We start from the raw sequence: 230,686 nt of genomic DNA, 5'->3' as shown, positions 1-230,686 counted from the left end.
CCTTGAGTTCAGGGTCGCTCCGGTTGGCTTCTTCCAGCCCCATGAAGACATTTTCCAGGTCTTCCAGGCTTTCCAGCAGCGTGCCGTAGTGGAAGCCATATTCAGGGTCCTGGTCCATCTTTTCACGCATGGCGGCGACGGCGGGATGTTCCTGCGCAGTGCCGACGTTGAGAGCGCCATGGATCGCGGCCATCAATTCGCGCTGCGCCTCAGGCACGCAGGACAGGAAGACCACGCCGTCGCCACGCGGTTGATGCTTCGCATCGACCACAAAGCGATAAAAATGCGTCCCGTCCGGCAGGGTCAGGTCCTGCGTGAGGACATAGCCCAGCATGCCCAGCAGCCGCGCGGCGAGCGGGCCTTCCTCAGGCTTTTTATAATGCAGGGCCATGTGGCCCATGGATCGCGCCCCGGTGGCTGCTTCCGATTTCAATGCCGTTGCCATAATGTTTCTCCTGTCCAATAATCCCGCATCCTGGCCCCGTCCGCTTTCACGATCGGATCAGGACCTTGCATTCCCCAGGCCGCGACCACAGCGCCTCAAACGCCGTGGGCAGTTCATCCAGGCTGGCCGTTCAGGTGTGGATCGGCCGCGCATGACCGCGCGTCGCTTCGCGTAGCATATAGCAACATGTTTCACGCATCGCAAAGATGATCCGGGCTTAAGCGGCGTCAAAATCGTCGAATGAACGTCCAGCGCCGCCGCCCGTGTCCGCCCATCAAACGCCGAAGCCGCCTGCAACCGACAGGGTCTGGCCGGTGATGTAATTGGCGTCGTTCGATGCCAGGAATACCGCCGTCTTGCCGATGTCCTCCGCCTTGCCCCATCGTTTGATCGGCAGCAGTTTCTTGACCTCACGCTCCCAATTCTCGTCGAAATAGCCTTCCTGCTGGCCGACCTTGAACTGGCCCGCGTCGATGACGCCCACCAGGATGGAATTGGCGCGGATTTCATTCACCCCTTCTTCCTTGGCGATGCCCTTTACCAGGGATTCGTTGCATGCCTTGGGCGCGACGGACAAACCGTCGAGATGCGGCCACCAGTCATGCCCCGCCGACCCCAGATGAACGAAGGAGCCACCCCCCTTTGCGCGGAAGTGCGGGATAGCGATGCGCGCCGCGTGATAAAAGCCGAACGCTTCGATTTCCATGGATGCGCGGAACTGGTCCAGTGTCCAGTCGGCGATGTTGACCTGAGCCACCACCGGCCCAGCGCCCCACACGATGCTGTGAATACGGCCATGAGATTCCAGCGCATCAGCGAAGGCAGCTTCCATCTCTTCATAATTGCGCGCGTCGGCCTGATGAATGGTGGCGCTGCGGCCCATGGCCTGGATTTCCGCCGCCGCCGCTTCTGCCACCTGCTGTTTTGAACGGTAGAATATCGCGACGTCCGTGCCCGCGCGCGCGAATTCCAGCGCCACGCCCTTGCCGATCCCGCCGCTGCCGCCAAAGACGGCGACCGCGCCTTCAGGAAATAGTCTGCTCATATTCTTCCTTCCTCTTATAGCATGTCGCGCGTGTCATACTGCGGCGTCCGCCAATCCGGGCGCGCCCGCCATGCCGTTGGTATGATGCACGCCGTTGACCCGTGATTGAAGCTCCAGCGCCTTGGCGCGTGGATTGTAGAATTGGCGATACCAGGCCCGGCTGCGGTGAAACGGACCATCCGTCGGCAAGCGCAAAATGTTGATCGCTGGACCCTTCGTGCTCCAGATCACGAAATCCTGGGAAAAGGCGGCAAGGCCCGCGCCATGATATTGATCGCGCATCGCCACATCCCGCGCCGATGGTGGCACGTCCTGCGCCCGCGTCAATATGCCGTGCCAGACCTGGGTCACGCCGTCTTCCTTGGGCGTATGGCAGATGACCTGCACTGCGTCGGTTTCGCCCGAATAGCGCGCGATCAGAATGCCCGGCCCGGTGTAGAACGCGTCCACGTCCAGCACGCCATCTTCGCTGGTCATGGTTTCATGACCGCCGCCCGACAGCTGACGCCCGATCACGCCTTCGAAAACGGAGTCGAAATAGGCGAGTTTCTGCCCATGGATCGGCCCGAAATGACGCGTATCGACCAGATTGTCGAGTATCTCCTGCGGATGGACGGGCAAGGTGCCCAAGTCGTCATATTCGCCGTGAATCCACTGCGGATCAGCCCATTCAGGCAGGGCGGGAAGGTCATAATCCGCCTCTCCTCCCTCAGGATCATGCCAGGCGAACACGCACCCAAATGCTTCCTGCGCCGGATAGGCGCGCAGCTTTGCCGCTGGAGGGATCGGCCCGTCGAAATAGGGGATGTGGTCGCAGCGTCCGTCCGGCCCGAACCGCCAGCTATGATAGGGGCAGCGGATGGAATCGCCCTCTATCCTCTGCGCCGCCGCGCCCGAAGTCTGCTCCGCCGCCAGATGTGCTTGCATATGCGGGCAATAGGCGTCGAGCAGAACGACGCGTCCCGATCCGCCGCGATAGATGACCAGGTCCCGCCCGAACATGCGCAGCGCGGTAGGCGCGCCGGTCACGTCGCTGGCGCGCGCCACCATGAACCAGCCGCGCGGGAACGTGAATTCGCCTAGCCTGTAGTCAGCCGTCGTCGCCATATGTCCTCTCCTGCCAGCGTTGGTCCGCCGTGCTTTCAGCCTTCGGAAACTGGCCGCGCGCATTTGACGGCGCAACAAGTATAAATAGTCTGCTATCATGGTGGGATCGTTCACTATCATTCAACGATAGGGTGATTGAAAATGGCAAAGACGCGCAGGCCCGGCATCGCTACCATCCTGTCCGCATTGAGGCGGGAATTGAAAGGGCGCGGCGTGCGGGTCGGGCAACTTGCACAGGATATGGGCGTGGCCGAACCGACGGTGTGGCGGTGGCTGCGCGGCGATGGCCTGACGCTGGACCGGCTGGACGAGATGTGCGCCCTTATCGGCATGGACATGCGCGACCTGATGGCCCACGCGGACGATGCACACCTCGAAAATTTCACGCTGGCGCAGGAGCGTGTGCTGGCGGCCGACCGCGGGCTGGCGCTTGCCTTCTTCGCGATCCTCAATGGCGCGCAGCCGCGTGATTTGGAGCAAGAGATCGGCCTGCCGCAGGATCGGTTGAGCGATCATATCGACCGGCTCGCCAGGCTGGGGCTGATCGACATTGGCCCCAGCGGACGGGTTCGCCCCAAGGTGCGGCGGTCGGTGCGATGGCGGCGCGGCGGACCGTTGTCCGCAGCCTTTGAGCGCACGGTGAAGCCGCTTTTCATGTCGATGGATTTCGGGGTGGAGGACGCTCTGTATGTGTCGGACATGGTGAACATGAGCAAGGCCGGTCGCGCGCGGGTCCTTGCCCTGTTCGAAGCGTTGCGTGACGACATCCACATCATCGGCGAACAGGAAAAGGCAGCCCGGCTGGATGATCGCGAATGGAGCGGCGTGTTGATGATGGTCCGCCCATTCGACATGGACGAAATGACGGCGGAATGGCGGGCAAAGACCTGACTGCGGCCAGCAACGAATTTGCAAGGGAGACGATGTGGCTACATTTCCTGAAGGATGCGCACTGCTGTTCGGGGGCAGCGGGGGGATCGGCAGCGGCATTTCGCAGGTGTTCGCGCAGGGCGGCAGCGACATCGCCATTGTCTATCGCGGCAATCATGCCCGCGCGGAACAGGTTGCGCAGGCCGCTCGCGATGCGGGGCGCAAGGCGACGATTCACCAGGCCGATGTCGTCAAGCCGGAGGATGTGCAGGCCGCCATTGCTCAGGCAATCGCCGCCCATGGCCGGGTCCACACGGTGATCTGGGCAGCCGGGCCGCTCGTCAACCAACGCTATCTTGCCTCCACCCCCATGGACGAATGGCGGCACGCTTTCGATGTCGAAGTGCATGGCTTCTTCGCCGCCGCGCAGGCGGTCATTCCGCACATGCGCGAACAGGGCGGGGGCAGCTTCGTCACATTGGGGTCCGCAGGCCATGACTGGTGGCCCGCGCGCGACGGCATGTCGGTGGCGGTAAAGGCGTCGAACGAACAGCTTGTGAAGGGCATCGCCAAGGAGGAAGGACGCTACAGCATCCGCGCCAATTCGGTGCTGGTTGGCGTGATCGACGCGGGGCAACTGCACGAACTGACGCGCCTGGGCCAGATCGATGAACGCTGGGTCAGCAACACGCACCGGCTGCTATGCCTGAAACGGTGGGGCACGGCGGAAGAAATCGGTCAGGCCTGCCTGTTTTTTGCGTCGAATGAAGCGGCCTATGTCACCGGGCAGCGCATTTCGGTTTCGGGCGGCTTCGGCGTTTGATTGCTGCGGAATTGATAGTAAAACTGTGCGTGACATTCTACGCATCATGACTATTCATGCGTTCACAAGCGAAAATATGCGCATTAAAATGGGATGAGGATTCATGGCATACACGTTACAGCAGCTTTCCGACCTGGAAGATATCCGCACGCTCAAGCACCGCTATTTCCGTGGCATCGACACGGCGGACATACCGCTGCTGAGCACGCTATTTACTGAAGATGTGATGGTGGATTATCGCGGCGGCACCTATCGCGTCCGCCTGACTGGTCGTGCCGACATGCTGGAATTCCTGGCCAACAGCTTCCATTCGGGCGCGGCCGCCATGCATCATGGCCATATGCCCGAAATCACCCTGACCGGCACCGACGATGCAGAAGGCATCTGGTATCTGGAAGACATCTTCATCGACGTCGAACAAAGTTATCACACCATCGGCAGCGCCATCTATCGCGACATCTATCGCCGTGAAGAGGGCCAGTGGCGGATCGCGCGCACAGAATATGACCGGGTGATCGAAATCACATCGCCGCTCCTCCCGGAAGCCCGCGTCACCGCGCATCATTTGGCCAAAGCCGGGCGCAAGCCGCATGAACGTGCCGACATCGGCCATCTGATCGAATGGACGGCGGGATAGAAGGGGTCGGCCCGCCCGACTGATGCACAGATGCAACGGGCGCGGCATTTTTGCTGCGCCCAGGTGAAGCGGGAGGCCGTCCGCGCTATGATCGGTCGCAATAATATAATGATTTTTGGGGGAGGAAATATGCGCAATCATCTGCTTTCCATCGTCTCGCTTGCCGCTCTGGCCGCGCCGGGTGCTGCTCTCGCCCAGATCAGCGACCCCGGAGCATCGCAAGGCGCGCTCAGCAGCGACATCGTCGTCACTGCGCGCCGTCGCGAGGAACGGTTGCAGGATGTGCCGATCGCGGTCACCGCTGTCGATTCCTCCGCGCTCGACAGCCGGGGCCTGGATAATGTGACGCAGATCGGCCAGATCGCGCCGAACATTCAGTTCACGCCGGGCCAGGGCGGCAATTCCGGCGGCATCGCGCCGTTCATTCGCGGCGTCGGCGAAAATGATTTCATCATCACGTCCGACCCGGCGGTGGGCGTCTATATGGACGGCGTCTATGTCGCCCGCACCTTTGGCGCGACAACCGAGCTGCTGGGCATCGACCGGATCGAAGTGTTGCGCGGGCCGCAGGGCACGCTGTTCGGCAAGAATACGGTGGGCGGCGCGATCAACATCGTGTCGGCCATCCCCGGCCAGCAGCAGCGGATCGAAGCGGACCTTCGCTATGGGTCGTTCAATACCGTGCGCGGCCGGGTCTATGCCGAAATGCCTTTGTCGGGTGACTGGTCGTTGGGCGTCGCCGCGCTGGGCGAGTTTGGCGAAGGCTGGCAGAAGGTGCCGTCGGGCGACAATCTGGGCAATCGCAACGTCGTCGCGGGCAAGCTGGCGCTGCACAAGTCCGGGCCGCTCGACATATTGCTGATGGTCGATGGCCTCCACCGGCGGCAGAACAGCGCCCCGCACAGCATGATCGCCTTTACGCCGACGCTGCTGTCGACACTTCAATCCACGCTGATTTCGCCCTGCTGCACCGTGCCAGGCGACATCGACCGGACGGATACCACGCCTTCGCTCAGCAAGGACAATACCGACGCGATCAACGCCGCGCTGACGCTGACCGCAGACCTGGGCGGCGCAACGCTGAAATCGATCACCGCCTATCGCTATGTCGACGCCCTGTTCGGGCGGGATGGCGATGCGTCGTCGGAAGTCAATTATGCCGGCGACATTCATGACGAAAATGCGCAGCAGATCAGCCAGGAACTGCAGCTGTCGCTGGATCTGGGCGGGCGCGGATCGCTGCTGCTGGGCGCGTTCGCCTATCAGGAGATTGCGCGCGACAATACGCGGCTGGTGGTCGCCGACGGCCTCTATCCCGCCATGGTCGCTGCCGGGCTGGACCCGTTGGAGGTCGCCCCCGGATTCTTCATCCCAGCGGTCGCGCTGGATCTCAACATCGACTTCCGCAACCGGCAGAAGACCCGCAACCTCGCTTTGTTCGCCAATGGCAATTATGAACTGACCGACAAGCTGTCGGTGGAACTGGGCGCGCGTTATACGTGGGAGAGGAAGAACTTTTCCCAATCCGCGATGCGCATCTATTCGGGCCAGCCGCTGCTGGCAGGCACGCCATCCTACGATCAGGCGAAAAGCTGGGATGCTTTCACCCCGCGCGCGTCCCTGTCCTACAAGTTCAGGCCGGACCTGATGGCCTATGCTTCCTATTCTCGCGGCTTTCGGTCGGGTGGATTCAACGGTCGCCCGACTTCGCTGGAAGAAATCGGGTCCTATGATCCTGAACATCTGACGTCCTACGAAGCCGGGTTGAAGATGGGCTTTGGCCGCATCGCCACCATCAATCTGGCCGTGTTCCGCAACGAATATCGTGACCAGCAGATCCTGATTTCCACCGTCAGCCAATCGAGCGGCCTGATCGTCGTCCGCAACGAAAATGCGGGACGGTCTCGCATCCAGGGCATCGAGCTTGAAGGCGCTTTCCGCGTGTCGCCGAACTTCACCTTCACCGGCGCGCTGGGCCTGCTCGACGCAAAATATAAGGAATATGTGTCCGTCATCAACGGGGTGCCGACCGATGTCAGCGCTCGCAAGCTGAAGCAGGCACCCGACATCACTGCCAACGGCAGCGTCATCTACCAGACGCCGCTGACCGATCAACTGGAAGGCATTTTCCGGGTCGATGTCGCCTATAAGAGCGGGGTGTTCGTCGACACCGAAAACACGGCTCTGCTGCGTCAGCCCGACCATGCCATCGTCAACGCCAGCGCAGAATTCCGCCTGGCCGACAGCGGATTTTCACTGCGCGCTGGGGTCGACAATCTGACGGACAAGCGGATCATCACGGCAGGCTATGACGCGTCCACCAGCTTCGGCTTTACCGAAGCCTATTATAACCCGCCGCGCCGCTACAGCCTGACGCTGGCCTATCGCCACTGAGCCACGTAAGCGGTAGGGCATCTCGCCACGCTTTGCTATGGGTCGACCCTTAAGCCTGTCCGAAGCGCGCGTACCAATCTAGCAGTCGAAGGGCCTTTTCTTCCCAGGAAGAAGAGCCCTTCGACAAGCTCAGGGTGAACGGAGTTGGTCGGAAATGCTGCTGCCGGGATCGATGCCATAAAGGGCGAAATCCTTTGCCGCCGCAGGCCGCAACGCTCTATGACATGACGATGAATGCCGCCTCCCTTCCCCCCGTCGCGCTGCTGGAGGCGCTTTACGGTGGGCTGATGCAGGAGCCTCCCTGGGAAGGATTTCTGCGCGCGCTGGCGGAGGCGGCTGATGCCACCTTTGCCACCTTGCTGGTCGCTATCGGCCCGGCGGGGATTGACGCACATGTCACGCCCGACATCGATCCCGACCGGGCGGATGAATATCAAAAACTGTCCGATGCCGATCCCTTTGTCGGCCTTCCCGAAGGACAGGTGGTCGCGTTTCAGGATTTCGTTCGCCACATATCCCCGCGTTTCCGCGAATGGCTGGACAAGGCGGGCGGCGGGCAAATCCTGGGCGTGGACCTGCAAGCGTCGTCTGGCGCGTCGGTGCGGCTGCGCGTCACCCGCGACCAGAGCCGCCCCGATTTCGATGATACGCAAAGTGCACTGATCGCCAGCCTGATCCCGCATTTGCGGATCGCGCTCGACCTCCATGCGCGGCTCACCTCCACCCAGGCGGAACGGCAGGTGTTCAGCAGCGCGATGGAGGGGCTGGCCGTCGCCACGCTGATCCTGGCGCGTGACGGGCGCGTCCTGCGCCGCAATGCAGTGGCGCAGCGCCTGCTGGAGGATGGCCGCTTCATCCGTGAAGAACATGGGCGGCTGGCCCCGGTCATGCGCGCGGGCAGCGTCAACCTGACCCGTCTGCTCGCGTCCCCGCTGACGCCGGGGGAGGATGTCCGTTTCGAACTGCCCGCCGCGCACGAACCGCCCCTGCGCGGTGTGGCGCGCGCGCTGCCGTCCGCCGCCTATGGCGACGGAGCGCATGTGGCATTGTTCCTGTCGGACCCCGCGCGGGCAGAGGGACCGGATGCGGCGTCACTTCGGGATCGTTTCCAGCTGACCCCCGCCGAAGCTGCTTTGGCGGTCCAGCTTGCCCAGGGCGCAGCTCTGGTCGATGCCGCGCGCATCCTGGACATTGCGCATAATACCGCGCGTTCCCACCTGCGCGCGATCTTTGCCAAGACGGGCACGCATCGGCAGGGGGAGCTGATCCACCTGCTACGCACGATCGGCAGCGACTTCGACCTCTGATCCATTTGGAGGATGCCAGGGCGCCGTCAGGGTCATAGCCTGCCCCCATAAAGCCGACATATGGGAGAGGTTGATGCGGTTCTCGATCATCTATGAAGCACAGATGGCAGACACGTCGCGTGAGAATGAACAGCGCGTGTTCCACGAGATCATCGAACAGTCGTTGCTGGCCGAGGAAATGGGTTTCGACGTCATCTGGGCCGTGGAACATACCGCGCTGACGCAATATGCGCACATGTCCGCGCCCGAAACCTTCCTCGCCTATCTGGCCGGGCGCACCACGCGCATCGGCATCGGCCATGGCGTCGTGTGCCTGCCGCCTGCGATGAACCATCCGGTGAAGGTTGCGGAGCGTATCGCCACGCTCGACATATTGTCCAATGGCCGTGTGCATTTCGGCATGGGCAAGGGCGGGACCCAGCAGGAAGCCGGAACGTTCGGCTATCAACTGTCCGAATTGCAGCCAATGATCGATGAGAGCATGTACCTCATCCCCAAGATATTGAAGCAGGGTGAGATTGAGCATGACGGGGAATATGTAAAAATCCCGCATCGTCCGATCCATCCCAGCCCCAAACAGGACCCGCACCCGCAGCTTTACATGGCCTGCACCCGCGCCGATTCCCTGGTCACCGCCGGTTCGCGCGGGCTGGGGGCGTTGGTGCTGGGCTTTGCCGGGCCGGATGACATTGCTGACAAAAACGCCATCTACCGGGAAGCCTACGCCCATCGGAAGGCAGAGGATCAGGTCGGATATCGCCCGCAGGCGCATCTTGCCGCCCTGTGCCCCGCCGTCGTGCTGGAAGACCGGGAAAAGGCGCGGCGCGTCGGCCTGCGAGGGCAACGCTTTTTCGTGGAATCGCTGGGCTACTGGTATTCAGGTGGTCCCAAGCCGTCGATCGAGGATCTGGACGCCAGCGAACAGGAAGCCGCGCTGAAACGGCACAAGGAAGAAACCGTCGCCTGGCTGTCCGAAGAGAAGATCGAGGTTGGCCGCCATCATACCGAAAGTTTCGAGGTGGCGCAGGACGCATACGGCACGCCGGACGACTGCATCCGTTATGTCAGCCGTCTGTTCGACGCGGGCGCTGACGAAATATTGTTCCTGTTCCAGATGGGCGGCATCCCGCATGAAGTGATCATGGAAACGATCCGCAACATCGGGGAACAGGTCATCCCGCATTTCCGGGCCGCGCCCGCTCTCGCCGCCGAATAGGCGGCCTGGCGGGAACTTGCGCACCACGTGCTCCTGCGAATGCAGGAGCCCAGTTCACCGCTCAGACTGGGTTCCTGCCTGCGCAGGAACACGCTTACCCCTAGCTCTGGCCCCCTCGAAAAGTTCATCCCAGACACCGCTTTCCACCAGCTCCAACGTGCCATAGGATCATCTGTAGGCGTAGCGGCGTTCCAGTCCTTTCGCCGGGAGAATGGAAGCCGATGACCCAGACCAACGCCTGCATCAATGCGATCGGCTGCGCAGTACCAAAGCAGGACGTCCACCTCTCCTTCATCCAATGGGCGGCCCGGCAGTTGAAGGACGACCGCGCGCGGCAGCTGTTCACACGCATGGCGGACCGTAGCGGCATCGACCATCGCTGGTCGGTCCTACCCGCCGCGCCGGGGGGAGGTTCCCCGGTCGATCCGGGCGGGTTCTACGCCGATGGCATGCCTTCAACAGCGCAGCGTATGCAGCTTTACGGGGAATATGCGCCGCCGCTGGCGCTGCGCGCAATTAAAGCGCTGCGCAATAAGGTGGGGGTCGAAGGCGTCACCCATCTGGTGGTCGCCAGCTGCACCGGCTTCATCGCGCCCGGCGTGGACCAGATCATAGCCGCCACGCTGGGTCTTGCCGATGTGGAGCGGACGCTGGTCGGTTTCATGGGCTGCTATGCTGCGGTCGCGGCCCTGCGCACCGCCCGCCATATCGTGCGGTCGGAACCGGACGCGCGGGTGCTGGTGGTCACGGTCGAGCTGTCCTCGCTTCATCTTCAGCCGGAACAGCAGGTCGACCGGCTGCTGATGATGCTGCAATTTGGGGACGGGGCGGCAGCGGCGCTCGTCACGGCGGAGCAGCAGGGGATCAGCCTGGGCCAGTCATTCGCGCTCACCCTGCCAAACTCGGCTGAACTGATCCAATGGCATGTCGGCGACAGCGGGTTCCTGATGCATTTGTCCGGCGAAGTCCCCGGCCGCATCCAGTCCGCGCTCAAGGACCCCGATATCCGGCGGCTTCTATGTGGGCCGGTCGAACCGGCGAAGATCGACCATTGGGCGGTCCATGCCGGTGGCCGGTCGATACTGGATGCAGTGGAACATGGTCTGGATCTGGATGAGGGCGCGCTGTCGGCGTCCCGATCCATCCTTGCCCGCCATGGCAATATGTCGTCCGCGACGTTGATGTTCATCCTGGCGGACATGCTCGACGATCAGCGGGCGGGGAATGGCGTAGCGCTGGCCTTTGGCCCCGGCGTGGCGGCGGAAGGTTTCCGTTTCGCCAGAGCAGGCTGATGCCTGTCCCCGCGCTCATCATCGGTGGAGGCCCGGCGGGTTCGGCGGCGGCTATCACTTTGGCGAGGGCCGGATTGAAGCCGCGGTTGGTGGAGCGGCACATGGTCCCGCCGCGTGGCGTATGCGGCGGATTTCTGGGATGGGACGCGCTGACGGCGCTCAAGGATTTGGGCATCGACCCCTGGGCATTGGGCGCGCGGCCCATCACCCGGTTCAGGCTGATTGCGCGCGACCGGACGGTGATGGCCGATCTGCCCGCCAAAGCAGCGGGCCTTTCGCGCAAAACTCTGGACAGCGCGCTGATCGATGCGGCCATCGCCGCTGGCGCAGACGTAACGCGGGGGCAAGCAGCGCGCGCCATCGATCCACTTGCCCGCACCGTTCGCCTGGACGACGGCGAAATCATCGCCGCCAACGCCATTTTCCTGGCGACCGGCAAGCATGAGATGCGCGGCCTTGCGCGCCAATTCACCCATTCTTCCGTCGGCCTGCGGGCGTCGTTGCCGCCCTCGCCCGCGCGGTCCGAAGCGCTGGCCGGGCTGGTGGAACTGCATCTGTTCGATCATGGCTATGCCGGACTGCTGCTTCAGGAGGACGGGTCGACCAATCTTTGCCTGTCGATCAGCAGCGACCGGCTGAGCCGCGCCGGGGGTATCGCTCCCCTGCTGGCAGAGCTGATGAGCGAAGCACCAGCACTCGCAGCCCGGATGGACGACGCCGGGCCACCCCATTTCGAGGCCATCGCCGGCGTCCCCTATGGCTGGCGCGCACGGGAAAGCGACGATGGCATCTTCCGCATCGGCGACCAGGCCGCCGTCATCGCATCCCTCGCAGGGGACGGGATCGCCATCGCCCTTACCAGCGGAGCGAGCGCGGCGCGGGCGATGCTGGATGGTGGTGGCGGAGCCGCGCCCGGCTGGCAGCGCAGCATGAACCGGCAGTGCCGCCGACCGCTGAGTATCGCGGAAATGCTGCGCCATGGGGCCGCCCTGCCCCTGCCGCGCCGGGCGATGATGGCGTTGGTTCGGCGAGTCCCGCAACTGGGGACGCGGGCTGCGGCACTGACCCGCATCGTCAGGGGTTGAGGGGTGTCGCCCTCACCCGCTCGACACACAGGCGGAAGGCAAAGCGGCGAATGATCCTGACATGATCAGGCGCAATGCCCGCCTGCTCCACCAGATCACGCCACTCACCGGGCCGAAAGGAGCGCGCGATGGACAGCTGCCCATCTTCCCGCACGATCCGGTGCACGCGCAGCAGTCGCGCCAGCAGGGGATAGCCCCAGTGGGCGAAACCATGCCGGTGAAGGTCGCAGATGAACCAGCCGATCCGGGCATTAGCTTCCATATGGTGCAGGAATGTCATGAGCTGCGCATCGGTCATATGATGCGCAACCTGGCTGGAAATGATGAAATCGAACCGTTCAGGTTGGTCGAGATAGTCGCCGATCCGATAATCGATCGCCAGTTCGCGCGGGGTGGCGTTGCGCGCGGCGTTCAGGCTTTTTTCGTTGAGATCGACGCCGGCCAGTTGCGCATCGATCCCGCGCCGTCGCGCCCAGCGGGCGATGGCGCGCAAAATGTCGCCATCGCCAAAGCCCACGTCGAGCAAACGAAATCGCTTCGCCGATCCCACCGCGCGGTCTAGAAAGGCCATGCTAGGCCAGGCGGTGAAGGTCCAACGGTTGACCCGCGCCAAGTCATGCAAGACCCGTTCGTACACGGCAGGGTCAAGGCCGGGCGCATCCATCTGCTCCTCTTGTCGCGATCTTGTTGCCAGGCGGGTCACGACATTGTCATTTCTTTGCTCCACCCCATGAACCATATCGGTTCATATAGCAGCTTCCCATTGGAATATGCCGTAGCGCATGGCGCCAGTGCGCAGCGCGATGATCAGGCGAGGCAGGCTGAGCATGAAATCGCGGCTTTGCGTCGTCCGAGCGAGCGCCAGCCGCCGGATCTCGCTATCGGTGGCCAGGCCCTTCAACAAACGCATCAGGCAGATCGACCAGGTGCGCCGCACCTGCCTGCTGATATCCTGATAGTCCGCCAGTACGAAGCCCGCGCTCGCGGCCAGATCGACATAGTCGGCCCGACTGCCCATGCTGGGAAGCCGTCCTTCGCGGCAGATGGGCAGCAGCAGATGGCGCGCCTGCCAGGGCGAGACGCCCTCCCCCTCCAGCCACGCGCACACGACCAGTTTTCCGCCCGGCCGCAATATGCGCCGCGCCTCCGTGAAGAAGCGCGCCTTGTCGACCATATGTTCGGAACTTTCGATTGCATATGCCCTGTCATAAGCGCCGGTTTCCAGCCCATTGTCCATCCAGTCGCGTAGCAGGCAGGTAAAGCGGTGCCCACGCCCTGACGCAACCCGCTGCTGCGCCGCCGACAGGGTCAGCCCGGCGATGGACACATCATGGCGGCTCATAAGGTCGGCAGCGGTCGCCCCATATCCGCAACCGATGTCACAGACATTATGCCCCGGTTCCAACGCAAGCCGCCGTTCCACCAGCGTGACCAGCGCAGCCACCGCCTCTTCAGCGGTTTCGCTGCCGGTGCACCAATAGCCATGATGGACATGATCGCCCCACATGCGACGGTAGGCGAAATCGAGTTCGTCATAATGAACCGCCACATGCGCAGCGGTCGCGGGTCCGTCCGGCACTATCATGCCGAAGTTTATCAACGTCATCGACCTTATCCGCAAGCGTGAAGTCCCGATCGAACAAGGACAATTAAAATTCGAACGAATCTGTCGATTTGGTCAACTATCAAGTATACAATATACGCACTTATATGATCAGTGTGACATCTATACCCGCTATACGTAGCGAAACGAAGATGTTATGATACAGCTGGGTGTGCGGCGTCCTTTAGGGCCTTTGATGACCATTTTGGTACATCGCCATCACAAAAAGAACAGCAGGGGAGAGGAAGATGGCGAGTGTAGCTCGTTCAGCGCTGATGGGGGGCGTAGCCTTCGCGGCGTTTTTCGTAAGTCCGGCAATGGCGCAAGGCATTCAGAATGAAGCCAATTTAGCCGTCGACAGTCAGCCACCCGCAGATGAAAGCGCATCGCCGGTCGGGAACGGCATTTCGGGCGCTGACATTATCGTCACCGCACAAAGGCGCGAGGAACGGGCGCAGGATGTTCCCGTAGTCGTCACGGCCTTCACGCCGGAACGGCTGGAACAGCTCAATATCTCTGAACCGCAGGATCTTTACGGCGCGGTGCCATCTCTCGTCGCGGGCACTCAGGGGTCGGCAACGTCGGATTCACAATCCTATTCGATCCGTGGGCAGTCGACCGGCTTCCTTTCGTCGCCAGCGGTGGCCGTCTACATGGCCGAAGTGCCCGTTCCCGCATCGATCAGCCTGCCGTTGCAGGGTGGGCCAGGCATGTTCGTCGACCTGGAAAATGTTCAGGTGTTGTCAGGTCCGCAAGGCACATTGTTCGGACGCAACACCACTGGTGGCGCGGTATTGTTCACGCCGCACAAGCCGACCAACAAATTCGAAGGTTATGTCCAGGCTTCCGTCGGCAACTATAATCTCATCAGTCTGGAAGGCGCGATCAACGTTCCAATCGTCAGCGAGAAGCTGATGGTGCGTGCGGTCGCTGCCTATGAAGACCGGCGCGGTTACACGAAAGATATTGTGTGGAACAAGTGGCGCGACGACAAGCATTGGTATTCGGGCCGCATCGGCATCATGATGAAGCCAACGGAGCGTTTCGAAAACTATCTGCTCGCCTATGGCACCAAATCATCGAACAATGGCGCTGGGTTCATCCATCGCGGTTGGAACGAGAATTTGCTGCAGGCGGTCGGGTTTTGCGGCAACCCGCCCATACCCTTCCTCGGTGTATCCTGTGACGTTTATCAGGCACAGACCGACCAGGCGAACGCCATTGGCCCGCGCCGTACCCGCATGAGCACCGACGCCTTCAGCAAGATCGAGACCTGGGGCGTCATCAATACGACTTCCCTGGAACTGAGCGATGAACTCATGCTGCGGAACATCATCAGTTTCCAGAAACTGCGCAGCGACTATGGGACGGATCAGGATGGCACGCCGCTCCAGCAATATGATCCTTCCGTGCAAAATGCCGACCTGCCCAATTTTCCAATCCCGGGATTGTCGGAGTTGGGCCTCCCGATCACGCCGGGCAATGTCTATGTGAATGGAAACGATAACTGGGACTTGCCCCGCGACTCCCTCGAACAGTTTACGGAAGAATTGCAGATTCAGGGAACGATGCTGGATGACCGCCTGAACTTCACGGTAGGCGGATTTTATTATGACTCAAAACCCGACCGTTTGTGGGGCGCGACATCACTCAACTTCTGCCCCGCACTCTTCACCGGCCTATGCGCACCGGCTGAATCCTATACCGGGGTCAGCAACAAGTCGAAGGCGCTATACGCTCAATCCACGCTCGACCTCGGGGTGCTTACTTCAGCCGCCGCCGGCGTGCGGCTGACCACGGGCTTCCGCTACACCTGGGATACGGTGTCGGGCTTTAACTATAGCTTCCGACATGATGCGACGGCGCCCGGCAATGTCATCTGTAGCGTGAACGGCGCTACCCCGATACCGCTTGCCGACGTCGCGAATGATTTCGATCCGAATTTCGTGCCGGGGCTGACACCCGCGCCAGGTTCCGGCTGTAAGTTCGACGCTACGCTCAAGAGCAAGGCGCCGACCTACACGTTGGGCCTGGACTATCGACCGACCAGCGATTTGATGCTCTATGCCAAAGTCAGCCGGGGATATAAGGCTGGCGGCATCAACACCTTCGCCGTGCGGACCGAAACGCGGGTGTTTCAGCCCGAAAAGCTGATGAGTTATGAAGCCGGATTCAAATCTGACTGGCGGCTGGGTGGGACCATTCCCTTCCGCTTGAACGCCACTTATTATTTTTCGAAATATAATAATGTTCAACGGCCTGCGGGTGACTTCAACACCGTTACCAGCGCTCAGGGCGCGCAGGTGCTGGGTGCATCGGCGCATGTTCAGGGGCTGGAGGTCGAAACCTCCATCCGGCCGTTTGACCTTCTGGAATTGGCCGCGACGGTCAGTCACACGGATGCCGATTACAAGAAGTTCGAACAGCTGGTTCTGACCCCGGCTGGACAATTTGCGTGCAATGGCGGCGATTTCCCTAACGGGCTCGTACCTGCCGGCGAAGTGGCCGACTATAGCTGCAATCGGTTCCAGTTCCTGACCCCCTGGATCGTCAACCTTCGCGGCACGTTGGACATCCCGGTGCCTGAGGATATGGGCAAGATGTCGCTGTTCGTCAGCTATTCCTATCTGTCGAGCCAGAATACATCGCCGCTCAACCCACCGGAATTCAACGGCGTGCCGGTGGAACCAGGCGTCACGTTCAAGGCCTACAGCCTGTTGAACGCGTCGATCAACTGGCGCAATGTCGGTGGCACCGGGTTCGACGCGACCCTGTTCGGCACCAACCTGACCAACAAGCTGGTCCCGGTCGGCAATTCCGGCGTGTTCCAGACATTGGGCGTATGGTCGACAAATTATGGCGAGCCTCGCATGTACGGACTGAAGCTGCGCTACCGCTTCGGCAGCTAGGGACTGCGCATCTACCAAAATGCCGGAGGTCCGCACTGTATAAGAGCGGACCTTCTTTTTTTGGCGTTTCAGGCCGGGCGCGGCCTTTAGTTCAAGTCAGGCGTCGCGTTAGGGCGCGGAAAACCACGCGAAATATCGCTTCCCCGCTCAATGAATCAACAGTTATAAACCGACCACCGACTGTGCCATTAATGCCGCACCGCAGCAGGAAATGCCCCATCCTGCCCATCAAGTTCGGCGACAGGATCGGCGAAGCCCGACGGTTGATGACGGTCGGCAATCTTTCGATATCCTATTGTTTTAGCGGGCCTTTTCTAGTGCTTGCAGGAAATCAGGACCTGCAATAGAGCGCGTTCGCCAGGTGTTAGCACGCACTCACATCTTTGTTTCAGTTCGATTACGTCGCCTTGACAAAGTAAACCGTCGAGGGCAGTTCGCCGCCCCATCTATTGGGGAGATTTCCATGAGCCGGAACTTTATGACTTTTCTGTCCAGCGGCGTAGCTTTCGCGGCACTGGCATCGATTGCGCCTGCTTACGCTCAAGAAGACGCCGCACAGGCCACCCAGGCCGCAGCGGCGGAACCGGTTTATGAAGAAATCGTCGTGACCGCCACGCGTGACTCGCGCAGCCTTCAGGATGTGCCGATGTCCGTCAACGCGGTCACCAGCGAGCAGATTTCGAAGCTGAACATCCTGGATACCAAGGATATTTCGCGCTTGGCCCCCGGCCTGGAGCTGACCAACACCACCGGTCGCAACAACACGACCACATTGCGCGGCATTGGCTTTGACGCCGATCAGGGCAGCGACCCCAGCGTTCAGATTTATTTCAACGAAGCGCCCGCCGACGCAAACACCGTGTTCACGGCACTTTACGACATTGGCCAGATCGAAGTGCTGCGCGGCCCCCAGGGTCTGTTGCGCGGCCTGTCGTCGCCGGCTGGCTCGATCACCATCACGACGCAGCGTCCCAAATTCGGCGAAGTCGAAGGCTATGCCCAGGGCACGGTGACGGATCGTCATGCCTATAACGTTCAGGGGGGCGTAACCCTGCCCTTCAACGAAAAGGTTTCGCTGCGCGTCGCCGCGATGGTCGATGGCAACCGCAACAATCAGGTGCGCAACGTCACCAACGGTGACTATTCGCGCGGCAACACGCAGAGCGGTCGCGTCACGCTGGGCCTGCGCCCGACCGAAGATTTCACCGCCTATCTGACCTATCAATATCTTCAGTCGGATGTACGTCAGTATACCCAGGTCGTTGGTGCCGCCAACAGCTTTGGCGGCGTGCCGACCGGGCCTGGCGATTTCAGCATCAAGGACCGTGCGGCGGTTGCAGATGGCCTGAACAGGTTCAAGAATGTTTCGCACATCGTCAACTTCAACTTCGACTGGGATCTTGGCTGGGCCACCCTGAACGGCTTGGCTGCCTATCAGGCGACCGACCTTGACCAGCGGCGCGACGGCGATCCGGCCAATAGCATTCCGGGCCTCGCCATTCCTCAGCATACCTTTACGCCCTACCGCTCACCCACGTTCGAACTGCGTCTGGCTTCCAATGATGATGGCATGTTTGGCTGGGGCGTCGGCGCTTTCTATCAGACGCTGACCGGCACCACGCGCGTGACACAGGACACCGCGCTGTTCTTCGCGCCCGCGCCTGCCATTGCGGGTGTTACCTACCTGCCATTCACGACATATTTCACGGCTCCCGCCGACCAGGAAACCTTGTCCTTCAATGCCAATGGCCGGGTGCGGACGGGCGGCTTCACGCTGGAAGGCGGCCTTCGCTACACGATCCTCAATTCGGTTCGCGTGGCCGATCTCGTCACCACGTCGCCCGGCTCGCCAGATCTGGTGCAAGAAGGCATTCCCGCCGAACTGCGTGATCTGAAGAACAGGCCGCTGACCGGCGGCGCGACGCTCAGCTATGAATTCAGCCGGGCCCTGACCGGCTACATCGCCTACGGCCATTCCTTCCGGTCAGGGGGCGTCGGCATCGCTGCGCCCATCGGCATCTCGTCGGATCTGCTGACCACCCAGAACGAAAAGACCGACAATTTCGAAGCCGGCCTGAAGGGTTCGCTCTTCGACCGTCGCGTCAACTTCGCGGTGTCCGCATTCTACCAGAAGTTCGACGGCTTCGTGTCGCGCTTCTCGGGCATCTACTATAACTGCCCGAATTCGGCACCGGGTGTCTGCGCTCCAGGCACGATCGACAACGGCACCGACGTTCCCGCTACCGATGGCACGTTCGACTTCAACTATAATGGCGACGCCACGATCAAGGGTATCGAAGCATCGATCGACGCCCGCCCGACCGACTTCTGGGACCTGTCGGTCAACATGTCCTATGTTAAGGCACGCTACAAAAACAGCGCGCGCCTGCCTTGCAACGACTTCGATGGCGATGGCCGCCCCGACACGACGGGATCGGCTGTCATTTCGGGCACCGGCAATGTCAGCTTCTGCCGTCTGACGCGCATGAGCGACACGCCGAACTTCAGCCTGTCGGCCACGACCGAGCTGCGCGTTCCGGTAGAAGGTTCGGTTGAGCCCTTCCTGCGTGGCCTGATCAGCTATCGTCCGGGTGTCTACTCGCAACAGCGCGACTTCGACTATCGTAGCCGCACCCTGCTCGACCTGTTCGCGGGCGTCCGTGGCAATGACGGCCAGTGGGAACTCACCGGCTTCGTCAAGAATGTGCTGAACCAGCAGCGGATCACCGACTTCCAGAACATTCCGCAGGTCGGAACCTTTGCTGGTCCCGTTCAGGCGGGCTATGCGACGATCTCCAGCACCGTGCCGCGTGAATTCGGCCTGGTCGGTACCTTCCGCTGGTGATCAAAGGGGCGGAGTGATCTGCCCCCCCCGTCACCGAAAAAGATCGGGAGCTCGCCACGACAGTGGTGGGCTCCTTTTCTTTTACGCTTGCCATTGCCAGCTCAGCGGCTTCCGGCGGACCTGCAACGGTCGGAAGATATCTGGCCCAGTCGTTTTTCCAGCCCCGGCAGGATCAACTCGACGACCATCGCGACATGTTGATGGTTCTGCTCCGGCGTCGGGGCGGGCTTGCCCATGACCAGACTGGGCTGAAGCTGCCCCAGCAATGCCGCGACATATATTTCTGCAACGGCTTCAGCTTCAGCCGCCGCCATTCCCAATTCCCGCAACAATGTCACCAAGGGACGGCACAGATATTCCTGGCCCTGTTCCAGCCCCTCACTCGCGAGGGGAAACTGACGCGCCTCCCTCATCATCAACCCGCCAATGGAAATGGCATAGTCGGTCGTCATTTCGCCAAGCATGTTGAGCGAATAAGCGGTGATAGCCGCTTTCAGATCGGCTTTGGGATCGATCACATTGTCGGTAAGTCCGGCGGCCCTGTCCATGATCGCGGCGTGCAGCAGCGCCTCTTTGTCGGCGTGCCATGCATATAATGTCCGCTTGGATACCCCGGCGCGGATCGCAATTGCTTCCATCGTGGCGTGATGAAAGCCCTTTGTGGCGAACTCTTCGCGCGCCGCGTGCAGCACGGCGGCCATCAGCTCCTTGCTCTGTTCTGCCGAAGGACGCCCTACCCTGTGCGGCGGACGACATGCACTCTCCACCGCGGAACTCATTCCGCAGCGCCCTTTGCTGTTAGCATTGTTCCTCTCCCCTTGGGACGCAGCCTATTATGTGTCACGGGGATACGCAAGATTGCTGAACATGTCCCTTTTACATCCCGGTGCGATCACCACATGAGCCTGATGACCCAGATAATTTCCCCCGATATGTCCCGCGCCAGAGCCTTGGCATGACCCTGGCTTTCGACAACAGCTATGCCCGGCTTCCCGATCGCTTCTTTGCCAGGGTCGCGCCTGCGCAGGCATCCCATCCCGCGTTCATCCGCGTTAACAAAGCCTTGGCGGCGGACCTGGATATCGACCCGCAATGGCTGTCCGGCAAAGATGGGCTGCGACTATTATCGGGGCAGTCGATCGCGCCGGGGTCTGACCCCATCGCGACCGCCTATGCAGGCCATCAATTCGGCAATTTCGTGCCCCAGCTAGGCGATGGACGAGCGATCCTGCTGGGCGAAGTGATCGACCGTCGGGGGCAACGGCGGGACATCCAGCTCAAAGGCGCTGGCCGCACGCCCTTTTCCCGTGGAGGCGATGGCCGTGCCGCGCTGGGTCCCGTGCTGCGGGAATATGTGATGAGCGAAGCGATGGCGGCGCTCGGCGTCCCCACCACCCGCGCGCTTGCCGCCGTCACCACAGGCGATCCCGTCTATCGGGAGGAAGCGCTGCCCGGCGCGGTCCTGACACGCGTCGCGTCCAGCCACATTCGGGTCGGCACCTTTCAATTCTTCGCGGCGCGGCGTGACGTAGATGGCCTGCGCATCCTGGCGGACCATGTCATCGCCCGTCACTATCCCGACGCCGCAAGCGCGCCCCGCCCCTATCGCGCGCTGCTCGACCAAGTGATCGCTGGTCAGGCTGATCTCATCGCTCGCTGGATGCTCATAGGCTTCATCCACGGCGTCATGAATACGGACAATATGTCGGTCGCCTGCGAGACCATCGATTATGGTCCCTGCGCCTTCATGGACAGCTATGATTCCGGCACTGTTTTCAGCTCGATCGACCGGGCGGGCCGTTATGCCTATGGCAGCCAGCCCGGCATTGGATTGTGGAACCTGACCCGGCTGGCCGAAACCCTGCTGCCCCTGCTCGATGCCGACGAGGCGAAAGCGATCGCCGATGCGGAAGAAGCGCTGTCGCTCTACGCCCCCCGTTTTCTGGATGCACAGCTTCAGGGTTTTCGTGCCAAGCTTGGCCTGGATGAACGGGCCGATGGTGACGCGGACCTGGTCACCGAATTGCTCGATACCATGGCCGCCAACCAGGTCGACTTCACCCTCTTCTTCCGTCGCCTGGCGGATGCGATTGAGCCGGGCGAAGGCGATGAGCCGTTGCGCGGGCTGTTCGTCGACCCCCTTGCCGCCGACAGCGTGCTGGCGCGCTGGCGCGAACGATTGGGGATGGAGCAGATTCCGGCGGCGCAACGGCGTGACGCCATGCGCGGCGTCAATCCAGCCTTCATCCCCCGCAATCATCGCGTCGAGGAAATGATCCGCGCGGCAGTGGACAAGGGCGATTTCGCCCCGTTCGAACGGCTGCTGCAACTGCTGTCCCGCCCGTTCGACGACCAGCCTGAAAATGAGGGATATGCCGCGCCCCCGCTGGAACATGAGCGGGTGTTGGCGACTTTCTGCGGCACCTGATATTCCGCAAGTCCAGGCGAGAAGGCAGGGTCTCGGTTCCCTCCTCCTGAGGGACCGGGACCCTGTCGCGCCTTAGACGATGCCAGCGCCCAGTCCGACCGGCTTGCGTTCCTGTGCCTTGCGCTCACGCCACTTGCTCTGGCGATAGGTGGACAGCACGTCGATCGCGCCGCCCGATTCCATGCGGGCCATCGCCAATATCGGGGCGACGTCCACATTATAGGCACGGCGCAACGCCTGGAACGCCATCATCGTGTCATTGGATTCCTGCGCCCCGTGCAGCGCCTGACGGTCGACCAGCAACGCCTTGGCAAAGCAGGACGTGATCGCTTCGGCGGACGACAGCATGGATTCGATCGGATCGGTCACATTGTGCGACTGGTCGATCATATAGCTGGGATTGAAGCCGTCGCGGGGATTCAGTTCCGCTTCGACCAGTTCGTTGAAGATCAGGAACAGCTGGTGCGGGTTGATCGAACCTGAATCCAGGTCGTCGTCGCCATATTTGCTGTCGTTGAAGTGGAAACCACCCAGCTTGTCGAAACGATGCAGGCGGGCCACAATCTGTTCGATATTGGTGTTGGGGGCATGATGGCCCAGATCAACCAGGCACTTTGCCTTGGGGCCCAGTTCCTGCGCCGCAAGGATCGACGAACCCCAGTCGGAAATGACGGACGAATAGAAGGCAGGCTCGAACATCTTATGTTCCAACAGCATGCGCCAATCGTCGGGCAGCGCGGCATAAACCTGCGCCGCCGCTTCCAGATAGCGGTCAAGGCTGCGGGCAAGGTCCTGCTGGCCGGGGAAATTGGTGCCGTCACCGACCCATACGGTCAGGTCGGTCGATCCCAGCTGCTTGCCGATTTCGATACATTCGATGTTATGTTCGACTGCCTGAGCGCGGGTTTCGGCGACGGTGGAGGACAGTGATCCGGTAGCGTAGCTGTGCGCCTGATCCTTCTGATCCTGAAACGTATTGGAATTGACCGCGTCGAATCCCAGGCCAAGGCTCGCCGCTTCTTCCCGCAGCGCCGCGTAATCGGACACCTTGTCCCACGGGAAATGCGGCGACACGCGCGGGGTCACGCGCGACAGCTGGTTGATGACGGCGCAATCCTGCAGCTTTTCGTAGATGGTGGTCGGTTCGCCCGCGATCGGGAATTTGGCGAAACGGGTGCCGCCACGGCCCGCCCCCCAGCTGGGCACGGCAACGGAAAAGCCCGCGACGCGGCCCTTGATCGCATCGATGTCGATGCCGCGCCGTTCAAGCTGACGCCCTAGCGCCGCGTAATCTTCCTCCAACGCCGCGGTTTCCCGTGCATTGGCCTGGGCAATCAGATCGTCGGAAAGGGGGAGGTTCGTGGTCATGATCATCTCACTTCTTGGTCTGGCTTCCGAGGAAGCCCTGCATGGCCAGCCATGCATGGAATTCATCCATCAGCAGCGTTGTGGTAGTGCCGGGACGGCCAAGGCCGAACCCGTGATAGCCCTTTTGATAGCCGTGGATTTCCACCTTGCGCTTCGCCTTGTGCCAGGCTTCGACGATGGGAAAGCCCATGGTCTTAAACAGCTGGTCGTCCATGGCGATGGCGTCGAACATGGGCGGCGCATCCGCCGGGACTGCCACGGCGGTCTGGGGACCATAGACATAACCGAAAAAGGCCGGGCGCTGATCCGCCGGAGCCTGAAGGACGGTATTAAGCGCCGTTATCGCGCCTGCGGAAAAGCCGATCATGCCGACGCGCGCAGGGTCGACGCCCCATTTCGCCGCGTCCGCCCTAACCATCCGCAATGCGGTAATCGCATCTTCCGTTGCTTCGGGCTTTTCCAGTTTTGGCACGTCCGGTCCGCCGCGAAAAGCTGCGCCGAGCCTTGCGATGATCGCGCGGTTTGCTTCCTGCTGGTCGGCGGGGGTGGGGATCAGGCGGTATTTCAGGACAAAAGCCGCAATGCCACGATCGGCAAGCTGCCGGGCGACCTTATAGCCTTCATGGTCCATGGACAGCGCCATGAAGCCTCCGCCCGGCGCGACCACCACGGCAGCGCCGTTAGCCTTGCCCGCTTCCGGCAGGAAAGGCGTCAGCGTCGGGACCGTGACGTTGCGCACGGATCGGCCCTCGCCCCGCACCACGGTCCAGTTCTCGGCCTCCGCAGCCTTGGCCTTCTTGCCCCGGACCTGCGGGTACAGCGGAATCGCGCCCGGCTCGGCCATGCTCACTGGCAGAATTTCGGAAACAGCCGCCTTGACCTTGGCGGCTTCCGCAGCAGCGACGCCCGATTGGGCCATCGCCACTGCCGCCAGCATCCATCCGGTCCGCCTGTCCAACATTTTCATGATCGCCATCATCCTCTCCTGTGGTGATTAGCGAGTGAAGGCCTGGGCGTTCCCCGCGTCAACGTTGATCATGTTGCCGGTCGATTTTGCCGACATATCCGACGCCAGGAAATAGACGGCTTCCGCAATATCCGATGGCAGCACGTCGCGCTTCAGCATGGACCGCTGGCGATAATGTTCTTCCAGTTCGCGGCCCGAATCGATGCCATGTGCGCCCGCGCGTTCCTTGCGCCAGTCACCGTCCCAAATCTTAGACCCCTTGATGACGGCGTCGGGGTTGACGACGTTCACGCGGATGCCCGACGGCGCGCCTTCCAGCGCCAGGCAGCGGGCCAGGTGATTGGCCGCAGCCTTGGCCGAAGCATAAGCCGATGCGTTGGTTGCCGCAGCAACGCCATTTTTCGACCCGATGAAGACGATGGACGCACCGCCCTGGTCCTTCATCCGCTTCATCAACGGGAAAGCAGCCCGCGCGGTCAGAAAATAGCCTTCCGCCAGAACGTCATAATTTTTGCGCCACAGGGCGACGGTGGTTTCCTCGATCGGCGCGGACGAAGCGATGCCCGCATTGGCGACCAATATGTCCAGCCCGCCAAACTCACGCGCGCAGGCGTCGAAGGCCGATTGCACCTGCGCTTCGTCGGTGACGTCAACCACGGCTGCGCGGACGACATCCCTGCCGAACTGCTTGGCGAAACCGGCACGGACATTTTCCACAGCATCGGCGTCGCGGTCGGCCAGCATCACGCAGGCACCGTCCGCCATCAGGCGAGCAGCCGTTGCCGCGCCGATGCCGCCAGCGCCGCCGGTGACCAGCGCGATCTTGCCGACCAACGGCTTGGGGCTGGGCATGCGCTGAAGCTTTGCTTCCTCCAGCAGCCAATATTCGATGTCGAACGCTTCCTGCTCGTCCAGCGCGATATAGTCGCCGATCGCTTCGGACCCGCGCATCACGTTGATGGCATTGCCGTAAAATTCACCGGCAAGGCGCGCCGTCGTCTTGTCGGTCGCGAAGGTGAAGCGACCCACGCCCGGCACCAGCACGACGACCGGATTGGAATCGCGCATCGCGGGCGAGTTCGCGCGCTTGCACCGTTCATAATAAGCGCCGTAAAGCTTGCGATAATCCTCGATCTTTTCCGCCAGATAGGCGTCGTCCTGCAGCCGCTCCGGGTCCAGCGTCAGCGGCGCGATCTTGGTGCGCAAAAAGTGATCGGGGCAGGATGTGCCGAGCGCGGCCAGCCGATCGAAATCGACTGACCCGACAAACTCCAGCGCTTCGGCATCATCGGAAAAATGGCCCAGCTTGGCACGCGCGCCCGTCATGAAACCGCGCAAACGGGGCATGAGGTCAGCAGCGATGGCGGCGCGATCCGGGTTTGGCGCGACCTTGCGACCGCCAAAGGCAGGCTTGCCCGCCAGCTTCGCATTGAGGTGGCTCGCCGCGTCAGCGATCAGCCGAACGGTATGTTCATAGCAGCTTTTCGCCGTATCGGCCCAGCAGATGATGCCGTGACCCGCCAGCATCACGCCTTCCAGGCCGGGGTTTGCCTTCACATAATCGCGCAGCTGCACGCCCAGCGTATAGCCCGGACGCTTCCAGCCCAGCCAGCCGATCTTGCCGCCCCAAATCTCCTTGGTCGCCTGTTCCCCGCCTGACGACGCGGCCAGCGCGATGATCGCGTCGGGGTGGACATGGTCGACATGGGCGAAGGGCAGCAGCGAATGCAGCGGCGTGTCGATCGAAGCGGCGCGGCCATTCAGGTTGAAGGTGCAGTGCGGCAGATATCCGACCATCTTGTCGTCGTCCTGCTCACCGCCATAATGATCTTCCAGGCTGAGCAACTTGTCCTGGTAAAGCGTCGCAAAACCGTCCAGCTTCATCGATCCGATGTCACCGCCCGAACCCTTGACCCACAACACCTCGACCTTTTCGCCGGTCAGCGGATCGATTTCCAGAATCTTGGCCGATGTGTTGCCGCCGCCGAAATTGGTGACGGTCAGGTCGGAACCCAGCAGGTTGGACCGATATAGCAGCAGTTCCGCAGGGCTCATCGACGCGGCGGCCGAATCGTCCCAGCGGCTGGTGGGAACGGCAAAGGAAATGGCGGAATCTGCAGCGTTGGTCGGAGCGTTCATGATGTACCTTCAACTGAAATGCGATGTGCAGCGTGCGTTCTAGCTATCATTTTTGCTGGAAATGATCAATCGCGATTGATAATGATCGTTTTCAATAAGCGTGATTTGGAGAGATGCAGTTGGATTCGGGTGCCTTCATCGTCATCGACATGGGCAAGACGCTGAGCAAGGTCAGCCTCTGGTCGCGTGACGGCCATATGCTGGACCGGCAGACTCGCCGCAATAGCGTGTGCACCGTGGATGGAATCCGTCGCCTGGACGCTGACGGCATCGGCGACTGGGTGCTGGACATGCTTGCCCGCCACGCCGATCAGCCGATCGAAGCGATCATTCCGGTCGGCCACGGCGCTGCCGTCGCTGCGCTTGCCGGCCATGGCGATGACTCGCCGGGCACGCTCGCCTTCGCACCCTTTGATTATGAGCAGCCTTTGCCGTCGGCGGTAATGGCTGCCTATCGCAAGCAACGCGACACCTTCGCCATTACCGGATCGCCCGCGCTGCCCGACGGCCTGAATTTCGGCAGCCAGCTTTGGTGGATGGATCAACTCTATCCCGATGCCATGGACAGCGCCACCTTGCTGCCCTGGGCGCAATATTGGGCCTGGTTCCTGACAGGTCGCGCGGTCAGCGAAGTGACCAGCCTTGGCTGCCACAGCGATGTATGGGCACCGGCCAGCGGCGATTTTTCGCCCATGGCGGTGCAGCTGGGCTGGGCGGAACGGTTCGCGCCGGTGGTGGGCGCTGGCGACACGGTCGGCACGATTTCCGCCGAAGTCGCCGCCCGCACCGGCCTGCCGCAGACAGTCAGGGTTCTGGCCGGTCTTCACGATTCCAACGCGGCGCTGCTGGCCGCCCGCGGCTTTTCGGAAATCGCCCGCAACGAAGCCACCGTGCTGTCGACCGGCACCTGGTTCATCGCCATGCGCCTGCCCGCGCAACCAGTGGATACAGGATCGCTGCCCGAATCGCGTGACTGCCTGGTCAATGTCGATGCCTATGGAAAGCCCGTCCCATCGGCCCGCTTTATGGGCGGGCGTGAGATCGAGACGTTGATCGAGATCGACACGCGACGGGTGGACATCAAACCCGATCAGCCCGCCCTGCTGGCCGCCGTCGATCAATTGCTGGCGGACCCGGTCCTGATCCTGCCAACGCTGGCCCCCGGCTTCGGCCCTTTCCCGGACCTCACCTGCCGCTGGGTCAACCGGCCCGAAGACTGGTATGCGCGCCGCGCCGCCGCCTGCCTCTACGCTGCGCTGGTTGCCGACTGTTCGCTGGACCTCATCGGCGCGGAGCAGCGGCTGCTGGTCGAAGGACGGTTCGCCGAAGCCGAAGTGTTCGTGCGCGCGCTTGCGGCGTTGCGGCCGGACACGCAGGTCTATACCGCCAACGCTCATAATGATGTCTCATTCGGCGCGCTGCGCCTCATCGATCCCGCGCTCAAGCCCAACGGGTCGCTACGCCAGGTGGAACCGCTATCCGGCGACCTCCTGGCCTATCGCGCCCGCTGGCGCGCTGAAATGGAGATGACTGCATGATCGCCGCATCGGTCAGTGACTTTCGCGAACTGGCGCGCCGACGGCTGCCGCATTTCCTGTTCGAATATATTGACGGCGGCTCCTATGCCGAAGTGACCCTGCGCCGCAATGTCGCGGATCTGGAGGCTATCGCCCTACGGCAGCGCGTGCTGCGCGACATGTCCAGCCTGGACCTGACGACCAATTTGTTCGGGCAAAAGCTGGCGATGCCGGTGGCGCTCGCGCCCATCGGCCTGGCCGGAATGAACGCCCGGCGCGGTGAGTGCCAAGCGGTGCGCGCGGCGGACAAGGCTGGCATCCCCTTCACCCTGTCGACCGTGTCCGCCTGCGCCCTGTCGGAAGTCGCCGCCGCCGCCTCCCAACCCTTCTGGTTCCAGCTCTACATGATCCGCGACCGCGCATTCATGCGCGACCTTATGGCGCAGGCGGTAGAGGCGAAATGTTCTGCCCTGGTCTTTACCGTGGACATGCCGGTGCCGGGCAGCCGCTATCGCGACTATCATTCCGGCCTTGCGGGCGCGGCAGGGTTCAAGGGCGCGCTGCGACGGACGATCCAGAGCGCGATGAAGCCGGGCTGGGCATGGGACGTCGGCGTTCGCGGTCGCCCCCATGCCTTGGGCAATGTTGCGCCCGTGCTGAAGGGCAAGACCGGAATCGAGGATTTCTTTGCCTGGATGCGGGATAATTTCGACAATTCGATCAACTGGCGGGACCTGGATTTCATCCGGTCGGAATGGAAAGGCCCGTTGATCATCAAGGGCCTGCTGGACCCGGAGGACGCGAAGGAAGCGGCGGCCATCGGCGCTGATGGCATCATCGTATCCAACCATGGCGGACGGCAGCTGGACGGCGTCCTTTCCACCGCCCGCGCCCTGCCACCCATCGCCGATGCAGTGGGTGACCGGCTGACCGTGCTGGCCGACGGCGGGGTCCGTTCGGGTCTCGACGTCGTCCGCATGCTCGCGCTGGGAGCGAAAGGCGTGTTGCTGGGCCGGGCCTGGGCCTTCGCCCTCGCCGCCAAGGGGCAGGTCGGCATCGAACAGATGCTGGCCATGATCGAAGCGGAAATGCGCGTGGCAATGACGCTGACGGGCATGAAATCCATCGACGAAATCAACCGGCTCGCGCTGGCCGAAAGCTGAATTAAAAGACAATAGAAGGACAGGATCTGATGGGCGGAAATCCGGCGCTGGGCGTCATCTTTCACTGGCTGGGCGGTTTCGCCTCGGCCAGCTTTTACGTCCCCTACAAGCGGATAAACCGCTGGTCGTGGGAAATTTTCTGGCTGGCTGGCGGCCTGTTTTCCTGGGCAATCGCGCCCTGGCTCTTTGCCTCGCTTCAGACCCGCGACCTTTTGGGTGTCCTGTCCGCGACGCCGCGCGAAACATTATTCTGGTGCTGGTTCTGGGGTTCGATGTGGGGCTTTGGTGGCCTGACCTTCGGGCTGACGATGCGCTATCTGGGCCTGTCGCTGGGCATGGCAGTGGCGCTGGGCCTGACGACCGTGATCGGAACGCTCGGACCGCCAATCTTTCGCGGCACGATGGGTGAGATTGCATCGACCGTCAGTGGTCAGATCACGCTGGTCGGCATCGTCATCACCTTGTGCGGGATCGTCGTGGTCGCCCGCGCGGGCAAGGCGAAGGAGCGGGACCTGGCCGGAGCGAAGTCGGAAGGCGTTGCTGAGTTCGACCTGAGAAAGGGCATATTGATCGCCATCTTTTCGGGCGTGATGTCGGGTTGCTTTGCCTGGGGCCTGGACGCGGGGCAGCCGATTCGCGACCTGACGCTGGCCGCCGGGACCGACCCGCTGAGCCAGGGCTTGCCGGTCCTGTGCGTCGTGCTGGCCGGGGGTCTCACCACCAACGCCCTGTGGTGCAGCTATCTCATCGCGAAGAACAAAAGCGCTGGGCAGTTCCTGGGTACGCCATCCGATCCCGAACGGGGCGGGCGCGCGCCGTTGCTCACCAACTATCTGCTCGCGGCGCTGGGCGGGACCCTCTGGTACTTCCAGTTCTTCTTCTACACGATGGGCGAAAGCCAGATGGGGCGTTACGGCTTCTCATCCTGGACGCTGCACATGGCGTCGATCATTCTCTTTTCGACCCTGTGGGGCTTTGCGCTGCGGGAATGGAAGGGCGCGAGCAAGAGCACGCGGCGCACAGTCTGGACCGGCATTGGCCTGCTGGTCGGCTCCACGGTCGTGATCGGCGCGGGCAACATGTTGGGGGTGCAGGCGGCACATTGAAGAAATAGGTGCGAAATCCATTGCCTATCCGCTAGCCAGCGATGGATTTCGTCTCGCCGCCTGTGCATAAGCGTCGCCGACGAAGGGGTGCCCCTTCGTCGGCGCACAAGCGAAGGATGAAACGGACGAGATGCATGCAGCGGAACGCGAAAGCCTGATTCTAGACGCGCTGCGGCTCAGCGGGTTCATTTCCTATCGCGATCTGGAAGCGCAGCTGGACGCATCGCCCGCCACCATCCGCCGCGATCTCACACGTCTGGAAGAACATGGCCATATCGTGCGTGTGCATGGCGGGGCCAAGGTAGCGGCATCCACTACCGTCACCCCGGCGGAACCGCCGATCCATTTGTCGGGCAGGCCCTTCGACCAGTCCATCAGTGAAAATCTGGTGCAGAAACAGGCCATCGGTCGTGCTGCCGCCGCTTTGTGCGGGCCGGGTGAAGGCATCATGGTCGATGGCGGCACGACCACATTGCAAATGTGTCCGTGCCTGGAGGGCCTGAACCTTCAGGTGCTCACCAATTCGCTGCACATCGTCAACGCCCTGCTGCCCCAGGCGGGAACGCGCATCCTGCTGCCATCAGGCACGCTGTTTCGGGAACAGAACATCATCCTTGCCCCGGCGGGTGAAGACAGCATGCCGCATTTCCACGCGCCCAAACTGTTCATGGGTGCAGCAGCCGTGGGTCCGCGCGGTGTGATGCAGCAGGACGTCATCCTGGTTGCGGCGGAACGCAGGCTGATCGACCGGGCGGAACAGGTCATATTGATGGTCGACAGCTCAAAATTCGGCTCGTCCTCCGGCGCGATCGTGTGCAGGTTGGATGAGGTGGACACGCTGATCACTGACACCGGCATCAGCGCGGAGGCAGCCGACATGGTCCGTCAGGCGGGGATTGATCTTATCATTGCGCAGGACTGACGGCGCGGACAGGTAACGCTGTGCCTCAGGCGTCGGCCCAGCGGCGCAGCAGGTTATGATAGACGCCGGTCAGCCGGATGATTTCCGCATTATCCTGACCGACCGCCGTCGCCAGCGCCTGAATGCTGCTGTCCAGGTCGAACAAGGTCTGCCGCGCGCTGTCGTCGCGAACCATGGACTGCAACCAGAAAAAGCTGGCCACCCGGCGACCGCTCGTCACGGGGTTGACCCGGTGCAACGACGATGACGGATACAACACCGCATGGCCCGCAGGCAGTTTCACCTGCTGCGCCCCGAATTGCGTTTCGACCGTAAGTTCGCCCCCGGCATAGCTATCGGGGTCTTCCAGAAACATCGTTATCGACAGGTCGGACCGCACGCGAAAGCCGCTGCCTGCCTGGATACGCACGGCGCTGTCGACATGAACGCCAAAGCCCTGCCCACCTGCATAGCTGTTGAACAAGGGCGGGAATATCTTGAGCGGCAGCGCCGCCGCGATGAACAGCGGATTGCGGCCCAATGCTTCCAGAATGATCTGCCCGGCCTGACGGGATTCCGGTGCGTCCTCCGGTAATTGCAGGTTATTCTTGGCCAGCGCGGATTGATGACCGGATGTGACATTGCCATCCACCCATTGGGCGGCGTCGATCAGCGCCCGGACATCGTGAATCTGGCGGGTATCGAGCAGGTCCGAAATGATCGTCAGCATGAACCTTCCCCCTCAACGCGCGGGCAATCGATCCGCCAGACCCGGCTATTGCGAGTGGTTTTCAAAGTCAAATATTATGACATGCCACCGGACGCCCGGACCAGCGCTGCGATCAGATTTTTTTGGGAGGGGTGTAACCCGGGCAATGCAGGCGCGTGCAGTCGCCCATCATTGCCCGGGAAAACATTGCCTGAATCCCGAAAGGGATGACAACGTTGTCCTGCCGCTCTATAATGGTGCGCAAGATTGTTCAAGAGGCTTTTCGACATGGTGGCAAATGGAATCGCCGGTGCATGACGCGCGCGCATATTCGACGGCGGGTGACAAGGGTTACGCCGCGATGACATCTCCTGCCTCCACCTTGCTACGCTGAACTGTCCGCATCATGTCCAGCATCCGTGACGTCGCCGCGATGGCGGGCGTATCCATCAAAACCGTGTCTCGCGTTGTCAACAATGCCCCGAATGTCAGCAGCGACTTGCGAGACCGCGTGGCAGACGCGATCAAGAAGCTGGATTACCGCCCCAACCAGTCCGCTCGCCGTCTGGCGGGCGGACGGTCTTTTCTGATCGCCTTCCTGTATAACAATCCGGCACCTGGATATAATAGCGGCATTCAGGTAGGCGCGGCGAACCGCTGCCGGGAACTGGGCTATCACCTCGTGGTCGAACCGATTTCCCTGACGGGCGACGAACGGTTCGAGGTGCTGGACCGGCTGGTCGCGGCGCTGCGGCCCGACGGCGTGTTCCTGGCACCCCCGCTGTCGGATGACCCCCAAATCCTGCGGCGTCTGGTCGAACTGAAGGTTCCCTGCGCTCGTATCGCGGGATCGGTCATGTCGGAAAGCTTCAACATCCCCACGCCCGAACGCTCCGCCGGACGGATGGTAGCCGACCACCTCATCGCGCTCGGCCATCGTCGGATCGGCGTCATCTGCCCGCCGGCCAGCCATCGCGCGGCCCAGCGCCGGGTGGACGGCTTTCGCGACGGACTGGCCGCCGCCGGGATCAGCATCGATGAACAGATGTTTGTCGAAGGCGGCTTCAACTTCGCGTCCGGCATCAGCGAAGGAGAGAGGCTCTTGTCCCTCCCCCAGCCACCCACCGCCATATTCGCGACCAATGATGACATGGCGTTGGGCGTCCTGACACTCGCTCACCGCCGGGGCCTGCGCTTGCCCGATGACCTGTCGGTGGTCGGCTTTGACGACACGCGCGGCAGCCTGACGACCTGGCCGCCGCTGACCACCGTCCGGCAGCCGCTGGAGGAAATGGGACGCGCCGTGGTCAATTCCCTGGTCGAAGGGCTGGCGGATGCGCCGTCCTTCGTCTTTGAGCTGGTGAAGCGGGAAAGTAGCGGGCAGGCTCCAACTCGATAGCCGTCGCCCTGCCGCGCCCTCCCTTCGCTTATATCAGGCGCTGGCGGCCTTGCGCCCTGCACGCCTGCCAAAGAAGGTGCAGTCCGCCAGGCTAAGACCAGAGCTATAGCCATGCCCCCAAGCGGGCAGGCCCGACGTGCAACGCCCCGCCGCGAACAGGCCGGGGACCGGCGCACCGGCACGGTCCAGCACTTCGCCGTCCACCGACGTGCGCAGCCCGCCCAGCGTGAAAAAGCTGAAATAGCTGCTGTGGAAATTCAGCTCCAGCGCAACAAACGGCCCCTGATCCAGCGGCGTCAGGATCGGCGGCTTCTTATGGAACAGAGGGTCGCGCCCTTCTTTCGCGTGCGTGTTGTAGAAGGCCATGGTCGCCGACAATGTGCCGGGCGCCATTTCCAGTTCGGCCTCCACCTCTTCCCAAGTCTCGCCCGTCCCGGCGATGGTGATGCCCGCCATTTCCAGCGGCTGGTCGAAATGGGCGATGTCCAGCAGCAAATAGACCCGGTCGCCCAGTTGATCGATGGCGGCGCGGCTCACCCGGCCATGATAGCAATCCTCGTTGATGAACCGCTGGCCCGCCTGATTGACGAACACGCCATTGGCCTGCGGTTCGGGCATGGTCCACGGACAGGTGGTGAAAAATTGTTCCATGTGGATGGCATCGCCGCCTGCTCCCACGCCCAGTTCGATGCCCGACCCGTCATCCTGATCGCCGATCGGGCTGTTGATGCGGAAGGTTTCCGGGCAATAACGCTGCCGCATCGCTTCGTTGAAGACAAAGCCGCCGGTGCACAGCACCACGCCCTTCGCCGCCCTGACAAAGCGGTTTACATTGTCGATGCGCACGACCACGCCGACCACCCGCTGGTCATCATCCTGCACCAGCGCGACGGCGCGCGCGTCGGATACGACCTGCACGCCCAGGTTACGGGCGCGGCTTTCCAGCAGGTCGACCAGCGGACGCCCGCCGCCCCAGCCCACATGCTGGATGACATGGCCGCGCGGCGCAGGCTTGGCCAGGTCGCAAAACGGCCAGGCCGCCTCGCTGCCCGACCAGATCAGGGTGGAATCATCGACCGGCTCGATATGCTTGCCGGGCAGAAAATTGCCTCGGTACGGAATGCCCTGTTCCTTCAGCCAGCCATAATGGGCCAGCGAATCCCGCGCATAAAGGTCGCACTTCGCTTCGTCGGCGCAGGGGCCGCCCGCCGCCTTCAGATAAGCGGCCATATCCTGCGTGCTGTCCTCAAACCCCGCCGCGCGCTGGGCATCGGTGCCGCCACTGCCGCCGATATAGATTTCGCCACCGGACAGCGCGGATGCCCCGCCGCTTCCCGATCCGCGTTCGAACAGCATGACACGCCCACCGGCCAAGGCTGCCTCAATGGCCGCACAGGCCCCCGCCGCGCCAAAGCCGACGACGGCGACGTCAGTTTCATAATCCCACGCCTGCACCGCAGACGCTGGATATGGCCGATGAAGAGAAGCGTCAGTCACTAAAGATTACTCCCTCTCGCCGCGTGATCGCGGCCTGGTCATAGCGTAAGTATATATGGTCGCAACCGGACGCCCCGGCCCTAACCCGAAACCGTATAGCCGCCGTCGACATATAGCGTCTGTCCAGTAATCCAGCTTGCAGCAGGGCTCGTCAGGAACAGGATCGCGTTGGCGATGTCCCCCGGATCGCCCAGCCGCCCAAGCGGCGTGCGGGCAAGCGTCGGCTCGATCCATTCCGCCTGCCCGAACGTCCCGGCGGTCATGCCGCTCAGCGTCAATCCAGCCGCCACCGCATTGGCGCGAACACCACGCGCGCCCCATTGCACCGCCATGGTCCGGGTCAACCCGACCAGTCCCGTCTTCGCCGCCCCATAACCGGGGACCAGGCCAATGCCGAAAAAGCTGCTCATCGACCCGATGCCGATCACCGACCCGCCGCCCGCCAGCTTGCTGTCAGCCAACAGGTCGACGGTCCGGCGCGCCATGCGAAACGCCGAATTGAGCAGCATATTCACTGCCCGGTCGAATATTTCAGGTTCCCATTCGTCCAGCCCCTGGCTGGGAAGCGCGATCCCGGCATTGTTGACCAATATGTCCAGCCGGGGGAGAGCGGCGGCCACTTCGTCGATGTTCGCGCCATCCTCGACATCCAGCTGAAAATAGCGATAGCCCGACAGGTCGGCGTCATATTCATCGGCACTGCCCCGCGTGCCGGTGATGGTCACATCCGCGCCCGCATCGCGATAGGCCGCCGCCGTCGCCGCGCCTATGCCGCTGGTCCCGCCCGTGACGAGAATGTGAGCACCGGAATAATCATAAACGGGTAACGTCATAAACTCTCCCTGTCCGCCCGCGATGGTGGGCGGCGCGATATATTCGTGTCGTCAGGGCCTTCTGCGGGCCTGTTCTTCAAACTGCGCCGGTCAGGCGAACTCCAATATGACCTTCGCTGATTTCGCCGCGTCCCGCGCGGTGTCGAGCGCCTCATTAAATTGCCCGAACGGGATGCGATGGCTGATCATGGGATCAAGATCGATGTCGCCCGCAACGATCATGTCGATCGCCTCGCCAAATTCCGCGTGACGCCCAAGCGCGACCGACCCGATCAGCATGATCTCATTCATCATCATCTTGAACAGGTCGACAGCGCAGGGCTTTTTGTAAAGCGCGATCACGGAAATTCTGGTGCGAAACTGCGCTACCGCGATGACTTCAGTCAATGCCGACGGCGCGCCTGCCGCATCGATGAACACATCGGTGCCGACATGGCGATGGCCCAGGCGCGTCCCTTCGCCATGCGCCTGCGCCAGCATTTCCGTCATCGATTCCCTGGAAATATTGATCGTCATTTCCGCGCCCAGCGCCCGCGCGCGCGCCAATCGGCTATCCTCCCGGTCGATGATTGCGATATTGCGGACGCCCCGGTGACGAAGCATGACGACCGCGCACAGGCCAATTGGACCGGCGCCGATCACGGCAACCTTGTCGTCCGGCTTTACATCGACCAGGTTGATGCCGTGCAGCGCGACCGACAAAGGCTCCGCCAGCGCAACCAGTTCCGGCGCGACGTGCGCGGGCACCGGATAGAGGGACGAACCGATCTTCGCGTCGGGAATCAGGATAAAAGGGGCCATCGCGCCTTCGGGTCCACCATTGCCGATGTTCCGGTCATCCGGGTTTACCGCAACCCGCAGGCCCGGCTGGATGTCCCGAACATCCCTCCCGACCCGCTCCACGATCCCGGCAAATTCATGGCCGATGGGCATCGGTTCGGACAGGGGCGCGCCCGTCCCACCCAGCGCGATATAGCCCAGGTCGCTCCCGCAGATCCCGCACGCTTCGACCCGCACGACCACGTCATTGGGGCCGGGATCGGGAACCGCCACGTCATCCAGGCGGACGTCATCAGGCCCATGAACCCGTGCAACTTGCATCATCGTCATCGCCGCATCCTCCGTTCAACCGGGCGGCCCGGCATTGTCCCGGCGCTCATTTGATTTCCGCCTTCACCGGGAACGCGTCGAAATAGAAGGCAAAGCGTTCGCGCAGAGCATCGGGATTGACCCCGAAATCACGCTCCAGATGATAGATCATCCGCCCTTCCTTCCCCCTGGGATGACCCGCGACATAGTCGGCGACCGACTGGCGCGACTGGTCGGTCATCGGCAATCCAGCCTTGGCCAAAATCCGTTCCGCCGTGGCAAGGTCGTCAGCCATGAACTGGTGGAACGGCACGTCCAGGCTCTGTTCCGCCGGCCAGACATGCCGATCGTTCATGCAGGCGCGCAGCAGATGTTCAACCCGGTCGGACCAGTAGGTGATGAGCGTCGTGGCATCGAAATGCTTGCGATTGATCCGCGCGGTATAGGCCTGCATCGTTACCGCCGACTGGATCACCGCAACCGGATCGCGATGGGTGATGGCGACGAATGCGTCGGGGAACACCGTCTTCAGAACCGGCAGCTGCTCCAGATGCTGCGGGCATTTCAGCACCCACCGCCTGGCGCCATGACGCCGCTGCAACAGCTTCAGAACGGTCTTCATATAGTCATAATGCGGCGTCTGGTCGGTGGTGTAATAATGGTCCCGCCACCCCGGCACGAAGGACAGCCATTCGAAATTATAGGATGCAAAGTCCGGTCCCATCAGCTCCAGTTCCTCATGGATATGGTCCGGGTTCATCGGGTGCATGGTGGCCAGCAACGGCGTTACCGTCTGCATGCCCGCCCATGCATCGGCGCAGCGCTGATAACGGGGGTCCATGCCGCCCGGCAGCGCTTGCTCACCGGGCAGTGGCACCGGCTCATAGCTTTCCCACAGAGGCAGCGACTGAAGGCGCGGATCGGCCGCGATCAGGTTGACGAGGTGGGTCGTCCCCGACCGGGGCAGACCCGCGATGATGATCGGCCGGTCGATCACCTCATCATGGATCGACGGATCATTTTTTAGCGTATTCTGGATCAGCAGCCGGTTGGAGGCGTAGCGGACGGTGTAATTATAAAGGTTGGCGCGCGATAAGTTGGTAAGGTTTGCGTCCGCATCCCATTCGTCCAGCAACAGGTTCAGCCGCTCGCGAAAGTCGTCCGGCCCAAAATCGGCAAGGCCTGTCCACTCGCGCGCGGCGTTGAGCACCGCGCCTTCCGTCAGGGAAACCGGATGAGCATCACCATAAGCGAGCGCCGCCACCTGCGCCTGCGTCAGCTGGGGATCGAACAGATCGTCGATTGAAATGTCGTCAGGCATCGTCATCTTCCCGCTTGCCAGGCGACGCCACCAACGCAGCCACCATCATCGCCTCCAGATCGTCCGTAAACATGCGAATATTGGCTTCATCCAGCGCGCCGGAACCCTCCAGCACATGGGAATAGTCGGCCAGGCCATGAAATAGCATCACGCTGGCGATGACCAGGCGGCGGTCCGCGACATGGCCCGGTATCCCCCGCCGCTCCAGCGCCAGATATAATATGCGCCGGAGCCTTTCTGTAAATGGGGCAGAAAAGGGAACAGCGTCTCCTCCACGCAGTGCAAGCGTGTGGGCCGCGACCAGTTGGGCATTAAGGCGAACGAACTCCTTGCCTCCGTCCGCGTCCAGCAGCTTGGCGGCCACCGGCCTTGCGAAAGCGGCCACCACATGTTCGATTGGCGGCACGCCGCCGTCCGCTGCCATCTCATCGAACAGCCTGTCGCGCTGCTGGGCGATGGCGGGAACATGCTTGTCCAGGATCGCCTGGATCAACCCATCCTTGTTGCCAAAATGATATTGGCAAGCGCTGCCGTGCCGTTGCTGCGCCGCCTTGTTGACTTCATTAAGGGACACAGATTGGACGCCCTGTTCCGCGAACAGGCGTTCAGCGACCGCTATCAGCTTGGCGCGCGTGGCTCCGCTGCGCGGCGACACCGGCGCTTTGACGCCCGGCTGGCAATGCTGCGCATCTTGCGTGCGCCTGTTCGGCTGCGGCATCGCGCCTCTCCCTAATTAGTGAGACTGCACTAACTTCGCTGGCCATGGCTGGCAAGCCCCTGGGGTGACGGGTCGGATCGACCATGCGCTCTTTCATACGCCAAACATCTCGCCGCTGTTCTTGTTATACAAACGATAACGTGCGAATAGACCGCCAAATTGGGGGAAACCGATAATGACCGACAGCCGTAAGACGATTTTCCTGACGGGCGCATCCGGCAATATGGGCCGGGAAGCCGTGAAACGCATTGCCGCAAAGAGCGATACGCTACGGCTCCGCGTGCTGATCCGCCCTGAGGAAAAATCGCATCCGGTCGTCCGCGAAATCATCCAGAAGGGATTGGCGGATATCGTCTGGGGCGACCTTAACGATGTCGCCGCCATCCGCGAAGGGATAAAGGATGCTGACGTCGTCCTGCATGTCGGCGCTCTGGTTTCGCCCCTGGCGGACCGACTGCCGCCCGAACTGGTGACGAAGGTCAATGTTGGCGGCACCCGCAACATCGTTGACGCGATCCATGCGGTCGCCGACCCACAGCGCACCCGCCTTGTCTATATCGGCACGGTCGCTGAAACCGGCAGCCGGAACGCGCCGGTACATTGGGGCCGCACCGGCGACCCGATCAAGATCAGCGCTCATGATCATTATGCCGTGACCAAAACGCAGGCCGAAGCCATTGTGGCGCAGAGCGGCATCACCCATTGGGTATCGCTGCGCCAAAGCGGCATGGCGCATTATGACATGTGGAAGATTTTTGATCCGATCATGTTCCACAACTCCCTCAATGGCGTCTTTGAATGGTCCACCGCGAACGACAGTGGACGGTTGATGGCGGCGATGTGCGGCGACCATATTCCTGCTGAACTGTGGCGCGGCTTCTACAATATCGGCGGCGGGGAAACGTCGCGCGTCGTGAACCATGAATTCATGGCGCAATCGATGCCCAATTATCAAAAGGCGCTGAAACCCCACTGGTTCGCGACCCGCAACTTTCACGGTCAATGGTATGCCGATTCCGACCGGCTGGAAGAACTGGTGCCGTTCCGCGAACAGTCGGTTTACGATTATTTCAAGGAAGCGCCGCGCCACATGCCGTGGATCGTGCGCGCCGTGTCGAAATATATGCCCGGCGCCGTCAGCAAGCGCATTCAGAAACTGGCCGAAGGACCGGGCGGCACGCTTCACTGGTTCGCCAATAATGACGAAACCCATATCAAGGATTATTTCGGATCGCGCGCTGCGTGGGAAGCGATCCCGCGTGACTGGGACAACTTCGTCTTCGCTCAGCCATCGCGCGAACCGACGCTGCTGAACCACGGCTATGACGAAAGCCGCGCGCCGGACGACTGGCGGATCGACGACCTGAAAGCCGCGGCGGAATATCGCGGCGGACAATGTCTGGCGACCAGTTTCGACGGTCCCGATGCGCCAGTCGAATGGCAATCGGCGGCCGGACATCGCTTCACGATGACGCCGCGCCTTTATCTGAAGGGCGGCCACTGGTGCCCGACCACCATGGTCGATTCCGCAACCTATGAAGCAGAAGCCGCGCGCAACCCCTTCTTCGCGCAAGTCTTTGGCGCGGCGGCGGGCTGATCCCGTCTGACTGAAAATGCTCTAACCGACTGGCCGGGCCCGCGGGGTCCGGCCAGCATGTATCACGTCCGCGCGCGCTGCAATTAGCTTAGCCGCGCATCAGCGAACCGCCGTTGACGTCGACGATGGACCCGTTGATCCAGCGCCCGTCGTCCGACAGCAGCAGCGCGACGACGGCGGCATGATCCTCCGACTGCCCCAGCCGCGTGTGCGGCGTTTCCGTCATGAACTGCTCTTCCCACTGCTTGGCCACGCCGGGGTCCGCGTCCATGAACTTCTTCATCTCGCCCGTAATGGTGAAGCCAGGTGCCAGGACATTGGCGGTAACACCCTCCCTGCCCCACCGTGAGGCGACATGGCGCATCAACGCATTCACGCCAGCCTTGGTCATCGCATAGCTCGGACGCACCGGCTCCGCGCCATGGGCCGACCCCGAACTGGTGTAGACGATAGCCGATGTTTCATTCATGGTTAAATGCGGCAACACCGCCCGCGTGCACAACAAATGGCCACGCAGATTGACGGCGACAGTACGATCGAACACAGCCAGATCGACGGTCAGGGCATCGCTATCCTCCATGATGACGCGCAGGTCGGCGGCGTTGATATGCGCACCGTCCAGCCCGCCCAGACGCTCGACCGCCGCTTCGACGGCCTTTTGCACTGAGCCCTCGTCGGCAATGTCGACATGAACCGCAAAAGTTTCGCCACCAGCTTCCGCCGCCACCTGTGTCGCGCCATCGATATTGATGTCAGCTGCGCAGACCCGTGCACCTTCCTGGGCAAGGCGCTTGACGGTGGCCGCGCCGATGCCCGTGGCGCAACCGAACACGATGATGCGACGGCCCGTTAGTCGATTGCTGTTCATGAGTGCCTCCTAGCGAAAGCCAGTTTTTACACGCGCTAATCACGCTGCCAAGGCCTCCCGGATGGCAAAGCGGGCCATCCGGGGAGCCTTATGTCGGCACGTTCGGCGAATAACTATCGCAGCGATCCGAGGTCAGTCCGCCGCCTACAGGGATGCGGGCGCGCCCGGCATACCTTCGTGATAATAGCCCGCAGCCCAGCCGCCATCGACGGCCAGTTCCGCTCCGCTGATGTAGGACGCTTCATCGGAACACAGGAACAGGCTTGCGGCGGCAATCTCTTCCGGCTCACCGATACGCTGCAACGGTACGCGACGATGGCCGTGATTCAATTCGTCCAGGCTGCGGTTCGCCTCCGGGTTGACCATGGGCGTATGAACGCCGCCCGGATGCACGGAATTGACGCGCACGCCATGGGGCCCCAGTTCAAGCGACGCCGTCTTCGTCATGCCGCGCACTGCCCATTTGCTGGACGAATAAATGCCCAACGAGTTCGCCCCGCGAAAGCCGTCGATGGACGCGATGTTGACGATGGACCCGCGTCCTGCCGCACGCATTGCGCCGCCGACATGCTTCATGCCCAGGAACGGCCCCTTCACATTCACCGCATAAACCCGGTCGAACTCGGATACGTCCGCCGCCACCAACTCACCAAAGCTCAGCACACCGGCATTGTTGACCAGCGCGTCGATCCGGCCATGACGTTGAAGGATATCTGCTGTGAGCGCGGCCCAGCCTGCTTCATCCGCTACGTCGAGCCGCACGAAACTCGCGCCGCCGCCCAACTCATCGGCCAGCGCTTTGCCTTCTGCGTCCAGCATGTCGGCGATCACCACGATCGCGCCTTCCTGCGCGAACAGCCGTGAAGTGGCCGCTCCCATGCCCCGCGCACCGCCAGTGATCAGCGCCACTTTTCCCTGCAAACGTCCCATGTCCATCCTTCCAAAGCTATTCTGGCGTTCAGCAGCATGTTCATGAGTCACACTCGCTGCCTTCGCCGTTGATACTCGCTCAGCAGATGAGCGTGCGATCTTCAACCCTTTTCATCGTTCAACCATGGCGATTGCCAATAGGTGATCGTGGTGGCTGCCTCCAGCGTCTGAAGCGTCAGGAAACGCTCCACAAGAAAATCGAGCGAGGTGAAGGGAAATCACGCGCCCTAACGTGGGGCGAGCTGCGCGGCGAGAGCATCGGCGATCCCGGCATGCCCCGCAGCCGTCGGATGCCAGGGTGCCGCTTTTGCGGGAGATGCCTGTGCCCAAGGTTCGCTGGAGCAACCGTCATGGGCCTTGGATAGCTCTCCTGCCGGCAATAGCATCGCGCCTTCCTCCTTCGCGACGCGCGCCGTCACCGACGCCAGACGACGAAATATCGCGCGCGAATGCGCGGCTTGTTCCGAGGTCAGCGGAACGGCGGCGCAGGGGGTGCCGTCGGGGATGATGCGCAGATAATCGACAAAGACCAGCTTGGCGCGGGGCGCGCGTTTATGGACCTCGCGGGCGATCTGGCGCATGTTACGCTCCAGCGTCGCCCAACCGGCGTCAGTAACCGGCGGTGCCGCCGGGCAGCGCGCGCCGCGACACATTGCCCGGAAAAGATCGCGGACATAACCCACGTCGTTACCGCCGATGGTCACCGTCACCAGCCGTGTATCGGGCGCGACCGCCGCGATCTGGGGCGGCAATTCGCCCCATGAACCCAGGATGTTGGCGCTCGTCGCACCGCCACAGCTGGCGTCCGTAAGCTCAAGGCCCAAACGCTGAGCCAACAGGCGCGGATAGTTGTTGACAGTCTGACCACAGCGCTGGGGCGTCCCAGGGACGATCGGCCCGATGCCCGCTCCGGCTGCATAGGAACTGCCCAAGGCGACATAGCGCGACCCCGGCTGCAAGGGCTGCACCGCATGGGGCGATGTGGTGGCACACCCTGCCAGCACCAGCAAGGTCACAGCTATCCATCCTCTGATCGCTATCGGCTGCCGCAATTCATCCTCCGTCATGACGCCCGTTAGGATCGGATTGCCGCCAGGCCAGGCGCGCCCGTGCGAGGTCGGCAGGGCGGCAAATCATACATGTCGCGTGGCGGTCCTATCATCGATGATCGCGCTACGGGAATGAAAAAAGGCATCAATTCGACCGTGTCGGCCAACTATATGGCCTGAACGGCCTTGAGCCGCGCGCCCTCACACATTATGATCTGTCCTTGCGGACCGGGCCCCTCTGGCGCGCCGCTCCAACCGGGGTGCGCGCGTGATGTCGGACCGCATCGGATGATCCGATGCGATAGACGGGCTGCTCGCTCTTTTCCATCGCACCGTATCTCCTGATCGGCATGGCTGTAGAGGAGCGTTGTTGCATGGAATTTCTATTCGCCGACTGGCTTGGGACGCCTGCCTGGTTCTGGCTGGCTTTCCTGACGATCGTCGTTGCGTTAACTGCCTTTGACCTGGGCTTCCTGCATAAGGAGGATCGGGAAATTGGCATCGCCGAAAGCCTGAAGCTTTCCGTTTTTTATATCGGTGTCGCCATGCTGTTCGGGGCATGGATATGGTTCGCGCGCGGTCCTGAACCGGGGATGGAATATTTTACGGGCTATTTCATCGAAAAGGCGCTGTCGATCGACAATGTCTTCGTCATCAGCCTGATCTTCACCTATTTCGCTATTCCCCCGCGCTATCAGTATCGGGCGCTGTTGTGGGGCATCGTTGGTGTCATCGTGCTGCGTGGCCTGATGATCGGCGGTGGCGCGGTCTTGCTGCATGAAGCCTATTGGGTGCTGTACCTCTTCGCCGTTTTCCTGATCTTTACCGGCGTAAAGATGTTGTTCACGGCCGACAAGCCGATGGACATCGGCAACAATCCCGTTCTCCGCTTCATCTCCCGGCATGTCCGGGTGACGCCGGAGCTTCACGGCGAACATTTCCTGGCGAAAACGCCTCACCCGGTAACGGGCAAAATGACGACAGCGGCGACCCCGTTGTTGCTGGCGCTGATCGTCATCAATTTCGCCGATTTGGTCTTTGCCGTGGATAGCGTTCCCGCGATCTTTGCGATCACGACCGATACGTTCATCGTTTATACGTCGAACATCATGGCGATATTGGGCCTGCGTGCGCTTTATTTCGCTTTGGCAGCGATGGTGCATCGCTTCTATTACCTCAAATATGCGCTGGCGCTGATCCTGGTATATATTGGCGCGAAGATTTTCGTGGCCGATTTCCTGATGGACGGCGGCAAGTTTCCGCCGGTGTGGAGCCTGGGCGTGACCTTCGCCCTGATCGCTGGCGGCGTGGGTTGGTCCTTGTGGAAAACCCGTCAGGAGGCGCGAGGCACCGCCTGACGCCGCCGCTTAAGATGTCATGGGGCGGATAGCCGGACCCCACGACATTGGCGTCATATATGAAGGTGCGCGGTGCATCCGTCGCTGGATGCGCCGCGCACCCCTTTATCAATCAACGGTCTGTCTTCTTTTCCAAATCGCGGGCCGTCTTCAGATGGCCTTCGACAACGGATGCGATTTCGCCCGCCGCCGTTTTCAACGCGCTGTCGGTGCCGCCAGAAGCATAGGAACGCATCAGCGCCAGTGCATCCTCATGTGCATCGACCTGGCCGTCGATATATTCCTCGTCGAACTTCGCGCCGGTCAGTGCTTTCAGCTCGGCAAGGTCTTCCTTCTGGTCGGATGTCAACGCGGCGTCGATGGTGACGGCCGGCTTCGCCTTGCCCGCCGCCGCCTTGATCTTGGCGCTGGAATCGGTGTGCGCCTTGATCATCTGCTGGGCGAAAGCCTTAACCTCCGCCGAGGTGGCATTGGTTGCCGCCAGTTTCGCGGCGGCGATTTCAAAAGCGTCGCTCTTCGCCGCCTTGTTCACAAACTCCTGTGCGGAAGGGGTCGGCGTGATCGCGGCGATGGCGTTGTCCGCCGCATTTTCGACCCGGTCGCCCGCCGCCTCTGCCGTGGCGGCTACCGATTCGGCTGCATTTTCGGTCCGTTGCTCGCTGGCTTCGTTACAGGCGGCCAATGTCAGTCCGGTCGCGAGGACCATGAAAGTGATGCGGTTCATACGGAAACTCCCTGTCTATCAGACCGCCAAACGTACAATCCACGTCGGCGTTCCGATGGCATTGGCGTCCGTCATCGCTGGGAGTGGTGGCAGGTTCGGATCAGACCGGGAGGATGAATTCGATAGGGGCGATGAACTCAATGCGGTCGCCGGGCAGTTCGGCGGGAACGCGCGGATAGGGTGATGCGCGCCACATCATCGCTTCCGCCTCCCCGTCCAGGACGGCATTGCCCGACCCCTTGACCACTGCGCCTTCCAGCAGGATGCCCGCGCGGTCCAGCACAAAGCGGACCTGCACGCGCCCCTCCTCCCGCCGCATCCGGGCGCGGCGAGGATATAGCTTATGCGCGTAGAGCCACGACCTGATCCTTGCCGCATAGCTGCGGCTTGTGCCGGGAGGCGCGTTCACGTCGAGGCCATCGGCAGTTCCCCGCCGCGCCGACGATGCAGCTGGTGACGCCGAAGCCCCTTGCCGGACCGGATTGGCCGCAGGCGTCGCAGCGCCGCTCGAACGGGCTACCGCCTGGACAGGCAAAGGCAGCGCAATGGGGGATGGCACCATTACAACTGGTGGCGGGATAAGCGCCACGGGCGCTTGCGGCTGCGGTGCGGGCGGCGTCGCACGGGGCTGCGGATCGACAGAGGCGGGTTCGCTCTTCGATACCGCCTCGGCCTCATCCTGCCCCCGCTCCGTTCCCTTCAGCTGCGCCAGCGACAGGACGGTCAGCGCAGGAGCTTGCGCCCTGCGGCTGACATGTCCCATCCCCAGGTTCAACAGCGCCGCGATCAGCAATCCGTTCACCAGCAGCGACGCCGCTGCCGGTGCGCTGACGCGAAAGGGAAGAGCCGCCCGCATCATCATGTTCAGAAGCTGTTCGCCACGGTGAACTTGAAGCTCTGCCCCTCCGCCGCGAGCGAAGACAAATGGCGGCGATATTGTTTGTCGAACAGGTTATCGACGGCGATGCGGAACTCAAATCCCTTGGCCGCGCCGCTTTGCGGTTTGAAGGCGAGGAACAGGTTGTGGACGCTGTAGCCCGGCGTCGGAATGCCCGACCCAGCCGAAGAGAATGGCCCGGTCGTCACATCATCCTGCCGTTCCGCAAATTCCCCGGTCCAGCCGCCCGACAGGCCGCTTGATGCATCGGCATAGCCCAGCGTCAGGCGATAATCATTGGCGGGAATGGTGTTCAGATAGTCGCCGTTCCGCCTGTCCTTGCCGTCGATGAAGGACATGTTGCCGCGCGCGAAGAAGCCGCCAATGCCATATTCCGCCTCTACTTCCAGCCCCTTGAACCGGGACCGACCGATATTCTGAAAATAGGGGACGCCCGGCGCGGACGCGCTTTGGATGATCAGGTCCTTTACGTCATTCTGGAACAGGGTTGTCTTGGCCCGGAAGCGGTCGCCATGGCCCAGCACTCCATCAAAGGACAGGGTGAAGCCAGCTTCGATATTGTCCGATTTTTCAGGGCGCAAATTGGGATTGCTGGGGCGACCCGGCGCGGGGGTCGCGCTGCGGGTAAACACTTCATCGACATTGGGCATGCGCACCGTGCGCGCCGCCGATCCGAACAGGCCCAGCCAGGGCGTCAGATTATACAGGGCGGCGATCTTGGGTGACACGCCGCTGTCCTTCACCCGTTGGGTCAATGTGGTGCCGCCGACGACCGTGTCGCCCGGCTTCAGGTCGTTCCAATCGACCCGGACGCCCGGAATGATGGTCAGCTTGTCGGACCAGACGATTTCGAGCTGACCGAACAGGCCATAGCGGGTCATGTCGCCTTCGGGATGAGTGCCCGCACCCGGCGTCACCACACCGCCGGGCATCACGCGCGGGTTTCGGCGTTCCTGCTTGCTCCACTGAGCACCCATGATCAGGAATGTCGTCCAGTCGCCACCCATGTCGAAGCGGCTGCTATTTTGCAGCTTCGCCTGCCAGCTTTCATAAGAAAATTCGGAATATTCCAGCGGGCCCAGGAAGAGCGTTTCAGTCTGGCGCACCTTTGATAGCGAATAAGCGGCCTGCGCTTCGACGTTGAAGATCTTGCTGCCGTCAAAATCATTCACATAACCGACGACGGCGGTCTTGTCGTGGACCCGGCGGCGCATCAGCGCTGCGCCAGTGGCGGCGGATATCTGGTCGTACACCTGGGGCGCATCGCTGATCCAGTCCTGATAGCTCGCCCAGATCGCATGATTGCGGTTGCCGCCAATCGCAACGCGTCCCTTGACCAGCCAGCTATCGGACAGGGTGGCAGATGCGGCCACCGTATCGCCATTGCCGTCCTTATAATCGTCGCTGCGCCGGTAATTATAGCTGCCCAGCAGTTCGACCCCGTCAACCGGCTGGACGGCGACAATGCCGGACAGGGTATGGGCCTGCGCATTGGTTTCCGTCGCTGCTTTCAACCGCACCGCCAACGGGTCGCCCGCATCCAGGAAATCGGACGCATCCTTGGTCGTGAAATTGATCACGCCCGCCAGCGCGCCCGCGCCGTATAGGGTGGACGAAGCGGGACCGCGCAGCACCTCCACCCGCTTGTAAAGTTCCGGCTCGCTGAACAGTGCGCCCATGCGATATTGTTCGTAGAATTTCGTGACGCCATCGACGGTCAGCAGGATGCGGTTGTCGCTGTCACCGATTGCCGTGCCCATGCCGCGAATGTTGAACCCCTGGCCTAACTGCCCCACGCCGCCCTGGACATTGACGCCCGGCAGCCCTTCGATCAGGTCGCCGATCGTCGTTGCCTGGGTCTGGTCGATATCCTCCTGGTCCAGGCTGCTCACGGCCTGCGGCGTGTCGAGCGCCACCTTTTCAGTGCCAGCGGAAATGATCATCCGGTCGAGCGCCATGCGCGTCGTTTCCGGCGCTGCCGCTTCCTCCTGCGCCCTGGCACAGACGGGCGTCACGATCAGCGTGGCGCTCAACAGCAGCTTCAATCTGGTCTTCATCATCTGTGTGGCCCCCTTATGGCAACTGGTGGGGCGCGGTCGCCCCGAACGACGACGCACCTAGCACGAGAAAATGATATTGCAAGTGAGTCTCATTAGATATAGCTGCCGGATCAGAAAGGGGTTCTTCATGAGTCTTGGGAAATATTGTTTTGCCGCCGGTTTGCTGGCCGCCCTTAGCGCTACCGCTGCACAGGCGCATATGCCCTATGTGCTGCCGACCCTGTTCGACATCGGCAAAGGCGACCATGTCACCGTCCAGTCCGCCTTTGCGGAGGAGGCGTTCCTGCCCGAAGTCGCCATGCGCGATGCCCCGTTCCATATGATCGGTCCCGACGGCAAGGATATCGCGCCAGGCCCAGTCACGCATTTGCGCGACCTCAGCATATTTGAAGCGGCGACTGTCGTTGACGGCACCTATCGCGTGACGACGGGCCAGCGTGCCGGGCGCAAGGGCAAGATGTTCAGGCAGGGCAATGAATGGAAGATGCGCGGCGAAGGCAGCGAAGCGACCGCCGCTGCGGAACAGGTCGACGTTCAAAGCATGACCCTGGCCGAAGCCTATGTGACGCGTGGCCAGCCAACCGACGCCGTTCTGAAGCCCTTGGGCAAGGCGCTGGAAATTCAGGCGGTGACACATCCCAACGCCATCGTCGCCGGATCGGATGCCAGCTTCACGCTGTTGTTCGATGGCAAGCCGCTCGCCAATGCCGACATCACCCTGTTCCGTAGCGCGGGCCTTTATGACGGGCGCAAAGTGGCGGCGCAGGTCAAAAGCGGCGCTGACGGTCGCTTCATTCTGAAGCCAGAGGATGCGGGCACCTATCTGGTCCTGGTACGCCATCGCGCGGCCGCGCCCGCCGGGGCTGAAACACCCTATCGCAGCTACACCTACACTCTCACCTTCGACGCGGCCTGACCGCTGCGCCCCTTCCATCAGATGGAGATAATATGAAGACGATGTTTTGCCTGACCGCCGCCCTGTTGGCCGTCACCGGATCGGCAGCAATGGCTGCTCCGCATGAAGGGTCTGCCTTCATCCATGATTATGACGCAAACCATGATGGTCAGGTTGCCCGTGCCGAATTCGATGCCGAACGGAACACCCGTTTCAAGGCTACCGACGCCAATGCGGACGGCTGGCTGTCGGAAGAGGAATATGTCGGCGAATATCGCGCCCGGCTGGAACAGCAACTCGCCGCGTCCGACCGCAGTGAAGAAAAGAAAACCGAAGAGCGGCAGCGCCAGATACGCCAGGCCCACGTCCGCTTCGGCGTTCTGGACAAGGACAAGGATAGCAAGATGACGCAGGCCGAATATGACGCGTCGGGCGCGCGCGCCTTTGCCGAACAGGACAATGACAAGGACGGCATCGTCACGGCGACCGACGCCGCCGCAACCGCCGCGCGCCAATTGGCCGCCCGCAACGCCACCGACAAGGCAGAACGCTGATCGTCCGGGGAGGGTGGGGTCTGCTTACTCCGCCCTCCCCGCCTTACGCCTGTCAGGCCGGGGCAAGACCCTGATCAACACCCGTCAACTCGATGGAAATATCCCACAGCCGACGCGCATCCTCCAGATCGTGGCAATGTTTCTCAACCCGCGCCGGGCCTGACGCGCCCCGCATTTCCCAGCCACCCTGCGGTCCATAATAGCCGCCGCCTTCCGCATTCGGGTCGGTCGCCGCCTGGAGCGCTGGCCAAGCCGCCGCCACCACCGGATTGAACAGCGGTCGCATGACCGGCAACAATGGCTGGGTCCATGACGGCAGATGCCGCATCAATTCGGTCAGCGCCACACCCGGATGGCAACCGATGGCCCGCACGGGCGACCCGGCAGCGCGGAGCCGACGGTCCAACTCCAGCACGAACAGCAGATTAGCCAGCTTGCTCTGACCATAGAAGCGACCGCTATTATAGCCATGCTCCGCGTGGAGATTGTCCCACATCATTCGTCCCTGCCGATGCGCCAGGCTGGAGGTCACGACCACCCGCGCGCCATCGGTCTGGGCAAGTTTGGGCAACAGCAGGGATGTGAGCGCGAAAGTACCGAGATGATTCACCCCAAACTGCGATTCGGCCCCCTGCGCCGTCCGGGCCAGCGGCGGGATCATTATGCCGGCATTATTAACCAGGACGTCCAGCCGCGGTTCGGCGATGACCTGTTCAGCGGCGTGGCGCACGCTGGACAGGTCAGCCTGGTCCAGCGGAACATAGGCAAGGTTCGCCCCCGGCACCGCGGTCTTGATATGGTCCATGGCGGCGTGCGCCTTACCCGAATCGCGACACCCCATCAGGACGCGCGCGCCCTTTGCCGCGAGCGCCTTCGCTACTTCCAGTCCGATGCCCGTGTTGGCACCTGTGACCAGAAAAGTACGGCCATTTTGGTCAGGCACATTGCCAGCGGTGAAGGCCATTTACATTCCCCTTTCACGACCATCCATCCAGTGATCCCACTCCTGAATGACTGGAACGAAACCGAATGACAATCGGCTTCCGTCACCCGGCTCAGCATCCGCAACCACGGCGCTGAATGATTTTCCGACCATCGGTCGAAAAGTCTTGAAACTGTCCTGCCGCCGACATAGTCTGGCGCGCAAGGGGCCGATGTTGTGCAAGGTTGCATGACAAGGGGCCAAAGGACCTGAGATGACCGACCGAGAATTCATCAGACTGCCGATGTCGACTCGACCTCATCCACACTAGATCGCAGCCTGATTTCCTACTCAATATTTTTCTACAAGAGGTAGACATATGGACATGAAAACGACTTCACCGCACATGCTCGACAGTGGCATTCGGCCCCTGCCGATCGCGGACGGCCCGGAACTGCGGGCGGCGCTGAAGGAAGCCAATCTCCAGACGCTGCTGATGGTCTATGTCCATCTGACGCATGATGAATCGATGCTGGAAACCTTCAAGGCTCACATCCATCCCCCCTATACCAATCTGGATTACCAGACCCCGCAGGACTGTATCGACGACCTGCACGAAAAGCTGATTTACGTGCTGACGACGCCAGGCGCGGCTAAGTCGGAAGATCCGCCGATCGCCTTGATGAAGAAAATGATGAGCACCGGCGTGGGCGAGCCGGTGGATGATGAATTCATCCCCATGGTCATCGAACAGGCCGGGTTCGTGCGCAGCCCCACGCGCAAGGAAAACCCTGAACGCACGCCCCCGCCTCCCGGCTTCAAGGTGCTGGTCATCGGCGCGGGTCTTACCGGCATCCTTGCCGGCATCGAACTGGAGCGTGCCGGTTACGATCATGTGATCATCGAAAAGAATGAAGAGGTCGGCGGCACCTGGTGGAAAAATCGCTATCCCGGCGTGGGCGTCGACACCCCCAGCCATTTCTATTCCTATTCGTTTGAAATCAGCCCGGAATGGAACCACTATCACCCGCATGGCGCGGACATGCGCGAATATTTCCGCGCCGTGGCCGACAAATATGATGTGCGTCGCAATATCCGTTTCCAGACCATGGTCCACAGCCTGGTTTTCGATGACGCCGCCGCCGTGTGGAACGTCACGATCGAGGATCTGAAGACCGGCAAGCGCGAAGTCATCAAGGCCAATGCCGTATTCAACGCCTTTGGCACCACCGACCGCTGGAGCCTGCCCGACATCAAGGGCATCGACAGCTTCAAGGGCATCATCACCCACTCGGCAGATTATGACGAGAATATCGTCCTGAAGGGTAAGAAGGTCGCGGTCATCGGCACGGGTGCCAGTTCCGCGCAGATCGTTTCCACGATCGTCAAGGAAGTCGACGAACTGGTCGTTTTCATGCGCACCAAGCATTGGATGATCAACAACCCCGAAGTGACGCAGGAAGTACCCAAGGCGGTCAAATGGGCGCTGCGGTATATCCCGCATTACAAGGAATGGTTCCGCTTCCGCGTATTCTGGTTCGCGGCTGACGGCCTGTATCCCAATGTGGTGAAGGACCCGTCCTACCCTGAAGACGGGATTGCCGTGTCGGCGCTGAACGAAGGGATGCGTCAATATGCGCTGTCGCATATGCATCACAAGCTCGCCAATCGGCCCGACCTTATCGAAAAGCTGACGCCCGACTTCCCGATCTTTTCCAAGCGGGTCGTAATGGACGCTGGCTGGTACGATGCCTTGCTGCAGCCGCACACCACGCTGGAAACCACGCATATCGCGGAAATCCTGCCGGACGGCATCCGCACCAAGGATGGCAAGGAATACAAGCTCGACATCATCATCTGCGCGACCGGCTTCAACGCATCATCGCTTGTGCAGGATCTGGAGATCAAAGGCCGCGATGGCCATGATCTGACGGTCGATTGGGCAGATGAGGAAGAACGCGCCTATATGGGCACGACCATTCCCGGCTACCCCAACTACTTCCTGTCGACCGGACCCAATGCTGGCCCGAACCATGCTGGCGGCATCAATATCGTCAGCGAATCGCAGGTCCATTACATGATCGAATGTCTCGATGAGATGATCGCTCGTGGCGCACGCACGGTTGAAGTGACGGAGGAAGCCTTCATCCGGCACAACAAGCGTATCGATGACCAGATGAAGCACATGATCTGGACCCATCCCAAATCGAAAAGCTATTATCAGAACAGCAAGGGTCGCCCCGTGGGTCCCTGGCCGTTCCGGCTGGTCGACATGTGGAACGAAATGCAGGAACCAATCCTGGAGGACTATCGCATCGAATAAGCTGCGCTTCTGAGAGCGACCTTTAGATGCCATGGTTCGACAACATAGCGCGAACCATGGCATCTTGATGTGAATTGCTCGACAACCGTCACCATGGGCAGCAACGTCGATAGGCCTGTTCCTTTGGCGTTGCTGTCATCGGCTTGAGGTGCCAAGCGAAGGGTGGTTTATCAATATGAACCGAAACCCTTGAAAGCCGATATGCCCCCCTCGTCCAGCCGGGACCAGATTTCGCAACAACCGCACCCACACAGGGGCGCCAGCGACCATAAAGGCCCGCCTGTCGAACATCGCGCGCGCGGCATTGCCCTGCGCCTTGGCGCGGTCACCGCCTTTGGTGCGATGATGGCCGCCATGAAATATGCGACCGAAAATGGGGTCGCCCCGGTCGAGATACTCTTTTACCGCAACCTGTTCTCCCTGCCGACCATCATCGCCTGGATCATGTGGTCGGGCGGCTTTTCCGTCGTCAGGACGCAGCGCCCCGGCGCACATGCCACGCGCAGCTTCCTCGGCCTGGGCGTCATGTTCCTGACTTTCATGGCCTTGTCCCGGCTCCCCCTGGCGGAAGCCACGGTGATCAGCTTTTCAGCACCGCTGTTCGCAACCATGCTTTCCGCGCTGGTCCTGCGCGAAATGGTGGGATGGCACCGCTGGAGCGCCATCGGCATCGGCTTTGTCGGCGTGCTGATCGCGGTTCAGCCAAGCGGGTCGGACCTGCCCACGGCGGGCGTTGCGATTGGCCTGGCCGCCGCCCTGGGAGCAGCCGTTATCGTCATCACGCTTCGCCAGATCGGCCAGACCGAAGGGGCGGCTGCAACCGTATTCTGGTTCAATGTCGTATGTTTGACGGCGACCGCGCTGCCGATGCCGTTCGTATTCCAGGTCCACGAACCTGTCGTCTGGGTCGCACTGCTGCTCGGCGGCCTGGTGGGGGGCTTCGCGCAGATCATGATGACGTCGGCCGTCCGCTACGCCCCGGTTTCCGTGCTGGCACCGTTCGACTATGTGCAAATGCTATGGGCGATATTCTGGGGCTATATCCTGTTCGCGGCCGTGCCTACCGCCCCCACGATAGCGGGCGCAGCGCTGATCGCCGGTGCTGGCTACTATGTCGTCTGGCGTGAAAGAAAGCTCAACCGGCCAGTCACCGGGGTGGCCAAACTATAAATCATTGGGCAGCCAAAGGCCGGGCGCGCTTAAATCCCGTCCACAAATTGGCGGGCAGCCTGCACGACGATTCGACCACGTTCCATCGGAGTCATGCCCTCTGGCGCGATGAAAGGAGCCTCCACCGCCACGGTGGCCGTGGGTGGAATCAACGGCATGAACGCGTCCAGGCCGAACTCCCCCTCGCCCGGCGGCATGCGCGCAATCGTCGCCTCCCGATAGCGGTCGCTGGGCGGTTCCAGCGGGCCATCATTTAGCTGGACGTGCAGGATACGCTCTGGTGGCAGTGCTGCGACATCGCCCCAGCTCCCGCCCGATCGTATGACGTGCAGCGTATCGACGCACAGGCCAACATGCGCGCCTGCGGCCAATGCCAGGTCCAGCGCATCTGCCTGGGTGCGCACCGCCGACAGGGGGAAAGCCTCTATCGCCATCTTCACGCCCGCCCCCTGGGCCAGGGTGGCGAGCCGACACATGGCGTCGCGCAGGCGCGCAGGGTCGGTATCGAAACCCAGTGCATTCACCCTGCCGCCCAGTTCGGCCGTCAGTTCGACGATGCTCTGCAGCTCAGCCCAATCTGTCGATTGGTCCAGCATGAATGGTTCCACGATGCCGACGCCCAGCCCTGTATCACGCAACGCCCTGACCACGTCCGCGCGCGCCGCCTTGTCACGAATAAGGTCGCGATAAGGGCCAAGGGGCAGCGGCTTGATAAACAGGCTGACGCTGGCGCATCCGGTTTTGGCAGCGACGTCGATCAGTTCGAGCGCAGTCAGGTCCGACAATGTCAGATGATCAAGGCAAAGCGGACGCAAATTTCTATCTCCCCATGCTTGCCGTCACAGCGGCTTGCGAGGATTTGAACGGGCATGCCGCTCCGCTGTCAAGGATCGGGGAAGGGTCTGCCCCCTCGCACCGCCGCCATCATCGGTCATCGGAGGATGCGAAGCACGGCGTCTCGGAGCGGGGGGGCGTGAACCGGGACGCCGTGCTTCTCTCCCAAAGTGCGACCCGAGGGAGGTTCATGAGCGCGAGTTACCCCACGCAAACTGAAGCGATGCAATCATCCTGATCAGGCGAGACGAGATACACGTCATTCCCGCCTGTTCTGAGGACACCTAATCATTTTTTGGCAAAATGGCCTGTTTCCGGGCCGAGGCGCGCGTCGTAATTATCCGCGCCGTCAGAAAAAGACCAAATGCCGCTTCATCGCTCCATCCCTGTTTCGGTAACCCCGCTATCTCAACCAGAGACCGGAGGTTTTGCGTCCTGTCGTCGCCGACAGTTTGCCTTTTCGGTCAGGGCAGCTTGCAAAAGCGCACTGCTCTTCCCTAACGCCGTTTTAGCGGAATTTCGCCCATAGGTCAAATGGTTGGGAAAAGGGGTGGCTGATCCAGCAGAAAGTCGGGGCCTAATAAGCTCTCTTGGTATAGCTGATTGTCAGGGGACGCGTTTCGAAAACAATGAAGTTTAGCGGGCGGGAATAGCTCATGCTGATTTCGGTGTAGGGAACGAAATATTCGGTGCCCTGGACGATTGTCGGCGCTTGAGCATAGGCCGGATCGAGCCCGAATTCCCTGGACGTCACGCGCGCTATGATTTCCGCGTTGGAAGGCCGGGGATATATGGTGGCAAAGCGCGCACCTTCATCCACTGCATGCTGCAGCCCAGTGCGGGCACTGGCGATGACACCCAGCTGAATCGCCCCCATCACCAGAACCAGGAAAGGGGGCAGCGCAAGCGCGAATTCGATCGCCGACACGCCGCGCTGATTTCTGAACAAGCGCATCATTGCAGCCGCACCGAAGCCGAGCCTGTGAGCGCAACGCCTTGGTCGGACGCCCAGTTGCCGTGCGGAAGGAGACCAGCAAACATCGGCTGGTAGGTGTTGGAAATGGTGATCGCCACATAGCGTTTCAGCTGCTGGCCTGCAGGGCAGATTGCATCGGCCGACGCCTGCACCGTAGTGTTGCAAAACAGGGAGCCGGTGATGGTGACGGCATTGGTTGGAACGCCAGCCGCATTCGCGGCATCCGTCACGAGATTTTGATAGGCCAGACTGTTATAGCCGCCCTTGGTCGCCATTTGCGCTGTGCGCTCTGCCGCGGTTTGCAGGCCAATCTTCATTTTGAAGGCCATCGCCAGGTCCGCCGCGATCAACGTCATCAGGGCCAGGACGGGCACGATGATCGCCAATTCGATCGTGCTTGTCCCATAGCTATCGGAACCCAGCGTGCCGAAGGACCGCTTCACCGTCATCGTCAGCTCACCAGCCTGACGATCGTGGCGGGGAGATCCTTCGCACCGGGATAGTCGTCGCACTCATTCTGGATCGTGCTATTGCCGATGAAGGTGACGCGCCTGCTGACCATTTTCACGCATTTCGTCGTCATGCCGGACGTGCCGCTAAACTCCAGCGCCTGGGACGGGAAATAAAAGGCACCCTGGAAGGAGGAACTGGCATTGCCGTTGACCTTGTTCGTCCCTGAATCAAGCGCTCTCCGGTCCTGGTAGAAAAGGACACCGGAATAAGTGTCGCTTTGCGGGGATGTCAGATTGATCGTTGCGCCGCCATTGATGTCCAGTGTCGCGATCTGGTTCGGGTTGGTGGACGCGCTGCTGCTCGTCAGGATGATGGTGACGCCCGCGCCGCTGACCACCGCTTGCGATCCGACGCTGAAGCTGCTGCCGTCGACATAATAGACCCCCGGCGCCATGTTGAGCGTACCCTTGACGTCGAACCCCTTGAAGCAGCCGGGACTAACCGACTTCGTTCCATGCGGATTAACGCTGACCTTGCCCGTACAGCCCGACGGGCTGGGCGTAGGCAATATGGCATAAGGATCGGCTTCGGGAACGCTATAGGGAAGCAAGGTGGTGGAAACATCATAGTTGGAACTGGTCTGCAATCCGCCGACCGCTGCTACTGGGCTGGCCTTGACGGTGCTGCTGCCCCCTGCATTGACCGCGTTGGCCGCGCGCGAATTGGTCATGATGCCGCAGCCCAGATTTACGGTGGCGTTACCCTGAAGGGTTATGCCCACAGCCGCAGTCTGTTCCAGCGATACGACGCAATATTCGCCCTGGCTGACGACAGCCGCCGTAGCTTCGCCGGTTATGACCGGCGCAGTGATACCCAACATCTTTGAAAAGGGCAGTTCTTGCATCGTTTGCAGAACCACGCGCACCGCTTTGCCATTCCCGGCATAGGCCCCAGCGGTCGGGGCATTTTCGATAACCGGCGTCTGCGACAGCGTAATGAGCGGCATCTGACCGATGTCGGAGGTTGCGCTAGCCGAAGCGCTGAAGCCTTGCGCCAGGCCATAGGCACCAGCCAGCGCAGCCGAGTCGGCCTGCCGCTGGATCTGGCGCTTCCACAAGGTCCATTGCACGGTGTCCGTGGCGAGCCCGGCTGCAGCGACAAACAACGGCATCGAGGCAGCCGCCATCATCAGGACGCTGCCTGTCCTATCCCTCATTAATCGACGCGGCGACCTTCGCATCATCCGGTTTCCCCGTGTTGTGATGCGGCGATTGTAAAAAATGAGGGTCGCCAAACCACAAATATATATGGTTAACGTCGCCTATATCATGAATAAGTTAGATATATCCTTTGATATATTACTCATATTTTACGGTTGAACAGCACGGCACTGCGCAAATGCAGAAGTGATCAAACAAATATTATCAACATATTATATAATATATGGTAATATTATATTACAAATTACCTCAATTCATCATATTACTTATTTAGAATAAAAAATTTCATATTATTCAATGTAATATAAATCATGAATATCGCAGGATATTTTCTTTTTCTCTTCCCAAGCAGCACGCGAAAAATGATGGGCGTCCCCCGCCACGATCAGGTGGTCACCGGGTCCTCGTCGCCGGGCTGGCGGGGCGTGACAAGCCGTGCGGCCTTGGGCGAGAGCCACCGTTCGAACCCGTCCACAATTTCGTAGATGACAGGCACGAAGATCAGCGACAGTGCGGTCGAGCTGATAAGGCCGCCGATCACTGCCAGCGCCATAGGCTGGCGGAATTCCGCGCCTTCGCCCAGCCCCAGCGCCGTCGGCAACATGCCCGCCGCCATCGCGACGGTCGTCATCACAATTGGCCGTGCGCGCTCACGGCAACTATTGCGCAGCGCCTCACCCATCGGCACGCCGCGACGTTCATCCTCGATTGCGAATTCGACCAACAGGATCGAGTTTTTCGCGCACAGACCCAGCAGCATCAGCAACCCGATCAGTGCCGGAAGGTCCAGCGTCTTGCCGAATATCAGCAGCGTTGCAAAGGCACCCAGCAGCGACAGCGGCAACGCCGCCAGGATGACGGCTGGTTTGAAATAACCCTTGAACAACAGCACCAGCACCGAAAAGGTGAGGCCAATGCCCGCGGCGATGGCGATCATGAAACCGCCAAACAATTCCTGGAGCGCTTCGGAATCTCCTTCGCGCGCTTCCTTCACGCCTTTGGGCAAGTTCTTCATCACGGGCAGCGCGGCGATTTCCTCCAGCGCCTGGCCCAGCGTGCGACCGGACACCAGATCAGCCTCCACCGACACGCGCCGTTCGCGGTCATAGCGGATGATCTTGCCCGGTCCGGCTTGGAACGTGATATCCGCGACGGCCGACAGCGGCGTAGTGTTTCCATCCAGCGTCGGCACGCGAAGCCCGGAAATGACCGACAGATTTTGCCGCGATCCTTCGGGCAAGCGTACGCGGATCGGCACCCGTTCATCGCCGTCCGACAACTTGGCCACGTTGGCGTCGATGTCGCCGATGGTGGCGACGCGCAGCACCTGCGCCAGCGTGCGGCTATCGACATTCAGCCGCGCCGCTTCCGCCGGGCGCGGCGTCACGATGAGTTCGGGTCCAGCGGGAGGCGGCGAGGGACGCGGATCAGATATGGACTTCACGCCGCGCATCTGACGCAGCAAGGCGTTCTGGGCCCGCTCCAGCGCCTGACCATCTTCGCCCGACAGCACGATGTTCACCGCTGCGCTGCCAAATGTGCCCTGATTGGACAGGCGCACATCGGGAACGTCGCGCAGCTTGGGGCCGATGACCTGGCGGAACTCGTCAGTCGTGATGTCGCGGTCATGTTTCAGAAGGACGGTAATCGTCCCCGCGCCCATATCGCCTCCACTGCCGACCTGCGCGAACACGGTGTCGACCACAGGCTCCTTCAGCAACAGCCGGGTTGCCTGACCGACCGATTGCTCCATATCAGCGCGCGTAGCACCGGGCGCGCCCTGCACCGCGATATAGAGATAGCCGGGATTTGATATTGGCTGGAACCCGACAGGGGTGGCCGCCGCCATCAGGAACGAGACGGCCAGAATGCCCGCACCCAGGGCCATGGCAGTCCAGCGTCGTGCCAGCATCCAGTCGAGAATGCGGGTATATCGAACATAGATTGCGCTATGTTCCTTGTCCGGTCGATGTTTTCGATCATGAAGCGGCGTTAGAAAATAGGCTGCCATGAGCGGCGTCAGCAGGCGCGCGACCACCAGTGAAAACAGCACAGCGGCTGCGACCGTCAGGCCGAATTCGCGAAAGAACTGGCCCGCCTGGCCGGGGATCAGCGACACCGGAGCGAACACGGCGACGATGGTAAAGGTGGTCGCGATCACCGCCAGGCCAATCGCATCCGCCCCGATCAGCGCGGCGCGATAGGGCGATTCCCCCGCTTCGATCCGCTTTTCGATATTTTCCACTTCCACGATGGCGTCATCGACCAGGATGCCTATGACCAGCGTGAGGGCAAGCAAGGTGATGCTGTTGAGGCTGAACCCCATTGCCGCCATGAAAACGAATGTCGGAATCAGCGACAAAGGCATGGCGACGGCGGCGATGATGGTTGCACGCCAGTTGCGCAGAAACAGGAAGACGATCAGCACCGCCAGGAAGATGCCTTCCACCAGGACATGCTGGGTCGAAGCAAAGGTGCGGCGGGTGGAATCGACCGTCGACACCAGCCGGGTGAACTTGATGCCGGGATTCTCCGCCTCCAACTGTTCGATGGTCGCAATCACCTTGTCCTCGACACTGATGTCGCTGACGTCGCTGGTCTTGCTGATCTGAACCGCGGTGACGGGGCGACCGTCGAGCCGGGCGAAGCTGCGCTCCTCACTTTCGCCATCGCCGATTTCGGCGACGTCGGACAAACGCACATAGCGACCGGCCACCGGAATGGTGACGTTGCGCAGGCGATCCACATCATTGGTGGCACCCAGCACCCGGATGGTCTGTTCGACCTGGCCGACACCCGCACGCCCGCCAGCCTCGTCCGTGTTGAAGGCGAACAGCGCGTTGTTGATCTGCGGCGGTGTAACGCCCAGCGCTGCCATCCGCTGAGGGTCGAGGATGACGTTGATTTCGCGGGTCGCGCCGCCGATGCGGATCACCTGCGCGACCCCGTCCTGGGCCTGGAACGCGCGCGCCGCGACCTTGTCGACGAAACGGGAAAGGTCGGCCCCGCTCATCCCCGTGGCGCTGACCGCATAGGTCAGGATCGGCGCGTTATCGATGTCCAGCCGTTGGACCAGTGGCGGATCGATACCGGGGGGCAACTGCACCCGCGTCCGTTCGACCGCAGTGCGCACATCGTCGGTCGCCTTCTGCATATCATTGTGCAGTTCGAACTGCACATTGGTGACGGACGACCCCAGCACCACGGTCGAACTGACATGTTTGACCCCCGACACCGTGCTAAGCGCGTTTTCGATGGGCCGGGTGATCTGGTTCTCCATCTCACTCGGCGCGGCCCCGCTTTGTGTCACCGTCACCTGCACGATAGGAACGGTCACATTGGGGAACTGCTTGATGGGCAGGCCGACATAGGCGACGATGCCCGCAATCGTCAGCAGGATGAAAAGCGAGACGACCGGAATTGGGTTGCGGATCGACCAGGCGGATATCTGAAAGCTCATCGGGTCGCCGCCTTGCCCTGTACAATGCGAACCTTGTCGCCTTCCAGCACAAAGGCCCCGCCGCTCAACACCGCCCGCGCGCCCGGCTTTGCACCGGCCAGGATTTCGGCAAAGCCGGCCGCCCGGCGCCCGGTGCGGACATTGACGCGCTTCACCCGGTCATCCTTGTCCAGCAGCAGCATATAGGCGCCATCGGCGTCATAATGGATGGCGGCTTCGGGAACGGTCGTCACCGGGGCGCTCGCCTTGACGAAGCGCGCCTGAGCAAAGCCGCCCGCGCGCAGATCATCCCGCACCGGCAACGCGATGCGCGCGCGCGAAAGGCCAGTTTGATCGTCCACCCGCGCACCCAACAGCCGCACCCGGCCATTCAGCGTCGTGCCATCGGCCAGCGTCACGGTCACCGGATCATTGATCGACAGCGTCCCCATCGATGCTTCAGGTATTTCCGCGTCCAGTTCGATCAGATTGTCCCGCGCGATGGTGAACATTACCTGCCCTGTCGAGGATGCATCGCCCGGTCGCGCGGAGCGTTGCAGCACGCGACCAGCCACGGGCGTGCGAACCGCCATGCGCTTTTGCCGGGTAAGCAGGTCATTGAGCTGCGCGCGCGCCACCTCCACGCCCGCCGCCGCGGTCCGGTTGGCGTTGCGGCGTTGCTCGATCGCTTCCTGCGACAGCACGCCGCTATTATCCAGTCCGACGACGCGCCGTGCTTCTGCCTTGGCCTGGTCCGCTTGCGCCTGCTGCTGCGCCAAAGTGGCGCGCGCCTGCGCGATCTGCGATTCCAGCAGGGCATCGTCCAGCACGGCCAGCACCTGCCCGGCGCGAACGTCGGCATCTTCTTCCACCAGCACGCGCGCGATACGGAAGCCCGACAGTTCCGGCGCAATCGCCACTTCTTCACGCGGGATGAGACGACCGGACGCGGTAAATCCGCCATCCAGCGACTTTTCCTGAACCTGCGCCACCGTGACGGTGGGCGGCGGCGGCGTGACCTTCTTTTCCGCATCTCCGCAAGCGGCAAGCATCTGCAATGCTGCCAGCGCGGCTGCGGTGAAGGCAAGAAGCGGCTTATGCGTCACGGGCTTTCCCTGGGCGAAATTCATGAAAGGGGGGATGTCGAGGTCGAAGGCTGTTCAGCCGCGATTGGCAGCGGCACCGGCGGATGGCCCGGCGCGGTGGCGGGCGCGGCAGGGTTCCACCCTCCACCCAGCGCCCGAAATGCACTCACCACATTGGTCAACGCCTGCGCCCGCGCGATAGTGAGCGCGGTGCGCGCGGCGCGCCAGGTGCGTTCGGATTGCAACAGGGTGGTCAGGTCGGTCAGCCCGATGCCATAGCCGCGCCGCGCCGCGTCAAAGGCGAAACGGCTGCGCTCCTCCGCGCGGGTCAGGTCCGCCAGGCGGGGGCGATCGTTGGTCACCGTGAACAATGCGATGTCGGCATCGCGGAAGGCCGCCTGCACCGCCGCTTCATAGGCGACGACTGCCTGCTGCCCCTGCGCCTCAGTCGCGCGCAGCCGGGCCATCAAGCGGGGGCGGTCGAGGATGGGCAGCGTGATGCCGCTCGCCAGCGACCAAAGGCCGTTCGTGCCGCCCAGCGCGCCTACCGTGTGCGTGATACTGCCGCTGCCTTGCAGGGTCAGTTGGGGGAACAGCGCCAGCCTGTCCACCTTCACCTGTGCCGTGGCGGCGGCGACCCGCGCCTCCGCCGACAATATGTCGGGGCGGCGGGTCAGCAGCAGCGCGGGCAAGGTGGCTGGGACGGCGGGAGGCGCGTCTAGCTGCGCCTCGATCCCCAGGCTGTCGGTGGGCGCGTCCGCCCTGCCCGTCAGCACCAGCAGCGACCTTTTGGCGTTATGCAGCGCCGTGTCCAGCCGCACGACCTCCGCCCGCGCGGTCGCAACGTCGCTTTCCAGTCGAGCGGTGTCCGCGCCCGACACAAGGCCTCTCGCCAGCCCCAGCCGCGACGTGGCAGCCAGTTCCTCTGCGATACGACGTGTTTCGGTCGCATCGTTACGTTGCACCAGCAGCCCGCGCGCATCGAACAGCGCGCTCGCCACATCCGCCGCCAGGCTGATCCGCGCTGCGTGGTAATCATAGGCCGCGACCACATAATTGGCCCGCGCGCCCCGTCCAATTGCCGCCAGCCGACCGAACAAGTCGATTTCCCACGAAGGCGAAAATGCAGCAGAATAGGTCTTGCTGGTAAGGGTCGTACCAAACAGGTCCGCGCCGCTGAACTGCTCCCCGCTTTGTATCCGGGCCGAGCCGGTCACGTTGCCGGTCGGCAGGCGTTGCGACAGCGACTGGTCGCGTATTGCCCGCGCCTCCCTCAAACGGAAATAGGCGGTTCGGGCGTCGGTGCTGTCGGCCAGGGCGCGATCGACCAGTTCAACCAGTTGCGCATCGCCGAACCTGTCCCACCAGCGGTCGAGCGCCACCTGATCAGCCGCAGCCCCCGGCGTTGCTTCATAAGCCGTCGGCAGCGCAATCTGTGGCCTGTCAAGCTTGATGCCCGGCGCGCAGCCGCCCACAGCCATCGCAGTTGCGGCAACAAGGCAAAGATGGAAACGGGCAATCGACAAGAGGCAGCTCCGCGTCGCGCAAAAGGCGCTGATTTCGACCCGGAATAGGCGCGCCGAAAAAAGGAAACAAGACTGTTTCTTTTATCAGCGAAATTTTCTATATCGGGATTATGACGGATGCTCCCACCGCCCGAAGACCCGGCCGCCCCCGGCGGGAGGAGGCAGGCGACATTGAAAAACGCTTGATGGATGCGGCCATGCAAATGCTGATCCAGCATAGCAGCGGGGTGACGATGAATGCCCTGATCACGGCATCCGGCCTGTCGCGCAAAACGGTCTACGCGCGCTATCCCAACATGTCGGCGCTGCTGCTTTCGGTCCTACGCCAGATGCTGGATTTCGAGATGGCGCCGCTGGTCATGCCCGAAGGACCGGACTGGCGACGTCGGCTGCGAGCTTTCATCGGTATCCTTCTGGACGAAATGTCGGAACCGCACGCCCACGTGTTGCGCCGTATCCTATTGATGGATTCCAGCCTGTTCGAAGAGGTGAAGCCACGCATCGAGCAATTGATGGTCGACCGCTATATCAATCCCCTCAACGCCTTTTTCACCGACCTTGTCGAACGCGACCTCATCCCTCCACAAGACACGATGTTCGCTGCGGAAACATTGATGCAGATGGTGCTGCAAGAGGCCCAACGCTGCTTTTTCGATGATGGGGTGGACAAGGACAGCTCGATTTTCGTCTGCAAGGTTGCCCGCCTGATCTGCGGCGGCCTGGTGGCAGGCCCTGACATGCTGGAACCGTAGAAACAGCAACTGTCCGGTGCGTCAGTCCGATGCGGCGATCTTTGCGCTATAATGCCGGGCGATCAGCGCGCAGGCCATGAGCTGAATCTGGTGAAACAGCATGACCGGCAACAATATCGGCCCTGCCAGGCTTGCCGGAAACAGCACACTGGCAATCGGCACCCCGGTCGCCAGGCTCTTTTTCGACCCGCAAAATTGCAGCACGACCGCATCTTCGCGGGGCAGGCCCAGCACGCGCCCCAGGCCCCATGTGAACAGCAACACCGCCACCAAAATGATGGCGCACAGCGCCGCCAGCAGCGCCAGTTCCATCTGCGAAACCTTCTGCCACAATCCTTCCACCACCGCCGCGCTGAAGGCCGAATAGACGATCAGCAGGATGGAACCCCGGTCCACCCGCCCCAACATCGCGCGATGCCGTGCCACAAAACTGCCAATCAGCGGGCGGCTCAAATGCCCCAGCAGGAATGGCAGCAGCAATTGCAGCACGATCTTTTCTATCGACGACAGCGAAACAAGCCCGCCTCCCCCGCCCTTGTCCATCAGCAATGCGACCAGCAGCGGTGTCAGCATGATGCCCAGCAGGTTGGAAAAGGACGCGCTGACCACCGCCGCCGCCACATTGCCACGCGCGATCGCGGTAAAGGCGATGGACGATTGAACGGTCGAAGGCAGCAACGTCAGGAACAATAGCCCCGCCCGCATCGGCAAGGGAATGGCGTCGACATGCCCCATCGCCAGCCCGATCAGCGGAAAGACCAGGAAGGTGGTGCCAAGCGTCGCCAGGTGCAGCTTCCACGCCTTTGCCCCGTTCCATATCGCGTCCCGCGACAGCTTCGCGCCGTGCAGGAAGAACAGCAGGACGATACCCGCGTCGGCTGCCACCGACAGGATATCGGCACCATGGCCCCGCGCCGGCAGGAACGACGCTAGCAGGACCATGCTGATCAGCAACAGCAGGAAGGGGTCGAACAGGTCCCGTAAACGGCGCATCAACGCGGCTGTAAGGGTGATCGACGGAAAAGGATAGACGCCGGGATGGCCGATAGCTCTAGTAAGGCAGGATGAAAGGACGGGACACCGAATGAGCGAAGAGATTGAATGGGGCGAACGGGATGGCCTGATGGAAATCATCATCAATCGCCCCGACAAGAAGAACGCGCTGACCGCCGACATGTATCGGCAGATGACGGCCGCCCTTGCCGCATGTTCGACACGGTCCGACATTGGCGCGGTGCTGTTCGCGGGGAAAGGCGACGCCTTCTGCGCTGGCAACGACCTTAAGGATTTCGCTCAGGGACCGCAGGGTGGAGAAGCCGCTTTCGCCTTCATTCGCGCCATTGCGGCATTCGACAAGCCTGTGGTGGCTGCGGTTCAGGGTCTGGCGGTCGGGATCGGCGCAACCATGCTGTTCCACTGCGACCTGGTCTATGCGGCTCCAGATGCCCGCTTCATCATGCCCTTCGTCAATCTGGGTCTTGTGCCCGAAGCTGGTTCCAGCCTGCTCGCGCCCGCGACATTGGGCCACGCCCGCGCGGCGGCGATGCTGTTACTAGGCGAACCGATGGATGCCCAGACCGCTGACCGCGCGGGGCTTCTTAGCGCCATCGTCCCGACCGAAAGCCTGCTGGACCATGCCCGAGCCAAGGCTGCGGCGCTGCTCGCCAAACCGCCCCATGCCATCGCGGCGACACGGCGGCTGATGAGGGGCGACCGGACCCAGATTTTGCAACGTATCGACGAAGAAGCGCAGTTGTTTCGCGAAATGCTGGAATCTGCCGAGGCGCAGGAAGCCTTTGCCGCATTCTTCGAAAAGCGCGCGCCCTCCTTCTCCCGCTCCTGACGCCGATTGGAGGAAATCACGCCCCTCGTCCCAGTCGTTCTGCACGTCGTTTCCGGCGCGCTTAACGTCCGCGCAGGCCGAACACCATCGACCGATCGGCATCCGGGATCAAACCTTCCAGCACGCGCCAAAAGCCGGTGACCGACCCCTGCCCCGCCTGGGCATAGGCAGCGGCCATCTTTTCCCGCAACGCGCGAAACAGTTCGGCTTCCAGCTCCTGCCCTGCCGGACTCAACCGCAACAGCTTCTGCCGGCGGTCGTTGGGGCCCGGACGCGATTCGATATAGCCACGCTCAATCAGGTCGGTCAGCACCCGCCCCAGCGACTGTTTGGTAATGGCAAGCAACCGCAGAAGGTCCTTGACGGCCAGGTCCGGCTGGCGCGAGATGAAATAGAGCGTGCGGTGATGCGCCCGGCCCAACCCCTGCGCGGCCAGCCCCTCATCAATGGAACGGGTCAGCGCCGAATAACCGAAATACAGCATCTCGATCCCCCGGCGAATCTCATTTTCCCGCAAAAACAACGGAGAAGCCGGGGTAACCTGTGTCGATGAAGACGATATGGTAGAACTGCTTGCGGTCATGCCGGTCATTTCCAGAACGGGAGGTTCGAAGGTACGCATATTGGCTGGCATAGAAGGTCATGACCAGACTTTCCTTTCGCGCGGCAGACGTTATATGGCGAACCGCGCCGGCCAGTCCGTGCGCATGCTGGGGCGTCGCCAAGCGGTAAGGCAGCGGCTTTTGATGCCGCCATGCGCAGGTTCGAATCCTGCCGCCCCAGCCAACTATCCTTAATGTTCAACTACTTTCGGCCATGGTCTGCGGTCCGGCCTCAAATGGCGCGGTTCCGCGCGCTTTCGGCGGTGGTCGGAACGGCCTGATACACAGAGACGGGGATTTCGTGCGCTAGAATCACAAAAAGGCCCCCGCGTCTCACGAGGCCTTTCCAAGTGGTACCGGATTTTTGAAGAAGGGTCGTTAGAAGCCGAGCGCCTTGCGTTGGCTTTGCCATTCAAGCGGGATGCGCGGCAGCTGCATCATGCGCCGGGTGGTGAGAGCTGGCGGATGCCGCCCTTCAAGAATCGCGTTCACGATATCAGGCGCGAGGAAGGCAAGACGCGCAACTCGCTCGAGCTTGCGATCGCGCGACGAGGCATGGCCATCAGCAAAGCGCTGCTGCCGTGCGTCTTCCGCCTTCGCTAGCAGCGCAACCAGCGTCGGATTGACCTTGGGTGGACGATCCTTTTCCGGTCGCAGCACGAGCCTCAGATTATGACCGCGTCGATCGGGCTTGGTGGGAACGACCAGAGGCAAGCGAATGCCATCATCCTCGGTCGCAGGCGTCGCCTTATCCAGCAACCCAACGAGCAGGCGCTGACTGATCGAGCCCTCGATCCTATCAGGATGGACGCGGATCGTCAGCCCCAAGGATTGAAGCCGTTGCTGCAACTCGGCTTTGTTCGCCTTCTCCATCTTCGCGGCGAGCGCCTGCGCGGCGTGGCCACGGCGAAGGACCACCTGTGCTTCCACCTGGGGTAACGCCATGATCGTCCGATTATCGGCGAACAGGCTGCTAGTCGCATCTATCACTGCCCGCTCGAGTTCCGCGGCCGGCAGACGAAGCGCGGAAGCCTTCATGTCAGCATCATCAACGGCGGATGCCATGCTGGAAATATAATAGCGGTAGCGCCGCTGCTTCTTGACCGCATGGCTGGGCGACATCGGCCGGTCGAGATGATCGCGGATCATACCGGTGAGCAGACTGCCATGCTGGCCATTGCCCCGCTCGCGCTTGATGCCGATCGCCGCCTTGCGCTTTTCCTGCACCGCGTCCCACAATGCCTGGTCAATGATGGCCTCATGCTGGCCTTCGTAGATCTGATCCTTGTGCCGAACCTTGCCGAGATAGGTGGGGTTGGAGAGCAGATAGTGCAGCGGTCCGCGAACGAACGGCTGCGCTTCCCCACCGCTCCGCTGCGGCCGGTTGAAGATCTCTTCTGCCCTGAGCTCATCGAGCAAGGCCATGACTGAGGGCAGCGCAAGATAGCGGCGATAAATATGGACGAGCGTCTTCGCCTCGGTCGGATGGTCCGAACATTATTCCAGCCGGAGAGCGCCCGATCCTGACCACGCCACAGATCGTTGGGCGTTCCTTTCAAGCTGGGAAGAGATTCGAAAATTCTGATAGGGTCCGTGGGAGCCTGCTTCGATTTTGCGCTTCCCAGTTTCGAAAAATCAAAAACCAACTTACTCACCCCCTTTTCATCCCCATCGCGTGGGGCTGTAGCTAACCGTTTTTTGAATAACAGGCCACCGTAGCATGTCGGCTTTCAGGCGCTGGCACAACGCCGACGAAAGACTGGCACTTGTCGGTAATTCCTGAAGCGGTTGTGCAGCCAGCCAATACCGATCAGGTTAACCCGATGAATAATGACAGGTCAGCAACGCAGCGCCTAAGGTCGGGTCAGCGGCAAATCGCCGAATAGCCAGTGAAGACGAGGTTCTAGAAAATGGACGAAGACCCAATCGACATGTTTAAGCGCCTAATCGCCGAAAACGCTGTCGGGCGGGCGGGCGGCACGAAGAATCCAAAGGGCTCTGCGCGCGGCAAATATAACCGCCGCAAGCAATCGCTCGCGCATGCGCTGCACCAGATGCAAATCGCCATTGATGATCTGACCGAGCAGAACGGCACATTATACAAGCGCGACGAGGTCGAGACGCTCAAGGTCGCGATCGACGAGTTGATCGAGAAGACCGGCTTGATCGCGCCCAACCAGGAACCGCCTTCACAAGAGGAACTCGACGGGTTCATGGACATGCTCACCAATGCGAAGCCGTGGGTGCCCCCATCGAGAGATCAAATGGAGTCGCTGTTCTCCGAACTCGGCCTCACTTACGTTCCCGACGAGGACGAAGACGATGCTGGGGACCAGGATGGCGCCCCAGCCGCCTGATCCCCACCCTGGCGAGCATGGATGACCGGTTTTGGGGAACACAACGGTTGGCCTCGAACGACCGAACGTAGCCGCGATGCTGATGGACCGCTTCAACCGGCGCGAACGGCAGCTTCAATCAGTACCGGACGTTCATCGGGAACGGAGTATCGTCTGGCTTTGGTTGGCATAGGCCCCGAGGATTTTCAGACCGTTAGACCCAAAAGCGTTCTTTATGTGGCCGTTCTGGCCATTGGAGAACGATCATGGAGATGCCTGAAATCGAACACACCGTCACCAAGCGCCAAGTCTGAAATGCCGGACGAACTGTGAGCGCGAAGCGCGCGCTCGAGCCGAAGCAAATATAGGAAATCCGCTTCTACCTGAATCAGCGCCGCCGCTTGCGAGATCGGGCGCTCTTTGACCTGGCGATCGACAGCAAACTCCGAGGCTGCGACTTGGTGCAGATGAAGATCGGCGACCTTGTCAGCGGCGGGCAAGTCCGGACGCGGGCGATCGTCATGCAGCAGAAAACAGGCCGACCAGTTCAGTTCGAGCTGCTTCCAGACGCTCGCGCTAGCTTGCTGGCTTGGCTCGAGCGGCGGGGCGGCACGGTGGACGACTACGTCTTTCCCAGCCGGGTCGATCACAACGGGCATCTCAGCACCCGCCAGTATGCCCGGCTGGTCGATGAATGGGTGACAGGGGTCGGTCTGATGCGAAGTGAGTATGGCACGCACTCCCTGCGCCGGACAAAGGCATCGATCATCTATAGGGCAACCGGCAACCTTCGTGCCGTTCAGATACTGCTTGGCCATAGCAAGATCGAGAACACGGTCCGCTATCTCGGTATCGATGTGGAAGACGCACTTGCCCTTGCTGAAAACACTGAGATTTGAACCCTCGGCTCCTCGCTCCCGCGAGGGGCCGACCTCACAGCGTCTGGGACATTGCCGTCATTCCCGGGGCCTGCGTCGAAAGGGCGTCTTCCCGGCCCAATGCCGCACGTTCTGGAAAAGAGCAAACGGCGGCAGGGAACGGGAAATGCTGGCTGTTTGTTAACTGACCGCTCAGCGCCGAACCAAGATAAGCTGCCATGCCCTATGTGCGACGGCGCTACCTTCTGCCCGCCCGCCGTCGCCGGGACGAGACAAGGGCGCTCATCGCCACGGCCGCCAGCGCAGCGAGGCTCAATTCGCCGATCCATCGCAGGATGGCGAGCGCCCCGTCCGGCAGCGCCACGCCAAAGGATAGAAGGAGCACGGCCCAGCCCAAGACCCGCAAACCGCGCGACTGCGTTGGCGATAACGGGCGGCCCAACACATCGCGCTTATGCCGCGTCATCGAAAGGCACAGGCACGACATGCCAATGAACGCGAACAGGGCGGTCATGCCGTCACCACGTTCCGCCGCATCTTCATTGGTGTCGTCACGCCCAGCGCCAGAAGTCCGGTCGCAATGAGCGCCATATCGACCGACGCACGCACCATGTCGCCGCTGCCGATCCACACGAACAGCCCACTGCCCGGCACGGCCATTTGCGAAATGGGCGCAGCGAGGCACAGCAGCCCAAGGCATCGTCCCTGCCATATCCACGCCTGCGGGGGAGCCATCCACAAGGCATTTACGAGCGCCGCCAACCACGCCAGGAAAAAGGCCGACGCCTCCCACCCCATGCGCCCCGGCAGGCCGAAGGGCAACAACCGGTTCGCCAGCAGCAGGGACGCAATGGCGATCGGCAGGCCAGCGATCACAGCAACATTGGTGCGCTCCGCCGCAGTCGACCGGGCGCGGGCGGCGTCCTTCGGCCGCCGCTTCACCACCCACAGGATCAGACCGGTCGCCATCATCGCCGTGCCAAGCAGGCCAGACAGGAAGAACAGGAAGCGCAGGCCCGCCCCGGAGAAACGGGCCAGATGCAGCCCATAGAGCCAGCCCTGCGTCGTCACCGCCGGACCGCCGCCATCATGGCGCGCGACCAACTGGCCATCGGCGCTGAAGCGCAGCCATGGCAGATCATAGGATATGCTGTCGGCATCCCGACGCTCCATTGTGATCGTGGCATGGTTCGACCCAGGATCATCGACCAGGATGCGGCCGGCGCGACCGTCCCGCCAAAGACTCTCTGCCCGCGTGACGATATGGTCCACCACCTCGCCCGAAAGCACCTGACGCTTCTTTTGCGGTGCTTGCGGCACCGCAGTTGCTATTCCCTGCCCCGCCAGATCGCGGACATAAGCGGCCGTGTCGCCATGATAGGCGCGCTGGATCGCCCAGGGCATGAACATGCTCGTCAGCGTCACCAGACCGGTGAAGCTGATCATCAGGTAGAAGGGCAGCGCCACCACGCCCGCGACGTTATGCGCGTCCAGCCAGCTGCGCTGTCCCTTGCGTGGACGAAATGTGAAGAAATCCGCGAAGATGCGCCGATGCGTGATGACCCCGCTGATGATCGCCACCAGCATCGCTATGGCAGCGAAGCAGATGAGCCAGCGTCCGATCCGACCCGGCGCGTTCAGGTCGAAATGAAAATAGAAGAGGAAATCGCCGCCCATTGTCTCCCGAGCGTGCAGACCTCCGCCGGTGCGCGGGTCAAGTTGTTCGGACCTGAAGCCGCCCTCCATTCCCTTCCAGAGAATCTCGGTCACCGGGTTGCGCGCATTGGGCAGGTCGATGCGCCACAGCCGGGCATCGGCGCCGACCTGACGCAGCCGTTCGACAGCATGAAGGGCTGCTTGTGGATCAACCGCCGCGCCGCTCAATTCCGGGCGCATCCATTGGCTGATTTCCTGCCGGTAATAGGTCAGCGAGCCGGTGAGGAACACCGCGTAGAACAGCCAGCCGGGAAACAGCCCCGCCCAGCTGTGCGCAAGGGCCATGGTCTGACGAAAACCGTCCTTCACCCTCTGCCCCCCAACCATCCGGCCAGCAGGAAGGCAGCACTGGGCAGGAGGACGATTGCCCATGCGACCGTGCCCCGGCGCGGCACGAACACGGCAAGAGCCACCAGCACTAACAGCAGATAGGCCAACAGATGTGCCGTCACCGCAGCCTCAATGGCCGACCCCGGCAGCATGGCCGCCAGCCCGGACGCGGCCAGCGCGGCCACGGCATAGCCGCCACCCAGCCCGGCGGCGATGCGGTTCAGCACCGCCCGCCGACTGGGAGCGCGCTGCTTCACCAGCGCCATGCCAAGTCGATGGTGCCGTTGCGCGCCTGTCCGTAATAGCAGCGATCGATGCCAGCGCAGGACGACACATAGGTCTTGTCGAAGAGGTTGTTCGCCTTCACTGACAGCTCCAGGCCGCCCAGCGACGGCACCCATTTGCCGAGATCGACGCGCAACGAGGCGTCGAACAGGGTGAAGGCGGGCACGCGCGACAGATTCGCCGCGTCGCCATAGGTGAAGCTGGAATGGCGCGCGCCTGCACCGATGATCACTCCGACCGGGCTGGCATAGTTTAGCCACAGCGACGCATTGTGGCGCGGCACGGCCATCAGGCGCAGGCCCTGTTGCCGCCGGGCTTCCACCGCCAAAGTCTCAGGGTTGATGCCGGACACGGTATCATTGCTGCTGGTCACGCGGGAATCGAGCAGCGTGTAGGCTGCCACCGCGCTGAACCCGGCCGTAAGATCGACATTGGCTTCCAGTTCCAGGCCGCGCATCCGCACCTCGCCCGTCTGCTTGCCGAATCCGATATTGTCAGGATCAGGCGTCACATAGTTCCGGCGGCGCAGGTCGAACAGCGACGCAGTGATCATGCTCTTGCCATCGCCAGGCTGATATTTCACGCCCAGTTCATACTGGCGGCCGCGTTCCGGATCGAAGGTCGTGCCCCGTGCGTCGGTGCCATATTGCGGAACAAAGCTTTCGGAGAAGCTGGCATAGGGCGCCAGCCCATTGTCGAACTTGTAGAGCAGCCCCACCCGCGTCGTCAGAGCCTTGTTTTTGGTCTTGAGTGTGCGATTGGTCGGATAGTCATAGGTCTTGGACGATGCCCAGTCCTGCCGCACGCCCACCAGCAGGCGCCAATCGCCCAGCGAAATCTGGTCCTGCGCATAGAGACCGGTCTGTTCCGGATGATAATCCTGCTTCCGGAAGAAATTGCGGGGCCCGATCGTCTGGAAATATACGGGCGCGAAGACGTCGAGCGTGCGGCCATTCAGGATCACCTCGCGGTCGGTCCCGTTCTTCATCCTCTGCCAGTCCAAACCCACCAGCAGCTTGTGCGACACCGCTCCGGTAGCGAAGCTGAAGGCGGCATGGTTGTCGATTGTCAGGTCGTCGGCATATTCCTTAAGGCCGAACACCTGCCGTGACGCAGTGCGCCGATCCGCCAGCAGCCGGTTGATGTAGATGTTCCGGTTATCGAGCTTGGTGTGGGTATAGCGTAGATTCTGGCGAAAGGTCAGCAGATCGCTGAAACGATGCTCGAACTGGTAGCCCGCAGAGGCCGTCTCACGATCCCAGCGCTGATAATTGGGGTCGCCCGTGAATAATTCCCGCGAGATGGTGCCGTTGGGATTGTCGATGACCGTGCCGATAGTCGGCAGCCAGTTCAGCGTGGAACCGTCAAAATCATCGTCCTGATAGTGGGTCAGGACGGTCAGGCTGGTGTCTTCCCCGATCTTCCAGGTCAGGGACGGCGCGATGAGCACGCGGTTGCGGTGGGAAAAACGATAGATGTCATCCGTCTCGAACCATGTGCCGGCGATCCGCGCCGTCACGTCGCCCGATGCAGTGAGGGGGCCTGTCACATCTATCCCCACCTGCTTGCGATCGAAAGAACCAATGCGAAGCAGCAGCTCACCGCCAAACTCGTCCTTTGGCCGCTTGCTCACCATGTTGACCAGGCCGCCGGGCACCGACTGGCCGAACAGCACGGACGCAGGGCCTTTGACGATTTCGATCCGGTCGTAGAGGTAGGGGTCGAAGCCGCCGCTGACATAGCCCGTGCCACCCAGCCGCAGTCCGTCGATATAAGTGTTGGGCGCGGCGCCGGTAGTGCCGTCGTTGCCAAAGCCGCGAATGGCCAAAGCATCACCGCCATAGGTCACGCCCTTGGTGTTAGCAAAGACGCCCGCTGTGTAAGTCAATGCGTCGCCCAGCGACAAAACACTGCGGGCCCGCAGGTCCTCCAGGTCGACGACGGAGATGGACTGCGGCGTCTCCACAAGCGGCGTGTTGCTCTTGGTCGCGCTGATCGAGGTATCGACAAGGCGGATGCCCGTGACAACAATAGACTCATCGGTGTGCGCACGTTCCGCTGTAGGTGCGGCGTCAGTAGATGGGCTGCCCTCCACAGCCCCGGCGTTTGATCCCACCGCCAGCGTGGCCAAAGCGCCCGAGGCCAGAAAGCGCCGGACAATTTTATGTGAAGCCATCTACACCCCCGATTACAAGCCAGAACGCACTAAATGCGACCGATTCGCATTAGCTCATAGGTGGAGGTGTCGTTGTTGGCTAGCCACGGCACAGAGAAATTTTCAGTCTTTTCAATTGATGGACGGCTGGAGATCGTCTGCGACCAGGGCGGCTGCGCGATTTGCTATGAAATTAGAATACGAACGAACTGCCGCTTGGAGAGTTACAAATCCGACGCTCATGGCTGAACGGCGCTTTAGCCGACCAGCAGCCGTCAAACTTTCAAGTGACCGGTTTCCGGCGTAAGCCGACATACCTGTAGCCTTACCGGAACGGCGTAAATTGGTCGCGTGCCGCCGTTTAGGTCATGCGGCGACATCGCCAACATGGGACGATTGTAGCGCTTCCCCTGACCGTCGAAGTCGGTCATTCAATCACGCTGCAAATTATGGCGCCGTTTGCGGACTTCAGGATGACGGGTCACCGGCAGCTAATCGGGAAAGCCGCCTTACCTCGTAGAGGAAACCGCCGGGCCGTAGAGGACCTCTGTAGGACAATAGCCTTGCTCTATGAAAATCGCAGTTTGGCGTGGGATTTGTCCTCTACAATCTATGCGACTTGCTCGACCGGAGCGCAGGATTTTCAGCCGACATTAGGTCTAGGACAAAGATAGCCCAGGAAAATATGACCCCCTTTGAGTGAAGCCTAGCGCAGCCTCCTACTCCTGTGGCAAGTCTGATCTATGTGGAGCCCTACACAGAAAGTCACATTCAATCCCAGTAGCGGGCGGCCTGAGGCACCTCTCTACTGGCATCTTACGACATTTTGCGTAATCGCGACATGGGTGATGGCTCTGATATTGATCGGCTACATCGCGCTTGCCATTCGCGACGACGCTTACAGCCTAGCTGTTACCTGTGCCTTTGCGGCATTCGCATTGTTAATTATCGTCCACTGGCGCAAACGGCAAATTCGCGAAGAGCAGCGCAAATTCAATCAGCTTGTGGCTGATTACGAAAAGGCAATTTCTAGCGCCGTGTGATGACTTGAAGGGAACCAGTGATTGGAAGTGATCGGCATCATCTTTGTATTGGCGTTCGCCTCAAGCCTCTTTTTCGGTTTTCGCACGGGAAAAATGCCGATCAAATCCCCTTTACGAGAACCAAGCCGCTACCAAACGCCAGTTTATTTTTGGTCTGTTGCAGCGTTCTACGGTGCGGGCCTGATGCTTGGCGCGAGCATGATAATATCGGGCTGATCTGCTGGTAGAAGCCGCAGAAATACGGGACTTCACGTAGATTTTAATTCTCTACAATTTGTGACTTGCTCCATCTAAGCGCAGGATTTTCAGCCGATATTATGCTTAGGAGGAAAATAGCCTAGCAAAAAATGTGGCTCACTCTGAGTGGATTCCCGAGCCGCGACTTAATGAGCTAATCTTGAATTCGAGAGCGTTCAAACCATTCAGCGCAGCCAAGCGCCCCCGTCCAAACGAGGATGGCTAAAAACAACAGGCACTCCGCACCCAATGTGACCGGGGTATCGGGATCATTTGGATCGAGGCTGAAAACAAAGAGGGCGGCTGCTACTAAGGAAATAGCTAAGGCCGATGCCCAAACAAGACGGACACGGGCAAGCGGTATTGGAGCCCTTGCAACGAGAACTGCACGGCGCTTAAAAGTGAGTGCCGCGCAGAAAAGCAGCGTAGTGGCAGACATTATGAGCGGCTTAGTCAATTGCTCGTCAAACCGTACAACCATAGCAGCACAGGAAAGCAAAGCGATACTGCCTACGCTCACAGGCCACATAGCCTTTGACATCTTCGTCATAGATTCCGAAACTCAAATCTGCGTCCGCACCCGCGCGAACGCTAACATGCCATAGCTGCCATCATGTACTCTCACAACGGAAGAGAAAGACGCAAAATCTGTAGAAATCTGCGATTTTTCCTCTGCAATCTATGCGGCTTCAGGCGCAAAGTGAACTGTTTCGCGCCAAGCGGTAAGGCCGCTTCCACCTGAAGCTGCGAGTAAAGCTGACACTCGCCTAACGTCATGAACAAGCCTCCGCTTCCTCCATCTTAGTGCTTAAAGAGGCCGTGCCGTCATCCACCAATCTGGTCGATCGCGACCGCCCGATTTTTTTGGGTAAGCGTCCAGTAGGCGGAAAGGCTGGAATGGCGCACAGCCGACCGGCCGGTTTGCGCGATCTGAAAGGCAGGTTACGGCATAAAGCTGACGCTTACATAAAAGATGCTGAACGTCTTGAGTTGGTCGCGACCTGCCGGTTACCGGACAGTCCGAACCTAAGGATGCGAAATTGGTGCCTGAATGGCGACAAAGGGTCGGTAGCCGCTTCCGTTAACTTACCGATCGCTCATTTGTCGAAGATGCGTCGGCGTTTCAGCCCATGTAGCTAGCGCTGCCGACCTCGCGATCGGCAGCGCCATTGGGAATTCATGAGCCCGCCGGGCTTCTTATCAGAACGCAAAACGCACGCCGACGTTGACGTTGTGGCTCTGGCCCCCACCAAATTCACCTTGATAGGCGCCATAGAGGCTGAGCCCCGCAGCAAGATCGTAGCTAGCACCAGCGCCAAGCGTTGCCATGGTGTCCTTCCGGTCTGCGCCAACGACCGTGAACCGTTCGGCGTTGCCAACAAACCCCGCGCGAGCGGCGGATCGTTCACCTTCAAGCTGGTGTCGCAGACCTACCGATGCCCACGGGTGGAACATTGCGCCATCCCCAATACCGCCCTTCAGCTTGATGGCGCCGTCGACAAACGTCGCGCTGGTCTTGTTGCCATCCACAGACAGTGCGAAGGCGGCACTGCCTGTCTCGCTCGCCGCCCCACGGCGGGTGGAGATATGAGTGACGCCTACCTCAGGGTGGACGGCCCACCTGCCCAAGGGGAAGCTGTAGCCGACCACGCCATCAAGCACCAGGCTGCGGAGGCGATAGTCGCCGGACATCGCGGTCGCGCCCGGCACGGCGCGGCGCGTGTTGGCCTCGCTCCAGTCATAGGCGATCGTCGCGGTCCCGTCGAAGCCACCGCTCATGAATTGGCCCGAAAGACCGGCAACCAGGCCATCGGAGTTCGTCCGTGCGCCAAGGCGCGCGATCGTCTGGCGACTGTCGATATAGCCGATGAACGCGCCGATGGATGCGGTTGCGCTGCCAAAGCCGATACCACCAACGACACCATAGCTGTGGCTCTTGGCCGTCGATGTGCCGGCTGAACCACGACCTTTAAGCGTGCGCCAGTCGCCGAGGCCCTGCGCAAAGCTGAAGAGACCAGCTATCTCGCGCGTGGTTTCGGCAAGCCCTGCGCGGCCCGCCTTGGCGAGCGCCAGCCCCTGCTCGACACCAAGCTGGGACACACTGGCATATGCTTCGGGCGTCAGCTGCCCGAAGGCCGCTGCGTTAGCGGTGCCACCGCTCAACAGTGTCGGAACGGCATTGATCAGCGCAGTGCTCGCGGTTCCTGCAATCAGCAGGTCGTTGACATAGCCGACAGCAGCATTGGCCTGGGTGGAGATGCCGGTGGGCGCCACGAAGGTGCCGAGCAACTGCAAGGTGGAGCCATTGTTGCGGAGCACGCCCACAATGCCCGGATTCCGATTGACGATGTCAAAGTCGCCAGTGATGGCGCCGCCGCCGTTCACCACGATCAGGTCACGCGACGCGCCAGGTGTCAGCGAGCCGGTGAGATTGACAGTCGTGTTGTCGCCAATCGTCACCGAGCCGCCATTGACGATGATCTGATCGCTCTGCCCGACAGGAACGAACTCGAAGGTGGTGGTCGTGTCGTTGGCGATGGTCAGATTGCCGTTGATCGTCATGATAGCAGGAGATGCGCCCGGCGACAGCGTGCCGCCCGTGCCGATCATGACATCGCCGCTCACGGTGCCTGCGGTGCCGAAAGTACCGCCGTTGCTGACATCAACCGATCCGGTCAGGGTTGATCCTGCCTGACCGATGAAGCGACCGCCTGAGACGGTTACTTCCTCGACATTGAGATCGCCGGTGAAGCTGTTGACGCCTGCTGTGTTATTCACCTGCTCAAAGCCCGTGAACGCCGAACCGTCGATCGTCGTCTGGGCCGCATAGCTGCTGCCGGTATTGAAGGCGAGGACATCGGTGCCGCCGCCTGCAGCAACCGTGCCGCCGAAGCTGCCGCCGGTGCTGATCGTCAGCATATCGGCGCCCGCACCAAGATCGACATTGCCCGAGATAGTGCCGCTATTGACCAGGCTGTCGGTGCCACTTCCAGCCACGACATTCCCGTTGATCGTCCCACCCTGGTTGCTGATCGTGTTCGCGCCGTTGCCGGTGATGATGTTGCCGGTGATGGAGCCGCCGGTCGCGTTGGTCAGAAGATTGTCGCCTTCGCCAAGGTCCACATTGCCAACGACCTCGCCGCTATTCGAGATGCTGACGCTTTGCGTGCCGCCGCTGATCGCAGTCTGACCCGGCGCCACGACGATGCTCGACCCTTGAGTTAAATTCAGCTCACCACCGCCAGAGACTTCCACCGTCTGCTGAACGACGACCTTGCCTGTGCCAATGATCTTCTCGACCTCAAAGCTGGCGAAGAGCTGACGGAGTGATGGATCAATCGAGCCGGTGTAGGTCGTACCGGTGATATCGAAGGAAAGCGTGTCCTCCCCCGCGCCGCCATCGACCGTTCCATTCAGCACGGCTGAACTCAGCAGGTGCGTGAAGCTGTCATTGCCCTCGCCCATCTGTACCGTTCCGGTGATGGTGCCCGCATTGACGATCGTGTCATTGCCCTCGCGCATGTAGATGTCGCCGCTGATCTGGCCGGCATTGTCTATCCGGTCATCACCAGCATTCAGGTCGATCGAACCGATGATCACACCGGTGGCAGTGTTCGTCACATGATCGGTCGAGGGCAGATAACCGCTCTCATCCTCAAGCTGATCGCCGCTGGTATGGATGGCTCCTGCAAGATAGCCGTTGGGCTGACCGATCGCATTGTCGATGATCGGCGTGTTGGGGAAGTAATCGGTGCCAGCGCCGCCCTGGATGGTGCCGCTGTTGACGATGTTGACCGTCTTGGCCGCGACAGCAACAGCGACAGTGTGGCTGCCCTCGGTGTTGGCGATCGGACTATATACCCAGAATGGCTGCGGAAGCCCCTGGACCTGCGCAGCGACGACCGCGGTGAGCCCGCCGCCTGCCTGGATCAGCCCGCCTTCCAAATTCTCGATGTTGACTGTGCCAGCGCCGGTACTTTCGACATCCACGCCCAGCGCCGCGATCTGCGACACATAGGCCGTGTCCTGTCCAAGGCCAATGAACTGGCCCGGTGTTACCGTTGCGCCTCCGGTCGCCCTGACCGTACCGCCGTTGACGAGATTGACTGTCGCACTGGCCGCCGGAACGCCGACAAGCTCATCATCGCCAGCCTTTACGCCCAGAACAAGGCCCGATCCGCCCTTGTCCTCACCCAAAATGCTGCCGCTGTTGTTGAACGTGATCGTCTGGCTTTCGTCGGTCTCCGACTCCACGTCGAAGGCCGACATGCCGCCAAAGCGCGGGGGATCAGCCTGATTGATGGCAAGCTCGGTGCGCGTCACAGTGCCGCTATTGTCAAAGCTCGCCACTCGGTTGGCGATATTGACCTCGGTTGCGCCTTCGATGATCCCTGTGTTGGTGAAGGCAAAGTTCTCCGCAGCGATGTCCACGACATCGTCGTCACCCGGACCATCATCCTGCAACAGGCCAGTGCGGATGAGCAATGCCTGACCGCCCTCCCGCGCCGACGCCGTGATCGTGCCATGGTTTTCGAAATTGAGGTTTTGAGAAGCGACCGCGGCGTAGAAGCCATCCCTGATCTCACCATCCGCCGTGTTGACGATGGACGCGCTGTCCGCGTTAAATTCGTCGTTGGCATTGGGCAGCACCAGGTCCATTGCACCGACTTGAAGCGTCAGGCCGCGCTGGAAAAAGCCGTTCGTATCGATGCCAGCGATCAAGCCGCTATTGGTCAACGAGAAGACATCCGCCGCAACATTGGCATCCAGTCCGCCGGTGATGATGCCGCTATTCTCAATGGTTGCGCCCGCCAGAGTGGTGGTCTCGAGGGCCTGGCGGATCCGGACGGCCGCGTTCACGCCATTATCAAATTCCCGCTCAATGTCCGTGGTGAAGGAGCGCGAGCCGGTGAAGGTCGTCTCGATCGCTCCTGTGTTGCGGAACAGGAAATCATCCCCCGCCGAAGTCGTAACAACCGAACCGATGCCGCTGGTAGCGAGGTTGATCTCGTCATTGTTGACGAAACTCGCCGCAGCGATCCGGATGTCGCCATTGATGGTGCCTTCGTTGATAAAGCTGGTCAGCGCATCGCCATAGGTTGGCGTGTAGAGCGGAACTGTGCCCGGCGGCACATTGGAACGCTGGAAGGTCGCAAAGCGCTGCTGATAATAGCCGATCGCAGCAGGAACGATGGTCACGCCCTGCGGATAAAGGCCCGCGGTGTTGAGCAGGTTGATCGTGCCATTGTTGACGACATTGCCATCGCCCATGAGGCTGATCGAAGTTCCCTGTCCCGAGAGCGTCAGCGTGGTAGCGCCGCCTCGCGTCTCGAACCCTTCTATTTCGAAGGTCGTGGGCAGCGCGCGTGCGCCGAGCTCAAGCGACTGTGACTGGCTGTAGCTGCGCGCGTAGATGTCGATGCCGCCACCAGCTGCGATGGTGCCGGTTACCCCGTCATCGCTGCCGCGCTGGATGAAATTGGCGGTGCTGAAGCCCGTACCGAGCTGCAGATTGCCGTTCAGCGTTCCGCCGTCGGAGATATAATAATAGAGTGCGCCAGCCAGTGGATTCTGCGGCGCAGTCGGTGTGGGTTCGACATAGGACACATTGCCGTTGATCGTGCCAGCGTTGGTCACATTGAAGCTGAGCAAGGGAATGCCGGTCCGGGCAGGCGCTATGATCGCGTTCGTACCCCCGCCAATGATCCCACCGCTCCCATTACTGACCGCAAGCACGACCGCCTGGCCGGCGCTGATTGCCGGATCGCCAGCGATCGTGCCGCTGTTATTGACGATGATGGCAGTACCCAGTGTTCCGGTAATCGGTCCTGTCGAGCCGCTATTGCTGATGATGCAGAGTGGACCGGCGCTGCCGTCGGGGCAGGTCAAGCTCGGCGCCTGTTGTGCAAAAACGCTGCTCGCACCAAGCGCGAGAACACTGACACTCAGACCAAGCCCAAGACGAATAGGCGCGCGCACAGAATTTCTGCCGATCATGTAAAACCCCCTCCAGACGATTGGGAACGGGGATAAGCAAAACGCATTCCTGTTCGCATCCCCCGATCGGGGTATCGGACCGCCGCAGCTAAAATATTGTGTTTCTTCCCAGAGCTGCCTAAATCCTCTTGCTGCTCACGCGCTCTCACGCTGGATCAGCCAAAGATATAGACGTTCTGACCGGGTCGCGGGACAGGAACGAAACAGGGTGGAAGATAAGATTTGGGCGCTGGGCGAGCGTTTCGCCATGGCTGCCATTGATGGAAATGAGTGGCTCGGCGCGCTTCGGGCCATGGCGGAACTGACTGGTAGTACGTATGGCCAGCTCATTGGTTTTGCGCCCGGCGAGGTGCCCTTCAACTGGATCAATGATTTAAGTCAAGAAGAGATAGCTTGCTTCGTTGAGCAGGAGCGCGGCGATCCCAACATTAATGTTCGCGTGCGCGCCTCGCTCAGTGATCAGCCATTCGTCATTCGCAGTGAAGCAGATTATCGTGCGGTCGGGCGCGGCTCTGGTTTCGACCTCTATCGTGAGATGTGCGACGCCTATGACATCATGGACGGTTGTCAGACCAAATTACTTGAAGGGGGAGGTCGGTTTGTCGGCCTTGCTCTCAACCGTAGCCGGAAAGACGGCAGGACCGATGCCGAAACGCGCGAGTTATTCGCCGCGATAGCGCCCCATGTGGGTAGGGCGGTCAAAATGCAGATTGCCCTTGAAAGTCGTGGCACCGCGCTGTTGAACGGCGCCCTGGAATATGTCGGCCTGCCGATCTTTGTCTGCGATGAGGCTGGCAATCTGAAGGCCGAGACGACCGAAGCGTCAGCACTGCTTTCCGCCGGACGCTTCAGGGTGATGGATGGCAAGATCGGCCTCCCGCACCCACGTGATGACGCGGCGCTGTTAAAAGCGCTCGCGCGGCGGCATCGCCAGCCATTAGGGTTCGAAACCTTGCTGCTCGGAAGTGCTGGCAAGCAGATGCCAATGGTGGTGGACATCTGCCGCCTCCCTTCGCAGCCCGGGCGCCTCAGCCTTGCTTCGCAAATTCTTGTCATCGTCCGCTCGGGGCGGCGGTGGCACGATGCCGCGCCTGCTGTTTTGCGCATGGCATATGGACTTTCTGCTGCCGAAGCGGAGGTTGCCTTGGCCCTGGGTAGAGGCGAGACGCGCGATCAGATCGCCGCCGCGCGGGACACTAGCGCACAGACCGTCAAGACGCAGATCAAATCCATTTTCTCCAAACTCGGGGTGAGCCGGGAGATGGAACTGATGACGATGCTCGGCGATATGCTGCGGCGCTAAGTAGGACTGAAAGAGCGCGGGCCGCTGCCGATCAACTTGTTTGCGAGGCGCAGCCCTCCCGCATGATTTTCCGCAGCGTTCCCCCGATCGGGGGTATGACCCGGCGCTGCAAAGCCGATAAGGGGACCTCGCGACCCGAATGCTCACGGCTTAGCCGGTGAGACTTCAAACTGCCCGGCTGTTATCATGGCAGCCGGGCTTTTTTCGCAGTTAATCGTACCAGACTGCCGAATAGGTAGCGGGCGTCATTTAGCTCGATACGGGCTCCGCTACGAAATCGACCATGATCTCGCCAGATATGGCCTCCAGTGCCTCGCGAAGCTTGTCAGTGGAAAGACCCGCAGGCAGCACGATCTGCGCTTTCGCGCGGAAGAGCGGTGCGCCCGACCAGGCACTCCCTTCAATCTTGGTGATGAAGTCGTCGATGTTGACGTCGAGCTTGGCGAGCGCCGACGTCACCTCCCGCACTATCCCGGGACGATCTTGCCCGACAATTTCGATGGCCTGCGACAAGCCGCTGCGTTCTTCATCTTCCGCAGCCGCGATGATATCGATCTTGATGCCCATCGCATCGATACTGCGGACCGCGACGTCAAGTTCATCCAACCGGTCCTCGGGCAGCTCAACCAGCACGGATCCAACATATTTTCCGCCTAGGCGGGAGAGATGACTTTCGAGCCAATTACCGCCCGAATCGAATACCGCTTCGGCGATAGCACGCGTCAGCCCTGGGCGATCGCTACCGACCACCGTCAAGATCACTGCTCGATCCATATCTCACCTTTATTTTGGCCACTGTCCAGCAACCGAGGATAGTGCATTCGGATCATTTTGGGGAGAAAAGCCAGATAACCAGTCTGTCCGCACTTATGCGCCACTTGGTCTGGCATGAACGTCTGGTAAGGGTCGGGCCTGGCCGGTAGTCGATCCTTGATCGGGTTCTCCGCAAGAATAACCCGGGGATAAGAACTCAGCGCAATGGACCATTGCTTGCGATCGACGCTAAGGGAACCGGATGAGCATCATCGCAACGATCATGAATTCCACCACCGGCCAGCCGATCCAGAAGATGACCTTCGGGCGCATGCCCAAGCCCTGGGTGACGTTTCACCTGGAAACGGGAGAGCGGGTCACGGCTGACCGGGTAAACGTGGGCAAGCCTGCTCCGGGGAAATTCGTGGCTCCTGTCGAGGTCTGGGTCACGCCCAAAGCCTGAAGATCGATGGTTTGACGCCTGGCTGGGCCGCAGCTACCGCCTGAGCGATGATCGCTCTCCTTTCTCCAGCCAAGACACTCGACTATGAGCGCGCGTTGCCGCCCCTGGCGGTTACTGTCCCGCATTTCGCCGAAGAAGCGCGCAGCCTCGCCGGGTCGGCGGCGAACCTTTCGCAAAAGCGACTGGCAGAGCTGATGCATATTTCGCCGCGCCTGGCGAAACTCAATGCGGACCGCTTTCGCGATTTTGCCGATCTGCCTCAAAGGCAGGCGCTCTATGCTTTTGCCGGTGACGTCTACACCGGGTTCGACGTTGACACGCTGGACGAGGCTGGCGTCGCCTTTGCACAGGATCATGTGCGGATACTGTCAGGTCTCTATGGGCTACTCCGGCCCCTTGACGCTATCCGCCCCTATCGTCTGGAGATGGGAACCCGCTGGGCGCCCCGCCACAGGAAGCTGACCGACTGGTGGGGCGATCGCATCGCCGCACTGCTGCGTGCGCAGGTCGCGGAAGAGGGATCGGATGTGGTACTCAATCTCGCCAGCCAGGAATATTTCGCGGCTGTCGAAGGCAGGCTGAAAGGACTGCGCGTGATCCACGTTGATTTTCGCGAGCCGGGTCCGAACGGCCCGCGTTTTGTGAGCTTCAACGCGAAGAAGGCGCGGGGCATGATGGCGCGGTGGATGTGCGAACATCATATCAGCGACGTCGAGGCCATGCGCGGCTTCGACAGTGACGGATATCAGTTCGACCCCGCTGAGAGCGACGCTGATCATTGGCGCTTCACCCGATCCTGACGGGTATAGGGGCCGACGCTGTGCACCTCGGCACGGAAGATTGATCAGCCAGCGTCTATAATGGATCGCCTGGCTGTTACTGCCGGGCTCCCTCGCCTTCTCCCATTCGCCGCCCATAAACCGGCACCGCATCATCGCCAGTGCGCCCATGCAGCGCCTCGATCTCTGTCTTGCGCTGCTTCAGATACAACTCGCGATAGGCAGCATAGGGATCATCTTCTTTGCGGATCTGCCGGACGGTATCGTCAAAGGCAGCACGTTCACCAAGCTGGTTGAGGATCGTCGCCGGAATGACATAGGCGGGTTCGGTGAATGGCTTTCCGATCAGAAAAGGCACCGCCATATTGTCCACCGTGTCGCCAATGATATCGCGCAATGTCGTCGGTCCGACGATCGGCAGATACATGTAGGGGCCGGGACCTACGCCATAATAGCCCAGCACATTGGCAAGACCATTGGGACGATATGGCAACTGGATCGACCTTGCCGGCCACCGTTCCGGCACGGCGCTCTGGCGCTGGATCGAGGCTGATGAGCATCCGACGCCCGAATGCCGGGTGGTGTCGCTTGACTAATCCCGTTCAGTAAGCTGCGCCGCACCGGAACTGAAGGCTGCGGTTTGTCCAGGCCAGCCAAGCGCATTCTCCGGAGGGCCGCACCGTTGCGGCCCTTGGAAGGCGACGCCGGTGGCTGGCAGGTATATCGGCAGAGCTGAGATGCGCGTGCTCAACTGACACGATGCGGTGTTGAACATGCAACAATTCCGCATCGCGCCGTCCGCGCGCACTTTCGTCATTCGAGGAGATTGAGATGGAGCAGCCACTGTCACGAAATTGGGAAGAATTCTGTACTGCGCTTGCGGAAGCCGGAGAAATCCTGTGTGGCTCCGACGTTCCGCTTGGCAGTATCGACCAGGCAGAAGGACTTCGCTACCTCGGCAGGTTGACCAGGATATCTCTTGAGGCCTTTGTGGAATCTTCTGATCCAGATTTTCCACGGTTGTTCAAGATGACCGATGAAACAATAAAGATCGGCGGTGATAATCCCGATAACATCTACTGGAATGCCAACATTGTTGGCGACCGCGAATACCGTATCAGGGGCCATCGCGGTACTGCGCCATATCTAAGCTTTGGCACCAAAGCGAACCGGCGGGCTACCGAAGGCCAAATGGTATCAACTGGCGAGATCGAAGATAGCGATATCTTCTTCGCTGAAGACGGTAGGTTTGAGATCCTGGTCAGCCAAACGCCTCAACCATGCAACTGGCTGCCGATGAGTGCGGACACCAGCATGCTTCTCGTGCGGCAAACCTTCTTCGATAAAGCGACTGAACAACCCGTGATCCTGGAGATCGAATGTGTGAACGGACCGCGGCATCCCAAACCTCTCGATCCGGCAACTATAGACTTGAAGCTCAGGAGGACTGCGGCCTTCGTCAAAGGAACATCTGAAACATTTGCCGATTGGACGCGAATGTTCATGGGTGAGCCTAATCAGCTATTGCCTCGAGATCAGGCGATGTTTCAGAATGTCGGGGGCGATCCGAACATCCACTATTTGCATGGTTATTGGCGACTTGAACCCGGCGAAGCCTGGGTGATTGAGACAGAGGTTCCTAACTGCCGCTTTTGGAACTTCGTTCTTCAAAATTGGTGGATGGAGTCAGGTGAATACAAATATAATCCGAATACCTGGCTCAACCCCGCTAAGGCGGTGCTGGGCGCCGGGAAGCTATTGACGATCGTTGTAGCGGAAAAGGATCCGGGCTTCGGAAATTGGATCGACACGGCTGGGCATCGCGAAGGCACGGCGCTATTGCGCTGGATCAGCGCCCAACGCCATCCAGTTCCTCAATGCCGTGTGGTGCGCACGAGTAGTCGGTCAGGGTAGGCCTTTGCGCTGCTCCTGTAATCCGGAGAACGTCGCCTCTCTTGGGACATACATGCACTTAGCCGCGGTCTGCAACTCAGCACCACATCTTTTAAATTCAATGCCACCAGACGACATCCGCTCGGACGCTGCCTGACAGCTATTCAGAGGTACGCGATGGCCCCCGGAGGGTCTGGGATCGGCCAGTCTTTGCGTTTCGAACGGTGATTGGCCCAACGAAGTGAACGTTCGGTGTCGCTTAAACCGGCCATTGGCAATTCTGATCACGAACGTCCGCAATGTCCCAGACGCGGCGTTCCGCTTCCGGCAGCACGCGACCAAAGCCGGTCGTTCCCAGCAGCCATTATGAACGTCCTCTCATACCGAAACCTGTCATTGGAATGTGCCTAAGCATTCGGGCCGCGGACGCAGAGATAAAGGATGTGATGCCGGTCATCGTAAGTTGAACTCCACAGGGATGGTCAGTTCAACCACATCGGGCCTGCCGGTAGGAATAGCTGGCAGGGGCTGGGCGCGCGTGAGGGTATCGAGCGCGGCCTGGTCCAGATCATAGGAACCGGATTTTTTCACGATGGTGGCCGATAGAACCATGCCGGCCCGGTTCATCGTGAAGCGTAAATAGGCCGTGCCCTGTTGGCGCGCGGCGCGGGCACGCGCCGGATAGCGACGGAAACGCTCAAGGTGAGCGAGGATCAACCCTTCCCAATTGGGCGTGGACTGACTGGCAAACCGGTTTGCAGCGGGCGCCGCTATGCTCTTGGGCGCGGTCGTCTCAGGCACAGGCGAGCCGGGAACGACGATCTCGGCCGGCTTTTGCGCATCGGCCTTGACCGATGCAGCCATGGGAAGCTGGATGAGGGGCACAGGTGGCGTTTCCCGTACCGGCTCGGCTTCCGCTTCCTGTTTCTCGACCTTTTCGGGGCCGGGGACCACTTCCCGCACAGGTTCGGGCGGAGCGGCGAGCGGCGCGAGGGTGACTACTGTCAGCTGCTTTGAATTGGTCAGCACGGGCTGATAGACGACCTTCCAGGTGAACAGCGCGGCGGCGAACACCAGGCCGACGATAGAGGCGGTCCCGGCGAAGCCGGACAGGCGGATGCGCCAATCCATCGGCTGATCGCAGTAGCGGCCATAGTTCCGTGCGACCTCAGTGGATTGGGAGTATAGCGCCGGGGGAGCCTTATCCATAACCGGCGCAATGCCAGGACTGTAGGTTTTGAAGAACACATAGCCTTCGAACAGGCTGGTCTCGTCATTTGCAGCGGCAAAATGGCCGCCATAACGCCCTGGCTTCATTGTGGTGCTCCCGGCTCGGGCCGCCGAACGATCCAGATCGCCCAGTACAGCATGAATGCGGCCACGGTACAGGTCAGCAACGGACCGGGTCTGACATGAAGCCAGAACAGGCTGTACCCCAGCGCCATGCCGATGCAGGCCGCAATCTTGGCGTGGCGCGGCACCGACCCGTGGGCGCGCCATGCACGCACGCCGGGACCAAAGCGAGGATGATTGAGCAGCCAGGCCTCAAGCCTCGGAGACGAACGCGCGAAGCAGGGCAACGCCAGTATCATGAAGGATGTCGTCGGCAGCAGCGGCACGAAAATGCCGATGAAGCCGATCCCCACCAGCGCCAGGCCAAGCACGAGCCATCCGGCGCGAGCGGCGCGCCCCCGCCGGACAAGCTCGTCGGTGGATGCTTCAACCGAGATGGGCATCGACATGGGCCTGCACTCGCGCAAATGCTTCGAGCGCGCCTTCCTTCGCACGCTTTTCCTCGTCCTCGCTCAGGGGGATCGCATCGAAGGCAGCGATAAAGGCGCGCCAGTGCGGCGCTGGCCCCTCCGGCGCAGGGGCCAGATGGCGTGCGCCATGTCCGTCGGAGAGGCCGAGCTTCTGCGCTTCCTTGCGCAGCAGGGCCGCGCCCATGTTCGAGCCTTCGGCCACATAGAGCCAGCCCAGCGCGGTGCCGGGATCAGCCGACATCACCGTGTCGAATATGGGGCCTCCGGCCTCGGGCGGGTCGATGCCGAGATCCTTCATATCGGCCGCGACGAAAGGCAGGCGGCATCGCTGCGCGAGACCGGGAATGGCGGCTTGGAGGCGCGGATCGGCATAGAGCGCAGCCACGTCGCGATGGAACAGATACTGGATCGCCAGGAAGTGCTTATAGCGATCCAGGCTGGCGAAGGCGGTGGTCGACATGATCGAGCGATCTACCCCCTCATGCACGGTGCTGGTCATCGCTTTCAGCCGCTTGGCGCGACTTGTCTCGCTCACAGGCTGATCGGCATCGATGGTCATGGTCATTATTCACTCCTGTTCAATGAGAGAAGGCGGCGGTCAGAAGGCAAAGCTCAGCCTCACGCTCGCGGTGGTGCGCTTGTAGGAATAGAGCCAGTCGATGTTGCTCTTGATGCGATTGTGTTGAACGACGATCTCGGGGACCAGCGGTCCCAATCGCAGCACGGGAAGACGAGCGATGGCTATGAGGTTGAGTTGTTGGTCCTTGCGCTGCGCCTCGAACAACTCGCTGTATTTGCGATGCCGGCGATAGCGGTAGGAGCCCATGAGGAAGATGCTCGCGGTGTCGCCGAAAGCCTTGCTGAGCCCAAGGCGACCACCCCATTGCCGATAGGCATCGACACGCCCCGGCGTGTCCTTCACCACCACATCCGGACCGCCGAATAAGGTCCAGCTCGGGGAGACCGAATACCAGGCCGTGAGATTGATGTCGGTCAGCGGGCCGTTCTGCGGGCGGAAGGCGACCTCGCGGTAGCGAAAATCCCGGTAATTGCCTTCCAGCCTTAGAAGGGCGCGGGGCGAAACCGTATGCGACCACTCCGCATTTACGCCTGGGGCCTCGTAAAGCACCGAGGAGCCGAGCGAGCCGATCTCATATGACGGCGAGAGGGAAATCGCGTTCCTGGCAGTCTGATATTGATAGCCGAGGCGGGCGATCAGCGTGGCCTGGGAATAGGCATGATGCTCGGGATAGACGTCGCCGAACAGGATGGCCCGCGCCCTCAGGCCGTTGTGCCCACCCAAGGGTATATCCCTCGCGAGCGTACCCTCGAAGTTCACGCCCATTGCTCCGATCGCATCGGGGACCTGGCGGTCGATGACGCACGTCCCGTCATCGGCCGCCAGCAGGCAGGTATAGCTTGCCGATGACTGATTGAGATTGCTGCTGTAGCCTGGACCGATTGCGAAGCTTCCCTGCCAGCTCCGTCGGCGCTTCAGCGCAGCAAGATAGGCGTCGACCGTGCGTGTCACGCCCTCGGCTTGTGGCCCGTCATTCGCCAGTTGGTCGCGTGCAGAATGAAAGGCGCGCTCCGCTTCCCGATCCTTGCGGTTGTCGAAAAGGGTCCGGGCAAGCTCCAGCCTCCCCGGGAGAAAATCGGCCTTGATCGCCAGCAGCGCGCGGTAGTGCCGCTCGGCCGCGGCCAGATCACCCTTCTCGCGCGCGATCGCCCCCAGGGCATATTCGACCAGCATCGGATCATGGCCGTCGAGCTTCCGGTAGGCGGCTAGAAAGCGACGGACATCCGGCCACTGCTTGCGCACGACCGAGAGGTAGAGGGCTCGCCCGATGTCATCGACGCTATTGCCCACCGAATAGCTCTGCCCGTCAATCGTCAGTGAAGAGGTGTCGCCGTCCAGCGCCTGTGCGTCCTCGATCGCGCGCGCCTCGCGACCCGCGCGCTGGCGATCGAGCTGTTGATCGAGCCGCAAACGCGTATCGGGTGCGTTGTCGGTCTGCGCCTGAGCGGGCGCGGCGAACGGGAGCGCAACGACACAGGCAATCTGCAGCCCGTTGAAACAAGTGTAGGAAGGCTTCGCCATCTGTGCCGCTGTGTGCCGATCTGGTCAGGTCCGAGGGAAGAAGCCGGGGCCGGAAACCCGACCCCGGCCCCAATCATGTCGACAGTGTCAGTTCTTGGTGCCGCCGAACGCCGTGTCGTACTGGCGCACCGAGGTCGCGCCCGTGCCGAACTTTACCGTCCCGGCCAGCGCATTTACGTTCGCGCCGAAGAAGCGCCCATTGACGGCACCGGCGGCTGCGACGGTGCTTCCGCTAACAGCCGCGGACGCGCTGGAACCAGAAAAGGTGCCATTCGGATTGATGTTGGCGGAGCCGATGTTCACACCATAGGTGGAACTGGAATTGGCGAGGCTTCCGGTCAGCGTGCCCCCGGTTCCCGTGAAGGAGGCGTTGAACGTCCCGTTCAGGACACCCTTGCCCTGATAGTCGCTGATTCCCTTGACCGTGTAGCTTGCCGATCCGCTCGACGGGATCGATGTCGACGCCCCGGTGCCGCCATAGTACACGGTGTGGTCGCCAGCTGTGACGCTCGCCGTCTGCTTCCACTCGCCGAAATAGATGTCATGGCTGCCCACTTTGGCGAAGTCGAAGCGGCCATATTGGCTGTGGTCTGTTACCGTGCCTGTGACGGCGGTGAAGGTGGTCACCCCGTTGGCGTCAGCACCGAGGACAGTCTTCAGGCCCTGAAAATCGATATACTGGCCGACGGCGAGATTGGGCACATGAATGCCAACCTTGCCAGCGCTGTGTGGGCCGCCAACGACATTGCTGGCAGCGATCGTCACCTTGGAAGAATCGCTGGTTCCGCCGACGACCTGGGCCTGGGCCGTGCCGGCGATCGCGCTCGAGATTGCAAGGGCCAGACCAAAGGCCTTGAGATGTGCGAACTTCATTCTACGTCTCCTGCTTGTTGGAGCGCTCGACCTTTCGAGCGCGTTCATCCAGGGTCGTCACCAGCATCCCGGTCTTGTCAGGATTGATGGATGTGGGTGGCGGCCCTGAATCTCGCCTCAGAACTTCCCCGTCAGGCTGAGCCGCACCGTGCGCCCCGGAGCGGGCAGCATGGAGCGCGACAGGGGGTCGAGATAATAGCGGTTGTTGAGGTTGAGGGCGGTCAGCTCCGCGTTGAAGCGCTCGTTGATCCGGAACTTGGCGTAAGCGTCCAGCGTGACGATCTCGCCCCAGACATAGGGAATGTTTAGGAAACAGCCGCCGACACAATCGTCGGGATTGGTGAACTCCGCGAGCTGCGGATTGTCATAGCCAGCATACCAGGTGAACCGGCCCCCGACTTCAAGCCGGCGATCGAGAAAGCGCCCGCCCACCGTCCAGTTGACCGTACTCTCCGGCGTCGCCTGCGTGAGCAGGAAGCCCGTCAGGAAACCATATTTGACGCAATCCGGAACGCGGCCACGCACAGGGTCCATGAGAACCGCTACACTCTCGTCGCAGACCTTGTTGGTGGTCATGTGGCTTGCGCTGAGGTCGGTGAAGAAACTGCCATTGTCGTAGCGCGCTTGAAGCTCGAAGCCGGCGACCACCTGCTTGTCGACGTTGCTGAACATCAAGCCGGTGCTGCGCTCGATCACGTCCCGGGTCGTGTTGTGGAACCAAGTGAGCTTCAAATCGGCATGCTGTCCTTCGCCGAGACGGAAGAGCGGCCGAAGATCTTGAACCCACGCCGCTTCCCAGGACCGAATGCGCTCTGGCTTCAGATCGCGCACCGGGTTGATCGACGCCGAAAAGCCGATGGTGCTCTCAAACATGCTGGGGAAGCGATAGGCCTGCGCGTAGCGCACATAGGCGCGGCTCGTGCTGCTGATATAGGCGGTCGCCGAAATCGTCGGGACCCAACCATGTCCCGACTTGCGGCGCGCCTCGGGTTCGACGAATGTTTGGTTGGGGATAATGGCGCAGCTTCCAGCGAAATAGCCCGGCACGTTCGCGGCAGTTCCATTGAGGCAGATATTGTCGGCACGCCGGAAGCGCCCTTCCGCATCGGCGGTCCAGCTCGGCCCTGTGTGGTCGGTGATTACAGCCGGAACCTCATCGGGATTAGCGGCAAAAAAAGCGAGGTCGGGCGCGATCAGCGCAGTGATGGTTTCATCGTCCAGTCCGAGGCTGGAATAGAAGCCGCGCTGATGGGCTTCCCAGGCAGCGAGACCGAATTGCGCCGTTTGGTAGGATGTCTGCCAAGAGTTTATGACCGAGCGGCCAGTCGTCGCCCCTGCTTCGCGCTGGCGGCGCAGATATTCAGGCAAGAAATCATCCTCGGCCCAATAGCCGGAATAGGCGAGGCCCGCATTCAGCTTGAGGAAGCTGGTCGGTCGCCACTCACCGCTAAGATCGATCCGATATTCCTCGCGCCGCCCTGCGCGCGGCAACTGCCGCCAGCCATTCGCGGCGGCCGTCGAATATTCGTCACGCGAGCGCAACCGTTCGTGGCCCCAATTCCCCTCCAGAAGGAAGCTCAGCTTCGACGAAAGGTTGAACTGGTTGCTGGCGGTAAAGCCGTACCGATCGTTGTCCGAGTTGGAGATGGCCGTGTTGACGATCGTCGGGTCGCCACCAAAGCGCGGATCGGCGGCCGCATTGGGGAATCCGCCCGAGCTGTAGGTGTCGCTGACGGTATCGGTCGCCCAGGCCGTGGCGCGAAAATCGATCCAGCGGCTGTCCGGCTGCCATTTATATTCGGCGTTATAAGCCTGCGCATGAACCTTGCTGAGCGGCCACTGCACATTGCCGAACGTAGGGCCGCCTACCGTGAAGATGCGCGATGGCAGGATATCGCCGAAGGTCGACTTGCTATCGCGGAATCCGATCTGCAGCGCCTGATCGTCCGCAATCCGCCACGTCGACTTGAACAGGAAAGATTCCAGCTCGCTCGACGTGTTGGGGACTTCATTGCCCGGCTCATAGTTGAGCGCGAGCTTGCGCACGAACGTGTGCGAATTGAGAGGCAGATCTTCTTGGCTGTAATAGCCGGGCGCGGTCTTGCCTGAGAAATAGTTGCCGCGCTCGCGGAAGGCATAGGCGCCGAACAGGTCAAAGTCGCCTACTCGCCCAGCGATGGCCAACCGGATCGCGCGGTCTCCCGCTGAAAAATCTTCGTTATCGTCGGGGGTGCGCAGCGCCACGCGAAGTGACGGATCGCAATAAGCATAGGTCGGCGACGCGCCGATCCCTGGGCAGACAAAGCCGGGAATCGTCCGATAGTCCTGGCCGGTGAGAAGCGTGGGCAGCCGCGGATTGGTGGAATTGTTGCCACCCTCCAGCTTCAGCTCGATGCCGAAGTTCCTGCCCGGTTGCAGAATATCGCTGGCATCGAGCGTGTTGATGACGATCGCGCCGCCGGTGGATCCGTTGACGCCCCGCGTCGAAACCGGCCCCTTGAGGACTTGAAGACCGGAAATCAGGCTAGGGTCTATATAGCTGCGATTGCTCGCGCCATTATAGCCGCGCCAGACGGTCAGGGCCTGTTCGGTGCCGTCGATGACGACCGGCACACGCCCCGGACCCTGGATGCCGCGGATACTGGGATCGAGCGCGCCGCCGTTGCGCGCGTCGCCGCTGAACACATTGACCATGCCCTTGAGCACGTCCGCCGTGTTAACGCCCTTGTAGCGCTCGATCTCTTCCTTGCCGGCATAGGTGGATGAGATGTCCTGATCGTAGACCGCATCCTTCTTACGCGCGTCGCGCTCCGCACCGGTCTGCTGAGCGGCGGCAATGCTCCCGGATTGCTGCCCTTCTACCCGAAGCGGGCCAAGTTGGACCGATCCATCGGCGACAGATCGAGCGCGCGGTTCAAGCGACACGACATTGCCTTCTATCCGGTAGGCAAGGCGACTAGGAGCGAGCAGCCGCGCAAGCGCATCGCGCGACGCCATTTTGCCGCTGACGCCTTCACTGGTTCGACCAGCAAGTTCCGCCGCGTCGATGCTCACCTGCAAGCCCGCCTGCTGACCGAAATCCACAAGGGCCGCATCGAGCGGCTGTGCAGGAATGTTGAAACTGTGGACCGCCTGAGAGGCCTCTGCCTGCGCCAGACCCATGGACGGAAAAGCCAGTACGCTGCCTGCTACCGATGCCAGCAGCATCCCCGCCATCGCGCCGCCGCGTCCAGCCTTCTTATTCTCGACCCCCGATTTCACCAAAACGCTCCCTTTACCAAATTAGGGGCGGCTGACTTGCTATTGCGAGTCACTTGCTATTGAGCCGCCTACTAACAAGGACGAGTGAGCGAAAATCATTTCCGGAAGAAAATTGAAGCATCCGCAAAAAGGCAGAAATCGCAATTGTCGCGATCGGGAAGGCGGAGATGTACTGAACGCGATCAGCTCACGGTTACGATCCTGATCCAGGGCGTGATCTGTCTTACGTCCAAAGCATGGGCTTTTGCCAGCGCCGCCAGAGCCGCGTCCGGGTTTCGTAGATCGTAAATGCCCGTAACGCGGCGCGTGGCAACGCCCACGCCTCGTGTCACGATATAGCCCGAATACCATAAGCGCAGTTCGGCCAGAACTTCGCCGATAGGGCGGTTCCTGACGAACAGTTGCCCATCTCTCCACCCCGCGATGCGATCGGGGCGAACATTCTCGTTAATGTGACGTCCGTGCCAATCGAGCCTGATAGCTTCGCCGGGACGCAACTGATCGCGAAGCTGCCGCTCTGGGTAGGCGACCTCGACAAGACCTCGCTCGACCGCCACCGCTGCTCCGGCATCCTCAAGATCGATCTCGAAAGCTGTGCCGAGCACCGTCACTGTTGCTTCGGCCACTGCCACCCTAAAAGGGCGATGCGGATCGCGGGCGACGTCGAAGAAAGCGCGCCCTCGGAGGAGCTTGGCGTTGCGGCCATTGCCGTCGCTCTGGAAGGACATTGCGCTCCCTGGCGAAAGTGCGACCTTACTGCCATCGCTCAGGTGCACCGTTTGGACCTCGCCGGTGCCGGCGATTGCGTCGGCGCGTAAGCGCAAGGTAGCGTGAGGGAATACCAACAGGCCGATGAAGACAGCAGCCGCAAGGCCGCCGACGCCGCGCCAATGTCGCAGTACCCGTTCGCGCAGGTGTCGCCGCGGCGTGAACGCGACGACATTATCCGCGTCCGTTTTACCGTTGGCCAAACTGCGGCCATGAGACGGCAAGGCGGCCTCGATCAGAGCAGAGAGATCAAGCGTACGTTCCCAGCTCGCCCTGTGAGCGGGACTGCGCGCCAGCCACTGCTGTAATTGCGCATGCAAGGTGCCATCGTCTGGATCGTTGTCAAGACGAACCAGCCACGCAGACGCTTCCCGATCCACGGCGCTGCGATCCCATTGTCTATCCGTCATGGAACTTCCGGCTTTCCCCATGCATCACGCGAATTCTTCTCTCCTTATCTAGATGACGAATGAGCGGAGGCCGCGTCCGAAAAAACATGGGTCATGTGCCCCGCCTGCATATGGCGCGGCAATGCTCCACGGCATCCGTGACCAGTTCGTGAGCAACGCTTTTTGATACACCGAGCCGCGCGCCGATTTCGACTAGCGTTAGCCCTTCGACCCGATGCAACAGGAAAGCCTGCCGGGTCCGATCGGGTAGTTTTGCCAGCGCGGCCCGAATGAGAACCAGTTCGGAAGCCGCTTCCACGCTGCGCTCAACACTCGGCGCGTCGCTGGCAACGAATAGCGCCTTTTCGTTGTCGCCGGTGAACAGTTTTTCCTCGAGCCCCCGGCGTCGGCGATCGTCTAAAGCCAGATTACGCGCAATCCGGAACAAGAAACGCCTAGGCTCATGGATGGTCTGGGTGGCAGCGGCAGCATTGAAACGAACCCATGCTTCCTGAACGATATCTTCCGCCAGCATGGCATCCGCAGCGATTATGGAGATATAGCGTAAAAGATCGGCCCGCTGCGTTATGAACAGGCTAAGCTGCTCCAAACCATTGGATCCTTCAACATTCTCTTCCGCCCGTCCCATAGTGGAGAGGCCTAGCAGATGCCTTCTTGCGAACCAATCTCAAATAGGTCGGATTTTGGCTTACAGGCTTGACTCCCATCGCGCGTCGGCTTTTCGCCCGATGGCCGTCTTGGAGTGACGAGGCCGCGACGATCGGCATTGGATATAGCGGCGGCCTCCGGTTTTTCCCAAGACACGGGCGGAGATACCCCGCACCGGGCGCTGGAGGTGGTCTGATGTCTCGTAGTCACATGCCGGTTACGGTAAAAACGAAGGGCCCGGCCTCCGCCGCGGGGGTGTCAGCTTCTTCTGAGCGCATCCAATCGGCTGACAAGGGAAAAGCCGTCCGGGATCAACCGGGCGGCCTTTCACTTTGCCGGCGTCTAAATGCCCAGGTGAAGGCAGTGATTGAGGCGTCGCCTTGACGGAAACTGCGGCCTGATCGAACGTTGTCGCACGCATGGAGGTGATCGACATGCAGAAGGACGATCAGATCAAGAAATCTTCCGAGGCCCCAGGAGAGGGTGCCAATGATACCCCGCCGTCCGAGCGGGGTTCGCCAGACGCGACAGAAAAGGCGGCACATGATGATGCGGCCAAGCGCACTGAAAAGGGCGAGGACACGGATCCGAACCCTCTGGCGCCGCCGGTAAATACGCAGGCGGGTAGCTGAATCATGCTGACGATAACCAAGTGCGGGCCGGAGGACCTCGACCGCATTTCCCGGAGTCGAGGATTATGAAAGGCATACTGGCTTCAGGGACGTTCGGCTTATCGTCTCTCCCATCTTCCATCCAGCCCATAGCCCGTCAGTCCAATTTCGGTCCCGCGGTAGATCAGGCGGCGTGAATAATCCTCAGAAATTCGGCGTGGCGACCTTGAGATGGCGATATCTCGCCTCCACGAAACTGAAGATGCCGAACAGCGCCAGACCGGTCGCGACAATTAGCAAAAATGACGGACCATGATCCTGCTCACGCAGTTCCCGGAGCGCCGCGCCTAGTCCCCCTGCCTCTTGCGGATCGTGGTTGAGAAGCACGTTGATCAGGAACCATGCGATCATCGCGAAGACCAACGCCCGCGCCGCGTATCCCGCTCGCCCGATCCAACGAACCTGTCGTGGAGCAGGAACATCTCCGTCCAGTTCGTCGAAATTCGCCTGATACGCCTTGACGAACTGAGCCACCGCCACGGCAATGAGGACACCGGCCACGAGCGCCACCAGCAACGGACCCGCGGGCTGCTCCAATAGACAGGCGGACCAGCTTTGAGCCGCTTCATCGCCAGGGCTGCCTTGGGATGCAGGGGATTTCCGCAACGCCAAGCGCGCTGCCGTTACCGCAAGACCGACATGGACAATGCCGCTCAAGGCATAGCCAAGCCTTTCCAGCTTTCCCTTGAGATCGTGCGATCGCATTTCGGGGTCGAGGATGGCCTCGGTCAGACGCCAAAAGGCATATCCAGCAAAGCCAAGAGCGCAAAGGCCCAGGAGAAAACGACCCAGTGGCGCATCGGCGAGCGTGCCCAGGACGCCCTGATTGTCACTTGGCAGCCCCCCATCGAATGCGACGTCGATTGCGAATACACCAATCAAAACGTAAACCAGCCCGCGTGCCGCGAAGCCCAGCCGCGCGAACAGGGTAAGCAAATGTCGGGAACTGCCGTATATGGTTCTCATCGTGCCTCCTCACAACGAACGCCGGGCCGCCGATGAAGTTGCCGAGCTGATTGCCACAAAGCACGCGCACGGCAGCATGCCGGTCCGGCACCTCCGCCACCCTCAGCCGAGGGTGCCAACAAGATCGTTCCTTCTTCGATGAAACCAGAGCAGCGGGGCGACGTTCCGCTGACACGACAAGGAGGAGAGGCTGATGAAATGGTGCATCTTTCTGGCGATCGCAGCGGGCGCCACATCCGCCGTGCAGGCGCAGTTGCCTGCTGCAAACCCGATGCTCGCCCCTGAGGAAACCTTACTGGTGGTGAGCGGAGAAGGGCAGAGCCGCCGAGTGCCGGATGTGGCCGTCTTCTCAGCTGGCGTCGTTACCCAGGGCAAGACGGGCGGTGACGCGCTCGGTGCCAACGCAACGCGGATGGATGAAGTGGTCAAAGCCCTGAAACGTGCCAGCATTGCGGATCGCGATATCCAGACATCGGCGCTTTCCCTGCAGCCGCAATATTCCAATCCGGAACAGGAGGCCCAGATCCGGGCAAGAATGACGCGCGAGCCCTATGTCGCGCCAGTGCAGCCCCAGACGCCCCGGATCATCGGCTATGAGGCGCGCAACAATGTGCAGGTGCGCGTCCGCAAGCTGGGTGAAATGGGGCGGATCATCGACACGCTGGTTCAGGCTGGCGCCAATCAGGTAGACGGTCCGTCCTTCACGCTGGACGAGCCCAAGGCCGTACTCGACGAAGCGCGGACGGAGGCGGTGCGCGAGGCCCGGTCTCGCGCCGAGCTTTACGCGCGGGCGGCTGGGTTACGCATTTCCCGCATCCTGTCGATCAGCGAGGGCGGCGGTTATTATCCCCAGCCGATCATTGTCACGGGCCGCATGGCAGGGGCGCCGCCCGCGCCGCCGCCGCCGCCAAGTCCAGTGGCGCCCGGCGAGGTGATGCTCGGCGCAACCGTCTCCATCCAGTTCGCGCTTCGGCCCTAGGCGTGAAGCTGATGTCGTCTGGGCGCGCTTTTCAAGGTTGCGAATCGTCGCGGTCTTTTTCGGGATAATCCTCGGGCCTCACCGTGCCGACATTGGGGCGGTCCTCGACATCTTCAGGCTCCTGCCCGCCGACGGTACGGGGATCTTCCTTTTCGCGGCCGGGCAGCGTGTCCCCCAACGGGCCACGCGGCGTTTGGGCATTATCTGGCTGATGGTCACCTTCGCGGTCACCCATCGTCATTCTCCTTCGCGGTGCCGGGTTCGGCCATGTTGCGATGTTGATCCGCCAGGATGGACGCCGGCACCACATGCGCGGCGGCGGCCTGAACCTTGTTCTTCCAGCCCGAAACGATATGCGCCTTGCCCGCTTTCATCGCGTCCCAGCCGTCCTGCGCGACCTTGGCGGGGTCGTCCTTCTCATCCGATCCGACCTTGGTATCGAGCATGTCGGCCCTGTCGAAAAATTCCGTTTCGGTCGGACCTGGCATCAGGTTGGTGATCGTGACCCCTTCGGCGTCCTTGATCTCATTCCGTACAGCGTCGACAAAACTGTCGATGAAGGCTTTGGTCCCGTTATAGACCGCCTGGAAGGAACCGGGCATGAAGCCCGCGATCGATCCGGTGACCAATATCTTGCCATCATTGCGGGCGACCATCGGTTGCAGCACTTTTTGCAACAGATAGAGGGTGCCGGTGATGTTCGTGTCGATCACCCGGCGCCAATCCTCGACATCCTGTTCGAGAAAGCCGTGGCCCAGCCCGCGCCCGGCATTGGCGCACAGCAGATCGACCGTGCGCCCGTTCGCGGCGTCGAGCAGTTTTTCAACGCCCTCCACCGTGGCCAGATCAGCCTCCAACGCGTCGACCATCACCCCGTGGCGCCGGAAATCGGTGGCGGAAGCTTCGATCAGGGGCTCGTCGGCGACGACCAACAGGTCATAGCCATCTCGCGCGGCCAGATGGGCGAGTTCGAAGCCGATGCCGGTCGACGCGCCGGTGATGATGGCGAATTTACTGGATGCCATGGCGGCTCTCCTCATTGGGACTGCGGTCCATGCCCGGTTTCAGCACGACCTTGGTCACTTCATTCTGATGGTCGTGAAACAGGCGGTATCCTTCCGCTGCATCTTCCAGCGGCATGCGATGGCTGATGAGGAAGGTCGTATCGATCTTGTCCTCCATGACCGCGTTCAACAGAGCGGGCAGATAATGCTGCACATGCGTCTGGCCGGTCTTGAGGGTCAGTCCCTTTTCCATGAGCGCGCCCAGCGGAAACTTGTCGACGAAGCCGCCATAGACGGCAGGCATCGAAATGCGTCCGCCCTTGCGGCAGGCGACGATCGCCTGACGGATGGAATGCGCGCGATCCGTACCGAGGAAGGTCGACACCTTGATCTGGTCCCAGACATTGTCGGCAAAGAAGCCATGCGCCTCCAGCCCGACCGCGTCGATGCAGGCGTCAGGACCGATGCCTCCGGTCATTTCCATCAGTGCGTCATATGTTTTCGTCTGCTCATAATTGATCGTCTCCGCGCCAAAGCGTGCCGCAAGCTCCAACCGGTGCGGGAAGTGATCGATGGCAATGACCCGTTCGGCCCCCATCAGGAAAGCGGACTGGACGGCGAATAGCCCGACCGGGCCGCAGCCCCACACCGCGACCGTGTCGCCCGGTTCGATCTGCGCATTTTCCGCCGCCATCCAGCCGGTGGGCAGGATGTCCGACAGGAACAGGACTTTGTCGTCATCAACGCCATCGGGAATGACGATGGGACCAACGTCGGAAAAGGGAACGCGCACATATTCGGCCTGTCCCCCGGCATAGCCGCCGGTCATATGGCTGTAGCCGAACAGGCCCGCCATGGGTTGGCCATAAATGGGCTGGGCTATGTCCTGATTGTCGGCGGGCAGTTCGTTGTCGCAGGCGGAATATTGATGCTTGCTGCAATGAAAGCAGCTGCCGCAGGAAATGGTGAACGGCACGACCACCCGCATTCCCTTTTTCAGTGTCGATCCCGCTCCGGTCTCGACGACTTCGCCCATGAATTCGTGGCCCAATATGTCCCCCGCCTTCATCGATGGAATATAGCCGTCATAAAGGTGAAGGTCAGACCCGCAGATCGCCGTCGATGTGATGCGGATGATGGCATCGCGAGGATTGATGATTTCCGGGTCGGGAACTGAATCCACGCGAACATCATGTTTGCCGTGCCAGGTCAAAGCCCGCATCACATTTCCTCCTCATGTTGTTGGCGGGTAAACGCCGAAGTCGCGATTTCGCCGGTTTCCATCAGCTGCTTGAACCGGCGAAGATCGCGGCGAGCCTGAATGGCGGGTTCGCGCTGGAACATCTTAGCGATCACCTTGCCGATGACGCCGCCCGGCGGGTCGTAGAGGATCGTCACGCTGACCCACGTCCCGCGCCCACCGGGGGCATCGCGGAATTCGACGCGGCCGCTATTGGCGACATCGGCGCCCTCTTCCGATGCCCAGGCGATGCTCTGGTCCGGCTGATCCTCCGTCACGGCGGAGGTCCATTCCACGGTTTTTCCCGCTGGCGCCTTTACCGTCCAGTGCGTCCGTCCTTCGCCCACTGGCTCGACGGAGACCACATTCTCCATGAACTGCGGCAGGTTGGTGAAGTCGCGCCAGAAAGCGTAAAGCTCAGCCCTGGGCCGGTTGATCGTCACGGTCTTGCCGACCAGCGTATCCCCCTTTGGATCGACCAGCGCAGCGCGCACCTGCTCTCTGCGGTCATCCTTGCTGGTCGAAAGGGGGGCATCGTCACTGCGCTGCGACGTTTGCGTATCGCCCATATCATGCCTCCTGAAGTGATGAGGCTTTAACCGGCGGGCAACCGCGACCGTTCCTTGATTTTAGACGAGCCGGCCGGAAAATGGACCGGGAATAACATAGTTAAGGGTCATGGCTCTGGACCCGGTCCGACCACCGTCCCGCAATCAGTGGCGCGCTGGCCCTAATGCGGCGGCAAGTTCGTCCCGCCACACGTCCGCCGTCCCGTCCGAAGGCGCTCGCCAGTCGCCGCGCGGCGACGACGCGCCGCCGGACGATATTTTTGGACCATTGGGCAAGGCCGAACGCTTGAACTGGCTGATGGTGAAAAAGCGATAGAGGAAATTGTCCAGCCAGTGCCGGATGGTTGGCAGGTCATAGGCCACCTTTCCACCTTCCGGGTAACCTGCAGGCCAGGTCCCCTGCTCCACGTCCCGCCACGCATGCCAGGCAAGAAAAGCGACTTTGGAGGGCGGCAATCCCTGCCGCGGTTTCGGCGGCGATCGCCGCCGATGGCACCTCCGCCGCCGGGGCCGGCGCGGGGACCGCTTTCTGCGCGGACGCTTGCATCGCTACGGGCAGCGCCGCTGCGATCAGCAGCGCGGCAGCGTGGCAGCGTGGCGGCATACCAATCTGGCGTACTCCTTCCCGAAGCGCAGCGATCTCCGCTTAGTCGGGGAGCGCATAGGCAATTACCTCGTCCCCAATTGACGTCTCCATGAAGTGGTGCCCGCCAGCCATGATGACCAGATATTGCTTGCCGTTCACTTCATAGGTCATAGGCGAGGCTTGGCCGCCGGCTGGCAGGACATCCTGCCAGATCGTTTTGCCGGTCCGCAGGTCGATCGCGCGTATCAGGTCGTCGGTTGCCGCAGCGATGAACAACACGCCGCCCGCAGTGATGACCGCGCCGCCGTTGTTCGGCGTGCCAATCGTCACCGGCAGCATAGAGGGGATGCCCCACGGCCCGTTCTTGCGCGCGGTGCCGAACGCGCGGTCCCAGACGGTCCGGCCGGTGCGCATGTCGATCGCGCGGATGCCGCCATAGGGGGGCTGTTTGCACAGTAGTCCCGTAAGCGGCAGCCGCCAGCCGGGGTTGACCGAGATCGCATAGGGTGCGCCGGCTTGCGGATCGAGCGAGCCATGCCCGCCGCCCATGCTGCCGCCGCGCGGATCGCCGCGGGGGAACGCCTTCTTGTCGTTTGCCTGTTCGCGGGGGATCAGGCGGTTATAGTTGGGCATGTCATTATAGTTGGCGACGATGACGCCGCGAACGGGGTCGACCGCAATGCCGCCCCAGTCGGTTCCGCCATTATATCCGGGATATTGGATAAAGCGCCGGTCCGCCGTTGGCGGTGTATATATGCCCCGATATTCGGCCTTGCGGAACTGGATGCGGCAGATCATCTGGTCGATCGGTGACATGCCCCACATGTCGCGTTCGGTCAGATCCTCCCTGGCGAGCGTGTGATAGCTTGAAAAAGGCTGGGTCGGGCTGCGTTGCTCGGGCTCCACTCCCGTGCGCGGCACCCGCCGGTTCTGGACGGGGAACAAGGGCTGCCCGGTACGCCGGTCGAGCACATATATGTCGCCCTGCTTGCTCGGCAGGATCAGCGCGGGGACCGTGCCGCCGCCCGATGGGAAATCGACCAGCGTTGCCTGAGCGCCAAGATCATAGTCCCACACGTCGTTGCGAACTGTCTGGAATTTCCAACGCGGTCTACCCGTGTTGACGTCAAGAGCAACCAGCGAGGTGCTGAAGGCCTTCTCCTCCGGGCGGCGGCTGCCGCTCCAGTAATCGACCGCGGAATTGCCCATCGGCATATAGACCAGGCCCAGCGCCTCGTCGCCGCTGGCGATCGTCCACATATTGGGGGTGCCGCGGGCATATTCCTGGCCCTTTGGCGGATCGCCGGTCCATTCGGGATGGACCATGTCCCAAGCCCAACGTTTAGCGCCGGTGACTGCGTCGAAACCCTGGAGCACGCCCGAGGGCGCGCTGCGCTTCTGGCCGTCGAGTACCTGATGCCCGGTGACGACTACGCCCTGCACGATCGTTGGTGGCGACGTTATCGAGACCATGCCCGGATAGACTTCGCCCATGCCGCGCTTGATATCGACCTGGCCATTGGTGCCGAAGCCCGAGCAGGGCCGACCGGTCCGCGCGTCGACTGCGATGAGGCGACCGTCGAGCGTGCCTTCGATGATCCGCGCCGCGCATTCGCTTTCGGCTGCGGCACCGGGCGTCACGTAATAAGCGACGCCGCGACAGGCGGCGGTGTAGGGAATCCACTCGTCCGAAACCTTCGGATCGAAGCGCCAGCGCTGTTGGCCGGTCGCCGGATCGAGCGCGATCAGGACATTCATCGCGGAACACAGGTACAATGTGTTTCCGACCTTGAGCGGGGTCGTCTCGGCACCGTACTTGCTGTCCTTGGGGTCGCCCTTGGGCATATCCCCGGTGTTGTAGAGCCATGCACGCTCCAGTCGGGACACGTTTTCCGGCGTGATCTGACGCAACGGCGAATAGCGTTGCGAAGCGTGGCTTCCGCCATAAGCTGGCCAGTCGGTGCCCGGCTTCAGGAGCGAGGGGTCCGCGACCGTCGAGGCAATCACGCCAGGAAGCGTGCCGATGTGGGGCTGGTTAACTCGCGAAATGACAAAGCCGCTGATGACCAGCAGCAGGACAAAGGCGGCGGACGCGCCCAGCGCGGTGCGCCAGCGCCACCCCTCGACGATTGGCAGAATGAGCAGAACCAGGACGAGCAACACGCTCGGGCCGACCACCCGAGGGATCAGCGCCCAGCCGTTAAGGCCGACTTCCCACAGAGCCCAGATGATCGTCAGCAGCCAGATCGCGACATAGAGCCATGCGCCAAGCGACCTGCCGCGGGCGAGCAGCACGCCCGAGGCCGCGAGACCGAAGCCCGCCAACAAATAATAAATCGAGCCACCGATTGCGGCGAGCCATATGCCGCCGATAATCAGCACGACGCCAATCAGGGCCAGCAATCCCCCGACGAGAAGGACCGGAATGGCATGACGGTGGCTAGGGGCTGCGGTCTCATCTTGCATGCGGCTTGCCCTCTCTCTCACAAGGGAACCGACTCGCTTCCGGTCGGTTCCGAAATAATTCAGCATTTCTGCGGGGCACAGGGCGATGGGCGAAGTGATCTGGCTACCCTATTGCGGCACAGCGCCAGTGCCGGGAGAATTATGGTCGCGCTGGAACCTTGATCCGGTGCTGCTATTCGCGCTGACGCTGGGCATCGCGGCATTCCTGCGCTGGGGCGGAGCAGACTCCGCCCGGCGCCGATGGTTTGCCGCCGCCATGGCGCTGCTCGCGCTGCTGTTCATCTCGCCCTTCTGCGCGATTACCTCGGCGCTGTTTGCGGCGCGAGTTACGCATCATATCCTGCTCACCGCGTTGGTGGCGCCGCTGCTCGTCGCAGCCTGTCCGGCGCGGATCCGCGGCGGCGTTGCGCTGTGGGTGGGGCTGCACGCCGTGGTGTTTTGGGGCTGGCATGCGCCGCCGGTCTATGGCTGGGCGCTGTCGAGCGACGCCGGCTATTGGTTGATGCAACTCAGCCTGCTCGGAAGCGCATTCGCGCTTTGGAACGCGATCCGTATCGCGCCACTCCCCGGCGCGATCGCCGCGCTGCTCGGTACGATGGTGCAGATGGGACTGCTCGGGGCGCTGATCACGTTCGCGCCTGCTCCCCTTTATGCGCCGCATTTGCTGAGCACCACGGCGTGGGGACTGACCGCGCTCGAAGATCAACAACTGGCCGGACTGATCATGTGGGCGCCGGGCGCGGCAGTCTATCTTGGCGCGGCGCTCCTGTTGCTGTCCCGCTGGTTCGCGCGCGAGCGGGTCGCGGCGTGATCCGCGCGCTTCGCCTGTGGGCGCGCAAGCATACCGAGCGCGGCCGCTATTCGCCGGTGGGCGTGGCATTCCATTGGGTGATGGCTTTTCTGGTGCTGTTCCAGCTGGGCTGGGGCTATTATACCAGCTGGATCCCGGTGGGCGGGGACAAGCTCTACGCCTACCAGGTGCACAGCGCGGTCGGACTGCCGATCCTGCTGTTGGCGCTTGGGCGCCTGGGCTGGCGGCTGCTGATCCCCGGACCGGTGAACGACGCGGATGAACCAGGCTGGCAGAGCCAGTTCGCCTATGCGGTCCACTATGTCTTCTACATAGCCTTCTTCGGGCTGCCGCTCACGGGCTGGGCGATGTGGTCATCGACCGCCGAACCCGGAGCCCTCTATCTCGCCGGGATAATCCCCTGGCCGCAGCTGCCGTTCGACCAATTGTCCCTCGATCAGCGCTGGCAGGTCATGCAGGCCGCTGAAACCGTCCACCTGTGGCTGGTGGTCACGGTGTTGATCGTCATTCCGCTCCACGTGGGGGCGTCGCTGAAGCATCATTTCTGGGATCGCCACGACGTGCTTCGCGGGATGCTTCCAGAGGTGCCGGACGCCGAGGATCCCCAGGCAGCGCCGCAGCATAGTCCGCGAGAGCCGCGGATTCCGGACGAGAAAGCTGCTGGCTGATCCGCAGCATCACGTTCTGTGGATCGTTGCGCCGGGCGCTATGCCGCCAGCGATCGAGCTGCTCGGCAATATACGCCGCCGGCTGGCCAGCCAGCGGCGGGTTGGCTGGACCCAGCCCCTCGCCGCGAACGCCGTGACAGGATGCGCAGGACGCAAGCCCACGTGCCGGATCGCCCCCCTGGTAAAGACGGGCTGCCGGGCTCTCCGCAGGCATCGTCCGCGCTTCAGCCGCGAAGGGAAGCGACGCATAATGCGCCGAAACCGCCTGGCGCTGCGCCGGACGGAGGTGCTTGGCGATCCACTGCATCTCGGGATGCTCGCGGCGCCCATCGGCATAGGCCTGAAGCTGCGCCTCCTGATAGCCGCGATCAAGGCCTGCGAGCCGCGGCGCGCCCGCGCCGTTGCCCCGCCCGTCGATCCCGTGGCAGGCGATACAGGCATTGGTCGCACCAGCGTCGCCGCCGCTCAGCGCAACCAGCTCGCCGGTGGCGGCCAGGCGATCCGCCGCCGCGCGGTCGATCGGACCGCAACCGGCCAGCGGGATCGCTGCCAGCCAGACGACAGAAAGACGGTCGAGCCAATGCATCATGCTCCGGAACCTCCGCCGCCCGCGGTGGTTCCGGACGTGTAACGCTTAGTTGCACGAAAGGGGAAACGTGCCGAATGCCCGCGCTTTGTTACCCCTCCTGCTGATTGCGTCCTGCAAGGCGCCGCCTGACGAGGAGTATCATATGCCACAGGCCAGCGCAGAGCGCGGCAAGGAGGCGATCGAACGCGCAGGCTGCGCCGCATGCCATCGCATTCCGGGGGCGCGCTGGCCGAAGGGCGCGGTCGGGCCCTCGCTCGAAGGCTTCGCCGACCAGGGGCTGATCGCCGGGCGCGTTCCCAACCGGCCAGACCTGCTCGCCGCCTTCATCCGCAATGCACCGGCTGTGCTGCCGGGCACCACCATGCCGGCGATGCCCCTGAGCGAGGAAGAGGCGCGCGATGTCGCAGCCTATCTCTATGGCACGCGCTGACGCCCAAGCCGGTTGGCCGGCATCAATATTCGATCCCGCCGGTCCCTATGCCGGATCGGTGACGACGCTGAGCTGGATCCTGATCGCGATGAGCACAGCCGTGCTCGCGCTGGTCATATTTGCCTTTTGGGCGGCGCTGTTCGGCAACGATCGGCTGAAGAAGCGCCTCGGCGGCACGCGGGCGATCTGGATCGGCGGCGTTGCATTCCCCGTCGTGGTGCTCACCATGCTGCTGATTTACGGCCTGACCCTTACGCGAAATCTGACCACGCCGGTGCCAGAGGAGGCCATGCGGGTCCGCGTGACTGGCGAGATGTGGTGGTGGCGCGTCGCCTATCTCGATCCTGACGGGCAACCCTACATGCTCGACGCCAACGAGCTGCACATTCCGGTGGGCCGCCCGGTAGTGCTCGAACTCGAATCGAGCGACGTGATCCACAGCTTTTGGGTGCCGCAGCTTTCGGGCAAGCTCGACATGGTGCCCGGACGCCGCAACATCATGCCGATACAGGCCGACCGTCCCGGGGTGTTCGGCGGACAATGCGCCGAATTCTGCGGCGGTGCGCACGCGCTGATGGGTTTTGTCGTGGTGGCGCACGAGCCCGCAGCGTTCGACCGACTGATGGCGCAGCGCCGTGCGCCGCGACCACAGCAGGCAGCGGAGGGCGGCGCCGCGCTGTTCCGCGAAAAGGGCTGCGCGGCATGTCACCGTATCGCTGGCACCCAAGCCAATGGCGCGGCTGGACCTGACCTAAGCCATGTCGCCGCGCGACGCACGCTGGGCGCGGGCATCCTGCCCAACAACCAGGGCACGCTGATGGGCTGGATCGGCGACAGCCAGTCGATCAAGCCGGGCAACCGGATGCCCGCCTATAAGATGCTCTCTGCCCAAGAGCTGCAGCAGCTCGCCGATTATCTGGGCCAGCAGCGGTGAAGTCCGAGACCGGGTTCGACCCCGCGCTCTACGATCGCTTTCCCACGCAGGAGGAGCGGCCCACCGGCGAACTGGAGGAACTTGAGCGGATCTGGCGCGCACCTAGGGGGTGGGGGCTGCTGACCGCGGTCAACAACAATTATGTCGGCGTGTTCTACGTCGGGACTGCCTTTCTGTTCTTCCTGCTCGCCGGCATCCTTGCACTGGTGATGCGGGTGCAACTCGCGCTGCCGCTGCAGGGCATATTGCCGCAGGAAACCTACAACCAGTTCTTCACCATGCACGGCTCGGTGATGATGTTCCTGTTCGCCGTCCCGATGATGGAGGCGCTGGGCGTCTTGTTGCTCCCCCAGATGCTCGCGGCGCGCGACCTGCCGTTCCCGCGCCTTTCGGCCTATGCCTTCTGGGCCTATTTTGTCGGCGGGCTGTGTTTCTTCGCCTCGCTATTCGTCGGGCTTGCCCCGAACAGCGGCTGGTTCATGTATCCGCCGCTGACCAGCACGGCCTATTCCCCTGGCATAAACGCCGACTTCTGGCTGCTTGGAATTGGCTTCATCGAGATATCGGCTATCGCGGGGGCGATCGAGATCATCGTCGGTGTTCTGCGGACGCGCGCGCCGGGTATGACACTCGCGAAAATGCCGATCTACGCCTGGGCGATGCTGGTGTTCGCGGTGATGATCATCATCGGCTTTCCGGCGGTGATCCTCGCTACCCTGCTGCTGGAGTTGGAGCGTGCGTTCAACTGGCCGTTCTTCGATCCAACCCGCGGCGGCGACGCCTTGTTGTGGCAGCATCTATTCTGGTTCTTCGGCCACCCCGAGGTCTATATCATCTTTCTGCCGGCATCGGGGCTGGTTTCGATGATGATCGCGGCGATGGCGCGCACCCGGCTGGTCGGCCACGACCTGATCGTGCTCGCCTTCCTGGCAACCGGATTCATCAGCTTCGGCGTATGGTCGCACCATATGTTCACCACGGGCATGCCCGCGCTGTCGATCGGCTTTTTCTCTGCGGCCAGCATGGCGGTGAGCGTGCCCGCGGGGATCCAGGTGTTTTCGTGGATCGCGACCTTCGCGGTGGGCAAGCCGCGGTTTAACGCGCCCACCTTGTTCCTGCTGGGTGGGATGGTCACGTTCGTAATCGGCGGGCTGACCGGGGTAATGGTCGCCATGGTCCCGTTCGACTGGCAGGCACACGACAGCTATTTCATCGTCGCTCACCTCCATTACGTGCTGATCGGCGGGATGGTGTTCCCGCTGTTCGCCGCCTTCTATTACTGGACGCCGATGATGAGCCGCCGCGCGCTATCCGAGCGCATCGGCAAATGGGCGTTCTGGCTGATGTTCGTCGGGATGCAGGTAACCTTCTGGCCGATGCACCTGACCGGGCTGATGGGCATGCCCAGACGCGTCTATACCTATTTGCCCGGGCGCGACTGGGAAATCCTCAACATGATCTCGACGTTCGGGGCATTCCTGATCGGCGCCGGGGTGCTGCTGTTCGTCATCGACCTCGCGCGCAATTTCCGCTTTGCAGCCGAAGGGGCCGCAGGGAACGTCTATGAGGGCGGCTCGCTCGAATGGTTGCCGACCGGCCTATATTCGGCGCGCAGCATCCCGGTGACCAAGAGCCGGGAGCCGCTATGGGACCAGCCGGGGCTTGCCCAGGACGTTGAGGCCGGGCGCTATTTCCTCCCCAACGCGCCCACCGGACTGCGGGAGAGCCTGGCAACCAGCCCGATCCGCGCCGAGCCGCAATATCTCCAGATTATGCCCGGCCCTTCGCTATGGCCATTCCTGGCCGCTGTTTTTACCGCCGGCTTCTTCATGCTGCTCACGGTCCAGGCCTATCTCCCTTCTTTCGCGTGCGGCGTGCTGATGGTCGTCTGCATGCTGCGCTGGCTGTGGGATACCGACCGCCGTGTCCCCCAAGACAAGGTCGATGTCGGCGCGGGGATCATGCTGCCGACCTATGTCACCGGGCCGGGCAGCCATGGATGGTGGGCGATGGTGGTGCTGCTCGTCGTCATCTTCATGATCTTCCTGATGGCGGTGTTCGGGCTTCTCTATCTTTACGGCGTGCATCCGCAATTCTGGGCGCCGCCGACGGGCGTTGGGTGGCTAAGCGCGATCCTGCCGGCCTATGCCGGGGCGGCCGGGCTGGCGATGCTGTCGCGGCACATGCTGGCGCGTGAGGCGACGAGGCTGTGGACGCCGGGCGTACTGTACGCGCTCTCCGCCGCGGCGCTTGTGGCTGGGATCGGGATCGACCTGTGGAGTTGGCTCGACTCCCCAATCCGCCCGGATGCGAGCGGCCAAGGGGCGACGGTGTTCGCGCTGCTCGCGCTGGTGGCGATGCTCGCGGCGGTGGCGGTGCTGATGGCGGGCTATATATCGGCGCGCAATGCTCGCGGACTGATCGTCCGGCCCAGCAACAACAGCCTCGACCTGTGCGTGCTGTTCGTCGGCTATGCCGCCGCGCAAGGGGCAGTAACGGCGGTGCTCATCCGCCTGTTTCCGTGGGCCTGACGATGGGGCGCTGGACCTTCCTGCTGGGCGGGATGATCGTCTGGGCGGCGCATTTCTTCGCGCTCTATGCGATCGCCAGCATCTTCTTGACCACGCCGCTCGCACGCGTTTTCACGGTCGTCGTCTCGGTCGGCTGCCTTGCGGCGGACGCCTGGCTTTTCCGGCGCGCGCTCGCCGCGCCGCACATGGACGATATCGACGGGTGGAGCCGGACCATGGCGTTGCTCATGATCGGCATTTCAGCGATTGCCGTCCTCTGGCAGGCGTTTCCGGCGGTGCTGATTTAGGTGAGCCACCTCGAAGAGCACGGAGTTTCAGCGTGGGCCAGGATGGGTCGCGACGGCTTCTCATGCGCTTCGCGTCGTGGGGAAGCTTCGCTAGTCTGCATGCAGACAGTTCGGACGCACGATCCTCTTGAGCAACCGGGACCACGTGAAGCTTTGCCCAGTATCAAGGTCGATTTCGAGACGAGATCCTATTCGAGCAAGCTGAGCACCGCTCATAATGGCCGTTGTAACCCGTTGGTTGCCAAGAACCGTCAGTCAGCAAACGACCCCCTTTCTGCCTTTCTCCAATGCCGGCTAGGCAACCGCTCAATGTCGGCTTCTGACAAAAGCCGCCGTTCGGCATGTCGCGTGCGAACGTCGGCTTCGTCCCAAGCGCCCGTGTCCGGCTCTCCACCGGAAACGGGCGCCATCGGGTTTAGATCTCCGTATTTTCGGCGAGGGCAAGAGCATCCTCCACGTCGATTCCGAGATAGCGGACCGTATTCTCGATCTTGCTATGGCCGAGCAGGATCTGAACGGCGCGAAGGTTGCCAGTAGCCCTGTAGATTATCGACGCCTTCGTTCGGCGAAGCGAGTGCGTGCCATACTCGCTTCGCATGAGGCCGACACCTGTTACCCATTCGTCGACAAGCCGCGCGTACTGGCGGGTGCTGAGATGCCCATTATGATCAACCCTGCTGGGAAAGACATAATCGTCCACCGTGCCGCCGCGCCGATCCAGCCAAGCCAGCAGGCTCGCCCGAGCATCCGGCAGCAGTTCGAACTGAACGGGCCGTCCCGCCTTCTGCTGCATCACGATTGCCCGCGTTCGGATCTGACCCCCGCTGACAATGTCGCCGATCTTCATCTGCACCAGGTCGCACCCCCGAAGCTTGCTATCGATTGCTAGATCGAAAAGCGCCCGATCTCGCAGGCGGCGGCGCTGATTGAGGTAGAAACGAATCTCCCATATCTGCTTTGGTTTCAGAGCACGCTTTGCACCCACGGTCCTTCCGGCATTCCAGACCGGACGCTTGGTGGCGGTGAGTTCGGTTTCAGGCATCTCCATGGTCGTTCTCCTATGGCCACATTGGCCATATGCAGAACGTTTGCCGGCGAGGACGCGCGCGAATTGCTTCGGGGCCTGTACCGACCAGACTACGCCTTTCCGCTGCGCATGAGCGCCCGACCGATTTTGCCGAAAGCAGACCTATCAGTCGAATTTTTACGCCGGCAACCGTGAGACCTTCGCGTCCGGCGCGAGTGGAACTTCGTTCGCGGCCTTCACTCGCAACATGGGTATGTCGGTCTTGATGCTCCGCACCCCTTTGATGCGCGCCAGATGCTCGCTCTGGAAGCGGCGGACGCCCTCCAAGTCTTCGGCGACGATACGCAGGAGGAAGTCGCAATCACCGGCCATGAGGTGACATTCGATGATTTGGCTGAGCTTCAGAACCTCCTCGATGAAATGCTGCACCTGTTCTTCGTCCTGACCTGTCAACCAGACTCGCGCGAAGACGGTCATGCTCATGCCGACCTTGGCCGGATCGACCACGGCGGCATAGCGCTCGATCACGCCGGCTTCCTCGAGCAGGCGGACGTGGCGTAAACAGGGCGATGGCGACAGGCCGACTTCGCGCGCCAACTCGTTGTTGGCGCGGCGACCATCGACCTGCAGGGCACGCAATATGCGCTGATCGATCGCATCCAGCTTAATTGGCATCGGCTAGCATACCTTTCGACAAAAGCCCGTTTCGATTCCAAGATATGCGACTTTTAATGGCATAATCGCAACCACCTTCTCCCATTTTCCAGCTATAGGGAGCGCCGAAATGATCGGTCAGGGCAATAGCTTGACCCGGCCACAGCGGAGTTCGATGGTGTCGAAACAAACGATCTTGAAGCGCGTCACCGTGCCGGCGCTACGCGCCCGCAAGGGTGGCGAGAAGCTGGTGTGCCTGACGGCCTACACCGCGCCGATGGCGCAGTTTCTCGATCCCCTTTGCGACGTGCTGTTGGTCGGCGACAGCCTGGGCATGGTGGTGCACGGCTTGCCGACGACAGTGGGCGTCACTATCGAGATGATGATCCTGCACGGGCAGGCGGTGATGCGCGGCAGCACGAAGGCGCTGGTCGCGATCGATCTGCCGTTCGGCAGCTACGAACGCTCGCCAGAGCAGGCCTTCGATACCGCGAGCCGGATCTTGATGGAGACCGGCGCGCAGGCCGTGAAGGTAGAGGCAGCCGAAGGCGTCGCCGAGAGCATCGCGTTTCTCACCGGCCGGGGCATACCGGTCATCGGCCACGTCGGGCTGCGCCCCCAGGCGGTGAACCTCGACGGCGGGTTCAAGGCCCGCGGACGGAGCGAGGCTGAGCGCGAGCGGGTGCTGGCCGAAGCGCGCGCGACCGACGCTGCCGGTGCCATAGCGATGGTGGTCGAGGGCGTGACACCCGATTTGGCGACCGAAGTGACCGCCGCGGTCGGCTGCCCGACGATCGGGATCGGCGCGTCCTCGGCGTGCGACGGACAAATCCTTGTTACCGAGGACATGCTGGGTCTGTTCGAATGGGCGCCGAAGTTCGTGCGGCATTACGCCGATCTGCGCGGGGCGATCTGCGATGCCGTTGCGGGTTACGCCGCAGACGTGCGCGCGGGCAGCTTCCCTGGCGGAGCCGAGGAATACCGCTTGGGAGCCCGCTCGTGAGCGGCGCGCCCGATGCGCTGATCGCTGAGCGCCAGGCGGCAATCGTCGCGAGCTTCGCGCGCCAAGGCGTGCTGCTCGGCATGGGCGGACGCTTGGTCAGCATCGAGGTAGGCCGCTGGACGCTGGAACTACCGTTCGGCGAAGCCGTGGCGCAGCAACACGGCTTCTTCGCGGGCGGTGCGATAGGCGTGCTGGCCGACGTCGTCGGCGTTGTCAGCGCGCGGCTGCTGCCGACGGTGAGCGGCCGGTGAGCGTAGTCCTCGTCTTCAAGCTGCTGACGACGCCGGCGCTGATCTGGGGGCTGACGTGGCTGGTGCGCCGCTACGGTCCGGCGGTCGGCGGGCTGGCGATGGGCGTGCCGCTCGTCACCGGCCCGATCTCGGTGTTCACCTCGATCGAGCGTGGCGGCGGTTATGCCGCGCAGGCCGCAGTCGCGAGCCTTGTCGGGCAGGTCTCTACCTGCGCCTTCTGTTTCGCCTATGCGCGCGCCGCCCGGCGCTGGAACGCCTGGGCGAGCGCTGGTTGTGCAGCGGCGACGTTCCTGGTCGCGACCCTGCTGTGGAGTCAGGTCCGCTGGAAGCTTTGGCTGGCTGCACCGCTGCTGCTGGTCGCGCTCGCACTGCTCGCCCGCGCGATGCCGCGGGTCGCCGACGCCGCCCGCTGCGGATCGCACCTTGGTGGGACTTGCCGCTGCGCATGGCGGTGTCCGCGACCTTCGTGTTGGCGCTGACCACTGCGACCGGGCATATCGGGCCGCAGCTCAGCGGGCTGCTGATGCCGTTCCCAGTGTTCGTGCTGATCCTCGCCATGTTCTGCCACCTGCGCGACGGAGGCAAGGCAGCGGGCGCGATGATGCGCGGCGTGGTCCTCGGCTCTCTTTCGTTCGCCGCCTTCTTCGCCGTGACAGCCGGGGCGTGGCGCGCTGGCCGCTGCCGTGGAGCTACGGGCTTGCGACGCTCGCCAGCATAGCGGCGAGCGGCGGCGTCTACCTGACCCTCAATCATCCCGCCCGGCTCTGGCCGTGGGCACCTGTTATCAAGGAGCAGTGATGGAGATCGTGCTGATCCCCGGATTCATGCTGGACCGCGACCTGTGGCGCGACATGCGGCCGACCCTGGAACAAATGGGTCGCGTGATCGACGTTGATACCGCGCAGGACGATACGATCGCCGGCATGGCGGATCGCGCGCTTGCCGCGATGTACGGACCCGCGCTTGTCGTCGGCTTCTCGATGGGCGGCTATGTCGCGCGCGAGATCGCCTATCGCGCACAGGGGAAGGTTGCAGCCCTCGCGCTGGTGGCGACATCCTCGCGCGCTTCGCCTGCCCGCGCCGTGGCCGACCCCGCGCGCTTCCGCCAGCTCGGCCACTCGGCGGTGATGCGTTCGCTCCACCCCGATCATCGCGACGAAGCGATACTGGATCGCCTCGTCGCGATGAGCCGGCGGCTCGGCGGTGAGGCGTTCCGCCGCCAGTCGGGGCTGGCGCGGAACGGTGATACCGATCGCCTGGGCGAGATACGCTGTCCGACGCTGGTCGTGTCGGCCGCCCAGGACGAGCTGCGCTTGATCGATGAAGCCCCGGAGCTGCACGCCGGCATCGCCGGCTCGACTCTCCGGGTCATCGAGCATTGCGGACACATGATCCCGATCGAACGCCCGAGCGAACTGCTGGCGCTGCTTCGCGGCCTCGCGAAGACGAAAGCCGACACACGATGACGAGAACGACCATGACGACGACATCTCTCCCTGCCGACGACGGCGCGATCACTCACGGAAGCGAAGCCCGGCGGGCGTTCAAGATCGCATGGCCGGTGTTGATCGCGCTCATCCCGATGGCCTTGGTACTGGGAGCGCAAGCTGCGCAGAAGGGCTTGAGCACGATCGAGGTCACGCTGATGACCGCGCTCAACTATGCCGGCGGGTCGGAGTTCGCTGCGGTCGGCCTGTGGACGTCGCCTCTGCCGGTGGCGCTGATCGTAGGTATGACGTTCCTCGTCAACAGCCGGCATCTGCTAATGGGAGCGGCGCTCGCCCCCTATATCCACCACCTGCCGAAGCGTATCGTCTATCCGGTGCTGTTCTTCATGGTCGATGAAAGCTGGGCGCTCGGCCTTGCCGACGCCCGCCGGCGCGCAGCGGCAGGGATCGAGCCGTCCTTCAGCCTGACCTTCTACGCGACATTGGGCGCGCTGTTCTGGTTCACCTGGTTCGTGTTCGCGACTGTCGGCGCGCTGATAGGCCCGACGGTCGGTGATCTCGGGCGCTGGGGGTTCGAGCTGGTGTTCCCGGCCATTTTCCTCGTGCTGGTGCGCGGCATGTGGACGACGGCACGGGCCGCTCGGCCGTGGCTCGTCAGCCTCTTAACCGCCGCGATCATCCATCTGACGATCCCCGGCGCATGGTATGTTCCGGCCGGGGCAGTCGCTGGGCTGGCCGCGGCCTGGTTCTGGGCAGACGCGCAATGACCATCAACAACCTGCACCTCGTCACGATCCTGCTCATGGCGCTCGCGACCTATGCGACGCGGGTCATCGGCTATGCCGCGCTCAGTAACCGCACGCTCAGCGCCCGCACGCGCGCCGTCCTCGACGCCGCGCCCGCGTGCGTGCTGCTGGCGGTGATCGCACCGGCGTTCGTCGCGCCGAAGCCAGCGGACGTGATTGCGCTCGCGATCACCGTCGTCGCGGCGACCCGCTTGCCGATGATTGCGACCGTGACTGTAGCGATGGTTGCATCGGCATCACTGCGCTGGCTAACGGGCTGATTGCAGCAGGTGGTAGCCGATTGGTCGCAGCGACTTGCCACTCAGGACGGATAAGTCGTCTGCAACACGCTATTTTTTTCGCCGCGCAGGGACGAGCAACTCCGAACAAAGTGTGCAGAGACGGGTTCTGAAAGCGGACGTTGCAGGTCCGTTTGCGGAACGACCGCTTTGTCCCAAGCGCCATGGAGCCGATAAATTCAAATCTCGGTATTCTCGGCGAGGGCAAGCGCGTCTTCAACGTCGATCCCGAGATAGCGCACCGTGTTCTCGATCTTGCTATGACCGAGAAGGATCTGGACGGCACGAAGGTTGCCGGTCGCCCTATAAATGATCGACGCCTTCGTCCGGCGAAGCGAATAGGTGCCATATTCACTTCGCATCAAGCCGGCCCCAGTTACCCATTCGTCAACAAGGCGAGCATACTGCCGGGTGCTGAGATGGCCATTGTGATCGACCCGGCTAGGAAAGACGTAATCGTCGACCGTTTCGCCTCGCCGTTCCAGCCAGGCCAGCAGACTAGCTCGAGCATCCGGGAGCAGCTCGAATTGAACGGGCCGACCTGTTTTCTGCTGCATCACGATTGCGCGCGTGCGGATTTGCCCACCACTGACCAGGTCGCCGATCTTCATCTGCACCAAATCGCAGCCCCGGAGCTTGCTGTCGATTGCCAGATCAAACAGCGCTCGATCCCGCAAACGGCGACGTTGATTGAGGTAAAATCGGATCTCCCAGATTTGCTTCGGCTTCAGGACGCGCTTTGCGCCAACGGTCCTTCCCGCATTCCAGACTTGGCGTTTGGTGGCGGTAGGTTCTGTTTCAGGGATCTCCATGATCGTTCTCCAGTGGCCAGAATGGCCGCCTTAAGAACGCTTGCCGATGTAAGGCGAGCGAGCGGCTATGAGGCTTGTGCCGACCAACTTACGCTGTCCCGATGTAGCTGCAGGAACGTCATCTATGCCGAAACCGGTCATTCGCACGTTTCAGCAAGCAGCATCCACGGACACCCCTGACGGGGTTCGCGGCTTCCGAACCCCCTTCACTTAAGACCAGTGGAAGGTGTCACGATCCTAATTTAACTCGGCCATTCCTCGCGCGACGAGTTGAAAAGCGCTTAGCTCGCTTGGGGCGCATTGAGCCGCGAAAAACTCTAGCCTTCGGAACCGGATTGCCCGTGTGCCCCGGCGCAGCGCTGGCCCGGTCGGAAGCGCAGATCGCCGTGGTGACTTTGCTCGATGGGCTCGATCATATTGAAATGGTGGTAGGCGCGGTCTATCCAGCGCTACCCGGTACCTCAAGGCATCAGGCGATCCCCGCACGTCTTTTCGGTAAGTAACGACCAAATCACAGAGGAAGGACGTAACCAATGTGGCGAGTAGGCATCATTGGGTCAGGCAATATAGGCAGCGCGGTAGCGAGGCGGCTGACCGACATCGGCCATCACGTGATGATGGCTAACTCGCGTGGCCCCGAAACGCTGGAAGACCAGGCCTGCTCGCTCAGCATCGAACCAGCGACGCTGTCGGCGGCTGCGAATGCGTCCGACTTCGTGCTGATCGCAATCCCCCAATTCGCAATCGCGCAGTTGCCGGGAGGACTGTTCGCCAGCACTCCTCCGGAAACCGTCATCCTTGATGCGGGCAATTATTATCTTGGGGATCGTGACGGCCATATCGCCGACATCGACGGCGGCCTGCCCGACAGCCTTTGGGTGTCGCGCGAGATTGGGCGGCCGGTGCTCAAGATGTTCAACACCATCCATGCCAATCGCATCGTCGAGGGCGGTCGCCCGCTCGGCGCGCCAGATCGCATCTGCCTGCCCATCGCAGGAGACGATAGCGCAGCCAAGGCGAAGGCGATCGCGTTGGCTGAAGCGCTCGGCTTCGACGGGCTCGACGCTGGCACGCTTGGCGAATCGTGGCGACAGCAACCGGGCACACCGGTCTATTGCCGACACCTTCCGCTTGGCCAGGCACGCGCGGCCATGGCGAAAGCGCGCCAGGAAGACGTAAACACAGCACGTGCGCATGCTCAGGACCGGGCTCGGACATTGAGCATCGCTACGAAGGGCATGGTCGGCAAGTGGGACCCGAACCAAAGAGCCAATCGGTCAGGCACTGCATGATCTGCGATCACCGAAATATAGAGAGGCGCCAGATGCGCTTAGAACAATGGGAAATGGGCATCCGCGTTTCGGGCATGAATCGGACGCGAGCCGCAGCCGCCCTTCCCCGTTCGTCGGCACTATCATACCCCAGACCTTCTCGCCCCGGCTTGTCCGTCTCCCGGTCGCTAAAGCCGCTGAAGATCCGGCTGCTATGCAACGGAAATCTACTTCGAAACGGGCGGCTAAGGGATTGGCATTGCGCACACCTACTGCATGGCGCTAGCGCCCATTGCCGTCTTCACCTCTACCGCTCAGGGTGAGATTGCTCGCCTCCGCAGAGTGCCATATGACCTTTTCGCGCTTTTTTGTGCAGCGGTAGTTCGAGTGGGGATCCGCATACGCGTGAGCGTCGCTGCGGCAAACAGCGAGACAACCGAAGCAGCGAGCACGGCCAAATCTCTTGTGGAGGCTTCCCCACTATATTCTGACGAGAACGTAGTGACAGTTCGGGGAAACGCGAAAAGCCCTCTTTAGCCGTACACTCCGCGAGGCCAAATGTTAGCGGGAGAGAGGTTCTGCCTCCTACTGGCACCAAGGTTCGGGCGGGTGGCGATCAATAACGGGCCGTCGCCATTATGCCGAAGCGGCGGCCTTCTGCCCAAGTTAGGGTCGCAAATCCCAGCGATCCGAAGTCAGCGGAATTTATCCGCTGATCCTGATCCAGCAAGTTCTCGCCGTAAGCCTGAACTGTAAGCCGCGCGCGGCTTCCAACCGGAATGTCTTCCAGGGTGATGCGTGCCGAAAGGTTTTCTTGCGCGTTCTGACGAATAAGCGGGTTATAGGGGCTCGCCCGGGTCAGTGGGAAATTCCAGCTTCCCGCCTGATACGCATAATTGACGTTCACGCGCAGACGCGTGTCGTTCCATTTAGCCGCCACCCAATCTGCGCCCACATTGCCCGTCCAATCCGGTACATGTGGGTTATGCACTTCGTCCGCCACGTCGATGATCAGGTTGGTGGCAGGGTCGAGATATTTGTACTGCTTGTAGTTTGAGTGAACGTACCCGACATTCCAGTTGACGGCAAAGTCATCTGTTGGCGCAGCCGTCACCTCTAGTTCGAAGCCGCTGAAGCTCGCCTTACCCGCATTCACGGTCTGCGTCCGCCCGCCGCTGGTCCCCGCTACGAACTGGCTAACCTGAAGATCGTTATAGTTCATAAAGTATGCCGAACCATTGATGCGCAGCGTTCGGTCAATCAGGTCTGCCTTAAAGCCCGCTTCATAGGACTTGACCTTTTCAGGATCGAAGCCGTTGGGGTTCCCCGCGCCTCCCGCATCAAAGCCACCAGCCCTGTAGGCTGTCGCAGCCCGGGTATACAACATGAATTGCGGTGAGAGACGGTAGTTCGCTGAAGCTGACCAACTGAAATCCGACCAGCTATCCTCGTCAACCCCTGGGGTGAGTGCGGCGCCATTTGAAAAGTTAGCCTGTCGTATGGATTTCTTGTCGTGAGTATATCGCAGGCCTCCGGTCAGTTCCAGTTCCGGTGCGAACGAGGGCTTGTAGGAGATTTGTCCAAAGGCTGCATAGGATTTCGAACGCTGGATATAGTCGCGAACATTCTCAAATGTAAGCGCGGATGTCGGGGAGATGGCGAATGTAAAGTTCTGGGTTGTCCTGCTGGAGTATCGCTCGTCGAAATAATAAAGGCCGAGGACATAATCCAAATTGCCGAGAGATCCCAAAGCTTGCACTTCCTGGGTAAAAGTCCGATCTTTGGCGTTAGCTGACGTGGGATAATCGAATAGGTAAACTCGGCCTATCGTACCATCCGCCAGTCTTCCCAGAAGCCTGCCTTGTGCGCCATTGCTAACCGGCTGTTCCTCCTCGAATTTGCGATAGCCTGTGATAGACTTCAATGAAAAAGCAGGGCTGAATTCATAGTTAAACGTCCCCGATCCGCCCCAATTTTCATTGCGGCCGCGTGGCTGATCCGCGATCGCCGTGCGTTTTGGCTTCTTGGTAGTGATCACCAAGGGGTCGCCACCAAAACTAGGCGATTGGGAGAAATAGGCGAACTGCAGGGGGCTCATGTACGCGAGTTGCTGTAAAAGCGGGACATTGCGCGACTTCATGTAGTCAGCGCGCAAATCGATGGTGAAGGCTTGACTAATCTCGCCATGCACAGCGATATAGGCCGCATTGCTGCGTTTGGCGCCGACCTCTCCTGAATTGGTCTTGATAGTATTGGGGATGTAGCCGTCTTGGCTGATGTGCGAATACGCGGTCTTGATCGCGACACCACTGTTGCCAAGCTCGCCAGTGTCAATCGTTGTACGCGCCCTTAACAGGTTATAGGTACCATATATCAGTCGTTGCTCAACACCGAATCGGTGCGCAGGTGCTTTGGTCGCTATATTTATCGCCCCCCCGGTGGTGTTTCGTCCGAACAGCGTGCCTTGAGGGCCTCGCAGAATTTCGACCCGCTCAAGATCGACTAGGTCAAATAGTGTAGCGTTGGGACGTGCGATCAGCACGCCATCGACATAGGTGGCAATAGGATAGTCGCTTATGCCGGTCGCGTCCGAGCCCCCAATCCCGCGGATGTTCACGACTATACCGCTCGTCGTAGGACCAGGAGCTGTACGGATAGAGAGGCTGGGCGCAAGCCCATCAAGGCGCTCGACAGAAGTGATGTTTTGTCGCGACATAGTATCAGCTGAAATTCCCGTCACGGACAGCGGCACGTTCTGTATATTTTCCGAACGGCGCCGGGCAGTGACCACGATATCCTCCACCCCACCACCGACCTCAGATAGGCTAGCTTCACCTGCATCGGTCTGTGCGTGAGCGGTTGGAGCGGTCGTTGCCACTACGGCGGGAAGCAACAATGCTGACGCCAGTTTCATAACATCTCCCTAGTTACGGACACTGTAAGATCGTGCCTTTTCAACGGGCTGGCATTCGAAGATAGGAGGGTCAAGCGACCGAAGCTGCTATTCCGCTTGTGCGGAAATGTGCATCAGTCGACGTTCGCAAATCGCGACCGTCCTCACCAAAAGCGTACACGTAATAGTCTCCCGGTCGAGAACTGGAGGCATCAAAGAGGCGACGAGAGGCGATGTACGACTTTATCATCGTGGGAGCGTGATGCCCTCGCATTCCACTACAGCGCTCAGAGCCGCCCTTCTGGCGTACCTGATCTGCTTATCCGCATGGCGTCTGATCAGGCGCCTGTATAGCATCACATCGGAGCGACGGCTGTGCGAGAAATTCCGGCTCAACCTGGCCTATCGCTGGTTTTTGCCGGCTCCCGCTCGATGCGAACGAGCCAAAACACTCGACCTTTGGCAAGAACCGCCATGGGCGGTTCCGGGATGCCAATGTTTCCGTCTGCTATTTGAACAAACCGTGAGACGGTGCGTGGCGGCTGGGCTGCTAGCGCGCAAAGATGTCGCGATCGATACCTCGTTCAGCGCGGCCGATGCAAGTTGGCAGCGCAAAATGCGCGATTCGATACTGCCGCGCCCCAAATTTCCGGGCTTGTGCAGGAATGGCGCGCCGCATGGCAAGCCTGCGGCGATCTCGCGTACCGATCCAGGAGCCGCATGGTCAGCACGCACGGTGCGATGCCGTTTCGGCTACGAAGTATTTTGCGCTGAACGGATCAAATATTGCCGCGTTCTGGAAAATCGGTTTGAGGGTCGCAGAGGAGCTATGATGACCGCGTTTGTGGTCCGGTTCCAAGCAGCGTCAACTATCTTAAAGGAGCCATGGACAGGCCTGCAATCGAAAACACTGAAACCAGCTCTACAGCCACGCTAGAGGTTGCTAACTATCATTTTTGCATAGGGCTGCTGTCGTCACCTATTTTCCAAAAGATCCCTGCCCATTTCCTACCCAATCTTGCCATTTAAAGGACGTGCTAGCGCGGACTCTCACTCCGCTGCTACCGCTGCGGTTCAGTTCTCGCAAAATTGGGCACGGGAACGGCAATAAGTTTAGGGAACCAGCCGTTTAGCGGTTGTCGCCGGATGGAAGTCAGGCCAGAGATTTTGTCATGTGAACTCTTTTTAGGCCGTGCTCCTCAGCACGGTGCGTTTCAGCATATCCAATGCGATTATATAAAACGATATTTTCCGTCATTGCTTCGTTCGTATAGAGCCTGATAGCCCGATAGCCGAGAGTTCTCGCGACCTGTTCAGCATAGTTAAGCAATCTGCCGCCTAAACCCATGCCTTGAGCAGATGGCTCAACTGCGATATTACCCAATAACAAAGTGCTCGCTTCAGGAATGAGGACAAGAATAGCTTGAACTCTGCCGTCTATTTCGACCACATGCACGCATCCTGATCCGATCAGGATGCAATAGTCGTCTGCCATCGACCCCGGGTTTTGACCTATGCGCTCGACATAAGGCGAATATGCACGACTTACGATGCCCTCAACTTCGGACAGATCATCGTGTTTTGCGAGGCGGACATGAGGCATCATTCTGCTCCTTATCAACTGACATCGTCAGCGGAACTGCTGCTTACTAACGGCACCGTCCCCAAGTTGATGACCGGGTTGGGCGATTGCCGCCGACAGTGTTTCTTCGCGCTACGTCTACGGTCGCCTTTCCTCGACCAAAGGCTGACTGACTGAAAACTACCACCTTCACCGTCGGCCCTTCATTTGCGGTTAGCGGACGCAATGCCGAGTTTTGAGCTCAGCGACACCTCGCTATCGATGACGCCATCCTCTTCGTCCGCCGCCCACTGGTCATCTCGCAGCTGGGTGTGCAGCTAATCCACTTGGCTCCACAACCGCGGATGAAGTGCCCTGCCGACTTGTGAATTTGATCGCGCTGCGCCACTCCTCCTCCTCCGGAAATTGCAATTGGCGGTCAAGTTTATGCGACGAGCGTCGGCTGCACCACAAAATCAGGAGCGAGAAATGACGCATACGGAGGATAGTCCCGCACACCCGCCTATGCGCTGGATATTTTGCTTCTGCTGCTGGCAATCAATTCGCTCAGCTATGTAGACCGCCATGTTTTCTCCGCTCTTGTCCCGACCATAAAGGCAGGGTTCGGGGCGCCTCATCAGGTTTGGCGGGAGAGCGGGTGACGGCGAACTAAAGGGATTTAATGGGGATCCGTGATCCGCGACCATAGATAGGAGAAGATAGGATGAAGAATCATGTCATTGTAACCGGCGCCGCTGGCGTACTCGGTCAGGCCGTGACGGACGTGTTGACGCAGGCGGGCTATGCGGTGACGGGCATCGATCGCGCTGAGGGTCCGGCGATAGCTACGGAAGGCACTTATCTGGGCGGGGTCGATCTGGCTGATCCGGGCGCAACGGTCGCGGCCGTGGACCAGGCGATCCGCACGAACGGAGCCCTTGCCGCGCTCGTGAACGTAGCAGGCACTTTCCGTTGGGAAACCGTGGCGGACGGCGATGTCGCGACATGGGCGATGCTGTTCGACATCAACCTGCGCACCGCCGTTAATGCCGTACGCGCCGCTCTCCCTTCTCTGCGTCAAGGCGGCGGCGCAGTGGTTAACATCGGCGCGGCCTCCGCAATTAAGGCGGGGGCAGGCATGGGCGCCTATGCCGCCAGCAAGGCCGGAATCGCGAAGCTGACCGAAGCGCTTTCAGAGGAAGAAAAGGATAATGGCGTGCGCGTCAACGCCGTGCTCCCTTCGATCATCGACACGCCTGCCAATCGCGCGGACATGGATGGCGCGGATTTTAGCCGCTGGGTCTCGCCCGCGCAGGTCGCGAGCATCATCGCCTTCCTGCTGTCGGAAGACGCGATAGCGGTGACGGGCGCCTGCATTCCAGTGACTGGCCGCTGCTGATGGCCGAAAGCGCCAATACGCCCTCCGGCCTGTTATTGGGGCCGCTGCTGTTTGCATCGGATGTCCGGGTATCTGGAATGAACCGCCCCGGCCAGTGACGCTCAGTGCAATATTGTCGCCTCCTCGCGGGTGGAAGGAAACAGATGCGCATTCTCGTCCTCGGAGCGACCGGCTATCTCGGATCGCATATAGCCCGGCACTTCAAAGCGTCGGGTTATCAGGTCAGCGGCCTCAGCCGGACGAGCGAAGGCGATCTGGCGCTGGAAGCTGACGGCATCGTCCCGCTCCGTGGAGATCTTAACCGTTTGGGCACTGTAGTAGACCTGATGGGCCAGCACGATGCCACCGTCTATGCCGCTCAACTGATCCTTCAACAGGAACTCGACACTATAGCGGCCTTGCTGAAGACGATGGACGGCCGGAACCATCATTTCCTCTTCACAAGCGGGACCGGTCTCCTCTCACAACGAACGAATGGGCTCTGGAGCGAGGATAGTTTCGCCGAAGACGAGCCGTTTCAGCCCTCCAAATATATCGGCTTGCGTCTTGAAACGGAGACGCTGGTCCGCAACGCGGGCTCATCTGGGAGCGTGCGAACGATGGTAATCAGGCCGCCGATGATCTGGGGTCATGGCGGCTGCGGCCATTTGCGCATGTTCTACAGCGATGCCGGACGCACTGGTGAAGTCGGCTATCTTGGGCGAGGCCTCAATCTCTATTCCAACGTCCATGTCGACGACTTGGCAGAGGTTTACCGCCTCGCCCTGGAAAAAGGTACAGCCGGAGCCCTTTATCATGCGGTGGCGGGCGAGTTGAACAATCGCACCCTGGCCGAAGCGGTCGCCCGCGACCTCGGCGTAACCGCGCGCAGCATCGATTTTTTTGAAGGCGTGCGCCGCTGGGGGAAATTCGAAACGCTCATCGGCATGGCGACATGTAGCCGGTCCCGCAGCCCGCGCACTCGCCGGGAACTGGGCTGGACCCCACGCAATCTCGATCTGCTGACTGACATAGGCCACCCCGCCTATCGCGCTTTGGTAGGACGCTAGGCATCCTGCTTCCGCCAACCCGGAATGGCGCTGCGCCGCTTTGACGGGTTCTGCCAGCGGCGTTCATTAACCTCACATGCGGCCGCATCATGAGGAGAGATTCAATGCAAACGAGCGAAACACTGTTCAGCACGGCCGACCTACCGCGCGCCGACCGGCCGATCCGTCTAGGGTCGCTGCTTTTCACCATGGTCGAACCGCGCGCGGGATATGAGGCGGCCTATAATCGCTGGTACGAACGAGACCATTTCTACAGCGGCTGTATGATCGGCCCCTATACCGTTTCGGGGGGCCGTTATGTCGCCACTCGCGCGGAAAAGGCGAAGCGCTTGGGTTCAGCAGCCATGGATCTGTCGAAGGGCTCGTACCTCGCGCTCTACTGGATCTTGGACGGGCACCACTCAGATTGGGACGCCTGGGCCGTCCGTCAGGTAAATGACCTTCACGCCACTGGCCGCATGTTCAAGGAACGCAACCATATCCACACCAGCTTTTACAATTTCGACGCGGAGTTTAACGCGCCGGGCAGCGCGATGCCGATCGAACTCGCGCTCGACCGTCCTTATGGCGGCGTGGTGGCCTTCATCATCGATCTCAATCCGGGCAAGACAAGCACCGACCTGTCCGCACTTCTGCGCGCCCGCGACCTTCCGGGCGACGTGGCGCTCACCGGCTCTCCCCTGCCGCTCGATCCTACCAGCCCAAAGGATGTGCCAGTGGAGGCGGGCGAACGCGCCCTCTTCCTCAGCTTTTCGATCGAGGATCCGAAAGCGGTTTGGGACGCAAACTATGTGCCGCTCGTCCAGGCGATTGAGGAAAGTGGCATTGGCCGCATAGCCATTGCCTCGCCCTTCATCCCGACCATCCCGGGCACCGACACCTATACCGACCAGCTTTGATCGTGGCTCAGTAGATGAGGGCGGTCGCATCAACGGCCGCCCCCCCCTTCACTTACAGCAGTTCGAAGTCTTCTTTGCGCGGCCCCCTGCACTCGTTCCAGAAGTCAACGAGCCGCCACGGCCAAGACAGGAAGTTCCGCTTCTTACTGTTATTGTAATAGCTGTAGGCGCGCGGATGGCTCCAGATCATCTTGTCCATCTGCGTTTCGACCTTTGTCTGCCAGGCATCGAAAGCCGGCTGGGTCGGCTGCAGCGCCTTCTTCTCCTCGGCATTGATCCAATCGATGCATTCGATCGCATAATTGACCTGCCGCTCCGAAATCAGGTTTTGCCCCGCAGCATGGTTCGGTGCGCTGTTCGGCCCCGACGTATGGAAATAATTGGGGAAGCCCGGTACCAACATGCCGAAATAGGCGCGCGGGTCCTCGGTGCCCCATTCGCTCCGCAGATGTTTGCCGCCGATGCCGACGATCTCAAGGTTGCCCAGCATATTGGCGGCATCGAACCCGGTTGCGCAAACCAGCACGTCCAGCTCGATCTCACGTCCGTCCTTCAGCACCACACCTGTTGCCGTCGCCTTTTCAATAGGCGTTTGCTCCAAATGGACATGCCGTTGCAAATAGGTCGGGAAATAAAGCCCGCGATCCAAAATGATCCGCTTTGAAAAGACCGGAAAATCGGGCGTCAGCTTTTCCTTGAGGTCCGGCCGATCAGCGAACATCTTGTCGATATAGCCAACCGCAAACTGGCGCATTGTCTCGTTCACAGCCGAGACCGACGGCGAATCCTCGGGCCATTCAGGGTCCAGCAGCACGTTGGGATAAAGGCCATCGGCAGCATACCAGTAGATGCGAAACCGGAACCATTCGGCATAATGCGGAATGTGCCGCATCGCATATTTTACGCCCTCGGTGACCTCGTCGTTCCCGGCGACGCTCGGCATCACCCAATGGCGACTACGCTGGAAGACATGCAGCTCGCTTACGTCTCCGGCGATCGCAGGGATCAACTGCGCCGCGCTTGCGCCTGTGCCAATGACGCCGACGCGCTTGCCCTTAAGGTCGATCGACGGGTCCCACGCGGCGGTATGCAGCCGCGCCCCCTCGAAGCTCTCCAGTCCTGGAATGGAGGGCCATTTCATGCGGCTGAACGAGCCATTGCCGTTGATTACCGCATTGGCGCGAATGACTTCGATGGTGCCGTCTTTTTTACGGACGGTGACGTTCCATACTGCTTCACCCTCGTCCCAGGCCAGCTTTTCGACCATCGTGTTGAAGCGGATGTGCGGCCGCAGCTTAAAATCGTCGGCTACGCGCTTTAGATAGGCGAACATGTCGGTGCCGAGCGGATGATAATTCTGCCATTCGGAATTGAGCGCAAAGGAGAAGGAATAGAAATGGCTCGGCGTATCGACGCCAACGCCCGGATAGCGATTTTCCCACCAGGTGCCGCCAATTTCCTCATTCTTCTCGACGATTTCCCAGTCATAGCCTGCTTCTGCCAGCTTCACTCCAGCGGCGAGGCCAGTCATGCCTGCTCCGATCACCAGCACCTTGAAACCTGCGGGCGCTGGCTTGCGGTCCTTGCGCTCGCGCCGGGGCTGCTCGGGGCGAAGGCCGATCTGGTCGAACAGCAGCGGCAGGAACTCGTCGGCCACTTCCTCAGCCAAACCGACTGACATCATCCGATGCATCAGCCCATCGGAAGGCTCCTCATCCATCTCCGCACCAGGCGTCGTCAGCACATGGAGCAGCTTGTCCTTCAATTCCTCGACGAGCTCCACCGGAATTTGTTCAGGCGGGTAGGCATAGGGCGATTTGATATGCGGCACGAACTTGTCCAGCATCGCCTCGTCGCCGCTCAGATGGACATAGGTCATCAGCACCGTGTGGATCTCGCCCTCCGCCAATGCCTGCCGCAATTCCGGACTGTCCTTCAACGGCAGCTTGCGCGCACTTAAATCGGCGCGGGCAGTCCCCGCTACATCGGCATATTTCGCGGCCATTCACCAACTCCTACGGAAACTCATTCTTCGCTGGCCGCATGTCTATCGGCCGGCGAACGGGAACCAACCGCCAACCTTGTCTTTCCGTATCTGTGGAGCAGTCCGCTCCACTCTTGCCGCACAAGCATCCCGGGCGTTCTTTGGCCCTCGAAATCTTGTCTGGAGCAAGACCTTGTCCACCCCCCTCATAGAGCAGACATCCGGTCTTATTGGATTCCACGGAACCCTTTGGCTATCATGCGATTATCGCGGAAGATTGCATCGCCGCCGCCAACCCTGGCACGCACGAAGTCATTGTCCGTGATCAGCTTCGCATGGTGGCGCGTATTGCCAGCGCCGATGATGTCGCGCAATCGTTGCCTGCCCCGGGCAGTTATTGAACGCTGATCCTCTCGTTGCGGCGGATGCGATCATTGTAGCGGAAGACGACCGACTGCATGCTCGACAGCATCCGACGCACATCATTGTCATTCACGAACAGGGGATCGCCAACTACCCCGATGGCATAGGAAGCGACGCTGTGCGGCACGCGCAATGGCATGGCGATCGAATCCACCGGGATCGTCGCGTTGCGGCGACACAAGGCAAAACCCCGCGCGCGCGTTTGCGAAATGCGGTCTACCAGATGTTTCATCAGCGTAGGACCATTCGGCCCAAGGCCCAACCGCTGCGTCCGGGTGGCGAGTTGAATAATATCGACATTGGATTGTTGCGCCAGCATCGCGGCGGTGAAGTTGGTGCTGGGACGCCAGCTATTGCGCTGAAAACAGATCATCTCAGCGGAGTAATAAGGCTCGACGTCAGGCTTCGCCGCCCAACCGCCCGACATTTCGGCGACGCTTTCCGACCAGCAATCATTCTGCTGCGTAACGAAAACCGACCCACCGGTTTCCCGGCGCATCTCTTCCATCACTTCATTGATACTGCCGCTTCCAAAAAAGCTGTGCTCGATCGCGAAGGCATTGGCGACGATCTTGTAGGATGGCGCGTACAGCTTGGTGGACTGATTGTAGCTGAGATATCCGGTGCTCGCGAGCGTCCTCAATATCTCGTCGGCGCTAGAATTGGGAATGCCCAATGCTTCGCTGATCTCGATCGTGCGCGCGGGGATGCCAGTGCGCATGAAATATTCCAGCACCTCCAGGGTGCGCAGACACGACTTCACGCTGCCTCTGCCGCCAGACCTACCCTCCGCCTGTGAGTTAGAGCTCATTCCGCCTCCTGGGACACCCTCGCTGGCGTCGGCTCTGCCGATCACCCGAATTTTGCCAATAGCTACCATATTCTGAGCGCACCGTGGATTCAAGCGTGTCGAATTCGCTCCGGCGCGAGCTATTACGGGAATATGGAAAGCCGCTGTTGTCGGTGGCCAGCGCGCTTTCTCCCATCTTTACACTGGAACGATGCATGCCAGACCAAGTCGCCCAAATGCCATGATTAGCAGGCCGGGAACAGCCAATGAGCCCGTGAAGCGGCGTCTCCTCAACCGCCGCATGCCGCTCAGCTATGCCGAATGGCCACATGAAGGTGCGCCGCTCGCCATCCTTGTGCATGGCAGTCGCGACCATAGCCGCAGTTGGGACGCGCTGGCGGCGGCGCTGCATCCTGACTATCACGTGATCGCCCCCGATCTTCGCGGTCATGGCGACAGTGGATGGTCGCAGGACGGGCGTTACGATTTTGCCGCTTATCTGTCGGACCTCGCCGTGCTGATCGAACAATTGGAACTGGGTTCGCAGCGTCAGGCCATATTGATCGGCCATTCGTTGGGCGCTCATATCGCCTTGCGCTTCAGCGGCATCTATCCTGAAAAAGTGCAGCGCATCGTCGCGATCGAAGCAGTCGGCGCTCCGCCAGCGATCGAAGTGCAGCGGCTCAGCCAAAGCATCGAACAAACTACGCGAAACTGGCTGGAAGAACGGCATGAGGCCTCGCTGGCGGCTCCACGTATCTTCGCTTCGATTGACGAAGCAATCGATCGGATGCGCGGCCGTCATGGCTTCCTGACGCCCGCGCAGGCGCGGCATCTGACGCGCCATGGTCTGCAGCGGGCGGGAAAGGCTGGGTGGCAGTGGAAGCATGATCCCTATCTCGCGGTCTGGGCATTTCCTGACATATCGATGGATGATGCCAGGGCCTTGTGGCGCAACATCGCCTGCCCTGCCCTTCTCCTCTATGGCGAACGCAGCTGGCCGTCCGGCCTGCCCGCCGATTTACTGCGCCACATTCCCGACGTGCGGGAGGTGCGTCTGCCGGATAGCGGCCACTGGCCACAGCATGACGCGTTCGGCCCATGCCTCTCCGCTATCAAGGCTTTCCTCGCCAAGTGATCGCTTGTTCGCCGCTTATTCGTTGCTCTTCTTGGTTGCCATCACCCGTGGATCGAAATGATTGGCCGCCATCCATCCTCCATCCACGAACAGGCTGTGGCCGGTGACATATTCGGACAGGCCGGACGCCAGGAACAGCACGGCTCCGGCCACATCCCGCGTGGTGCCCGGTCGACCGATTGGCAGCACGCTCGCTTTCATCAATGCCCGCGATTCAGCGGTTTCAGGCAGGCGCGGCGTCGTGATGCTACCGGGCGCGACAGCGTTGGCGCGAATGCCGTGCCGCCCCCATTCCGTCGCCATCGACTTCACGAGATGCATCAGCCCCGCTTTGGCCGCTCCATAGGGCGCATGCATGGGTGAACCGACCGCGCCATCGACCGATCCGATGCAGATCAGCGATCCCGGTACACCGCGCGCGATCATCGACTGGACAACGGCGCGGGCAGTAACGAAGAAATAGCGCAGGTTGCGGGACTGGTCCCGATCCCACTCTTCCAGCGTCACGTCGAGCAGCGGCTTGAACAACGCCTGCCCGACGATCGTGACCAATATATCAAGCCCGCTCAGCCCAGCTTCCGCGTCCGCCACCGCTTTCTTGACCGACGCCTCATCCAATATATCGCCTTCGATCGCCATGCCTGCGCGCCCAATCGCGCGAACTTCCTTTGCCACCAGCTCGGCGCGTTCCATTACGCTGTCCAGCACGGCGACGTCGCATCCGGCTTCCGCCAGCAGGAGTGCGCTCGCCTCGCCCATGCCCCGGCCGCCCCCAACGATCAGCGCCTTCTTCCCTTCAAGGCCCAGCAATGACACGGTCATTCTTCACATCCTCTTCGTAGCGCGCGCTCGCTTAGGCGGCGTCGGCCAGGAACATCTTTTTGATTTCGGTCAGGCTGACCTTCAGCGATGGCGTGCGGGGCAGCGCGTCCATGATCCGGATTTCCACCGGCACATGCGTCGGCGGCAGTTCAGCCCGCACATGCGCCAGCAGCGCCTGCTCATCCACCGGGCCGGCATTCTGGCTCAGTTCGACCGCAGCGACAGGCACCGCCCCCAACCGGGCGTCAGGTATGCCTACCACTGATGCATCGACGACGGCAGGGTGCTGGCGCAGCGCATCCACGACACGCTCGGGCAGTATCTTGAACCCGCCGCGCACGATTGCGCCATCATGGCGTCCGCGGTGAAAAACATATCCATCCTCATCGATCATCACCAGATCGGTAGTGCGCACCCAGTCGGCGCGGACGGACGGGCAATGCACCTCCAGCAGCCCTTCCGCCCCTCGCGCGACCTCCGCGCCACTTTCCGGATCGATGGCACGTATCTCCACGCCCGGCATGGGAAGGCCGGTGCTACCGCGCTTGCTGTCGCCACGCTCGGCCCGCATCTGCGGCGTCCAGCGGACGATCGTGCCGCAAAATTCGGTCGCGCCCATGCCCCACAGGATCGGCAGATTGTAGCGCTGTTCGAACCGGTCCTGCAGATCCGGGTCTAGATAGGCCGATCCCCCCGACACACTCTTCACGCTTTCCATGTCCTCAGGGGACACATTGGCGTCCATGATCATCGCGATCGCCGTGGGATTGAGCCCCAAAGTGTCGGGCCTGTGACGGCGCAGGGCATCCACCAGCCCATCGACGGTGAAACGCTCCATCAGCACCAGCGGCGTGTTGTTCACCGCAGCGCCCGTCAGCAGGCAGACGCCTCCCACCCCGCCGAGCGGCCAGATGTTGATCTGCACGGGCGGCGCGCTGCCGGACTCCGCGCCGGGTGCGCTCATCACGGCCCGCTCCAGCAGCTTGAGCGGCATGGGAATGCGCTTGGGCGTCCCGGTCGTGCCGCTCGAAAGTACCTCGATCCCGCCCTCGGGCAAGGCGTTGTCGAATGACGAGCGCCGACACTTCTCCAGCCCATCGACCAGATGGGGGGCGTCATTGATCTCATTAAATGCAATCCCCGCACAGCCCGCCTGTCCCGCCGCTTGCGCGAAGTTGGGCCAGTCCTGCTCGTCCGCCAGGATCGCGGCCGCGCCCAGACCTTCGATATTGTCCGAAATGGCTGTTGCGGGAAGGAAGGGATAGACGAAACTCACCGATCGCCGGTGCGCCAGCAGCCCCACCACCGCCGCCGCATGGGCCAACCGGTTGCGGATGATGATGCCGACCTTCGCCGATGGCGGACATCCGGCGGCGTCGAGCAAGGCAACAACGGCATCGCCATAGCGCGCCACCTCACCCCAACTCACCCACCGGCCTTCGAACTCGATGCCGCGCTCATCCTTATGGTCGCGCAGATTGGCGCGAAGCTGCTCTATAACGTTCTGGCTCACTGATGGTCGTCCTAACTGGCGGTCGCTCTTAATTGCGCACGCCTTCCAACAGGCCCTTGAGGTTCGACGACATGACCATTTCCGTCTCGGCCATGGAATAGTTCGTCAACTCATGAAGGAAATCCAGTGGGTGTTCAGTTCCTTCAGGATGCGGATAGTCGCTACCGAACAATATCCGGTTGACCTGCATATGCTCCTTCAACTGCCCGAAATCATCCTCGACAAAGGGCGTCACGAAGATATTACGGTGAAATTGATCAACGGGATCATTCATGAATTTCTGCGGCATCTGCCCATAAACGTGCTTCAACTGTTCGATCAGCGGAATAACCCACTTCGCGCCATTCTCGACACTAACCACCCGAACGCCGGGGAAGCGATCGAATACTCCGCCACAGATGATCGCCGCGATCGTGTCCGAAATCGCCCGCTCGATGATCCGAAGGCAGTTCACGAACGGATCGGATTCAAACGGCAGCCACTCCGCGCCGCCGGTCCACATCTCGATCAGATGGTCATAGTCGGAATTGGACGCATGGATCGACACGAAGATCTTGGCCTCCTCAATCCGCGCCCAGAATGGATCGAAGTCCTTAAGCCCCATCGACCGCCCGCCGCGATAGCCCGGCACCGGTGAAGGCCGGATGCAGATCGTCCGCGCGCCTTGCTTGATCAGCCAGTCCGTTTCGGCAAGCGCCCGGTCCATGTCCGCCAGCGACACCACCGGAACCCCGAACAGCCGGTTCTCACGAGCAAACCCCCATTCCTCGCTCGTCCACTGATTCAGCGCATGCAAAGCATCATGCAGAAACTCATGGTCATAGCTCATCCACTTTTCGATCACCGAAAAGAGGGTGGGAAACATGAGCGCCGCATGCACATTATGCCCGTCCAGCACCGCCAACCGTTCGTTGCCCGTCCGCCAGGATTCCGGCGGAGCGATCGGCTTCCCCGTCATCTCACGCATGGTCAGGCCTTCCGGGTTCTCGGCCTTATAATATTTGACGTGCGTCCCCGGCGCCGCAACCCGCTCAAAAGTGGGGTTGGGGATGTAGTCCGAAATCTGCCCCTTGATCGCCAGCCGTTTGCGGCCATCCACTTCCACGAAGCGAAAATCTTTGTGCCACTTCTTGGGCAGATGCCGGAACAGCGCATCCTCCGGCTCGTAGAAATGATTATCTGCGTCATAAACGGGGAACGGAAGGCTTGGCGTCGTCATCGGAATGTCTTTCGGTCAGCTATAATTAGTTGATGCTCTCTTGTCCTGCACCGGCCCGCTTCCGGTCAATTGAGCGGATCGGCTTTCCGGCTACACGGAATCCTCTGACCCAACCGGTTCCAGTGCTTTGACAAAGCCCGCGATGGCCGAAATCGCCTCCCACGCTTCATCAGTTTCAGGGGCCAGCAAAGGCCAGACATGACCCATGCCCGGCGCGACATGCAGCGTGACCCGCCGATCCGCCAGCGCGAGCCGCCCGGCAAAGGCGACCGCCTCATCCAGCAACAGCTCAGCGCTGCCCGTCAGCACCAATGTCGGCGGAAAATCCGCCGGATCAGCCTCCAACGCCGACACCAGCGGATCGCAAGGATCATGCCCCTGCAAATATAGCTGCGCGCTATCGAGCACGGCGGCCTTTGAAAACATGAGGTCGCGCGCCGCATTGCGATCAAGGCTCTTACCCCGCGCCGTCAAATCCAGCATCGGCGACACCAGAACAGCACCCGCAAGCGGTTCGCCAGCCCGCCCCGCGACAATGCACAGCGCCGCCGCCAGCCCACCCCCTGCAGAGTCCCCCGCGACCATCACCGACTGCCGGTCGTCCAACCCGCGATAAACCGCCACGACAGCATGCAGCGCCGCCGGAAAAGGATGCTCCGGCGCCAGCGGATAAAAGGGCAGGATGATCCGCCGCCCCGCCGCATCCGCGATCCTTTGCGCATAATCCACATAGGCGAGCGGCGACCCCAGCCGATATCCCCCGCCATGCAGGTAGATCATCTCTCCCCGCGCATCGCCGCCACACGGCTCGATGACCAGACAACGCACGCCGCCAATAACCGCCTCGCCCGCGCGTTCCGCAGCATCGGCAGAACCAGCCGCCCGCGCTCGCCGCTCGACCAGCGCCTCATCGGCGGCATAGCCCGCCCGCAACGGCGGCAAATCCCAGGCACCGGCTCCGGTCACAGCACGAACACCCCGCGCGCCAGCTTCCCTTCCTCCAGGTCGTGGAAGGCCCGTTCGAAATCAGCAAGATCGTAACGGTGCGTCACCAGCTCATCCAGCAGCAGCTTACCTTGCCGATATTGCGCGATATAGGACGGGATGTCCTGATGCGGCCGCGACGCTCCATAGCGCGCACCCATCACCCCGCGATCGACAAAGGAGAGCGGTGTTAGCGATACCTCCGCGCTCGTGCCCATCGCGGTCGTCCCGACGATCACGCAATTGCCGCCCCAGCCAAGGCTCGCGATGGCATCGTTCAGCACCCGCGTGCTACCGACGCACTCGAACGCCCAATCCACGCCGCTGCCATGGTCGGGATTGCCGCCCGACACGATGTCCTTGATCCGCTGCGGCACATCACCCTGCGATGCATCGATAAAGTCGGTCGCGCCGAACTCCCGCGCCTTGTCTTCGCGCGTCGGCAACAAGTCGATCGCGATAATCCGGCTCGCCCCGGAAAGCCGCAGCCCCTGCAACACGTTAAGCCCGATACCACCGATACCGAACACCGCCGCCGTCTCGCCCGGCTTCACCCGCGCCCGATTGACGACCGATCCCACCCCGGTCAACACGCCGCAACCCACGACGCAAGCAATGTCGAGCGGCACCGTTGGGTCGATCTTTACCGCCTGATTAGCTTTCACGACCGTCTTCTCGACAAAGGTCGACGTTGCCGCAAAGCTCGACACCGGCTCTCCATTCCAGCTGAACGGCTGGGCGCGATTGCCATAGGATTGGCGACAATGGGTCGGCCTGCCGCTCTCGCACGGGCCACAGCGTCCGCAATTGGCCAGCGTATGCAGCGCTACATGGTCGCCCACCGCCAGTTCAGTGACGCCCGGCCCCAGCTGTTCGACAACGCCCGCCCCTTCATGGCCCAGCACCGCAGGCGCAGGCCAGTCGATCGTGCCGTTGATGACCGAAATGTCGGAATGACAAATGCCGCTCGCCACGATGCGCACCAGCACCTCGCCCGCGCCCGGCTCCCGCACTTCGACATCCTCGACAAAACGGATCTTGCCCGGCCCTTCATAGATCAGCGCCCGCATGTTCAGCCTCTCCCAACTTCATTTATCTGCTTGTCTGGTCGGCCGGGCATCGCGCTCGCCATCCGGCAATGCCGCGCAACGGCTTCGCCCAGAAGGGCGATACGGCTCAGCGGCAAAGGCCGGCCAAAACCGAACAGCGACAAAGTACAGAGCACCGCACCATCCACGCCAAATACAGGGGCTGAGATCATCATCACCGGATGCAGCCGGTCGGGCTGCGCCTCGATCATCAGATAATCCTCACCCATCTGCCCGATCCGTTCGGCAACCCGCTTCTGCCAGTCCCCAGCAAGCGGTTCCTCGGCCATGCCAAGGACGGCCAGCCCGGTCGCCGCCTGCTCGGGGCTGCGTTGCGTCACGGCATAACCGCGCTGCCGCACCATCGCGAGCGACTGGCGCAGCCGGTCAGCATCGATCGCGCCCGCCGCCTTGGCAAGCCAGCTATCCACCTCCCGCTCATTCGCCCAGGCAAGAAAGGGCGTACCAAGCGGCGGAATAAGCGGAACCCGCTGCCCCACGGCCAGCCCCGGCATGCGCCCCGGCCCCTCCGACGCAAGCGCGATCAGCCGATCATCCAACCGCGCGGTCAGCAGGCTATCCATATCCAGCTCGGAGGACAAAAGCGCGATCTGGTTGCGCGCAGCCGCCACCACCGGATGGCATTGAAGCGCCGCATGGCCAATCGCGATCAACGCCGGGCCAAGCCGATATACCCGCCCCCGTGGCGCCCTGACCAGATACCCGTCCCGCGTCATCGCGCCCAACAGCGCGTGGCAGGACGCCGGATTGAGGTCCAGCTGCCGCACCAACTCCGTCAGCGAATAGCCGCGCAAGGGCGCCGCCGCCATGAAGTTCAAAATATCGATGGCGCGTGACGCAGCCAGGGCCGGGCGGGGCATCGCTCTTCCCTCAGCTCAGTTCCAAATCGTCCCAATTCACCACCGTGCACATACGGTGATAATCGGGACTAAGCCACGGCGCGTTGACCTGAAGCCTGCGATGCTCGCGGTTCACATAATAATTCTTCTCGATGCCGCCCTCGGGCGTCATCTGCAGCCAGTTCTGCGCCTCGGCATCGAGTTCGCGATTATAACGCTCATACGCCTCAGGCTTGACATCGACGCGGCCCTTTTCCTCCTTCAACATCCGCATCACGCACTGCGCCGCATAGGCAGCCCAGATGAGCCACCATTGCGGCAGACCCGTGCCGCCGGTCAGCGGCTGCGAATTGGGGCCGTACAGCATGAACAGGTTCGGAAATTGCGGCACCATCATCGACAGATAGGCGCGCGGCCCATCGCCCGCGTCCCATGTGTCGTGCAAGTCCTTCCCTTCCAGCCCCTTGTACCGCGCGGGCCAGAGATATTTGAGCACGTCAAAGCCGGTCGCGGCGATGACAACGTCAAAGTCCCGCTCCGTCCCGTCCGCCATCACAAAGCCCGTCTTGGTGAACCGCGCCACTGATCCTGTCAGCAACTCCACATTGTCGCGGGTGAGCGCGCGATACCATCCATTGTCCACCACCGGGCGGCGCGACATGGGCGCATAATCGGGAATCAGCTTTTCGATCAGGTCCTCCCGCCCACCAGTCTCCTGCCGGATATAGTTGGTCAGAAAGGCGCGCAGATCGTCATTCGCCTTGCTGACCTTGCCACCCTGCGCCTGCCATTCCCGATCGACGCGCTGCAAACGGTCGATGTCGAACAGCGGCATCGTGGCGGTATAGCGCGACCAGTTCCAGTAACCGGGCATATTCTGATTGAGCCACGCCAGTTCCGGCTCGATCGGCGCGCCATATTTCTCGCGCGGGCTGATCCATTGCGGCGTACGCTGCACGACGCTGACATGCCCCGCCTTTTGCGCAACAGCGCTCAGCAACTGCACGCCCGTCGATCCATTGCCGATGATGGCGACCCGCTTACCGGTCAGGTCCAACCCCTCCGGCCAAGCGGAAGGATGAATGATCTGTCCGCCAAAATCATGCACGCCCTCAATGTCGGGCAGTTGCGCATTGGCGAAGGTGCCGCAAGCGGTGATCACTACATTGGCGACAATCTCCTGACGACCGTCCGGCGTTTCGACGTCCAGCGCCCAGACATTGCGCCCGGCATCGAAAACCGCGCCCTTCACATCATGGCCAAAGCGGCTGTTCGCCATCACCCCATATTTGCGCGAAACATGCTGCAGATATTCGCGGACATCCTCACCCCGGTTGAAATGCTCACCCCAAGGGTAGAGCTTCTCGAAACTATATTCATAGGTGATGGACGGCGTATCCACCCGCACATCCGGATAGCGGTTGATCGTCCAAGTACCCCCCGCATCAGGCTGACGATCCAGCAACAGATAGGGCAAGCCCAGCAGCTCGCACTGCACGCCCGCCGCGATCCCCGCCGGGCCGCTGCCGATGATGACGATCCGGAAACCTTCTGGAATATCCGGCTTCTCGCCCTCCCACTCGACGGCGCAAGGAACGGCACGGAAGGCCGGAAGGTCACGCCGAGCCTCAAACTCGACGTCGGTCATCTCGCCCGACAGCATTGTCATCAGGCGGCGCAGTTCCTTTTCGGGCGGCTCCGGCAAATCCACCGCACCGGCATTGTCCGCCAGCCACTCGACCGCGCGCTCCTTCAGCAGCGCCTTCTGCCCATCATTCATGTGCGCGGCGGCAGGCAGGGCGGCAATCTCCTCATCCCCGCTATTCTGATACAGCGCTATCCGCAGCGCATTCAGGTCCGCCAGTTCAACCGCGCGCCGGATGCTGTCAGTGTCGATCACCTTTGCCGCTGTGGCCATCCATCCCATCCCATCTGCAAGTGCGGCGCATGCGAGCGCGCCAATCTTGTTTTTTGCAATATCGAATCTTTGGCCTGAAGTAAGCCGAACCCGCCCCAATTCCGCCATGCCGGAACAGGTGCTAATTGCGGCTCGTCAGTAACCGAGAAAATTGGGCGCGCGCCGCTCCATGAACGCCCGCGCCGCCTCACTCGCATCATGCGAAAACAAGCTGATCTGCGCGTTCGCAGCCGCCTCCTGCGCCATGCTCTCCTCCAACGCGATGGCCCCAGCGGCATTCAGATTACGCTTCATCGCCGCAAAGGCCGCCGTCGGCCCGCCCGCCAGCTTCGCCGCCAAAGCCGCGCACTCACTCTCTAACGCCTCATCCTCGACCAGCCGATTGACCAGCCTGCGCGCCAGCGCCTCGTCCGCCAGCATCGGCTCGTCCAGAAGGAACATCTCCCGCGCCCGCGCCGCGCCCAGCAGCCCAGTGAGCAGATAGCTGCCCCCCGGATCACCGCACCGTCCGGCGCTGGCAAAGGCGAGCTTGAACTTCACCGTCTGCGAAGCGATCCTCAAGTCGCACGCCGCCGCCATGACCAAGCCACTCCCCGCCACCGGCCCGCGCAAACAAGCGATCGTCGGCTTGGGCATGCGATGGAGCAGTAGCGGAATTTCTGCATGTATGCTCATCCGCGCGGCCGCCTCATCGGCCCGCATCGGCTCGTCCCGCTCGACTTTATCACCGCCTGACAAATCATAGCCCGCGCAGAAACCGCGCCCTGCCCCTGCCAGCACGACACAGCGCACCGCTGGATCGACGGACCAGCCCCGCAGCGTCAACGCGATCTCGTCGAGCATCGCATCGGTCACCGCGTTCAACCGATCCGGCCGGTTCAGTGTCAGCGTGGCAACACCCCCATCCACCTGCGTCAAAATGCTCATGAGTGCGACTTCACCTTATCCATGCCCGCCACGATGAACTCGCCGGTTTGGCCATAGGCCGACGCATGTCCCAGTTGGTGGATGTCGAAGCAGCTTTGCAGCGCCGCGCTCTGGCCCATGATGTCCAGCGTCTGGTTCACCGCGCGCTTCGCCATCGCCAGCGCATGCGGATGCATCTGCGCAATCTCGCGCGCTAGCGCCAGCGCCTCGGCATCCAGCTCCGCGCGCGGCACGACCCGGTTCACCATGCCCCGCCGCTCCGCCTCGATCGCGTCGATCGGCTTAGCGGTGAACAACATCTCCTTCGCCTTGCGCGGCCCCAGCTCCCATGTGTGGCCATGATATTCGACCCCGCCGATGCCCATCAGCACCACCGGATCGGAAAAGCGCGCATCATCGGCCGCGATGATCAGGTCGCACGGCCAAGCGAGCAACAGCCCGCCCGCGATGCAGGCCCCCTGCACAGCCGCGATCGAAGGCTTTGGAATATCCCGCCAGCGCTTGGAATAGCCGAGATAATGCTTCGCCTCCCATTCATGGATGCCAAGCAACCCGCGCTCCGGGATCGTCTCGCGAATACGGTTGAACGATCCGTCACGAATGGCCTCTGCGCTGACATCATGCCCAGCGGAAAAATGCTTGCCCTCCGCGCGCAGCAATATGACGCGCACGGACTCGTCCGCCGCAGCCTTTTCCCAGGCCCCGTTCAACTGCTGCAAAAAGGGTTCATTCTGCGCGTTCGCCCGGTCGGCACGATCCAGCGTGATCGTCGCGACCCGTTCCTCGACCGCGTAACGGATATATTCTACCATCTGCCTTACTCCTGGACCGCTGGTTGCGCGCGATCGGCGCTGCGAGCATCCGCTACCAGCGCCCTTCCGCACTACCGGAAGTGCGCCGCCGCCAAATTGACATCCTACGCTTCAGGATGGCCAAGCAGGAAGGCGCGAACAAGATGGAATTGGCATGAATCTCGAACTCAGCGAACAGCAGGCGATGATGCAGGAAGCGGCCCTGCGCTTCTTCGATCGGCAAGAGGTGGTGCATGCCGCGCGCACATCAAGGGGCGCAGTCGATGACAGCCTCTGGAGCCAGGCCGCCGAGATGGGCTTCATCACCATGCGCGCGCCTGAAGATCGCGGCGGCCTCAACATGGGCCTTATGGAAGCAGCGCTGATCTGCGAAGCGGCAGGCCGGGGGGCCGCGCCCCTGCCGATCGCGGACGGCATCGCCGCCTGCGCACTTCTGGGTCAGCTTGAAGGCGAAGCCGCCGCCGCGCTAATCGAACAAGCAACGTCCACCCCCATCAGCCTCGATGCGCAGGACGGCTGCATCCACCTAAGCTGGCAATCCGACGCCATCCACGCCACCACGCCCACCGGTGAAACGCTCATCATCGCCAGCGGCAATGCAGCAAGGCAATCATTCGAAGCCGCCCTCACCGAACGCACCCTGCTGCGCTCAGCATGGCTCGTCGGCGCAGGCACCCGCGCCATCGAAATGGCCGCAGCCTACGCCACAGACCGCAAGCAATTCGACCAGCCAATCGGCGCGTTCCAAGGCGTGGCCTTCCCCCTCGCCGACTCCATCACCGACCTGGAGGGCGGCCGCCTCCTGCTATGGCGCACCATCTGGGGCGTCGCGCAACGACAGTCCGAAGCAGGCGCGCTCGCAGCCCTCACCAGCTGGTGGACCGCCACCACCGCCCGCGCCGCCGTGCGCCGGGCGCTACGCACCTTCGGCGGCTACGGCCTCTCCGACGAATATGACATTCACCTCTACTTCCTCGCGATCGACCGGGCGGCCTTGGCGGAAGGCGACCCCGAAGACCGCCTGGTCGATGCAGGCGACCGTTTGTGGGCGGGCGCCACAACCGCCCTACCCGACGCAGGCGATCCCGGCGTGGACATGGGCTTCACCCCCGCCGAAGAAGCCTTCGCAGCGGAAGTACGCGCCTTCCTCGAAACTGCATTCACCCCCGAACTGCGCGCCGCAGCCGCCATCTCCACCGACGGCCACCTCCCCGAACTCCACCGCAAACTCGCCGCCGCTGGCCTCGCCTATCCCGATTGGCCGCGCGAATGGGGCGGGCAGGATCGCAGCCCGATGGAAGTGACGGCGCTCGGCCGCGTGTTCGAGGAATTCGGCATTTCCCGCATCCCCATCGGCTGCACCAACATGGGTGCGCGCATGACGATGAAATTCGGCTCGCCCGAACTGAAGGCGGAAGTGTTGCCGCGCCTGGCCGATGGATCGGCGCTCGCCTGCCTCGGCTTTACCGAGCCCGCGTCGGGATCAGACATGTACGCCGCCCGCACCCGCGCCGTCCGCGATGGGGACGACTGGGTCATCACCGGGCAGAAGATGTTCACGACCGGGGCGCACATCTCCGACTATATATTGATGCTTGCCCGCACCGACCCCGATGCGCCCAAGCATAAGGGCATCACCATCTTCTTCTTCCCCATGAACCTGCCGGGCATCGCGGTGCAGCCGGTGGACACGTTGCAGGATGAGCGGACCAACATCACCTTCTACGACGACGTGCGCGTGCCCGACCGCTACCGCCTCGGCGAAATCAATGGCGGCCTCAAGGTCATGACCGCCGCCATGGAAATCGAACATGGCGGCGAAGGCTATCATATCTATCATCACAGTTTGATGCGCGCGGCGATGGAATGGGCGGGCAGCAGCGATACGACCGGCAAGCGTCCGATCGACAATTCCGCCGTTCGCGCCCGGCTCGCTCGCGTGCGCACGCATATGGAGATTGCCGACCTGATGTGTCGCCGCGTCACATGGGCGATCGAATCCGGGCGGCTGACACGCGCCATCGGTCCCATGGCGAAGATGTTCACCACTGAAATTTACATGGAGGATGCTGCCGATCTGGTGGCGCTGGCGGCCCTCGCCACGCTCAACCGTAAAACGGCCGCTTTGGCGAAGATCGAGGAAGCCTATCGTCAGTCGATTGGCCAGACCATCTATGGCGGCACCAGCGAAGTTCATCGCTCTATTATTGCACAGCATCATCTTGGATTGCCGCGATCGTGACCCGCTGGCTTCCATATGCGTGGAAAGTTGCTGGCCCGCATTGATCCTGGCCACGATCGGACGAACCTGCCGCTCATGATTTGAGCCGTTGCGCAAGACTGCGGTTTCTTGGGAGGTAGAGTGATGACGAACCCGGCACCGCTGACTGCGTCAGATGCCTTCCCAACGACGGGAACCGACGCGATTGCTGGGGCGGCCCCCGTCAAGGGGCGGCGGCGGACGGCGATACTACTGATGCTCGCCTTCATCTACAGCCTCAACTTTCTCGACCGGCAGATCATCGTCATCCTGCAGGAACCGATCAAGGCGGATTTCGGACTTGCGGACTGGGAACTTGGCCTGCTGACGGGGGGTGCCTTCGGGCTTTTCTACACGTCCATGGGCATTCCCATCGCGCACCTGATCGACCGAGGCGTCAATCGCGTGCGGCTGATCGCTCTCTTCACGGCCAGCTGGAGTATCTTGACGGCCTTATGCGGCCTGACGCGCGGCTTTGGCGGTTTCTTCGCTGCGCGTATGGGCGTCGGCCTTGCGGAAGCGGGCTTTGCGCCTGCCGCCCACTCAATGATCTCCGACCTCTATTCACCCAGGGAACGCCCGGCGGCGGTGGGAGTGTTCGCTATTGGCGTCCCTGTCGGTGTCATGGTCGGCCTCGCGATTGGCGGTATTGTTGCCGAAGCGACTGACTGGCGCACGGCGCTCCTTTTTGCGGGCATCCCCGGCGTCCTGATCGCGATCCTATTCCCTCTCGTCGCGCGCGAACCGGTTCGGGGCGGCACTGAGGACACGCCTCACCAAGTTGAAGAAAAACAACAATCGCTCAGTTTCCTTCAGACCCTTCGTATTTTGGGACAGCGGCGGGCCTTCATTCATATCATCGCCGGCACGGCCATCATGGCCTTCGCGCAGACCGGCATATCAACCTGGCTGCCCTCCTTCCTGATCCGCAGCCATGACATGAGCATGGCGCATGTGGGGATCAGCCTTGGCCTGATTTCCGGCATAGGCGGAGCCATCGGTACATGGTATGGCGGCTGGCAGGGCACGCGGCGCAGCAAATCGGGCCTTCACATGGCACTATGGCTGCCGATCGCGGGCATGCTCATCTGCGTGCCGCTCGATATCATCGCGCTCAGCATGTCCGATGGGCAGAGCGTCCTGCTTGTCATGATCCCTAGCTACATATTTGGCTCGCTATGGACCGCCCCTTCGATTGCCTTGATCCAGAGCCTCGCGCCGGTGCCGATGCGCGCGCGGGCCAGCGCCTTGAATATCGTCGCGGCCAACCTGATCGGTGTGTCAATGGGCCCGCTTGTGGCCGGGATATTGAGCGACTGGTTTGCCTATCTGCGCGGCGGCGATGCTGCTCTGGGCCTACGCGATGCAATGATGTGCCTCACCGCTTTCTTTGTATGGGCCGCATGGCACTGGACCCTGGCCGCGCGTTTGCTTCAACGGGAAAGCCTTGCAGCCGCCTGATGACGTCACGAACAATCGCCTGATCACTCCAACCGCAGGCAGGGTGACGCGAGGCCGCGTTTTGAAAAGGTTTGCGAATGAAAATTGGGGTAAGTGGTGCCAGCGGACATTTGGGGGAGGCAGTGCTCAAGCGGTTGAAAGAACTGCCTGGCAGCCATACGGTGGCAGGAATTTCTCGTCTGCCTCACGCGGTGAAATATGCCGATGAGGTACGATTTGGTGACTATGATGCTCCCGTCAGACTGCACGAGGCCTATGCCGATCTGGATCGTCTGCTTATCATACCCACTTTTGACCTTAGACATGGTGCCCGAGCACGTCAGCTGGTCCACGCAATAGACGCAGCACTTTTGAGCGGCGCTGGTCATATCACCCTGATTTCTGACGTTGGAACCGATGAGCGGAAGGAGCCTCATGTCGGAGCCGCCAGTTGGGTCGCAGAGCAGCACCTTATTAGGTCCGCGCCCTCCTGGACTATCCTTCGGGCGAACTATTTCATGGAATCCTACGCTCAGGAGGTACTCAGATGGGGGGCCGTCGGCCGGCTGGTGGAACTGGGCGAGAACCGGGTCGGGTTTGTAAGCCGCTGGGATGTGGCGGCCGCGGCCGCGGGAATCCTTGTCGGAGCCGGTCATTCAGGCGCTTTCTATAACGCGACCGGACCTGAGGCGCTCACAGTGGCCGATCGGGCTGCTCTTGCTTCGAAGATATTGGACAAGCCGGTAGAGATCGTCCTGGCTTCTCCCACGGAACTTCGGCAGCAACTTAAGGTCACGGGACTTTCCGAAGTCTATCTCGGCGTTGTCATGGATATCAAACACAAAACTTTTGAAGCGGGCTACGATATTATGACCGGCGATGTCGAACGATTATCCGGCTGCCGTCCGAAATCCCTTAGCGACATTCTGCTGAATTCCATCGCCTGAGTAGTTGATTGAGAAGACGACTGAAGGCCATCCGGGCAAGATGAAGCCGTTACAAGGCATATCTCTCGATTGAGGACAATTTCCGCTCATGTGGAATCGGCCTCACTGTTCTTACCCGTCCACTGTTCAAGCGCTAAAGTCTGACGACGCGGTGCCCGTCAGCTGAAGCCATGGCAATATAAACTATCGGAATTTATGTCGAGCACCCATAGGTAAATAATATCTATCGATACATGTCGATCAAGATAACTTTTAAAACTCAATAAATACAATACTCCATCGCAGTTTAATTTATAGGTTATGCATAGATATGATCATAATATCAGATCATTCTTTTAGGTGATACCTGACTTGCTAATCGGGATGTAATTTAAACTACCGCAGGACTATCGTCATTACTGTGATAAGAGGGGAAAAATCGTGAAGGATTGGAATAGGTTGACAGTTGCTCGGTGCATGCTTCGTTGCGCTACAATGCTGGCGACATCCGCGGCTGCCACGGCCTTTGCACAAGGCGAGCAGCTTCCTGCACCAGCCGCCCGCGACGCTGTCGGCGGTTGGCAGGACATTGTGGTGACTGCTCAGCGCCGTGATGAGCGCGCTCAGGATGTTCCGATTACCATCACCGCTTTTTCCAACGAGCGCATGCAGCAGCAGGGCATTACTCAGGCGCAGGACCTTCAGGGAACGGTGCCATCGCTCGTCGTTGGCCTGGGTAACCAGGGCGCCCGAGAGGCGCAGTCCTTCACCATCCGTGGGCAAGGCGCAACCCTTCAGGCGTCGCCTGGCGTCGTCATCTATATGAACGAAGTACCGCTGCCCGCAGCGATCTCAGTCAACCAGCAGGGTGGCCCGGGCAACTTCGTCGATCTGGAAAATATGCAGGTGTTGAACGGCCCACAGGGTACGCTCTTCGGTCGAAATACGACAGGCGGCGCAGTACTGTTGGTGCCGCGCAAGCCTACCAACGAATTTGAAGGCTACGTGCAGGCCAAGATTGGCAGCTATGACAATCGTGAGTTCGAGGGAGCGATCAACCTTCCTCTCGTAGATGACAAAGTTCTGCTGCGCGTCTCGGGCGCTTATCAAGACCGTGACGGCTTTACGCGGGATATCGTGTGGAACAAGGACCGCGACGATCTCCACTGGTATTCGGGCCGCGTCGGATTGACCCTGCGGCCAAGCGAGACGTTCGAGAACTATACGATGGTTTATGGCGCCTATTCGAGGAACAACGGCACGGGCCAAATTCATCGCGGCTTCAACATTGCGGGCCTGGCAGCCTCCGGCGCCTGTGTCGAGGGGCCCACTGTTCCTGGCGTGGTCGCATCGTGCGATGTATATCGCGCGGCAGATGCCGAAGCCGAAGCACTTGGCCCGCGACGGACGGCATACAGCACCGACGCGTTTCAGAAGACCAAAACTTGGGGAGCGAGCAACACGTCGGCGCTAGAACTCAACGATGAACTAACACTCCGAAATATCGTCAGCTATCAACATTTTCGGACAAGCTTTGCTGTCGATAATGATGCGACGGTGCTTCAACTTGATGAATACGACACACCCCGCTTCCCAGCAGCAGGGCAAGTCACGCTGCCCGGCGATGGGACGCCCATCAACTATTTGCCGCCCAGCGCCACGACGCCGCGCGATAACTTCCGGACGATCACCGAAGAGTTGCAGCTTCAGGGCAGTTTGCTCGACAAACGTCTAATCTTCACAGTAGGCGGCTTCTATTTTGACCAGCGGCCGACAGGCCAGCAAGGGGCGGCGGTGTATGGCTATTGTCCCGCAGCCTTCACGGGATTATGCGATGTCTACCGTCTCAATTATGCGGTCACGACCAAATCTAAGGCGCTGTATGCCCAGTCCACGATTGATCTCGGCCTCCTGACGCCTGCTCTTCAGAATCTCAAGATTACAGGTGGCTTCCGCTATACGTGGGACAACATCAGCGGATCGGCCAACTATTACCTGCCACTCAATTCGACGCCGGAAACGTTCTTTTGCATCGGCGACAATTCCGTTGCAACTAACTTGAACCAGTGCCAGTTCGACGCGAATTTGAAAACACGCGCGCCGACCTGGACCATCGGGGCTGACTATCGGTTTTCTCCCGATTTGATGGTCTACGTCAAGGCCAGCCGTGGGTATAAGGCTGGGGGTATCAATACTAATGCCGTCTTTGAGAACACTCGCACGTTCCAGCCGGAAAATGTCACTTCCTATGAAGGTGGCGTGAAAACCAATTTCACAATTGCGGGCATGCCCACCCGATTGAACGCAACATATTATTATCTCGATTATAAGAATATTCAGCGGGCGGCCGCCGACTATAACCCTACAACTGTCGCACTAGGTGCGCGGGTACTCGGCGCGACTGCCAGGATCCAAGGCGTCGAACTCGAAGCATCAGTCCGGCCTTTCCCCGGACTGGAAGTTGGCGGTAACTTCAGTTATACGGACGCTAAATACAAAAAATATGAGTTTACAGCCAATCTTCCTATGGTTGATTGTAGTGGAGGACTTATAGGCATGGGTCAAACAGCGGTTTTGACCTGTATTCCATTTTCCGGTGTGGCTCCCTACATATACAACTTTCATGTGGCAGCTGAGAAGCCGCTAGGCGATAATCTTGGCACGATTTCGATCTTCGCGAACTATTCGCATACATCCAGCCAGAACACCTCGGCTAACGACCTTCCCGGCAGTGAGCCGGGCGAGAAGCTAGAGCCGTACGGTACGTTGAGCTTGTCCGTGGATTGGCGGAAGATTGCGGGGTCTGATCTCGATCTAGGCTTTTATGCGACCAATCTGACCAACAAATTATATCGTATTGGAAACCCCAATCTCTACAACTCACTAAACTATTGGTCCACCATCTACGGCCAGCCCCGAATGTACGGCGTTCGCGCGCGCTACAGTTTCTAAGGGCCGTGATGAGGAAGCGTTCCCGGTTGCAGCGCCTGCGGCTGGGGCCTGTCCTCAAACGGAGGTGGTTGAGGGGTAAGCCGCGCCCGTCGGGCTTTGTTCCGAAGCCAGCGGAAGTTCACTGCAGCCCGGGAGCGCCAGCCAATCAGCTGGGTAACCGCGGGCTGGCTCCCCTGGATGATGAGCTTTGCTGGAAGTAAGGCCACGATTGATAATTACTTACCAAGGACGAACATCGTCCCGATCACTCCATCTCCACAGGAGTGAGACAGTCTAATAATTGAAATTCGAAGGATGTTAACATGTCAGTTGGGAATACACTGTCGGTAGATGAATATAAGGTCGGAAGAAACAAAGCTGCAATGGTAGTGCCGGTGGACTTCCAGGGGCCCTTGCCGCAGCCTACCCCTGACCTGGAAACGGCAAAGGCAAACCTCGAGCGCGCGGGCTATGCGATTTTGACCGGCGCGGTTCTGCCGGACAAGGTCGAACTGGCCCGTCAAGTGCTGGCCTCTGAAATAGCAAAGGAAGAGGCGGCCGACGTCAACCGTGTCAGTCAGTTCTTTGTGGATCCGGACGCCAAAAATCGGCGGCTCGACCGTTTGCCAGACCGCCACCCAGTTTTTCTTGAGCTTCTGGAGCAGCCTGTGCTGTTGGATATGGTCAAGCACATCCTCGGGCCAACGGTGCTCAACGAAAGCTATCTGGTTCAAAGCCTCGACGCCAATGTCACGCATCCTGGGAGCGGCGCACAGTTCATCCACCTCGATGGCTCAGGAGGCACCCGCCATCAGGCCGTTCCCTACCAAGCCCGCTTCATCTGGTGCCTGGACGCGTTTGACGAGGAGAATGGAGCGACGCGCGTTGTCCCCGGCAGCCATCAATGGAACGATCGGGTCGATATATCCGGCGCCACATTCTACGAATCCGTGCCCGCCGTCGCCCCGGCTGGATCGCTGATCATTTACACGGACATGCTGCTCCACGGCACCGGCGCAAATATCTCGGCTGACCGGCAGCGGGCGTCCATCAACTTTGGCTACTGCCCGCCCTGGTGTCGGCCACTAACCAACTTCCCGTTGGTCCTCGATCCGAGAACGATGGAGGGCGCGTCTCGCACGCTCCGCCAATTGCTCGCGTACAGCTCTGTCGTGAATGGCTTCGACTACCCTTGGAACTCCGCGTCGGAAGAGCTCCGCTCCATTTCAGTGCCCGCCACGATCGAATACTGACCCCATGCAAGGGGCCTTGTCCGACTATTTGTGCCCCTGGAAAGGTCGGCAGCCATATCGGATCTCCGATACGATGAAGAAGGGTTATTGTTATGTCGCATGTTAAATTTCACCTTGGATATTTCACCAAGTTTGGCGCGACGTCATGGCCAGGTGATGGCAAAGAGTTTGGATCGAATTGGATCGATGGCTCCTATCATAAAGAACTGGCCCAGATTCTGGAGGCTGCAAAATTTGACTTCATCCTGTTTGAAGATACTTTGATCGTCGGTGACAGATATGGCGGCTCTATGGAGCTGGATCTGAAAAATGCGACCCTCTCCCCCAAGCTCGATCCGATCCCGCTTCTTCCCGTGATGGCGCAGGGCACTTCCCATATTGGCCTGATCGCTACGGCCTCCACCACGTTCTACCCGCCCTATTTGTTGGCTAGGTTGCTGTCGACCGTTGACTCCTTGACCGGCGGGCGGGCCGGCTGGAACATGGTTACATCCAGCGAGAAAAATGCCGCCCTGAACTTCGGCATAGACAAGCTTCTGCCGTCCAACGTCCGCTATGACATAGCGGATGAATATGTCGATCTTGCCAAACAACTTTGGAATTCATGGGAGGATGGCGCTCTGGTTGCTGACCCGGAAAGCGGCGTGTATGTCGACCATACAAAGGTACATACCATCAATTTTGAGGGCGAGCATTTTCGCTCACGCGGTCCCTTGAATACCGTGCGGTCGCCGCAGGGCCATCCTGTACTTTGCCAAGCCGGCGCATCGGAGCGCGGTCGCCAATTTTCGTCAAGGAATGCGGAAGTCGTTCTGGGCATGATGACCGGCGGCGTCGCTGGCATGAAAGCGTATCGCGATGATATCCGACGGCGCGCCGAAAGGCAGGGTCGTAATCCGGACGACATTAAAGTGGTCTTTTTGACGCCCGTTAACATCATTCCGGAAGGGAAGGAGCAGCCCGAAATGAGCGAAGCTGAGAAGCAGGCTGCATTTGAGCATAATATTGTCATGGCTTCCTCGTCGCTGGATGTGGACTTTTCGCAGTATGATCTGGACTCTCCAGTGCCGCAGGACATTGTCGCGGGTGGCCATACCAGCGCGCTTGATCACATGAAGAAGGCTGGGCGGGAGGAAGGTAAATCCCTCAGGGATCTATTCTCATCAGGCAAGGGTGGAAACAAAGCGCGATTTAGCGGCACGGCGGAGCAAGTCGCATCCCAGTTGATCGAGGTCATGGACGAGGTCGGCGGGGACGGCTTCCTGATCGAAGGGTCGGGCTATAACCGCCAGCTCCCAGATCTAGTCAACGGTCTTATCCCAGCTCTGCAGAAGGCGGGAGCCGTTCGCACCGAATATACCGGCACGACGCTTCGGGAGGTCTTACGCGAATTTTAGGCGCTCTGTGCGCAGGCTGACGACGGCACCTGCTCGTCTCTGACTTATCAGGTTGTGCTCATATATTCCGGCCAGCGAGATGGGGATTAGGCCGGCTTTTCAGTAGAGCAGCCTTGTGGCCATGAAGGGGAAGTCGCCCTTCATGGCTTTGCTTCTTGCTGCCAACGTGTCGGACTCCTCCCCCTGCAACTGGATTCCCGCCGATGCGGATCAGAGCGCTCGAGGCCGGAAGAACCAAAAGCCGAGGACATGACCCTCATTAAGGCCGATCCGGAAGCTGGCGAATTGGCATGATAGAGACGGGGCGGCGTAAGCCGCCCTGTACCTTCCCCATGATCAGAAGTTGAGGCGCATTTCAGCGAGGAAGGTACGCGGTTCACCAGGGAAATGGCCGCTCTGTGCCGAGAAGCCGGACGCCGCATAGACCTTGTCGAATATGTTATCGACGCGCAGCATCAACTCGGCAAAGCCCAGCCCCTTCGTCAGCGACGCGTCGAAGATGGTGTAGGGCTTCACCCCCTGTCCCGACAGGCTGATGCGTTTCGACACATATTCGCCGCCAAAGGCGATGGCGGTGTCGATCGCGGGCAGCTGATAGCGGGTCCAGAAGCCAAGCTTGTGCTTGGGCGCATTGGCGAAGCGGTTGCCCACAGCGTTGGTGATCGCCTGTCCTGCGATGGTGCCAGTGATCTTTGTGTCGTTGAAGCCATAATTGACGAGCGCCACCCAGTTGGGCGTGATGTCGGTCGACAGGTCGATTTCGAAGCCCTTGCTCGTCACTTCGCCGATCGGGCGCAGCTGATCCTGGCCGTTGACAGGCGGCAGGCTGGTGTCGGCCTGAAGGATGTTCTTGCGCACGATGCGATAGGCGGCGAAATTGGCCTGCAACCGGCCGTCGAACAGGTCGGTCTTGACCCCGCCCTCGAACTGGTCACCAGTCACGGGGGCGAAGGGGCCGCCAACATCGATCGTCTGGCTGGACGCACTCTGCGGCTCGAAGCTCTGCGACCAGCTGAGATAGACAGACACGTCGCGGCGCGGCTTAAAGATCGCGCCAGTGCGGAAGGTCACGTCTTCATCGGTGTAGAAGCGGTCGCCGACCACGCCGTCCTCGAACTTGTCGTAGCGCACGCCGCCCACCAGAATGAAGGCCTCGGACAGGCTGATCTGGTCCTGCAGATAGGCGCCCTTGCGCTTGGTGCGGGTGTCGGTGACGGCGAAGGGCAGGAGAGCAGCCCGCGCGACGTCGCGCGCGCTGTTGGTGTAGACGGGGTTACTGAGGCTCAATGGCGTGACGCCCGCGCGCAGAATGCGGCTGTTGAGGACGCTGGTTTCGTCATACCAGTCGGCGCCGGTCTGGAGTTTGTGCTCCATGCCGAGCAGGTCGACGCGCGCGGTCAGATTGGCGGAGAAGGACAGGCCATCGACATCGCGTATCTGGTCACGAAACTCGCGCACGACAAGGTCCGTGCTGCCCGCAAGGAAGCCGCGCGGCTCATGATATTGCTGCGTTTCGGTCGCCTTGAAATAGCGCAGGCCTGCATCGAACATCACCCGGTCGCCGATCGCGGTCGCATAGCGCGCCTGATAGGCCTTGGACTTGAGATGCAGGAAGTCGGTCGGCTCGTTGGCGTTCCAGCGAATACTGCCCAGGAAATTGCCATCATTGTCGGTCAACACGCCGCGCAGCCGGTTCGCCTGAAGGTCATTGTCGTAGATTGTGGCCTGAAGCGTCAGTTTGCCGCCCTCATTGGTCCTGATGGCGATGGCACCGTCCCCTATCAACGAGACATTCTTCGTGTTGATGCGATAGGGGTTCGACGCTTCATAGAAGCCGCCTAGGCGATAGGTGACCACACCATCGCCGTCGACCGGGCCGGTCGCTTCCGCCGAAATGCCGCGCCGGTCGTAATTGCCGGCGGTCGCGACCAGCCGCATGGCAGCCTTGTCGTCGGGCACTTTCGACGCATAGTTGATGATGCCGCCGGGTGAACCGGGGCCGAAGAACAGACCGGCAGGCCCCTTCAGCACCTCGACCCGTTCGATATTGAACAGCTGCGGCACCGAAAAGCCAATGAACGGGTTGCCGCGCATGCCGTCATAGAAGGACTGGTCCTGCCGAAAGCCACGAAAAGTGATTCCCGCATAACTGAAGAAGCTGACGCCTGAAATGTTGCGATAGATATCGGTCGCATCGCGGGCACCCTGATCGGCGAACAGGTCCTTGTTGATGACCTGCAAGGCCTGCGGAATGTCGAGCGGATCCTGCGCCGCCTTGCCAACGGTGGTGGTCTCCGTGCGATAGAGGCGCTGGGCGCGGCCGGTGACGATGATCTGGTCGGTATCCCCTGCATCTGGCACCGCAACCAGCGCCTCTTGAGCAGAAGCGACAGACGCGCAAAGGCAGGCAGACGCCAGAAGCGTTGCACGAAAGATGGACAAGACGACCCCCTAACACTCGATTCGCTAATGAGAGTTATTCGCGCTACGCATTTTGACGTCTCGGTGCAAGCCGACGGCCAGATGTGGTCGCGATGGTCATCCAAAACGGGAAAGCGGATCGGCCGCACCTGCGCCCGGAAAATCGTCGGCGAACAGCCGCGAAGGGGCGGCCCTACTCCACTGGGTGGCAAACTCTTCACCTGGAAGTCGTCATTGGGCTGTGAATAAATATTCATCCAGCTCCTGTCATGGGGAGCCTTATACTAAACAAGTTTATATGCCTTGACCGATTTCGTTCTGATTATGTGAAAACAATCTTTGACGTCATATAGGCGGACTAATAATTTGTTCCGATCAGCATCCATTTGCTGCCTTGCACCTCCTAGTGGGTGAAAATGGCGTACGGCTAGCATTAAGTTCTGCTCTATTGTCAAATTTCCTCGTTTGATTGCGCGCGGTAATATTTGGATAATTGAGCGCTTTTTCCTGCCCGCCGCAAGACGTTTACTTTATGTCATTAAGCCATTGATTTTTCTTAGAAATACCTTCGATGTGTACGATATATCGAACGATTCAGCGGGAGAGAGGCATTCGAATTCGGATGTCGAAATCGGATCACATTTGCAACGTGCGCGAGAAGGTTGGCAATCTCAACGCACCCTTGCCAAGCGTGCTGGCATCACTGAATTTTACCATTTTGCGGATAGATGCGAACGGGACAAATCCCTCAGTAGTTTTCAAGCACGAGCTCGATACCCTGTCCATCAGCTAACGGCGGTCGATCCAGACGATCTGGGCATTTGTGAACTCGCGAACGCCGAAGTGCGACAGCTCACGGCCATAGCCGCTCTTCTTCACGCCGCCGATCGGGGTGCGCGGATCGGAAGCGGCGAAGCCATTGATGAACACGCCGCCGCTCTCAATACGGCGAGCATATTGGCGAGCCTTTGCGACGTCGGCTGTCCAGATCGCTCCTGACAGGCCAAATTCACTCTGGTTGGCGAGACGAATTGCGTCTTCGGCGTCTTTCGCCGTGATGATAGCCGCGACCGGTCCGAACGTCTCCTCCTCGAACGCCGCCATACCAGGTTCGACGCCGGAGAGGACCACCGGCTTGAAGAAAGCCGTGCCATCGGCGCCGTCCTGCGGGCCGCCTTCGAGCAGCACCTGTGCACCTTGCTCGACGGTGCGCTTGACCTGATCGGCCAGTTCCGACCGCAGGTCGACGCGCGCCATCGGGCCGATATAGGTGCTTTCATCCTCCGGGTCACCGATCTTGAGATCCTTCACAGCCGCAACAAAGCGCCTGGAAAATTCCTCGACCACCGGCTCTTCGACGATGATGCGCTTGGCCGCGATGCAGATCTGACCGGAATTCTGGAAACGGGCGAGCACGGCGGCGGGAACAGCACGATCGAGATCGGCGTCGGCAAGCACAATGAACGGGTCGGAACCGCCCAGTTCAAGCAAAGACTTCTTGATCGCGCGACCCGCCTGCGAAGCCACGGCCGAACCCGCACGCACGCTGCCGGTAAGGCTGACGGCGGCAACGCGGTCGTCGCCGATGATCGCTTCGATATCATCCTGGGCGACGTTCAGGACGGAAATCAGGCCTTTTGGTACGCCAGCCTCTTCAAAGGCTGAGGCAACATTGTAAGCGGTCGCGAGGCAGTTGGGCGCGTGCTTCAGGATGAAGGAATTGCCCGCAAGAACGACCGGGACAATGCCGCGCATTGCCTGCCAAAATGGGAAGTTCCAGGGCATGATGCCAAGGATCGGCCCCAGCGGTAGGTAAGAGACATAAGCAGCCTGCCCCTCAATCTCAGTAGGCTCATCGTCGAGTAGTGGAGCGCCGGAGGCCGCTGCCCACTCGCACAGCGCGGCACATTTTTCGATTTCGGCTCTCGCCTGGGTGATCGGCTTGCCCATCTCGCGAGTCATGGCAATCGCGAACGCGTCGATCCGCCTGCGCAGGATACCGGCAAGATTGCCGATGATGGCCGCCCGCTCAACTGGCTCAACGTCGCGCCAGATCCTGAACGCCGCGACCGACTGGTCCAACAAGCTTTGAACCTCATCCGGGGTCTGGTGCGGATAGCGGGTCAAAACTTCACCCGTGGTCGGGTTGATCGCGGCCGACTCGTTCGGGGCTATTTTGGACTGAGCCATTTCTGCTTCCTTTTGGCGTTCGCAGCTAATTGCCGCAGAAAATGATGAAAGGGGATATGAAGGGTTTCGTGGCCGGTAAGGGCATCACTTATCCTATAACGATCCAGCCGCTCTTATCCCGGCATAGGTGGCGAGCGCCAGTTCGAAAAGCGCTGTCGTGGTGGGTGGGCAACGAACGCGTTCCTCGGCTTGGACTGACAACTTCAAGTGGCGGGTCCAACCCGCCGCTTCAACCTGCATCTTGGCCTTTCAAAGCTAGCGGCATCCTTATGTTTCCAGATATTACCCGTCAAGCGGATTGACGGACAATTCTGTCAAGCGTAGATCCTTTCCCAAGCGCGCTACGCCCCCAGTTTACCGACCGAAGGATCAAGGAATGAGCGATCTGTTCAAGGATGCAGGACCGCAATTTGAAAAAGGTATCGCAATCCGCAAGGCGGTGCTGGGCGATGCTTATGTCGAAAAGTCCCTGAACACTGCGACCCCCTTCAACATGGAAATCCAGAAGCTTGCGACGGAATATTGTTGGGGCGAAATCTGGTCGCGTCCCGGCCTCGATCGCAAGGCCCGCAGCATGGTCAATCTTGCCATGCTTACGGCGCTGAACCGTCACCACGAATTCAAGGTCCACGTCCGCGCCGCCATCAACAATGGCGTGACCGTGGATGAAATCAAGGAGCTCCTTCTGCAAAGCGCGATCTATGCTGGTCTCCCGGCATCGCTCGAACATTTCCGCCTCGCTTCCGAAGTGCTCGTCGAGATGGGCCTGATCAGCAATGACTGACGCCCCGACAATCGCCGCACCTGCCGTCGTCGGATTTGTAGGTTTAGGCGCGATGGGATTGCCCATGGCGAAGTGCCTGATAAGGGCAGGCTATCAGGTCCAGGGCTTCGACCTTTCGCAGGACGCCTGCAAGGAGCTTCAGGAAACCGGCAGCAAGGTGTGCGAAAATGCTGCGCTGACCGCACAGGGGGCAGACGCCGTCATCACGATGCTGCCAAGCTCGGCAATCGTGAACAAGGTGGTGCTGGATTCGCTGGCCGACCATCTTGGCGGTGCGGTGCTGATCGACATGTCCTCGTCAGCGCCCGCCGAAACCCGCAAACTCGGGGAGCAACTCGACAAGCGTGGCTTGCAGATGGTCGATGCTCCGGTATCCGGGGGCGTCAAACGTGCGGCTGATGGCTCGCTGGCGATCATGATTGGCGGCGATGCCGCATGTGTGGTTCGCGTGAAGCCCGTTCTTGAAGCTATGGGCCGGACTATCTTCGAAACAGGGCCGCTTGGTTCGGGGCACGCCATGAAGGCGCTGAACAATTTTGTGTCGGCCGCCGGTCTGACTGCTGCCTGCGAAGCGCTGATCGTAGGCAAGAAGTTTGGGCTCGATCCGGAGCAGATGGTCGATATCCTCAACGTCTCGACCGGGCGCAACAACAGCACCGAAAACAAGATCAAGCCGTTCGTCCTGTCGGGCACCTACGATGGTGGTTTCTCACTTGGCCTGATGGCGAAGGATTTGGGCGTTGCGGCCCAATTAGCGGATGTAGTGGAGGCTGCCTCGCCAACTTCGCGCCTGATGGCTTCGCTTTGGGACGCCGCGCGCGAACAGCTTCAGGATGGTGCCGACCATACCGAGATCAATCGGTATTTAGAGACACTCCAGGTGCATCACTGAGCTAGGAAGACCATTTGGCCGGAAGGTGAAAATGCAATTCGAATATAGACGCGAAACGGTGACCGTTTCGCAGTTTGTCGATCTGCTTGAAAAGTCCGGCCTCGCCTTGAGGAGGCCGATACAAGACTTGCCTCGCCTTCAACGGATGCTCGACAATGCCAATCTGATTGTCACCGCAAGGCTTGTTGAAACGGGACAGCTTGTCGGAATAGCGCGTTCGATCACTGATTGGTCCTTTGCCACATATCTCGCTGACTTGGCTGTCGATGCTGCATTTAAAGGTCGCGGCGTCGGCAAGCGCCTGATCGAGGAAACCCGCGATCTGACGGGCGAAGAATCGATGCTACTGCTTTTGGCCGCACCGGATGCGGTTGGCTTTTATCAGAAATTGGGCATGCCGGTATCGGACAGGGCGTTTCTTTATTCCCGGGCCCGTTGACACCGCCTCGGAATTTGCTGGCGTTCGAGATTGGTGGACGGCGAAAGTTTAACAGCAAATAGCGTATCGCCACATGTCGTGCCGGTGGTTAATTATCGTTACGTGGAGGAAGACATGAGCGTGACGGAATTTACGACGCTAACCGGGGGCGGTGCTCCGCGGCGGGTTGAGCCTATGCCGGTGCGCCGACAAGTAGAGGACGCGCTGCGGGATGCGATCGTGACTGGTCACTATCCACCAGGCACGCACTTGCCCGATCGCGTGCTGATGGAGACGTTCGGGGCGAGCAGGCAGATCATCCGCGAGGCGATCCGGCTGCTGGAGGCCGAAGGCCTGGTTGAGCAGCGTCCGCACCGCGGGCCGATTGTCGCAACATTGACAGCCGAGGAAGCCGAGGAAATCTACGCGGTTCGCGCCGAGCTTGAAGGCTTGGTGGCACATGAGTTCGCGCGCAAAGCCAGCGAAAGCGATCGAGCGACGTTGCGCGAAGTGTTCGACAGGCTCTCCCAAGCAGGGGCAGATGACAGCAAAGAGGCGATACTGGCTATCAAGCAGCAGATCTACCATGTCCTGCTTGCGGGTTGTGGCAACGCCTACGCGTCACGGATGCTGATGACGATCCTTCATCGCAATCGACAGCTTCGCGCTTACTCGCTTTCGGCGCCGGGGCGGCTCAAGCACACCATCGAAGAGATGCGCGCGATCGTCGAAGCGATCGAACGGAAAGACGCGGAAGGTGCCGCAGCAGCATGCCGATTGCATGTGCAGAAAGCCGCCGGAGCGGCCCTGCAAGTTCTGCGGGCCCAGGAAGCGAAGGAAGCAGGCTAGTTCGGAGATGACCGGCGCCGACTGTCCGAACGCATAGGACTTGATTGGCTAGTTAATCGGCACACGGGATCAATCAACTCCCAACTTAGTGCATCTAATCCAAGCACACGAAGCGAGGCAGATCCGGCTATTCCGCCAGTCCATGACGAGAGCTGGCGGAAACACCGGACTGCCTTAATTCAGGACCTGCAGGGCGACGGCATCAGCCATGGCCTTGTAACCGGCGGCATTAGGATGGAGATGATCCCCGGAATCCAGGTCCTGGCGAAGGTAAGACGGCTTTTTCGGATCACGGGTAGCCGCATCGAAGTCGATCACCGCATCGGGTTCATTCGAACTGCGTATCCACTGGTTCGCGGCCTGGCGGGTCGCTTCCTTCTCTGGCGAATAATATTCAGCCCCGGCGAAGGGCATGATCGTGCCCATGACGACCTTGACCCCCTTCACGTGGGCGCGCGCAATGATCTGGCGATAGCCTGAAATCAGGTCCTCATGACTGAGCGGCGGATTGTCGCCGTACATGGATTTCCCGGACATGCCGATGTCGTTGATGCCTTCGAACAATATGATGTGCGTCACACCCTTTATGTTCAGGGCATCCCGGTCGAGGCGAGAGAGCGCAGACTTGCCGGCTCCCGCGGTCAGCACCCTGTTTCCGCCCAACCCGGCGTTCAGGATAACCAGCGCTGTACCCGAATTGCTGCTGTCCAGACGGCGCGCCAGCTCTTCGGGCCAACCGCGCCCAGCGCCCAGCGTGACACGATCTCCATCCGTTATCGAATCCCCCAGCGCCACGACGACGCGGGGGGAATGGTTGGTGCGTACCAACGCTCCGCTGACAATCGGCCGCCCGGGTATGGATTGAGAATTTTCCAGGCGTTCGTTGCCGGTCTGATCTCCCGGCGCGACACTCATCATCGTTGCACCGAGCGGCTTGAGCTGAAGCGGCTGGGCGAGCGTCGTGCTGACCACCAGTGCCGTACCTTTGGAAACCGGCAGATCGACCGGATCACTCAGCAGCGGCGCTCCTACAGGGATCATCGCGTCGCGCCGTCCGCCAAAAGTCAGCGGGTGCATGGAGCCTTTGACCATGTCAAACCCCTCGCCAGCACGTCCTACCGTCGCTGCCTTGAGCGACAAAGGCGTTGCGCCCTCTTCATTGGAGATCCTGATACGCACCTGATCGCCGCCCGTAACGACGGCGAAACGGACCCGCAGCGTACCGCTGACCGGCGGACGTTCCGTCAGGAACGATTTGGCTGGCTCCGGCATCTCGGCGTCTGCCGATAATTCCAGATTATAATCGGCGGGACTTGATTGAAAGGCGTCAACCCATTGCGCTTGCTTGGCAGAAGCAGTGGAGGCGAGCGATAAGGCGAACAACGACAGCGCAAACGCGTGTTTGGTTTTAAAACCGCCCATTAGATACTCTCCAATATACAAAAGAATGGGTTGACGATGTGGTTTTACAGAAAGGAGCAGCTATCCCGTATTACTGCTCCCGGTGGGATGCGTTTCAGCGAACGTCAAAATGCTCCTTTATCGGACCGCGGGTTTGCTTCCACAGATCGACAAGGTGCCAGGGCCAGGACATGAAGTTGCGCTTCTTGCTATTGTTGTAATAGCTGTTGGCCTTGGGACCATCAGCAGCGTCTGGATGTTGGCATCCTGAAGCGCCTCGCGCAGTTCCGGCGTGTCCGCCATTGGCAAGCTGCGATTGTGCCAGTCACCCGGCGTTTCAATTGTTTGCGCCTGCGTTGTCATATGATTCTCTCGTTATCCGGTCCGAGGAAGATCGATCTAATGGGCCATGGAGTGTTCACGCGCTTGGTCATCTGAGCTGATTTGAAGCAAGCACCCAAGCTCGCATCAGGTCATCGCGATGTGGTGCCCTGCTCTGCATCCTCGGGTCACCCTAATAACAGACGGTCTGCGCCCTCGCTCCGCCCTCAGGTCAACTGCCTCATGTGAAGGGCGGTAGCTATCATCTGACAGCTACCGCTCGCCCCTTCTTATTTCGAAATCTCGAGACCTTCGAGCTCATCATTCTCGCGCCATTTCTTCAGCTCTTCAAAATAGCTGAGGGTGCCGCCAGCATATGGAGCGTTGCGCGCCATCTTGGGATCACCGATCGACCCTTCATTGTTGTAGAAACCGGGCGTGCACTCAGTGGAGAACTTCGCGCTCCCCGTGAGATGGGTGAAGAGCACGGCCAGCCAGTTTTCCTGTGCTTGATCAGTCGGTTCGAAAGTCCGGGCTTCCAGTTCGATGGCGCGCTTGATCGTATAGGCCGTCTGGACTGCGACCTCATTGAGAATCGGAACGACGTTGGCACCGGTGCCGCCCTGAATCAGGCTGGACATCACCAGATTGGGAAAACCTTTCGCATACATGCCGTGCAGGGTCCCGGCCCCTTCCTTCCACGCTTCGGTTAAAGCCTGCCCGTCGCGGCCATAGAGTTCGAAGCCAAGCCTGCGGGTGTAGCCGGTCGATACCTCAAAGCCCGACGCGTAGATGAGGCAATCGACTGGATATTCGATCCCGTCGACGACTACGCTATGGGCAGTGATCCGCTCGACGCCCTTGCCGTCGGTATCGACCAGCGTGACGTTCGGGCGGTTGAAGCTTTGAAGATATTCGTCATGGAAACAGGGGCGCTTGCACATGGTGTTGTACCATGGCTTCAACGCCTCTGCGGTGGCGGGGTCTTCGACGATTGCATCGATGCGCGCGCGGATCATCTCCATGCGGGCGAAGTCGGCCATTTCATACTGGTCGTCGCCCTCGCCTCCGCCTTCGAAGTTCACGCCGCCGGAAATCTGCGTCCAGCCGTCATTGATCAGATCTTCATCCACCGTCTGACCGCTGACGAGCGCCTCGAAATTCTCGACCCGGCGCTGCTGCCAGCCCGGCTGGAGCGACTTCACCCATTCAGGATCGGTCGGCCGATTATTCCGCTCACCCACACCCGATGGCGTGCGCTGGAAGACGTAGAGATGCTCTGCGTCGCGGGCAAGATTGGGCACAGCCTGCACCGCCGTCGCGCCCGTGCCGATGATGCCGACACGCTTGTCCTTCAACCGATCCATCGGTTCGGTCGGGCTGCCGCCGGTATAGCTGTAATCCCAACGGCTGGTGTGGAAACTGTGTCCCTTGAACGTTTCGATCCCTGGAATGCCGGGCAGCTTCGCCTTGTGCATGATCCCGCCGGCGATGACGAGGAAGCGCGCCGCCAGCATGTCGTCATGGTTGGTGCGGACCAGCCAACGACCGCGTGCCTCGTCCCAGCGAACCTCTGACACTTGTGTCTGGAACAATGCGCGGTCGTAGAGGTCGAAATGACGGCCAAGCTGCTGGCAATATGCGAAGATCTCCGCAGCCTTGGCGTATTTCTCAGTCGGAATGTATCCGGTTTCTTCGAGTAGCGGGAGGTAGATATAGCTTTCAATGTCGCACGCTGCGCCCGGATAGCGGTTCCAATACCAGGTGCCGCCGAAGTCGCCTGCCCGATCGATGATGCGAAAATCTTCGACGCCCTGCTGCCGCAAGCGCGCACCGGTCAGAAGCCCGCCGAAGCCACCGCCGACGACCACGACTTCTGTCTCCTCAACGATTGCGGATCGCGTAAAGCCCGGCTCCACATACGGGTCGGCATCGAAGTCCCGAAAAACTTCGTTCGGGTCGATATACTGGCTCGGCCCATCGGGGCGCAGACGCTTGTCGCGCTCGATACGGTATTTCTCTTTTAGCGCTTCAGGAGATATTTTGATCGGCTTTTCCAAATCGCTCATTAAAACTGCTCCAAATTCTTATATTTAAGCTTAAATATCACGCCGATTATGCCATCTCAGAGAATAGCCGGCGACACGAGGTCAACATCGGTCTTTCGCCTGAGGTGGCGTCCGATCGCAAAAAACACGAACGCCGCAGCAACGCAGGTCGCGACGACTTCGGCGGAAACGGGTCGATAGCTGCCCGACAGGTCGCGCAGCCAACCCATGAAGGGAGACGTTGCAAAAGTGAAAGGAATGGCAAGAAGCCCCAACAGGCCGAGCACTTTTGGCAAGGCCTCCACACCGAACACCTCGACTGACAAAGCGTTAAGCGGGGGAAATACTGCTGCTCCACTCAGGCCAATGAGGGAGACGGACAGCGTAAGGCTGGGCAACCATCCCGTCACCGCCATGAGGCCCCAGCCAGTTGCAAAACCCAATCCAGCTAGCCCAAGGGTAGTCGCGGCGCCCCAGCGATCGGATGCGACGCCTGCCAGCAAGGAGCCAAAGATGCTGGCTACTCCCGAAACCGAAAGCAGTAGCGCGCCTAGTTCCAGGGAAATGCCATGCTCCTCGATCGCCGGCAGCAGATGCGCAGCCCCGGCGATTGACGTCCCGCTCAATATCCCGTTGCCCACCAGGATCAGCCAGAAGATCGCCGTGCCCAATATTCCGCCGTGCCTCGTCTCGACGTGGGGTACGTCAACCTCAGCGTCCTGAGCCGCATCCAGCGGAGGTTCCGCCACGGTCAGCGTTAATGGCAACAACAGGAGGTGCAGCGCCGCCAGCGACAAGTATAGGCCTGTCAAGCCATGGCGCTGCATAATGCCGACGCCAATCACAGGTATTACCGTGGTCAGGATGGGAAGATAGGCAATTCCCGTCGCCTTGCCCCGGGCGTGTGGAAACCAGCCCCCTGCCAAAACGGCCGGCGGAAGCGCGGCGAACAAGGCGGCACCGGGACCGATAAGTGCCGCACACGCGAAAAGCGCGACAGTGATGCTGGGAGCGTAGGCAAGCAGGACGTAGCCGAGGAGAGACATCACCACACCGGCGGACATGACGCGCCGAAGCCCCCATCGACCCAGAACAACCGCCATAAGGGGACCCATGGCCGTCATCATCAGAACGGTCAGGGAAATCCCCATGGTCGCCAAGCCCATGGAGGTCTGAAAACGATCCTGAAACGCCAACACGCTGACGCCCAAGCCACCAAATGCGCAGCCAGTTCCTACATTTTGGGCCAATGTGGCCCGAAGGAGCATCGCACCGGGGCGTCCACGCAATCCAGCGCTTAGCTTTTGGGTGCCAGAAAGTCCCACCATGTCCTGCTTCTGCCTTCTTGCAACCTGCGGTAGGTACAATCCGTCCGCTCACTCGATCCTTGTTCGGTCAACACTGCTCACGCCCGGGGTAGGTGTTTCGCACCTGCCCTTGTCGATTACCGAATATACCTCGGTCAGACGCCGAACTGCATGACCTCCAGGGTATGACCTTCCGGGTCGGCGACTGTTGCCCAGCGGAAGTTATATTTTTCAAGCGTCTCAGCCGGCAGAACTACAGTGCCGCCGCCAGCCTGTGCAGCAGCCACAGCAGCGTCCACATTCTCAACCAGGAAGGCCACCCTCGCTTCGCCGGGCACGGGCGTGGGCTGGTTCAAATATTTCATCAGGATCAATTGGTTTTGATCTCCTGACGACATAAATATTTCGAAATGAGGCCGTACATGTTCGGGTTCGTAGACGCGATGCGTCTCTTTCAACCCGAGCACGTCAGAGTAAAAAGGCGCCAGCTTTTCTGGATCGCCGACGATTAATCTGACATAGTATAAAGACGGTGTGGCCATTAATTTTCCTCTCAATTCAATTAACGTCGGCAGGCCCAATATAACAGCGACCGATCCGACCTTGCCTCACGCTTGCAGAAGTTCCTGAAGGGGATCGGCCTGTGCGCCGACGTGGCCGTAACCATATTTGGGGCCGACCTGATATCCCATGACCTTCAGCAGATCTTCGGGCAAAGTACGCGCGGTTTCCGGCGGGCAGGCCAGATACTGGTTCTCCCCTTGGCGGAGCCAGCCGAGAGAGTAGTTGATCGCCTGCGAACGCCGCACCTCTGTAGAGCGGTTGCTGCCCGCCGCGTGCCAGAGTTTGCCAGAAAAGATCAATACCGATCCCCGGCTCATCTCTGCGGGCACCGTGTCTTCGATTGTATAGTTGGCGGGCGGCCGAGCGTGGCTACCAGGTACAATGCGGGTAGCGCCATTTTCTTCGGTGTAATCGGTGATAGCCCACAAAGTGTTACAGCAGGCAACGCAATCGTCCGGGAAGACAAAGTCATCGTAAAGCAATTCATCTGTGTGGAGGACCTGGGCCGGGGCTCCCGGATTCAGCGAGATCAATTCGGTCGTACAAAGTTGGAATGTCGATGCGCCAGTGAGAATATTCTTCACCACGCCAAGCACCAGTGGGTTCATCACCAGATCGCGGCCTGTTTGCGACCGGGCGATCAGCTTGCCAATTCGATAGGCGTAGTTGCCGCCCCACTCTTCGTCCGTTTCCTGCGCCTTCGGAGCGAACGGCAGAAGATCCGCCAGCACTTGATCCGTCACGGAAGCCGGAACCAGTTGATCTATGATAACATAGCCATGCTCCCGCAAGACTTCAGTGGCTTCCTCAACCGTAGCGGTATTTGGCAGATGCTGTAGAGTCATTGTGAAAGTCCTTCAATGAGCTTGCTCAGCACCCTGTTTCCTTATCTTTAAGGATAGATGAGGCGCATTCCTTTTTAATCGACCTTAAGGATATCAGCTGCATACTCATATAATGCAATGGTTCATGTAATTTTTCGGACTATGTCGAATAGCGTCTGTGCAATTCTGTCGATCTGATCGCGGTCGATGATGAGCGGCGGCGATAGCACGATGGTGTCGCCACTGGCGCGAACCAACAGCCCCTTTTCAAAGCACTCCAGGAATAGCTGATATCCGCGTGCGCCGGGTTCGTTTGGCCGCGAAGAAAGCTCGACCCCCGCGATGAGGCCCATGGCACGAACATCGACGATGTGCGGCGCATTTTGCAGTTCCAACAGGCTGCGCTGCCAATGATCCTCTAGTTCGGCAGCGCGGGTGAAGAGGCCGTCGCGCTGATAGATGTCAAGGGCGGCAAGCCCAGCTGCACATGAGGCCGGATGACCGGAATAGGTATAGCCATGGAAGAGCTCAATCGCGGCCTCCGGCCCCTGCATGAGGCCGTCATGAACATCGCGCGACGTGAACACGGCACCCATCGGCATCGCGCCATTGGTCAGCCCCTTGGCAGTCGTGATGATATCGGGAACAACATCAAAATGCTGGGAAGCGAAAGGACTGCCAAGACGACCGAACCCCGTGATGACCTCGTCGAAGATCAGGAGGATGCCATGCCGGGTCGCTATCTCACGCAGGCGCTTCAAATAGTCACGTGGCGGCAGCAACACCCCTGTCGATCCCGCGACCGGCTCGACGATCACGGCGGCAATGGTCTCTGCGCCGTGCAACTCGACAAGACGCTCAAGATCGTCGGCCAGTTCGGCCCCATGTTCGGGAAGGCCCTTGCTCAGCAGGTTGCGGCTCGGATCGTGGGTGTGCCGCATGTGATCCACGCCATGCAAGGTCGTGAACATCCGGCGATTATTGACCAGCCCTCCGACGGAGATCCCGCCAAAGCCGACACCGTGATAGGCGCGCTCGCGCCCGACCAACCGGGTGCGCGTGCCTTGGCCGATGGCGCGCTGATAGGCGAGCGCAATCTTGAGCGCCGTGTCGACGGATTCGGAACCCGATCCGGTGAAGAAAATCCGGTCAAGACCGGGAGGCGCGATGTCCGCAAGGCGTTCGGCGAACTGGAACGCGAGAGGATGGCCCAACAGAAAACTCGGGGCGTAATCCAGGCTCTCAAGCTGGGCTGCGACCGCCGAAGCGATCTCCTTCCGCCCATGTCCCGCGTTTACGCACCACAGGCCGGCTGTGCCGTCGAGGATCTCGCGTCCGTCGCCGCTCCGATAATACATCCCGGAGGCTTCAACCAGCATCCGCGGTGCCGCCTTGAACCTCCTGTTGGGCGTGAACGGCATCCAGTAAGCATCAAGTTCTGCTTTATTGTCGAAATTCTTCATTCGATTTTGCCCGCTAATGTCAGGATATCTGAGCGCTTTTCCCCGCCCGCCGCAAGGCGTTTACTGGCCATCATGTCGGCGTTGATTTTCCGGGGAAATGCCTTCAATGTGTGCGATATATCGAACGATTCAGCAAAAGAGAGGCATTCGGATGTCGGACGTGGAAATTGGATCGCGCTTGCGCCGCGTACGCGAAATGGCTGGCATTTCTCAGCGTACTTTGGCCAAACGTGCTGGCATTACCAACTCTACTATCTCGCTGATGGAGTCGAACGGGACAAATCCATCGATAGGAGCGCTCAAGCGCGTGCTTGATGCCATGTCCGTTAGTCTGTCTGACTTTTTCGCGATGGATGAAACGAGCAATGACCAGTCTTTCTATCGCAGCTCTGAGCTTACGGAAATCGGAAACGGCCTTATATCCTTGCGCCAGGTCGGCCGAAGCATGACGGGACGGCAGTTGCAAATCCTGTCCGAAACTTACCAGCCCGGCGCGAGTACTGGGAAGATCAGCCTTACACATGAGGGCGAAGAGGGCGGCGTGGTAATCTCCGGCTTTCTTGAAATCACCGTCGATGATGAGAAACGGGTTTTAGGACCTGGAGACGCCTACAGCTTCGACAGCAGACGCCCGCACAGCGTGCGCTGCGTGGGCGATGAGCCAGCACGGTGCATCAGTGCATGCACTCCCCCGAACTTCTAGGCTCAGGACTTAGGGTTCCATAGCTCGATCCGTGCCCTGAAAACACACCTCACCGCTATAATAGTGATAATGCCGTATCGACGCTAATCGTCCGGAAGGTCTGCCGCATGATGTCATTCTCTAGGATGGCGTCATGATATGTTCTTGCGGTTATTTTATCGTCTTCACTTACTTCATTCAGCCGACCGCGCACGCGCTGCGCCAGCTTCCTTGTATAAAGCTTATTAGCGGCATCGCCAACATCGAGATAACTCTCGATATTCTCTACTAGCTTCATTGGCTCCAAGGCCAGTTCGACGTCATCACGCAGAAGAGATTCCCGCGAGATAATCGCGACATCCGCATCACTGGTGCGTCCCTGGACAGAGTAGGCGTAGCAATGCCGGATGCGATCGCGCGCCGACTCCGGCTCTTTCCAGGGGAACGTCAAATCGCGGGGAGTTCCGTCAGGAACCACAAGGTGCGTAATCGCCCGATCATTGATCGCTTCTAGCATCGCGCCGGGCTCCTCTGAAACGAAGACCTCCCGATGGGGTACGATATCGAAGCTCGACAGGTCGCCATGGGGGCCGCCCGACTGAAACACGTAGACTTCCGCATAATGCGGCGCCTCCCGCCGGGTCGGGCGCACGTCAAAATAGGCAGCGGTCGCTAGCTGTATCAGCATGCTCGCGCCCAGCCCTCCCAGCGGGGAGTTAAGAACGACACCCAGCCGATCGTTAGGCTGCCAGTCGAGCCATTTTTCACGGTCCGCCGCCTGGCCGTCTACTTCGATCTCGAACATCGAGCTCTTCAATGAGAAAGCGGTATGCATATCTACCTTCCGCAATTTTGTGCGGGACCGGGCAATGCCATCTTCCTTCGGACAGCTCGCCCTGGCCCCCTCTTCCGTCCGGCAGGCCGGATTTGCGGTGGACGGAAACTTTGCCGTCGCCACCGCCTATCCGACCGCTATGTCAGTAATCCAGGGTTGGCGTAACCGTCATGGAACGAAGCTTCTCCGAAGCGGATTGCCAGGGTGAATCAAATCCATTCACGACAGAGCTGTAACCCAGCACCTGGCGGAGCATCCGGGACGCGCCTTCTACCGTACGAGGATCGAGGACGAGCGGAAAGTTGACCAGCGGTCGGCACCAGGGCGGACAGTAACCAAAGTTGATGGACGCCCGCTGCCGGTTGGTCGAGATGTTGGCCCCTGTACCGTGGAGTAGCATATCCGAATAAATGATCAGTGACCCAGCAGGCGCAACCGCGGGAACGGATTCATAGAATGTTGCACCAGACATATCGATCCGGTCGTTCCAGCGATGGCTTCCGGGAACAACGCGCGTGGCGCCATTTTCCTCGTCAAACGGGTCAAGGCACCAGATAAACCGCGCTTGATATGGAACAGCTTGATCATGGGTGTCCCGTGCGGCGTCCAGATGGATGAACTGCGCCGCACTGCCCGGACGTGTGACATTGGCATCGAGACTTTGGACGAGATAGCTCTCATTCAATACCGTGGGGCCCAGGATGTGCTTGACCATTTCCAGCAGGGCAGGCTGCTCGAGGAGTTCAAGAAAAACCGGGTGCCGATCAGGCAGCCGATCCAGTCGACGGTTCTTGGCATCGGGATCAACAAAGAAATTACTAACCCGGCTGACGTCTTCCGCCTCCTCACGAGCAATTTCCGAAACCAGCACCTGCCGGGCAAGTTCGACCTTGTCAGGCAGAATAGCGCCAGTCAAAATCGCATAGCCTGCGCGGTCCACATCAGCCTTTGTCGTCTCAATATCGGCTGTAGGCTGCGGCAAGGGGCCGTCGAAATCCAGCGGCACTACCACTGCCGGTTCGATCTTTTCCGTCTTATAGTCATCTAGCGAAATTGTGTTCCCAACGGCCATGTTACGTTCCTTACGCTTAGCTTTAATTTGCAGCGTCCCTGCAAAAAAGATGCGAGAAATAAACGGGGGCGGCACCCGGCCACCCCCCCCTTCATCTTTTGCCTAGACAGAAGAAATGCCTAGTCTGGTGTATACAAACTGGATCTTATCCTTCGGAACATCGTTCCAAAGCTCATCCTGAACATTCATTCTGGAAGTTAGGACTTGTGCGATTTCTCGCGAGTTCCGCCCTTCCCTTCTACATTCAATGCGCCGCTCAACATTCAGAACGCATAGCGGGCACGCGCGCCATACATCCTGGGCTCTCCATATAGTGAATTGGTGAAGAGCAGCGAGTTAAAGGTGTTGGCATTACCCACCCGATACAGCTTGTTGGTAAGATTAGTCGCATAGAAGCCGACATCCAGCCCACTTCCGGCAATCTTGCGCCAATCGATTGACAGGTTCAGCGTGCCGTAAGGCTCAAGCTTTTCATTGGGTTCGCCAATGGAAGGCGACGAATGCTGAGAAGATGTGTGCGAATAGTTCACGAACATCGCCAATGTTCCAAGATTGCCGCCGATCGGTTGTTCGGCCGACACATGGAAACTGTAGATATAGGGTGCCACAAACTGGAAGGGAAGGCACTTGAAGCTGGCGGTTCCGCCGACCGGAATGACGCCGCCGCTACAATCTGCAACCGCAACGTTCACAGGTGCTTCGTATTTTGTGTACTTGGCATCGGTGTAGCTGAACGTGCCGCCGATCTCCACGCCCTTGATTGGCCGGATCGAGGCATCTACCTCAACGCCCTGAATCCTGGCCTCGGCCCCCAGCACCCGGGAACCGACCCCGTTGGTATCGGGGTTGAAGTCTCCACTGGCGCGTTGAATGTTGGCGTAGTCGAGATAATAATAGGCGGCGTTCAGCCGGGTTGGCATGTTGGCGACCCGGAAGTCGGACTTGAAGCCAGCTTCATAGGAAGTGACGGTTTCGGGTGAAAAGGTCGCGGTGTTCGCGAACACCGCGCCGCTGTTAAACCCGCCCGCCTTGTAGCCGCGACTGACCTTGGCATAGACCATAAGGTCAGGCGACACACGATAGTCAACGCCGACGGTCCAAGTAGGCCTGCTCGTCTTGAGCGTGGCGCCGTAAGCGCAATCCTGGACAGGATCAATGACATCGATGCTCGGGTTGAGGGAGCAGCGAATGGTCCCCACGGGGTCCGCCGGATCGGTGCTCGCGCCATAGCCATATCCGGCACCTGTGACCTTATCCCAGGTGTTGCGAATGCCCCCTGTCAGTTTGAGGCCCTCAAGCGCCGGTGTCGCCAGGCCAAGATCAATCGTCGCCTGCGCATAAAGCGCCTTGGAACTGTTCTTTACCGAGTAGCCCGTCACGCCGACAGGGCAGAACCCCGTAAACGCCGCCGGGCAGAATACGACATATCTGACCTCCTGCAAACTCGATGGGCGCTGATCAAAGAAGAAGCCGCCTACAGTGACTTCGAGACGCTTGTCGAAAAAGCTCCCCTGAAGCTGAAGTTCTTCCGTGATTTGCCTGAAATCATCGAGTGGTCGACCGCTTATAGCGTTTTCGTAGACCAGTGGAGTGCCGTCTCCAGGCAGGGTCACCTGTCCTGGCGCTGGTAGAACCGAGGCATTGTCATCTTCCGCCTGGAGCACAGTCGCATCAGGATCGGCGCTATAGATGGTGCGATAGCGCTGATAGCTCACGATATTCCGAAGCGTGATTTCGTCACTGACATCGAATGTGGAGGTATTGGAGACGCCCCAAGTCTTAGTCCGTGAAAATGTGTCGACACTGAACGCAGTCTGCCGCGGACCCAGAGCTTCCGCATTGGCGGTAGCCGCGCGGTAGACATCGCACGATGCGATCGCGCCTGGGATCGTGGGGCCTTCATAGCAAAGCCCGAAGCCGGCCAGTGCGTCGATATTATAACCGCGATGAATAAGACCGACGCCATTATTCTTCGAATTCGAGCCATACAGCATCGTATAATTTTCGAAGCGCTCGCTGGGACGGAGCGTCAGACCGACGCGGCCGGAATACCAGTGCAGGTTATCGCGGTCCTTGTTCCAAACCACATCGCGCGTGTAGCCGTCACGATCCTGATAAGCGCCCGCTACGCGAAGCAGGACCTTGTCATCCACGACGGGCACATTGATCGCGCCTTCAAACTGGCGGTTATCGTAATTGCCCAGCTTGGCATCGACATATCCTTCAAATTCGTTCGTCGGCTTGTGGGGGACCAGCAGTACGGCGCCGCCCGTGGTATTCCGTCCGAACAACGTACCTTGCGGGCCGTTCAGAACCTGCAGATTTTCAAGATCGACGAAATTGCCCGCGCCGCCTTGCTGATTGGCGGAAAACGCAGCAGGCAGGGGAACTTCGTTGAGGTAGACGACAACGCCCGGCGAGGATTGGAAAGTGGAACCCTGACCGCGGATCGTGAAGATTTGGGACTCGCGATTGGAATTGCCGCCGCTGCCCACGACAAGCGAGGGGACCGAAGCCTGAAGATCCTGCGCCTGGGTGATATTCTGCTGTTGCAGGCGCTGCGGTGAGAAGGCAGTGAGGGAGATTGGAACGTCTTGCGCGCGCTCTTCGCGGCGCTGGGCGGTGACGATAATTTCCGGATCCTGGTCCCCATAAGCGGGAGACGCTTGCGATGCAGGCGAGCCAGCCTGCGCGAGAGCCGCGCTGCTCCAAATGGAAGCCAAGATAGCGGTCGCACAGAAGAGTTGCGAACGCGCCGAGTTCTCGATCTTGCGGCTCATGTTTTTCCCCTCAAATGGCTCGTCCGGTCCAGCTTTACCCGGCCGCACTTTGATTTTAATTTGCGTTTATAGTCCTCAAATTATCCGCTCGTTATACTCTTTAAAAGAGTGCAGTTCTAGTTCTCAAATGAGGCCGCGCAACGTCGTGTACCGTATCTTATAGATGTTCCTGTAGATCGCCCGAGTAAGGTTCTTTGACTCCGCGCCCGCTTGCGGGAGGCGTTTGCCTCAGCGCGACCAACGGATCGACCCAACTCCCCGCGTGTCCATAACCAGATCCAATCTCGTACCCCATCAACTTGAGCAGATCGTCTGGCAGGGTCCGAGCAATTTCTTGCGGGCAGGCGAGGTACTGATTTTCCTCCTGGCGCACCCAGCTCACAGCATAATTGACCGCTTGCGCGCGTCGAATGTCGTTGGACCGGTTGGCGCCCCCTGCATGCCAAAGCTTACTCGAGAAAATCATGACCGACCCACGCGCCATTTCGGCCGGCAGCGTATCTTCGATCGTGTATTCGGCGCGTGGGCGGGCATGGCTTCCCAGTACAACGCGAGTCGCACCATTTTCCTCGGTGAAATCGGTAAAGGCCCACAAGGTGTTGCAGGACACTACGTAGTCGTCGGGAAACGGAAAACTGTCGAACGCCATTTCATCCTGATGGATGAGCTGCGCCGGGCATCCCGGTTTCAATGAGATCAACTCTGTCGCACCAAGCTGAATGACCGGGGAATGGCTGAGCACGCCCTTCACGACGCCCAGAACAAGGGGGTTCATCACGAGATCGCGGCCTGTTTCCGAATGTGCGATCAAATTGCCGACACGTTGGCTTCCATTCCCAAACCACTCATTCTCGCTGAACGGAGCGGCATCCGTATATGGGCGCAAGTCCGCCAGAACTTGATCGACAACGGACCCCGGAATCAACTCATCTATGATCACCTGGCCATATTCGCGCACGACCTCTGTCGCTTCTTCGACAGTAGCGGTATTTGGCAAATGCTGAAGCTTCATCGTGATATTCTCCTCGGTTCAGCTCATATTGTCGCGCGACTCCAATAACCTATGAAGCCGCCCTCTTGGCTGACCCGAATCCCCGGGCTGGGCGCAATATGGTTCAGGCGGGCCTTCACTTCCTTTCGCGAAGAGATTTCGCTTAGTCATTTGCCCGCTTATTTGAAATCATCTGATCCCTTTTTCTCTCTAACCGCAAGATGTTTACTGGAATTACAGAAGTAACTGATTTTCAAAGACAATTATCTCCCCTGTGCAATATATCGAACGGATCAAACAGAGGAGGCGTAAGTCGACCGACGAGTGGAAACTCCGTGCTTTTGCTCAGATAGGCGGGCCGCTTCGACCGATCCTTTCCCCGCTCGTGGTAGGAACAGAAAGCTATTGGCCACAGCGATAGCAAACGCGTCCCGCCCATGTGCATCGTCCAAGTCCAGCCGAACAAGATTTCTGTCCTGCCGACACCCAGCGTCATCAGTTATGTCGATTGAAGCACCGTCATCTGTATGAATATCCTCATAGCGGCTTGGATCCCACTCCATCACAGTAGAACACCCCGCCTCATCTCATGGGATCTTTTGATAATATCGCCGCGACCGATGGCGGCATGTGGCAGACCTTGCTGTAACTCAATTTCCTCTTGCAGCACGGGGGACATCCCCATATGAAGACATTCTCTATAAAATTCTGCCTCTCCGCAGCCCTATTTTCACTGAAATCAACAGCTTGGCTTTCTAGCGCAGGTGATACGTGGCGGTGGCGGGGACAGCAGCTCTATTTTTAACGCAATTGCAGGGGATACATGATGCCGACTCAGGCTTTCAGCTATACCAAAATCGTCGTCGCCGATATCGAAGCCAGCGAAGCCTTCTACGGCAGTGCCCTGGGCATGACGACGGTAATGCGCGGCACAATGGGCGAAACCGATTGGGCGCATGAAGAATGCGTTATGACGACCACTGGCGAAATGAGCATACCGATGCTGCAGCTCATCCGCTATCATGACAAACCGGTTCCCGCGCCCACTGGGGTGTGGCTCGGCTTCAATGTCACCGATCTGGATGCCGTGATCGAAAAAGTCGGCGCGGCCGGCGGCAGCGTGCTGATGGCACCCAAGCTGATCGAGGAACATAACCTCATCCTCATGGCTGCGGTGGTCGCCGATCCTGAGGGGCACATGATCGAGTTGATCGAGATGTTGGGCGACAGCTAAAAGATCGACCTCTCTATTTAATAAGATGTTCGCCACCGATATGCTGCCCACGCTTTCGACACTTCGGCGGCTAACACAGACTGTAGGAAGGAAAGGCGCCCCATGGACTTGCAGCTGAAAGGAAAGACGGTCGTCATCACCGGCGGCACGCGCGGTATCGGCGCGGCGATGGCTGAGCTATTTGCGCGGGAGGGAGCGGACGTAGCGATCTGCGCGCGCGATGCGGACCGTATCGCGTCCACTGTCACAAAGCTGGAAACCTTTGGCGTCAAAGCGTTTGGAGCAGCCGTGGATGTCAGCGATAGCGCGGCGTTGCAGGATTTTATCCATAAAGCCGCCGAAACGCTGGACGGCATCGACATGTATGTCGCCAATGCCAGCAGCATGGCCCAGGGCAATAGCGAAGCGCATTGGCGGGCAGGCTTTGAGTCCGACGTATTGGGCGTTGTGCGGGCCGCTGAGGTCCTGATCCCTTATCTGGAGGCGGCGGTATCCCGTAAAGGGGACGCCTCTTTCCTGACCATTTCTTCGATGGCGGCGACCCAGGTTGCGGCGGCGAATGCCTATTCCGGCATGAAAGCGGCGCTTACGAACCTGACCAAGGGTCTATCCCGCGAATATGCGTCCAAAAAGATCCGGTTCAACACCATTTCGCCAGGTGTTATCTATGATGAGGATGGCAGTGTCGGCAGATTGCGCACGACAAACCCAGATTTTTACAATGCGCTGCTGGAGATGAATCCACTAGGACGCATGGGTGTTCCTGACGAAGTTGCAGCCATGGCGGCGTTTCTGTCCAGTCCTTTGTCGACCTTTACCACCGGGGCCAACATCATCATAGATGGGTCGATGTCTACGCGCGTGAATTTCTGACGTAGACTTTAACCGCGTTGATGGGTCGGGCAGCCGCCCCTCCCGACGACATTGATGGAAGAACGCTAGAGATCCCCAGGGTCGGTTATGAGACCACGGCGAGTGCTGCTGGTTGTCGGGTCGCAGCCCTAGAAAAGCGTCGGAGAACCGCCGGGATCTCTTCGACAGGCCCTTAGAGGTCCCCCCTGCCTGCGGGCCACCTGCGGCGGATGCTCAAGGTCGCATGTAATTGCGAAGCAGCTTCCCTTGCATAAGTCCGGCCGGTATATACCGCTGCGACATCCTTGCTTCGCTTTCATGCAATCTTGGCATAGCTCAATGCGATTTCTGTACTTCTCCGTGCCCCCACTTCGCAGATAACACCCCACCATCTCACCTATTTAATGGAATGAAAATGGGCGCCGCCGAACAGGAAGAAACGTTTTCAGATATTCGCGAAGGCATCCGCAAGCTTTGCGCGCGGTTCCCTGGCGCTTACTGGCAGGAACTGGACGCTGAACGGCGGTACCCGACCGAGTTCGTGACGGCGCTAGCCAGCGAAGGCTGGCTTTCGGTGCTGATTCCAGAAGAATATGGCGGGTCGGGACTGGGCCTGTCCGCTGCCATCGCCGTGCTGGAGGAAGTGCACCGTTCGGGCTGCAACGGCGGCGCGGCGCATGCGCAGATGTACACGATGGGCACCCTCCTTCGCCATGGGTCGGAAGAGCAGAAGGCGCGCTACCTTCCCAAGATCGCGTCGGGTGAGCTTCGCCTTCAGGCGTTCGGCGTGACCGAGCCGACAAGCGGCACCGACACGACCCGCATCAGGACCTTCGCCAAGCGCGATGGCGACGATTATGTCGTCAACGGCCAGAAGATCTGGATCAGCCGCGCCGAGCATTCCGACCTGATGGTCCTGCTGGTGCGCACCACGCCGCGTGAGGAATGCGCCAAGCCTACCGATGGCATCAGCGTCCTGCTGGTGGACATGCGCGACGCCGTGGACAATGGCCTGACCATCCGGCCGATCCGCACGATGCTGAACCATGCGACGACAGAGTTGTTCTTTGACGACCTGCGCGTGCCGGCAGAAAATTTGATCGGTGAAGAAGGCAAGGGCTTCCGCTACATCCTGTCCGGCATGAATGCGGAGCGCATCCTGATCGCGTCCGAATGCATCGGCGACGCGCGTTTCTTCATCGATCGCGCCAGCGCCTATGCGAAGGACCGGTCCGTATTTGGCCGCCCGATCGGCCAGAATCAGGGCATCCAGTTCCCTATCGCACGCGCTTATGTGCAGACGACTGCCGCCGCTGCGGTGGTGGATCGTGCAGCGGCGCTGTTCGACGCGGGTGTGCAGCCGGGCACGGAGGCGAACATGGCCAAGATGCTGGCTTCCGAAGCGTCATGGTATGCCGCCGACATGTGCGTGCAGACCCATGGCGGCTTTGGCTTCGCGGAAGAATATGACATCGAACGCAAGTTCCGCGAAACGCGCCTTTATCAGGTTGCGCCCATCTCGACGAACCTGATCCTCAGCCATGTGGCGACGCATGTGCTGGGCCTGCCCAAGAGCTTCTGATGGGTAACGTGCTGGAAGGCTTGCTGGTCATATCGCTGGAACAGGCGGTGGCCGCACCGCTGTGCACCAGCCGCCTTGCCGAGGCGGGCGCGCGGATCATCAAACTGGAGCGTGCGGAAGGAGACTTTGCGCGCGGCTATGACTCGGTCGTTCATGGCGAAAGCGCCTATTTCGTCTGGCTCAACCGCGGCAAGCAGTCGCTGCGCATCGACCTTAAGGACCCCGCCGACGCGACGCTGGTCGAACGGATGCTGTCGAAAGCGGATGTCTTCGTCCAGAATCTCGCGCCCGGTGCGGCCGCACGGTCGGGTTTTGGATCGGCTGACCTTCGCGCCCGCTATCCGCGCCTCATCACCTGCGACATCACCGGCTATGGCGAGAGTGGCGAAGCAGCCGGGATGAAGGCCTATGACTTCCTGATCCAGTGCGAAGCAGGGCTGGCGAGCATTACCGGCACGGCTGACGATCCTGCGCGCGTGGGCGTCTCGGTCGCCGACATCGCCTGCGGGATGAACGCGCATGCCGCGATCCTCCAGGCGTTGATCGAACGGGAGCAGACCGGCAAGGGGCGCGGCATCGCCGTGTCGCTGTTCGATGGGTTGGCCGACTGGATGACGGTGCCGCTGCTGCATTATGATTATGGTGGCAAGGCGCCGTCGCGCGCTGGCCTCAAGCACCCATCGATCGCTCCCTACGGCGCCTTTCCGACGGCGGACGGATCACAGATCGTGGTGTCGATCCAGAATGAGCGGGAATGGGCGAAATTCTGCGCCACGGTGCTCGGCGACGCAGCCATTGCAACCGACCCGCGCTATGTATCCAATACGCTGCGGTGCGCCAATCGTCCGGAATTGGACGCGCTGGTCGGCCGCGTCTTCTCCGCAGAAACGCCGGACGCATTGATCGCCCGGCTGGAGGCAGCGGGCACGGCCTGGGCGCGACTGAACGGCGTCGATGGTCTATCGCGGCACAGCCAGCTTCGCCGCGTCACCGCCGACACCCCGACCGGCCCCGTCGCCTTGCCAGCATCACCTGTAAGGTGGGATGGAGAGGAAGCGGTCGCGCTGCCGGTTCCCGCTTTGGGCGCAGACGACGAAGCGATCCGCGCGGAGTTTGTGTGAGCAAAGCGACCGAACATCGCACCGACATAGCCGCTCCCCGTCAGGCGCACTTGCTTGCGGCGCTGCTCGATCATGACAAGGCACCATGGGCGCCGGGAGAATTGCCGCCGCTTGCCCATTGGCTGCTATTCCCGCCCGATACGCGTCAATCGGGGATGGGCCCCGATGGCCACCCGATGCGGGAGGATGATGGTCTGCCGCGCCGGATGTGGGCCGGCAGCCGCGTACGCTTCCTCGCGCCGATCCTGCTCGGCAGCGAAGTAGAGCGCGAAACGAGTGCGATCGCGGTCAATGACAAGCAGGGGCGATCCGGGCGGATGCGCTTCGTCACACTGCGTCACCTGCTGAAGGTCGACGGCCAGGCCTGCATCGTGGAAGAACAGGACATCGTGTATCGCGAAGCGGGACGCAACGGGGCACCTCCTCCGCCCGAAACACTGGCTCCCGCGCCGCCTGTAGCGCGCTCCGTTACGATCGATCCGGTGCAGCTTTTCCGCTTTTCCGCCCTCACCTTCAACGCGCACCGCATCCATTATGACCTGCCCTATACGCGCGATGTCGAAGGATATCCTGGCCTGGTCGTCCATGGCCCCTTCATTGCGACCTTGCTGATGGATCATTTCCTGCGCAACGTTCCGGGCGCGCAGGTCACGCGCTTCTCCTTCCGCGCGCAGAGGCCGATCTTTGCGGGTGACGAGTTCACGCTGGGGCTGTCGCCGGAGGATAAGTGCGGCGACCTGATGGCCATCGATCATGCGGGCGGGCTGGCGATGCAGGCGCGGGTGGATATCCGCTGATGGCCCGCCTTCCCAATCCAGGCTGGAAATCGCTGCTATTCGTCGGCGCCGATCAGCCTGAACGGATCGCAAAGGTCGCGACACGCGGTGCGGATGCGGTCATTCTCGATCTGGAAGATGCTGTTCCGGCTGCTGGCAAGGCGGCAGCGCGCGCCGCATTGCCCGACGCGATCAACACGCTGGCGTCACAGGGCCAGCCGCTCGTTATCCGCATAAACAGTGCGTGGCGTGACGTCTTGGCGGACCTGGATGCAGCATTGCAGCCGGGCGTGACTGCGCTGATGGTGCCGGGCTGCGAACGGGTGGACCGGCTTTCCGTACTCTGGGAAATGATCAGCGAACTGGCAGCTGAGCGGCAGCTTGATCATACACCCGGCCTCATCGGCCTAGTCGAAAGCGCCGCCGGTCTGGTTAACTTGCCTGAGCTTGTGGCCTTTCCGCAGATGATCGGCCTCGCCCTGGGCCCGGAAGACTTGGCGCTCGACATGGGTGTGAGTCCGAGCGCCGAACTGCTCGACATGCCGTCGCGCCAGATGGCGCTTGCGGCACGGGCGCATGATTTGATGGCGCTGGCTGTTCCGGTCTCCATCGCCGCCTATGCCGATGCCGACGCCTATCGCGCCGCTGCCCTGACCGGACGGAGCTGGGGCGTCACCGGCGCGATTTGCATCCATCCAACTCAAGTCGCAATCGCCAACGCAATATTTCAGCCGAGCGAGCAGGATCTTGAAGAGGCGCGCTCGATATTGGAGGCGTGGGCCTCACGCGATGGCGGCGGCGTAGTCAGTCTGCGCGGTCGGATGATCGACCTGCCCGTGGTGGAGCGCGCCCGCCGCCTGCTTGACAACCGGTAGACGGCGCGCGCCCTATCATCCTACACCGCCAGGCTGGTCAATTCGCCAACCTCCGGCAAAGTGGCGAGATCAAGTGCTGCCGTGGAAAGCGCGTCCGCCTTGTCAGCCCCTAATACCGGAGCGGCAAGCGCCATGAACTTCGTCAACAGCTTGTCCGTGCCAAGGAAGTTAGATGGCTCGCCTAGCGGCACGACAACTTTGCGGCTGAATGTCTGACCACGCGCCGCGATGGTGATTTTACCCGACATATTAGTCGGAAATTCCGCCTCGATCTCCGGATCGTGGATGCAATCGACCTTGGGCAGCGTTGCACGGATGACCGGATCGTTCAGCCGCTGATAGCTGTCCCACTCCATCGCTCCTGTCACCAGGGCGCAAGAAAGCACGAATGGCGCGCTGAACTGTGCGTCCACGATATTGCGCGGATTGCGCTTATGCTCGATGGGCGCGCCGACCAGCAGCAGGCCCGCGTTCGACAGGCCATAGGTGATGCTCTCCACCTCGTCCGGCTGCAATCCATGTTCCGATCGCAGCGCCAGCACCGCATCGATGCCGGCATGGCCGTAGCGGCAGGACGGATAGGGCTTGATCCCCGTATGCATCAATTCGTAAACCGAGCCGAGGTCCTGCACGACCCGCTCCGGCCTGGGCGAAGGCGCATAGCCTTGAAGGAAGCCATGACGTCCTTCGATCGCTTCGGCAGGCCCTTTGTAGCCGTTGCGCGCCAGCGTCGCGGCGGTCAGACCCGCCATCGCCGCCCAGCCCACCTGAAACGGCTTGGTCTGAGCGCCATCGGCCAGGAATTGGAGGCTGCCCGCGCTCTGGCTGAGCGCGATGCCCAGCGCAGCGCTGATCCCGGCCGCATCGAGACCGAAGATCCGTGCCGCCGCCGCCGCCGCGCCGAACACGCCGCAGGTCGCGCTGGGATGAAAGCCGCGCGCATAATGATCGCCCGCTGGAAGCGCGACTGCAATCCGGCAGCAAGTCTCATACCCCGCGACAATCGCGGCGAGAATGTCGGCACCGGACGCGCCCGTCATCTCCGCTGCGGCAAGCGCAGCCGGAATGACCGGCGCACCGGGGTGCAATGTCCCGGCGGCATGGGTGTCGTCAAAGTCGAGCGCATGGGCGAGCGCGCCATTCAGCAGCGCCGCGCCCGCCGGGGCATAGCCCGCTGGGTCGCCGAACACTCGTGCGGTGCCATTGTCGAGGCCCATTGCGGCGACGGTGGCGAGCAAGGGCGGGGCAACCACAGCTTCGCTGCGCGCTCGCACGATGCTGCCGACAAGGTCGAGCAGCAGAAGTGACGTGCGTTCGACAACCTCTGCCGGAAGAGATGCTGTCGAGACGTTGGCACAAAAATCCGCCAGGGTTTCTGTAATTTTCATGATGCTTTACCTGATGATGAAGGGGTTTGAAACGGGAGAGCCAAGGTCGATCCACACGCTCTTGGTCTGCAAATATTCGTCCATGGCTTCCTGCCCGCTTTCACGGCCGATACCGCTGCGCTTCGTGCCGCCAAAGGGAGCCATGAAGCTGACCGCGCGATAGGTGTTTACCCATATAGTGCCTGCTTCCACGCGCTCGGACATGCGGATGGCGCGGCCGATGTCCTGCGTCCACACGCCGGCAGCAAGGCCATAGGGGCTGTCATTCGCGATCGACAGCGCCTCTTCCTCATCATCGAACGGGATGATGGCCAGCACAGGCCCGAACACTTCCTCGCGCGCGATCGGCATCTGGTTATCGACACCGGTGAAGATCGTAGGCTGCACGAACCAGCCGCCCTCCAGCCCCTCGACAGTGGGCAGGCCGCCGCCCAGCACGCATTCCGCGCCTGATTGGCGCGCGCTTGCGATATGGTCGATTACCTTGCCCCGCTGCGCCAAAGTCGTGACCGGCCCCACCTGCGTGTCGGCAAGTTTGGGATCACCGATGCGAGCGGTGCGCGCGATGGCGACCAGACGCTCCACGACCTCATCATGGACATTGCGCTGCACGAGCAGGCGCGATCCCGCGATGCAGGTCTGGCCCGATGCCGCGAAGATGCCGGACACCGCGCCATAGACGGCGCGTTCCAGGTCCGCATCGCCGAAGATGATGTTGGGCGATTTGCCGCCCAGCTCCAGCGTGACCTTTTTAAGGTTTTCCGCGGCGGAGCGATAGATTGCGATGCCGCCCGGCTCGCCCCCGGTGAACGCGATCTTGGCAATATCGGGGTGCCTGACCAAAGGCTCGCCGCATTCCTGGGGCAGGCCTGTAACCGTATTGACGACGCCCGCCGGGAACCCCGCGCGTTCGAACAGCTCGACAAAGGCGAGGGTCGAGCAGGATGCATGTTCCGATGGCTTGATGACTGCCGTGTTGCCCGCCGCAAGCAATGGCGCCAGCTTCCACGCCAGCAGCAATAGCGGCGAGTTCCAAGGAGTGATGCAGGCGATGACGCCCAGCGGCTCGCGGCGGGTGAAGGCGTGCATCAAAGGCTTGTCGATGGGCAGGACATGGCCCTCCATCTTGTCGGCCAAGCCAGCGAAATAGCGGTAATAAGCCGGGAGGTAGCCAAGCTGCGCGCGCATTTCCGCGATCAGCTTCCCATTGTCATGCGTTTCTATCTGCGCCAGCCGCTCGGCTTCTTCGGCCAATATGTCGGCGAAGCGATACAGCAATGCGCCACGCGCCGTTGCGGTCAGGCCACGCCATTCTGGCGAACGAAATGCAGCGCGCGCCGCTTCCACCGCCGCATCGACATCGGTGGAGGTACAGCGCGGGATCAGGGCCCAGGCTTCGCCCGTCGCAGGGTCAAGGCTTTCCAGCCATTCGCCGCCATCAGCTTCCCGCCCGCTTCCCGCCAGCAGGTTGCAAAACCGCTCCAGATCCTCTGCCATTACGCTCCTCAAACTGAACTCGGCGGAGCCTATTGCGAATTTTGCTAAATCAATAGCAACAATCTACGCGTCTAGCTATGTCGGTTGGGCATGATCGAACAGGAGCGCGTGAGTGGATTTCCGGCGGCTTGAACATTTTCTGAAAATCGCCGAACTCGGATCGCTCAGCCGGGCGGCCGACCGGATGCGGATCGCCCAGCCCGCCCTCAGCCGTCAGATGCGCATACTTGAGGAAGAGGCTGGCACACCGCTGTTCTTCCGCCATCGCCGCGGCATGCAGCTCACCCCGGCGGGCGAGGAACTACGCCAGCATATCGCGGGTCCGGTGCGGCAGGTCCGGCAAGCCTTTGAGGACATAAAATCTCGCTCCGCAGAAGGAGGCGGCCAGATCGCCCTCGGGATTCCCCCCACGGTCAGCTATATCCTGGCAGGGCGGCTCGCCCGGCGCGTTGCGGAGCAGGCCCCCAACATCTCGCTGCGAATTGTCGAGGGATATGCGGGACACCTTATCGACTGGCTGCAACGCGGGGAGATCGATGTCGCCCTTCTTTATGGTCCGGCATCCGATTTGCAAATGAACGTCGCGGAGATGCTCTATGAAGAGTTGGTTCTGGTGGGTCCGTCCTCCTCCGCGCTCGATCCCGCGACGCGGGTTTCGATCGAGGAAATCGTCAAGCTGCCGATCGTATTGCCCAGCCAATCTCACGGCCTTCGCCTGATCGTGGAGGCGGCAGCGCGCAAGGCCGGGGTGCCACTCAATGTCCGCTATGAAGCAGATTCTTTCCTGGTGCTGAAGGAACTGGTGGAATTCGGGCTCGGCTACACCGTACTGCCCCTGTCGTCCATGAGCCGGGAGGTCGATGCAGGCATCCTGCGCTACGCGCCGATCGGTCATCCACCCGTTGTCCGTCAGCTGGTGCTCGGCATACCGCGCGAAGAGCAAATGACCCGATCGACGCGCATCATCGTTCGGCTGGTACGCGAAGAAATCAAGCATCTGGTGGACACCGGCGTGTGGGAAGCGCAGCTGCAATATTGACTGTCGCGTGACTGCGCGCTTTTCGGCAATTCCACAGGCAAATCGCCGCTTGCCGCTGTAGCGTCTGCAAATCGAGCGTGCGGCGGTGGCAGCGGCAGTCGCGGGGCCTGTGCGTTTGTAATGCGGTGAGTGCCTTCGAAGTCTTGATCGTGCTGCTGTCGGTTGGCCGGAGGCGACACCCGCCGTCACCAGGGATTGGCTGAATAACCTAGAAGGATCGATGCCAGTTTCGCGTGGCTGCAGACGGCGTTGCTCGCCTTTAGCTTCCGGTGCTAGACGCTAGGCAAGGCACATTGTCGGCGGTCCAATCGATCTCATTTGTCGCGGGCACTCGTCTGCTCGCCTTGGTATCGGTGTTTTTGCCGCTCGGATTGTAGCTTATCCATGCCATGCTGTTGTCGAACAGAGCAATCCGGCCATTGTCGCGCTTCGCTTTGGTGGCATCAATTTCTTTTTGCTCAATTCGCGATCCCCGGACCATGCGCAGCGAGCCATCATATATGTCGAAGGCGCGGTAATAGGCCCGACCGAACATCCGGTTGTTGATATCGTCCTTGTGCGACCACTGTTCCGGCTTGGTCGTCGACGGCAGACGAACCGTAGTGACGTAACAGCTGAAATCCGGCTTGTTGTAGAATGGCAGTGCCTGATCCTGCTCAGCAGCGCGTATCCGCTTTTCGGGCGGGCTGAAGCCGCCGCCCGGCAGTGCCAGCGATCTCATTCCATCGCCATCATCGTCCCAGTCGACTGCACCGGTGCCGATGATAGTCAATATGCTGGCCTGTGCCTTCACATCATAGCGCCACTGAACATCTTCGATGGTCTGCCATGTGTTTCCGATCGCATTCTGCCGGAACGCGCTGAGCAGTTGCGCGGGCGTCGCTGCCGCAAACTGAACCTCCTGCTGCAAGCCTTCGATCCCGCGCCTGATGGTCGTATTGGTAATCCGCGCAGGCCTTTCAAATCCGGCGCGCGCGTCGACCTCGAACAGCGTAATCTCATTCGGACGCGAGGCAGGCGCCCAGCTCAGTTGCTCAAGACTGCTTCCCTGCGCGGTCAGCGGAAGAACCCATTGATAGGGTATGACCGGTTCTGCACCAGGCGGTACGACTGCAGGCAAGGTGCCATCAAGCCAATAGCTCTGTCCATCGACCCGCGCCCGCACCAGCACATGGTCGAACATGCGTGGGCTGGGCAGCCGCTCGTCAAGGCCATCATCCGTGCCGCTATTGTTGACCAGCACCGCCTCCGCTTCGACACCCAACTCGCGCAACAATGCCAGCAGCAGCACCGTCTTGGCCTTACAGTCGCCATAGCGCCGTTGCCATGTCTCATCGGCTCCCGCCGGCGTCAGATTGCCGCCATTCAGCCCGACATAAATATAGCGAACGTCCTGCTGCACCAGTTTGAGGGCAGCAGCGGCGCGATCCAACGGCTTCGCATGGGCTGCAGCGATACGTGCGGCCTCCTGCTTGAGCGACGAGTTGGCGTTTGGTTTTGAAGCATTGGCGAACAGCGGCGCGAAAAGGCGCGATATGCCCTGCCAGTCGCTGAAACTGCTATATTCGACCACCCTCTGCCACTGATAGCGAGGAGGAGCATCTTTCGGCGGCGTCAGAACGGTGGGGTTGTCGAATCGATAATCGATCGCATTCGCGCCCTGCTCAGCCACCGTCGACATATCGCTGGTCATCTTGACCGCTGGCTTGTTTCCTTCTTCCCAACTCAATCGAAGATGATATCGACCAAGCGCCGGCTCGGAGGCGAGGAGAAGCAGGCCGGCATCATCCTTCCCCAGTGTGGGATCGCTGGCGCGGAGGGTCGCGGCGAACTCTATTTCGTCCCCGACCCTCAGATCTGGCACACGCAAAACGGCGGTGAGATTGCCGTCCAACCTTGCGGCTTCGAGTTGGTCTTCTCGGCGCAGTATTTCGAACGAGGCCGTCTTCAGTATGTCGATGACCTGGCCTTCGCGATGGATTTTGATGACATGGACAACAGGCGAACCAGCGGCCGGGTTCCAGGCCAGCGACAGGTTGCCAAGCTGCAGCGCATTGGGATGGAGGATCTTGATGCGGTAACCATTATAGAGCAGGTGCCCCTTGCCATCCAGATGAACCTCCGTGTCCTGACGGCGGATAAAGACAGCCCCTGCGGCATCGCCCGGTACAGGCATCGCCTCCGACTGGACGGCCCATTTGGGTGCAGGCCCGGTTTGGATCTGGCTTCCGGCTGCATCAGCGGCGGTTCCGGCAAGCAGGCTCGCCAGGCAAACAGAAATCTTGAAACGCACAACACCCCCTAAGATTCGTGCCATAATGTCGGCAGCTCTAGGATAAGCAAGTGTTTGATGAGGCTAGAAATCGCCGTGCAGACATCCAAGTTCTATTCGGCTGCGCGGCATCAAACTGTTCGTAGGAAGCAAGCCGCCGCATGGGTCTCTAAATACAAGGCGATTATGCACTTTAAAGTGCATAATCGCCTTTGTTTTCCGTATTTTCCGAGTCTTCCGGTGAGCCGCCCGTGTCACGACAGCGGAAGGTCGGCTTTTCGGAGATAAGAACGGGGAGTGGATGTTCCCCAAGGGATCGTTACCCGCTTAGTGGATCAGCCTTTCCACGTGACCGAGTTTGTCGGGGTTGCGCATGACATAGATCGCTTTCACCCGGTCGTTTTCAATAAGCAGAGCTGTCGTCTGCAACATGCCGTCTGCTTCGCGCGTAACAAAGCCGGGTAGGCCATTCACGAAAGCCTGCATGACTAATTCCGGATTGCCGCGCCGCAGGCGGAAAATTGCGGACAGTCCGCGCATCACCTCAACGGCTCCATCAAGAATGCGGCTTGCGGCGGGGCGTTTGCCGCCACCGTCGGCATGGAAGCGGACATCGTCAGCAAGCAGCAAGCCAAGCTTTGCAGAATCGCCAGCCCGAGACGCTTCGCTAAAGGCCTCAGCGATCGCCAATCCATGGTCGCGTTCGACAGGAAAGCGCGTCCGCTCTCCGCGTACATGCTCCCGCGCACGGGCCGCAAGCTGGCGACAGGCCGCAGCGTCTCGGCCAATGGATCGTCCGATGGCATCGAAACTTTCGCCGAACACGTCATGAAGCAGGAACGCCGCCCGTTCGAGCGGAGAAAGGCGCTCGAGCGCAAGCATGAGAGGAAGGGTGACGTCCTCTACCGGTTCCGCCTCCACGATCGGTTCGGGGAGCCAAGGGCCGACATAATTTTCCCGCCGCACTCGCGCGGATTTGAGGTGATCGATGCAGAGGCGGGTCACCATGCGGCGAAGGAAAGCGGCCGGGACGCGCACCGCTTTCCTGTCGGTCCCGGCCCAGCGGATGAAGGCCTCCTGCAACATGTCCTCCGCATCAGCCATGGAGCCGAGCATGCGATAGGCGACGCGCAGCAAAGTGGATCGCTGCGCGTCGAAGCTGATGACGCCATCGTCGATCACGCCGCCCAGCCAAGCGTAGGGTTGTAGAGATGGAAGCCGACGGCCAAGCGGTTCCATCCGTTGATGACATTGATCGCGAGCGTCAATTGCACTTGCTCCTCCGCACTGAACTCTGCCGCCAGTTTGGCATAGATCTGGTCGGGCGCCCGCTTCGTTGCGACTTCAGTCAGATGGTCGGTCCAACCGAGCGCGGCCCGTTCACGGGCGCTATAGCATGGAGCCTCCTCCCATGCGCCGAGCAAATGGATGCGCTGCTCCGTCTCGCCCGCCTTGCGTGCATCAAAGGTGTGCATGTTTAGGCAGTTGGCGCAGCCGTTGATCTGGGAGGCGCGGACCTTGACCAGTTCGAGCAAGCTCTTTTCAAGACCGGATTTTTCTACCTGCATCGACAGATCGTACCAGGCTTTAAAGAGTGGACCGCCTGCGGCGTAGACATCGGCGCGGTTATTCATGTGTCGGATCCTTTCATTGCTGTTGGATATGGTCATGACGAGACACCGCATGGCGGTGTGACATGGCTGACACTTTTTTGCGGTGGCTACATCCAGCGGAAAGCAGGAAATCCTCGCCAGGGGATAACTATTCGACAAGCCAAGGGCTTGACGGCCTGCAGCCCCGTCGCACCGCAGATAAGTCGCACCATTGTCGCCTGTCCCACTCAAGAAAGTTGGTGACTTCCAAGTTTTATGCGCATATCTTTCGGTCTTCTGCATCACGGAAGACCAAAGAGAGGACGGAAATGGCTGAAGTGGGAACATACCATGAGGTCGCAAAAAACATGGATACGGCTGACCGTCGACCCGTTAAACCCCTGACATTCGATGGCCCTCTGCCCAAACCGACGGAGGACCCGGGTCAGTTGCGCAAGGATCTGGCTCGGGCTGGCTATGCGATCGCTGCGAACGTGTTTTCAGGTCAGAAGGCTCGTGAGATGCGCGATTTTGTCGTCGCCGCGATTACGGAGGAGGAGCAAACCAACGAAAGCAGTGTACGCGGATTTTACACTGACAACGACGATCTCAATCGGCGGCTTTTCGGTCCGCAATTGATGAATCGTCACGAGTTTTTCCGTGATCTCGTCGAACATCCCCTTCCTTTGCAATTCACCAAGGAAATGCTGGGACCGCAGACCCTGAACGAGTCCTACCTCGTCCAAAGCTACGGTGTGAATATGACCCGGCCGGGCAGTCTCGCTCAGGGCATTCACCGCGACCGCAGCGGGGCCATGCCATTGTCCGCCGGCGTGATGCAGACGCGATTCATCTGGTGCCTTGATGACTTCGATGAGGAAAATGGCGCCACACGTGTCGTACCCGGCAGCCATCTTGACACCGAACCCCAGGACTGGGGCCTGCACTACGAATCCGTTCCGGCCGAGGCTCCTGCCGGATCAGTCGTCATCTACGATGATTTGCTGCTTCACGGGGCGGGTGCGAATAAATCCAAGGATCGCGTCCGCGCAGGGGCAATCATCGGCTACTGTCCACCCTGGTGGAAGCCATCAATCAATTTTCCGATGGCGATGAACCCCGCCGCGTTGGAAGGTTCATCCGTCAGGCTACGTCAGTTGCTGGGTTACAGTTCTACATCCGTCGGCTTTGAATATCCTTGGGAGTTCGCACCCCCAGAGGTGCGCGCCCTTATCGTCCCGCCGGCGATGGATTGGTAATGTCAGGCGATCTGCGGGCCGTACTCGGCAGTTCGAGACGGCCCGCAGACCAACGCCTGCTTAACCGTTGACGGGTCAACGCCGAACCGCTCTAGTTCGCGTGACGCGCGTTGCCCGGCCGATCAGGCCAAAGTCGATAGCCGCAGCGAGGGACGCTGAAATGAGCAGCAATATCGCCAAACGATAATCGCCCATCGTGTCGCGAAGCCATCCTGCGACCGGTGCGCCAAAGGTAAATGGCAGCGTGAACGCACCCAACAGTCCAAGGACGCGCGGGAATGCCGCTACTCCAAAGATCTGCGCTACTAGCACGGTAACTACTGGAAAAATTGCCGCTCCTGATATGCCCATGATCGCCATTGCCAGGGCGAGAGCGGGGAGCCATCCGCTCATCGAAATGATCAGCCAACTCACCGTCAGGCCCACACCAGCCAAACCCAGCGTCCGCGCGGTGCCAAATCTGTCACATGACAGTCCCGCGAGGACGGACCCAAAGATGCTCGCAAAGCCCTTGATCGACAGGAGGAGCATCCCCCAGCGGGATGCCACACCATATTCGGCCGCAATGGCCACGATATGGGCGGAGCCGGTGATGGTGCTCGCCTGAAGAATGCCTTCGCCCAGCAATATGGCCCAAAATAATGGCTGCGTGAGGATGGCCGGTCGCGAACCTCCGGCGCTAGCGGCGTCCACGGCGGCATGTTCAGGCTGATCGCTTTGCGGCGGTTCCGACACGCCCAGCAGCACAGGCAGCAGGAAAAGGTGCAACGCCGCTAGGCTTAGGAAAAATGCGGGCAGGCCAAATCGCTGCATCACCGCCACGCCGAGCAGGGGAATGAAGGTGACGAGAAACGGAATATAGGCGATCCCGACCGCGCGCCCCCGCGCCTCTGGATGCCAGTTCCCCGCCAAAATGCTGGGTGGCAAGCCCCCAAGCAGGGATGCGCCGGGGCCGATCGCCAACAGGCATACGGCGAGCATCGCTTCTATCGATTGGACGAGGGCAAGCAGGATGTAGCCCACCGCCGCCAGCATAGCGCCCAGCGTCATCGTGCTGCGCAGACCGATCTGGGAGATCATTGCCGCGACCAGCGGGCCCAGCCCGCTCATGGCCAATACGGTGAGGGCAAGAGCCAAGGCGGCCATGCCCCGCGTCGTGTCGAAGCGGTCCTGCACCGCCAATATGCTGGTCGCAAAACCGCCAAAGGCACAGCCGGTCGCCACATTCTGCGCCAGAAACGCGCGGATGAGCATCATCTGGGCTGTCCGAGTGCCGCGTCCATCGTGCGCGAGTTGGATTATCATGAGCGCTGCTGTTCATCTCTTCATGATGTAGGGTGCAAAAAGACCGACCGGGGATCAGTCCCCGGTCGGCAACAATATTGCTCATCAATCCCACAATTCGCGCTTCAGCTTCCGAAACGGAAACGGACCGCCACGCCATACATTCGCGGCTCGCCATATACGTAAGAATTGAACCCTGACTGGTAGGACGCACCATTCGAACCGATGATATAGGTTTCGTTGGTCAGATTGGTGGCAAAGGCGGACAGGTCGAAGTTCGATCCCATCACGCTGTTCCACTGAACATTCACGTTCAAAAGACCATTGCCGTCATTGGGGCCGCATACGACCGATCCACTGCTGTTGCGTGGGCAGCTTCCCCCGATCCAGGCATAGGGCTCGTCAATGCTTGCTTTCGTAGGCGATGTATATTGCGCATCGACATAGGAATAGGTTGCGGTCAGGCTGATATTGCCGATCGCCTCATCGACGGGCAGGTCAATTCGACCGGACAGGCTGAACTGGTTCTTGGGCGCGAACTGGAACGGCAGTCCATCCAATATGCAACTGTTCGACGGCGCGTCATAAGGTACATTGCCGCAGTCGAACCCGGCAGGAAGACCGAACGCAGGGATGCCGTTCGGAAATAGCGAGAGCTGGGTATACTCGTCATATTTGGCTTTGAGATAGGAGTAGTTTCCACTCAGCGTGAACCATTTGAATGGGCGGATCTCCCCTTCAAACTCAATACCTTGGATATGTGCTTTCCCAGCATTCCCGGTCTGTGCGCCAAAAATAGTACTGGTAGTCCCGGTCACTGGATCCGTATATTCGTACGCTGCACCGCCCGTCCTCTGAAGGTCCTTATATTTGGTGTAATAATAGTTGATGTTGGTTCGTACCGGGACCGATCCAATATGCCAGTCCGCCTTTATTCCCGCTTCATAGGCGGTCACGAATTCTGGTTGGAACACACGCAATTCGGGAGCGGGTGTGTCCTGACCTACCCCACCACTTTTGTATCCCCGGCTGACCTTTGCATACAACAGGACATCGGGAACGATCTTGTAGTCCAAGCCAAGCGTCCAGGTTGGCGCTTTGAAATTGGCGTCCTTCGAAATGACCGGGCCATTTGGTATTTCGAAATTGCCAATGGCAGTGGCCCTGTCCCAAGTATAGCGGTAGCCAGCAGTGATGCTAAGACCTTCCAGCGCGTCGACATGATCGTCAAACTTGATCGTGCCCTGTGCATACAGCGCTATGCTGCTCGATTTCTTCTGGCGACGCGCCGGATTGCTGAACTGCCCCCCTCCCTTGCCGATCGGCCTGACATTTTCATAGTAACTCCCCACTACATAGGTCAGCAGACCATCGCCCAGTTTCCCCTGAAGTTGAGGTTCAACCGAAAACTGCCGGGAATTGCTTCGATAATTATAATCGTCGCCATTAAGGCCGACTGGATCAATTTCAGGCGCGCCAATCCCACTTTGCCCGGCGACGAGCCGCGCGGCATAGTCATCCGGAAATCCATCACCGTCATAAGGCGCCGCGTGTTTCAGGCGAGAATAGTTGGCGATCGTCCGAAACGTCAGATTGTCGGAGAGATCTGCGGAAAATATATCGGTCAGCGAATAATAGCGCGTTTTCTCGCGCCAATCGAGCGGGCTGAGCCGCACTGAACGAATGCCCCGCGCATTCTGTTCGGCCAGAAATGTGCTGTAAGCTATTCCGGTTTCGGGGTCAGTGCCAGCCGGGACGGCGTTCAGCACTGTCGATCCACCATGTTCGTTACCTACGGTCATGGTGGCCATCAGATAATTTTCGATGCCTTCCGCCGGACGCCAGGTGAGCCCGGCCCGCAGGGAGTAGCGGTTGCGATCGTCGAGATCGGTGCCGGTCGTCAGTTCCTCCGTAAAACCATCCCGCTTCTGGTAGATGCCAGCGACCCGCAGAAGCAGTCTGTCTTCAACGATCGGTACGTTTATCGCTCCACGCAACTCAACCGAATCATAATTACCATATTGGACCTGACCGTAACCTTCGAACCGATCCGTCGGGCGTTGCGGTTCAAAGAGTAACGCGCCGCCCGTCGTATTCCGGCCGAACAACGTCCCCTGCGGGCCCCGCAATACCTGAACGTTGGCAAGGTCGTAATAGTTCGCGCCACCGGCATTTTGAGCATTGTTGCTCTGATCCGCGATGATCGGCACTTCGGCAAAATACAGAACCACGCCCGGAGCGGCAGCATATGTTGCCCCCTGCCCGCGAATGGTGACATTTTCCGAGCTGCGTTGCTGGCCCGATCCGCCAACCACAAGTGACGGGATCTGGCCGAACAGGTCCTGCGTGCTCTGGATGCCACGGCGGTCGAGGCCTTCCGACGAAAAGACAGTCGCTGAAATGGGTACGTTTTGCAGGCTCTCTTCGCGGCGGCGGGCCGTCACGACAATGTCGGAGAGGCGCGTCTGTGACGCTTCTCTGGCCGTCCCGTTAGCAGGCGGGGTGACGCCTTCACCTGCCTTCATGCTCTGACCAAATGCAGGCGATGCGAGCGCCCATGTTATGGCGCTGAATGATAGAATGCGTGATACGAATCTGGCTTTCATGTTAAACCATCCCCCTTCCCAAGATGAAGTGAAGTTCACTTCTACTCATTCAGCGGCGACAATCTTTTGTTTGCCGCTGTTAATTTTTTTGCGAGTTTAATCGGACCAAATGCAAATATATGCATTCAGTTGCTGCATTGATGCTTACTGCATCATCAGCATCGTCATTCTATTACATCAATATTTGGCAATAACCAAGGTTTGTCAACGGGGAAATTTTAACGCGATTTTCCGCCAAGCGGGACGCCGGAAAGCCAGCATTATCAATATAATCGCGCAGAATAGCGGTTGCCTCTACGGGTGCCCGACAATTGTCTTGTGCGAGGCGGTCGAGCCTGCGCGATCCGACCGAGTCATGTACGTTACTGCTCACGCTGGAACTTTCGGCGATGATTGGAGCGTCCGTTCGATCAGGAAGAACGTCGTCGCCCCGATCAGTGCTGCGACAATGAGGAAGATGATGACGAAGTCATAGTCGCCGAACAGGTCTCGCATCAGCCCTGCCGCAGGCGGCATGATGAACGTAAAGGGCAACGCGAAGACAGCGATCAGGCTCAAGGCGCGTGGCAGGGCGACGACGCCGAAAGCCCGTGTTGCAAGGACGTTCACTGGCGGCAATATGGATGAGCCACACATCCCCATGAGCAGCGTCGCCGCCGTCATGCCCGGCAACCATCCGGTCCCGATCAACGACCAGCTCACGGCAAAGCCCAGCCCTGCGACGGTCAGCGCCCGCGTTGGGCCAAAACGATCGCACAGATAGCCGGACAGGATCGATCCGGGGATGCTTCCAAAGCCCATCAACGATAGCAGCAACCCGCTCCCCTGCACCGGAATGCCGGATTCGACCGCGACGGGAACGATGTGGGAAAGTCCGGCAACGGACACTGCGTTGAAGATGCCATCGCCAATGACCATGGCCCAAAACAGCGGACGGAAAAGGAGCGCTCTGTTTGGATGCCGGTCGATCTTGATTTCCGAACCACCGGAATGGGCGATCTGGTTGGCGAGCGGCGGGTCGGCGATCCCCAGCATCAACGGAAGAAGCAATAGATGCAGACCCGCTAACGTCAGGAAAAAGGCGGGAAGACCAAATCGCTGGATGATGGTGACGCCCAGTATCGGGATCAGAATGAGGAGGAGCGGAATATTGGCCATCCCGACCGCCCGGCCGCGGGCCTGGGGAGACCAGCCGCCCGCCAATATGCTGGATGGGAAGGTTCCGAACATGGCGGTCCCGGGCCCGATCAGCAGCGCGCAGGATGTCAGCGCAATCAGCATGCTGGGCGCGAACGCCAGAGCGATATAGCCCGATGCCGACAACAGCATGCCGGAGATCATTGTCTTACGCAGCCCAAGCCGAATGATCATGGTGGCAACCAGGGGACTGGACAGGCTCAGGGTCAGCACTGTCAGCGCCAATCCCATGGACGCCATGGCGCGGGACGCGCCAAACCGCTCTTGCAGCGACAGCACGGCCACACCAAATCCGCCAAACGCGCAGCCCATCGCGGTGTTGCTGGAGAAAAATGCGCGCACAAGCATCATGCGCGCGCGGCGAGCGTGACCGTCCGAGACGGCCCCAAATACAGTGTCTGTCATCCGATCACGCCCAAGCTGCTATATGTGAGGGTAGAGGGTGATCGCGGCGCGATCACCGGCCCGTCGCGCAGTTTCCTCCGCTACTTTTCTCCAAGCGTCGCCATGTCGATGACAAAACGATAATGCACGTCCCCGCGACGCAGCCGCTCAAAAGCCACGTTAATGTCCTGCATCGCAATCATCTCGACATCGCAGGTGATGCCGTGTTCGGCGCAGAAATCGAGCATGTCCTGGGTCTCACGAATGCCGCCGACGTTGGAACTGACCACGGCCTTGCGACCCAGCATCAAAAGCCCGCCGTGAAGCGGTGGATCGATGGGTTCCAGCATTCCCAGGAGGATCAATTTGCCATCAAGCCGAAGACTCGTGATGTAGGGATTGAGATCGTGGGCGCTTGGGATCGTGTCGATGACAAAATCAAAGGCGTTGGCGGTGGCCGCCATCTGGGCTTCATCGGTTGAGATCACGATGTGGTCCGCGCCGAGACGCCGGGCTTCCTCCGCTTTATCGGGGCTGCGCGTGAAGAGTGTCACCTCAGCGCCCATCGCCTTGGCGAACTTGAGCGCCAGGTGCCCAAGCCCCCCCAGGCCAGCGACGGCGACCTTGTGCTCAGGGCCAACCTTCCAGTGACGAAGGGGCGCGTAGGTCGTGATGCCAGCGCAGAGCAGGGGTCCAGCAGACTTCAGATCGAGCGATGCCGGAACGCGAAGAACGAATTTGTCCGAAACGACGATGTGTTTCGAATAGCCCCCATAAGTCGGCATGCCGTCATGCCGGTCGACACTGCCATAGGTCGCGGTGGGCCAATTCTCGCAATAGGACTCTTCGCCAATCTCGCACGGCCGACACTCGCGGCAGGAATCGACGTAGCAGCCAACACCTACGAGGTCGCCCGGCTTGAAGCTCGTAACGCCGCTGCCGACACTCTGTACGCGGCCCACGATTTCATGCCCCGGCACCATCGGATAGTTGCTAAACCCCCAATCATTGCGGGCTTCATGCAAATCCGAATGGCATACACCGCAGTAGAGAATGTCGATCGACACATCGTCCGGTCGCAGATCGCGCCGGGGGACATCAAACAATTCCAGGTCGCCGTCGCTCGCAAGCGCCGCGTACCCCTTAGTCATGGTCGTCATAGTTCAATTACTCCGAAATAAGGCCAAGACGCTTGAGGTCGGAAAGATATTTTTCGATAAGTTCTCTCGACAGGGGAGGGATGTCGTTTACCGCGCCAACTTCGTATCGAATGACATCGGCCCGGAACCGATCAGCCGACACCATGGTCCCATATTGGGCAGGCATCTGATATTGGAGCTGGTGCAGCAGCGGCAGCGAGGAATGCTGCCTTTGTTCTTCGGGCAGTCCCCGCAACGCCGTAGCGAACCGGCCATACCAATCGGCATAGTCGTCGATGCGGGTGATCGGGTATCCCGCCGCGATTGCCCATTCGACAAAGCTGTCGAGCGAGATGCCATCATTATGCGGATTGATGACATGATAGGTCTGGATGCCATTTACGGCCTGTGCGCCAAGTGTGGCGATGGCTTCGGCTGTAAAATCGACCGGCAGGCCCGGATAATGTCCATTGTCGCCGATATAAAAACTCTTGGGAGCCAGTCCGGTCTGAACGATGCTCAATAGCAAGCGCGTGAACATGTCGGGGACATTCAACTGTCCCTCATATCGACTGTGAGCCAGGATCATGTCGGAACGGAAAATGGCCACCGGCAGACCGAAGCGCTCATGCGCGTCACGCAGCAATGCTTCGCCAGCCCATTTGCTGTTGGCATAACCATCCGCATAACCTGTCGCGACAAGGCCGCGGACGGGGGTTTTGACGCGTATGTCATCGGTCTCGTTGAGGATTCCGTCAGGCAGATAAGCGGCAGCGACGGTGGAGACATAGTTGATGCGCTTGAGCTTATGCGTGATCGCCAGGCGGATCACTTCGGCGGTGCCGACGACGTTCGGACCAAAAAGCTGCTGATAGGACAGAACATGGTTCACGAACGCGGCGGGATGAACGATAAGGTCAATCGTCTCCCCCAGTCGCGTCCAGTCGGCTTCACTCAAACCAAGCTGTGGCTCGCCAATATCGCCCGCCAAAACGTCCAGATGTCCATCGGCCAACTGTTCGAAGCGCACCTTCAAGGCCGCATCGCTGCTGAACACTTCCGCGATACGCCGACGCGCAGACGCTGCGTCCTGACCGCGAGCGATGCACACGACCCGTCCGCCGACGGCGGCCATCCGTTCGAGCCACTCCAGGCACAGGAACCGGCCAAGATAACCGTTGGCCCCGGTCAGCAGTACGGTCCGCACCTCGGTCGCGGGCGGCAGAGCTTTACTGCCAGCATCAAGCACGGACTGTGGGATGAAGCGGTCGAGCGTCAGATCGCTCGCACGTATCTCATTGGCGTCGCGACCATGCACCGAGGCGAAGGTCGGAGCGGTGGAGGCACCGCTGCGCGCTCTTTCGATATAACGCTCAAGGTCCTGCAGGCTGCCTGCGGGGTTGTTGATGACCGATGCAGGGACATCGACAGAGTAGATTTCCTCCAGCAGCAGCGAGAATGACAGGGCGGAAAGAGAGTCGCCGCCAAGGTCCGAGAAGCTCAAGCGCCGCGTCCGATCGACATGCTCCAGCCCCAGCGTCGCCCGCACGGCGCGGGCGATTGTCTCCAGGACAGGCGCGTTGCGTCCCTCCCGGCGGAGGGTGTCCAGCTCTTCATTCTGGCTTGCGGCGATCCGATCGTACAGACCTTCCAACGCCTCTGCATAGCGCTCCTTGAACTTCGGGCGCTGATATTTGCCAATGCCCGCCAGAAGGCCGTTTTCCACACTGAACGGCTCATGCTTGATGATGAAGTCGCGGGGGACTTCATAAGGCTGCAAATGTTCGGTGCGCGCCACATTCTGGATCGCCTCGCGCACCGCGTCCTTGATCGCCCTGGCGTCCTGCGCAATGCCCATTTGCTCAAGGGCTTCCTGGTTCGGCACGAACACCCCCACAAGGAAGGCGCGATCGCTGGTGCCGTAAAGATAAACCTGGCGAATGACGGGGTCGCCATTGGTGAAGAGCGCCTCCAGGCGTGCGATGGCGACGAACTCACCCTGGGCCAGCTTAAGCACATTATTGCGCCGGTCGACGTAGATCAGCCGATCCGGGGCGATCTCCGCCATGATATCCCCGGTCTTGTAATAGCCCTCCTCATCGAAAGCCTCAGCCGTGATGTCGGGGCGCTTATAATAGCCCAGCATGATGCTGGAGGTCTTCACCCGCAGTTCGCCACGCGGATAAGGCTTGTCCGTCTTGAAATAGCCAAGCTCGGGAACGTCATCGAGTTTGTAATCGATCACCGGCGGGCGCAGCACTCGATTGTCGTCGAGCACGGCGGCGACTTCGGTCGCGCCATAATTATTGCCCATCTTGAAGCCCAGCGACTCCTCCAGAAACTGGCGAAGGTCGGCGGCAAGCGGTGCCGATGCGAAGGAGGCGACGAGCAGGCGTCCGCCAAGCACAGTGTCCCGCGTTTCGCGCAGCAATTCCTGCTTGGCAGTCTCTGGATCGGTGCCAGCGGCGATCGCACGTTCAACTGAAACTTGATATTGTTGATAGATCATTTCGCAGACACGCGGGACCAGCATCATGTATGTCGGGCGGCTGAGGCGCATGTCATCGAAAAGATCGGACAGATCCTTCTTCCCGGTGAAATATCCGGTGCCGCCCTGGCCAAGAATCGAAAAGAGGATGCTTCGCCCTGATGTGTGATTCATCGGCAAATACATCAGGTTGATCATCGGCATCGGTGAATCGACGAGCCACAATGGCTTGACCATCCGCTCAGGCAGCATCGCGCCTTTCGGAAGACCCGTGCTCCCTGAAGTATAGTAGATCGTGCACAGCCGCTCAGCCGTATCGGGGCGATCGAACACCGGAGCCTTGGGCAGAGCTTCCCCGCGGGCGAGGAGCGTTTCAAGCGTCGCCATCACATGTCCAAGGCCCGCCGCAGCCAACTTCGCCTGCGCGACTTCAAACCGTTCGCGCTCGTCGTCGACCTCAGGATGGTAGTCGAAGACGACGAGTCCGCGAGGATGATGCCCGCTGACGATCAACTCAACGGCCGTATTGAGATATTCGATGCTCACTGCGAACCACTGCGGAGCTACCTCGTTAAAGATCGCCTGGGTCTGCTGAATTGCTGCATTGGCCTGAAGAGGAACGACAACTGCGCCGGTATAAATCGACGCGAGGTCGACCGTCACGAAGTCGATGCCGCCGAATGAGAGGATGCACATAATATCATCGGCCAAAAGCGGCTGATCCGCATCATGATGCCAAAAACTGGCCAGATTGGATGCGCGCTTCCACAGTTCCCGATAACTGATCATGTCATAACGCTTCAGCAGTTCGCGGCTGACCCGCCCGGTTTCCGGGTCCGTCGTCAGCTGTGCCGCCCGCTCCGCCAGAGCAGGCCGGTCGCCATAGCCTTCCATGCAAAGGGAAACGACCTGGGCAATCCCCAGACCGCGAGTTCTCTTCGCCAAACTGATTGCCGGATCGGGCGCCGCCGCCGCGAACTGACTGTCGGTTTCCATCAATTTATGCAGTTGGGATGCCACATGCTCAGGATAATCATCCATGGATATCGTATATTGTGAGCGATCAACCGTTTCGGTTCCATCCATTTTGGATCTCCTAACCAATAGCATTTTTATATTCAGGAGACTTCGACCAACGATAATCTTCGGCGAAATCTCGATCAGATCACTGTGTCGCGCAGGTCATCGCCGAAATCGTCGGCGAGAAAAAAACTGGTCGAACGTCCGCGCGCCCAGTCAGCGCTTTTCTATAAATGACATTTCGGCGCCAACTTAACCTAGCCGGGCAGCCATATCCCGGCCCGCAGGCACCCTCACAAGACAACGATGCTGGGCCGTTGCTTAGATATTTGGTAATCACCAAGGTTTGTCAACAATAATTTCAGCGGCTCTGGCTCGTCTCCCGCCAGTCGGTCAGGGCGTCGCGAAGCAGCGCAAAATTAGCGTTGACAAAACTTGGCGGTCACCAATAATTGAACGGTAAGCTCGGTTGATCCTGTCGAGCGATTGCCGACGAATTTAGCTAGCGCGGCTCAAGCCTGCCGCTCACATGAAGGACATGTCTACCATGAGCATCCAGCACCTTCCCAATACCGCGAGCATCGCAGAAGCGGAGGCCGTGGTTCGCGAACATGGCCACGTCATCATCGACAATCTCGCGTCGCATGAGATCATCGACCAGCTGGTCGCTGAGATGCAGCCCTATGTCGAGCAGTCCCCCGTGGGCGAGCGCCCCTGGGGTTACAAGACGAGGCGCACCGGGCGTCTGATGGCACGGTCACCGGTTGCACGGGACCTGGTAAGGCATCCACTCATGCTTGGCCTTGTCAAATCCCTGCTTTCCCACGCGCCGGGTATCCAGCTTGCGGTTACGGATATGATCACGCTCGATCCGGGGGCGGAAGCGCAGCCCCTCCACCGGGATGAACTGGCTTTCGGAAACTTCCCATTCCCGCCCGATTATGAAGTCGCGTATAATGTGATTTGGGCCCTGACGGACTTTACGGAAGAGAACGGCGCCACTCGGATTGTGCCCGGCAGCCACAAGAACCCACTGGTTGATCATTCGGGCGACGCCACTGTGCCTGCTGAAATGACCAAGGGTTCGGTCATAATCTTCTCTGCCAAGATTTGGCATGGCGGCGGCTCCAACGTGTCGACCGGCCCGCGGAGGGCGCAATCGTTCAACTTCACTGTCAATTGGCTCCGTCAGGAAGAAAATCAATTTATCGCCTGCCCTCCCAAGACTGCGCGCACGCTGCCCGAAGATCTTCTCAAACTCATGGGCTACGAAACCATCTATGGCGTTGGCCATGCTGGCGGACAGACCGATCCCCTGGCTGCTCTTTTCGAAGACGCCTGACTACATGCCCAACGCGCCGTGGGCTTTAAGGCCCACGGCTTCGCGCCAAACCTCATTGCATGACTTCGTAGCCGGGCCGGAAATGATCGGGGGGAGGTTCGCATGAAGATAGGCGTAAGCGGCGCGACCGGTCAGTTAGGCAAGGCGGTGCTTGGCTTCTTGAAAGCCCAAGCTGCCGACGCGAAGATTGTCGGCATTTCCCGCACCCCTAATAGGCTTGAAACGCAAATCGAATGCCGCCGTGGCGACTATGATGATCCGGCCAGCCTGGAACTGGCATATGCCGGCCTTGATCGATTGTTCATCATTCCCGGTTCAGACCCGGACTGGGCCGCGCGATGCCGTCAGATCGTCGCTGCCGTCGATGCCGCCGTCAGTGTCGGCGTCGGACAGATCATACTCATGTCCGACGTCGGAGCGCGTCAGGAAACGAGACCGAGCGTTGGCGCTGCCGGATGGCTTGGCGAACAGCGGTTGGTCACGACCGCGCCCTGCTGGACGATCCTGCGGGTGAACTATTTCGTCGAGTCATTCGCTCAGGAATCCCGCCTTTGCTTGCGCGAGGGAACTCTCACCGAACTGGGCGAAAGCCGCATCGCATTTGTATCCCGAGACGATGTCGCCGCTGCGGCGGCGGGCCTCCTGGTCGGCCACGGACACGCCGGGGCGACCTATAACGCCACCGGTCCGCACTCAGTGTCCGGGTCGGAACGCGCGGAAGCGATCTCGCGCATTGCAGGAATAGCTGTCAGATTTGAAACGGCCACCATGGAGCATCTTAGCGGCCGCCTGATCGCCGCGGGATATCCCGAGGCATATCTCGACGTGGTCATCGACACGAAGCAAAAATGCCTAACCGGTGCATTCGACATAGTCACCGGGGATGTCGAACGGCTGTCGGGCCGACGGCCCACTTCATTCATAGAAGGTCTCTCAAGTGCCTTAGGCGATGGGGCCGAGATAACCACGACGCCCCTGCCCTAGCTGCGACGACTTCACGGGCGTTGCCAGCTTTGCTATTTGCCCACGACGGCACGTCGGTCAATCGATCGAAATGCATTTGCTGATGGAGGAACCATGACAAAGATTCGTACCACGACGGCACGGGTGCGGCCCGGCATCTATGCCCGTGGTGCCGACACCGTCGATGCGATCCTCAAAGCGGCCAAGCATGTGCTGGTGGAAGAGGGTGCGAGTGCCTTTACGCTCCAGCGTATAGCCACCCAGTGCGGTTTGAAGGTTGGACATGTCAACCACCACTTTCCCCGCAAGGAAATGATCGTCCAAGTGCTGGTTGAGGAAATACTGACGACCGGCGAAGATCAGATTGATGGCGTCATGCGCAAACCCGGAATTTTGCCAGAAGTCGTGCTGGCCGAATTGATCGTCTTCATGCTCAATTACATCCGCACAAAGAATGCCACGCGCCTTTACACGGAACTTTGGGCGATGGCGAACAACAATGAATTTGTCGCCGGTCGGGTTGAAGCGTTGGACCGCTATGTTCAGACCCTCATTACAGAATTTGTCATGAAGACAAATCCACGTTTGGGGCCAGAGGATGCTGGCATCGTTGCGCTTTACATCTACGGCTCAACCAAGGGCATGATTGCATTTGCAGGATATGAAAAGCCCTGGGCATCTCAAATGCCACAGATTACGAACATAGCCGTCGCCAACCTGATCCATCTAGTGAAAACCATCACGCCCGAAGTCATATCAGCGCTGTCTCCCTTCCACAGCCTTGGCGTGACAGATAGAGCGACGCCACTGGTTCCCCAGAATATTTAGTTCTGGCCGGACCTATATCCATCCAAGGTGGATCGGCCCGTCTAAAGCACCCATCCACTGCCGCCGGTTCGCTGCCCAGCCATGCGTTGCAAGCGTCGGCCAAGCTGATCTGCCATATGCTTGCCTTCCACGCTCATAGTCGGTCCTTTGGGTTGAGCGGCCACTCGCAGGCTTTCATTGCTGCAGCATGTTGTTGGAAAACCGCCATATTCCAGATTTCCCACGCCTGTTAGAATGGCACGAAAAAAGCCTGACATAAAAGTTGAATGTATCAACATTCAGGCTTAGGAAAGTGACACCATATGAGGCCGAGCGCAGGCGATCAGTTATGCTGTCGGTTGGCATCGAAATACAGGGGCGCAATGGACGCGTCCGGCACTTCTCTCCGCTTGACAATATCAAGGAGCATTTTTGATTATGCGTGATCAGATCCTCGTGACGGGCGGCACCGGCAAGACCGGGCGCTATGTGGCCCAACATCTGGCCGCTCGGGGCATAGCGGCTCGGGTCGCCAGCCGCACGCCCCAGGGTGCCGACCAGATCCGGTTCGATTGGAACGATGCCAGCACGTTCGACGCGGCGCTGGAAGGAACCACGGCGATCTACATGGTCGCGCCATCCGATACGCTTGAGATTCTGGAGGGAATGCGTCCCTTCATGGAGCGCGCGGTGGCGGTCGGAGTCGGGCCGCTCGTGCTGCTCAGCGCCACGTCAACCCCGCCCGGCGGTCCGATGATGGGGGCAGCCCATCAGTGGCTGATCGATCATGCGCCGAACTGGACGGCGCTGCGCCCGACATGGTTCATGCAGAACTTTCTGGAATATCCCCACTCGGCCTCGATCGAAGAGGAAGGGAAGATTTATTCGGCCACCGGCAGGGGCCGCGTTGGATTCATCGACGCCGAGGATATCGCGCGCGTCGCCGTGGAGGCGCTGACCGGCACCGCGCTCAAGAACCGCGACGTCATCCTGACCGGCCCGGAAGCCATCGATTATCACGAGGTCGCGAGGCTGATCGCGCAGGCCAGTGGTCGCCCCGTCGAATATCACGAGCTCAGCGTCGACGCGCTCGCCGATCGGTTCGAGGCTGCGGGCATGCCGGCTGAATATGCGCAAGGCCTGGCGGCGGTCGATGGCGAGATCGCGAACGGGTCCGAGGAACAGGTCACCGATGAAGTAGGCGCGATCACGGGCCAGCCGGCGCGATCCTTCGCCGACTTTGCTGCAGCAAATCGAGCGGCTTGGGAAAAAAGCCGCTAAAGGACGGACCGGCCTGCTGCTGGAATGGGAGGAACATAATGCCAGCCCAACATCTGATCGATGTAGCGCACGCGCATCTCATCGCGGAGGGCGCAGGCGATTTCGACGCGGCGCTCGCCACGTTCGAGGGCGAACCGGTCTATGAACTGCTGCCGGTCGGCCTGCGGATGCGCGGGATGGACGCCGTCCGGCGCTATTATCGCCACTTCCTTGCCGAGGTGGTGCCGCGCTTCGTGACCGACAAGATCGTCGTGCACGGCAGCTGGGTAGGCGATACGGGGTTCGTCATCGAGAGCACCATCGTCTATCGTCACGACGACGGTCGCGAGGAGGCGTTTCGCATCCTGGGCATTCTCAAATTCGGCGAACGCGCGCTCATCGGCGAGCGGATCTACGCCGACGAGGCGTTCCTGCGGATCATGTTCGCGGGCGTTTGGGACGAGATGGAACCGATGGAGGATTGAGTGGCCCCTACCTTCAGCACGCTCTTGATCCGATCGATTGCCAACCCTTAAAAGAGACCATGAAAAAAGCCGTACGCGATGAAAATTCAGTCGATGCGGGTCCTTCGCGCCCCGGCAAATATTCCGCCGGATCGAAAACCGTAGACAGGATACTTCAAGCTGCCCTTCATATCCTGGTTGAGGAGGGCTCCACGGCGTTCACCTTGCAACGGGTCGCAACGGAATGTGATTTGAAGATAGGAAATGTCACGCGTCATTTCCCTCGAAAAGAAGTTCTTGTTAACGTCCTTTTGAACGAAATACTGGATTCCAGCGACAAGCTTCTTAAGCAGCGCGTCTATGACACGGACATGTCGCCCGAAGACGCACTCTTTCTTGTAATCACCGAAACAATGGACAATATAAAGATCAAGCAGACTACCCATTTGTTTACTGAAATATGGGCGATGAGCAATCATAATGAAATTCTGGCCGACCGTCTCGACGCATTATATCGTTATGTTCACACGTTGATTGGATCGTTCGTAAAGCAGCTAAATCCGTCTCTTAACGCGGATCAGGTTGAAACTGTTTCAATCTTCATCGATGCGACCATGATAGGAACGGTGGTGCTGGCGGGTCATAGCAAGCCGTGGGAACCAAAAATCCCGATTTTGGGAGCGATGGCAGCAAAAGTCCTCATCAACATGGTGAAAACAATCACTCCAGATGAAATCGAAGCCCTGTTAACGGGCCCAGAAGGGGCTTTGCTGCAAAGCAAGTCACGGCAATCGGCCCGAACAAGCTGATACCTTTCCGCTCGATATAGGAGGTGGCACGCCCCCGCCACCGCCACCGCCATCATCCGACTAGCTTTTGGATGGCCTGGGCCGCCCAATAGGGCCGCATCGACCACAGAGTCAGAGGATGAAAATCCGTAAACAGGTCGCGTTCATTTCGGCCCCCACCCTTGGCCACCACTTCCGTCATATTCGATCATCAACAATCTTGACTGATCATATATCATTGCGAATCATCACATACCCCCTTAGGCTGTCACAAAATCCATCATCAGCAGAAGTTGATGATAGGGAGGAGGGGCCATTTGCTTGCACGATTTCCACTCGCCAGTTCTGCGTCAGTGATGCCGCCTTGTTACTGCAATCGCTGTGCCCACACAGGCTGGACAGCGGGCGATGAAGTGGTGCGTCAACGCTATCCAGTATTAAGACATCGCATAGGGACGTTTGGAAGGCTTTGAATGCTGTCAGGCGCAAAGATGTTCAAAATAAGTTTCTGATCAAATCAGAATTAAAAAATAATCATCGTTATTATTATTTTACAACAAGTTCAATATTAGGGAGGATGAATATGAGGAAGGCACTGTTACTATTTGGAACCATGCTGTCGAGCGCACCTGCATTCGCACAGCCAGCAACGCAGGCGCAGGGCGTCGAAGCCACCAACAACGCCGCCGACATTGTCGTAACGGCCCAGAAGCGCGTCGAACGACTGATCGACACACCTCAAACCGTTAACGTGGTCAGTGGCGAACAGTTGGAACAGTTCAACGTCACCCGCTTCGAAGATGTCGCCAAATTCGTGCCGGGCCTGTCGATTTCCTCCGGCGACGGGCGTCAGCAGGCCGTGTCTTTGCGCGGCGTGTCGTTCGATCAGGACAGCCAGACGAACCGGTCCGTCGACATCTACCTCAACGAAGTCCCGTTCGATCCGACGCAGGCACTGCAGGCGCAATTCGATATCGGATCGATCCAGGTGCTGCGCGGCCCGCAGGGGACGTTGCGCGGCGGCACCGGCCCATCGGGCGCCATTCTGATCGGCACGCGCCAGCCCAGCCTGCAAAAATTTGAGGCCAGTGGCAGCGCGAGCTACAGCGATCTTGAGGCAGTGAACTTGCAGGGCGGTGTCAGCATACCTGTGGTGAATGACAAGGTCGGCGTCCGCGTAGCCGGGCTTTACGACCTTAATTACGGAAATGGGGTCCGGAACATCCTCACCGGCGATACGGACCGGTCACGGTCTTACGCGGGCCGTATATCCTTGTTGCTGCATCCCACGGAAAATCTCGACATCCTCGTGACGCATCAGCAGTTCCGTTCCAAGTCGCGGCAGTTGCGCCCCGTAGTCAGCGCGGAAGGCGTGCCCGTCGGCGAATTCGGCTTGATCGGCCCGGATGATCGAGCAGCCATCGCCGATGGCGATAATCTGTTCGTGACCAAGGGGCGGGCAACCATCGTCAATGCCAGCTATGATTTTGGCGGGCACTTGCTTAGCTACATCGGCAGCTATCAGAATAACGACTTCAATACTGTTCGCGACCTGGATGTTGCAAATGGTCTGCTGCCGTTCGGCCCCGGTTTTAGGCTGCCGGTCCAGCTGTTCCAACGGATTGACATAAAGACGAAAGCCCTAACGAACGAGCTGCGTTTCGAACGGACCGGCGATCATTTCTGGATTTATCGCTTCGGTGTTTATTTCAATGACGTGAAAACGCCCTTTACCGGATTGGTGGACTACACGGGCGCGAACGGCGCATGCGAAACAACGCCTGGACCGCTAGCGGGGCCCCCTCCTTTTGGCTTACCCTGCCTGCCGCTGGGCGGCGGGACGCCGGTGAAAAGCCATGACCGTGGCTATTTCACGACGCAGACCTTCAACTTCACGGACAAGGATACGCTCGACCTTGGCCTGCGCTATTCCACCAACAAGGTCAACGATCCGACCAATCCAACAAAATATGACGCCTGGACGGGCACGGCGAGCTACAAGCACGAATTTTCCGACAGCCTGATCGTCTATGGCAATTATGGCCGTGCCTATCGACCTGGTGGATTTGACACGACGGAAGCAGCAACCAATGGCGGTCCGGGCCGTCTTCCGAATTCACTTTTCGCCTGGAGTCCGGAAAAATCCGATTCGTTTGAAATCGGTGCCAAGGGCACGCTGTTCAACAATCGCCTGACCTACGCGGTGTCTGCGTTCTACCAGAAGTTCGACAACTTCATCAATCGCGTCAACGGCGTTGCATGCGACTATGATCCCTCGACGGTAGGGGATCAGGATGGATGTTCCGCCATCAATCTCACTTATAATGGGGACGCGATTGTCCGTGGCGTCGAAATGGAGCTTCGCGGACAGATCACGCGGAACTGGAACGCTCAGCTATCAGCATCCTATACTGATGCCCACTATGATGATGCAGAAATCCCCTGTAACGATTATAATAACGACGGCGAACCTGATTTCGGCGGGGCACCTGCGGTCCAGCCAGGTCGCTTCTTCAGTGTTTGCTCGTCCAACAGTGCCCTGTCTGCGCTGCCCAAGTTTCAGGCATCGTTCAACACGGAATATAGCATAGACCTTCCCGACGATTTCCAGAGCTTCGTGCGTCTTCTGGGTCGTTATCAGGGTAAGCGGGTCAATCCGAATTCCAACATCCGCTATCCTAACGCATTCAAACTGGATGCTTTCGTGGGCGTTCGGACGCCGATCGGCGCGGAAGTCAATTTCTTCGTCCGCAATGTCTTCGATCAGCGCCGCGACAACGTAGATCCCGGTCAGATCTTCGACCTGTTTGGTACGCCGACCGGCTACACGGCCATCAATTATGACCAACGCCGCGAGTTCGGTATTCAGACGCGGCTTTCCTTCTGAAACTAGGCGGCAGCCGCTAAGGCTGCCTATATAAACCTTCCTCCGACCCCAATCACCAACTTGGTGATTGGGGTCGGTTCGCATGGTGCGCTGACGGTAGGATCGCAGGCCATCTTTACCGGACTTGTAGCGGTTTTGCGCTGATCGCCTGAGCAATGTTGAATTCGCAACAGGAGACCGGCGGGAGACCGTCGCGCGTCTGTGTCGGATCACCAGCCGTCAGGCCCTGCCGGCGGCATCGGCGGCGAGCGCCTCCTCCATCGCTTCCCTGATGCGGAATTTCTGGATCTTGCCCGTCACTGTAGTGGGGAAGCTCTCAACGATGTGGATATAGCGGGGGATCTTGTAATGAGCGATCTGACCCTGGCAATAGGTCCTGACATCCTGCTCCGCCAGCGCCTGGCCGTGGCGCAGGCTTATCCAGGCGCAGACCTCTTCACCCATGCGTTCGTCGGGAACGCCTACGACCGCAACATCTTCGACCGCAGGATGCCGACGCAGGAAATCCTCGATCTCGCGCGGATAAATATTCTCGCCGCCGCGTATCACCATATCCTTGATGCGGCCAACGACGCTGCCATATCCAGCCTCGTCCAGAATGGCGATGTCGCCGCTGTGCATCCATCCGTCCTCATCGATGGCGGCGGCCGTCTGAACCGAGTCGCCCCAATAGCCGAGCATGACGGAATATCCCCGCGTGCACAGTTCGCCCGGCGTCCCACGCGGCACGATGGCGCCGCTCTCGTCCACGATCTTGCTTTCCAGATGCGGCTGAACCCGACCGACCGTGGTGGTGCGGCGTTCGATGCTATCATCGGGCACGGTCTGAAAGCTGACCGGACTGGTTTCGGTCATCCCGTAAGCGATGGTCACCTGTGACATGTTCAACCGCTGCATTACTTCTCGCATCAACGGTTCGGGACATAGCGCGCCTGCCATGCACCCCGTGCGCAGCGACGACATGTCGGCGCTGTCGAGTTCGGGCTGCGCCAGCACCGCAATAAGCATGGTGGGAACGCCGTAAAGGGCCGTGCACCGTTCCTTCTCCACCGCATGCAGCACCGCAACCGGATCGAACGCGCTGGAGGGATAGATCATCGCGGCCCCATGGGTAAGCGCAGCCAGATTTCCCATGACCATGCCGAAACAATGGTAAAGCGGAACGGGGATGCAGATGCGGTCGGTGTCCCCCAGATTCATCGCGCGGCCCACAAAATAGCCGTTGTTGAGAATGCCCCGATGGGTCAGCGTCGCACCCTTGGGCAGCCCGGTCGTGCCGCTGGTGAACTGGATATTGGTCGCATCCTCCGGTCGGATGCCACGCTCAACCGCTTCCAGGCGCTCCGGGCACGCCTTTGAGGATGCAAGATCGTCAAAGCGCAGCCATCCAGGGCGTGGCGCACCGTTGATCAAAATCGCGGCTTCCAGGGTCGGAAGCCGCTCCGCCCGCAGCGGCCCCGCCCCTTTCCTTATAATCTCTGGCGCCAATTCCTCTATCATCTCGGGATAGGCGCTGCTCTTGAAACGTTCGGCGGCGACCAGTGCGCGCAGGCCGACATTGTTGATCGTATATTCGACTTCAGACAGCCGATAGGCAGGGTTGATCGTGACCAGTATCAGTCCCGCGCGTGCGGCGGCAAATTGGGTCAGCGTCCATTCGGCGCAGTTGGGCGACCAGATGCCGATGCGATCCCCCGGCCCCAGCCCCAGTTCGAGCAGTCCGCTGGCCAGCGCGTCGGCGCGGGCGAGCAGTTCAGCGTAGCTCCACCGAACCCCCTGCTCCACCGCCACGACGGCGTCATTGTTCCCCCAACGCTCAGCGGCCCGCGCCACTGCCTGCCCAATCGTGAGATCCAGAAGAGGAACGTCCGTCGCACCCGACACCAAACTTGGCCCGTTCACCAGCTCCGCCCCCCAACATGCATCCATGGCCACCTCCTTGAAACTCTTCCCTGCGAAGCTGCGACCCGGCTTCCCTCCCGACAAGTATGCTACCCCGACGCCCAGCCTGTCCGATGTGCCCGACAGCTTGCTCGACCTGCTTGCCTCGCAACTTGCGTGTCTGGGCTTCGCCCGCCGCGTGGCGCAGGTCGGGGCCGTCATGGGTCGGGACTTTTCCAGCGAGATATTGAAGGCGGCAACGGGCGAGGAGATGCCTCGCGTGGAAGCCGCCATCGACCAGTTGCTCGCCGCGGGCATCCTCATCCGCACCCGGTCTGCGGGCGAAACCCGCTACTGTTTTCGCCACGCCCTGCTGCGGGATGCGGCCTATGCCTCCATCATCGATACGGACCGCGCTGAACTTCATTATCGGGTGGGCAGCATATTGGTCGATTGCTTCCCCGACCTCGCGGCAGATCGCCCCGAAATCGTTGCGGGCCATATGCGCGACGGCGGCCATATGGGTGAAGCCGTCCCTTTCTGGCTGGATGCGGGGCGTAAGGCCGCGCGCAGATATGCGCTGGCCGAAGCGATCGCCGATTTCCGCGCGGCGCTCGATGCGCTCGCCCTTCTTGAGGCCGGCCCGGGCAATAACGAGCGCGAACTCGACGTCCTGCTGGAACTGGGCACGACGATGCGCGAAGCCGAAGGCTATCATGCCGCCGGGCTGAAGTCGATTTACGAACGCGCGCTGTCGCTCGCGACTGGGCTGGGCCGATCCAATGCGCGCGCCGCCAGCATCCACGGCCTGTGGACCGTCGCGGCCGGATGCGGCCAGTGGCGACAGGCCGACGACCTTGCGTACGAGTTTGACGGCTTCATCCGCTCGCTTGGCCCGAATGCCCGGCTGGAGGCCGAAGGGGGGCGCATGTTCGGCGCGGGCGCGGCGTTCCGCGGCGATTTCGCCAAAGCCCTCGGCCATTTCCAGCACGTGCTCACGGTCTATGATCCCGCGAGCCACCAACAAAGCTTCGGCTACGATCCGGGCGCGGCGTCGGCCGCCTATCTTTCCTGGGTGAACTGGCACATGGGCAATACCGAAGAAGGTCGGCGGAAGGCGGATCGAGCTGTGGAAATGGCGGATCGCCTGGATCAACCCGCGACCTTGTCGCTGGTGCTCGTCTGGCTCCTGTTCCATGCGGTGTGCGAAGGGGACAGGACCCGAATCGTCGCTTACAACGACCGCTTACAGGCCGTCTGCTCAAAGCAGATCTGCCGTTTCTGGCAGCCCTTTGGCAAGGCGTGCGTCGAATGGGCATCGTTTCACGCGACGCGCAACCCGGCCCATCTGGACGGCCTGCTCCAACATACGAGGGCCTTTTCGGAGCTGTATCTAACGTCCAGCCTCCACATCATGGCCATGGACATCTGCAATGAACTGGGCCGGTTCGAAGAGGGATTGGCCCAGGCCAGGATGGCCGAAGCGTTCATCGCCCAACATGACGAGAGGATATGGGAGGCGGAATATTGGCGGCTTCTGGGCCTGTTGCATGCGCGCCAGGGGGAGGACAAGACGAAAGCCAGGCAATGTCTGGAGCGGGCCCTGGCGACCGCGCGGGGACAGCAAGCCGTTATGCTGGAAGACCGGGCGATGGCATCGCTGCAGGAGCTCTTTTCCCGCCCTACCAACGCTGACCTGCTCCAACGCGCCGGTTGACTCGACCCGTGGGCTGTTGTCAGGCTTTAGGCAGGCGTTCGAGCGGTAGCTCAATCGGCGGAGATTCCTCCAACGGTACAGGACGGGTGTAGAAGCGCCCGCTGGCGGCGGACGGAAAAGGCGTGTCTATCCAGCGCCGTGGGCGGTCTGCTGGCACCAGCGGCAGTTCGATCGCCGATGGCCTGGCTTCGGCGTGATGGATCGACTGGCGCGCCACCTGGAAATCTTCGGGGGTGGCAGCGGACAGATCGACGAAATCCTGGGGATTGATTTCGCAATTGGGATAATCGCTGCTGGAAATGACGACCCGGACGCAATGGCCCTTCTTGAAGATGTTGCTCGTTGCGGACAGCGCGATTTCATATCGCTCGACCGCTCCGGGAGCGAGCGGTTCAGGCGTTGAGCGCGACGTTCGATAACGTGCGCGCGTCACGCCGTTCGCCACATTATAGGATCGTCCGTCAGGAAACACGTCGATGAGCTTCACGTGCCAGTCGGCGTCTCGCGCGGAGGATTGCGCGTACAAGGTGGCGCAGATCGGACCCGTCACTTCCATATCCTCTTCCAGCACCTCCGTCGTATAGAACAGGACGTCCGGCCGGTGATCGTTCGGCCGCTGGTCGGCTGGCCCGCCATGAAGCGAATTGCCGCCCAGCGACGGCACCGGATTGCGGGGATCACTGATGTAGCTGTCCACCGGTTGATCGCCTTCGGGCGGAAAAAGGGACAGCCGTCCATCGCCCCCAGCACCGTTCGCAGAGCCGCCGCTATGCAGGTAGAACAGCGTCGGCTGCGCATCGGCCAGCGGCCAGTCCTGTTCTGCGCGCCAGCGATTTTCGCCCATGACATACAGCGTGACGCGATGATCCTCGCCGTTTGGGGCTATCCCCAAAAGATGACGGTCCATCCACGCCGCCATCATCGCGACATCATCGACCAGCGCGCCAGGGAAATGACACAGCATGTCACTGGCCTCATGGCTCCATGGCCCAACCACCAGCCGCTGCCCGTCGCGTGCCGCCTGCGTCGCACCATGCCGGGATATGTTGACGAAGGCTTCGAGCGTGTTGTCATTGAACAGATCGTACCAGCCGCTGAAATGCAGAACCGGCGCTTTCACCTTGTCGAAACGCCCCTCCATGTCGGCATTCCCGAAAAATGCCGGATTATCCCGGTTGTCCAGCCAGTCATTCCAGAAAGATATGTGCCGGTTGATGGGAATGTTTCTAAGGCTATGGCCCTGCGCGATCTGAAAGGGCAGCCCACCCATGGCCATCAGCATCTGCGGCCCCGCCGCGCCAGCGGGCAAGCCAGTCGCTCTGGCGTCGTCTGCCACGGCGGCGATTACCTCTTCACCCAGAGACAAGGCCGCGACGAACGCCATCGCCATGGTCCAGCCGAGCGACGTCCCGTCCATGACCCCTGCCCTGTATATCCAACCGTTGGTGAACGGATTGACAGCCGGGACCTGGACGAATGCGGCGTCGACCTCGTTCCCTTCGGTCATGAGATGCAGCATCTGCGTTCCGCCCATATAGGATTGGCCCGTGGTTCCAACCCTTCCGTTGCACCAGGGTTGCTGCTTGACCCAGCGAACCGTGTCGATGCCGTCCTGCAGTTCGCCCCAACCTTCGTTCATCATCGGATCGAACCGGCCACCCGATCCGCCCGTGCCGCGGACGTCCTGCACCAGGACGGCATAGCCACGCCGCGCAAGGCATGTAGGTGTGCCGAATGACCCCTGAACGAATAGCTTGTTATAGGGCGTGCGAACGATCACGACCGGATAGCGCGCATCGACCGCAAAGTCGTGCGATGCCGTCACCGGCAGATACAGATCGCCCGAGAGCGCGACCCCATCGCGCATTGGCGTCGTGAGGCCCCGAAAGACCGCTACTTCATAACCGCCATGCTCGTTTCGCACGATATTTTCCCAACCGGCCTTAACTTCCTCAAATCGCTATGTTGACCACTCGGACTTGCGTGAATTCTGCAAGGCCTTCCTCGGCAAACTCCACACCCAGTCCGGACATTTTTGCTCCCCCGAACGGTATATTCGGTCCCACCTCGAAATGCTTGTTGATCCAGACCGTGCCTGCCTCCAGGCGAACGGCCAGGTCGTAGGCACGGTCCATATCAGATGACCAGACCGAAGCGCCCAGGCCATAAGGAGACGCGTTCGCCCGGGCGAGTGCGTCTTCAGCATCGCGGTATTTGATGAGAGGTAATATTGGTCCAAATTGCTCGTCGTCCACAAGCCGACTGCCGTCTTCGATATCGCGAACGATTGTCGGCCGAACAAAAAAACCAGGCCGGTCGGGAATTTCTCCTCCAGCGACTATTCGTCCGTCCTTGCGCGCGTCATCAAGGAACCCTTTAACCTTTTCATACTGCATCCTGTTTTGCAAAGGGCCGACCTGCGCGCCTTGCTTGAGCCCGTCATCAACCACCGCTTCGTTCGCGAGCTTCATCAGTTCATCGCAGACAGCGTCATAGACACTTTCATGGACGTAAAGCCGCTTGAGCGCGATGCAAACCTGACCCGCATTGGTGAAGGCACCCGCAAAGATGCCCGGTGCTGCCGCCTTGGGATCGGCATCATCCAGGACGATGCCCGCATCATTACCGCCTAGTTCAAGCGTAACACGCTTGATGCTCTCGGCCGCCGACGCCATGACCTTCTTTCCAGTCGCGGTTGAACCCGTAAAGGAAATTTTGGCGATATCAGAGTGCTTGGTTAACAGGCTGCCCAGATCATTATCATCGGCAATGATATTCACCACACCCGGAGGAAATATCTCCGCGCAAAGCTCACCGAATTTCAACGCTGTCAACGGCGTCGTCGGAGCGGGCTTCATCACAACTGTGTTTCCGGCTAGAAGGGCCATTGGCAACTTGAAGGCAATGATAAAGACCGGAAAGTTCCAAGGAATGATCACAGCCACCACTCCCAGCGGCTTGCGGTGTAGCTCGACACGGCGAACATCATTCTCCTCGATAACTTTCATCGGAAGATCGAGGCCCGCGAAGTGGCGGATAAAGTCTTCGGTATAGTCGACTTCCGCCGTAGCTTCGGCAAGTGGCTTGCCTTGTTCCTGGGTCAAGAGCCTTGAGAATTCTTCCCTTTTCGCGTGAAGCGCGTCGGCCAGCTTGAGCAAGGCTGATCGCCGGTGCTCAATTGTCGTTGCCGCCCATGCCGGCCCAGCGGCCTTGGCAGCGGCCACTGCTTCATTAAGTTGCTCCACGGACGCACGCGGGCAAGACGCAATTGCCTTTTCGTTTGCGGGATTGATCACGTCGGTGTGGATCTCCGCACTGACGAGCCGCCCGTTGATCAACATTCGATATTCGGACATAAATCCCTCCTCAAAGAAGCGTTGCGACTTGCTGGCCGCCCAGCAGTTCGGCCCCATAGATTTGGGCACAGATCGTATTCAGATAATAAGCGTGGCGAGATGCGACGCCCAGATCGCGCCAAGCGCGCTGCGATGGATTACTGAGCAGAAATACGCTCGCTCCCGAGGCGTCCAACAAATGATCGACGGCGTCGCGCGCTTCCTTTCCCATCACTCCTGCAGCCATGCGGGCGCGCGCCTTTTCGGATATCGTGAGATCGCGCCCTTCCATAGCGGCGGCGTCAATCATGTCCGCTATCGCAGCCATGTGCATGCACGACGTCTCAAGCCTCGCCGCGGCCCATCCCACATCGACCTGACAGGTCGGCGCATCCTTGGACTTCATATATGTCGTATTGACGACCGCCTTTTCCGGGATAGCCTTCACGGTCTGATCAAAAGCGCATTGAGCAAGACCAGGCATCGGCGAAGCGTTCATCAGGCTGAGGGACGCGGAAAACGCCGATTGATAGAGTGTCCCTGGATAAGCTGACGTTCGTTCGCCCCTTCCTGCCGCCATGACGTCGAAGACCCGATGATCGGGTACGAATATGTCCTCACAATGGAGATGGTGGCTGCTCGACGCTGCCAGACCCGCAGCGTTCCACGTCCGCTCGATTGTGCAGGATGACGTCGGTATCAACGCCTGACCATAGGATAGAACGTTGCCATCCTCGCCAAGGATTGGAACGCCCATGAAGGCCCAATGCGCAAATTCGCTATTGGAGCACCAGCCCCATCGGCCAGAAACAATTATCCCTCCATCAACGCGCCGAACCTTCGCTGATGGCGCAAATGTGCCGCAGAAGCGCGGATCGGGGTTGAGCGCATAGATTTCCTCTTGAGCCTCCGCTGGCAGGAAGCTCATCACCATCTGCTCGATCGTTGAAATCATCAGGATCCAGGACGTTGAGCCACAACCGCGAGCGAGTTCGCGAACGACCTCGACGGTGGTACGAATGTTTGTCTGGTATCCGCCCCGTGAATGCGGACGCGTCAGACCCCATAGCCCTGCTTCGGCCAGGGCGTCGATATTCTCCTGTGGAACAGTACGTTCGGCGTCAGCGCGCTCAGCGTTGCTTGCGAGAAGAGGAACGAGTGCGGACGCGCGCTCCAGAATTTTACGGTCCACTCCGACAAAACCGTCGCCTGCGGGAAGCCGACTTACGCTAAGACATTCCCCTGCCATATCCATTCTCCTATATTATGATGATCAGATGAAACCGCGGTTCAGATGCGCAGCCAAAGGCTTGGCTGCTGCTGCGAAACCGTTCGACAGGACCGCCCAAGCCGACATCAGGGCGAGTTCATGAGCCACAAGCTCATCGCAAGCCGTTCGCGCCGGTCCCGGCTCACTAAGCGCCTGCAATCTTAGAAGGCCAGTCAGCGCAGCGTCGATCCGCGGCCCAACCCAGGTACAATAATCCTGGTGTGGCTCACCGGCAAAGATCGCCGCCGTCCGCTCGCCAATCCCCACATACATGCTCTTTTCCGGCCGTGGGATGCCGCTGCTATCAAGCAGGGGCTCCAGATTCCGTATCATCATGCCCTCGATATCTCGTGCGCATTCCCAAAAATGGAGTTCCGGCTTTTCTGAGCTGTCAGCCGCCAACGCTGCAAAGGTGGAGTACCCAAAATATTCGCCAGCGAGAGCTCCGGCGAGCATATCGTTGAATTCATCTTTCTCAAATTGCGCAAAGGCAGACTCGATATCCGCCTCAAGTTCGAGGACTTCTTTTTGGCTACGATGATCCATTATCTTTCTCTTCCCTTAATTGACAAGGCAAGCGTTATTCCGATGATTTAAAGTTATCTATAACAATACCACTTCACGCGATATTTTATTAAATAAATCAAAGTTACATTAAATAAAGTCTTATGGACTGACTAACAAAAGCCCGCGACCTATCTGTAGCGTCGAAAACTGAAGCTCCTGCCATTTCAACTCGCTTGACCCGTTCTGCTATGGCATCGAAGATGATCTCGGCACCGATCCGGGCGATGGCCGTGCCCGCGCAGGCATGCGGACCCACGCCGAAGCTGAGCGGCATCGCCCTGGCCGGGCGGTCCAATTTGATCTCGTCGGGATCAGGAAAGACTTCAGGATCGCGATTTGCCGAATTAAGCAAAAATCGGACCGGCGTGCGCTCGGGAATTAGCGTTCCCAAGATTTCAACGGCTTTAGTTGTATTTCTGACGAAGGACAGTTCAGCTGGAAACAGGCGAATGATCTCATTCAATATCGCGCGGCGTCTGTCTGGTTGCTCGCGGTAAAGCTCATAAATTTCAGGATGCTTGGCGAAATATTCCAGACCCGCGCCGATCAGATAGGATGGGTTGTGCGCCCCCGATCCCCAGAAAAGGGATAAGGTCTGGATCATCTCCTCACGCGTAATCTCACCCTTTTCCTGCGCCTCGATCAGCGCGTCGGCCATCCCAGTTCCCGGATTCTCCTTTTTATAGGCGATAAAATCCATCACTCTGGATCGCAAATAGGCGAAGCCCTCGGCTGCGACCTCGTCATCCTTCGCAGTGGCGACCGAACTGATACCACGCATCACGTCCAGCATTGCCATCACCGCTGGCTCAGGATCGTCAGGGGGCAACTGCAGCGCGTCGCACATAAGCGCATGGGTGGGAAGCATGCCAAGCTTATGGTGACCGTCTATTACTTCTCCCACCTTGTATGTATCGAGGATCTCATTCACCACCTTTTCGGCAGCGGCGGCATATTGGCGGATCAAGGGCGGTGTGAACCATTTTGCGGTCCGGCCGCGCAATGCTGCATGGGTGGGCCCTTCCCGGCTTAGCATCGTGTCACCAAAGCCGGTCGTGAACGCATTTTCCGGCGCGCCTGCGGGTTCTAGGATCGTAAGTTCGGGCAGCCGACCATATCGGATGATGTCGTGATAGCGCGACACGACATAGGTGCCGTTCGGCAGGCGGTGCAGCGGGCGTTCGCGGCGCAGCCGATCAAACCAGGGATAGGGATTTCTGACAAATTCCGGGTCGCCAAATGGGAGGAATTCATCCTGCGCCTTAAGGCAATCGTCCTGGATATGAACCACGTTACCTGCTCCAAAAATATGCGAACGTTTGTTCTTTTCTGGCTGCGTACCCGGCCCCCTGATGCGAGCGCCATATGACCCTTGCATCAAACATGGGGACTGCCGACGCTTCACTCCGCCACCGGATAGGAAAGGCCCTCGACGCCCGCCTTTGCATAATCCTCCCGCAACTGTGCCTTGGAGACCTTTCCGGTGCCCTGTCTGGGGATGCTGTCGACCAGGACTGCTAGTTCAGGTATCCACCATTTCGCGCATTTGCCCGTGAAATAAGCGATAAGATCGGCAGGAACCGGTCTACGTCCGGCGCGAGGCACCACCACCAGCAGTGGCCGTTCGTCCCAGCGCGGATCGGGAATACCGATGACCGCCGCTTCAGCGACGTCAGGATGTGACGAAGCGATATTTTCGAGCGTGATCGAGCTGATCCATTCGCCGCCGGATTTGATAACGTCCTTTTCCCGGTCCACGATCTCCACATAACCGGCCGGATCGATGACCGCTATATCGCCGGTGGGAAGCCAACCGTCCGCCGCAGCTTCGATCGGGGGGGCGCTCCCGTTGAAATAGCTGTCCGTCACGCTGGGTCCACGAATCTGGAGGCTGCCAAAGGTCCTACCGTCCCACGGCGCTTCCAGCCCCGCAGCGTCGACGATGCGGATGCTGAATGGATAAGGCGTCCGCCCCTGCTTGCCGAGCATGACCCGCCGCTCGTCCTTGTCCAGATGCTCCCAATCATGAGGCGCGTTGAACAGGCCGCCAGCGCTGGTTTCCGTCATGCCCCACCCGTGGCAGGTCTGGATGCCATATTTCTCGTCAAGCGCCTTGATCATCGCAGGGGTCGGCGCTGTCCCGCCGACGATCACCCGTTCCAGGCTGTCCACCCTTTTGCCTTCCATCTCCATATACTGCATCAGGTCGCTCCAGATTGTTGGCACGCCTGCGGCCAGTGTCACCTCTTCTTGGCTGATCAGTTCGAACAGGCTGCGCGGGTCCAGCGCACTGCCGGGCAAGACGAGCTTCGATCCATTCATCGCGGCAGCGAAGGGTAGCGTCCACGCATTGACGTGATACATCGGCACGACCGGGAGCAAACTGTCGCGACGGCGGACGGCAAACCAGTCGATGCCCGAAATAACAAGAGCCTGCAGCACTATGGAACGGTGGGAATAGAGCACTCCCTTGGGCGCGCCGGTCGTGCCTGACGTGTAACAGAGCGCTGATCCCGATCGCTCTGGGATGGCGGGAAAATCATAGGCATCTGATGCGCTGGCGACCAGTTGTTCGTAGGGAAGAAGCGCCGGGTCGCCGCCAGCATCCGCGTCCATGACGATCACATGTTTGACAGTCTTCAGCGCCCCTCTGATCTGCTGAACCAGCGGAACGAACTTTGGATCGACCAGCAGTATCTTGTCCTGCGCGTGATTGATAATGAACTCGATCTGTTCGGGGAACAGCCGTGGATTGACCGTGTTGATAATCGCACCCATGGCGGGAACGGCGAAATAAACCTCCAGATGGCGAAGCGAATTGGTAGCGAGGGTGCCGACCCGGTCTCCCGGAGAAATACCGAGGTCCAACAGCGCGTTGCACAGCTGCCGGGCGCGCGCCAGCAGATCAGAATAGGTGCTGCGGACGATCCCCCGGTCCGGCTGACGGGACACGATTTCGCGGGCCCCGTGGACACGATCCGCGTGCAGCAAGATCGATCCGATCGTCAGATCAATGTCCATCATCGTGCCGATCATCACCAACTCACATTCTTTCTCTGATGGACTTCACGTCGACTTCGCGCATCGCCTTCCGGTGCATTGATCGCCGACACTTCAAGAAATGCCGCAGCGATCGATTCGAGGGGAACAGGCATCAAAGATCCAGGACCAGCCGTTCGCCCGTCCGGCTGCGGGACACACAGATCATGACCCGGCTGTTCTGCGCCTTTTCATCATCCGACAGAACCGAATCGCGATGGTCCGCCGCGCCTGCGATCAGGGCCGTTTCGCAGCTACCGCAAACACCTTCCCGACAGGAACACAGAACATCCAGCCCCTCATCCTCCAGAACCTCCATGATGGATTGTCCCGGCGGCACGGTGAGCACCCGCCCGCTGCCTGCCAATTCGACTTCGAAAGAGCCGGAGAAGGTGGGCGCTTCCACTGGCTTGGCGGAAAAATGCTCCAGATGCAGTGCCCCGCCAGACCACGCCTCGCATTTCGCTTCCACTGCGGCGAGCAGCGGTTCGGGACCGCAGCAATAGACCAGCGTGCCGGACGCAGGATTGTCGAGCAGCGACGCCAGATCGATATGGCCCACTTCGTCGAAGGGCTGCACCAACACAGCAGTGCCCTTCGTCGCCAACTGATCCATAAAGGCCATCGATCCGCGCGAACGACCGCCATAGGCCAGCGTCCATTCGGCACCCGACGCCTGCGCTGCGGCGATCATCGGAATGATCGGCGTGATGCCGATGCCCCCCGCGATGAAGATATATCGCGGGCTCGGCTCCAACTGGAAAAGGTTGCGGGGTCCAACGACATGGACCTGCATACCTTCCTTCAACACATCGTGAACGAAGGCACTCCCGCCCCTACCCTCAGGTTCGCGGAGCACGCCAATCGTCCAGCGCTTTCTGTCTGTCGGCGAACCGCACAGCGAATATTGCCGGGTCATCCCGCTGGCAAGTTCCAGGTCGATGTGTGCGCCCGGCTGCCATTCCGGTAAATCGGACCCATCGCCCGATCCCAGCTCCAACACGGCCACGCCTTCCGCAGCGATCCGTTTAGAAAGAATGACGAGATCGAGTTTCGATTCGCCCAGGTGCGGATTACCAGCCGTCATTTTCAACAACCCTCGCATTTCACCTGATAGTCGGCCCGTGCAATGATCCCGCTTCACAGGCAGAGCCAAGTAGACGCTGGGCGCACTGGACCGGATCTCCCTCATCGCCCGTCGTGACCCGGCCAAGGATGACGAAAGAAGATTTCCTGCCCGATTCTGGCCTGATGCAGCCCCTGGACGAAAGCGGCTCTTACAAAAGCTTTATATTAATTAACGGTTGTTCTTATAACAAATAGAATCAGATGCGTCAATCGATTGCGTCGATCAGCCGCGCCTCGTCTCCGCGCCGCACCGTGCCGGGCTCCAGCACCTCGGCATAGGAGGCAAAACCGGGGGTGGCGTAGCTTGGCATCAGCCCGTCAGGCAGGCGGGCTCTCTCCCGAAATTTACCCAAGATAGGAACGATCGCCGCGTCGTTCGCGCCGCTGTCCGGGTGAACATGTGTTACGGCGCAGCGCGGCACAGGACTGCGGACGCGCAACAGGGCTTCCCCTATTCGCAGCAGGCGGCGATCCCAATCGTCCTCGGCAAAGGGTTGATCATGATCGATGACGAAATTCGCCCGGAACCGTCGAGGGTCGATATGACCGCCCATCCGTTCGGACAATGCGCGCAGCGATCCGGTCGTGAAGAAGGTCACTGGCAGCACATCTATCCCGCCGCCCGCTCGTACGCTGCGCACCATGCGCACGGGTCTGCCCGCATGTTTGGTAAGCAGCCGATCCCAATCCCCTTCAACAGCGCGGACATCGATCGTGCGCATTCCCAGATAATCGAGCGCCATGGCCCCACCCACCGCCGCTCCGCTTCCCTCAACTACCCGTCCGCCTGGAAAAGTGAGCACCAGTCGTTCGCTGGCCGGGTCAAACCGGAAGGAAAGCATTGAGAATAACCCGTGATGGTGGGCGGGCATGAGTCCGCCATGACGATCCACCAAGATGAACTCCCGGTCCCCCGCCAACCCGTGCAATTCAAGACGCACGGCGTCCACCGCCAAGAACCGGGTGCATTTGACGAAAGTCATGCCGATGTCCGTGACGTTCATCATGGATCAGTTTCCCTCCACAGTCCGCCCGTCAGCAAACAGCATCGCCGCTCGAAAGCGACGCTAAAGCGCCGTATAGCCCCCATCAGCCAGGATCGAAGCCCCGAACAGATTCGACGCATCGTCGCTTGCCAGGAACAGTACGACTTTCGCGACTTCCAGCGGGTCGGCTACTGTCCCGCGCGGCAAATTCCATTGCCGGGAAAATTCCGGGATCGTCTGCCCCGCCTTTTCAGCGGCGGCCTGGACCATCGGCGTCAGCATCGGACCAGGACACACGGCGTTGATCCGGATATTATGCTGCGCATATTCTACTGCGCCCTGCTTGGTCAGCATCAGCACCGCACCCTTAGTCGTCGCGTAGTCGCTTGACCCGGCTTCAGCCACGAAGCAATTGATCGATCCGCAATTAACGATGACGCCGCCGCCTTGCTTCAGCATCTGCTGGATGCCGTATTTCATGCCCAGGAACACACCCTTGACGTTCACCTGATAGACACTGTCGAAATCTTCTTCCGAAATGTCTGCCAATAGCGGCTGCTCAAACCAGATGGCGGCGTTGTTGTAGAGAATGTCGAGACGACCGAACCTGTCAACTGCGGCTCGCACCATATTTCGAACGTCTGCGGATTTACTGACATCAGCCTTAACGAACAACGCTTCTCCGCCGATGGCTTCGATGTCGGCGACCGCTTCCGCACCGTCGGAAAGGTCGGTGATCACGACCTTCGCTCCTTCCTGTGCGAACAGGAGCGAAGTCACCCGGCCCAGCCCGGCGCTGCCGCCGGTGATCAACGCAACCTTACCGTCCAGTCTACCCATCGATACACCTTTTTCATTGCTTCTGCGGCGCGCCGAGAGCCGCTTTCATTTGACATCCCACTCAGGTTCCAGCGCGTCGGAACCGATTGTGCCGCTGCGGGTGACGAATTTGAAACCCGACTTCATACGAATATGGTCTGGAATGTCGGATGTAGCCGGACTTCCTGCAGCCACCGCGGCAGCCTTTACGACCAGAAATCGTCGATCGCGCCCTGATCGCCGTCATACATGCGACAACTGGTGATCTTGTCGCCGCGGATTGTGTAAACGACCAGCTTGTTCGTATCGATCTCGCCCTTTCCGTCGCGCACCATCTTTTCATAGATGTTGACGACGCAGCCGTCATCACCCGACAGGATAACTTCTGGATTAGACGTTACGGTCCAGCGATTATTGGTCATTTCCAGTAACGGCTGGACCCAGCGCCTGCTGAAATCGTCCGGGCTGTCGAACTTTCCAGCAAGACGGCTGTGGCCCGCCTGGAAAAAATACATGTCATCCGACCAATAACTCTGCGCTGTCTCAATGTCACCTCGTGCCCAACAGTCCAGATAATCGTTGATCAGTTTGCAGTTCACCTCAGCTTTGCTCATAGAATCCTCTCTAGGGAGACAGCGGATATGATCTTGATTAAATGAACGATTGTTTTTTTATAACAGAATGATGGGTTCTAGAGCATGATCCGATCTGATTGAATCGGATCATGCTCTAATTGTCCTTTGTTTTCCGCATTTTCCGAGTCGTCAGATGATGCCATTTGACTGGAAAATGCTCTAGGCCCGTCAAACGCCGTTCTTCAGCGCGATCTCATCGAGTTTCTGCGCTCATCTCATCCCTGGCCCCGCCCGCTCAAAAATCTTTGCGGAAACCGACCCCGTAGGTGCGCGGCGGCGCATAGGACGCAATTGCCAACCCAGCCCAGCTATTGTCATAGGCGAATGTCCTACGATCGACATCGGTAAAGTTTCGGACGAAGCCATACAGCTCCCAGCCTTGTTCCTCCCGCCCGAAGCTGATGCGAGCATTGTGCATCCAACTGGCAGGCAGGCGAGTGACGGGTGACTGCACCAGATTTGCCCGACTTTCTGACTGATAGTCGAAGTCATATTGCAGACCCAGCTGATAAACGCCGATATCAAAACTTTTCGTCACAAGGCCGTTCAGCGACCATTCCGGCGCTTTGACAGGACGGACGTCGGCAATACCTTGTGGAGTGACGAGGTCCTTGACCTTAGCATCCAGATAGGAAACGCCAAAGGAAATGTTGAGTCCTTGCATAGGATTGGCGAATATTTCAATCTCGCCACCTGTATAATAAGCGTCGCTATTCGATACTGTTGATATAAGACCATTATAGTTGAACGCTTGGTAGTCCGAGTAATCATAGTAAAATGCGCTCGCTCGGACATTGGCCTTACCATCGAACAACCGCAACTTGGTGCCAGCTTCATAAGCAACTACCGTTTCGGGGCCGAATTGCACGTCATTATAGTCCAGAGACCCGTCTGCGGTCGCATTGAAACCGCCACCACGGATACCGCGACTTACACCCGCATAGAGCAGGATATTGTTGGACGGTTCGTAGCTCAATTGAGCCTTGCCCGCCCAGTCGCCGCGGCTTTGCCGCGCGGCGTCGCCAAAGGTCGCCTCATTAAACTCCCAATAAGGCGCGGTCACCGCCGGATCGAAGGTAGGATCGCCCGGACCAATATAGACCCTGGAGTCGAAAATCTTGCGGTCATGCGTATAGCGGCCGCCGACCGTCAATTTCACTGCTGGCAGGAATTCATATTCGACCTGACCGAAAACGGCCCAGGATCGTGTTTTTTGCTTATATCTGTTGATGGCGTCAAACAGGCCGACTAGATAGAAATCGGTATAATAGGACCCTTTGATATCCAAAAAATATGCTCCCGCTGTCCAGTTCAGCGATCCTGTGTCACCGGACAGGCGTAGTTCCTGCGATATCTGGCGGGTATAGCCCCCACTGAGAAACAGGAACACATTGTTCGGCGTTCCATCAGAATCCTCAAGATAATCGAGCTTGGCGTTCGTGTAATTTGTGATCGACGTCAGGGTAGCGTCTCCGATCGACCCTTCAATCTTAAGCGTGCCATAATAGGTCTGCTTCTTCAGGAACCCGCCATCATTGAAGGATCCTTCATTGCCATCGGGATTTGGATCACGATAGCCATAGGGATCGTTGCCCGCACCCGTTCCGTAGATATCGACGTTAGCAGGCACGAACTGGGTGACGCCATTGGCATCGACGTAGGCGGGATAAGCCTTATAGGTGCCCTCCCTATGCCTCGGACTCTTGTTGATCGACGCGGCCAGTGTCGCTTTCCAATCAGGACCTAGATCGACCGCCAGTTTGCCGCGCACGCCGAAACTGTATGATTCAAAGCTGTCCTTGCTGCCGGGGTTGTCATTTTTGAACCAGCCGTTGCCGATCTGGCCAAAACCCGCCAGCCGGAACGCTACGCCATCGGCCAACGGGCCGCCGACCGCACCTTCCATGCGCCCAGTCTCAAAGCTTCCATATTCCGTGTTGAAATATCCGTCCCACTCCCTCGTCGGATCTTTTGTCACGAAATGCAGCAGTCCACCGGTCGAGTTCCGCCCGAACAGCGTGCCCTGCGGCCCGCGAAGCGCTTCCGCCCGCGCCATGTCGTAAACAGGGAAAGCGACCATTGATGGCGTTGGTACATAGACGTCGTCCAGATAGACGGCGTTGGGCGCTTCCTGATGTTCCGAATAATCGACCTGCGACACGCCGCGAATGGTAACGAAGGCGTTCACGCCGCCGCCACTGCCACTGTCAAATTCCAACGCCGGAACCTGCCGTGCAATGTCCTGCGCACTAGTGACGCCGGTCTTCGCAAGTTCCTCTCCCGATAGCGCTGTGATGGCGATGCCTACACGCTGGATCGATTGTTCCCGCCGCTGCGCCGTGACAATAATTTCCCCCATGCCCTGTCGCGCTTCGCTACCCGCATCCTGGGCGCGGGCCGGGCTTACCGAGAAGAGTGAAAAGCATCCGCCTGCAAGAAGGCCGGCGCGACATGCCTGCCGCCAGCGCCTGGCCTGATTTCCTTGGCAGCTGACACTCTCACCGATTCGTTCAAGCGAGTTCGATGCAACATTAGCGAGCATTTTCATGAATTTCCCCCCGGTCATCCTGTTGAAGATCTGCTGGAGCAAAATCAATATTAATGAACGGTTGTTCGTTCGTCAATAACAATCGTTCGTTTTTGTTTTTCCGGCCTTTTACAAGTGCTGGGACGTCTCTCCATCGTCCCGTTCGATGTCTGTCTGCGTTGGCCTGTATCGGTATAGCGGACTTTCAGTCCCGCTACGTCGTAGCACGATGCGGGTTTGCATCGGGGCCAAGCCGACAACAAAGAATGTTTGCCGTCATGAACGGAGTGAAGATATGGTAGGGGCCAAACATGGAAGATGCGGTCCATCACACCACGTGAAACGATCTGGCGCGACGCAGTCGGTCGTGCGGAGTGCCGGGCATCGGGAGAGGTAATGACCGAACGGCGATGAGTTATGGCAATATCATCCCCCCATCAGGTCGATCTGCAAGGGAAACGTGCGGCTGATGCGCGGGTCTGAATGCCTTTGGGACCGCCTTTATCATTGGGCCGAAAACAGTCCGGGACAGCCCGCCCTCCGGCATGACGCGAACCTGCTGACCTTCGCCCAACTCGCCAAGGAAGCGGAGTTGCGGGCGCAGTGGATGACAGATCGTGGCATCACCTCCGGCGATCGCGTCATCATCGTTGGCTATAATACGATCGATTGGGTTGTCGCTTATTTGGCGACAATGCGGATCGGTGCGATCGCCGTCCTAATCAACAACCGCATCTCGCCCTCGCAGATGGCCGATGCCGTACAGTTACTCGAAGCCAGCTTGGCTCTGGCCGATATTGGGCACCAGAATATGTTCAGCCAAGCGGACATTCCCCTGGACGGTCTGGCAGCATGGGACAGACCCTCCGCGGCCACCCTTCCGCCCCTTCCCGCCATTCATGACGCCGCTGTCATTAGCTTCACGTCCGGCACGACCGGAAATCCCAAGGGAGCGATCCTCAGCGCACGCGCGTTGTTCGATGCCTCCGCCACCTACCAGCGATTTTTGGGGACCGGTCCGGACGACAACACGATCGTCCTGTCGCCGCTGTTCCACAATACCGGCTTCATCGATCAGTTAGGCCAGATGCTGATCGCCGGGGGTGAAACGATATTGGTCTCCGAATTCCATCGGAAAGACGCTCTGGACGCCTTCCGCCACTCACCATCAACATTCGTGACCGCAGTGCCCAGCGTGCTGCGGATGTTGATGCTTCTGGAAGAAAGCGACGCTATTTTCGGCCCCGCCCGCGTCGTGGTGTTCGGTGGATCGCCCATGCCCCAAGCCTGGTCGCTCGAAATGGCCGACCGTTGGCCCGACCTGAAACTCGTCCATGGCTATGGACTGACGGAATTCGGATCGGCGTGCACCTTCCTGCCCGCAAACCACATCCATCAATTCGGCGCTTCGGTCGGCTTCCCGGCTCCCGGCGTCAAGTTGCGCCTGACAGATGAGAATGGCGACGATGTCCCGGCGGGCACCGTTGGTGAGATCTGGGTATCCGGCCCCACACGGATGTTGGGCTATTGGCGCCGACCCAGGGAAACGGCGGAGAAGATATGCGGGGAATGGCTGCGGACCGGGGATCTGGGGCAGCTGGATCAGGAAGGGCGCCTGTATCTCAACGGGCGGCTGGATGACATCATCAATCGCGGCGGCGAAAAGATCCTGCCCTCTCATGTCGAATGCCTGTTGTCGGAATGCTGTGGCGTTGCGAATTGCTCGGTCGTGGGCCTTCCCGATCCGGTGCTGCAGCAGGTCCCCGTTGCCGTCATCGAATATCGGCAGGGCCACAAATTTCAGCGGAGCGAGGCGATCGCCCATCTTGCCGCCAATCTGCCGGACTATGCTGTGCCAAAGGATTTTCTGCTGGTCGATCGCCTTCCCCGCATGGCGTCGGGCAAGATCGACCGGAAAGCGGTGCGCGACCTGGCCATCACCCGGTTCGGACGCTAATCGTCAAAGTCCTCAGGATCGACACGCTGACCCGCAGGCCGACAATGTCGCTGGCTTTGATTTTTCTAAACCTTTTCCCGCCTAGTCATCGCGGGAGAGCATAGGCCACGACATAATCCCCGATCCTGGAACTATAGGGTGTGCCGCCCGCAGCGACGACGATATACTGCCTGCCAGTTCTGGGAGAGATGTAGGACATCGGCGTCGCTTGCGATCCGACCGGCAGCCTCGCCTTCCACAACTCCCGCCCGGTCGATGAATCCCACGCCCGCATAAAGGGATCATTCGCGCCCGCGTAGAATGTGAGCCCCGATCCAGTCACCATCGTCGACGAGATGGACGGCATCCCCAACTTCACCGGCAGTTCGACGCCAGCAAGGTTGTAGGTTTGTTCCAATCCCGTTCCGGCAGGTATCTGCCACCTGATGCGGCGGTCATCCAGATTAATCGCGGTGACCTTGCCCCAGGGCGGCCGTTCGCATGGCAGGCCCAGCAGTGACAGAAAACTCTTCAGTTCCACGCCAAAGGGCGCTCCCTTTACGGGCTGAAGTTCATAGCCCGCATGGCTGAAGTTCGCCTGAACGCTGCCTTCAACATCCTTGCGTGGCACCAGGCGTACGATGGTCGAAAGGCGGATGTCGTTCACCATCAGCAGCCTGCGCCGCGGATCGATCGCTACCCCGCCCCAGTTCATGCCGCCCAGATAGCCCGGCCAGATCAGCGTGTCGCGTTCGGCAGGCGGAGTATATTGCCCCTGATAATGCAGCTTGCGATAAGCAATCCGGCAGGCGAGCTGGTCAAAGAAGGTCAGGCCCCACATGTCCCGTTCGGTCAAGCGTTCCGGGATGAGTTGCGGCATGCCGACGGAATAGCGCTGCGTCGGCGACACATGATCGCCGGGCGCAACACCCTGCGGCACGGGGCGTTCGACCACTGGCGTGATGGGCCGTCCATTGCGCCGGTCGAGAACATAGATCTGCCCCGCCTTGCCCGCCTGCACCAGAGCAGGCACCGTGCCGCCCCGGCCATCCGGCATGTCGACGAATGCCGGCGGACCAGACAGGTCCCAGTCCCAAAGGTCATGGTGAACCGTCTGAAAATTCCAGACACGGCGTCCTGTCTCAACATTGAGGGCTATGATCGAAGTCGAATAGCGATCGGTCGCTCGTGATCGCATACCGCCCCAATGATCCGATGTCCCGTTTCCGGTGGGGACATACACCAGCCCCAGCTTGTCGTCGAAGGTCGCGGTGCCCCAGAAATTCGGCGTGGATCGAGCAAATTTCGTGACATCGTCGCCGTCGTCTTCGCCCGGCGCGCGTCCTTCGCTGCTGCCGGGGTCCCAGGCCCAGGCCAGATGCCCCGTGCGCGCGTCGAAGGCTCTCACTACGCCGCCGGGTTCATCAGTGGACTGGTTATCGCTGATCCATCCGCCGACGATGACCCTGCCTCGCGCTACCAGCGGCGCTGATGTCGGATAGTACCATCCTGGTTTCATCGGCCCCAGACCAACGGACAGGTCGACCTGTCCGTCATGACCGAAATCGCGGCAGGGCTGGCCATCGCGCGCATCGAGCGCGAACATCCGCGCATCAATGGTTGTGGCGATGATCCGCTGGCGACAGCTGCCCTTGGCTCCCCCCGGCTCCGATGCCGGACCTTGATGAAAGGCGACGCCCCTGCAACGGTTCCAGGTGCCGTTGGCGCGCACCTTCGGATCGAAGGACCATATCTTCCGCCCGCTGTCCGCATCAATGGCAAAAATGCGGTTATGGGCGGTGCATAGATAAAGCGTCGACCCGATCTGGATCGGCGTTGCCTGCATGTCGGCACTGTCGTTGACTTCCCCAGTCCGGAATACCCAAGCGGTTTGCAGCCGGTTTACATTGGCCGGGTTGATCTGGGAAAAGGGGGCGAAGTGCCGCGCGCCTGCGTCGCCGCCGTAAGATCGCCATTGCCACGCCGGGTCGTTGACCCCCGCCACGCCGCCAAGGCTGGTGCTGCGTATCACGCCGTGCGGCACGAACATTGCCGCTATCCCTGCTACAATAAGGATCAGGTGAAGCCCCACTAGCCCATAGCTCGCGCGCCGCATCGATGGCACAAGCCGTCCCCATAGCCATGCCATGATCATCGCCATGGCCAGAAATGGCCCGATACGCGGCAGCTGAGGCCAGAAGTCCAGCCCCGCTTCCGCCATGGCCCATATGATCGTCCCACCATAGGCCACGGTGAAAATCCAGAAGGACAGGGTGTTGCCGCGCACCAGCAATACTCCGCTGATCGTCAGCGCACCGCCACAAACTAAATAATAGAGTGTACCGCCTAGGAGCGCGAGCCACGCACCTCCAGACGCCAGGATCAGTCCCACCACGGCCAAGAGTGTCCCCAGCACACAGCGGGAAAACGCCAAGGCCGGTCGGGGGTGGAACGCCTGCCCTCCATGATCGCTATTCATGTGTGACGCGCCCCCGTCTTCCCGGCCCAACGCCATTCCCATCCTCTCAAAATGCTGTCAGCCCACCGTCCACAGCAATGGCCTGCCCCGTCAGATAGCTGTTGGACGGCAATATCATTGCCAGGATCGCCGCAGCGACCTCTTCGGGATCGGCGAGGCGCTTCATGGGTACGGCGGCTTCCATTTGCGCCTTCCGCTCGATCAGATTGCTCTGCGTGACAAGCGGGGTCATGCTGAAATAGGGGCATATGGCGTTTACACGCACATTGTGGCGCGCAAATTCCACGGCTGCGGTGCGCGTCATGCCGACGACTGCGTGCTTGGCCGCGCCATAGGCCAGATTCTTCGGTGCGCCCGCAAGCCCCGCGACCGACGCGACGTTCATCACCGACCCTCCACCCCCCTGTATCATCGCCGCGATCTGATGCTTCATTCCCAGAAAGACGCTTTTCGCATTCAGGGCGAAATTCCAGTCCAGGTCCTGCTCGGTTGTTTCCAGCAAGCCTTTCATGGGCGACGTGCCGCCCGCATTATTGATGGCGATGTCCAGCCTGCCATAGGCCGTGACCGCCCGCGCGACCAACGCCTTCTGATCCCCGTCTTTCATGACATCGCATCGCTGCCAGGCAACCTCACGAGGCAGCGATGACACAAATTCGGCAAGCGCGGCGTCATTCAGATCACCCAGTATGATGTTCGCTCCGGCATCCAGAAGTTTGGATGTCAGAACGCGCCCAAAACCTCCTGCAGCTCCGGTTATCAACACTGACTTGCCCGAAAACTCACTCATATCCTGTCCGTTCATCATTGCAGCCGTTGACCCCTGTCAGGGTTTGTAG

Annotated in this window: 186 protein-coding genes, 1 tRNA gene, 5 pseudogenes and 1 riboswitch (2 of these 193 cut by a window edge); of the genes and pseudogenes, 81 read left to right on the top strand and 111 right to left on the bottom strand. The window is 60.4% G+C overall.

The genetic code is table 11. The annotated features are described in order from the left end of the window. The 3 genes from FHS54_RS14930 to FHS54_RS14920 form a co-directional block, all read right to left on the bottom strand. A protein-coding gene (locus FHS54_RS14930) for a hypothetical protein (RefSeq protein WP_167304944.1) crosses the window boundary here: on the bottom strand, window positions 1-445 show its 5' portion. It extends 242 nt beyond the left edge of the window; only the first 445 of its 687 coding nucleotides appear in the window; it begins with the start codon at window positions 443-445; its stop codon lies off the left edge, out of view. 274 nt (window positions 446-719) lie between these two features. Beyond that, window positions 720-1,490, bottom strand: coding sequence for an SDR family NAD(P)-dependent oxidoreductase (locus FHS54_RS14925; RefSeq protein ID WP_167304943.1), 771 nt, complete (start codon window positions 1,488-1,490; stop codon window positions 720-722). A gap of 33 nt (window positions 1,491-1,523) precedes the next feature. Continuing rightward, on the bottom strand, window positions 1,524-2,597 hold the full coding sequence (locus FHS54_RS14920; protein ID WP_167304942.1) for a Rieske 2Fe-2S domain-containing protein: 1,074 nt from the start codon (window positions 2,595-2,597) through the stop codon (window positions 1,524-1,526). Between the two features lie 141 nt (window positions 2,598-2,738). On the opposite strand from FHS54_RS14920, the gene FHS54_RS14915 reads away from it, so the two are divergent. The 8 genes from FHS54_RS14915 (at window position 2,739) to FHS54_RS14880 (ending at window position 12,221) form a co-directional block, all read left to right on the top strand. After that, a complete protein-coding gene (locus FHS54_RS14915; protein WP_167304941.1) occupies window positions 2,739-3,488 on the top strand; it encodes a helix-turn-helix domain-containing protein in 750 nt (249 codons plus the stop codon). Window positions 3,489-3,522: 34 nt separating this feature from the next. Then, complete coding sequence (locus tag FHS54_RS14910) at window positions 3,523-4,290, top strand: SDR family oxidoreductase (RefSeq protein WP_167304940.1); 768 nt, start codon at window positions 3,523-3,525, stop codon at window positions 4,288-4,290. A 103-nt stretch (window positions 4,291-4,393) separates the two neighbouring features. Continuing rightward, the gene (locus FHS54_RS14905; RefSeq protein ID WP_167304939.1) at window positions 4,394-4,927 is read left to right on the top strand and encodes a nuclear transport factor 2 family protein; all 534 of its coding nucleotides are present in this window, start codon (window positions 4,394-4,396) and stop codon (window positions 4,925-4,927) included. Window positions 4,928-5,056: 129 nt separating this feature from the next. Next, entirely contained in the window at window positions 5,057-7,321 is a 2,265-nt protein-coding gene (locus FHS54_RS14900; RefSeq protein WP_167304938.1) for a TonB-dependent receptor, read from the top strand. 194 nt (window positions 7,322-7,515) lie between these two features. Then, a complete protein-coding gene (locus FHS54_RS14895) occupies window positions 7,516-8,628 on the top strand; it encodes a helix-turn-helix transcriptional regulator (protein WP_167304937.1) in 1,113 nt (370 codons plus the stop codon). Between the two features lie 73 nt (window positions 8,629-8,701). Further along, the gene (locus tag FHS54_RS14890) at window positions 8,702-9,844 is read left to right on the top strand and encodes an LLM class flavin-dependent oxidoreductase (protein ID WP_167304936.1); all 1,143 of its coding nucleotides are present in this window, start codon (window positions 8,702-8,704) and stop codon (window positions 9,842-9,844) included. Between the two features lie 221 nt (window positions 9,845-10,065). Next, on the top strand, window positions 10,066-11,136 hold the full coding sequence (locus FHS54_RS14885; RefSeq protein ID WP_167304935.1) for a type III polyketide synthase: 1,071 nt from the start codon (window positions 10,066-10,068) through the stop codon (window positions 11,134-11,136). Continuing rightward, a complete protein-coding gene (locus FHS54_RS14880) occupies window positions 11,136-12,221 on the top strand; it encodes an NAD(P)/FAD-dependent oxidoreductase (protein ID WP_167304934.1) in 1,086 nt (361 codons plus the stop codon). Before FHS54_RS14885 ends, FHS54_RS14880 begins: the two co-directional genes overlap by 1 nt. On the opposite strand, the gene FHS54_RS14875 is transcribed toward FHS54_RS14880, so the two are convergent. Both FHS54_RS14875 and FHS54_RS14870 read right to left on the bottom strand, forming a co-directional pair. Continuing rightward, window positions 12,211-12,885: a methyltransferase domain-containing protein gene (locus tag FHS54_RS14875; protein WP_167304933.1), complete on the bottom strand. Its 675-nt coding sequence runs from the start codon at window positions 12,883-12,885 to the stop codon at window positions 12,211-12,213. The two genes, FHS54_RS14880 and FHS54_RS14875, sit on opposite strands and share 11 nt — an antisense overlap. Window positions 12,886-12,966: 81 nt before the next feature. Beyond that, window positions 12,967-13,827 carry a class I SAM-dependent methyltransferase gene (locus FHS54_RS14870; protein ID WP_208405049.1) on the bottom strand — a complete coding sequence of 287 codons (861 nt, stop codon included), beginning with the start codon at window positions 13,825-13,827 and terminating at the stop codon, window positions 12,967-12,969. A gap of 245 nt (window positions 13,828-14,072) precedes the next feature. On the opposite strand from FHS54_RS14870, the gene FHS54_RS14865 reads away from it, so the two are divergent. Beyond that, window positions 14,073-16,733, top strand: coding sequence for a TonB-dependent receptor (locus tag FHS54_RS14865; RefSeq protein WP_167304932.1), 2,661 nt, complete (start codon window positions 14,073-14,075; stop codon window positions 16,731-16,733). A gap of 463 nt (window positions 16,734-17,196) precedes the next feature. After that, window positions 17,197-19,578 carry a TonB-dependent receptor gene (locus FHS54_RS14860; protein ID WP_243855791.1) on the top strand — a complete coding sequence of 794 codons (2,382 nt, stop codon included), beginning with the start codon at window positions 17,197-17,199 and terminating at the stop codon, window positions 19,576-19,578. Between the two features lie 101 nt (window positions 19,579-19,679). Here FHS54_RS14860 and FHS54_RS14855 read toward each other — a convergent pair whose 3' ends face one another. Then, the gene (locus tag FHS54_RS14855) at window positions 19,680-20,279 is read right to left on the bottom strand and encodes a TetR/AcrR family transcriptional regulator (RefSeq protein WP_167304931.1); all 600 of its coding nucleotides are present in this window, start codon (window positions 20,277-20,279) and stop codon (window positions 19,680-19,682) included. A gap of 254 nt (window positions 20,280-20,533) precedes the next feature. Between FHS54_RS14855 and FHS54_RS14850 the strand changes: the two genes are divergently transcribed. Continuing rightward, window positions 20,534-22,006, top strand: coding sequence for a protein adenylyltransferase SelO (locus FHS54_RS14850; RefSeq protein ID WP_167304930.1), 1,473 nt, complete (start codon window positions 20,534-20,536; stop codon window positions 22,004-22,006). Between the two features lie 72 nt (window positions 22,007-22,078). Here FHS54_RS14850 and rhaI read toward each other — a convergent pair whose 3' ends face one another. From rhaI to FHS54_RS14835, 3 genes are read right to left on the bottom strand one after another with little or no spacing between them, the layout of a single operon-like run. Next, a complete protein-coding gene (gene rhaI, locus FHS54_RS14845) occupies window positions 22,079-23,374 on the bottom strand; it encodes an L-rhamnose catabolism isomerase (RefSeq protein ID WP_167304929.1) in 1,296 nt (431 codons plus the stop codon). Between the two features lie 7 nt (window positions 23,375-23,381). Then, window positions 23,382-24,341 carry an alpha/beta hydrolase gene (locus FHS54_RS14840; RefSeq protein ID WP_243855790.1) on the bottom strand — a complete coding sequence of 320 codons (960 nt, stop codon included), beginning with the start codon at window positions 24,339-24,341 and terminating at the stop codon, window positions 23,382-23,384. A gap of 27 nt (window positions 24,342-24,368) precedes the next feature. Continuing rightward, window positions 24,369-26,480 (bottom strand): bifunctional rhamnulose-1-phosphate aldolase/short-chain dehydrogenase, encoded by a 2,112-nt coding sequence (locus tag FHS54_RS14835; protein WP_167304928.1) that lies wholly within the window; start codon window positions 26,478-26,480, stop codon window positions 24,369-24,371. Between the two features lie 113 nt (window positions 26,481-26,593). Between FHS54_RS14835 and FHS54_RS14830 the strand changes: the two genes are divergently transcribed. The 4 genes from FHS54_RS14830 to FHS54_RS14815 all read left to right on the top strand — a co-directional run bounded on the left by FHS54_RS14830 (window position 26,594) and on the right by FHS54_RS14815 (window position 31,188). Continuing rightward, on the top strand, window positions 26,594-28,018 hold the full coding sequence (locus tag FHS54_RS14830; RefSeq protein ID WP_167304927.1) for an FGGY-family carbohydrate kinase: 1,425 nt from the start codon (window positions 26,594-26,596) through the stop codon (window positions 28,016-28,018). Then, window positions 28,015-29,160: an FMN-dependent L-lactate dehydrogenase LldD gene (gene lldD / locus FHS54_RS14825; protein WP_167304926.1), complete on the top strand. Its 1,146-nt coding sequence runs from the start codon at window positions 28,015-28,017 to the stop codon at window positions 29,158-29,160. The genes FHS54_RS14830 and lldD overlap by 4 nt, the downstream gene beginning before the upstream one ends. A 29-nt stretch (window positions 29,161-29,189) precedes the next feature. Then, complete coding sequence (gene rhaT, locus FHS54_RS14820; RefSeq protein WP_167304925.1) at window positions 29,190-30,266, top strand: L-rhamnose/proton symporter RhaT; 1,077 nt, start codon at window positions 29,190-29,192, stop codon at window positions 30,264-30,266. Window positions 30,267-30,396: 130 nt separating this feature from the next. Next, a complete protein-coding gene (locus FHS54_RS14815) occupies window positions 30,397-31,188 on the top strand; it encodes a DeoR/GlpR family DNA-binding transcription regulator (RefSeq protein ID WP_167304924.1) in 792 nt (263 codons plus the stop codon). 25 nt (window positions 31,189-31,213) lie between these two features. Here FHS54_RS14815 and FHS54_RS14810 read toward each other — a convergent pair whose 3' ends face one another. Continuing rightward, window positions 31,214-31,897, bottom strand: coding sequence for a Fe2+-dependent dioxygenase (locus FHS54_RS14810; protein ID WP_167304923.1), 684 nt, complete (start codon window positions 31,895-31,897; stop codon window positions 31,214-31,216). Window positions 31,898-32,282: 385 nt separating this feature from the next. Here FHS54_RS14810 and FHS54_RS14805 point away from each other — a divergent pair, with 385 nt between their 5' ends. Beyond that, window positions 32,283-33,275, top strand: coding sequence for a LacI family DNA-binding transcriptional regulator (locus FHS54_RS14805; protein WP_167304922.1), 993 nt, complete (start codon window positions 32,283-32,285; stop codon window positions 33,273-33,275). Between the two features lie 33 nt (window positions 33,276-33,308). Here FHS54_RS14805 and FHS54_RS14800 read toward each other — a convergent pair whose 3' ends face one another. The 5 genes from FHS54_RS14800 to FHS54_RS14780 form a co-directional block, all read right to left on the bottom strand. After that, complete coding sequence (locus tag FHS54_RS14800) at window positions 33,309-34,772, bottom strand: FAD-binding protein (RefSeq protein ID WP_167304921.1); 1,464 nt, start codon at window positions 34,770-34,772, stop codon at window positions 33,309-33,311. A gap of 80 nt (window positions 34,773-34,852) precedes the next feature. Continuing rightward, window positions 34,853-35,605: an SDR family NAD(P)-dependent oxidoreductase gene (locus FHS54_RS14795; protein WP_167304920.1), complete on the bottom strand. Its 753-nt coding sequence runs from the start codon at window positions 35,603-35,605 to the stop codon at window positions 34,853-34,855. A gap of 90 nt (window positions 35,606-35,695) precedes the next feature. Then, complete coding sequence (locus tag FHS54_RS14790) at window positions 35,696-36,715, bottom strand: zinc-dependent alcohol dehydrogenase (RefSeq protein ID WP_243855789.1); 1,020 nt, start codon at window positions 36,713-36,715, stop codon at window positions 35,696-35,698. A gap of 46 nt (window positions 36,716-36,761) precedes the next feature. Further along, window positions 36,762-38,021 (bottom strand): sulfotransferase family protein, encoded by a 1,260-nt coding sequence (locus FHS54_RS14785; RefSeq protein ID WP_243855788.1) that lies wholly within the window; start codon window positions 38,019-38,021, stop codon window positions 36,762-36,764. Further along, a complete protein-coding gene (locus tag FHS54_RS14780) occupies window positions 38,008-38,733 on the bottom strand; it encodes a TetR/AcrR family transcriptional regulator (RefSeq protein WP_167304919.1) in 726 nt (241 codons plus the stop codon). Before FHS54_RS14780 ends, FHS54_RS14785 begins: the two co-directional genes overlap by 14 nt. Before the next feature lie 175 nt (window positions 38,734-38,908). On the opposite strand from FHS54_RS14780, the gene FHS54_RS14775 reads away from it, so the two are divergent. Next, on the top strand, window positions 38,909-40,330 hold the full coding sequence (locus FHS54_RS14775; RefSeq protein WP_167304918.1) for an NAD-dependent epimerase/dehydratase family protein: 1,422 nt from the start codon (window positions 38,909-38,911) through the stop codon (window positions 40,328-40,330). A gap of 88 nt (window positions 40,331-40,418) precedes the next feature. Here FHS54_RS14775 and FHS54_RS14770 read toward each other — a convergent pair whose 3' ends face one another. From FHS54_RS14770 to FHS54_RS14760, 3 genes are all read right to left on the bottom strand, one after another. Further along, a complete protein-coding gene (locus FHS54_RS14770) occupies window positions 40,419-41,198 on the bottom strand; it encodes an SDR family NAD(P)-dependent oxidoreductase (protein WP_167304917.1) in 780 nt (259 codons plus the stop codon). Between the two features lie 144 nt (window positions 41,199-41,342). Next, the gene (locus tag FHS54_RS14765; protein WP_341785982.1) at window positions 41,343-42,179 is read right to left on the bottom strand and encodes an SDR family NAD(P)-dependent oxidoreductase; all 837 of its coding nucleotides are present in this window, start codon (window positions 42,177-42,179) and stop codon (window positions 41,343-41,345) included. A gap of 176 nt (window positions 42,180-42,355) precedes the next feature. After that, window positions 42,356-43,144 (bottom strand): GDSL-type esterase/lipase family protein, encoded by a 789-nt coding sequence (locus tag FHS54_RS14760; protein WP_167304916.1) that lies wholly within the window; start codon window positions 43,142-43,144, stop codon window positions 42,356-42,358. Window positions 43,145-43,551: 407 nt separating this feature from the next. Between FHS54_RS14760 and FHS54_RS14755 the strand changes: the two genes are divergently transcribed. After that, window positions 43,552-44,535 carry a TerC family protein gene (locus tag FHS54_RS14755; RefSeq protein WP_167304915.1) on the top strand — a complete coding sequence of 328 codons (984 nt, stop codon included), beginning with the start codon at window positions 43,552-43,554 and terminating at the stop codon, window positions 44,533-44,535. A 112-nt stretch (window positions 44,536-44,647) separates the two neighbouring features. On the opposite strand, the gene FHS54_RS14750 is transcribed toward FHS54_RS14755, so the two are convergent. From FHS54_RS14750 to FHS54_RS14740, 3 genes are all read right to left on the bottom strand, one after another. Further along, on the bottom strand, window positions 44,648-45,259 hold the full coding sequence (locus FHS54_RS14750; protein WP_167304914.1) for a DUF4142 domain-containing protein: 612 nt from the start codon (window positions 45,257-45,259) through the stop codon (window positions 44,648-44,650). A 100-nt stretch (window positions 45,260-45,359) separates the two neighbouring features. After that, complete coding sequence (locus FHS54_RS14745) at window positions 45,360-46,121, bottom strand: energy transducer TonB (RefSeq protein ID WP_243855787.1); 762 nt, start codon at window positions 46,119-46,121, stop codon at window positions 45,360-45,362. Between the two features lie 2 nt (window positions 46,122-46,123). Further along, window positions 46,124-48,217: a TonB-dependent receptor domain-containing protein gene (locus tag FHS54_RS14740; RefSeq protein WP_167304913.1), complete on the bottom strand. Its 2,094-nt coding sequence runs from the start codon at window positions 48,215-48,217 to the stop codon at window positions 46,124-46,126. 127 nt (window positions 48,218-48,344) lie between these two features. Between FHS54_RS14740 and FHS54_RS14735 the strand changes: the two genes are divergently transcribed. Continuing rightward, window positions 48,345-49,133, top strand: coding sequence for a DUF4198 domain-containing protein (locus FHS54_RS14735; RefSeq protein WP_167304912.1), 789 nt, complete (start codon window positions 48,345-48,347; stop codon window positions 49,131-49,133). A 32-nt stretch (window positions 49,134-49,165) separates the two neighbouring features. Beyond that, complete coding sequence (locus FHS54_RS14730) at window positions 49,166-49,666, top strand: EF-hand domain-containing protein (RefSeq protein WP_167304911.1); 501 nt, start codon at window positions 49,166-49,168, stop codon at window positions 49,664-49,666. Between the two features lie 52 nt (window positions 49,667-49,718). Here the strand turns inward: FHS54_RS14730 and FHS54_RS14725 are convergent, their stop codons facing one another. Continuing rightward, window positions 49,719-50,630, bottom strand: a complete 912-nt coding sequence (locus tag FHS54_RS14725) for an oxidoreductase (protein ID WP_167304910.1) — start codon at window positions 50,628-50,630, stop codon at window positions 49,719-49,721. 343 nt (window positions 50,631-50,973) lie between these two features. On the opposite strand from FHS54_RS14725, the gene FHS54_RS14720 reads away from it, so the two are divergent. Then, the gene (locus tag FHS54_RS14720) at window positions 50,974-52,911 is read left to right on the top strand and encodes a flavin-containing monooxygenase (RefSeq protein WP_243855786.1); all 1,938 of its coding nucleotides are present in this window, start codon (window positions 50,974-50,976) and stop codon (window positions 52,909-52,911) included. Between the two features lie 189 nt (window positions 52,912-53,100). Beyond that, entirely contained in the window at window positions 53,101-54,081 is a 981-nt protein-coding gene (locus tag FHS54_RS14715; protein ID WP_167304909.1) for a DMT family transporter, read from the top strand. 29 nt (window positions 54,082-54,110) lie between these two features. Here FHS54_RS14715 and FHS54_RS14710 read toward each other — a convergent pair whose 3' ends face one another. From FHS54_RS14710 to FHS54_RS14680, 7 genes are all read right to left on the bottom strand, one after another. Next, window positions 54,111-54,896, bottom strand: a complete 786-nt coding sequence (locus tag FHS54_RS14710; RefSeq protein ID WP_167304908.1) for a sugar phosphate isomerase/epimerase family protein — start codon at window positions 54,894-54,896, stop codon at window positions 54,111-54,113. Window positions 54,897-55,305: 409 nt separating this feature from the next. After that, a riboswitch (cyclic di-GMP riboswitch) is annotated at window positions 55,306-55,382 on the bottom strand. Window positions 55,383-55,492: 110 nt separating this feature from the next. Beyond that, complete coding sequence (locus FHS54_RS14705) at window positions 55,493-55,870, bottom strand: TadE/TadG family type IV pilus assembly protein (RefSeq protein ID WP_243855828.1); 378 nt, start codon at window positions 55,868-55,870, stop codon at window positions 55,493-55,495. After that, window positions 55,870-56,340: a TadE/TadG family type IV pilus assembly protein gene (locus tag FHS54_RS14700; protein ID WP_167304906.1), complete on the bottom strand. Its 471-nt coding sequence runs from the start codon at window positions 56,338-56,340 to the stop codon at window positions 55,870-55,872. The genes FHS54_RS14705 and FHS54_RS14700 overlap by 1 nt, the downstream gene beginning before the upstream one ends. A gap of 2 nt (window positions 56,341-56,342) precedes the next feature. After that, window positions 56,343-57,533, bottom strand: coding sequence for a pilus assembly protein TadG-related protein (locus tag FHS54_RS14695; RefSeq protein WP_243855784.1), 1,191 nt, complete (start codon window positions 57,531-57,533; stop codon window positions 56,343-56,345). 416 nt (window positions 57,534-57,949) lie between these two features. Next, complete coding sequence (locus FHS54_RS14690; RefSeq protein ID WP_167304904.1) at window positions 57,950-61,024, bottom strand: efflux RND transporter permease subunit; 3,075 nt, start codon at window positions 61,022-61,024, stop codon at window positions 57,950-57,952. Further along, window positions 61,021-62,109, bottom strand: a complete 1,089-nt coding sequence (locus FHS54_RS14685; RefSeq protein ID WP_167304903.1) for an efflux RND transporter periplasmic adaptor subunit — start codon at window positions 62,107-62,109, stop codon at window positions 61,021-61,023. Before FHS54_RS14685 ends, FHS54_RS14690 begins: the two co-directional genes overlap by 4 nt. Window positions 62,110-62,129: 20 nt before the next feature. Beyond that, window positions 62,130-63,614, bottom strand: a complete 1,485-nt coding sequence (locus FHS54_RS14680; RefSeq protein WP_167304902.1) for an efflux transporter outer membrane subunit — start codon at window positions 63,612-63,614, stop codon at window positions 62,130-62,132. A 110-nt stretch (window positions 63,615-63,724) separates the two neighbouring features. On the opposite strand from FHS54_RS14680, the gene FHS54_RS14675 reads away from it, so the two are divergent. Continuing rightward, the gene (locus tag FHS54_RS14675; RefSeq protein ID WP_341785981.1) at window positions 63,725-64,366 is read left to right on the top strand and encodes a TetR/AcrR family transcriptional regulator; all 642 of its coding nucleotides are present in this window, start codon (window positions 63,725-63,727) and stop codon (window positions 64,364-64,366) included. A 21-nt stretch (window positions 64,367-64,387) separates the two neighbouring features. Here the strand turns inward: FHS54_RS14675 and FHS54_RS14670 are convergent, their stop codons facing one another. Continuing rightward, on the bottom strand, window positions 64,388-65,359 hold the full coding sequence (locus tag FHS54_RS14670; RefSeq protein WP_167304900.1) for a bile acid:sodium symporter family protein: 972 nt from the start codon (window positions 65,357-65,359) through the stop codon (window positions 64,388-64,390). Between the two features lie 91 nt (window positions 65,360-65,450). Between FHS54_RS14670 and FHS54_RS14665 the strand changes: the two genes are divergently transcribed. After that, complete coding sequence (locus FHS54_RS14665) at window positions 65,451-66,209, top strand: enoyl-CoA hydratase-related protein (protein WP_167304899.1); 759 nt, start codon at window positions 65,451-65,453, stop codon at window positions 66,207-66,209. Between the two features lie 61 nt (window positions 66,210-66,270). On the opposite strand, the gene FHS54_RS14660 is transcribed toward FHS54_RS14665, so the two are convergent. Further along, a complete protein-coding gene (locus FHS54_RS14660) occupies window positions 66,271-66,792 on the bottom strand; it encodes a MarR family winged helix-turn-helix transcriptional regulator (RefSeq protein ID WP_167305175.1) in 522 nt (173 codons plus the stop codon). Between the two features lie 128 nt (window positions 66,793-66,920). On the opposite strand from FHS54_RS14660, the gene FHS54_RS14655 reads away from it, so the two are divergent. Beyond that, window positions 66,921-66,995 (top strand) — tRNA-Gln (locus FHS54_RS14655). A 194-nt stretch (window positions 66,996-67,189) separates the two neighbouring features. Here FHS54_RS14655 and FHS54_RS14650 read toward each other — a convergent pair. Then, window positions 67,190-68,284 (bottom strand): annotated as a pseudogene (locus FHS54_RS14650) (recombinase family protein); the annotation flags it as partial. 437 nt (window positions 68,285-68,721) lie between these two features. Here FHS54_RS14650 and FHS54_RS14645 point away from each other — a divergent pair. After that, window positions 68,722-69,168 (top strand): hypothetical protein, encoded by a 447-nt coding sequence (locus FHS54_RS14645; protein ID WP_167304898.1) that lies wholly within the window; start codon window positions 68,722-68,724, stop codon window positions 69,166-69,168. A gap of 308 nt (window positions 69,169-69,476) precedes the next feature. Then, window positions 69,477-70,046 (top strand): annotated as a pseudogene (locus tag FHS54_RS14640) (tyrosine-type recombinase/integrase). Window positions 70,047-70,263: 217 nt separating this feature from the next. Here FHS54_RS14640 and FHS54_RS14635 read toward each other — a convergent pair. From FHS54_RS14635 to FHS54_RS14620, 4 genes are read right to left on the bottom strand one after another with little or no spacing between them, the layout of a single operon-like run. Further along, window positions 70,264-70,539 (bottom strand): DUF3325 domain-containing protein, encoded by a 276-nt coding sequence (locus tag FHS54_RS14635; protein WP_167304897.1) that lies wholly within the window; start codon window positions 70,537-70,539, stop codon window positions 70,264-70,266. Next, window positions 70,536-72,050 carry a PepSY domain-containing protein gene (locus FHS54_RS14630; RefSeq protein ID WP_167304896.1) on the bottom strand — a complete coding sequence of 505 codons (1,515 nt, stop codon included), beginning with the start codon at window positions 72,048-72,050 and terminating at the stop codon, window positions 70,536-70,538. The genes FHS54_RS14635 and FHS54_RS14630 overlap by 4 nt, the downstream gene beginning before the upstream one ends. Beyond that, window positions 72,047-72,328: a hypothetical protein gene (locus FHS54_RS14625; protein WP_167304895.1), complete on the bottom strand. Its 282-nt coding sequence runs from the start codon at window positions 72,326-72,328 to the stop codon at window positions 72,047-72,049. The genes FHS54_RS14630 and FHS54_RS14625 overlap by 4 nt, the downstream gene beginning before the upstream one ends. After that, a complete protein-coding gene (locus FHS54_RS14620) occupies window positions 72,325-74,532 on the bottom strand; it encodes a TonB-dependent siderophore receptor (protein WP_167304894.1) in 2,208 nt (735 codons plus the stop codon). The genes FHS54_RS14625 and FHS54_RS14620 overlap by 4 nt, the downstream gene beginning before the upstream one ends. A gap of 839 nt (window positions 74,533-75,371) precedes the next feature. Between FHS54_RS14620 and FHS54_RS14615 the strand changes: the two genes are divergently transcribed. Together FHS54_RS14615 and FHS54_RS14610 are read left to right on the top strand one after the other, a co-directional pair. Further along, window positions 75,372-75,554, top strand: a complete 183-nt coding sequence (locus FHS54_RS14615; protein ID WP_167304893.1) for a hypothetical protein — start codon at window positions 75,372-75,374, stop codon at window positions 75,552-75,554. 21 nt (window positions 75,555-75,575) lie between these two features. After that, window positions 75,576-75,770 carry a hypothetical protein gene (locus tag FHS54_RS14610; RefSeq protein WP_167304892.1) on the top strand — a complete coding sequence of 65 codons (195 nt, stop codon included), beginning with the start codon at window positions 75,576-75,578 and terminating at the stop codon, window positions 75,768-75,770. 175 nt (window positions 75,771-75,945) lie between these two features. Here FHS54_RS14610 and FHS54_RS14605 read toward each other — a convergent pair whose 3' ends face one another. Together FHS54_RS14605 and FHS54_RS14600 are read right to left on the bottom strand one after the other, a co-directional pair. Further along, window positions 75,946-76,230: a hypothetical protein gene (locus FHS54_RS14605; RefSeq protein ID WP_167304891.1), complete on the bottom strand. Its 285-nt coding sequence runs from the start codon at window positions 76,228-76,230 to the stop codon at window positions 75,946-75,948. 761 nt (window positions 76,231-76,991) lie between these two features. Beyond that, window positions 76,992-81,680, bottom strand: coding sequence for an autotransporter domain-containing protein (locus FHS54_RS14600; RefSeq protein WP_167304890.1), 4,689 nt, complete (start codon window positions 81,678-81,680; stop codon window positions 76,992-76,994). A 316-nt stretch (window positions 81,681-81,996) separates the two neighbouring features. On the opposite strand from FHS54_RS14600, the gene FHS54_RS16605 reads away from it, so the two are divergent. Then, a complete protein-coding gene (locus FHS54_RS16605; protein ID WP_167304889.1) occupies window positions 81,997-83,091 on the top strand; it encodes a LuxR C-terminal-related transcriptional regulator in 1,095 nt (364 codons plus the stop codon). Window positions 83,092-83,340: 249 nt separating this feature from the next. Here FHS54_RS16605 and FHS54_RS14590 read toward each other — a convergent pair whose 3' ends face one another. Then, on the bottom strand, window positions 83,341-83,853 hold the full coding sequence (locus FHS54_RS14590; protein ID WP_341785980.1) for a glycine cleavage system transcriptional repressor: 513 nt from the start codon (window positions 83,851-83,853) through the stop codon (window positions 83,341-83,343). Between the two features lie 253 nt (window positions 83,854-84,106). Here FHS54_RS14590 and FHS54_RS14585 point away from each other — a divergent pair, with 253 nt between their 5' ends. Then, the gene (locus FHS54_RS14585; protein WP_167304887.1) at window positions 84,107-84,307 is read left to right on the top strand and encodes a hypothetical protein; all 201 of its coding nucleotides are present in this window, start codon (window positions 84,107-84,109) and stop codon (window positions 84,305-84,307) included. A 47-nt stretch (window positions 84,308-84,354) separates the two neighbouring features. Next, on the top strand, window positions 84,355-85,107 hold the full coding sequence (yaaA, locus tag FHS54_RS14580; RefSeq protein WP_167304886.1) for a peroxide stress protein YaaA: 753 nt from the start codon (window positions 84,355-84,357) through the stop codon (window positions 85,105-85,107). A gap of 76 nt (window positions 85,108-85,183) precedes the next feature. Here the strand turns inward: yaaA and FHS54_RS14575 are convergent, their stop codons facing one another. Beyond that, a complete protein-coding gene (locus FHS54_RS14575) occupies window positions 85,184-85,579 on the bottom strand; it encodes an MlaA family lipoprotein (protein ID WP_208405047.1) in 396 nt (131 codons plus the stop codon). 338 nt (window positions 85,580-85,917) lie between these two features. Between FHS54_RS14575 and FHS54_RS14570 the strand changes: the two genes are divergently transcribed. Next, the gene (locus FHS54_RS14570) at window positions 85,918-87,000 is read left to right on the top strand and encodes a DUF1214 domain-containing protein (protein WP_167304885.1); all 1,083 of its coding nucleotides are present in this window, start codon (window positions 85,918-85,920) and stop codon (window positions 86,998-87,000) included. Window positions 87,001-87,432: 432 nt separating this feature from the next. Here FHS54_RS14570 and FHS54_RS14565 read toward each other — a convergent pair whose 3' ends face one another. The 8 genes from FHS54_RS14565 to FHS54_RS14530 form a co-directional block, all read right to left on the bottom strand. Beyond that, window positions 87,433-88,296, bottom strand: a complete 864-nt coding sequence (locus FHS54_RS14565; RefSeq protein ID WP_243855782.1) for an energy transducer TonB family protein — start codon at window positions 88,294-88,296, stop codon at window positions 87,433-87,435. Then, complete coding sequence (locus FHS54_RS14560) at window positions 88,293-88,715, bottom strand: YbaN family protein (RefSeq protein WP_167304884.1); 423 nt, start codon at window positions 88,713-88,715, stop codon at window positions 88,293-88,295. Before FHS54_RS14560 ends, FHS54_RS14565 begins: the two co-directional genes overlap by 4 nt. After that, window positions 88,699-89,307 (bottom strand): biliverdin-producing heme oxygenase, encoded by a 609-nt coding sequence (locus FHS54_RS14555; RefSeq protein WP_167304882.1) that lies wholly within the window; start codon window positions 89,305-89,307, stop codon window positions 88,699-88,701. The genes FHS54_RS14560 and FHS54_RS14555 overlap by 17 nt, the downstream gene beginning before the upstream one ends. Window positions 89,308-89,340: 33 nt before the next feature. Beyond that, entirely contained in the window at window positions 89,341-90,843 is a 1,503-nt protein-coding gene (locus FHS54_RS14550; protein WP_167304880.1) for a surface lipoprotein assembly modifier, read from the bottom strand. A gap of 87 nt (window positions 90,844-90,930) precedes the next feature. Next, the gene (locus FHS54_RS14545; RefSeq protein ID WP_208405045.1) at window positions 90,931-91,716 is read right to left on the bottom strand and encodes a Slam-dependent surface lipoprotein; all 786 of its coding nucleotides are present in this window, start codon (window positions 91,714-91,716) and stop codon (window positions 90,931-90,933) included. Between the two features lie 117 nt (window positions 91,717-91,833). Continuing rightward, a complete protein-coding gene (locus FHS54_RS14540) occupies window positions 91,834-94,977 on the bottom strand; it encodes a TonB-dependent receptor (protein WP_341785979.1) in 3,144 nt (1,047 codons plus the stop codon). A 182-nt stretch (window positions 94,978-95,159) separates the two neighbouring features. Beyond that, window positions 95,160-96,155: a FecR family protein gene (locus FHS54_RS14535; RefSeq protein ID WP_167304878.1), complete on the bottom strand. Its 996-nt coding sequence runs from the start codon at window positions 96,153-96,155 to the stop codon at window positions 95,160-95,162. A gap of 91 nt (window positions 96,156-96,246) precedes the next feature. Further along, entirely contained in the window at window positions 96,247-96,783 is a 537-nt protein-coding gene (locus tag FHS54_RS14530; RefSeq protein ID WP_167304876.1) for a sigma-70 family RNA polymerase sigma factor, read from the bottom strand. A gap of 439 nt (window positions 96,784-97,222) precedes the next feature. Here FHS54_RS14530 and FHS54_RS14525 point away from each other — a divergent pair, with 439 nt between their 5' ends. Next, complete coding sequence (locus FHS54_RS14525) at window positions 97,223-97,435, top strand: hypothetical protein (RefSeq protein WP_243855781.1); 213 nt, start codon at window positions 97,223-97,225, stop codon at window positions 97,433-97,435. A 183-nt stretch (window positions 97,436-97,618) separates the two neighbouring features. Here the strand turns inward: FHS54_RS14525 and FHS54_RS14520 are convergent, their stop codons facing one another. Next, window positions 97,619-98,440, bottom strand: coding sequence for a DUF1206 domain-containing protein (locus FHS54_RS14520; protein ID WP_167304874.1), 822 nt, complete (start codon window positions 98,438-98,440; stop codon window positions 97,619-97,621). Window positions 98,441-98,633: 193 nt separating this feature from the next. Between FHS54_RS14520 and FHS54_RS14515 the strand changes: the two genes are divergently transcribed. Next, window positions 98,634-99,419 carry an SIMPL domain-containing protein gene (locus FHS54_RS14515; RefSeq protein ID WP_167304871.1) on the top strand — a complete coding sequence of 262 codons (786 nt, stop codon included), beginning with the start codon at window positions 98,634-98,636 and terminating at the stop codon, window positions 99,417-99,419. A 31-nt stretch (window positions 99,420-99,450) separates the two neighbouring features. On the opposite strand, the gene FHS54_RS14510 is transcribed toward FHS54_RS14515, so the two are convergent. The 6 genes and pseudogenes from FHS54_RS14510 to FHS54_RS14485 all read right to left on the bottom strand — a co-directional run bounded on the left by FHS54_RS14510 (window position 99,451) and on the right by FHS54_RS14485 (window position 105,284). After that, complete coding sequence (locus tag FHS54_RS14510) at window positions 99,451-99,654, bottom strand: hypothetical protein (RefSeq protein WP_167304870.1); 204 nt, start codon at window positions 99,652-99,654, stop codon at window positions 99,451-99,453. Next, window positions 99,647-100,444, bottom strand: a complete 798-nt coding sequence (locus FHS54_RS14505) for an SDR family NAD(P)-dependent oxidoreductase (RefSeq protein WP_167304868.1) — start codon at window positions 100,442-100,444, stop codon at window positions 99,647-99,649. The genes FHS54_RS14510 and FHS54_RS14505 overlap by 8 nt, the downstream gene beginning before the upstream one ends. Further along, window positions 100,431-101,645, bottom strand: a complete 1,215-nt coding sequence (locus tag FHS54_RS14500) for a zinc-dependent alcohol dehydrogenase (RefSeq protein WP_167304866.1) — start codon at window positions 101,643-101,645, stop codon at window positions 100,431-100,433. The genes FHS54_RS14505 and FHS54_RS14500 overlap by 14 nt, the downstream gene beginning before the upstream one ends. Then, complete coding sequence (locus tag FHS54_RS14495; protein ID WP_167304864.1) at window positions 101,645-102,232, bottom strand: SRPBCC family protein; 588 nt, start codon at window positions 102,230-102,232, stop codon at window positions 101,645-101,647. Before FHS54_RS14495 ends, FHS54_RS14500 begins: the two co-directional genes overlap by 1 nt. A gap of 144 nt (window positions 102,233-102,376) precedes the next feature. Beyond that, window positions 102,377-102,697 (bottom strand): annotated as a pseudogene (gene nadE / locus FHS54_RS14490) (NAD(+) synthase); the annotation flags it as partial. 181 nt (window positions 102,698-102,878) lie between these two features. Continuing rightward, a complete protein-coding gene (locus FHS54_RS14485; RefSeq protein ID WP_167304862.1) occupies window positions 102,879-105,284 on the bottom strand; it encodes a membrane-bound PQQ-dependent dehydrogenase, glucose/quinate/shikimate family in 2,406 nt (801 codons plus the stop codon). 85 nt (window positions 105,285-105,369) lie between these two features. On the opposite strand from FHS54_RS14485, the gene FHS54_RS14480 reads away from it, so the two are divergent. After that, complete coding sequence (locus tag FHS54_RS14480; protein WP_167304860.1) at window positions 105,370-106,095, top strand: cytochrome c oxidase assembly protein; 726 nt, start codon at window positions 105,370-105,372, stop codon at window positions 106,093-106,095. Then, window positions 106,092-106,763, top strand: coding sequence for a cytochrome b (locus tag FHS54_RS14475; protein ID WP_341785978.1), 672 nt, complete (start codon window positions 106,092-106,094; stop codon window positions 106,761-106,763). The genes FHS54_RS14480 and FHS54_RS14475 overlap by 4 nt, the downstream gene beginning before the upstream one ends. A gap of 43 nt (window positions 106,764-106,806) precedes the next feature. On the opposite strand, the pseudogene FHS54_RS16675 reads toward FHS54_RS14475, so the two are convergent. Next, window positions 106,807-107,349: pseudogene (locus FHS54_RS16675) on the bottom strand (c-type cytochrome); the annotation flags it as partial. A 145-nt stretch (window positions 107,350-107,494) separates the two neighbouring features. On the opposite strand from FHS54_RS16675, the gene FHS54_RS14465 reads away from it, so the two are divergent. From FHS54_RS14465 to FHS54_RS14450, 4 genes are read left to right on the top strand one after another with little or no spacing between them, the layout of a single operon-like run. Continuing rightward, entirely contained in the window at window positions 107,495-107,782 is a 288-nt protein-coding gene (locus tag FHS54_RS14465; RefSeq protein WP_167304856.1) for a c-type cytochrome, read from the top strand. Then, window positions 107,769-108,716 (top strand): cytochrome c oxidase subunit II, encoded by a 948-nt coding sequence (gene coxB, locus FHS54_RS14460; RefSeq protein WP_167304854.1) that lies wholly within the window; start codon window positions 107,769-107,771, stop codon window positions 108,714-108,716. The genes FHS54_RS14465 and coxB overlap by 14 nt, the downstream gene beginning before the upstream one ends. Further along, window positions 108,713-111,247: a cbb3-type cytochrome c oxidase subunit I gene (locus FHS54_RS14455; RefSeq protein WP_167304853.1), complete on the top strand. Its 2,535-nt coding sequence runs from the start codon at window positions 108,713-108,715 to the stop codon at window positions 111,245-111,247. Before coxB ends, FHS54_RS14455 begins: the two co-directional genes overlap by 4 nt. A gap of 2 nt (window positions 111,248-111,249) precedes the next feature. Further along, the gene (locus tag FHS54_RS14450; protein WP_167304851.1) at window positions 111,250-111,534 is read left to right on the top strand and encodes a hypothetical protein; all 285 of its coding nucleotides are present in this window, start codon (window positions 111,250-111,252) and stop codon (window positions 111,532-111,534) included. 415 nt (window positions 111,535-111,949) lie between these two features. Here the strand turns inward: FHS54_RS14450 and FHS54_RS14445 are convergent, their stop codons facing one another. Then, entirely contained in the window at window positions 111,950-112,582 is a 633-nt protein-coding gene (locus FHS54_RS14445; protein WP_167304849.1) for a tyrosine-type recombinase/integrase, read from the bottom strand. A 156-nt stretch (window positions 112,583-112,738) separates the two neighbouring features. Then, the gene (locus FHS54_RS14440) at window positions 112,739-113,236 is read right to left on the bottom strand and encodes an Lrp/AsnC family transcriptional regulator (RefSeq protein ID WP_243855779.1); all 498 of its coding nucleotides are present in this window, start codon (window positions 113,234-113,236) and stop codon (window positions 112,739-112,741) included. Between the two features lie 154 nt (window positions 113,237-113,390). Between FHS54_RS14440 and panB the strand changes: the two genes are divergently transcribed. The 7 genes from panB (at window position 113,391) to FHS54_RS14405 (ending at window position 116,983) form a co-directional block, all read left to right on the top strand. Continuing rightward, the gene (gene panB, locus FHS54_RS14435; protein ID WP_167305167.1) at window positions 113,391-114,218 is read left to right on the top strand and encodes a 3-methyl-2-oxobutanoate hydroxymethyltransferase; all 828 of its coding nucleotides are present in this window, start codon (window positions 113,391-113,393) and stop codon (window positions 114,216-114,218) included. Then, a complete protein-coding gene (locus FHS54_RS14430; RefSeq protein ID WP_167304848.1) occupies window positions 114,215-114,469 on the top strand; it encodes a hypothetical protein in 255 nt (84 codons plus the stop codon). Before panB ends, FHS54_RS14430 begins: the two co-directional genes overlap by 4 nt. Further along, on the top strand, window positions 114,466-114,948 hold the full coding sequence (locus FHS54_RS14425) for a hypothetical protein (protein ID WP_167304846.1): 483 nt from the start codon (window positions 114,466-114,468) through the stop codon (window positions 114,946-114,948). The genes FHS54_RS14430 and FHS54_RS14425 overlap by 4 nt, the downstream gene beginning before the upstream one ends. Then, window positions 114,915-115,187 carry a hypothetical protein gene (locus FHS54_RS14420; protein ID WP_167304844.1) on the top strand — a complete coding sequence of 91 codons (273 nt, stop codon included), beginning with the start codon at window positions 114,915-114,917 and terminating at the stop codon, window positions 115,185-115,187. The genes FHS54_RS14425 and FHS54_RS14420 overlap by 34 nt, the downstream gene beginning before the upstream one ends. 79 nt (window positions 115,188-115,266) lie before the next feature. Next, a complete protein-coding gene (locus FHS54_RS14415) occupies window positions 115,267-115,935 on the top strand; it encodes an alpha/beta fold hydrolase (protein WP_167304842.1) in 669 nt (222 codons plus the stop codon). Beyond that, window positions 115,932-116,684: an AzlC family ABC transporter permease gene (locus tag FHS54_RS14410; protein ID WP_167304841.1), complete on the top strand. Its 753-nt coding sequence runs from the start codon at window positions 115,932-115,934 to the stop codon at window positions 116,682-116,684. The genes FHS54_RS14415 and FHS54_RS14410 overlap by 4 nt, the downstream gene beginning before the upstream one ends. Beyond that, entirely contained in the window at window positions 116,681-116,983 is a 303-nt protein-coding gene (locus tag FHS54_RS14405; RefSeq protein WP_167304839.1) for an AzlD family protein, read from the top strand. Before FHS54_RS14410 ends, FHS54_RS14405 begins: the two co-directional genes overlap by 4 nt. 197 nt (window positions 116,984-117,180) lie before the next feature. Here FHS54_RS14405 and FHS54_RS14400 read toward each other — a convergent pair whose 3' ends face one another. Beyond that, window positions 117,181-117,813 (bottom strand): tyrosine-type recombinase/integrase, encoded by a 633-nt coding sequence (locus FHS54_RS14400; RefSeq protein WP_167304838.1) that lies wholly within the window; start codon window positions 117,811-117,813, stop codon window positions 117,181-117,183. 533 nt (window positions 117,814-118,346) lie between these two features. Between FHS54_RS14400 and FHS54_RS14395 the strand changes: the two genes are divergently transcribed. Next, window positions 118,347-119,105 carry an NADPH-dependent F420 reductase gene (locus FHS54_RS14395; RefSeq protein WP_167304836.1) on the top strand — a complete coding sequence of 253 codons (759 nt, stop codon included), beginning with the start codon at window positions 118,347-118,349 and terminating at the stop codon, window positions 119,103-119,105. Between the two features lie 595 nt (window positions 119,106-119,700). Here FHS54_RS14395 and FHS54_RS14390 read toward each other — a convergent pair. Next, entirely contained in the window at window positions 119,701-121,998 is a 2,298-nt protein-coding gene (locus FHS54_RS14390; RefSeq protein ID WP_167304834.1) for a TonB-dependent receptor, read from the bottom strand. 1,132 nt (window positions 121,999-123,130) lie between these two features. Next, window positions 123,131-123,583, bottom strand: a complete 453-nt coding sequence (locus tag FHS54_RS14385) for a GNAT family N-acetyltransferase (protein ID WP_167304832.1) — start codon at window positions 123,581-123,583, stop codon at window positions 123,131-123,133. 679 nt (window positions 123,584-124,262) lie between these two features. Between FHS54_RS14385 and FHS54_RS14380 the strand changes: the two genes are divergently transcribed. The 3 genes from FHS54_RS14380 (at window position 124,263) to FHS54_RS14370 (ending at window position 126,885) form a co-directional block, all read left to right on the top strand. Beyond that, entirely contained in the window at window positions 124,263-124,937 is a 675-nt protein-coding gene (locus FHS54_RS14380; protein WP_167304830.1) for an SDR family NAD(P)-dependent oxidoreductase, read from the top strand. A gap of 143 nt (window positions 124,938-125,080) precedes the next feature. After that, entirely contained in the window at window positions 125,081-125,986 is a 906-nt protein-coding gene (locus FHS54_RS14375; RefSeq protein WP_167304828.1) for an NAD-dependent epimerase/dehydratase family protein, read from the top strand. A 104-nt stretch (window positions 125,987-126,090) separates the two neighbouring features. Beyond that, a complete protein-coding gene (locus FHS54_RS14370) occupies window positions 126,091-126,885 on the top strand; it encodes a hypothetical protein (RefSeq protein ID WP_167304826.1) in 795 nt (264 codons plus the stop codon). Between the two features lie 52 nt (window positions 126,886-126,937). Here FHS54_RS14370 and FHS54_RS14365 read toward each other — a convergent pair whose 3' ends face one another. The 3 genes from FHS54_RS14365 to FHS54_RS14355 form a co-directional block, all read right to left on the bottom strand. Then, window positions 126,938-128,890 carry a flavin-containing monooxygenase gene (locus tag FHS54_RS14365; protein ID WP_167304824.1) on the bottom strand — a complete coding sequence of 651 codons (1,953 nt, stop codon included), beginning with the start codon at window positions 128,888-128,890 and terminating at the stop codon, window positions 126,938-126,940. A 206-nt stretch (window positions 128,891-129,096) separates the two neighbouring features. Beyond that, window positions 129,097-129,243: a hypothetical protein gene (locus tag FHS54_RS14360; protein ID WP_167304823.1), complete on the bottom strand. Its 147-nt coding sequence runs from the start codon at window positions 129,241-129,243 to the stop codon at window positions 129,097-129,099. Window positions 129,244-129,263: 20 nt separating this feature from the next. Continuing rightward, on the bottom strand, window positions 129,264-130,103 hold the full coding sequence (locus FHS54_RS14355; protein ID WP_167304821.1) for a helix-turn-helix domain-containing protein: 840 nt from the start codon (window positions 130,101-130,103) through the stop codon (window positions 129,264-129,266). A gap of 253 nt (window positions 130,104-130,356) precedes the next feature. Between FHS54_RS14355 and FHS54_RS14350 the strand changes: the two genes are divergently transcribed. Continuing rightward, window positions 130,357-131,220, top strand: a complete 864-nt coding sequence (locus tag FHS54_RS14350) for an alpha/beta fold hydrolase (protein WP_167304819.1) — start codon at window positions 130,357-130,359, stop codon at window positions 131,218-131,220. A 15-nt stretch (window positions 131,221-131,235) separates the two neighbouring features. On the opposite strand, the gene FHS54_RS14345 is transcribed toward FHS54_RS14350, so the two are convergent. The 9 genes from FHS54_RS14345 to FHS54_RS14305 all read right to left on the bottom strand — a co-directional run bounded on the left by FHS54_RS14345 (window position 131,236) and on the right by FHS54_RS14305 (window position 141,363). Then, window positions 131,236-132,042, bottom strand: a complete 807-nt coding sequence (locus tag FHS54_RS14345) for an SDR family NAD(P)-dependent oxidoreductase (protein WP_167304817.1) — start codon at window positions 132,040-132,042, stop codon at window positions 131,236-131,238. Window positions 132,043-132,073: 31 nt separating this feature from the next. Beyond that, on the bottom strand, window positions 132,074-133,555 hold the full coding sequence (locus tag FHS54_RS14340; protein ID WP_167304816.1) for an AMP-binding protein: 1,482 nt from the start codon (window positions 133,553-133,555) through the stop codon (window positions 132,074-132,076). Window positions 133,556-133,583: 28 nt separating this feature from the next. Then, window positions 133,584-134,774: an amidohydrolase family protein gene (locus FHS54_RS14335; RefSeq protein WP_167304813.1), complete on the bottom strand. Its 1,191-nt coding sequence runs from the start codon at window positions 134,772-134,774 to the stop codon at window positions 133,584-133,586. 90 nt (window positions 134,775-134,864) lie between these two features. Then, complete coding sequence (locus tag FHS54_RS14330; protein ID WP_167304811.1) at window positions 134,865-135,740, bottom strand: alpha/beta hydrolase fold domain-containing protein; 876 nt, start codon at window positions 135,738-135,740, stop codon at window positions 134,865-134,867. Further along, the gene (locus FHS54_RS14325; RefSeq protein ID WP_167304809.1) at window positions 135,737-136,828 is read right to left on the bottom strand and encodes a Zn-dependent alcohol dehydrogenase; all 1,092 of its coding nucleotides are present in this window, start codon (window positions 136,826-136,828) and stop codon (window positions 135,737-135,739) included. The genes FHS54_RS14330 and FHS54_RS14325 overlap by 4 nt, the downstream gene beginning before the upstream one ends. Window positions 136,829-136,830: 2 nt before the next feature. Next, window positions 136,831-137,727: an IclR family transcriptional regulator gene (locus tag FHS54_RS14320; RefSeq protein WP_167304807.1), complete on the bottom strand. Its 897-nt coding sequence runs from the start codon at window positions 137,725-137,727 to the stop codon at window positions 136,831-136,833. A 10-nt stretch (window positions 137,728-137,737) separates the two neighbouring features. Then, window positions 137,738-139,624 carry a flavin-containing monooxygenase gene (locus FHS54_RS14315; protein WP_167304805.1) on the bottom strand — a complete coding sequence of 629 codons (1,887 nt, stop codon included), beginning with the start codon at window positions 139,622-139,624 and terminating at the stop codon, window positions 137,738-137,740. Between the two features lie 135 nt (window positions 139,625-139,759). Continuing rightward, window positions 139,760-140,551: an enoyl-CoA hydratase-related protein gene (locus FHS54_RS14310; RefSeq protein ID WP_167304803.1), complete on the bottom strand. Its 792-nt coding sequence runs from the start codon at window positions 140,549-140,551 to the stop codon at window positions 139,760-139,762. Next, the gene (locus FHS54_RS14305) at window positions 140,548-141,363 is read right to left on the bottom strand and encodes an enoyl-CoA hydratase (protein WP_167304801.1); all 816 of its coding nucleotides are present in this window, start codon (window positions 141,361-141,363) and stop codon (window positions 140,548-140,550) included. The genes FHS54_RS14310 and FHS54_RS14305 overlap by 4 nt, the downstream gene beginning before the upstream one ends. 154 nt (window positions 141,364-141,517) lie before the next feature. Here FHS54_RS14305 and FHS54_RS14300 point away from each other — a divergent pair, with 154 nt between their 5' ends. From FHS54_RS14300 to FHS54_RS14275, 6 genes are all read left to right on the top strand, one after another. Continuing rightward, entirely contained in the window at window positions 141,518-143,605 is a 2,088-nt protein-coding gene (locus tag FHS54_RS14300; protein ID WP_167304799.1) for an acyl-CoA dehydrogenase family protein, read from the top strand. A gap of 123 nt (window positions 143,606-143,728) precedes the next feature. Further along, on the top strand, window positions 143,729-145,084 hold the full coding sequence (locus FHS54_RS14295) for a spinster family MFS transporter (protein ID WP_167304797.1): 1,356 nt from the start codon (window positions 143,729-143,731) through the stop codon (window positions 145,082-145,084). A gap of 77 nt (window positions 145,085-145,161) precedes the next feature. Next, window positions 145,162-146,010, top strand: a complete 849-nt coding sequence (locus FHS54_RS14290) for an NAD(P)H-binding protein (RefSeq protein WP_167304795.1) — start codon at window positions 145,162-145,164, stop codon at window positions 146,008-146,010. Between the two features lie 474 nt (window positions 146,011-146,484). Then, window positions 146,485-148,941 (top strand): TonB-dependent receptor, encoded by a 2,457-nt coding sequence (locus FHS54_RS14285; protein ID WP_167304793.1) that lies wholly within the window; start codon window positions 146,485-146,487, stop codon window positions 148,939-148,941. 302 nt (window positions 148,942-149,243) lie between these two features. Further along, on the top strand, window positions 149,244-150,173 hold the full coding sequence (locus FHS54_RS14280; protein ID WP_167304791.1) for a phytanoyl-CoA dioxygenase family protein: 930 nt from the start codon (window positions 149,244-149,246) through the stop codon (window positions 150,171-150,173). Between the two features lie 92 nt (window positions 150,174-150,265). After that, window positions 150,266-151,570 carry an NtaA/DmoA family FMN-dependent monooxygenase gene (locus tag FHS54_RS14275; RefSeq protein WP_167304789.1) on the top strand — a complete coding sequence of 435 codons (1,305 nt, stop codon included), beginning with the start codon at window positions 150,266-150,268 and terminating at the stop codon, window positions 151,568-151,570. A gap of 336 nt (window positions 151,571-151,906) precedes the next feature. Here FHS54_RS14275 and FHS54_RS14270 read toward each other — a convergent pair whose 3' ends face one another. Continuing rightward, window positions 151,907-154,012: a TonB-dependent siderophore receptor gene (locus FHS54_RS14270; RefSeq protein ID WP_167304787.1), complete on the bottom strand. Its 2,106-nt coding sequence runs from the start codon at window positions 154,010-154,012 to the stop codon at window positions 151,907-151,909. A gap of 768 nt (window positions 154,013-154,780) precedes the next feature. Further along, on the bottom strand, window positions 154,781-156,181 hold the full coding sequence (locus FHS54_RS14265; protein ID WP_167304785.1) for an NAD-dependent succinate-semialdehyde dehydrogenase: 1,401 nt from the start codon (window positions 156,179-156,181) through the stop codon (window positions 154,781-154,783). A 376-nt stretch (window positions 156,182-156,557) separates the two neighbouring features. Between FHS54_RS14265 and FHS54_RS14260 the strand changes: the two genes are divergently transcribed. The 4 genes from FHS54_RS14260 (at window position 156,558) to FHS54_RS14245 (ending at window position 159,124) form a co-directional block, all read left to right on the top strand. Next, on the top strand, window positions 156,558-156,965 hold the full coding sequence (locus FHS54_RS14260) for a carboxymuconolactone decarboxylase family protein (RefSeq protein WP_167304784.1): 408 nt from the start codon (window positions 156,558-156,560) through the stop codon (window positions 156,963-156,965). Beyond that, window positions 156,958-157,857 carry an NAD(P)-dependent oxidoreductase gene (locus tag FHS54_RS14255; protein ID WP_167304782.1) on the top strand — a complete coding sequence of 300 codons (900 nt, stop codon included), beginning with the start codon at window positions 156,958-156,960 and terminating at the stop codon, window positions 157,855-157,857. Before FHS54_RS14260 ends, FHS54_RS14255 begins: the two co-directional genes overlap by 8 nt. Before the next feature lie 31 nt (window positions 157,858-157,888). Beyond that, window positions 157,889-158,296 (top strand): GNAT family N-acetyltransferase, encoded by a 408-nt coding sequence (locus FHS54_RS14250; RefSeq protein WP_167304780.1) that lies wholly within the window; start codon window positions 157,889-157,891, stop codon window positions 158,294-158,296. A 114-nt stretch (window positions 158,297-158,410) separates the two neighbouring features. Then, on the top strand, window positions 158,411-159,124 hold the full coding sequence (locus tag FHS54_RS14245) for a GntR family transcriptional regulator (protein WP_167304778.1): 714 nt from the start codon (window positions 158,411-158,413) through the stop codon (window positions 159,122-159,124). 174 nt (window positions 159,125-159,298) lie between these two features. Here FHS54_RS14245 and FHS54_RS14240 read toward each other — a convergent pair whose 3' ends face one another. The 6 genes from FHS54_RS14240 to aptA form a co-directional block, all read right to left on the bottom strand. Then, window positions 159,299-160,546 (bottom strand): SGNH/GDSL hydrolase family protein, encoded by a 1,248-nt coding sequence (locus tag FHS54_RS14240; protein WP_167304776.1) that lies wholly within the window; start codon window positions 160,544-160,546, stop codon window positions 159,299-159,301. 590 nt (window positions 160,547-161,136) lie between these two features. After that, entirely contained in the window at window positions 161,137-162,915 is a 1,779-nt protein-coding gene (locus FHS54_RS14235; protein WP_167304774.1) for a flavin-containing monooxygenase, read from the bottom strand. Between the two features lie 56 nt (window positions 162,916-162,971). Continuing rightward, a complete protein-coding gene (locus FHS54_RS14230; RefSeq protein ID WP_279589148.1) occupies window positions 162,972-164,162 on the bottom strand; it encodes an MFS transporter in 1,191 nt (396 codons plus the stop codon). 194 nt (window positions 164,163-164,356) lie between these two features. After that, a complete protein-coding gene (locus FHS54_RS14225) occupies window positions 164,357-164,743 on the bottom strand; it encodes a VOC family protein (RefSeq protein ID WP_167304770.1) in 387 nt (128 codons plus the stop codon). A gap of 66 nt (window positions 164,744-164,809) precedes the next feature. Further along, window positions 164,810-165,610 carry a phytanoyl-CoA dioxygenase family protein gene (locus FHS54_RS14220; protein ID WP_167304769.1) on the bottom strand — a complete coding sequence of 267 codons (801 nt, stop codon included), beginning with the start codon at window positions 165,608-165,610 and terminating at the stop codon, window positions 164,810-164,812. Window positions 165,611-165,732: 122 nt separating this feature from the next. Beyond that, window positions 165,733-167,052, bottom strand: coding sequence for an omega-aminotransferase AptA (gene aptA / locus FHS54_RS14215; RefSeq protein WP_167304767.1), 1,320 nt, complete (start codon window positions 167,050-167,052; stop codon window positions 165,733-165,735). A gap of 151 nt (window positions 167,053-167,203) precedes the next feature. On the opposite strand from aptA, the gene FHS54_RS14210 reads away from it, so the two are divergent. Further along, window positions 167,204-167,755, top strand: coding sequence for a cupin domain-containing protein (locus tag FHS54_RS14210; protein ID WP_167304765.1), 552 nt, complete (start codon window positions 167,204-167,206; stop codon window positions 167,753-167,755). Between the two features lie 55 nt (window positions 167,756-167,810). Here FHS54_RS14210 and FHS54_RS14205 read toward each other — a convergent pair whose 3' ends face one another. From FHS54_RS14205 to FHS54_RS14190, 4 genes are all read right to left on the bottom strand, one after another. After that, on the bottom strand, window positions 167,811-168,539 hold the full coding sequence (locus FHS54_RS14205) for a hypothetical protein (RefSeq protein WP_167304763.1): 729 nt from the start codon (window positions 168,537-168,539) through the stop codon (window positions 167,811-167,813). 172 nt (window positions 168,540-168,711) lie between these two features. Continuing rightward, window positions 168,712-169,641, bottom strand: a complete 930-nt coding sequence (locus FHS54_RS14200) for a phytanoyl-CoA dioxygenase family protein (protein WP_167304762.1) — start codon at window positions 169,639-169,641, stop codon at window positions 168,712-168,714. Window positions 169,642-169,904: 263 nt separating this feature from the next. Then, window positions 169,905-172,421 (bottom strand): TonB-dependent receptor, encoded by a 2,517-nt coding sequence (locus tag FHS54_RS14195; protein WP_167304760.1) that lies wholly within the window; start codon window positions 172,419-172,421, stop codon window positions 169,905-169,907. A gap of 157 nt (window positions 172,422-172,578) precedes the next feature. Beyond that, window positions 172,579-173,433, bottom strand: coding sequence for a phytanoyl-CoA dioxygenase family protein (locus FHS54_RS14190; protein WP_167304758.1), 855 nt, complete (start codon window positions 173,431-173,433; stop codon window positions 172,579-172,581). An 802-nt stretch (window positions 173,434-174,235) separates the two neighbouring features. Here FHS54_RS14190 and FHS54_RS14185 point away from each other — a divergent pair. The 6 genes from FHS54_RS14185 to FHS54_RS14160 all read left to right on the top strand — a co-directional run bounded on the left by FHS54_RS14185 (window position 174,236) and on the right by FHS54_RS14160 (window position 179,852). Beyond that, window positions 174,236-174,646 (top strand): VOC family protein, encoded by a 411-nt coding sequence (locus FHS54_RS14185; protein WP_167304756.1) that lies wholly within the window; start codon window positions 174,236-174,238, stop codon window positions 174,644-174,646. Between the two features lie 102 nt (window positions 174,647-174,748). Continuing rightward, window positions 174,749-175,519, top strand: coding sequence for an SDR family NAD(P)-dependent oxidoreductase (locus FHS54_RS14180; protein WP_167304754.1), 771 nt, complete (start codon window positions 174,749-174,751; stop codon window positions 175,517-175,519). 394 nt (window positions 175,520-175,913) lie between these two features. Beyond that, window positions 175,914-177,080, top strand: coding sequence for an acyl-CoA dehydrogenase family protein (locus FHS54_RS14175; RefSeq protein WP_167304752.1), 1,167 nt, complete (start codon window positions 175,914-175,916; stop codon window positions 177,078-177,080). After that, window positions 177,080-178,201, top strand: coding sequence for a CaiB/BaiF CoA transferase family protein (locus FHS54_RS14170; RefSeq protein ID WP_167304751.1), 1,122 nt, complete (start codon window positions 177,080-177,082; stop codon window positions 178,199-178,201). The genes FHS54_RS14175 and FHS54_RS14170 overlap by 1 nt, the downstream gene beginning before the upstream one ends. After that, entirely contained in the window at window positions 178,198-178,998 is an 801-nt protein-coding gene (locus tag FHS54_RS14165) for an HTD2 family dehydratase (protein ID WP_167304749.1), read from the top strand. The genes FHS54_RS14170 and FHS54_RS14165 overlap by 4 nt, the downstream gene beginning before the upstream one ends. After that, window positions 178,998-179,852, top strand: a complete 855-nt coding sequence (locus FHS54_RS14160) for an HpcH/HpaI aldolase/citrate lyase family protein (protein WP_167304747.1) — start codon at window positions 178,998-179,000, stop codon at window positions 179,850-179,852. Before FHS54_RS14165 ends, FHS54_RS14160 begins: the two co-directional genes overlap by 1 nt. 20 nt (window positions 179,853-179,872) lie before the next feature. Here the strand turns inward: FHS54_RS14160 and FHS54_RS14155 are convergent, their stop codons facing one another. Both FHS54_RS14155 and FHS54_RS14150 read right to left on the bottom strand, forming a co-directional pair. Next, window positions 179,873-181,240: an MmgE/PrpD family protein gene (locus tag FHS54_RS14155; RefSeq protein ID WP_167304745.1), complete on the bottom strand. Its 1,368-nt coding sequence runs from the start codon at window positions 181,238-181,240 to the stop codon at window positions 179,873-179,875. A 6-nt stretch (window positions 181,241-181,246) separates the two neighbouring features. Then, on the bottom strand, window positions 181,247-182,737 hold the full coding sequence (locus FHS54_RS14150) for an aldehyde dehydrogenase (protein ID WP_167304744.1): 1,491 nt from the start codon (window positions 182,735-182,737) through the stop codon (window positions 181,247-181,249). Window positions 182,738-182,849: 112 nt separating this feature from the next. Here FHS54_RS14150 and FHS54_RS14145 point away from each other — a divergent pair, with 112 nt between their 5' ends. Continuing rightward, complete coding sequence (locus FHS54_RS14145; RefSeq protein ID WP_167304742.1) at window positions 182,850-183,776, top strand: LysR substrate-binding domain-containing protein; 927 nt, start codon at window positions 182,850-182,852, stop codon at window positions 183,774-183,776. A 259-nt stretch (window positions 183,777-184,035) separates the two neighbouring features. Here FHS54_RS14145 and FHS54_RS14140 read toward each other — a convergent pair whose 3' ends face one another. The 4 genes and pseudogenes from FHS54_RS14140 to FHS54_RS14130 all read right to left on the bottom strand — a co-directional run bounded on the left by FHS54_RS14140 (window position 184,036) and on the right by FHS54_RS14130 (window position 187,682). After that, window positions 184,036-185,469: a transglutaminase domain-containing protein gene (locus tag FHS54_RS14140; protein ID WP_243855819.1), complete on the bottom strand. Its 1,434-nt coding sequence runs from the start codon at window positions 185,467-185,469 to the stop codon at window positions 184,036-184,038. Window positions 185,470-185,517: 48 nt separating this feature from the next. Continuing rightward, window positions 185,518-185,952 (bottom strand): annotated as a pseudogene (locus FHS54_RS16460) (DUF3857 domain-containing protein); the annotation flags it as partial. 423 nt (window positions 185,953-186,375) lie between these two features. Next, window positions 186,376-187,287, bottom strand: a complete 912-nt coding sequence (locus FHS54_RS14135) for a sigma-70 family RNA polymerase sigma factor (RefSeq protein WP_167304740.1) — start codon at window positions 187,285-187,287, stop codon at window positions 186,376-186,378. Continuing rightward, window positions 187,227-187,682, bottom strand: coding sequence for a carboxymuconolactone decarboxylase family protein (locus tag FHS54_RS14130; RefSeq protein WP_167304738.1), 456 nt, complete (start codon window positions 187,680-187,682; stop codon window positions 187,227-187,229). Before FHS54_RS14130 ends, FHS54_RS14135 begins: the two co-directional genes overlap by 61 nt. 287 nt (window positions 187,683-187,969) lie before the next feature. Here FHS54_RS14130 and FHS54_RS14125 point away from each other — a divergent pair, with 287 nt between their 5' ends. After that, complete coding sequence (locus FHS54_RS14125; protein ID WP_167304736.1) at window positions 187,970-188,899, top strand: phytanoyl-CoA dioxygenase family protein; 930 nt, start codon at window positions 187,970-187,972, stop codon at window positions 188,897-188,899. Between the two features lie 75 nt (window positions 188,900-188,974). On the opposite strand, the gene FHS54_RS14120 is transcribed toward FHS54_RS14125, so the two are convergent. The 5 genes from FHS54_RS14120 to car form a co-directional block, all read right to left on the bottom strand. After that, a complete protein-coding gene (locus tag FHS54_RS14120) occupies window positions 188,975-190,156 on the bottom strand; it encodes an MFS transporter (RefSeq protein ID WP_167304734.1) in 1,182 nt (393 codons plus the stop codon). Window positions 190,157-190,308: 152 nt separating this feature from the next. Beyond that, the gene (locus FHS54_RS14115; protein WP_167304732.1) at window positions 190,309-192,708 is read right to left on the bottom strand and encodes a TonB-dependent receptor; all 2,400 of its coding nucleotides are present in this window, start codon (window positions 192,706-192,708) and stop codon (window positions 190,309-190,311) included. Window positions 192,709-193,158: 450 nt separating this feature from the next. Beyond that, window positions 193,159-194,391: an MFS transporter gene (locus FHS54_RS14110; RefSeq protein WP_167304730.1), complete on the bottom strand. Its 1,233-nt coding sequence runs from the start codon at window positions 194,389-194,391 to the stop codon at window positions 193,159-193,161. A gap of 80 nt (window positions 194,392-194,471) precedes the next feature. Then, window positions 194,472-195,530: an NAD(P)-dependent alcohol dehydrogenase gene (locus tag FHS54_RS14105; protein ID WP_167304728.1), complete on the bottom strand. Its 1,059-nt coding sequence runs from the start codon at window positions 195,528-195,530 to the stop codon at window positions 194,472-194,474. 7 nt (window positions 195,531-195,537) lie between these two features. Further along, window positions 195,538-199,083: a carboxylic acid reductase gene (car, locus tag FHS54_RS14100; RefSeq protein WP_208405040.1), complete on the bottom strand. Its 3,546-nt coding sequence runs from the start codon at window positions 199,081-199,083 to the stop codon at window positions 195,538-195,540. Window positions 199,084-199,564: 481 nt separating this feature from the next. Between car and FHS54_RS14095 the strand changes: the two genes are divergently transcribed. From FHS54_RS14095 to FHS54_RS14065, 7 genes are all read left to right on the top strand, one after another. Further along, a complete protein-coding gene (locus FHS54_RS14095; protein ID WP_167304726.1) occupies window positions 199,565-200,359 on the top strand; it encodes a phytanoyl-CoA dioxygenase family protein in 795 nt (264 codons plus the stop codon). Window positions 200,360-200,461: 102 nt separating this feature from the next. Beyond that, on the top strand, window positions 200,462-201,343 hold the full coding sequence (locus FHS54_RS14090; RefSeq protein ID WP_167304724.1) for an NAD(P)H-binding protein: 882 nt from the start codon (window positions 200,462-200,464) through the stop codon (window positions 201,341-201,343). Between the two features lie 93 nt (window positions 201,344-201,436). Beyond that, on the top strand, window positions 201,437-202,150 hold the full coding sequence (locus FHS54_RS14085) for a TetR/AcrR family transcriptional regulator (protein WP_167304722.1): 714 nt from the start codon (window positions 201,437-201,439) through the stop codon (window positions 202,148-202,150). A gap of 417 nt (window positions 202,151-202,567) precedes the next feature. Next, window positions 202,568-203,410, top strand: a complete 843-nt coding sequence (locus FHS54_RS14080) for an NAD(P)H-binding protein (protein ID WP_167304721.1) — start codon at window positions 202,568-202,570, stop codon at window positions 203,408-203,410. A 38-nt stretch (window positions 203,411-203,448) separates the two neighbouring features. Continuing rightward, on the top strand, window positions 203,449-203,874 hold the full coding sequence (locus FHS54_RS14075; protein ID WP_167304719.1) for a nuclear transport factor 2 family protein: 426 nt from the start codon (window positions 203,449-203,451) through the stop codon (window positions 203,872-203,874). A gap of 59 nt (window positions 203,875-203,933) precedes the next feature. Continuing rightward, a complete protein-coding gene (locus FHS54_RS14070) occupies window positions 203,934-204,662 on the top strand; it encodes a TetR/AcrR family transcriptional regulator (RefSeq protein ID WP_167304717.1) in 729 nt (242 codons plus the stop codon). Between the two features lie 562 nt (window positions 204,663-205,224). Then, entirely contained in the window at window positions 205,225-207,528 is a 2,304-nt protein-coding gene (locus FHS54_RS14065) for a TonB-dependent receptor (protein WP_167304715.1), read from the top strand. A 219-nt stretch (window positions 207,529-207,747) separates the two neighbouring features. On the opposite strand, the gene FHS54_RS14060 is transcribed toward FHS54_RS14065, so the two are convergent. After that, window positions 207,748-209,457 (bottom strand): AMP-binding protein, encoded by a 1,710-nt coding sequence (locus FHS54_RS14060; RefSeq protein ID WP_208405028.1) that lies wholly within the window; start codon window positions 209,455-209,457, stop codon window positions 207,748-207,750. Between the two features lie 10 nt (window positions 209,458-209,467). Here FHS54_RS14060 and FHS54_RS14055 point away from each other — a divergent pair, with 10 nt between their 5' ends. Next, window positions 209,468-211,126 carry an ATP-binding protein gene (locus FHS54_RS14055; protein ID WP_167304713.1) on the top strand — a complete coding sequence of 553 codons (1,659 nt, stop codon included), beginning with the start codon at window positions 209,468-209,470 and terminating at the stop codon, window positions 211,124-211,126. Window positions 211,127-211,145: 19 nt separating this feature from the next. Here FHS54_RS14055 and FHS54_RS14050 read toward each other — a convergent pair whose 3' ends face one another. The 11 genes from FHS54_RS14050 to FHS54_RS14000 all read right to left on the bottom strand — a co-directional run bounded on the left by FHS54_RS14050 (window position 211,146) and on the right by FHS54_RS14000 (window position 225,264). After that, on the bottom strand, window positions 211,146-213,050 hold the full coding sequence (locus tag FHS54_RS14050) for a CocE/NonD family hydrolase (RefSeq protein WP_167304712.1): 1,905 nt from the start codon (window positions 213,048-213,050) through the stop codon (window positions 211,146-211,148). Between the two features lie 28 nt (window positions 213,051-213,078). Then, complete coding sequence (locus tag FHS54_RS14045; protein WP_167304710.1) at window positions 213,079-214,482, bottom strand: aldehyde dehydrogenase family protein; 1,404 nt, start codon at window positions 214,480-214,482, stop codon at window positions 213,079-213,081. A 10-nt stretch (window positions 214,483-214,492) separates the two neighbouring features. Beyond that, a complete protein-coding gene (locus FHS54_RS14040; RefSeq protein WP_279589143.1) occupies window positions 214,493-215,710 on the bottom strand; it encodes an acyl-CoA dehydrogenase family protein in 1,218 nt (405 codons plus the stop codon). Window positions 215,711-215,734: 24 nt separating this feature from the next. Further along, window positions 215,735-216,277, bottom strand: coding sequence for a hypothetical protein (locus tag FHS54_RS14035; RefSeq protein WP_167304706.1), 543 nt, complete (start codon window positions 216,275-216,277; stop codon window positions 215,735-215,737). Window positions 216,278-216,380: 103 nt separating this feature from the next. After that, window positions 216,381-217,676 carry a cytochrome P450 gene (locus tag FHS54_RS14030; protein ID WP_167304704.1) on the bottom strand — a complete coding sequence of 432 codons (1,296 nt, stop codon included), beginning with the start codon at window positions 217,674-217,676 and terminating at the stop codon, window positions 216,381-216,383. A gap of 23 nt (window positions 217,677-217,699) precedes the next feature. Then, on the bottom strand, window positions 217,700-219,322 hold the full coding sequence (locus FHS54_RS14025; RefSeq protein ID WP_208405026.1) for a long-chain fatty acid--CoA ligase: 1,623 nt from the start codon (window positions 219,320-219,322) through the stop codon (window positions 217,700-217,702). A 130-nt stretch (window positions 219,323-219,452) separates the two neighbouring features. Beyond that, window positions 219,453-220,424 (bottom strand): PDR/VanB family oxidoreductase, encoded by a 972-nt coding sequence (locus FHS54_RS14020; RefSeq protein ID WP_167304702.1) that lies wholly within the window; start codon window positions 220,422-220,424, stop codon window positions 219,453-219,455. Between the two features lie 247 nt (window positions 220,425-220,671). Next, on the bottom strand, window positions 220,672-221,472 hold the full coding sequence (locus tag FHS54_RS14015) for an MOSC domain-containing protein (protein WP_167304700.1): 801 nt from the start codon (window positions 221,470-221,472) through the stop codon (window positions 220,672-220,674). Window positions 221,473-221,532: 60 nt separating this feature from the next. Next, a complete protein-coding gene (locus FHS54_RS14010) occupies window positions 221,533-222,291 on the bottom strand; it encodes an SDR family NAD(P)-dependent oxidoreductase (RefSeq protein WP_167304698.1) in 759 nt (252 codons plus the stop codon). A gap of 185 nt (window positions 222,292-222,476) precedes the next feature. Further along, complete coding sequence (locus tag FHS54_RS14005; RefSeq protein ID WP_167304696.1) at window positions 222,477-222,884, bottom strand: nuclear transport factor 2 family protein; 408 nt, start codon at window positions 222,882-222,884, stop codon at window positions 222,477-222,479. A gap of 256 nt (window positions 222,885-223,140) precedes the next feature. After that, window positions 223,141-225,264 (bottom strand): TonB-dependent receptor, encoded by a 2,124-nt coding sequence (locus FHS54_RS14000; protein WP_167304694.1) that lies wholly within the window; start codon window positions 225,262-225,264, stop codon window positions 223,141-223,143. Window positions 225,265-225,901: 637 nt separating this feature from the next. Here FHS54_RS14000 and FHS54_RS13995 point away from each other — a divergent pair. Beyond that, on the top strand, window positions 225,902-227,389 hold the full coding sequence (locus FHS54_RS13995) for a class I adenylate-forming enzyme family protein (RefSeq protein WP_167304692.1): 1,488 nt from the start codon (window positions 225,902-225,904) through the stop codon (window positions 227,387-227,389). Between the two features lie 85 nt (window positions 227,390-227,474). Here the strand turns inward: FHS54_RS13995 and FHS54_RS13990 are convergent, their stop codons facing one another. The 3 genes in view from FHS54_RS13990 to FHS54_RS13980 are tightly spaced (at most 46 nt apart) and all read right to left on the bottom strand, a layout consistent with a single transcriptional unit that may run on beyond the window. Beyond that, window positions 227,475-229,847, bottom strand: a complete 2,373-nt coding sequence (locus tag FHS54_RS13990) for a membrane-bound PQQ-dependent dehydrogenase, glucose/quinate/shikimate family (RefSeq protein WP_167304691.1) — start codon at window positions 229,845-229,847, stop codon at window positions 227,475-227,477. Between the two features lie 46 nt (window positions 229,848-229,893). Further along, window positions 229,894-230,637, bottom strand: a complete 744-nt coding sequence (locus tag FHS54_RS13985; RefSeq protein ID WP_167304689.1) for an SDR family NAD(P)-dependent oxidoreductase — start codon at window positions 230,635-230,637, stop codon at window positions 229,894-229,896. 36 nt (window positions 230,638-230,673) lie between these two features. Next, a protein-coding gene (locus tag FHS54_RS13980) for an SDR family NAD(P)-dependent oxidoreductase (RefSeq protein WP_167304687.1) crosses the window boundary here: on the bottom strand, window positions 230,674-230,686 show its 3' portion. It continues 791 nt past the right edge of the window; 13 of the gene's 804 nt are visible here — the last part of the coding sequence; the start codon falls outside the window, past its right edge; it ends in the stop codon at window positions 230,674-230,676.

The sequence above is a fragment of the Sphingobium vermicomposti genome (genome assembly GCF_011762025.1).
Classification (GTDB): Bacteria; Pseudomonadota; Alphaproteobacteria; order Sphingomonadales; family Sphingomonadaceae; genus Sphingobium; species Sphingobium vermicomposti.
This window is presented reverse-complemented; position numbering and strand designations above follow the sequence as displayed.

Coding starts and splice junctions, on each gene's coding strand:
- FHS54_RS14925 (WP_167304943.1), bottom strand. CDS start 1,490: ATGAGCAGACTATTTCCTGAAGGCGCGGTCGCCGTCTTTGGCGGCAGC.
- FHS54_RS14920 (WP_167304942.1), bottom strand. CDS start 2,597: ATGGCGACGACGGCTGACTACAGGCTAGGCGAATTCACGTTCCCGCGC.
- FHS54_RS14915 (WP_167304941.1), top strand. CDS start 2,739: ATGGCAAAGACGCGCAGGCCCGGCATCGCTACCATCCTGTCCGCATTG.
- FHS54_RS14905 (WP_167304939.1), top strand. CDS start 4,394: ATGGCATACACGTTACAGCAGCTTTCCGACCTGGAAGATATCCGCACG.
- FHS54_RS14900 (WP_167304938.1), top strand. CDS start 5,057: ATGCGCAATCATCTGCTTTCCATCGTCTCGCTTGCCGCTCTGGCCGCG.
- FHS54_RS14890 (WP_167304936.1), top strand. CDS start 8,702: ATGCGGTTCTCGATCATCTATGAAGCACAGATGGCAGACACGTCGCGT.
- FHS54_RS14885 (WP_167304935.1), top strand. CDS start 10,066: ATGACCCAGACCAACGCCTGCATCAATGCGATCGGCTGCGCAGTACCA.
- FHS54_RS14880 (WP_167304934.1), top strand. CDS start 11,136: ATGCCTGTCCCCGCGCTCATCATCGGTGGAGGCCCGGCGGGTTCGGCG.
- FHS54_RS14875 (WP_167304933.1), bottom strand. CDS start 12,885: ATGGATGCGCCCGGCCTTGACCCTGCCGTGTACGAACGGGTCTTGCAT.
- FHS54_RS14870 (WP_208405049.1), bottom strand. CDS start 13,827: ATGACGTTGATAAACTTCGGCATGATAGTGCCGGACGGACCCGCGACC.
- FHS54_RS14865 (WP_167304932.1), top strand. CDS start 14,073: ATGGCGAGTGTAGCTCGTTCAGCGCTGATGGGGGGCGTAGCCTTCGCG.
- FHS54_RS14860 (WP_243855791.1), top strand. CDS start 17,197: ATGAGCCGGAACTTTATGACTTTTCTGTCCAGCGGCGTAGCTTTCGCG.
- FHS54_RS14855 (WP_167304931.1), bottom strand. CDS start 20,279: ATGGCCGCCGTGCTGCACGCGGCGCGCGAAGAGTTCGCCACAAAGGGC.
- FHS54_RS14850 (WP_167304930.1), top strand. CDS start 20,534: ATGACCCTGGCTTTCGACAACAGCTATGCCCGGCTTCCCGATCGCTTC.
- rhaI (WP_167304929.1), bottom strand. CDS start 23,374: ATGACCACGAACCTCCCCCTTTCCGACGATCTGATTGCCCAGGCCAAT.
- FHS54_RS14840 (WP_243855790.1), bottom strand. CDS start 24,341: ATGAAAATGTTGGACAGGCGGACCGGATGGATGCTGGCGGCAGTGGCG.
- FHS54_RS14835 (WP_167304928.1), bottom strand. CDS start 26,480: ATGAACGCTCCGACCAACGCTGCAGATTCCGCCATTTCCTTTGCCGTT.
- FHS54_RS14830 (WP_167304927.1), top strand. CDS start 26,594: ATGCAGTTGGATTCGGGTGCCTTCATCGTCATCGACATGGGCAAGACG.
- lldD (WP_167304926.1), top strand. CDS start 28,015: ATGATCGCCGCATCGGTCAGTGACTTTCGCGAACTGGCGCGCCGACGG.
- rhaT (WP_167304925.1), top strand. CDS start 29,190: ATGGGCGGAAATCCGGCGCTGGGCGTCATCTTTCACTGGCTGGGCGGT.
- FHS54_RS14815 (WP_167304924.1), top strand. CDS start 30,397: ATGCATGCAGCGGAACGCGAAAGCCTGATTCTAGACGCGCTGCGGCTC.
- FHS54_RS14810 (WP_167304923.1), bottom strand. CDS start 31,897: ATGCTGACGATCATTTCGGACCTGCTCGATACCCGCCAGATTCACGAT.
- FHS54_RS14805 (WP_167304922.1), top strand. CDS start 32,283: ATGTCCAGCATCCGTGACGTCGCCGCGATGGCGGGCGTATCCATCAAA.
- FHS54_RS14795 (WP_167304920.1), bottom strand. CDS start 35,605: ATGACGTTACCCGTTTATGATTATTCCGGTGCTCACATTCTCGTCACG.
- FHS54_RS14790 (WP_243855789.1), bottom strand. CDS start 36,715: ATGACGATGATGCAAGTTGCACGGGTTCATGGGCCTGATGACGTCCGC.
- FHS54_RS14785 (WP_243855788.1), bottom strand. CDS start 38,021: ATGACGATGCCTGACGACATTTCAATCGACGATCTGTTCGATCCCCAG.
- FHS54_RS14780 (WP_167304919.1), bottom strand. CDS start 38,733: ATGCCGCAGCCGAACAGGCGCACGCAAGATGCGCAGCATTGCCAGCCG.
- FHS54_RS14775 (WP_167304918.1), top strand. CDS start 38,909: ATGACCGACAGCCGTAAGACGATTTTCCTGACGGGCGCATCCGGCAAT.
- FHS54_RS14770 (WP_167304917.1), bottom strand. CDS start 41,198: ATGAACAGCAATCGACTAACGGGCCGTCGCATCATCGTGTTCGGTTGC.
- FHS54_RS14755 (WP_167304915.1), top strand. CDS start 43,552: ATGGAATTTCTATTCGCCGACTGGCTTGGGACGCCTGCCTGGTTCTGG.
- FHS54_RS14750 (WP_167304914.1), bottom strand. CDS start 45,259: ATGAACCGCATCACTTTCATGGTCCTCGCGACCGGACTGACATTGGCC.
- FHS54_RS14745 (WP_243855787.1), bottom strand. CDS start 46,121: ATGATGATGCGGGCGGCTCTTCCCTTTCGCGTCAGCGCACCGGCAGCG.
- FHS54_RS14740 (WP_167304913.1), bottom strand. CDS start 48,217: ATGATGAAGACCAGATTGAAGCTGCTGTTGAGCGCCACGCTGATCGTG.
- FHS54_RS14735 (WP_167304912.1), top strand. CDS start 48,345: ATGAGTCTTGGGAAATATTGTTTTGCCGCCGGTTTGCTGGCCGCCCTT.
- FHS54_RS14730 (WP_167304911.1), top strand. CDS start 49,166: ATGAAGACGATGTTTTGCCTGACCGCCGCCCTGTTGGCCGTCACCGGA.
- FHS54_RS14725 (WP_167304910.1), bottom strand. CDS start 50,630: ATGGCCTTCACCGCTGGCAATGTGCCTGACCAAAATGGCCGTACTTTT.
- FHS54_RS14720 (WP_243855786.1), top strand. CDS start 50,974: ATGAAAACGACTTCACCGCACATGCTCGACAGTGGCATTCGGCCCCTG.
- FHS54_RS14705 (WP_243855828.1), bottom strand. CDS start 55,870: ATGCGCTTGTTCAGAAATCAGCGCGGCGTGTCGGCGATCGAATTCGCG.
- FHS54_RS14700 (WP_167304906.1), bottom strand. CDS start 56,340: ATGACGGTGAAGCGGTCCTTCGGCACGCTGGGTTCCGATAGCTATGGG.
- FHS54_RS14695 (WP_243855784.1), bottom strand. CDS start 57,533: ATGATGGCGGCTGCCTCGATGCCGTTGTTTGTCGCTGCAGCCGGGCTC.
- FHS54_RS14690 (WP_167304904.1), bottom strand. CDS start 61,024: ATGAGCTTTCAGATATCCGCCTGGTCGATCCGCAACCCAATTCCGGTC.
- FHS54_RS14675 (WP_341785981.1), top strand. CDS start 63,725: ATGACGGATGCTCCCACCGCCCGAAGACCCGGCCGCCCCCGGCGGGAG.
- FHS54_RS14670 (WP_167304900.1), bottom strand. CDS start 65,359: ATGCGCCGTTTACGGGACCTGTTCGACCCCTTCCTGCTGTTGCTGATC.
- FHS54_RS14665 (WP_167304899.1), top strand. CDS start 65,451: ATGAGCGAAGAGATTGAATGGGGCGAACGGGATGGCCTGATGGAAATC.
- FHS54_RS14660 (WP_167305175.1), bottom strand. CDS start 66,792: ATGACCGCAAGCAGTTCTACCATATCGTCTTCATCGACACAGGTTACC.
- FHS54_RS14645 (WP_167304898.1), top strand. CDS start 68,722: ATGGACGAAGACCCAATCGACATGTTTAAGCGCCTAATCGCCGAAAAC.
- FHS54_RS14635 (WP_167304897.1), bottom strand. CDS start 70,539: ATGACCGCCCTGTTCGCGTTCATTGGCATGTCGTGCCTGTGCCTTTCG.
- FHS54_RS14620 (WP_167304894.1), bottom strand. CDS start 74,532: ATGGCTTCACATAAAATTGTCCGGCGCTTTCTGGCCTCGGGCGCTTTG.
- FHS54_RS14605 (WP_167304891.1), bottom strand. CDS start 76,230: ATGTCTGCCACTACGCTGCTTTTCTGCGCGGCACTCACTTTTAAGCGC.
- FHS54_RS14585 (WP_167304887.1), top strand. CDS start 84,107: ATGAGCATCATCGCAACGATCATGAATTCCACCACCGGCCAGCCGATC.
- yaaA (WP_167304886.1), top strand. CDS start 84,355: ATGATCGCTCTCCTTTCTCCAGCCAAGACACTCGACTATGAGCGCGCG.
- FHS54_RS14570 (WP_167304885.1), top strand. CDS start 85,918: ATGGAGCAGCCACTGTCACGAAATTGGGAAGAATTCTGTACTGCGCTT.
- FHS54_RS14565 (WP_243855782.1), bottom strand. CDS start 88,296: ATGAAGCCAGGGCGTTATGGCGGCCATTTTGCCGCTGCAAATGACGAG.
- FHS54_RS14560 (WP_167304884.1), bottom strand. CDS start 88,715: ATGCCCATCTCGGTTGAAGCATCCACCGACGAGCTTGTCCGGCGGGGG.
- FHS54_RS14555 (WP_167304882.1), bottom strand. CDS start 89,307: ATGACCATGACCATCGATGCCGATCAGCCTGTGAGCGAGACAAGTCGC.
- FHS54_RS14550 (WP_167304880.1), bottom strand. CDS start 90,843: ATGGCGAAGCCTTCCTACACTTGTTTCAACGGGCTGCAGATTGCCTGT.
- FHS54_RS14545 (WP_208405045.1), bottom strand. CDS start 91,716: ATGAAGTTCGCACATCTCAAGGCCTTTGGTCTGGCCCTTGCAATCTCG.
- FHS54_RS14535 (WP_167304878.1), bottom strand. CDS start 96,155: ATGACGGATAGACAATGGGATCGCAGCGCCGTGGATCGGGAAGCGTCT.
- FHS54_RS14530 (WP_167304876.1), bottom strand. CDS start 96,783: ATGGGACGGGCGGAAGAGAATGTTGAAGGATCCAATGGTTTGGAGCAG.
- FHS54_RS14525 (WP_243855781.1), top strand. CDS start 97,223: ATGGAGGTGATCGACATGCAGAAGGACGATCAGATCAAGAAATCTTCC.
- FHS54_RS14520 (WP_167304874.1), bottom strand. CDS start 98,440: ATGAGAACCATATACGGCAGTTCCCGACATTTGCTTACCCTGTTCGCG.
- FHS54_RS14515 (WP_167304871.1), top strand. CDS start 98,634: ATGAAATGGTGCATCTTTCTGGCGATCGCAGCGGGCGCCACATCCGCC.
- FHS54_RS14510 (WP_167304870.1), bottom strand. CDS start 99,654: ATGGGTGACCGCGAAGGTGACCATCAGCCAGATAATGCCCAAACGCCG.
- FHS54_RS14505 (WP_167304868.1), bottom strand. CDS start 100,444: ATGGCATCCAGTAAATTCGCCATCATCACCGGCGCGTCGACCGGCATC.
- FHS54_RS14500 (WP_167304866.1), bottom strand. CDS start 101,645: ATGCGGGCTTTGACCTGGCACGGCAAACATGATGTTCGCGTGGATTCA.
- FHS54_RS14495 (WP_167304864.1), bottom strand. CDS start 102,232: ATGGGCGATACGCAAACGTCGCAGCGCAGTGACGATGCCCCCCTTTCG.
- FHS54_RS14485 (WP_167304862.1), bottom strand. CDS start 105,284: ATGCAAGATGAGACCGCAGCCCCTAGCCACCGTCATGCCATTCCGGTC.
- FHS54_RS14480 (WP_167304860.1), top strand. CDS start 105,370: ATGGGCGAAGTGATCTGGCTACCCTATTGCGGCACAGCGCCAGTGCCG.
- FHS54_RS14465 (WP_167304856.1), top strand. CDS start 107,495: ATGCCACAGGCCAGCGCAGAGCGCGGCAAGGAGGCGATCGAACGCGCA.
- coxB (WP_167304854.1), top strand. CDS start 107,769: ATGGCACGCGCTGACGCCCAAGCCGGTTGGCCGGCATCAATATTCGAT.
- FHS54_RS14450 (WP_167304851.1), top strand. CDS start 111,250: ATGGGGCGCTGGACCTTCCTGCTGGGCGGGATGATCGTCTGGGCGGCG.
- FHS54_RS14445 (WP_167304849.1), bottom strand. CDS start 112,582: ATGGAGATGCCTGAAACCGAACTCACCGCCACCAAGCGTCCGGTCTGG.
- FHS54_RS14440 (WP_243855779.1), bottom strand. CDS start 113,236: ATGCCAATTAAGCTGGATGCGATCGATCAGCGCATATTGCGTGCCCTG.
- panB (WP_167305167.1), top strand. CDS start 113,391: ATGGTGTCGAAACAAACGATCTTGAAGCGCGTCACCGTGCCGGCGCTA.
- FHS54_RS14420 (WP_167304844.1), top strand. CDS start 114,915: ATGGCGGTGTCCGCGACCTTCGTGTTGGCGCTGACCACTGCGACCGGG.
- FHS54_RS14415 (WP_167304842.1), top strand. CDS start 115,267: ATGGAGATCGTGCTGATCCCCGGATTCATGCTGGACCGCGACCTGTGG.
- FHS54_RS14410 (WP_167304841.1), top strand. CDS start 115,932: ATGACGAGAACGACCATGACGACGACATCTCTCCCTGCCGACGACGGC.
- FHS54_RS14405 (WP_167304839.1), top strand. CDS start 116,681: ATGACCATCAACAACCTGCACCTCGTCACGATCCTGCTCATGGCGCTC.
- FHS54_RS14400 (WP_167304838.1), bottom strand. CDS start 117,813: ATGGAGATCCCTGAAACAGAACCTACCGCCACCAAACGCCAAGTCTGG.
- FHS54_RS14395 (WP_167304836.1), top strand. CDS start 118,347: ATGTGGCGAGTAGGCATCATTGGGTCAGGCAATATAGGCAGCGCGGTA.
- FHS54_RS14390 (WP_167304834.1), bottom strand. CDS start 121,998: ATGAAACTGGCGTCAGCATTGTTGCTTCCCGCCGTAGTGGCAACGACC.
- FHS54_RS14385 (WP_167304832.1), bottom strand. CDS start 123,583: ATGATGCCTCATGTCCGCCTCGCAAAACACGATGATCTGTCCGAAGTT.
- FHS54_RS14380 (WP_167304830.1), top strand. CDS start 124,263: ATGAAGAATCATGTCATTGTAACCGGCGCCGCTGGCGTACTCGGTCAG.
- FHS54_RS14375 (WP_167304828.1), top strand. CDS start 125,081: ATGCGCATTCTCGTCCTCGGAGCGACCGGCTATCTCGGATCGCATATA.
- FHS54_RS14370 (WP_167304826.1), top strand. CDS start 126,091: ATGCAAACGAGCGAAACACTGTTCAGCACGGCCGACCTACCGCGCGCC.
- FHS54_RS14365 (WP_167304824.1), bottom strand. CDS start 128,890: ATGGCCGCGAAATATGCCGATGTAGCGGGGACTGCCCGCGCCGATTTA.
- FHS54_RS14355 (WP_167304821.1), bottom strand. CDS start 130,103: ATGAGCTCTAACTCACAGGCGGAGGGTAGGTCTGGCGGCAGAGGCAGC.
- FHS54_RS14345 (WP_167304817.1), bottom strand. CDS start 132,042: ATGACCGTGTCATTGCTGGGCCTTGAAGGGAAGAAGGCGCTGATCGTT.
- FHS54_RS14335 (WP_167304813.1), bottom strand. CDS start 134,774: ATGACGACGCCAAGCCTTCCGTTCCCCGTTTATGACGCAGATAATCAT.
- FHS54_RS14325 (WP_167304809.1), bottom strand. CDS start 136,828: ATGCGGGCGCTGATCTATGAAGGGCCGGGCAAGATCCGTTTTGTCGAG.
- FHS54_RS14320 (WP_167304807.1), bottom strand. CDS start 137,727: ATGCCCCGCCCGGCCCTGGCTGCGTCACGCGCCATCGATATTTTGAAC.
- FHS54_RS14315 (WP_167304805.1), bottom strand. CDS start 139,624: ATGGCCACAGCGGCAAAGGTGATCGACACTGACAGCATCCGGCGCGCG.
- FHS54_RS14310 (WP_167304803.1), bottom strand. CDS start 140,551: ATGAGCATTTTGACGCAGGTGGATGGGGGTGTTGCCACGCTGACACTG.
- FHS54_RS14305 (WP_167304801.1), bottom strand. CDS start 141,363: ATGGTAGAATATATCCGTTACGCGGTCGAGGAACGGGTCGCGACGATC.
- FHS54_RS14300 (WP_167304799.1), top strand. CDS start 141,518: ATGAATCTCGAACTCAGCGAACAGCAGGCGATGATGCAGGAAGCGGCC.
- FHS54_RS14295 (WP_167304797.1), top strand. CDS start 143,729: ATGACGAACCCGGCACCGCTGACTGCGTCAGATGCCTTCCCAACGACG.
- FHS54_RS14290 (WP_167304795.1), top strand. CDS start 145,162: ATGAAAATTGGGGTAAGTGGTGCCAGCGGACATTTGGGGGAGGCAGTG.
- FHS54_RS14285 (WP_167304793.1), top strand. CDS start 146,485: ATGCTGGCGACATCCGCGGCTGCCACGGCCTTTGCACAAGGCGAGCAG.
- FHS54_RS14280 (WP_167304791.1), top strand. CDS start 149,244: ATGTCAGTTGGGAATACACTGTCGGTAGATGAATATAAGGTCGGAAGA.
- FHS54_RS14275 (WP_167304789.1), top strand. CDS start 150,266: ATGTCGCATGTTAAATTTCACCTTGGATATTTCACCAAGTTTGGCGCG.
- FHS54_RS14265 (WP_167304785.1), bottom strand. CDS start 156,181: ATGGCTCAGTCCAAAATAGCCCCGAACGAGTCGGCCGCGATCAACCCG.
- FHS54_RS14260 (WP_167304784.1), top strand. CDS start 156,558: ATGAGCGATCTGTTCAAGGATGCAGGACCGCAATTTGAAAAAGGTATC.
- FHS54_RS14255 (WP_167304782.1), top strand. CDS start 156,958: ATGACTGACGCCCCGACAATCGCCGCACCTGCCGTCGTCGGATTTGTA.
- FHS54_RS14250 (WP_167304780.1), top strand. CDS start 157,889: ATGCAATTCGAATATAGACGCGAAACGGTGACCGTTTCGCAGTTTGTC.
- FHS54_RS14245 (WP_167304778.1), top strand. CDS start 158,411: ATGAGCGTGACGGAATTTACGACGCTAACCGGGGGCGGTGCTCCGCGG.
- FHS54_RS14240 (WP_167304776.1), bottom strand. CDS start 160,546: ATGGGCGGTTTTAAAACCAAACACGCGTTTGCGCTGTCGTTGTTCGCC.
- FHS54_RS14235 (WP_167304774.1), bottom strand. CDS start 162,915: ATGAGCGATTTGGAAAAGCCGATCAAAATATCTCCTGAAGCGCTAAAA.
- FHS54_RS14230 (WP_279589148.1), bottom strand. CDS start 164,162: ATGCTCCTTCGGGCCACATTGGCCCAAAATGTAGGAACTGGCTGCGCA.
- FHS54_RS14225 (WP_167304770.1), bottom strand. CDS start 164,743: ATGGCCACACCGTCTTTATACTATGTCAGATTAATCGTCGGCGATCCA.
- FHS54_RS14220 (WP_167304769.1), bottom strand. CDS start 165,610: ATGACTCTACAGCATCTGCCAAATACCGCTACGGTTGAGGAAGCCACT.
- aptA (WP_167304767.1), bottom strand. CDS start 167,052: ATGAAGAATTTCGACAATAAAGCAGAACTTGATGCTTACTGGATGCCG.
- FHS54_RS14210 (WP_167304765.1), top strand. CDS start 167,204: ATGTCGGACGTGGAAATTGGATCGCGCTTGCGCCGCGTACGCGAAATG.
- FHS54_RS14205 (WP_167304763.1), bottom strand. CDS start 168,539: ATGTTCGAGATCGAAGTAGACGGCCAGGCGGCGGACCGTGAAAAATGG.
- FHS54_RS14200 (WP_167304762.1), bottom strand. CDS start 169,641: ATGGCCGTTGGGAACACAATTTCGCTAGATGACTATAAGACGGAAAAG.
- FHS54_RS14195 (WP_167304760.1), bottom strand. CDS start 172,421: ATGAGCCGCAAGATCGAGAACTCGGCGCGTTCGCAACTCTTCTGTGCG.
- FHS54_RS14190 (WP_167304758.1), bottom strand. CDS start 173,433: ATGAAGCTTCAGCATTTGCCAAATACCGCTACTGTCGAAGAAGCGACA.
- FHS54_RS14185 (WP_167304756.1), top strand. CDS start 174,236: ATGATGCCGACTCAGGCTTTCAGCTATACCAAAATCGTCGTCGCCGAT.
- FHS54_RS14180 (WP_167304754.1), top strand. CDS start 174,749: ATGGACTTGCAGCTGAAAGGAAAGACGGTCGTCATCACCGGCGGCACG.
- FHS54_RS14175 (WP_167304752.1), top strand. CDS start 175,914: ATGGGCGCCGCCGAACAGGAAGAAACGTTTTCAGATATTCGCGAAGGC.
- FHS54_RS14170 (WP_167304751.1), top strand. CDS start 177,080: ATGGGTAACGTGCTGGAAGGCTTGCTGGTCATATCGCTGGAACAGGCG.
- FHS54_RS14160 (WP_167304747.1), top strand. CDS start 178,998: ATGGCCCGCCTTCCCAATCCAGGCTGGAAATCGCTGCTATTCGTCGGC.
- FHS54_RS14155 (WP_167304745.1), bottom strand. CDS start 181,240: ATGAAAATTACAGAAACCCTGGCGGATTTTTGTGCCAACGTCTCGACA.
- FHS54_RS14150 (WP_167304744.1), bottom strand. CDS start 182,737: ATGGCAGAGGATCTGGAGCGGTTTTGCAACCTGCTGGCGGGAAGCGGG.
- FHS54_RS14140 (WP_243855819.1), bottom strand. CDS start 185,469: ATGACCAGCGATATGTCGACGGTGGCTGAGCAGGGCGCGAATGCGATC.
- FHS54_RS14135 (WP_167304740.1), bottom strand. CDS start 187,287: ATGGAACCGCTTGGCCGTCGGCTTCCATCTCTACAACCCTACGCTTGG.
- FHS54_RS14130 (WP_167304738.1), bottom strand. CDS start 187,682: ATGAATAACCGCGCCGATGTCTACGCCGCAGGCGGTCCACTCTTTAAA.
- FHS54_RS14125 (WP_167304736.1), top strand. CDS start 187,970: ATGGCTGAAGTGGGAACATACCATGAGGTCGCAAAAAACATGGATACG.
- FHS54_RS14120 (WP_167304734.1), bottom strand. CDS start 190,156: ATGATGCTCATCCGCGCGTTTCTGGCGCAGAATGTGGCGACCGGCTGT.
- FHS54_RS14115 (WP_167304732.1), bottom strand. CDS start 192,708: ATGAAGGCAGGTGAAGGCGTCACCCCGCCTGCTAACGGGACGGCCAGA.
- FHS54_RS14110 (WP_167304730.1), bottom strand. CDS start 194,391: ATGACAGACACTGTATTTGGGGCCGTCTCGGACGGTCACGCTCGCCGC.
- FHS54_RS14105 (WP_167304728.1), bottom strand. CDS start 195,530: ATGACGACCATGACTAAGGGGTACGCGGCGCTTGCGAGCGACGGCGAC.
- car (WP_208405040.1), bottom strand. CDS start 199,083: ATGGATGGAACCGAAACGGTTGATCGCTCACAATATACGATATCCATG.
- FHS54_RS14095 (WP_167304726.1), top strand. CDS start 199,565: ATGAGCATCCAGCACCTTCCCAATACCGCGAGCATCGCAGAAGCGGAG.
- FHS54_RS14090 (WP_167304724.1), top strand. CDS start 200,462: ATGAAGATAGGCGTAAGCGGCGCGACCGGTCAGTTAGGCAAGGCGGTG.
- FHS54_RS14085 (WP_167304722.1), top strand. CDS start 201,437: ATGACAAAGATTCGTACCACGACGGCACGGGTGCGGCCCGGCATCTAT.
- FHS54_RS14080 (WP_167304721.1), top strand. CDS start 202,568: ATGCGTGATCAGATCCTCGTGACGGGCGGCACCGGCAAGACCGGGCGC.
- FHS54_RS14075 (WP_167304719.1), top strand. CDS start 203,449: ATGCCAGCCCAACATCTGATCGATGTAGCGCACGCGCATCTCATCGCG.
- FHS54_RS14070 (WP_167304717.1), top strand. CDS start 203,934: ATGAAAAAAGCCGTACGCGATGAAAATTCAGTCGATGCGGGTCCTTCG.
- FHS54_RS14065 (WP_167304715.1), top strand. CDS start 205,225: ATGAGGAAGGCACTGTTACTATTTGGAACCATGCTGTCGAGCGCACCT.
- FHS54_RS14060 (WP_208405028.1), bottom strand. CDS start 209,457: ATGGATGCATGTTGGGGGGCGGAGCTGGTGAACGGGCCAAGTTTGGTG.
- FHS54_RS14045 (WP_167304710.1), bottom strand. CDS start 214,482: ATGTCCGAATATCGAATGTTGATCAACGGGCGGCTCGTCAGTGCGGAG.
- FHS54_RS14040 (WP_279589143.1), bottom strand. CDS start 215,710: ATGGCAGGGGAATGTCTTAGCGTAAGTCGGCTTCCCGCAGGCGACGGT.
- FHS54_RS14035 (WP_167304706.1), bottom strand. CDS start 216,277: ATGGATCATCGTAGCCAAAAAGAAGTCCTCGAACTTGAGGCGGATATC.
- FHS54_RS14030 (WP_167304704.1), bottom strand. CDS start 217,676: ATGCAAGGGTCATATGGCGCTCGCATCAGGGGGCCGGGTACGCAGCCA.
- FHS54_RS14025 (WP_208405026.1), bottom strand. CDS start 219,322: ATGATGGACATTGATCTGACGATCGGATCGATCTTGCTGCACGCGGAT.
- FHS54_RS14020 (WP_167304702.1), bottom strand. CDS start 220,424: ATGACGGCTGGTAATCCGCACCTGGGCGAATCGAAACTCGATCTCGTC.
- FHS54_RS14015 (WP_167304700.1), bottom strand. CDS start 221,472: ATGATGAACGTCACGGACATCGGCATGACTTTCGTCAAATGCACCCGG.
- FHS54_RS14010 (WP_167304698.1), bottom strand. CDS start 222,291: ATGGGTAGACTGGACGGTAAGGTTGCGTTGATCACCGGCGGCAGCGCC.
- FHS54_RS14005 (WP_167304696.1), bottom strand. CDS start 222,884: ATGAGCAAAGCTGAGGTGAACTGCAAACTGATCAACGATTATCTGGAC.
- FHS54_RS14000 (WP_167304694.1), bottom strand. CDS start 225,264: ATGGGGGAAATTATTGTCACGGCGCAGCGGCGGGAACAATCGATCCAG.
- FHS54_RS13995 (WP_167304692.1), top strand. CDS start 225,902: ATGCGCGGGTCTGAATGCCTTTGGGACCGCCTTTATCATTGGGCCGAA.
- FHS54_RS13990 (WP_167304691.1), bottom strand. CDS start 229,847: ATGAATAGCGATCATGGAGGGCAGGCGTTCCACCCCCGACCGGCCTTG.
- FHS54_RS13985 (WP_167304689.1), bottom strand. CDS start 230,637: ATGAGTGAGTTTTCGGGCAAGTCAGTGTTGATAACCGGAGCTGCAGGA.